Origin of the sequence: Qipengyuania sp. NPDC077563, from assembly GCF_044901345.1 — a bacterium.
Taxonomy (GTDB): domain Bacteria; phylum Pseudomonadota; class Alphaproteobacteria; order Sphingomonadales; family Sphingomonadaceae; genus Qipengyuania; species Qipengyuania aestuarii.
In genome coordinates, this window is the sequence record NZ_JBJDPC010000002.1 from 393,948 (window position 1) to 613,929 (window position 219,982).

The window sequence follows — 219,982 nt, forward strand, 5'->3', positions numbered from 1 at the left end:
TCCAATTCATTGCCAGTCTCAATCAATACTGCTAACCGCCCGCCACCGATCGAAAGATGCGCGCTCCAGCCCGCTTGAACTGCGGGGGCAGGGCGCCCAACTGACGCAAAACTCTTGCTGCAACCAACAGGTCTTCTTTTCCCATGATCACCCTTCTTGCCGCCGCTGCCCAGCCGCCGGTCTGGCTCCAGGTCCTGCCCTGGGTCGCCATTTTCGCGGTTTTCTGGTTCCTCATGATCCGCCCGCAGCTGCGCCAGCAGAAGGCGCACCGCGAAAAGGTCGAAGGCCTCAAGCGCGGCGACGAAGTGATCACCGCCGGCGGTCTGGTCGGCAAGATCACCAAGGTGGAAGAGCATTATGTCGAGCTCGAACTGGCCAAGGGCATGAAGGTCCGCGCGGTCAAATCCACCATCGGCGAAGTGCTCAGCGGCAAGCCCGCAGCACCCGCCAACGACTGATCCGGCCACAAGGATAGAGACCCGGTCATGCTGGAATTCCCGACCTGGAAGAAGGTCATGCTATGGGGTATCGCCCTTCTGGGCGTGCTCGCGGCGCTTCCCTCGCTTGCTTCGCTGTCGAACCAGGACTGGCCCGACAGCCTGCCCAATCCGACGGTCAATCTCGGCCTCGACCTTGCCGGGGGCAGTCACATCCTGCTCGAGGCGGAACGCGACCAGGTCGCGGCCAAGCGGCTGGAAGATATGGAAGAAGGCGTGCGCAACGCGCTTCGCGGGGCCGAGGGCGGACGCATCCGCATCGGCGACGTGTCGACCGAAGACAACCGCCTGAGCTTCCTGCTCGACGACGCCTCGCAGATCGATCTTGCCCGCAGCGAGATCGAAGGCCTGATGTCGGGCACCGGCCCGGTCCGCGAATGGGACCTTCAGGTGGTCGACGGGCAGCGCTTCGTGCTGACCCCGACCAGCGCCGGTCTGGACAATGCGGTGAGCTCGGCGATGGACGCCGCCCTCAGCGTGATCAACGACCGTATCGACAGCCTCGGCACGCGCGAACCCACCGTTCTGCGCCAGGGCGATACGCGCATCGTGGTGCAGGTCCCCGGCCTGCAGGATCCCGAAGCGCTGAAGGAACTGATCGGCAAGACCGCCCAGCTCGAATTCAAGCTGGTGCAGCGTGAAGCGACGCTGGAAGAGGTCGAGCGCGGCTTCGTCGCGGGCGGCGAAGTGGTCGCCTATGCCGACAAGGAGCGTTATGGCGGCGGCGGCGTGGTCGTGAACCGTCTCGGCGGGATCGACGGGTCGACGCTGACCAACGCGCAGCAGAGCGTGGACCAGCAGACCAACGAACCGGTCGTCAGCATTGCCTTCAACCCGCAGGGCGGCAAGCAATTCGCCAACATGACGCGCCAGTATACCGGCGATCGGTTCGCCATCATCCTGGATGGCGAGGTGATTTCCGCGCCGGTGATGCAGGAACCGATCCTCAACGGCCAGTCGCAGATCAGCGGCAGCTTCACCGTGCAGAGCGCCAACGAACTGGCAATCCAGCTCAGCTCGGGCGCGCTGCCGGTCGATCTGACCGTGGTCGAGGAACGCACCGTCGGCCCCGATCTCGGCGCCGATTCGATCAAGCAGGGCCTGCTCGCCATGGGCATCGGCACGCTGCTGGTCATGCTGCTGATGATCGTGACGTATGGCCGCTTCGGCATCTATGCCACGGTGGCGCTGGTCATCAACGTGCTCATGCTGCTCGGCATCATGGCCGCGCTCAACGCCACGCTGACTCTGCCCGGTATCGCCGGCTTCGTGCTGACGATCGGCGCGGCGGTCGACGCCAACGTGCTGATCAACGAGCGTATCCGCGAGGAACGCAAGCGCGGGCGGCGGGTCGTTGCGGCAGTGGAAAACGGCTACAAGGAAGCCAGCCGCGCCATTTACGACGCCAACGTCACCAACTTCATCGCCGGCGTGCTGCTGTTCCAGTTCGGCTCGGGCCCGATCAAGGGCTTTGCCGTGGTGCTCGTCGTCGGTCTTTTCACCTCGGTCTTCACGGCCGTTCCGCTCACGCGGATGTGGGTGGCCCAATGGCTTCGCAAGGCGCGGCCCACAGATCTGAACCTGTAAGGAGGACGGACCATGAAATTGCTCAAGCTCGTCCCCGACGACACCAACATCAAGTTCCTGAAATGGCGCATCCCGTTCTTCGTGGTCAGCATCGTGCTGATCGCGGCGAGCTGGGGGCTCGTGATGACCAAGGGCCTCAATTACGGCGTCGATTTCGCCGGCGGCCTGGAAGTGCGCGCGACCTTCACGCAGAGCACCGAGGCCCCGGTGGCGCAGCTGCGCACCGATATCGAGGATCTGGGCTACGGGACCCCCGTCGTCCAGCGCTTCGGCGAGGATAACCAGGTCTCGATCCGCATCCGCCTGCCCGACGAAGTCTCGTCGGACAAGGACGCAGCGCAGGCGGCGGCCAACGCCGTGGTCGAACAGTTGCAGGAAAACTATCCCGACTTCCGTCTGGACGGGAACGACAACGTCTCGGGCAAGGTTTCGGGCGAGTTTCGCAGCGATGCGATCTTCGCGCTGGCGCTCGCCATGCTCGGCGTCGCTTTCTACATCTGGATCCGCTTCGAATGGCAGTTCGGCGTGGGCGGCCTGTTCGCGCTGTTCCACGACGTATCGCTGACGCTGGGGATGTTCAGCCTCTTCCAGCTGGAATTCAGCCTCCAGATCATCGCGGCCATCCTCGCGATCATCGGCTATTCGCTGAACGATACCATCGTGGTCTATGACCGTATCCGCGAAAACCTGAAGAAATACCGCAAGATGCCGCTGCCCGAGCTGCTGGACCTGTCGGTCAACGAAACGCTGGCGCGTACGGTGATGACCTCGCTGACGCTGCTCGTGGCCCTGATCCCGCTGCTGCTGTTCGGTCCGGCGAGCCTGTTCGGCCTGACCGCAGCGATCACGCTCGGCATTTTCGTTGGTACCTACAGCTCGATCTACATGGCGGCGCCGCTGCTGGTGTGGATGGGCGTCAATTCCAACAGCTTCGTGCCGCAGGAATCGGTCGCCGACCGCCAGGAAAAGAAACTCCGCGGCGAAGTCTGATCTGAACTCTCTCGTCCGCTGCCTGTCAGAGGCGGCGGACGAGCATTTCGGCCACCCCGATCCAGGCCGGATTTTCCACCACCTGCTGTTTTTCCCCGTGGCCGGGCGGAAGCACGCCGACCAGCTTGCCCTGCCGGTCGATCAGGCGGCCGAAGGCGAAGCGCCCGCCCTTGCGCGGCACCAAGACATCGCGATTGACAGCGCGCGCCGCATCGGCGGGGTCGAGCTGACGCAGCCACAGCAGGTCGCCGGGACGGTATTCGCCATGCGGATAGTCGACCGTCATCACCACCAGCGCACCATCGCCGCCAAGATCGGTGGCAAGGATCGCGTCGCGCGTCTCTTCCAGGCCTTCCGGACCTGACGGGCCCAGCCGGGCCACCACCTGCGGATGCGCGGCTCTTTCCGAGCGGACCAGCATTTCGGGCTCCACCCCCAGCGCTGCGGCGATCCGCTCCATCCATTTGAGCGAGAGATTGCGCATCCCCGTTTCCAGCCGGCCGACGGTTTGCGGCGTGGTAGGCGGATCGCAGGCTTCGGCCAGATCGGCGAGTGTCATGCCCTTCTGCTTGCGGATGTTGCGAATGCGGTTGATCATGGAAAGCACCTGAATAACCAGATTGGTTTTTCCGCTTTCCTACACGAACCTGATAAAGGCAAGTCCGCATCTTCGAAATCGAGGAGATGCAATGATGAAACGCGAATTGATCGAACGCGAGCTGACCGAAGTCGGGCCGAAACGGCGCGGCAGCGCGCGCGGCAGGCGCCGCTCGGTCACGGTGAACCTGGGCGAATCGCCGCTCACCTGGCTGCATGCGCGCGGCCACCTGGACGACCGCCAGTACGATGCGGGGGAGCGGCTGCGGGCGGATTACGAGCGTGCGCAGCTATCGCCGCAGGTCACCATGCGCTGGGACGCGGTCCGCGTGGATTGCGGGACCGGGCGTGACGGCATGACGCCGTCCGAACGCCAGCTGTCGGCCAAGGACCGCTTCGACGGCGCGATGGCGGAAGCCGGGGCGGGTCTGAAGGACATCCTCTGGCGGGTGGCCTGCGGCTGCGAGGCTCTTGCAGAGGCGGAGAAGGGACTTGGCTGGCCGAGCAGGAGCGGCAAGCTGGTGCTGAAACTGGCGCTCGACCGGGTGGCCGATTTCTACCGCATCCGGTGAGGCGGATTTTTCTCCACGACAGTGTCAACCTGTCAACCTGTCAGCCGATCAAGCGGGCGACCCGCTGGCGGACCTCGGGCAGAACCTCGCCCTCGAACCAGGGGTTGTCGCGCATGAACAGCGTGCTGCGCCAGGCGGGGTGGGGAAGCGGCAGGAAGTGCGGGAGAAACTCGGCATGGCGCAGGATGCGTTCCCGCATGGTCCAGCTCTTGGTATCCGGCAGATAGGCGCGCTGGGCGTAGGTGCCGACCAGCAGCGTAAGCCGGTCTTCGGGCAGTTCGCGCATCACCTTCTCATGCCAGGTCGGCGCGCATTCGGGGCGGGGGGGCTTGTCTCCCCCGCTGGCCTTGCCCGGATAGCAGAAGCCCATCGACACGATCGCGAAACGGGCGGGATCGTGCAGCGTCTCGAAACTCACGCCCAGCCATTCGGCAAGCCGGTATCCCGACTTGTCGTCGAAGGCGAGGCCGGTTTCATGGGTGATGCGCCCCGGCGCCTGGCCGACCACCACGACCCGGCTCGTGGCGCTGAACTGAACGATCGGCTTGGGTCCCAGCGGGAGATGCTCGGCGCACAGGGTGCAAGCCCGGATTTCCCGCTTGAGCGCCGCTGCCGTCAAAGCGCCTCGACCTGCTCGGCCAGTTCCAGCCAGCGTTCTTCCGCCGCATCCTTCTCGGCGCGCGCGTTCTCGATGCCCTTGGAGACATTGGCAAAGCGCTGCGGATCGCTGGTGTAGAGGTCGGGATCGGCCAGGATCTGTTCGCCGCGTGCGATGGCGGCTTCCAGCTCCTCGATCCGCGCCGGGAGCAGCTCGTAATCGCGCTGGTCCTTGTAGGACAGCTTCGTCGGCTTGGGCGGAGGTGGAGGCGGCGCAGGCGGGGCGGATTTGTCGCCCGATTTGTCGTCCTTCGCCTTGCCCGAGACCGGGGTCTGGCGCTTGGCCTGCCAGTCCTCGTACCCGCCCGCGACCACATCGACCTTGCCGGTCCCGTCAAGGCCCAGCGTCACGGTCACGGTACGGTCGAGAAAGTCGCGATCGTGGCTGACGATCAGCACGGTGCCTTCATAATCCGCGATGACTTCCTGCAGCAGGTCCAGCGTTTCGAGGTCGAGATCGTTGGTCGGCTCGTCCAGCACGAGGAGGTTCGATGCCTTGGCGAATTCGCGCGCCAGCAGCAGGCGCGAGCGTTCGCCGCCCGACAGGACCGAGACGCGCATGTCGACGATCTTGGGATCGAACAGGAACTCCTTCATGTACCCCTGCACATGCTTGCGCACCCCGCGCACGTCGATCCAGTCGCCGCCCTCGGCCAGCACCTGCCGCACGGTCTTGTCGGCGGTCAGCAGCTGGCGTTGCTGGTCGATCATCACGCCGGTGAGCGTCTTGGCGATATCGACCGTGCCGCTGTCGGGCTCCAGCTCGCCGGTCAGCATCTTCAGCAGTGTCGTCTTGCCCGCGCCATTCGCGCCCACGATCCCGATGCGGTCGCCGCGCTGAATGCGCAGGGAGAAGGGCTTGATGATCGTGCGGTCGCCATAGGACTTCGTGATCTGGTCGGCAGTGATGACCGACTTGGACTTGAACTCCGCCTCGGTTGCCAGCTTCAGCTTGGCCGTGCCGCCGGCCGAAATCATCGAGGCCCGCTGGGCGCGCATCTGCCACAGTTTTTCGAGCCGGCCCTGGTTGCGCTTGCGCCGCGCGGTTACCCCGCGTTCGAGCCAGTGGGCTTCGAGCTTGAGCTTTGCGTCGAGCTTTTCCGCCGCGCGGGCTTCTTCGGCGTAGACCTGTTCTTCCCAGGCCTCGTAGCCGCCGAAACCCACTTCCTTGCGGCGCAATTCTCCCCGGTCGAGCCAGATGGTCGCGCGGGTCAGGCGCTTGAGGAAGGTCCGGTCGTGGCTGATGACGACAAAGGCGCCTTTGTACCGGTCGAGCCAGCTTTCCAGCCAGTCGATCGCGGCCAGGTCGAGGTGGTTGGTCGGCTCGTCCATCAGCAGCAGGTCCGGGTCCTGCGCCAGCGCGCGCGCGATCGCGGCGCGGCGTTTCTCGCCTCCGCTCGCGCCCTTGGTCTCGCGCGCCATGTCGATGCCGAGCTGGCTGGCGATGGCCTCCACCTCGAATTCCTGCGGCGCATTTTCGCCCGCCAGCGCCCAGTCCATCAAAGTGGCATGGGCAGCCACATCGGGGTCCTGTTCGAGCAGCACCACCTTGGTATGCGGCTTGATCTTGCGCATGCCGGCATCGGTGTCGATCCGCCCGTCGATCATGCGGAACAGCGTGGTCTTGCCCACGCCGTTGCGGCCGATCAACGCGAGCCGGTCACGGGGGCCGATGTGGAGGTCGAGCGGTTCGTGATCCGGGCCGCCGAACAGCCATTTGCCGCCCTGCTGCAGGGCCATGCCTTCGAGGCTGAGAATTGGGGGCTGTGCCATAGGTGGCGCGAGGTAGGCGGGCGGAGGGCTGTCGGCAAGTGCCCTGCGCTTTTGTCGCGAGTGCTTTGCTTGTAATGACCCTCCTCACAGTCATTGCGAGGAGCCGCAGGCGACGCGGCAATCCATGGTGCTACATCCGAACAACCGGCAGCGGTGCAGCGTCTCACGACGGATTGCCACGCGACGCCCGCGATGACTGTTCCTTACGGCCGCGCCGCCTTCTGCGCCTCGACCATCCGCGCCACATCTTCCAGCAGCGCAGGTGCATCGTAAACAATGCCGTCCTTGATGGTCCAGCGCACGCCGCCGACCTGCTCGATTGCGCCGGTTTCGCGGTTCAGTTTCGTATGGCCCGTCCCGTAAAGCAGCTTGAGATTGTCGAGCGGGTTGCCCGGGACGATGACCAGATCGGCCAGCTTGCCGACCTGTATCGTCCCCATCGGCGGCGTTTCCCCGCGCGGCTGGTAGATTTCCTGCGCCCCCGCAAGCGTGGCGGCGCGGATTACCTCGAGCGGTTCGAGGCCGGCCTCGCGCAGCATTTCCAGCTCGCCGATATAGGCGAAACCCCAGGTCTGGTAGATATAGCCCGGATCGCTGCCCGCCGTGACCCGGCCCCCGCGGCGGTGAAATTCCTTCGTCAGGTCGAACCAGTACCGGTAGAACTTGCGCCAGGCGACTTCGTCCTCGGTCGACCAATCCTTGTAATAGCTGCCGTGGTTGGTGGGGCTGGGGGCGTAGAAATCCATCAGGCTGGGCAGCGTGTAGCGCTCGTGCCAATCGCGCGTTTTCGCGGCCATCACGTCGCGGCTGGCGGAATAGATGTTGAAGGTGGGGCTCAGCGTCACGCCGCTGTCGACGAGGAAATCGACGTATTCGTCCCATTCCTCGCTGCCGGGTTCCACTACCTGATCGGCCAAGCGGGCCACCCAGGCGAAGCGCGACTGTTCGTCGGCATAATTATAGCCCTGCGGATAGGTGGGCAGCGCGGCATCATCGAGCAGGCTTTCGAAATGGCCGTAGAAATGGGTGACCCCGTCCATGCCCAGTTCCACCGCCTTGCGGGCGTTGACGCGCTGGACGCCGGGCTGGGCGAGATGGGCGACCGTGCCGAGGCCCTGCTTTTCCGCCTCGTCCAGCGCCGCGCCGAGCAGATCGGGTTCGAGCGAGTTGAAGAATTTGATGCCCCAGAACCCCTCGGCCTTGGCCCAGCGGACCCAGGCCCGCGCCTTCGCTTCGCTGTCCACTGCGCCGCCGTCCCATTTGTCGCCGAAGGCGGCATAGGGAAACAGGCGCGGCGCGGTGATCGTGTTGGCGGCGCTGCGGCGCGTATCCTCCAGATCGGGCTGGCCCGGACCCCAGTAGAAGGACACGCCGCGCACGCTGGTCACGCCGTGGGCGAGCCACAGCTTGTAGCCATAGGAGGGCTGGCCCGCCTTGCCGGCATCGCCATTGTGGCCATGCACATCGACGAAGCCGGGCATCACCGTCATGCCAGCGGCGTCCACGATGCGGCTGGCGCGGGCGCGCACGGCTGCGGGGGCGCTGCCGCCATGGATCGCCGCAATGCGGTTACCTTCGATCACGATATCGACCGGCCCCGTCGGCGGCGCGCCCGATCCTTCTACCATGACGGCGCCGGACACGATCAGCGTTTCATAGGGGCCATCGCCTTCCGCCCGGTCCGGCACGCGGTCCATCGGCTGGGCGAGAACCGGCGGGCTGAGTGCCGCCGCCAAAGCAATGGCCAAGAATTTGTGCAATCTGATCACTGGCGTCCCCCTAATTGAGCCCGTCGATATCCGACCCTTTTCTTTGCCGCAAAGTATTTCGCGGAACAGCTTCGTTCAGCTGTGCGTAAAGCAGCCAAGACGAAAGACGCGTCAGACAACAGGAGTTTGCCCATGATCCGTTACGCCATTCCCGCCTTCGCATTCGCGGCCGCCCTGCCTATGACAGCGCAGGCTGCCGAAATCCAGATCGCCGCAACCGGCCCGGTGGTCGAACTGAATGTGCTGGAGGAAGTGGACGCAGCGCCCGACATGGTCACTGTCAGCGCCGGGGTCAGCAGCGAAGCGCCCACTGCGGTGGAGGCCCTGCGCCAGAATTCACGGGCGATGCGCGCAGTGATCGACCGGATCAAATCGCTGGGCGTGGCAGAGCGCGATATACAGACCAGCAGCATCAATCTCAACGCGCGGTACGATTACGACCAGCAGCGCCAGGAACAGATCTTTCGCGGCTATCGGGCCAGCAACCGCGTGACCGTGAAGCTGCGCGAGATCGACGAGACCGGCGAAGTGCTCGATGCGCTGGTCGTTGCCGGGGCAACCGATCTCAACGGCCCCGTCTTCGGTCTGGAGAACGATGAACGCGCCAAGGTCGCCGCCCGCCGTGCCGCGCTCCAGCGCGCCGAGGCGCAGGCCCGTGAATATGCCTCGCTGGCGGGCTATTCGAATGTCCGACTGCTCGAGATCAGCGAGAGCGTTCAGGGCCGCTCCGGTCCGCAGCCTATCGTGGTTACGGGAAGCCGGTTGAAGGCGATGGACGAATCCGCACCGGTCGAACCGGGCACCATTTCGACCGGAGTAAGCATTTCGGTTAAATACGAGATGACCCGCTGAAGACGGGCACATCGCCACATTCACACCTTGTTCAATGCCGTTCCATTAGTCAGAACGGCATCATGAAACAGGTTATCGCATCCTTGCTCGCCTTCGGCCTGATCGCCGGACCGATTGCCGCTACACCTGCGGAAGCGCAGCGTCGCTCCGACCAGGGCGAGGCGCGCAAGGAAATGCTTGCGGGCAATATCCTGCGCGCCCGGGAGATCGAAAACCGCATCCTGCCGCAGATGAAGGGCGCGGAATATCTCGGCTTCGACTACGATTCCACCGCCATGGCCTATCGCCTGAAGTTCATTCGCGAGGGCCGGGTCATCTATGTGGATGTGGATGCGCGCACCGGCCGCGTCCTGCGCCGCAGCAACTGAATTCCACCATCCGAAACCTCGTTCATCTTGACGCGTTCATCTACATGAACGACACGCGCAAGATTATTAGCGAGGACGGAAATTCATGAGAATCCTGATCGTCGAGGACGAGCCGACGCTCGGCCTGCAGCTCAAGACAACGCTCGAGGGGAACGGCTATGCAGTCGACCTTTCGACCGACGGCGAAGACGGCCATTTCCTCGGGTCTACCGAAGATTATGATGCCGTCATCCTCGATCTCGGCCTGCCCGAAATCGACGGGCTGACCGTGCTGGGCATGTGGCGCAAGGAGGGACGCAAGTTCCCCGTGCTGGTGCTGACAGCGCGTGACAGCTGGTCGGACAAGGTCGCCGGTCTCGATGCCGGGGCGGACGATTATCTCGCCAAGCCGTTCCAGACCGAAGAGCTTATCGCCCGCCTGCGCGCGCTCATCCGCCGTGCTTCGGGCAATACCTCCAGCGAACTGACGGCGGGGCAGGTCCGGCTGGACACGCGTTCGGGCCGCGTCACGCTGGCGGGCGAGCCGGTCAAGCTGACCGCGCAGGAATACAAGCTGCTGAGCTATCTCATGCACCACAAGGGCAAGGTGGTCAGCCGCACCGAACTGATCGAACATATCTACGACCAGGATTTCGATCGCGATTCGAACACCATCGAAGTCTTCGTCACGCGTATCCGTAAGAAGCTGGGTGCAGACGTGATCACAACCATCCGTGGACTGGGTTACAGCCTCGACGACCCCGCCGACGCGCCCCGCGCTTCGTAACGAAGTGGCGGACGAGGTGCGTCCGGCGGCGGGTTCTCCTGCCGGGGACGCATCTGCGCCCGCTTCAGACGGCCAGCCCGTTGTCCTGAACGATCGGCCCGGGCCGCGGCGCAGCCTTGCAGCGCGCATGATGGCGATCGCCGCCATCTGGATTACCGTGCTGCTGCTTGGCGGCGGTTTCGCGCTGGAGCGAACGCTTACCGGGCAGGTGCAGCGCAATTTCGACGACCAGCTGGAATATGTCCTGACCGCGCTCATCGCCTCCGCCGAGGTGGACGATTGGGGCGATGTCCGCTTCTACCGCTCGCTCGGTGACCAGCGCTTTCTGGAAGTGAACAGCGGCGTTTACTGGCAGATCAGCGGACCGGGCCGCGATCCCTATCCCAGCCGGAGTCTGTGGGACCGCACGCTCCAGCTCGATGGCGAGCATGTCGACGACGACGCCCATTTCTACGACAGCGAACAGTTTCCCGACGAACCTTTGCGCATCGCCGAACGCAGCATCATCCTGCCCGATAGCGACACGCGCTGGACCTTCGCCGTGGCGTCCGCGCGCGAGGAAATGGACGCGCAGGTCCGGCGTATTCGTTCCATTCTCGTGTGGAGCTTTGTCGCGCTCGGCCTCGGCCTGCTGATCATGGCGGTGCTCCAGAGCTATTACGGCCTGTCGCCGCTGCGGCGGGTCAGGGCCGCGATCCAGGCGATGCGGTCGGAAGGCGCCAACCGGATCGACGAGCCGCTGCCGCTCGAGGTCGAGCCGCTGGTGGAGGAAATCAATTCGCTGCTCGCACACAGCGAGAGGCAGGCCGAGGAAGCCCGCATGCATGCGGGCAATCTCGCCCATGCGCTGAAAACCCCGCTGACCGTGCTGACCAATACCGCCACCGCGCACGATCCAAAGCTGTCCGATCTGGTGTGCCGCGAAACGCGGACCATGCAGCGCCATGTGGAGCACCATCTGGCCCGCGCCCGCGCAGTGGGCCGCCGCGCATCGGGCCACGCCCGCGCCGCCGTGTGGCCCAGCGCGGAAAGCGTTCTGCGCGCGGTCACCCGCATTTACGAGGACGCCCGGCTGGATCTCGACGGCAACAAGAGCGCGAGTGTCGCCATCGAACGGCAGGATCTCGATGAAATTCTCGGCAATCTCATCGAGAATGCGGCGAAATACGGCGGCGGCAGCGTGTTCGTCACCGTCGATGCCGAACCCGAGGCGGATTTTTGCGCCATCTGGGTGGAAGACGACGGCATGGGCATTCCCGAAGCCGACCGCACGCGCATCTTCGATCGCGGCGCGCGGCTGGATACGGGCAAGCCCGGCACGGGACTCGGCCTCGCCATCGTGCGCGATGTGGCGCAAATCTATTCCGGCCAGGTCGAACTCGGCGAAAGCGAGGATCTGGGCGGGTTGATGGTGGTCCTGCGCCTGCCGCGCGCGGCCTAGCAGGTTCACGGCCCGTTCAATCCGGCGCCGATATACAACGACTCATGGATAACAAAGCCCCCAGGAAATCGCTTGCCCTGCGCATGGGCGTGGTCATCGCTGCCGGTCTCGGCCTCTCGGCCTGTTCGACCATGCTCGATCCCTACGGATCGGGCGTTTCGGTCGGCGTAGGCGTCGGGACAGGTTACGGTTCGGGATATGGCGACCCGTATTACGATCCCTATTACGGCTGGTATGACGATTACTATTACCCCGGCGCCGGGCAATATGTCTATGACCGCCGCGGGGCCCGTCATCACTGGAACGACCGCCTGCGCCATTACTGGATGGCCCGGCGCGGCGCCCACCGCAAGTATCACGAGAACTGGGGCGGCTATTCGCGCGGCCATGACGGCTATTATCGCGACCACCGGAGGCGCGGCCACCGCGCCGACCGCCGCCACCGTGACGACCGCTACGATCGCGGGCACCGCTATCGTGACGACCGCCGGGACCGTGACGACAGGCGCGGCCATCGCGATCGGCGCGAACAGCGCGAGGAGCGTGAAGGCAAGCGGCGCAACGGGTTTGCGGACGGCCTCGTTCGCAAGGCGGCAGAAGCGGCCGCCCGCTCCCAGGCACGCCAAGAGCGGCGCGAACAGCGCGCAGCTCCGCGGCCAGAGCGCCAGTCGGTGACCCCGACCCGCGCACCGCGAGCCCGTGCCCAACCGAGACAGGACGCGCCGCGCCGGGTCGAACCGCAGCGCCCCGCAGTTCGCAATCAGTCGGTCAGGCGGGAGCCCGGCATCCGGCGCAACACTCAGATCGAGTGATCCGCTAACTAGCCTCGGCGCGCCTGTTCGTGATGGCGAATGACTTCGTCGATGATGAAGCGCAGGAATTTTTCGGTGAACTCGGGGTCGAGCTGACTTTCCTCGGCCAGCCGCCGCAGCCTAGCGATCTGTTCCTTTTCCCGCGCCGGATCGGCAGGGGGCAGGGTGGCCCTGGCCTTATATTCGCCGACGGCCTGCGTGATACGGAAACGCTCGGCCAGCATATGGACCAGAGCGGCATCGATATTGTCGATGCTCTTGCGGAAGCCTGCCAGCGTGGCGTCTTCGGCGGCGGAGTGTTGCGCGTCCTGCGTCATTGCTTGCCAGATTAGCGAGAAAGCTTCTCTTGCCAAGAAAGCTTAGGCAGGACATGGCCAAGCAGACATGACAGCAGACGTTGTTCCCCTGCCGCGCAAGGCTCCGCAACCCTCGATCGAGCCCATGCTGGCGCTCACCGCGCAGGGTATGAATCAGGTCAATCAGGTCATCCTCGACCGGATGCAGAGCGAAGTGCCGCTCATTCCTGCCCTGGCCGGCCATCTCATCTCGGGCGGCGGCAAGCGCCTGCGCCCCATGCTCACGCTCGCCGGGGCCGAACTGGTCGGTTACAGCGGCACGCGCCATTACCGGCTCGCGGCAGCTGTCGAATTCATTCACACCGCCACGCTGCTGCATGACGATGTCGTCGACGGCAGTGACCTGCGGCGCGGCAAGGCGGCGGCCAATATCATCTTCGGCAATCCCGCCACCGTGCTGGTGGGCGATTTCCTGTTCAGCCGCAGCTTCGAACTGATGACCGAAGATGGCAGTCTCAAGGTCCTCAAGATCCTGTCCGGTGCCAGCGCGATCATCGCCGAAGGCGAGGTCGACCAGCTGACCGCCCAGCGCAAGATCGACACGAGCGAGGAACGCTACCTCCACATCATCCGCGCCAAGACCGCCGCGCTGTTCGCGGCCGCCAGCCGCATTGCGGCCGTGGTCGCGGAGCGGAGCGAGGAAGAGGAAAAGGCGCTCGACGGATACGGCCGCAATCTGGGCGTGGCCTTCCAGCTGGTGGACGATGCGCTCGATTACGATTCGAATGCTGCCGAAATGGGCAAGGACCGGGGCGACGATTTCCGCGAAGGCAAGATGACGCTGCCCGTGATCCTGGCCTACGCACGCGGTACCGAGGAAGAGCGGGAATTCTGGAAAGCGGCCATTGCCGGCTTCCGCACTTCCGACGACGATCTCGACGAAGCGATCCGCCTGATTGAACGGCACAACGCCGTGGCCGATACCAAGGCGCGCGCCCGCCATTTCGCGCAGCGCGCCATCGATGCCCTGTCGATCTTCCCCGATGGCAAGGCGCGGCAGGCCATGGTCCAGGCGGCGCTGTTTTCGGTATCGCGGGGATATTGATTCCGGCGGTTTGCGGCTAGGGCGCTCCCGTGTCCGACCTTCCCATCTTTTCCGTCCTGCCCGATCTGCTCGGCGCCCTGCGTGACAGCAACGGCGCCGTGCTGGTCGCGCCGCCCGGTGCGGGCAAGACAACGGCGGTCGCTCCGGCGCTGCTGGACGAGGACTGGTGCAAGGGCACCGTGATCCTGACTTCGCCGCGCCGCGTGGCCGCGCGCGCCGCAGCCGAACGCATGGCGCAGATGCTCGGCGAAAAGCCGGGCGAGACGGTGGGTTACCTAACCCGTCTCGACAGCAAGCGTTCGGCCCGGACCCGTGTGCTCGTGGTGACTGAGGCGATTTTCGTGAACACGATCCTGTCCGATCCCGAGCTGGAAGGCGTTTCCGCCGTCCTGTTCGACGAAGCGCATGAGCGCCATCTCGACAGCGATCTGGGGCTGGCGATGGCGCTCGAAACGCAGGGCGTGCTGCGGGACGATCTGCGCGTACTGGTCATGTCGGCCACCATCGACGGGTCGCGCTTCGCCACGCTGATGGGAGAGGGCACGCAGGTCATCGAGAGCGAGGGGCGGGCCTATCCGCTTGCCATCCGCTGGCTCGGCTCGTCCCCGCAAGTGCGGGTCGAAGACGCCATGACGGCAGCCATCGCCTCCGCCTGGCGCGAAGAGGAGGGCGACATCATCGCCTTCCTGCCCGGCGTCGGCGAAATCGAACGGACCCGCGAAAGGCTGGAGGAGCGGCTGCCAAAGGCGCTGGTCCTGCCGCTGCATGGGCAGGTCCAGCCCGCCGATCAGCGCGCGGCCATTCGCCGCGATCCCGACGGACGGCGCCGGATCGTGCTGGCCACCGCGATTGCGGAAACCTCTCTGACGCTCGACGGTGTTTCGGTGGTGGTGGATGCTGGGCTTGCGCGGCGCGCCGAATTCGACCGGGCGGCGGGGACCACGCATCTTGTCACCCACCGCGCCAGCCAGGCAGCGGCGGCACAGCGCGCGGGGCGCGCGGCGCGGCAGGGGCCGGGCGTCGCCTATCGCCTGTGGGAGGAAGGCGGCCACGGCGGCAGGCCCCGGTTCGATCCGCCGGAGATGGAAACCGCCGACCTTGCGCCCTTGGTGCTGAATCTTGCGAAATGGGGCACGGCGGATCCTGCCAGCCTGCAATGGCTGGACCCGCCGCCGGAAGCTTCGGTGTCGGCGGCGCGTCTCAGCTTGCAGGGTTTGGGCGCGCTCGATGCCGAAGGGCGCATCACGGCGTTCGGGGAGAAATTGGCGAGCTTGCCGCTCGATCCCTCGGCGGCAGCCATGGTGCTGTTCGGGGCCGAGCATGGTCAGGCGGAACTGGCCGCGCGGCTGGCACTCTTGCTGCAGGAACGCGGTCTCGGCGGACGGGGTGAGGATATGGAAGCGCGGCTCTCTCGCTGGAACGGCGACCGCGGCGCCCGCGCGGAGGCGAGCCGGAAGCTGGCGGGGCGGTGGGCCGCGCAGGCTGACCGCCTATTAGGTGATGGCTCAGCCCGTACGGTTTCAGACGTGCCGCCCGCCATCCTCCTCGCGGCAGGTCGTCCCGACTTTATTGCCAGGCGGCGCGGCGCTTCGGGCGAGCACTGGATCGCCTCTGGCGGACGCGGCTTCATGCTCGATCCCGCCTCACCGCTGGCCCGCGCCGATTTTCTAGTCATCGGCGATGCACAGGGGCAGGCGAAGGGCGCGCGCATCACCTCGGCCATGCGGCTGGAGGAAGCGGATCTGGAGCGCTGGCTTGCCGATCGGATGGAGCGGCGCAAGGTAGTGCGCTGGAAGGGCGAGCGGATCGAAGCTCTGGTCGAACGCAGGCTCGGGGCGATCACGCTGGCCAGCGGCCCAGATCCCGAACCCGACCGCCAGGCGATTGTGAACAGCCTTGTGGAAAAGGCCTTGGAAAACCCGGCAAAACTGCTCCCGGCAGAGCTGCGGGCAAGGGCGAGCTTCATCGGACTGGAGGCGTTTGGTGACGAGGCGCTCGCAAGCAGCGCAGAACTGTGGCTGGCGCCCCTGCTCGAAGGTCGCCGCGATCTGGACATTCCGAAGGGAAAGCTGGTCGAGGCCTTGCTCAACCTCCTCGACTGGAACGACCGGCAGCGGCTCGATACCGAGGCACCGCGCGAATTCACCTCCCCCGCAGGCACGACGCACCGGATCGATTACACCGGTGACGATGCGCCCAGCGTGGAAGTGCGCGTGCAGGCGCTGTTCGGGCTCGAACGGCATCCCATGGTCGGACGCACGCCGCTGCTGCTCAAGCTCACCAGCCCCGCCGGCAGGCCGATCCAGTCGACCCGCGATCTTCCCAATTTCTGGCGCGGCAGCTGGGACGATGTGCGCAAGGACATGAAGGGCCGCTATCCAAAGCATCGCTGGCCGGAGGAGCCATGGGCGGAAAAGCCCAGTCTGAAGACCAAGAACGCCTTTTCAAAATCAGACGGCTGAATTACAGGGTCCTCATTATGGCAGCACGTATTTACCAGCGACCGCAGAGCGCGATGCAATCGGGCAAGGCCCGCACCGATGAATGGGTGCTGGAATTCGAACAGTCCGAAGCGCGGCGCGCAGACCCGCTGATGGGCTGGACCGGCAGCGGCGATACGCAGGCGCAGGTGCAGCTCAAATTCCCCAGCAAGGACGAGGCCAAGGCCTATGCCGAGAAATACGGCATCGCCGCCCGCGTCCACGCCACGCCTCCGCACAACCTCAAGCTGCAGGCCTACGCCGACAATTTCCGCTGAGCATTGTCATTGCGAGGAGCCGCAGGCGATGCGGCAATCCAGTTTGCGACCTGTCAGACTGGCGGAGCAGTAGAGTTGGATCGCCGCGCCTTTGGCTCGCGGTGACGTTTTGCTTGAAAAGACGTTTCCACCCCGCCATATGGCGCGCCGGGAGTCGGGTGGACGTTTGCGTTCGCTCACCGGGTCAGGTCCGGAAGGAAGCAGCCCAGGTGAATTGCGGCGGGTCGCTCGGCTCCTTAATCACCCAGCATCGGTACTGATCCGCATCCGGCTGCGCGCCGCACTGCGCGAATGCGTCGCCGGGACCACGCCGGCCACCTTGCCGAGGCCGAAGGGCGGCATGTTGGCATAGATCGTCTCATGCGCGCCGCCGGCCACCGTGTAGGTCTCGTGGAAAATGCCCACGGTCCCGTCATTCCCGACATTCTTGTTGAAGGCGACCCAGGCCGGCCAGTGCTGCTCGTCGCGCGAGCGGGCGTAGCGTTCGAGACTGTCGAAATCCCGCCAATATTGCAGCAGCATCACCTGCCGCGGCCCCTGCAGGCAATATTCCGTACCCATAAAACCGCTGTCCGGATTGGCCGAAAGTTCTTTCAGCATCGGGCCCATCGCGCTCAATACGGGCCACCATTTGCCAATCTTGTGGAAATGGTTGATCCGCATTCCGATCACGAAAACCACCAGCGGACCGGTGAAATCGGCGGTCATCCGCCCTGCATTGACAGCCATGGCTACCTCCTTTCCAAAATAGATTTCAAATCGAAACCTAAATGTCAAGCTTCGCAAAAGGCGGCTTAGCGCCTACCTAGGTCGGCATGGGTGATTCACCGGACAATTCTGACGGTCTTCCTTGGGAGACCGAGACCGAAGACCACGCGCCGAGCGCGGCCGATCTGGAAGCAGCGGGGCAGAATTCGATGTTCGGCGACGCGCCCGATGCTCTGCCTGAGCCCGAACAGGCTGAACCACCAGCAGACCCCGAACCGGCGTCATCCCAGCCAGAATCTGCCGAACCCAAATCCGCCGCGCCCGAAGCTGCCGTCCCGGCAGAGCCTGCCGCCGAAGCTGCGCAGCCATACCGCGTGCTTGCGCGCAAATACCGGCCGCAGACCTTTGCCGAACTGATCGGGCAGGATGCCATGGTCCGCACGCTGGCCAATGCCATTGCGCGGGACCGGCTGGCGCATGCCTTCCTGATGACCGGCGTGCGCGGGGTGGGCAAGACCTCCACCGCGCGCCTCATCGCCAAGGCGCTGAACTGCATCGGCCCCGATGGCGAGGGCGGTCCGACGATCAGCCCCTGCGGCGTGTGCGAACCGTGCCGGGCGATTGCCGAGGGCCGCCATATCGACGTGATCGAGATGGACGCCGCATCGCATACGGGCGTGGACGACGTGCGCGAGATCATCGAGGCGGTGCGCTATGCCGCGGTTTCGGCGCGCTACAAGATCTACATTATCGACGAAGTCCACATGCTCAGCCGCAATGCATTCAACGCGCTGCTGAAGACGCTGGAAGAACCGCCTGCGCATGTGAAATTCCTCTTCGCCACCACCGAGGTCGACAAGCTTCCCGTCACGGTGCTGAGCCGGACGCAGCGCTTCGACCTGCGCCGCATCCCGTCCGATCTGCTCGAAGCGCATTTCGCCGAAATCTGCCGCAAGGAAGGTGTCGAAGCCGAGGACGAGGCGCTCCACATCGTCGCCAATGCCGCCGAAGGGTCGGTGCGCGACGGTCTGTCGATCCTCGATCAGGCGATCGCCCATGCCGATATGGATACGGGCGGCATGGTCACGGCAGAGCGGGTGCGCGACATGCTGGGCCTCGCCGATCGCGGCGCCCAGCGGCGGCTGTTCGCACAGATTCTCGATGGCGATGCCAAGGCGGCGCTGGCCGGGGTGGACGATCAATATGCACTGGGCGTCGAACCGCTGGCGCTGATGCGCAGCCTGATGGACCTCACCCACCGGATCGCACTGGCGCAGGTGGCGGGCGGCGAAGCCGATGCCACCACCGCCGAAGAACGCGAACAGCTGACCGAGTGGGCGAACCGGCTGGACGTCGGGCAGGTCCACCGGCTGTGGCAATTGCTCATCAAGGGGCACGAGGAAGTGCGGCAGGCACCCGATCCGCTGGTTTCGGCGCGCATGGCGCTGCTGCGGGTGCTGCACGCATCGTCCATGCCCGATCCGGGCAGACTGGCGAAGAAGCTGGAAGAACTCGCGGCGCGCGCCCCGGCACCTGCGCCTTCTACGGGCGGAAACGCGGGTGAGGGCAGTGGCAGCGCGCCCAGCGACGAGCTCGACTGGGAAGAGCTGGTCGAGAAGGTGTCCGCCGCCGGAAAGCTCCAGGCCGAAAGCATCATGCGCCTGCAGATCCGCCCGATCAGCGTGGAACACGGCAAGCTCGTCTATGCCCGCGATGCGCGTTATTCGGATGCGATCGAACCGGTGCTGAAAGACGCGCTCTACGCCATCACGGAAACCCGCTGGCAGCTGGAAACCGGCGATCCTTCGCTGGCCCGGCCGTCGATGGAAGAGGAACGTCAGGCCAAGGCCGAGGCGGCCAAAGCGGCAATGCGGGAGCATCCCATGGTGAAAGCGGTTGAAGCTGCCTTTCCCGATGCCGAAATGATAGAAGACGGCGCCGATATGCCCCCGATCCGGCGCGAGGTTCCGTGGAACCGCAGAGCATGAGGACAGATAGATGAAATCGATGGAAGAAATGATCGCCGCGGCACAGAAGGCTGCCGAACAGATCCAGACGCAGATGAACGACGCGCAGGCCAAACTCGACACGATCGAGGTCGAAGGCGCATCGGGTGGCGGGCTGGTCAAGGTGCGCGCCACGGCGCGGGGCCGGATCCTTGGCGTGCAGATCGATGAAAGCCTGATGAAACCGGAAGAAAAGCAGATGGTCGAAGACCTCGTCGCTGCCGCCTTCAACGATGCGCGCGACAAGGCCGATCGCAAGTCCGCCGAAGAGATGGAAGCGATCCAGGGCGGAATGGGCCTGCCGCCGGGCATGAATATCCCCGGTCTGGGCTGAGCTTTCCCGGCGCTTTCCTACAAGGCCACGCCTGTGTTAGCGCCGGGCCATGACCTTGGATTCGACAAGCCGCAGGGGCCGCGCAAGAGATTGCTGCGGCCCTTTGCATTGGTGGCGGATTTTTTATCCTCAGGACTGTGCTCCAGGCGCTCCACCCTTCAGCTTTCCGGCGGCGAAGCTGAACGCGGCGCGCTGTGCACAGCTTAGCCCCTGCGGGGCGTTGCACCTTGGCGGCGCGCTACCCATATCTCGCAGGAACGCCACGGCCTCGCTCGCAGGCCGCAGATGGACAGAATGCATATGACAGAGACCTTTCCCCTCCTTCCCCTGCGCGACATCGTCGTTTTCCCCGGCATGGTCGTCCCCCTCTTCGTGGGGCGCGACAAATCGGTGGCGGCGCTGGAAATCGCGATGGAAGGCTCCAAGGACATCTTCCTCCTCTCGCAGCTCGATCCGGGCTGTGACGATCCCGAAGCCCGCGACCTTTACGATACCGGCGTCATCGCGCAGGTGCTCCAGCTGCTGAAGCTGCCCGATGGCACCGTGCGCGTACTGGTCGAAGGCCAGGCGCGCGCCAAGCTGAAGGAACTGCGCACGGTGGACGAGTATGTCGCCGCCGAAGTCACCGAGATCGAGGAACCGACCACGTCGGGCACCGAAATCAGCGCGATGATGCGCCAGGTGGTCGAACAATTCGGCGAATACGCCAAGCTCAACAAGAAGATCGGCGAAGATGCCGCCGAACAGCTGGGCGAAATCGACGATGCCGGCGATCTGGCCGATACCATCGCCGCCGCGATCCAGGCGAAGGTTTCGGACAAGCAATCGCTGCTGGTCGAACCCGATCCGCTCAAGCGCCTCGAAATGGTCATGTCCTTCATGGAAGGCGAACTGTCGGTGCTGCAGGTCGAACGCCGCATCCGTGGCCGCGTGAAGCGCCAGATGGAAAAGACCCAGCGCGAATACTACCTCAACGAACAGCTGAAGGCGATACAGAACGAACTGGGCGACGGCGACGAGGACGGCGGCAACGAGATCGCCGAACTGACCGAGAAGATCGGCAAGACCAAGCTGTCGAAGGAAGCGCGCGCCAAGGCCGAAAGCGAGCTCAAGAAGCTCAAGGCCATGCAGCCGATGAGCGCCGAAGCGACCGTGATCCGCAACTATCTCGACGTGCTGCTCGGCCTGCCATGGGGCAAGAAGAGCAAGGTCAAGAAGGACATCGCGGAAGCGCAGGAGATCCTCGATGCGGATCACTATGCGCTGGAGAAGGTCAAGGACCGGATCATCGAATATCTCGCCGTGCAGGCGCGGACCAACAAGCTGAAAGGCCCGATCCTGTGCCTCGTCGGCCCTCCGGGTGTTGGCAAGACCAGCCTCGGCAAGTCGATCGCCAAGGCGACGGGGCGCGAATTCATCCGCCAGTCGCTGGGCGGCGTGCGCGACGAGGCCGAGATTCGCGGCCACCGGCGCACCTATATCGGCTCGCTGCCGGGCAAGATCGTCACCAATCTGAGGAAAGCCGGCAAGAGCAATCCGCTCTTCCTGCTCGACGAGATCGACAAGCTGGGCCAGGACTTCCGCGGCGATCCGGCTTCGGCGCTGCTCGAAGTGCTGGACCCTGAACAGAACAGCAAGTTCCAGGACCACTATCTGGAGCTGGACCTCGACCTGTCGGACATCATGTTCGTCACTACGGCCAACAGCCTCAACCTGCCGCAGCCGCTGCTGGACCGGATGGAGATCATCCGGCTCGAAGGCTATACGGAAGACGAGAAGGTCGAGATCGCGACCCGCCATCTGCTGCAGAAGCAGATCAAGGATCACGGCCTCAAGGACGGCGAATTCGAGCTGACCGAAGACGGCCTGCGCGATCTGATCCGCTACTATACGCGCGAAGCGGGCGTCCGTACGCTGGAACGTGAACTGGCACGGCTGGCGCGCAAGAGCCTGCGCCGCATTCTCGAAGGCAAGGCGGAAAGCGTGCGCATCACGCCTGAAAACCTCGCCGAGTTCGCTGGTGTGCGCAAGTTCAAGCACGGCATGGGCGAGGACGAAGCGCAGGTCGGCGCGGTCACCGGCCTCGCATGGACCGAGGTGGGCGGCGAATTGCTGACCATCGAAAGCGTCACCACGCCGGGCAAGGGCGAGATCAAGACCACCGGCAAGCTGGGCGAAGTGATGAACGAAAGCGTAGCCGCGGCCTTCAGCTTCGTGAAGGCGCGCGCCCCGCATTACGGCATCAAGCCCAGCATCTTCCAGCGCAAGAACATCCACATCCACTTGCCCGAAGGGGCGGTGCCCAAGGATGGCCCGAGCGCGGGTATCGGCATGGTCACCTCGATCGTCTCGACCCTGTCGGGCGTCGCCGTGCGCCCCGATGTCGCGATGACCGGCGAAGTCACGCTGCGCGGGCGGGTGCTGCCCATCGGAGGGCTGAAGGAAAAGCTGCTCGCGGCGCTGCGGGGCGGCATCAAGAAGGTGCTGATCCCGGAAGAGAACGTGAAGGACCTCGCGGAGATTCCCGAGAATGTGAAGCAGGGCCTCGAGATCGTGGCGGTCAGCCATGTCGACGAGGTGCTGGAACACGCGCTCACGTCGCTGCCGTCACCCATCGAATGGACCGAGGCCGACGACCTCGCCAGCCAGCCGGGCCATCCCCAGATGGGCGGTTCGGTGCCGACCGCGCATTAACAAAAGACATGATATGCCGCAGCGAATGCAATCGCTGCGGCATGTCAAATGCCCGTTTTGCCGCATAAATAGGGTTTCAGGGCGTTAACCCGCCGTTTTCGGGGGAATTTGCCTTTGACACGGAGCGCAAAAGCCTCTCAATTCCCGGCCTCTCGGTTGAAGTGATTCACCGGACTACAAATTCAGAACTCGTAATGAGGGGGTTTCAAGAATAATGAACAAGAACGATCTGATTGCCGCAGTTGCCGAAACAAGCGGTCTCTCGAAGAGCGATGCTTCCAGCGCTGTCGAAGGCGTTTTCGACGCTATCACGAAGTCGCTGTCCGACGGTGATGAAGTGCGCCTCGTCGGCTTCGGCACCTTCTCGGTTGCCAAGCGCAAGGCATCGACCGGCCGCAACCCGCGCACCGGCGAACCGATGAACATCCCCGCTTCGAACCAGCCGAAGTTCAAGGCCGGCAAGGGCCTCAAGGACGCCGTCAACTAAGACGCGCTCCTATCGGACATGGAAACGCCGCAGTCTCGATAAGAGGCTGCGGCGTTTTTGTGTGGTGGGTAAGCTTAGCGGCCTAGTCGAGGGCTATCAAAGCCGTCGGCGCCTGCTCGCTCCGCGGTGTCACGTCCCAGCTCAGCGACTGTCCCTTGGCCACCGTCTTGGGCCCTTCGTCGGTGTTGTTGGCAAGAATGCGCCCATCGGTAATGATCGTAAAGGTCCCGTCAGGTAGCACGACATTGGGCATCTCGCCCCCTTCTTCCTCCATCATCATCTGCATCATGCCGGCCATTCCGCCCATCATGCCATGCATCGGATTGCCGCTGCCGGCATTGGCAAAACCGGGCGCGTCCACGCGGATCTGATTATCCTTGCGCAGCACGACAGTGACGAAGCTGTTCGCCACGGGCATCTTCTCGACTACCGGGAAGACGAAGTCGTGGCTCATCCGTCCTGAAATGTTGAAGTCCACGTCGAAAAGGCCGTCGCCCTTGTAGGTGACCTGATCCCATCCGCGTTGCCGCGAAAGGTGATCGGCCAGCTCCTGCGCCGCCTCCGGGTTCGAAGGATCGATACCGCCGAACAAGGCTTTTGCCTGCTCAACCTCTCTGCGGCTCTTCGCTTCGCGTTGCTCGGCCGACGCATCCCAGGCAGTCTTTTGCTCTTCGATTTCTTCGGCCGTGCACTCACGCTCCTCGAAATCGTCGTCCCAGCATTCCGCTTCGAAGGTCATGTCGCCAATGTTTCCCATCTCCGCCAGCTTGGACAGAGCCAGCATCTGGATTTCTCCGTCGTAACTGTAGGAAAAGGTGCCATCCTTCATCACATGGAGTTCGCTCATGAAGGAGCCAGGGGAGAGGAGGCACCCCGAAAGCGCGAGGGAGCTTGCAGCGGCCAAGGCAAGCGCGCGTATCTTTACCGAGATGGTCATTCGCTTCCTTCCAATCCGGCGTCAGCTGCGGGTTGCAACTGCATAGAGCGCGACCGCAGCCGCGTTCGACACATTGAGGCTTTCGATCTCGTCGGAAATCGGCAGTTTCGCCAGCGCGTCGCAATGCGTTCCGATATTGTGGCGCATGCCTTCGCCTTCGGCCCCGAGGACGATAGCCACCGGTCCGGCGGGCAGGGCTTCGGCAAAGGTCGTGTCGGTATGGCCTGTCAGGCCAATCCGCCAGTATCCCGCCTCGGCCATTTCCTCCATCGCGCGGGCCAGATTGACGACCCGAATCCACGGCAGGGTTTCCAACGCGCCTGACGCGCTTTTGCCGATGACGCCTCCTTCGGGCGGAGCATGGCGGTCTTGCGTGACCAGTGCGGCTGCGTTGAAGGCCACGGCCGAGCGCATGATTGCGCCGACATTGTGCGGGTCGGTGACTTGGTCGAGAACGACGATCGGACGGGACGGATCGCCATCCAGCACCTCATCGAGATATTTGTCCTCCAAGGCTGCACATTCGAGAACCAAGCCTTGATGCGGCGCGTCTTTCGCCACCAGACGTGCAAGATCCTGCACATCGGCATATTCCACCGGGAAATCCGCCGGCAATTCGCCATCCAAGGCGGCTACACCTTCGCGCGTCGCCCACAGCTTGCGATGCTGGCGTTCCGGGTTCTTCAGCGCTGCCTCGACCGCATGGCGGCCCCACAGCCGGACATGGCCGGCACTGGCCCTGCCGCTGCCGCGGCCACCCTTCATGCGGCCGGCCCGGCCTCTCAATGCGCGTTTGCGTTCGCCTTTTGCCATGCTTCATGTCCTGTAATTCGATTTGCGTGGCGCTAGTGCCAGTGAGGGCATTGACAGGCAAGCGCCGCTTCGCCAAAGGGGCGCCTCTCGGCAGGGGATACCAAGCGAATCCCCGCATAATTCTCTCTCCGGAGAGATTTGGCGAACCGGTGTGGACAGGTGGCCGAGTGGTTAAAGGCAGCAGACTGTAAATCTGCCCGCGCAAGCGTACGCTGGTTCGAATCCAGCCCTGTCCACCACCGCCTCCTATAAACGGCGGAACTCCGGGCTTCCCAAAAAGGGCTGGTACTGGCCACCAACTTTTTGCTACATAATCTGCTACACAGTCCGCCGGGATGCTAATGCTCCGACCCGGCCCCGTGCTGCCGAGGGAACAATATCGGCGGGGACGGCCCAAGAGTGGGGTCGACACCGGGGTGCGCCGCAATGAGCGGAAGCCGTGCTCCTCACCTGAACCGACGGAATGGAATCTATCACCTGCGTGTGCGGGTGCCAGATCGTCTGCGTGATCGTATCGGTCGGCAGGAAGTCTGCAAATCTCTGCAGACGTACTCACCGGCATTGGCACGTCGCCTCGCAGCTTCCGTCTCCGCAAAGGTGTTGGAGACATTTGACATGATTGACGAATTTACGAACGTATCGCCCCAAGAAGCACGTAAGCTAATTCAAGCCTGTTTCGCCGACATTCGCCGGGAGGTTGATGCATATCCTCCTTTCGTGCCCGAAACGTCATATCCTGAAATGGAAATCCATGAGCAGCTTGTTCTCTCTCAACTAGAGATTGCTGAGCTAACCTGTGAGCTCGAGCAGCGTGCTTTTTCGATTAGCACATTTGAACGAGCTCAACATGCCTTGGCGTTTCGCGGGATCGATCTGAAGTTAACTTCACCGGAAGCTCGTGCGCGTCTATTGGACGGGTTCGCTAGAGCGCTCATAGAGCAGCAGCGCATGGTGATGGCACGGTTGCAAGACCCATTGGCGGAGTACCAGCCGCGAGACGCCCTGTTCGACAAGTCGATAAAGGCTCAGGCATCGCACTCCCAGAACGTTGGCGAGATAGGGCCATCAGTCGAGGACTGTATTGTCACCTACCTAGCGGCAAAAAAGCCATCTTGGGCGACTAAGACCTACACCGCTCGCACCAAACAGCTTGGCTACCTCCAAGATTTCCTGGGCCGAGAAAAGCGCATTGCTGACGTTTCGACCGCGGACATCCGAAATTTCCGAAATGCGTTGTCAATGCTCCGCGCAAATCGTGGCCGAAGCACGCAAATGACTTTCAAGGAGCGTTTGACCGAGAACACCGGTGCGCGAGTTTCGGACAAGTCAGCTTCAATCATCTTCGAGCCTGCCAAGGCCTTTTTCAGATGGGCGAAGGAGGAAGAAGGCATCCTCGCTGAAAACCCAGCCGCAAATGTCAAATGGCAGTCAAAGTCTACCAGCAAGTCAACTCTCAAGCGCCGACCCTTTCACGCGCATGAGATTGCTAGCCTATTCGGCTCACCTTTGTTCACGGGCTCCAAGTCGCAGTTTCGCCGCTTCCATCCGGGAAACGTGATTGTCGAGGATGCGAAGTTCTGGATACCGATTATTGGATATTACACCGGGATGCGTCTCGGTGAGATTGTCCAACTGCATATTTCCGACGTTGTCTTAGAGGCGGAAGTGCCACATTTTGACCTGAACGAGCAATCAGGTTCAGGCGATCCGAAGCACATAAAAACAGCCGCCGGCATTCGCAAGGTGCCGATCCATCCCGATGTATTGAAACTAGGCTTCGCCGCTTTTGTTGAGAAGCGCCGGAAATGGAATAAGCCCTGCAAACGAATTTTCTCGGAGGTTGTGCTTGGCGCTGACAGACAAGCGTCGACACAGTTTTCAAAGTTCTTCGCACGATTTATGGACATCGTAGGACTGACCGATCCTGCGCTGACATTTCATAGCTTTCGCCATGGTGCGGAGGATGCATTCAGGAACGCGAACCTCCAGCAATATACGATCGATAGCATCATGGGACACCACGATGGGAAAGTGAGTGCTTCTTACGGGGAAGGGCCGAGCCTCGCACTCAAAATAAACGCCGTCGAAGCGATGAAATTGCCGGTGTCGCTTGTCTCGCTTCTCAAGCCGAAGGGAGAAGAGTGATGCCTGTGCAATTGAACCAGCCGGGAAAGCTGACATCGTTCCCTCTAACAAGCCCTTTGGAGGAGGTTAAAAAGAATTTGGGTGAAGATTGGATTGCGAGCCTATATTATTATGGTGACAGACAGATCGTAATAACTGTCCCATTTCCTGATACGATCCGGTTGACCGGAGACCTGTTGAACGAAGACTTGGATGTTCCTGATCATTCGGGCAAATCCGTGTTCGCTGTATATCATGAGCTCGATTTAGCACTCTTGCAGTTCATCGCATCGTTCCCGGCCGATCCTTCAAACGGCATAGAGGCCGAGAAGCAGACCAAATATGAACTCAATGTTCTGCTCAAGGATGGAGGGGAGCATTTGGGGTGGGCGTCGCTGAGGCGAAGGAAAGGCAAAGACTTCGGCGTGTGGTCCTTCACTTTGCAATTCAGCCCGTTCAAGGTCGGTAGCGAGCGTCTGCCGATGTTGATCGACCGACTGGAGGATGCGTTTTGCATGTTTGACATAGTGAAGTTAATTTCACGCTTGCCAGTAAGCCGATGTGACGTTGCAATCGACATGTATGGACTGAGGCCGTTCGACCTCGTTTTAAGCATGAATGGTGCTGGAAAATCGTGTGTCTGGGAGAACAAAGACCACCACGAGACACTCTACCTCTATGCTCCAAAGGCCTATCCGATACAAAAGCCTAAGCACGGCTCGTATAAGGCTCGTGGGCCACTTCTAGCACGAGTTTACGATCGATCCGCTCATGCAAAATGGCATAAGCTTCCCGAGACTGCCGGCGGTATTCCAGTAACGCGATTTGAAGTCCCGCGAGCATGGAAGTCGTACCGACCAAGTTTGGCTTTGCTTAAAAATGTCAACAATATGCTGGAAGGACTTGGTGCAGGCTTCGCTTGGCCGGGTGATCTCGGAACCAATGAGCGATGGCGGCGAATACATCGGGCGCGATTCCCGATCCGACCAAAATGGAGTGAGCTGGGCTTCCCAGTCGCCGAGGGCATCAAATTGAACCAACTTTACGACAATTTCCCAAAAGACTTGGTCTCGGCCAACTCTTGGTCACGCTGGAGCGATGGCTTGTCGTTGACAGGAATCAACACACTCACCTGACGCCGATTTCACTGGACTGCGGAAGGTCAATGAATAGCGTTTTACGCATTATCCAACCCTAACCTGTTCAGGATCAATGCAAAAATTCGTCTCCTATCTTCGTGTCTCTACCAATCGACAGGGTGTTTCAGGCCTAGGGCTCGATGCTCAACGGCAAACTGTTGCATCTTATCTTGCCGGAAACACTGGAGAGCTATTGGAGGAGTTCGTTGAGGTAGAGTCTGGCGCGAAAAATAGTCGGCCAATTCTCGATGCCGCTCTCGGAGCTTGCCGGCGAAACAAAGCGGTTCTCGTAATAGCGAAACTTGACCGTCTGGCCCGCAATGTTGCCTTCATTTCCCAGCTAATGGAGACGCGGGTGGAGTTTGTCGCTTGCGACGCGCCATATGCTAATCGACTAATGCTGCACATTCTATCTGCCTTCGCCGAGCATGAGCGTGAGCAAATCTCAGCAAGGACCAAAGCAGCTCTAGCCGCAGCAAAGGCCAGGGGAGTGAAGCTTGGGAAGAATGGCAAAAACTTGGCTAGGCAGAACAGACGCGCAGCAATTAACTTTGCCGAGGGAATCCGGCCAGAGTTCGAAGCTTTGTTTCTAGCGCGAGATCGAACGCTTACATCGGTGGCACAGCAATTAAACTTGTCGGAAATTCCGACTAGGGAAGGTATGCAGTGGACCGCCACTCAAGTGGCAAGAGTGGCGAAATACCTCGACCTGTAGTCCAAGCGAAACAAGGTCCGGCCCGTCGTCAGAAATCAATGGGATAATCGAGAAAATACGGGACAAAAGATAGGATGCGTAAGGAGTATGTCGCAGGTGTGTCGCAGTAGCTTTATTTCCGTGTCTCTAGGCTGGTCAAATTTGTGTGAGCAATTGGGCAATTTTCTAGTCAGCACGAAGTGTGAAGTAAGTAGCGGCCATCGCTAGACTTCTTTAGCAAGTAGCGAAATCACTTCCGCAGGATCAATGCCGAGAGCGTGCATCCACTGGCAAAACTCAAGAACATCTAGGCGCCGCTCTCCGCGTTCGATCTTAGACACAAATGATTGGGTGCGTTCAATCTTTTCGGCGAGTTTTTGCTGCGTCCAACCTCGAGCAAGTCTCATTTCGACGAGCTGATCCAAGAGCTTGTTCCAAGCCGCTGTATGCATTGATTTCGCCATCGGCCGAACGTCCCTCTTCGGAGGGCACGTCAGCTAGAAGCCAAAATAGAATAGTCGAAAATGGACTATACATCGGTCGGTAGCTAGCTATCGTGGCAATCAGCATTGGGACAAGCGAGGGAGAATGATCTATGACCGGCACGAAAGCCCGCCGCCTCTGTTTTTTGGCGACATTCGCAGCTTTTACGGGTGCTTGCGGTAGCGGAGAGTCGGATAGCGATTTTAGCCCAGATGCACGTGACCCAGCGACACTTGCTCAGTATGCTACCATGTCAAAGTACAAGGTCGAAGAACGACTGCGCGATCCATCCAGTGCGGTTTACCGATCGGTAAAAATCTATGAGCACCCGAATTCAGATGGTGGGGTAGTATTTTGTGGGGAGGTCAATGCGAGAAATGGTTTCGGAGGACTGGCTGGCTTCGAACGATTTGTGGCACATCCGACAAATGCGGCGCTAGAAAGTATGGGGCCTACGGAATTTCAGAGCGGCTGGAACAAGTTTTGTGCGAGTTCCCGCTTCATCGAAACTGCTGCGCGGTTTTGACAAGTCATAGTTGCTCATTTGCTATCTCTGCCGCTGTCGCCGACTCTTGCAATTAATTTCACTTCCAAGCAGTCAGACAATGAATACGTTTCTCCTTATAAAACAAGGAGATTTGTATGTTCGACGTGTGGGATTCGATCCACTGCCTAGGCCAGCAGTGTTTGATCAAAGCAGTGACGGAGCCAGCAATCGACAGCGAAGGCGTCGTCAAAGACTCGATTCTAAAATCGATCGATAGGCTTCTCTGGGACGAAGTCGAAAGCGCAATTTTCGGAAGTGGGGTGCGTCCCTCTCAGCACGATTCACTCTACACCGCAGACAAATGGTTGACGACGAGTGCACTCCAAAAGTGCATCCGTCGTGGTCATAGTGAGTTGGCTGAGCGATACGCCCGGAGCAGTGTCCGAATTGATGCGGACCACGCCTTTCGCCGACTTGCCATCATTGCGCTTGAGGATGTTGGACTCGGCGATCTGAAATTAGTCAGCACGACCTTAGCCATTCTCGGCAATAAACTGCGACGACGCTCTCTAGGCGAGGAACGGCTGGCTGTTCACCTCGCTATTCGACTGAGCAGCGCCATAAAGAGCCGACTGGCATGCGAAATGCTCAGCTTGGTTGAATACGACGCGGGGGCTGCAAAGATCGCCGAACGGCTTGCGGGGTTCGACGCAGTGGATCTGTCCAACATTGTCCGAAGCGAGGACTTTGCGTCGACAAGGCAACTCATTTCGCTCTGGCTGCTCCACGGAACTAGCCGACTGCGCAGCCGACAACTGGTCACGATGGCTGGGCAAGGACCACGAGGCCTGCTGAGATTGCTGATCGACCAGCGCGCACCTCTGATCTTTCACTATATCCTTCGGATGGGGCTCAGCCGTTGTCGAGACAGCTTGGCGCTACCCTACGTCTTGCTGGCGAAATTCGCTGACCAAAACCCGCTATTGTACACAGTTCGCGCTGAGACACCGAGGCCCACGTTGATCGGTTCATATCCCTCCTTCGCCTACGATATGCACACGCGGATCGGGCGTCGAGCAATCAAAGAATTCGAAGTTCGCTACGGTACTAAGCTTCGAGCAATGGGAGTGCTCGACGTGGGAAATTTGGTGTTCGCACTTGAAGGTGGCTTACTTGATGAACGGCTCGCAGGCTGCGGAGCCGAAGATATCGCTGTAATGGCGACAAGCCTCGAAGTGTTCGATCACTGCAGACTCGGATTGCATGGTGATGGTTCACTCGCCGACCTAGTCTCCAAACTGGACGAAATCCGACGCCGAGTGGCTGTCAGCGTTTGACAGCGTTTGAAAGGAGGAAGTCCCCACATTTCTCCTCTAGATCGAATTTGTTGCTATGTCGGACTTTGGGCCGATAGCGGACCGTCCGCTCCGAAATTCAATTCACACCGAAGCAGCCGCCACTTTCGGGTGGGCGTGCACATGCCACATTGCGTCCAGCACCGACACGTATGAACGTCGTGCGGCCAGGTGGCATAAGACCACACTTGTCTTTGGGCTGCACCCAAACCACGCTTGAACGGACGTCGCGTTTTAGTTAGCTGCAAGATCCAGCGACAAATCTGGAAACTGCCTTGCACACCGAACTTTTCCTCAAGGGCCGCCTGCGGCACGAACTGGCTGCACAAGAAAAGACCTGGCTCGAAGAAGCGGTCGGTCGCACTATCTGGCTCGAACCGCGGCAAACTCTGGTCGAACGTGGAGAGCGGATCGAGCGTTCCTATTATATCATCGAAGGGACCGTGCTTCGCCACCGCGACGACCGGAAGGGTGAGCGGCAACTGGTCGGGTTGAATATTCCCGGCGACTTCGTCGATTTGCACGGCTTCCCGATGAAGCGGCTGGATCATAATACGACGGCACTAGGGCGCGTTCACCTTGCTGAGGTGCCGCATTCGGCCATTGCCAAGCTGCTCGAGCGCTCAACTCATCTCGCTCGCGCGCTGTGGTTCTCCACCTTGCTGGATGCGGCCATGCACCGCGAATGGATCTTCCGGCTCGGACGGCTCGATGCAGAAGGGCGGATCGCGCACCTCGCTTGCGAGATCATCGAACGGCTCAAGTTCGTCGACCTGTATGACGGTCGCAATTTGCCGGTACCATTGCTGCAGCGCGACTATGCGGAGGCATGCGGTATCACACCGGTCCATGCCAATCGCAGCTTTCGTATCCTGAAGGAACGCGGCGTGCTGGAACCGCATGGCGAAGGACGGATCGAGATCCTGGACGAGGCCGAACTGAAACGGCTCGGCGAGTTTTGCGGCGACTATCTCTATGGCGAAGGAATGCTGGCACTGGACTCTTTCGAGGACCGGGACGAGCAGGCTTCGCGGTAAAGCGCCAGCGTCTCGCGCGCCATTCGCTGCGCGGAGAACCGTTCTTCGAACCGGCGCCGAATAGCCGAGCGGTCCAGCTGTAGCACCTCGTCCATCCTATCGATTGCTTCGGCAACGCTATCGACGACGATACCTGTCACCCCGTCCTCGATCACTTCGGGTACGCTGCCCTGCCGCCACGCTATGACCGGCGTCCCGCATGCCATCGCCTCGATCATCACCAAGCCGAAAGGTTCGGGCCAGTCGATGGGAAATACCAGCGCGGCTGCCTTGCCCAGAAAGCCCTGCTTCTGCGCATCGTCGACACTCCCGACATGCCTGATCCGATTGTCCAGTGCGGGCAGGACGACTTCGTCGAAATACCCGGGGTTGCCCGGATCGACGGGACCGGCGAGGCGCAAGTCCCGGCCGGTTGCGCGCGCGAGGTCTATCGCGCGATCCGGCCGCTTCTGGTCCGTCATCCGCCCGAGGAATGCGAGGTAGCCCCCCGATCCATCGCCCGCCCGATATCGCTCCGTAGGCATCCCGTGATGCACCACGCCTGCCAAGCTGCCAGCTGGCACTGCCCCTGCCTGCGCATTCGAGATCGCGATGATCCGCTCATGCGGGAATGCGCGAAAATGCTCGACGTGATCCGGCTCGTCGGCGCGCCAGTGGATCGTGCGGAGCGCCGGGATGCCGAGCGCGCTGGCGGCAGCGCTCGCATGGGCTGAGCCGTGCAGATGAACGACATCGTGCCCTCCGCCATGGGTCAGCACGTCGTGCAGCAATTGCGCCTCCAGCACGGCGGGCAGGCCCGGCGGGGCGGAACCCCCTTGCTGCTCGTGCCAGGATAGCGAACGGTAGTCGCCCACGTGCCGCACATCCGGAAGCGTGCAATCGGCCGGGCCGAACAAGGTGACCTCGTGACCGTCCTCGACCTGCGCGGCGGCAATGTCCGCGATGACCCGCTCGGTTCCGCCGTAAGTGACGGGCGGGACCGGGTGAATAACAGGCGCGACGTGGGCTATACGCATGAAAGCAACATTTATCACCTTGATTGTCAGGAACTTGGAACAGCCACGCGCATAGGTACCCGCAGATCCGGAGCCCGTCGATGTTTGTTTGTCATGTTGCCCTTCAGGGCTGTCTCACACTGTCCGGTGTCCCTTATGGCATCAACGCGGACACCGGTGGCCACATCACCTATCTGCTGGAACTGGCCTGCGCGAGTGCGCGCGATCCGGCCATCGACCGTATAGACATCATTACCCGCGGTTTTGCCGACGCGAAGCTGGGCATGCGGTTCGATGCGCAATGTGCAGAGGCGCAAGGCAAGATACGGCTCGTCCGGCTGGATGATGGCGACCCGTCATACTTACCCAAAGAAGCCCTGCACGAGCGACACGCAGAGCTGTGCGAGGCGTTTCTCGCTTACCTGAACGATCTCGATCGCAAGCCCGACATCATCCATGCCCATTATGCCGATGCCGGCATCCTGGCCCGCAAGGCGAAGGAAGAGCTCGGTATCCCCTACGTCTTCACCGGCCACTCGCTTGGCGCGGTCAAGCGCGAAGTCAATGGCGGTGCCGACGCCAGCCTGCATACGCGGATAGCTGTCGAAGAGCGGGCACTGGCTCTTGCTGACGCCGTAATAGCAAGCTCGCGCGACGAGGCGGAAGCACAATACGCTCACTACGACAGCATCGAAGCGGGTCGCATCCGCGTGATCCCGCCGGGATGCGACCTGACTCGGTTCGAAAGCGCGCAACCCACCGACAAGGTGCGGGCGGATCTGGCGCATTTCCTGCGCGATCCGGCAAAGCCGATTCTGCTCGCCATCGCCCGGCCCGTTCGCAAGAAGAACCTGCTGGGTCTGGTAGAGGCCTACGCCGGTGACCCGAAGTTGCAGGACTCCGCCAACCTGGTGGTCGTCGCAGGCTGCCGCTCCCTGCTCGGCGATCTGGAAACGGAATGCCGCGAGGTGGTGCAGGAGCTGATCGAGGCGGTCGACCGACACGATCTATACGGCAAGGTCGCCTATCCCAAGCATCACGACCCCGCCGACATCCCGGCCTATTATGCCCTGGCGCGCGAGAGCGGTGGCGTATTCGTGAACCCCGCCCTCAACGAACCTTTTGGCCTGACGCTGCTGGAAGCGGCCGCGTCGCGCCTGCCGGTGGTCGCCACGGACAGCGGCGGCCCGAACGATATCGTGGAACGGTGCAGCAACGGCGAACTCGTTTGCCCGCGCGATCCGCAGGCGATTGCCACCGCTTGCCGGGACATCGTGACGGACAGGCGCAAGTGGATACGCTACGCCACTGCGGGTGTGAAAGCCGTTGCAGCCTACGACTGGACAGCTCACCGCGACCAGTATCATCGCCTTCTGCATGAGTTGACCGGCCCGCTGGAACGAGCACCGCACTGGGACCGGATCCTGATCTGCGATATCGACAACACCCTGTTGGGCGATCGGGAAGCCTTGCACGAATTCCTCACCTGGCAGGCGGAACAGTCGGGCCATATCGCCCTCGGCATCGCGACGGGGCGCAGTTTCCATAGCGCGCAAGCAATCCTTGCGGCGGAAGGCGTACCGACACCCGACTTCATCATCAGCAGCGTGGGCACCCGCATCCACTGGTATGACCGGGACGAACGCTGTTTCTCGGAAGACGAAGGCTGGCGACGCCGGGTGGAAAACGCCTGGCAGGAGAATACGGTTCGCGAAGTTACAGAGAGACTCCGGCTGAGGCAGCAGGCTTTGCTGGAACAGCACAGTGGCAAAGCCAGCTTCTTCATAGACCAGCATGATCCCGAAGACATCCGCCGCGCGTTCCGGAAAGCTGGCATGCGCGTGGAGATCGTGGCCAGCCATGGTCGGTATCTGGACATCTTGTCCGAAGGTGCCGGCAAGGGGCCGGCGGTCGTCCATGTGGCGGACGAGCTCTCGCTGACCCAGTCGCGTGTCGTCGTCGCAGGCGACAGCGGGAATGACGTGACCATGCTGCGCGCCTGTCCATTCCCGATCGTGGTCGGCAATGCGAGCGACGGGTTGGCGCAGGATCCGTCGCTGTCCCATGCCTATTTGGCGAAAGGGTGCTATGCTGCCGGCGTGCTGGAAGGCGTCCGGCACTACCAGGCGCGAGGCAGCTGGTGAGTACCTATCGATCCGTTTCGGTGCTTACGCTGGTGCGCGGACGCCAGCAACATCTCGATCATCTGATTGCAGGACTCGAGGCTCAGACCTTCCCGCCAGACGAACTCGTCGTCGCCTACATGCAGGACGAACCGCCGCAAATCGAAACCGACGGACGCTTGCTCGTCCGCTGCGTGCAGGTACCGGGAGAACCCATGCCGCTCGCCGCCGCGCGAAACCGTGCTGCGGAACTGGCGGAGGGCGATGTTCTGGCCTTCCTCGACGTCGATTGCATTCCCGATCCGGAATTCGTGCGCCGCGCGGCGGAAGCGCATGTGCACGATGGCAAGGGCGTGTTCCTACCCGAAGTGCGTTACCTGCCCGGCCACGACGACGGCTGGCTCACGTCTGACGGGGCGCCGGATTACTACCTGCTGGCCAGCACCGGCGTGCGCCATCCCAGCAAACGGTCCTTGGACGATACCTCCTTCGATCCGATCGCGGATTTCGGTGAATTGTGGGGGCTGGCTTTCATCATGTCCTCCGAGACCTGGGCTGCGGCTGGCGGAATGGACGAGGATTACATCGGCTACGGTGCCGAAGAGACGGACCTTGGCCAGCGGCTGAAGCGTGCAGGCGCGCGCATGTACTGGCTTGGTGGGACGATCTGCTTCCACCAGCACCACCACGTCCACAAACCGCCCTTGCAGCATTTCAATACCATCATCCGCAACGCCCGGCTCTATCGAAGCCGCTGGGGCGAGTGGTGCATGCAGTACTGGCTGGACGATTTCGAGCGGCGCGGACTGGTAAAGCGGTCCGAAACACGCCTCGAAATCATGCGTCAGCCGACGGCGAGCGAAATTGCGGAGACTCGGCAGGGTGCCGACGTGCTGTTCAGCTGACCGCCCACAGGCGGGTAGCCTGTTCCTCCAGCCAGTGCGCGGCCTTCCGCGCGGCATCATCGTCATGCAGCGATGCAAGAACGCCGGCATCCAGCGCGTCGGTCTCGGATAGCGCGCGCTGCCATTCGGGGATCGAGGCGGGCCAGGTCTCCCGGTAAGTCGCCGCGCCAAGGCGCTCCAGCTCTCTCGCCTTGGCTTGCTGCTCGTCGAAATACCGCCATTCGGGGATGCACAGGAACGGCTTGGCCGCCCGGGCGATTTCGTGGACCGTATTGTCGCCGGCCGAAGCGATCACGCGATCAGCAGCGCACAGATAATCGGTCAGATTGTCGATCCAGCCCAGCTCTTGCAGATTTCCGAAATCGGTTTCGTGCCCTTCGCGGTGCACCGGTCCGGCGACCAGCCATTGCGTTTCCGGCTCCGCGCGCGCGGCGACCGTGAGCGGGGCGTAAGGCGTACCCGATCCTCCGCCACCGGCGATTACCAGCGTCATGGTCCTGTCTTCGGGCAAGCCGAGCTTGGCGCGTGCCTCCCCTTTTTCGAGCAGTGGCGCGCGGGTAGTGCACAGACCGCCCGTGTAGAATGTGCGCTCGCGAAGGCGCGGCGGGTAGCTAGCCTGCTCCATCCGCTCGTCGAACGGGGCCAGCATGGCGACACAGGCTTCGTAGCCCGCGACATGACCGACATCCTCACGGTCACCATGCATCCTGATAGTCACGGCCGGCACACTCATGATGCGCGACAACAGGGCGATCTCCGCCGAAACGTCGATGACGAACAGCGCCGGGTCGGCCTTCCGCAGCGTTTCTGCAATCGACCCCATGTGCTGGCGCATTTCCTCCACGCCGAGCGGGACGCAGTGCATCACCTCCGGCGTCGGCTGGTCGTGCAGCGCCGGACTGCGCGAGGGCGCACCGATCATGTTCGGCAGCTTGACCATGGTCGCATCGCGCGGCCGGTTGTCGAACTGCGAGGGCGCTGCCGTCATGATCGTGACCGGCCGATCGTCCGGGATGTGTTCGAAGATAGCCATGATCCGGTTGGCATGACCGCGGCCCTGATGGTGCGCGAAAAAGGCCAGTGGGCGCTTGTTCATTCCTGTTCCTTCGATTCCGCCTGCCGGCCACTATCCCGCGCTGGATTGACGATCCGGCCGGCAGTCCAGTTTTCGCTGAGCCGAACCTTGGGATTGGGGGCACACCAGATTTCGCCGGTCGCATCGATCGCGGTGACCCAGAGAAGATTGTGCTCCATCCCGTAGTCGATGACCGCAAAGGCGAGCCCGGCGCCGCGATCGATGACGTGCACGGGAAGCGGGGGGTTCAGCTGGGTGAACATGTCAGGGGTTCCATCTCCCTGAAGGAGGGCTGCCTCTAGACATCGTCGTGCGGCGTGAGCTTGGCGATCAGCGACCGGACGGTGCCGAACAGCATGGTGACCATGGCGACTAGTCCGGCACTGAGGACCACCACGATCCAGTACAGAACCTTGTAAAGCATCGGAAACCAGTTTTCCGGCACGTCGTCGAATTCGCCGATCGGCATCGTCATAAGCAACAGCATGACGACGGCACCGCCCAGGAGGACCGTCGACATCACCGCAATGCGGTAGATCTGCCTGTACATCCGGAGGTCGAACTCGGCATCGGCGCGCCTCACCAGACCGAGCAAGGTCAGCATCAGGGCCAGCGTCGTGGCCGCGCTTCCGGCAATGGCACTGCCGAGATAAAGTGCCGGGCTGGATAGCGCCGAGATCATGTCCCGCGCTTCGAGCGAGGAATAAATCGCACCTGAAGCGAAGTGTCCTGCCAGCCCGACAAGCAGGATGATGCCGGCTGAACTGGTGGTCAGCGCGGTAAGTTTCATGACGCGTCTCCAGCCTTGTTTGCGGGCTGCTTGCGTCCGCCTTTTTCCGGACCGAGATAGCGATACACGCCCCACAGAGTGATCAGCAGCAGGGCGATATTCTGCCAGCCGATCCCTTCGGCATCGTCGCTGAGGAAGCCCCAGGCAGTCAGCGCCAGCGAAGACGTGACGAAGAGCACGAAGGCCCATCCCGTCACCCACGAGCTGACATTCGTCGCCACGACCAGCGCTGCAACCACGGCGGCGATGGCGCCGTACCACTCGAGGAAATCCAACACCATTTCAGCCGCTCACATCGTAATCGATCGGTTTGAACGTGCCGCCGTTCGAAGCATAAGCCGCGCACGCGGTGAGCCCGATCACGAGGTCCATCTCGGCCCGGAATCGGGTGAAGGTGCCCGGCGGAGACTGCGGCGGATCGACCGAAAGCACGCCGTCGCCGGCGACCGGTACGTTCATGAATACGTTGAAAGCGGTGGGTATGTCGTCGGGACCGATGCCATATGGCTCCAGCGCTTCGGCCAGATTTCCGAAACAGCCGCGATGGACCGGCTTGTCCGGGTAGAAGTGGCGGAACGTATCCTTCGAACAGGGCGTAAGGAGGAAATCGTGCGCGGGCGCGGTATCTTCCAGAATGGTGAGCATGGGGTTCGACCGGTTCGACCAAAGCCGCGCGCCGGTGGTCAGCATGATCCTTTCTTCGTAGTCGAACGTCCTCCCGTTGGAGAGGATCTCCGCCGGATCGGCCCGCGACACGGCCAACAGGTCGCTAACTTGCCCGCCCTCGGGATCGGTCACGGTCAGCACCTGCCCTTTCGACAATTCGAAAGCGGTCCCGGTGCGCGGTTCGATGCGGGTCATTTGCCGCTCCTCGGGTCGGAAAAGGGGCAGCGCCAGTCATCGCCGACGACGCGCCCGCTGTACTGCCGCGCCTCGCTCGTCGTGCCGTGCCGCGAAAGCATGGGGTTGATGGATCCGTCCAGCGCCATATCGCGCTTCAGGATCGTCTCGCGCATGCGCTCGTATCTTTGCGAGGCGCGCAAGGCCTCGAACTGGTCGTGCAGATTGAAAACAAGGGTCGGATGCGGAATTCGCCGTGCGGCACGCGACGCGTTGGGATGCATGCCGACCACGAAATAGGCCTCGCCGCCGAAGCTCAGAGAGAAATGCGGATCGCTCGGATCGCTGCTGACGTGCGGGTCGTAGTCCAGCCCGCGCCAATCGTCCTTGGCAGCAAGCGAATTCAGCCGCTCCCACATCGCTTTCTCGAACGCCGCCTCATCCAGATCGTCGGGTCCGGAAAACACGACGGCAAGGCTGCGCAGACCGTCTGGGTTGCTGGCGTAATCTTCGCTCCAGTCGAGCAAAGCGTCATGGATTTCGAGATCGTTCCATGCGCTGGTCAGCGAACGGGCGGAGAGCACCTTAAGCCTGCCGGTCGCCAGAGCCGACTTCGCGCCGACACAGGGGAAGCCGTCCTCGGCAATATGCGCCCGCAGGACATCGGCCAGCGAAGCCTCGCCATCGGTTGCATCAGCGCCGTTGTCGATGTCGATCTCTCCCATCATGATCGTACAGACGTTCGGGCAGGGAAAACGTTGCTGCGATCTAACATCGATCATGCGGAAAGCCCGTACGCATCACGGTAAGGGCATCGCTCCCTACTCGGAGACATGTATTGGCTATCGCGAAATTCAGGCGCTTTCAGGTTTATGGCCAGCGGTGCAGCGGCACCAACGCCCTGATCAAATTGCTCGAACGGAATCTCGAAGAGCTGGAGTTTACCGAAGACTTCGGCTTCAAGCACTGGCTCGTCCCTGAAGAGGTCGAGATTCCCGACGATGTTTTTGTCATCGTGATCGCGCGGCAGGCCGACCAGTGGTTGCGCAGCCTGCACGCCAAGCCATGGCATGCGCATCCGGACCTCAAGGAGATGGACTTCGGCGAGTTCATTCGGGCCGAATGGCGCAGTGTGTGGGATGAGGAATTCTGGGGTATCGACAGGGCACATCCCAAGTTCGGACAGCCGATCGAGGGAGAGCTTTGCCCGCAAACCGGATCGCCATTTCCCAATGCCATCGCCATGCGCACCGCCAAGTTGCGCAACTGGTCAGACGTGGCATCACGTGCGACCGGGTATGCACTGGTATCGCATTCCGAGCTTGTTACTCGGCCGGAAAGACTGATCGAACGATTAGCTGCAGCGACCAAATTGGAAAAGCGCAAAGAATTCGTACCTGTGACCACCTACAAGGGCCAGAACTCGAAAATATTTGTTCCAACAGAATACTCACCCGCCCAACCCGCCGATGCTGCGTTCATCAGACGCTACCTCGATCAGGCAGTTGAAGGTCATTTCGCCTTAAGCCCTCTAACAAGCGCAACGGCAGCTTGCGGGTAACGCCCTAGCGACCTTTTATGGCGGAGATGAGGCGCATTCCAGACCGACCTCTTTGGGGCCGTTCACGGATCGTCCGCTTCCATCCGAAATCCGGTGAAAGCAGACGAACCAGCTAGCCCAGCCGGGCAATCGTCACCATGCGCACGAGATCGGAGAGGGTCTTCGCCTGCATCTTCATCATCGCATTGGCGCGGTAGACTTCAACAGTTCGGGGGCTGATGTCGAGATCGAAGGCGATCACCTTGTTGGCTTTCCCGTCCACAAGGCCATCGACCACCTGGCGCTCCCGCGCGGAGAGCAGAGCGAGACGGTCGAGCACTTCGCGGCGTTCGTTCTTTTTCTGCTCATCGTCGGTGCTCTCGTTCAGCGCCTTGCGGATTGCCGCTAGTATGGCCTCGTCGTCGAACGGCTTCTCGATAAAGTCCGCAGCGCCTGCCTTCATTGCCTGGATCGCCAACGGCACGTCGGCGTGACCGGTAATGACGATCACCGGCACAGTATTATCGCGCTCCTTCAACTTACCGGCCAGTTCGACACCGTTCGTGCCGGGCATGCGCACGTCGGTCACCACGCAGGCGCCGGAAAGCGGAGGTGCGGATTTCAGGAAAGCATCGGCCGAGGCGAACGAGCGAACTCGGATTTCGGCGACGTCGAGAAGAAACTCCAGCGATTGCCGCACACTCTCGTCGTCGTCGACGACGTAGACGATCGGATCACTGGCACTACTATTCGCCATCATATAGTCCCTCGCTTGCAACACGCTGGACCGTAAAGCCGAACTGCGCCCCGCCGCCGGGAGCTGGCCGGACCCAGATACGCCCGCCATGCGCCTCGACGATCGTGCGCGAGATCGACAGTCCGACGCCCATACCGGTGCGCTTGGTGGAGATGAAGGGTTGAAAAAGCCGGTCGGCGACTTCGGGATCGATGCCGGGACCGGTATCAGTCACCGATACCTGAGCCATATCTTCGTCGGTCTGTCCGATTATGATTGTCAGATTGCGTTGCAGAGAATCCGAGTCCGTCATCGCGTCGACAGCATTTCGCACAAGGTTGAGCACGACCTGTTGAATCTGCACCCTGTCGACCAGCACCAGATCGACTGTGGAGCTGAAGTTATACTGCACTCGAATGCCATGTTCCTTGGCACCAACGAGCGCGAGAGCGCTGGCTTCCTCAACAAGTTTGGGGAGGCTCTCGATCGTCCGCTCGGTTTCGCCGCGGGCGACGAAGTCCCGCAGCCGCCTAATGATGTCCCCGGCCCTGAGCGCTTCCGCGGCGGCCCGGTCGACGGCTTCCGCCACGCGCTCGTGCTGAACCTTCTCTCTCATAAGTAGCATCCGACTGCCCTTGAGGTAATTGGCGATCGCCGAGAGCGGCTGGTTGATCTCGTGCGCGAGCGCCGACGCCATTTCACCAAGCGCGGTGAGCCGCGAGACGTGCACCAGCTCGCTCTGCAATTCCTGCAATCTTGCCTCGGCCTGCTGGCGCTCGGTCAGGTCGCGGATGAAACCGGTGAAGAAGCGCTGCCCTTCGGCCTGCATCTCGCCCACCGCAAGCTCAAGCGGGAATGTCGAACCGTCCTTGCGCTCGCCGACCACCACGCGACCCTTGCCGATGATCCTCCTCTCTCCCGTCCGGTAGTAGCGCTCGAGATAGCCGTCATGCGCGCTGCGGTAGGGATCGGGCATCAACACCTTGACGTTCTCTCCGGCCACCTCTGCCGCATGCCATCCGAACATCCGTTCGGCCGCCGGACTGAAATCGCGGATTAAGCCGGTTTCGTCGATGACGATCATCGCATCTGGCACGGTGTCGAGGATCGATTGCAGATGGGCTTCACGCCGGGCGAGAGCAACGGAGGCGGTTTCGGTTTCGATCCGCGCGCGCTGGAACCATTCGCCGCCGATGGCCACGGCCAGGCCGATAAGCACGAAGGCTGCGGCGGCAATCAGGCTTCCGCCATCGATAGGTCCGCTCAGCGCGTCGCACCAGAGGCCAGCGGCAGCGCCGACCACAGCCGCAAGACTTCCTGCGCGAATCCCGGAAAGTGCGCTCGCGACAACCACGCCGGGAACGAAGAAAATGAAGGTGGCGCGCTGACCGAGTTCGTCGGCTGCCAGCATGCGGACCGCCACGCCCGCCGCTATAGCGAGCAGCGCCAGGAGCAACGCGGTCGAAAACGACAGACGCGGCAGGAAGCGGCTGACAAAACTGGCCCGCCCTACCTCCGGTAAGGCCCTTAGGTTGCTTGGCGTAGGGTGATCATCCAAATTTCGCGGTCCCGTGCATCGGCATAGAAGGAGGGTATCAGCGGCGCTCCAAACACATTTGCCGCAAGCGGAGAATTTTCAATGACTGCACCCTTCATCGATCTGGGCGTTCACCACAACCCCCGCGGAATGTCGGACCGGATTGCCTTCGGCTTCACCAAAGCACTGCGCTGGTGTGCCGACACTTTCTTCGCCGAGCGTTACGGCCACCGTGCTGTCGTGCTGGAAACGGTTGCGGCTGTGCCGGGTATGGTCGGGGCAACGATCAATCATCTCGCCTGCCTGCGCCGCATGTGCGACGACAAGGGCTGGATCAAGACGCTCATGGACGAAGCCGAAAACGAGCGCATGCACCTGATGACCTTCATCGAGGTCTCGCAGCCAACCTGGTTCGAGCGCGCGGTGATCATCGGCGTGCAATGGGTGTTCTACCTGTTCTTCTTCGCGCTCTACCTGGTCAGCTCGAAGACCGCGCACCGTGTAGTCGGCTATTTCGAGGAAGAAGCCGTCATCAGCTACACGCATTATCTCGCCGAGATCGACGAGGGTCGCAGTCCGAACGTGCCGGCGCCCGAGATCGCCAAGCGTTACTGGGGTCTTCCCGAGGATGCGACGCTGCGCGACGTGGTGCTGGTGGTGCGCGCCGACGAGGCGCACCACCGCGACGTCAACCATGGGTTCGCCAATGAGCTTGCGGGTCTTCCCGCCGGCCAAGTCGCTGAGTGCCCGCCGCATGTCGCTCTTGAACCCAACTGGAAGAAGGCGGCCTGATCCAGACTGCCTGGCGAGGAGGACGGAACATGGTCGATCGAGCCAAGATCCTGTTGCTGGTCGAAGATATCTCCGTCCTTTCCGCGCTGCGTTTCTCGCTCTCGGTCGAAGGGTTCGAAATCGCCGAGGGGATTGGAATGGGGGACGATCCTTCCATGGCGGCCGCTTTGGTCATCGATGAGCGCTACGGCGGCGACGGTCTTGCTGCTCTCGATGGGTTGAAGAGACAGGGCTGCCGCGCGCCGGCGATAGTCCTCGCGACCAATCCTACCGCCCGGTTGCGAGTCCGTATCGCCGCGGCAAACGCCGAGTTGATCGAAAAACCGCTTCTGGGCGACGAGCTGAGTGGTGCGATCCGTGCCATCTTCCAAACGCGAAAGGCAGCCTGACGTGGCCACCAAACTTCCTGACGGCCTTGAGCCATACAAACGCACGGCAACCTTTACCGAAGACACCGTGCCGGCAGGCCTGCTGGCTGAGCATTCTACCAAGGATGGCGTCTGGGGTCTCATCCAGATCGAGAAAGGCAGGTTGCGCTACGTCGTCACCGATCCACGCCGCGCCTCGACCGAGGCATCGCTCACGCCTGAATGCGAACCCGGCATAGTCGAACCGACGATCCTTCATCGGGTCGAGCCGGTCGGAGCGGTTCAGTTTCACGTCCAGTTCCTGCGCGCTGCAGACGCAACGCCTTTCGCCGACAAAGACGAGGGGAGGGGCTCATGACGAGCGCTACCATCCACTCCCATGCGGCCCATCCCGACACCCGCTCCTTCGCGCAGCAAAAACGTGCTGAAAAGCGCGCAGCGGCCGAAGAAATCGGAATCGATGCGGCGTTTATCGATCACCTGGTCGAAGCATTCTACGTCAAGATACGCGAGGATGACCTCCTCGGGCCGATCTTTGCCGAACGCATCACTGACTGGCCGCCGCACCTTGCCAGAATGAAAGCGTTCTGGCGCTCGGTGCTTCACAACAGCGGCGAGTTCTCTGGCAATCCCATGCTCAAACATCTCGCTATCCCGGGCCTCGAGCTCCGGCATTTCTCGCGCTGGCTCGACCTCTTCTACGAAACGCTGCGGGAAGCCGAAGGGCACACGGCCGCAACCGAACTCGTCGGCGCCCGGGCGAGGATGATCGCCGACAGCTTGCTGACCGCCATAGAAATGCGCCGACAGGGACTTGCCGGAGGGCGCGCAGGAAAGGACCTGCCCGATGCCTGATACCGTTCTTCGCACGCAAGCCGCAGCGCCACTGCCGGAGTCGCTCGATGTCTTGCCTGATGTGCTGGTCCCACTTCCAGCGATCGAGGCCAATGACAACGAAGCGCCAAGGCAAGCACAGCAGCCCGAATCGCGGATGTTCGAATTGCCGAGTTCGATTTGGAAGGCGATGATTGCCTGCTACGCCATCTTCCTTGTGGCCTTGCTTGGAGCGACCGGCGGCGCTCACGCCGCGTTCGCGATCGCAATTTCGGCGATCTACATCACCATGTTCTTCGGAACCGCCCGCGTGATACTACGGCAAGCTCCGCCGCAACCGCGCAGCGTTCTCGGTCGCCCGGGCACTGTCCTGCAAACAGCCTACGGGCCGCTGGCGCGCAAGGAAGTTTATGGCCAGGTGCTCATTGTTCCGGCAGCCGTCGCCTTTTTCGGAATGGGAATCAGCGTCATCAGCGCAATCATAATATAAGAATATCAACCGACGCGTCTCAAAAAAATTGGCTGATATTACTGCTTCTCGCGACCTTCGTCGGCTCCATCCTCATGTTCAAGATGTCCCAAATGCTTCAGTGGTGCCATGATCCACAGCGTCGCCACGGTTATGACCGAAAGCATGACTGCCACGTCGAGGCTGCCAAGACCCACAGACGCTCCGATAGCCCCGGTGATCCAGAGGCTGGCGGCGGTGGCGGTGCCCTTGACCGAATCCTTGAGGCGTAAAATGGCTCCGCCACCTATAAAGCCCATGCCGGTGATCAGACCTTCGACAATGCGGGCCATCGCCTCCGGAGTATCTGCAGTCATGGATTCCGCTGCCTGGATAAACCCGCAACTGGCAACAGCGACCAGCGGGAAGGTGCGAAGCCCCGCACTCCTTTCCGATTTCTCCCTGTTCCAGCCGATCGGGAATGCCAGAATATAGGCCAAGCCAATCGCGACCAGGTGAGGCATGATGTCGAAATGGTCAGGCCCCAGAAACTGTTCAAACATCCCAAACTCCGCAGTATTTTAGTCACTTAATCAAAACCAGCGACGATGTTCCGGGCCGCGATCATACGGAAGGAAATATGTTCTAAGCTCTTAGGTCTGGGGCGCCTCTCGGACTTCGGGGCTAATGGAACATGGTTGAATCAACCTTGCCATCCATTTTCGAGTATGCACTCGCCAGAGACGCAAGGGTCAGGCCGATCCTAAAGGAACCCCCACCCATCCTTTTATCCGGCGCATTACGGCCACGGTTCTTACTGTTTCGATCTTGAGTTCCCCATCGGCCAACTCGTCAGCCAGATTGGTCCAGAAATCCATGTCCGGAACCAGGAAACGAACCAGAAAATCATAGCTCCCGCTCACCTGATAAACCTCGATGGCTTCGGGGATGTCGGCGAGTGCCTGTTCGATCCTTCGCGTGCTTGCAGGATCATGTGCCGAAGCGACAATTTCTGCGAATACCGTAAGATTAGGGCCCAGCTTGGCTGCATCGACCTGGGCCTTGAGCCCGTGATGACCTCTTCTTTCTCCAGCCTGCGCAGGCGCGCGAGACAAGCACTCGGTGAAAGAGCCACCGCCTCGGAAAGACGCTGATTGGAAATCCGGCCATCGCGCTGAAGGATGTCGAGGATCTTGCGGTCGATTCGGTCAAGCGAGGGTTTCTGCGGCACGCTCGTCTCCTTTCCGCAGATTTTATTGTGCAGGGCGAAAACTTCGAAGGGAAATACGGCTTCCTAGCGTCTATATTTGCAATTGAAGCACCGCAAGATCTGCGGCGCTCGTTTTTTTGGCTAGCGAGACAGGAAGTCGGCATGCAGCGACTGCACATCCCCCGTGGTATCGTTCCCGAGCTCGCTCTGCTTGCTGCATCGGTGCTTTGGGGCACGAGCTTCCTCGCGACCAAGATCGGCATGGAATTCACAGGGCCCCTCGGCTTCGTCGCCCTACGCTACCTGATGGCAACCATCGCCTTCGCGCTGGTCCTGCCGGGTGCGACGCGCGGAATTAGTGCTACTGAAATGGTTGCCGGTATCGTCGTCGCTGCCACTGCGTGCATCGCATACGGCGCACAGGCGTATGCGCTTCAAACCACGGACACCGGACGCGTAGCGTTTCTTTCCGCGCTCTACGTGCCACTTGTTCCTGTGCTCCAGCTGCTGTTTTTTCGCCAACGCGCAGCCGCCGGGATCTGGATCGGAGTTGTCCTTGCCTGTGTCGGTGTAGCCATCATGTCGGGACTGACGCCGGCCGACATCACCCTTAGCTACGGCGATACACTTTCGATCGTTGGTGCCGTTGCGATCGCGGTAGAGGTCGTCATCCTTGGATATTACGTGCGCCGGGCCGACCCTCTGCGGATTGCGTTCGTGATGATGGCCACCACCACGCTTTTATGTGCTGCTTTCGCGCTCGCCACAGGGGAACCCATGCCGGTTGCGTCGCCGACATTGTTCTGGGTGGTCGTGGGCTATGGCATCGCTACCGCCTACATCCAGTTCGCGATGAGCTGGGCCCAGGCCCGGGTCGATTCCTCGCGTGCCGCAATCATCTACGCGCTCGAACCAGTCTTCGGTGGGTTGTTCGGCTATGCGGCGGGCGAAATCTTCGGCCTGTCCGACGTGGTCGGTGCGCTCGTTATCCTAGCCGGCGTAATTATCGCTTCACTGCCGCGGCTGGTGGCTAGGCTTCTTATGCGCAGACCGTTCAGGACGCGTGTTCGATTGCCCGATCGGCCCATGACGGAAACGTCGCCATGATCTCGTCTGTGAGAATGGTCGGCATCACAGCGATGTTTTATATCTCGGGGTGCGCGGGCGTCCCGAAGTCAACGGAGCCGCTCGTCGGAGCCTGGATTGTGGAAGACATCGCCGGGCGCGGTATCATCGATTATTCGCGTATCGAACTGGTCCTGGAACATGACGGGCAGCCTTCTGGCTCGACAGGATGCAATCTCCTTCTCGGCCGATACCGCGTCGATGGCTCGGTCATGACGATCGACGTCGCAACAACGACGCGTAAAGTCTGCCCTGAAGCGCTGATGTATCAGGAACAGGTCTTCCTAGGAGCCATTGAGTCGATCGATAGCTACCGCTTCGACCCGACCGGCGCCCTCGTGTTGCAGGACGGCAACCAGCCGTGGGTTTTGGCGCAATCCTACAAGAGACGACCATGAAACCCAATCCTATCAGTTCGATCTTGCGGCGTTTCCTTGTTCACGCAGTCGCGGTCATGGCTCTTCTTGCCGGGGCGACAGTTGCGCGCGCCCAGCTTCCGACGCCTGAGCCTTCCGAAACAGCGCAAACCGAAGCTCCGGTAGATACATTCGAAAGGCAAACACCGCGCTCTAGCGTAACAGCGCTGCTGAATGCGCTCGCCGCCGAGGACTACGAACGGGCCGCGCGCTATTTCGTCGGCACTCCCGATCCGGCCACGCTGCCCCTAGACAATGAAGGCTCGCAAGCGACCGACGCGTCGGAAGGACTGGCTCAAGGTGCAGATCTCGCTCGAAAATTGAAACTCGCGCTCGACAGCGGGGGGATGCTTCGACCCTTTGCCGTGCTTTCCAACGCTCCCGATGGCGACTTGGAAGACGGACTAGATCCTCTCCTGGAGCAAGTCGGCACGTTCCAGCTCGAAAGTTCCGAGCAGCCCATCATCCTGCAGCGCGTCGCCGTAGGGGAACGGGACTTACTGCAATGGCGAATTTCGCCGGAAACAGTATCGGTCCTCGAAGACTGGACACCTTCGCCTGAGGTCGCGGAACAGAGCGAGGAAAAGGCGATCGAAGTCGCCGGCGCGCCGGTCCTCGACTGGCTTTTGTTGATCGGCGTAGCGGTCGCGCTTTTCGCAGCGCTACGCCTGCTCGCTGCTGCAATTATCTCGGTCCTGCGGCGACTCATTCCCGAACACAGCAGCAGCACCGTCTTTCGTCTGATCCACGCCGCTCTCCCACCGCTCGCGCTCTACGTGGCGACAATCGCCTTCTTCTATGTTGCAGGCAATATGGAGGCCTCGATCATCGCTCGCCAGCAGCTGCTACGCGGCGCAGGTATCGCGGCCTGGCTTTCCCTTGGCTGGTTTCTGTTCAGGTTGATCGATGCTGTCGCACGGATGGCGAGCGAACGAATGAACAGGGCGGAGCGGCGCCAGGCCGCATCGGTCATCACGCTGTTGCGGCGGATCGCTAAGCTCACATTGCTGGTCATGATCTTCATCGGTGTGCTCGATACATTCGGTGTCGACGTAACCACCGGTATCGCTGCTCTCGGCATCGGCGGGCTCGCCTTGGCGCTCGGCGCGCAGAAAACGATCGAGAACCTGGTCGGGTCTGTCACGATCATCGGAGATCATCCGGTGCAGGTAGGCGACGCTGCACAGATCGGCGATACGTTCGGCACGGTCGAGGATGTCGGCATGCGCTCGACCCGTGTGCGGACGATCAACCGGACGCTGGTAACGATCCCCAACGGATTTCTTGCCGGCGAGAAGATCGAGAATTTTTCCGCTCGCGACCAGTTCCTCTTCAAGCACGTGATCGGGGTCAGCTACGACACGGATGCCGAGAAGATGAGCGAGGTTCTGGCCGCGTTCCGGACCATCCTGGCGGAAAACGATCACGTCCTCGAAGAAGATGCTCGCGCACGCTTCATAGGTTTCGGCGAAAGCGCACTCAACATCGAGATTTTCGCATATTTTCGGACTGCATCGTTCGCGGAGTCACTCGAGATGCAGGAGGATCTCCTCCTCGCGCTGATGCGGAAACTGAAGGAACTCGACGTGGAAATCGCCTTCCCCACTCGCACGCTTCACATCGACGCTTACGGCTCGGCCAACGGCCGCTCGGCGCCGATCTCAATTGCCCGCCCAAATCAGGAGGGTAACAAGGAGAATGACGGTGAAATGTAACTTGCTGTTAGCATCGGCTGCCCTCGCCATGAGCCTGAGTGCCTGTGCCACCATTCGGCCCGCTGCAGAAAGCGGTGAGGTCGTCATGGTAGAAAGAATTACCGGCACACTGTCCTATCGCGAGCACATCGCGCTGCCCCCCCGAAGCGCAGGTGGAAATCGTTGTCTCCGACATCACCCTCGGTCGAAACCAGGAGCTCATCCTCTCGCGCACGATGAACACGATCGGACAGGTCTCGCCGCCGATCCCGTTTTCGATCGACGTGTCGAAGCTTAATTTGAGCGACGGCCCGCTCTACGGCCTGCGAGCCTTCATCCGCGAGCCCGATGGCACAATCCTGTTCCGCACCAGCGAACCTTTCCTGCTCAATCTTCGTAATGACACCTTCGATATCGGCGACATAAGGGTCTCTATGACATCGCCAGGCGATCCCGGCCTTGCCGGTACTCCTGACCTGCAGGACGGCGAATGGCGTGTAACCCAGATCGGCGGCGATGTCGTGGCGCAGATCTCCGCTCCAACGATGACCTTCACGGCCGATGGTCGCTTGTATGGTTCCACCACCTGCAACCGCTTCAGCAGTTCATATGGCCTCGATGGCAACTCGCTCGAGGTTGGCAATGTCGCTGCGACGAAGCGCGCCTGTGAAGCCGGATTGATGCAGCAAGAGCGCCGTTTCCTCGATGCCCTTTCTCTGATCGAGAACGCATCGCTCGAAGCTGGGGGTTTTCTCGTCCTCTCCGGCAATGGCCAGCGCCTTGTCGCAGTCCTCAACTAAGGATTATCCGATGTTGAAGAAATTCCGAAGTCGCGCCACTTGAAATTACCATGTCGAAATCGCACTACCTTTTTATGACACTGGTCGATCATGGTCTCGGGGTGATGGTTCCGGCAGGCAGCAGCACCGCGCGCCTGTATCCCTAGAGCGCTTCGGGCGTTCTAGGGATGTGCGCCACGCTGAACTTCCAGCATCGATGTTTTCCAAGCCCAAGGCGATAACGAGCCCGAGGCATGCTCGCTTCATTTGCGAGACCGGAGCCAACAGTGTTCTTCTCCCGCTTTACCGTGCTCGGCCTCTGTCTGGCTGGCCTCCTGTGTGCTCTCATGAGGCTTAGTGACGTATGGGCATTGCCAGTTCTCGCAATTTTCTCGTGTCTATGTCTCTTGGGCGTCATCGACCTTATCCAAACGCGGCATGCGGTGCGCCGGAACTATCCGATCATCGGACGCCTGCGATGGGCTTTCGAGAAGATAAGACCAGAAATTCGTCAATACCTGATCGAAGGCGATGACGATCAGACGCCCTTCTCGAGGGCGCAGCGCTCCTTGGTCTATGCTCGCGCAAAGGACGAGGTCAGCGACCGTCCGTTCGGAACACTCTCTGACGTCTACAAGAACGGCTACGAATTCATTTCGCATTCCACCAAGCCCAAGCCGTTGTCAGATCCCGATAGCTTCAGAGCGCCGATCGGGGGAAGCGACGCGCGCGACCCCTACATGGCCTCGATCTTCAACATCTCCGCGATGAGCTTCGGCTCCTTGAGCGCCAACGCTATCCGAGCCCTCAACAAGGGAGCAAAACTCGGCGATTTTGCGCATGACACTGGCGAGGGTGGGATCAGCCCCTACCACCGTGAGAATGGCGGCGACCTTATCTGGGAAATTGGCAGCGGCTATTTCGGTTGTCGAACCGAAAAAGGACGCTTTGACCCGGTGCGCTTCGCTGACAATGCTGCCGACCCGCAGGTCAAGATGATCGAACTGAAGCTGAGCCAAGGTGCCAAGCCTGGTCACGGCGGCATCCTTCCCGGCGAGAAAGTCAGCCCTGAGATCGCTGCTACACGCGGTATTCCGGTAGGCGTCGATTGCATTTCCCCTGCCGAGCACTCGGCATTCTCGACACCGCTTGAGATGATGCAGTTTCTCGCTCAGCTCCGAACCCTATCGAAAGGCAAGCCAGTCGGTTTCAAGCTGTGCGTCGGACACCCATGGGAGTTCATGGGAATGGTCAAGGCGATGCGCGAAACCGGGATCTTTCCCGACTTCATCGTCGTCGATGGCGCAGAAGGCGGAACCGGGGCGGCCCCGGTTGAGTTCGCCGACAACCTCGGCATGCCGATGCGCGAGAGCCTCCTGTTCGTCCACAATACACTCGTGGGTGCCGGGGTTCGTGACCGGATAAAAATCGGTGCGGCCGGCAAGATCGTCAGTGCGTTCGACATCGCCGCGGTTCTCGGGCTGGGTGCCGACTGGACCAATGCGGGGCGCGGCTTCATGTTCGCGCTCGGATGCATCCAGTCTCTTTCCTGTCATACCAACCGCTGTCCGGTCGGCGTTGCCACGCAGGACCCCTTGCGCCAGCGGGCCCTGGTCGTGCCTGACAAGGCAGAGCGGGTCCGGCGCTTTCATCGCAATACGTTGCGAGCGCTCGCGGAAATGACTGCTGCTGCCGGTCTCTCGCACCCATCCGAGCTTGGACCGCACCATCTGGTAAGACGTGTCTCTCTGACCGAGATCCGGCTCTTCTCCCAGCTTCATATTTTTCTCGAGGACGGCGAGCTGCTGTCAGGAACGCATGACCGGGATTTTTACAGCGCCGCCTGGAAACTCGCACGCGCCGACCGGTTCGAGCTGGCAGCGCGAAACTGATCTTTCATATCCTGACGGCTGTTCTTGCAGCCCTTCTGCACTCGCAGGGTGCCGCAGCGGAACGAGGTGGCACCGCGCGGGATTTGACCGCATGGACCATATCGCAAACTACCGCCTGTTACGACACCGGTCTTAGGCGTGGCGCCGAACTCTCGGCAGATACCGAGCTGGGCGCTTCGGTCGATGGACCCGACGGACCGTGCGGAGTTCCGGTCTCGGTTCGTCAGGCGCGCGCATGGGAACGCAGCGAGGAGATCCGGCAATCCCACCACCGGATGGCCGACGCACCTGCGAAATGGTCGCGTCCCCCTCCGACCGGCCCTCCATCTTCCTGACACTCTGGAACTTTCGGCGGACTTTCATCCGCATCCAACAGTCAGGACATTCAATGGAAACCGAAATGCAACGCGGTGCGATCCGCGACGAACGGCGTGCATACGCCAAGGCCTTAATGGCCCCATACCCCGACCTGCCGATTGATCAGCTCGACGATCTTGTGTGGTGGTTCCGCAAGGAGGCAAGCGCGCTCGATGTCGGATTGATTTCGATGGATGACGAGGTGTCACAGCAATATGCCTTGTTGAAGCGCGACAAACTCGATCGGTTCGCGATACCCGACATCGCCTTCATGCTGCTGTTCTGGTCGGCGATGTGCGCCATCATCGGCGGTATTGGGTATCTGGGTAGTTGATATGTGGAAGGGCCCGAAGCGAGAATCCCTTCGTTCCGGGCTCATACCCCGTCGCCAGATCCTGCCGGCCGACAAGCCATTGCAGTCCCTTGCGAAACGTTCCTGTCTATGCCCCGTTTGATAGGAAGAACGACATCGGCCCAACGCGGGAGCGCATCATGGCGAAATACGCAGTCGGAGATCATGTCAGCTGGAATTCCGAGGCAGGAAGAGTCAGCGAAACAATCTCCAAGGTTCACGAATCGGATTTCGACTACAAGGGTCATACGCGGCGTGCCTCGAAGGACGAGCGTCAATACGAGATCGAAAGCGACAAGATCGATCATGTGGCAGCCCACAAGGAAGATGCGCTGACAAAGCTGAAAAACTGATGCCAACCGTTTTCACGATCGGTCATTCCAATCGGGATGCGGACACTGTCATTGCCATGCTGAAAGCAGTAGGAGTGGACATGTTGGCCGATGTTCGGGCTTTCCCCGGCTCCCGCGCCAATCCCGCATTCAACATCGATTCCTTCCCCGATCTGCTCGATGAGCACGGCATCGCTTACAGACACTTCGATAAACTTGGCGGCAGAAGGAAACGACAAGTCGATGTGAATCCGGCGCTGAACGGATACTGGCGCGTCCAGAGCTTCCATAACTACGCCGACTATGCATTGAGCGGCGACTTCCAGTCGGCGATCGAGGACCTCGTTAACCTAGCGGATGATTGTCGCGTGGCGTTGATGTGTTCCGAGGCCGTCTGGTGGCGATGCCATAGGCGTATCATCGCCGATCATCTCATGGCTCGCGGCCATGAAGTTATCCATTTGATGGCTCCCGACCGTCAGGAACGGGCAAAGTTAACGGATGGAGCCGTTGTCAGCGGATCAAACGGAGTCGTTTATCCAAGCTCGGAATGCCGTGAGGAGCCGAACGAGCACATCCCATTATGCCGATACGAAAGGCTCGCGACGCGCGAGAACGAACTTCGTGCCCGTCACGCAGATCAGTCTACCCGCTCGAGCAGCTCCTCCGACGAGACGATCTGGTAAAGATCTCTGTCGATCTGTCGGACAGGCTCACCATCGGAAGTTCGCCAACCGATGGCGCCCACACGGCGACGCTCGCCGCGCTCAAATTCCGAAATGGCGATGTGGCGATACTGGATGACTTCGACCGGTCTGTCCGCATTGCCGCGGCAGGACATATTGGCCATTGTTTCTTCGATTACATCGGCTTCGGCGGGCGTTGAAGCAGGCGGAAGCTGACTTGCCGGCTTGCTTCGCTTGATCGTCACTGAATCTGTGCATCCGGAAGCGAACCGATATCTTCCATCGTCATCTCCGACGAAAGATCGGTGTTATTGCCACGGGTCGTCACGGTCAGACCGTCAATCGGTATCGTGACGTAGCGATCAGGATCGCTGTCCTCTACTTCTATAAGAAGTTCGGTCGCATTGCCGTCGGCATCTTTCGTCACGGCTTCCACATCACCCAATTCGGTTCCGTCGGTGGCCAGGATTTCAGCATCGAGCAACTGGCGTTCGGTCAGACCGAGTGCCACCGGGGTGTCGCCGGACTCCTGCGCGCTCTGCTCGGCATGTTCTTCAATACGGTCTTCGACCTGGTCTCCCTGATCATTGCAGGCGGAGAGGAGGAGAGCGGATCCGAGAAGCAGGGGGGCGAACTTGTTCATGTTGATCTCCATTTTTATCTATCCGCCACACTAACGGATGCGGCTGCTCCTGTGTTCCGTTAAGGGTTCCCGATGAGCGCCAGCATCGAGGTTTCGTCTGGCCGTGCGTCGACACGAATATCCATTCCTTGCTTCCCCTCGAAAGAAGCCGCGGCTGCATCGGAGATGCAATAGATGATGCCTCCGAATGGCCGGGATGTCCGTTCCAGGCAGCGCTTCATCACATGCGCCGCACGCGGCGAGTGGATCAGAATTCCGTTTATCTCGTGCGGTGCTGGAAGGGATGCCGATAGCTTCGCGACATCGACATCGCGGGTCTCATAGACCGGCTTTCTCGTGGCGAGATAACCCTTGCAGCGAAGGTTGCCGGTCAGGTCTCCAGCCGGCCGGTAGGCGGAGAAGTGCAGAAGCCGGTTCCCTCGCGGAAGGGATTGAACGATCAGGCGCTCCAGGTCGAGCACATCCCCAGCCGCCGAGACAACATGGGTATATCCAGCGTGGGCGGCACTCTCCGCTGTCCTGTCGCCCACCGCGAACACTGGAATATCGAGAAGTGCCGGGCAGATAGAATGATGGCGGACGCCATTTACCGACGTGAACACGATAGCATCGGGCTGCTCGTCCAATGCTTTCGCTGGGAGACCTTCGACTCGCAGAACGGGCACAGCCAGCGCATCGAACCCTAACCGCCGCAGGGCACTAGCAGTCTTTTCGTTATCCGGCGACGTGCGTGTGACCCAGATCTTCGGCCCAAATGCGGGATCCTCCGTCTGTGTCGGGGAACGGTCACTCACTTTCACTTCGTCGTTCGCTACCGTTTGTCTTCGAAGAAACGACAGCTCCCGCCAGAGGCTTGGTTCCTCGGCCAGAGAGAAGAATGCCGCCAACAATCAGCGCCATTCCAATCGCATGGAAACCTCGCAAATGTTCGTCTAGGAAGACGATCGCAAGACCTGCGCCCAGGATCGGCATAATGTTCATATACACCCCGGTTCCTGCCGACCCGATAAGTTCCACGCCCCTGTTGAAAAAGAGGTAGGCAAAGACGGACGGAAAAACCGAAACATATGCGATCGCCAGCAGGCTTTCCTCCTGCAAAACGACATATCGGCCCGAATTGAGCTCCATCCCATAGAACGGCGCGATTGCGACTAGGCCGACGATCAAGGTCGTGGCAAACAGGCTGAGGGGATGGATGGCAGGGCGGCGCCTGAGCATCACCGAATAGACTGCCCACAGACACACGGCGAGGCCGATGATGAGGTCGCCTTCGTTGAAATTCAGGGTGCCGAGAACTTCAATGTTCCCGCGAGCGATTATCCAGAGCACACCGATCAGAGCGATGGCGGCGCCGACGATCTGACGCAGCGCCGTGCTGTCGCCCATGAAGATCGCGCCAAGAAACAGGATAAGGGTGGGTTGGCCCGACTGCAGCAACATGGCGTTGAGCGCTGTGGTCTCCTGCAATCCGCTGTAGAGCAAGGTATTGAAGGCGCCGATGCCGAGTGCGCCGAGCACCAGCAGCATCCTCCAGTTCCTTTGGATGACGGTGGCATCCCGCCGCAAGTGACGCCATGCGAATGGCAGGATGATGGCCAGGGCAATCGTCCATCTCCAGAACGCCAAGGCGACGGGAGGGACCAGCTCGCGCGCCGCGCGCGCAACGATCGCATTACCGGCCCAGAAGAGAGCGGTGAACGTGAGGAGCACGTAAGCGCGCGACCACAAGCTTACAAAGAAGCGGGACTTGTTTTGCATGATCGACCCGGAAGAAACGCTGCCGTCGAGAGTTAGGCAGCGCGCTCATCCATCAACCGCATCAGGCCGCGCGAAACGCAACCGGAAGGATCGTTGGCGATGGTCACGGGAACACCGCATTCCGCGGTGATCGCCTCAGCCAGGAATCTCGCGCAGATGCCCCCGCCCGTGGCGACCACGCGCTCGCTCAACAGATCACCGGCAAGATCAGGAGAAATTTCGCCAATCACAAGACGGGCGGCATCTGCAAAACGACCGAAGTGCCGCTTCAGCACGGGATAAAACTCGGAAACCGGCAAGGTCAACGTTCCTGGAAGACCATTGTGCAGTGATCGGCCTCTGATTTCCACTTTCGCGTCCTCGGCACCCTCTTGGGCGAACTGCTTCTTCAGCGTCTCGGCGGTGATTTTGCCTATGAGGAAGTGATGCCGGAGATGCAGATGTTCGGTAATCGCTTCGTCGAGGGCGAGACCGCCCAAACGCACGGAGCGCGAACGACATTGTCCGTCGATCGAGAAGACCGCAACCTCGGTCGTTCCGGCGCCGCATTCGACGACCATGGACGCGCGCGCTTCGCGGACGGGCAGGTCTGCCCCGATAGCTGCTGCAAAAGGCTCCCGCACCAGTTCGATCCGTCCGAAGCCGGCATCGTCCGCGGCAGCGAGCAATGCATTCGCTTCCGCTTTCGTGGCATCCGCCGGAATACCGATCATCGCAGAAGGGCGTCCTCGACGCTTCCTGCCCACCACCGACGACAGCCCATGAGCGAGCAGTGCGGAAGCTGCGTCCATATCCTGCAAAACACCGCGGGCAAGGGGACGGCGGACCACATGGGTTCCGGGAACCCGATCAACCATCGCCAGGACGTCCCGGCCAGCTGCAATCAGTTTCATCTGACCGGCCGTCTTCTCGTAAAAGCACAGGGATGGTTCGTCGAAGACCACGCCTTCGCCTCGCACTATGATACGCATGTTGGCAGTGCCGAGATCGATGGCGAGATCTGGGCCCCGCCTGAATCCGAAAGAAGGAAAGTTCATCATTTCCTTTAGATAGGCCTTCCGGACTCGAAAGTCTCGAAATAGTCGACGAGGCGATTGGTCTGATGCCATTTGACTAAACCGAAGATCGCGCCCACATGTGGCTCATGGTCTTTTCGCAACACATCGACCGACATTTCGCGCACGCAGGTCAGCTGCCCGCACGGGCGCGCGCCTCGTCTCGACGGCCGTGATCCGGTCCGGGACGAGGCTCCCGGACGATCTACAGCCCAGCCGCGATCCTCTTGCGGCTCTTTAGCGAGTTACGAAAAATGACCACCATCCAAAACGGCGAAAAGCCGATCATTCATGTTCTCGATACCGAAGCGGACGCGCTCTACGAACTGGCTATGTCCATCGAGGAGCGCAGTCCGGATGTAACTGGAAAACTGTGCGAGGAACTGGATCGCGCCAATGTCGTGGTAGCTGAAGATCTGCCTCCTGACGTTGTGACCATGCAATCTGAGGTCGAATTCGTCGACGAACGTTCGGGTAACCGGCGCAAAGTTCAACTTGTATGGCCGCGCGATGCGAACCTGGACCAAAACCGTCTCTCCGTGCTGACCCTCGTGGGCGCCGGTCTCATCGGGATGCAAGCCGGTTCTGCGATCAACTGGCCCGACCGTTCTGGTAAGGAGCGCTGTCTACGGATCTTCGAAGTTCGACAGCCGACACTGAGGGACTGAGCAGCTTAATTCCATGCCTTATCATCTTCACTGTGCAAAGCCCTTTGCGATTACCGTTGATCGAAGCGAATTGCTTCAGGGCCTGATCCGCGCAGCCTGGAACCGGAGAAAGGGTGCCTTGAGTGTTGGCCGTTGGAATAGGGAACAAAGAGATAGCGCTCGGGATTGCAAGGCGAATGGTTACGGTGACGGTGCACCACGCTTCCGGTAGATAGTGCGTCTATCAGTATGATTGCGAATTTTGCCTCGCTCCCCGGCACTAGGTTCCGCATTGGCACCAAGCGATGACTTCAAGACAGGCTACCATGCGGCGCATCTTCGAACCGATTCTTGCTGGAGCCACATTGCGCGATCGCATGTTGGCGTGCGCCGGTGGCCTGACGGGTATCGCTTTTACAAGCTTCATCGCGTCGTGGTTCCTGAACGATAGCGCGATCCTACCTATCATCGTCGCGCCGATGGGAGCGTCGGCCGTTCTGGTCTTCGCCGTTCCCGCTAGTCCCCTAGCTCAGCCTTGGCCGGTTATAGGCGGCAATGCCATTTCTGCCTTCACAGGCGTATTGTGCGCACATCTTTTTGGTTCGCCGCACGTTGCAGCGGGTTTCGCAGTAGGACTTGCCATCCTGGCAATGTCGCTCACGCGCAGCCTGCATCCTCCCGGGGGAGCAGCGGCGCTCACGGCGGTCATCGGAGGAGAAACCATCGGAGCCCTAGGATACAGCTTCGCTTTTCTACCCGTTGCTTTCAATGCAATATGCCTGGTGCTTGTCGGTGTCCTATATCATCGCATCTCCGGGCATAAATACCCTCATCACCTGCGATCAATCGAAGCGCAGGCGATACCCCAACGTGAGCCTACTTCGCCACATCCCGACGATATCGAGGCCGCACTGAGAGATTTGGGAGAAACTTTCGATATCGGGAAGGAAGATCTGGAGCTCATAGTGCGCCAAGTGGAATTTCATGCCGCGCGGCGCCGCAGCGAAACAACACACCGAGAATTTCTCTCTTCGCGAAAAGCCCGTTAGCGAACGCTTCGGTAAAGGACATTCATTACCTAGAGTGGTCGATGTCGCAATGTGTAGCCGAGTTGGTTTGATCGACGAGCCCCTCTATCTCCTCGCTCGCAATCACTTCGGCTCGAATTGGATCATACTGAAGTCGCCGCCCGAGCCTTCTGACTTGGACAAGATCAAGCGATTCTTAGGGACGAATAAGCAAGGTCCACCGACACGAAGGCGAAGACGATCCGCTATTACGACTGCCAGAGCATCGGCCCAACGGCTGACCGGACCGATATTGTTTATCGCGATTACCCCGACGAGCATTTGGCGACTATCACCTTTGTGCGTTGCACGCGCGAACTCGGGTTCAGCATGGCGCAAGTTCGAGAGCTGCTCGCGTTATCCGATCACGATGCAAAGCCGTCCCAGGACGTCGATCAGCTGGTCTCGCAGCAATTGGCTGAGATAAATGGCAGGAACGTTCATCTCGGCGTTCCGCAACGAACTTTGACAGGTGTTACGATCCTTCCAGGCGGACAAGATCCGCGAATGCCATATCATCGGAAGCCTGGGGCGACTTGCCGTAGCACGAGGGCGCAATAGACGTCCGCTTTCGGGCGTTTCGGGCAAGAAGTGGAACGGCCGAAATGAGGGCGCAAAGCAGAAGCCGAGAGCCTTAAGTTCGTGAAGTTAACTTCCCTTCCCAGCCAAGTCGAGACTGCTACGCTTTTGCTACACAAACTCGCTACACAAAGGCACGACAGCTTGCGGAAAACCGCCATTTTTCAACCAACGTCCAACCTCGGTTCGAATCCAGCCCTGTCCACCACCCGCCCTTCACCAGAACAAGCCATCACCGTCGGACAACGGCTGTCCGTTTTCCGGTGTCCAAATGCGCATATTTTCGGGAAATGGTGCCGGCTAGAGGATTCGAACCCCTGGCCTGATGATTACAAATCAACTGCTCTACCAACTGAGCTAAGCCGGCACATCACTATGTGAGGGCGCGCCTGTGGCGGAAAATTGCCGCCGCGTCCAGCGCCGATTGCAAGCTTGGGCCCCCAAGCCTATCGCCGCCCCATGAATCTGAGCGCGATTGTCACTGAAACCTGGAATGAGCTGGCCGACGAGCGGGGCAGCGGCAATCCAGCCCGCTATATTCCCGCCCTAGCTCTGGTCGATCCGAGAAAGTTCGGGATCGCGCTGGCTACGCCCGACGGCAGGGTTTTCTGTGCAGGCGATGCGGACGAATCGTTCTCGATCCAGTCGATATCGAAGGTCTATGCCCTCGCATTGGCGCTTGAGCGGGAAGGTCCCGCTTTATGGGACGCTGTCGGACGTGAACCGTCGGGCAACGCCTTCAATTCCATCGTACAGCTGGAGCGCGAGAAGGGCATACCTCGTAATCCCTTCATCAATTCGGGTGCGATTGTCACGACTGATCGTTTCATCGGCGATAGTTCGCCGGACGAGGCGGTCGCCGATCTTCTGGTGAGGCTGCGGCGCATGGCGCGCGATGAAACGATCGACTTCGATGCGGAAGTCGCCCGCAGCGAGAGCGAAACGGGTTCGCGCAATCGCAGTCTTGCTTATTTCCTTGAAGACTTCGGACGTCTCTACAACCCGGTCGAAGATGTTTTGTCAGTCTACTTTCGGCAGTGCGCGCTGAGACTGAGTTGCCGCCAACTGGCCGAAGCAGCACTTTTCCTAGCATTTGATGGCACAGACCCGGTCACGGGCCAGCAGATGTGCGGTGCGAGCCGTGCGCGGCGCATCAACGCGCTGATGCTAATGTGCGGGCACTACGACAATTCGGGTCAGTTCGCCTTCGAGGTCGGCTTTTGCGGCAAGTCGGGCGTCGGCGGAGGCATTCTAGCGAGCGTGCCGGGCAGGGCAGCGATTGCGGTCTGGTCACCCGGGCTGGGACGCTCAGGTACCAGCGTTCTCGGCGCCAAAGCCCTGGCGCGCATCGCGATGCGAACCGGTTGGTCGGTATTCAGCGGGCAGCTACCTGAAATCTAGAGAGCACCGAAGGTCCAGCCTTCGGTGCGGGCGATGGCAGGCGTGAGACCGGCAGGATCCCACCGCTCAGGGTCATGAGCGACTGCCCGCAGCCATGCGGCCGTCAGCAAGGCATCGGTCGTATGATCGTCCACTTCGCCAGTGCCCTGCACAGGGAGGGACCCGAGGGCCGCTAAGGCGTCATTCAAGGCCTCATAACTGCGCATCTTGGCCTTGGCCGCGCTGCGGCCTGCTTCCAGCGCGGCGAGGCTGGTATAAATCTCTACCACAACAGAGCCTGTTTCCGGTAATGGATCGATCGGCCAGACCGGCAAACTTCCGCGAAGGTGATGAAGCATACGCATGCCAGTGAGACTGGATTTGCCCACCTGCGCTGCGCCGACGAGGTTGAAATTGGAGTAGGGTTTGCATCCCATCGCTGCCTGAGCCTGCTCCGTGACCCGAAAACGTCCGCGCCCGTGTTCGGCCCCGTCGCACCGAAATCGCACGCCTGTCTCGATACCGTCGCGAAAATATGGACGCACGCTTGAATCGCCCACAAAGGTGTTGGCCCCGAGATTTGGTTCGTCCTGCGCCAGATCATCGATGAACTGCCAAAGGGCGCGAGCGTCGGCAGGAGTCTCGGGGAGCCCCGGGAAATAGGCACCGCAATCCGCATGGGGCAAACCGATGCCGAGATCGAGCCCGACCAGCGTATTGTCAGGTAAGTCATCGCGCAACACGGCGAGGACCTCTGCGCGTGACCATCGGTGCTCGACTAGAACCGGCGGACCTCCTGTCGCATCGGCCAGCGCCAGAGCGATGCCTTTCTGCTTTTTGCCCTTCGCGCCCGACCAGTCGATGGCGAGAAAGTTCTCAAACCTGCGCACGGTCTCGCCTGAGCTTGTCCCAATAATCGAGCCGCTTCTTTACCTCGCGCTCGAAACCGCGTTCGACGGGCTCGTAATAGCTTTGCGCTTCCATATCGTCGGGCCAGTAATTGTCGCCCGAAAAACCTTCCTCGGCATTGTGATCGTAATTGTAGCCTGCGCCGTATCCGATGTCCTTCATCAGCCTTGTCGGCGCGTTGAGGATGTTTTGCGGCGGCATCAGGCTGCCGGTCTCCTTCGCTGATTTGAAAGAGGATTTCTGTGCCTTGTAGACCGCGTTCGATTTAGGGGCGGTGGCCAGATAGGTGCAGGCCTGTACCAGCGCGAGTTCGCCTTCGGGACTGCCGAGAAATTCATAAGCGTCCTTGGCGGCCATGCATTGCACCAGCGCCTGCGGGTCGGCCATGCCGATGTCCTCCACTGCCATGCGAACGAGGCGGCGGGCAAGGAACCGCGGCTCTTCGCCCGCGGTCAGCATACGGGCGAGGTAGTAAAGGCTCGCCTGAACATCGCTGCCTCGCACGGCTTTGTGAAGTGCCGAGATGAGGTTGTAATGCCCTTCGCGGTCCTTGTCATAGACAGCGACGCGGCGCTGGAGGAACTTGCCCAGTGCAGCCGGGTCTAGCGGTTCGGCGATCTTCGCATTGTAGAGCGTTTCGGCCTGGTTGAGGAGAAACCGGCCATCTCCGTCCGCGCTCGCCACCAATGCATCGCGTGCCTCCGCAGTAAGGGGGAGGGGGCCTTCGAGTTCCTCCGCACGGTCGAGCAACTGGCCCAGCGCCTCACGGTCGAGCCGCTGCAGAATCAGCACCTGAGCCCTGCTCAGCAGTGCGGCATTGAGCGCGAAGCTGGGATTTTCGGTCGTCGCGCCGACCAGCGTGACCGTGCCGCGCTCGACGAAGGGCAGGAAGCCGTCCTGCTGCGCGCGGTTGAATCGGTGGATCTCATCTACGAAAAGCAGTGTACGCTGGCCGGCTTCCGCCGCCTTGTCGGCAGCGGCGAAGGCCTTCTTGAGGTCCGCTACGCCGCTGAATACCGCAGAGACGCTTTCGAAGCGCATGCCGACGCTATCTGCCAGCAAACGCGCGATGGTGGTCTTCCCTGTCCCAGGCGGCCCCCACAGGATCATGCTGGACAAACGGCCTGCCGCCACCATTCGTCCGATTGCACCTTCGGGGCCCGTCAGATGATCCTGCCCGATGACCTCGGAAAGCGAGGCGGGACGCAGCCTGTCTGCCAGCGGCGCATCTTCGCGCACTTCGCCGGATTTTCGTTCTTGCGGGAGGTCGTCGGGAAATAGGTCGGCCATCGCGAGCCTACCTAATCACTCGGCCGCAGATTGCCACCCGCCGTCCTCAGGTGGCTCGGCCGCGCTGGTGATGAAGCCGCAAATAGGTGTCGACCACCGCCTGATTAATTGCATCCCAGCTATAGGCACGCGCAGCACACTCACCGGCAGCGCCGTGGGCGAGACGCAGGGTGTCGTCGGTACAATAAGGTGCGAGGGCTTCGGCACAGCCTTTGGAGAAGGCGTCGGTCTTGCTTGGCGGGACAAGCTGCCCGGTCTCACCATCGTGCACTAGGCTCGCTGCACCTGTCGCACCGGCAGCAACGACCGGCAAACCGCAAGCCATGGCTTCAAGCGTTACGTTGCCAAATGTCTCCGTAATCGACGGATTGAAGAAGATATCGCCGCTGGCCAACGCGCGGCCGAGATCCTTGCCGATCTGGAAACCGACGAAAGTACCGCCGGGTAACGCCCTTTCGAACCATCCGCGAGCTGGACCGTCACCGATCACGAGCACTTTATGCGGGACTTGGCGCTTGCGCAGTTCGACAATCGTATCAGCGAACACGTCGAGCCCTTTTTCCATCACCAGTCGTCCGAGGAAGACGATGGCGACATCGTCGTCAGCGAGTCCGTTTTCGCGGCGCCATTGCAGGTCGCGCTTCGATGGATCGAAAACATCCCGATCGACACCTCGCGACCAGATCGAGATATCGTGGTGCATGCCTTGCGCTTTGAGTTCGTCGATCTGGCTTTGTGAAGGAGCTACGAGTGCATCGGTGCGGTGGTAGAAGCGGCGGAGCAGGGCCTCTACCGCCGGTTCGAGAAAGCCGAGCCCGTAATAGCGGGGATAGGTTTCAAATCTTGTGTGGACGCTTGCAAGGATCGGGGCGTCGTTGTCGCGCGCCCATTTGACGGCGGCATGCCCGGTCGGATCCGGCGCTGAAACATGGACGAGATTGGGCCGGAATGCCTCGAGATCCTTTCGAACATCACTGCCAAGGCCTAGAGTGAGCCGGTATTCGCCCCGGTTTCTCACCGGCATGCGCATGTTAGGTACATTCACGAGGTCGCCCGTAGGCGGAAAATCGGGGTTCTCGACGACCGGTGCATAGACCCGCAGCGCCGCGCCCTGTCGCAGAACGTAATCGGCCAAGCGATTCAGTGCCTGGTTGCAACCGTCGCGGGTGTAATTGTAGTTTCCGCTGAACAGCGCGATACGAAGGTCTTTGGCTTCCATCGGGCGCGACATAGGAAAAGCTGTGTCGTTTGGCGAGTGTTAGCGTGCGTGCACCAGCCATCTTCTTCTAGGACGAGCCTATCGAGCCAAAGGAACGACAAGGGCGGTTCAGCACTTTAGAGAGCGAACCGAAGCTTTCGGGGTGCATACCTATTTCAGATTGACTCCGAGACAAGCAACTTTATTGCCGCCAGCGGGCCACGCGGTCCCAACGCCGCGCGTGCTCTCTGCAAGGAGAGAATACATGACTGCTGAACCGATGCTCAAGCCAGAGCGCCCCTTTTTCTCGTCCGGGCCGACTGCCAAGCACAAAGGCTGGTCTGCCGGAAATCTCAAAACCGAATCGCTCGGCCGCTCGCACCGCAGCGCCCTCGGCAAGTCGCGCCTGAAATATGCCATCGACCTGTCGAAAAAGATGCTCGGCGTGCCAGAGGATTACCTCGTCGGCATTATGCCGGCATCGGATACCGGCGCGCTGGAATGCGCGATGTGGACGATGCTGCGCCCCGATCGTCCGGCCACCGTCGCGGCGTGGGAAAGCTTCGGTAATGTCTGGATTCAGGACGCGGTCAAGCAGCTGAAGCTGCCCAAGCTGACCACGCTCGACGCCGACTATGGCGAAATTCCCGACCTCGCCTCAATCCCGCAAGAAAGCGACGTCGTCTTCACCTGGAACGGCACGACTTCCGGCGCGAAGATTCCCAACACCGACTGGCTCGCCCCGGGGCGGGAAGGTGTGACCATCAACGACGCTACCAGCGCCGTCTTCGCAATGGAAATGGACTGGGCAAAGCTCGATGCCACGACCTACAGCTGGCAGAAGGTGATGGGCTCGGAAGCCCAGCACGGCATGCTGATACTAAGTCCCAAGGCTGTGCAGCGCATCGAGGAATACGACCCCGAATGGCCGCTGCCCAAGCTCTTCCGCCTCAAGAAGGGCGGCAAGATCAATACCAGCATTTTTGAAGGCGCGACCATCAACACGCCCTCGATGCTCGCCACCGAAGACTATATCGAAGCGCTCGAATGGGCGCAGGCGATGGGTGGCCGCAAGGCGATGTTCGAACGCGCCGATGCCAATGCCAAGATCGTCAAAGACTGGATCGAAGCAACGCCGTGGCTGCGCAACATGGTTTCCGACGCCGCCAAGCAGACCAACACCGGCGTGTGCTTCGTCTTCCAGGGCGACTGGTACGACAGCCTGTCCGACGAGGACAAGGCTGGCGTGCCGAAGAAAATCGTCAAGCTCCTCGAAGAGCGCGATGTCGGCTATGACTTTAACGGCTATCGCGACGCCCCGCCGTCACTGCGCATCTGGTGCGGCGGCACGGTCGAACAGGAAGACCTGAAGCGTCTCCTGCCGTGGATCGAGTGGGCTTACGAGCAGGTCAAGAACGGCTGATCGGGCGGGCGGTTCGCATTTCGGGCCGCCGCCTCCCCCCTATTACTGCCCGACGACGTGTCGGGAAAACGACAGGAATTTTCCGTCATGAGCAAACCCCCATTGAAACCTCGTGTCCTCATCAGCGACAAGATGGACCCGAACGCCGCAAAGATCTTCGAAGAGCGCGGCTGCGACGTTGATGTCATCACCGGCGAAACGCCCGAAGAACTGAAAGCACGCATCGGCGAATATGATGGTCTCGCCATCCGTTCATCGACCAAAGTGACGCCCGAAATCCTTGATGCGGCGACCAACCTGAAGGTCATCGGCCGCGCCGGCATCGGCGTCGACAATGTCGATATTCCCTATGCCAGCGGCAAGGGCGTGGTGGTGATGAACACCCCCTTCGGCAACTCCATCACGACGGCCGAACACGCGATTGCGATGATTATGGCGCTCGCCCGCCAGATTCCGCAGGCCGACCGCCGCACGCAGGCGGGCGAATGGCCGAAGAACGATTTCATGGGCGTCGAGGTCACCGGCAAGACGCTTGGTTTGATCGGCGCGGGAAACATTGGTTCGATCGTCGCCTCGCGTGCGCAAGGCCTAAAGATGAAGGTCATAGCCTTCGATCCGTTCCTGACCTCAGAACGCGCATTGGAGATCGGGGTTGAGAAGGTTGATCTCGCCACACTGCTGGGCCGCGCCGATTTTATCACGTTGCACACGCCGCTTACCGACGAGACGCGCAACATACTCTCGAAAGAAAACCTCGCGAAGACAAAGAAGGGCGTGCGCATCGTGAATTGCGCGCGTGGCGGTCTGATCGACGAGGAGGCTTTGGCCGAAGCACTCGACAGCGGACAGGTGGCAGGCGCGGCGCTGGACGTGTTCCAGAGCGAACCGGCGAAGGATTCGCCCTTGTTCGGCAAGCCCAATTTCATTTGCACCCCGCATCTAGGCGCCAGCACGACCGAAGCGCAGGTCAATGTCGCGCTGCAGGTGGCCGAGCAACTGGCAGATTACCTCGTCAACGGCGGCGTAACGAATGCGCTTAACATGCCGTCGCTAAGTGCAGAAGAAGCACCCAAGCTGCGCCCCTATATGGGACTCGCCGAAAACCTAGGCAGCCTCGTGGGCCAACTCGCGCACGGCAATTTGACCAAGATTTCCATCGAGCGCGAAGGTGCGGCAGCAGAACTTTCGGGCAAACCGATTGAGGGTGCGGTACTGGCTGGATTGATGCGCCAATATTCCGACACGGTAAATATGGTCAATGCGCCCTATCTCGCCAAGGAACGCGGTCTCGACATCCGTTCGATCCGTCACGAAAAAGAGGGCGCCTATAACACGCTTCTGCGCGTCACAGTCGGTACGGAAAGCGGCGACCGTTCAGTGGCCGGTACGCTGTTCGGTGCAGATGCGCCGCGCCTGACCGAAATTTTCGGCGTTCGTATCGAAGCCGAACTCGACGGTCACATGCTGTATATCGTCAATGAGGACGCACCAGGCTTCATCGGCCGGATCGGTTCGCTTTTGGGGGAGAACGGCATCAATATCGGTACTTTCAACCTGGGACGTCGTGCCGCAGGCGGGGAAGCGGTGCTGCTCCTCAGCGTCGATCAGCCGATCCCGAATGAGGTCGTGAAGAAAGCCTGCGCGCTGGAGGGCGTGAAGACGGTAATGCCACTGGCATTCTAACCGGTGATAGGGCAGGGGACGCGGCGCTATGACCAAGCCAGACGATCTCCTGCCCATCGGCCTTGAAGATGCGCTGCCCGCGCGAGCCGCCACCATCACCCGCGCCATGCGCGATGTGCTGCAGGCGATGGACAGCCACGGCTACGACCGCGTCCGCCCGCCGCTGATCGAATTCGAGCAGTCGCTCGCGGGACGGATGGAAGGCGTGGCTACGCGCCGGATGGTCCGTTTCACTGACCCAGAGAGCTTGCGAACGCTAGCTCTGCGCGGCGACATGACGGTGCAGGTGGGGCGTATTGCTGCTACCGGCCTAGCCGACGCGCCACGTCCCCTGCGCCTCTGTTATGCCGGAGATGTGGCCTTGCTGAAAGCCGACCAACTCGATCCGGCCCGCCAGCGGCTTCAGCTTGGCGCTGAATTGATCGGGCGTGATAACGTAGCTGCCGCTATCGAGGCTGTGACTGTCGCGTTAGATGCGCTTGAAGCGGCTGGTATTACTGGCCTTTCGGTCGATTTGACGCTGCCCGATCTTGTCGACACGCTCGCCGAAGAGGCTCTTCCACTTCCCGCAGACAAGCGTGAGGCAGTGAGGCGCGAGCTCGACATGAAGGACGCGGGCGCCCTGAAAGCAGCTGGGGGCGATGCGTATCTGCCGCTTCTTTATGCGACCGGCCCCTTCGACGAAGCTGTCGAGAAGCTTGCTTCGATCGATGCAGGCGGTGTTCTGGCGAGCCGCATTGCCGCCTTGCGCGAAGTGGCGGCGGCGCTGCGCGGCCGGGTGCGCCTGACACTCGATCCATCCGAACGCCATGGTTTCGAATACCAAAGCTGGTTTGGCTTTACAGTCCATGCCACCGGCGCGCGCGGCGCGCTTGGCCGAGGCGGTACCTATGCCATCAAGGGGACCGATGAAGCGGCTACCGGCTTCTCGTTGTACATGGAGCCGCTTCTCGAGGTACTTGGCACCGATAATATTGAAGCCCGCAAGACGATCTTCCTGCCTTTGGATCATGATCGCAACCGTGCCCTGCGTTTGCGTGCAGAAGGGTGGCGCACCATCGCGGCCAATGCGGAAAGCGATCAGCCTGCGTCGCTAGGCTGCACACATATTTTACAAGGCGGCGAGCCGATGGCGCTCTAGCCAGCCTTCCATTGATCGTGTTTGGCCATGATGGCCGTAAATAGGTCCGAGCCAGTCAGGCTCTTGAGCCAGGCAGTGACCCCTTCGAGCCCCTGTGCGGCAAACCAAGCCTTGTCGGCATTCACAAATTGCCGGACGAAGGGGAAGACGGCGATGTCCGTGAAGCCGCGTGTCTCGCCGCAAAGATAGGGCGCCATAGTCAGCCGCTCTTCCAGTACGCGCAGGTGCTCGACAGCCTTGGCGCCGTGTTCTTCCGGGTCCACATCGTCGTAGCGCGTCGAATATTTGTAGCGGTCGAGATGATGCTTGAAGGGCCCGTCATTGGCGGCCAGTAGTTCGTCGTCCTGCCGTTTCAGCCAATTCTCCGGATCGAGATGGCGAAGTGCCCAGCGCATGATGTCGAGGCTTTCCTCCAGCACGCCCGCTTCTGCATCAACGAAAACCGGCACGGTGCCCTTCGGCGACACCTCGAGCATCTCGGGCGGCTTGTCGCGAAGAACGACCTCGCGATGCTCATAGGGGAGGCCACTGACGTGCAGCGCCATTCGAGCACGCATGGCGTAGGGACAGCGGCGAAAACTGTAGAGTATCGCTTCAGTCATGGTCTTCAGGGCGACCGATGTGCTCTGCTCCGCGCGCCCTCGCGAGGCTAGCCTGCCGATGCCGTTCTCGGTAGCGCGCGCGCTGCTCTTCGGTGCGCTCTCCGTGGCATTGGTGACACGAAACACCGGTCTCGAAATGCTGGTGGGTCAGGTCCGCCTCGGAAAGCGGGCGGCGACACGCACGGCAGAGGCTATGGCTGCCGACTTCCAGCCCGTGCTTCACGCTGACGCGCTCGTCGAACACGAAGCATTCTCCCCGCCAGCGGCTATCGCTCTCAGGGACTTCTTCCAGATATTTGAGAATACCACCCTTTAGGTGAAACACCTCGTCCAGCCCTTCGCTCTTCAAGAACGCGGTGGATTTCTCGCAGCGGATACCTCCCGTGCAGAACATGGCGATCTTCGGCGTTCGGCCTTCGGCTTCGAATTCTTCCCGTCGGGTACGGAACCACTCGGGAAACTCACGGAAGGAGCTGGTTTGAGGATCAATCGCGCCCTCGAAAGTTCCTATTTTTACCTCATAGTCGTTGCGGGTGTCTATCAGGATGGTGTCCGGATCCGATATGAGCGCGTTCCAGTCCTGCGGATCGACATAGGTACCCACGTCGTCGAGTGGGTCTAGGCCGGGTTGGCCCATGGTGACGATTTCTTTCTTCAGGCGCACCTTGGTCCGGTGGAACGGCATTTTGGCCGCTCGCGATTCCTTCCACTCGAAGTCGGCGCAGCCCGGAAGGGCACGAATGTAATCGAGCACCGATGTAATGCCCGCATCGCTGCCGGCTATGGTTCCATTGATACCTTCCGAGGCGAGCAGCAGGGTGCCGCGTACATCGTTTGTTTCTGCGCAGGCGAGCAGGCCGGGTCGCAGGGACGCGGGATCTTCGAAGCGCGTAAAATGGTAGAGCGCGGCGATGCGGATGGGGGGCTGGTCGATCACGGCGGGCCCTTTAGCAGGCACACCGCCAGACGATCAATCGTCGAGCACTTTTGTCAGGTCAGCTAGTTGGACATCGCTCATCATGCCAAGGTAACGGTGATAGTAAGGCACATGAGACGCGCCGACAATCGCCAGAACCCGGCGCCAGGGCCCGACCACCTCGCGCAGATTTGCTACCATTCGCACATTGCGGGTTTCCCAATATGCCAGATACCGCCGACCTGTGTTGCCCGGAAGCTCGGAACCGGCGGCAGCACCGAAATCTCCGGCATCGTATCTGACATTTGTGAAGGATCATTGATTGCGCGATACCAGGCCAGGACATCGCCGCTTTCGAGGAAGGCGTGCTGCGATCGCTCGCTTCTTTCCAGCAAGCGCTTTACCGCGTCATTGTCCCAAATCTCCGCTATCTCGGCTCCGAAGATATTGTCATCGGAGATTCCAGAGGCACGATCTCCAGCGTGATCATCGACCGGATACACCCGCTCCAGCCCAAGACGGGCTGCGAGCCGTGAGGCGATGATGCTGTCTTCGTCGCGACCCTGCCCCCGGCGCTGGAGCATTTCCACGAGGAAAGGATTGAGATGCTCATCCGCGCGGCGCTCTTTCTCCGCGAGCCTGTGCCACTGGACCAGCGCCGATGTCGGTTCGCCCATCGCCAGGAACAGAGCGGCCATGCGCCGGCGCTGGCCGGGCGTTCGTTCTGCCATGGGTGCCGCAAGCAGAGCCTCAACTTCCTGTTCCGCCTGTGCGCCGGTCAGGCCCAGGGCCAAGCGTGCTGGCGTCGGATCGGGGCAATACTCGTCAGCCGTGCCCTCGTAAGCAAAGGAATGTGCGCGAAGATAATCGCATTGTCGCCCCGAAAGCGCCTCATTGGCGATCGCTTCCGGTGCCCACTCTTGGAGGCGTTCGAGCAGCGGATCGAATACCTCTCGATCGTAGTCGGCGGGCAGGCCGCTGAGATGTGCTGTGCCGAGCACGAGCACTTCGCTCCAATCGCCACGCTGTCGTGCTGCGTCGTCGACTACATCGACTGGATCGAGAGGCGCGGCGGAAGAAGCGAGGCTGGCTGTGGCGATAAGGGAAAGCAGAAACGACAAGAGGCAACTCCTATCAGAGCTGCCTCGGTGTCATGACGACCTAATACGGTCAATATCAATTGAGTTCGGCGGGATGCGGCCCCATCCTTCCGTCGGGGTCGTCCAAGGCATCAATTCTCGACATCTGGTCTTCGTTCAATTCGAACGAGAGCGCCTTGAAATTGGCCTCGATATGATCGCGGCTGGTAGCCTTGGGAATGGGGCTCAGACCGTGCTGCAGATGCCAGCTCAGAATGACGGCACTGGCCGGCTGGCCGGTTTCTTCGGCGATCGCTGCGATCGTGTCGTTCGAAAGACCTTCGCCCTGACCGAGCGGCGACCAGCTTTGCGTCACGATGCCCAATTCCTCGTGAACTTTGCGCAATTCGCGCTGCTGGAAGGTTGGGTGAAGCTCGATCTGGTTGAGAGCAGGTGTCACGCCGGTTTCGTCGATGATACGGCGAAGATCCTCTTCGCGGAAGTTGGATACGCCGATCGACTTTGCCTTACCTTCCTCGCGCAGTTCGATGAACGCCTTCCACGTGTCCACGAATTCGTTCTTCTCAGGACAAGGCCAATGGATGAGCAGCATGTCGACATGGTCGCGGCCCAGGCGTTCAAGACATTTTTCTGCGGCACGCTTTGCGCGATCGAAGCCTTGGCTTTCGTTCCAGACCTTGGTCTGCAGAAAGATGTCGGACCATTCTCCAACGCCTTTTCCCACGCCCTTTTCGTTTTCGTAAACCGCGGCTGTATCGACCAGCCAATACCCAACGTCGATCGCGGTCGAAACCGATTTGGGCGCGTCTTCCTCTGACAATTTATATGTGCCGAACCCCAACTGCGGGATTTGGCGGCCATCGTTCAGGTCGAGAGTGGGATAGTCTTTCATAAAATCTCCTTTGCCCGATCAATGGAAGAGCGAGCGGAAGTTTCCGAAAGACGTATTCCGTCCGTCTGATATCTGCGCCGACCGGTGGCTGGCGCGCTTACTGAGTGGTCATGAAACCCAGGTCGGGAGTGGCAAAACGCCCGATATTCGGCGCAACACTCGGCATCTCGCCCGGACTGACCCCGAACCATTTGGCCAGCGTCGCGGAATATTGGTCGACCGACGTACTGGGCAAGAGGCGTCCCTGCTTGACCTGGTCGTCGGTGTCAGTCGAGATGTGGGGGGCGGTGCCATAGAACCTGCCGCCATTGACCGCGCCGCCCATGATGAAGTGGTGGCTGCCCCAGCCATGGTCGGAACCGTCACCATTCGAGGTCAGGGTGCGGCCGAAGTCCGAGGCGGTGAACGTTGTGACCTTGTCGGCGACCCCCAATTCTGCCGTGGCCTGATAAAAGGAATTCAGCGCCCCATCCAGCGCGGCGAGCAGGCCTGGGTGCTTTCCAGGCAGTCCATCGTGAGTGTCGAAACCGCCCATCGAAACCATGAAAACCTGACGCTTCACGCCCAGAGAGCCCCGTCCGCCGATCAGCCGGGCGACCAGCTCGAGCTGTTTGGCGAGGCCATTGCCGCCATCAAATTGAGTATGCAGGCTGACACTGCCGAGTGCATTGTTGACGAATTCGCCATACTGTATCGAACGTGCGGTCATATGCGCATAGTCGTTCGCCATGATGCTGCCATTGTGCTGGCCGAGGATCGTCTCGAGCGCGGATCCGGCCGCGCGAGAGCCCAGCAACCAGCCACCATAGCCCGCTATCTTGATCGCGCCGGTTCCGTTTACCTGATAGGGAGCCGATGTTTCGCCTGACAGGAATACGGTGTTCCCCGAGGCATTTATGCCGGTGAACATGGCGTTGGTATTGTGGGACTGCGCCAGATCCGCCATCCGGCCGCCCCAGCCACTTTGCGCACCTTCGGGAAGGCTGGACTGCCAGGTCGATTGCTGATCATTGTGCGAAAAGAGCTTTGCCGGTCGCGGATAGCGCACATGATTGCTGCTTTCATATTCGGCGCGGGTCAGCGGCGCGACGAGGGGGCCGACATTGAGCAATGGCGCCATATGGCCGGCGTCGAAGCGCGCCTTGAGGTGCGACATCGTTGGAGCAAGAGCATAGAGGATGTCGTCGGTCAGTTGCTGATCGTCCGGCGGGGCAAGAACGGTCGAAGAAAGCTGCGAGCGGTCGAGGCCCACGCCTGTACCGTCGGATGCAAGCCCCCGGATCGCACGGTACCTGCCGTAATTGGCCGGGTCGAAAGGTATCAGCGTGTTGTTGTGATCATTGCCGCCGAGAAGGAAGACGCACACCAGCGCCTTGTACCCATCGCTCGAATCAAAGGCAGCTGCTTCGCCGATCCCCGCAAGACCGAGCGCATAGCTGGATGCGGCCCCGAGCGATGCCAATTGGGCCGAGCGGCGCAGGAAGGCGCGACGCGAAACTTCGGGAAGATTTCCGATGAACATGTCTCGTCTCCTCAGCGCTGGATCAGATAATCGTATGAAGCCATCACGAGCATGACGGCGATGTAGATCATGTTTAGCTTGTCCTGTTCAGGACTTGCCTGGGTCACGTCGATCCCCTCGAGCACCGTGAGGATTTCGCTGCGAGTTGCCGCCATCAGTTGATTTCCAGTCAGCAACAAATCGAGCCTGTCGAGCAGCGCTGACCGATCACGCGCAATGGCAACTTCTGCCGAATACAATGGCTTCACATCGTTGGAGCGCGAACCTTTGCCGCGAATGACCTGCTGCATGAAGTTAAGGTAGGCTGCGACCGTGGTTTCATTCACCAGCTGGAATTCCGGCGCGACCATGTCGTTGGCGGCAGCTTGCGAATTGGTGGAGAAAAAGGCCGGTCGAAAATAGTTGAACACGGAAGGCGAGCGGAGCGGCGATTGCGCCAGACCATAGGTGCTGGAGTCCGTGCTCCCGATATCCCATTTGCCGCTTGCCGATTGTACGCCAACCGTGCGCGCCCACTGGATGTAGCGCAGCATCGGCTCGCGCAGCTTTCCGAAGCGCGGATCCGACAGGCCGCTGTCGGACAGCGCCTCATCGTCGAGAAGGATCGCCTTGAAGACCGCGCGCAGATTCCCGCGCTTCCCGGTTCCATCATCGTTGAAAGTCTGTGCCACACGCGTGACGTACGCCGGGCTCGGGTTGCTGGTGACCAGACGCTGGATCATCTGCTTGCCGAAGAATGGGCCGACATTCGGATGATTGAACAGCGTGTCGAGTGCGATCGCCAGGCTTTCGGCAGGACCGGTCCCAGCCGGAATCGTCATGCCGAGGAAGCTTTTTCTTCCGGCGAATGGAAGCTTTCGTTGCGGGGATAGCGCCATTTGCTGGCGTCTGCTGTCATCGGACGCATAGCTACGTCAGGGTCGGGTATCTGCCAGTTACTGCCAGATGGGTGAGGGTGCATCGTGGTTTCGGAGAAATCGAGATCGTAGCCGGTGAAGACTTTGGCGATGCCGGTCACATCCTCATTGTCGTAAGTCTCTATCGGCTGGCCGGAGCCATTCAATTTGTCTGTGCCGTCTATATTCAGATCGTGCAGGCCGATGGAGAACAGCTGCATGATCTCGCGGCCAAAGTTTTCATCCGGTACGCGTCCGGTCCGGGCATCGGCCTTCCGGTTACCGCGTGTGTTGAGATAAACGCCCATCACCGGCGCCAACGAGACATCCTCCAGCAGATCGCGGAAATTGCCGAAAGCACGGTCGTTGAGCATATCCCAATAGGCGCCCATGCCTTGGCTTCGCCAGATCAGGCTATCGACCGAATTGAGAGAGACGACAAAAAATTCCGAAAGGGCAAGAGCGATCCGTTTGCGGACCCCGCTGCCACCAGCCATCAGCTGGTTCCAGATCATCGCATCGGCGGGCTGGGTGCGGGAGTAGTAACTATTAGTATCGATCCGGTTGAACCCGCGCGATTCAAAGAATTCCGCCGCTGACTGTGCATTGGTTGCATCCATCTGACGGTCCAGCCACGGCTCGTAACCAATTTGTTTCAGGTCGGAAATGTCCTGTGGGGATACCGAGAGCGACGCATGAAGGGCAAAGCGCGCGGCCTGCGCATCGGTTTCAGGCTTTCTTTCGACTTGCTCGACGCTTCCTGTCGCACCTCCGCCAGATGTTGCGCTGCCTCCCCCTGCGCCATCCGCACTCGCTCCGCCGCAAGCGGCAAGGTTGACGGCCAAAGCGCCAATGGCAGCGGATTTGCCGATTGTGCCGGCAATCGAGGCCTGCCTTGTTTCGATCTCTGCTGATCTTGGAGAGGCCCCGCTTTCAGGCGCACTTACCCCCGTCGGGTCGAGCGTAATATCGTCGAGCATGTTTATCCCCGTCCGTTGAGAGCGCCGATCCAAAGCGCCCGATCCGATGGCCAGTCTGGCTCGGCAGGGTAGAATTTGTATAAAAGAACCTATTTAACGCAATATAAAGCATATTATTACGAGATTATGCTTAGTGATTTTCAGAATACACTGGATATTGGGGGGTTCTTTTCCTAGGGCGTAGGTTAATTTCAGGTCAGCAAATTCATATTTTCCCCGCTGGCAAAAATGGATCGCTTCCGTCTGAAGGGCACAGGCTTGCCCTGTGCGTAGCGGTGCCCTAATCGCCGCGCGCTGCCCGGAATCGAAGCGGGGCGCGCTCAGCAGGAAGGAAATTTCGTGGCGAACGTAACCGTTATCGGTGCTCAGTGGGGTGATGAGGGAAAAGGCAAGATCGTCGACTGGCTGGCCAGCCGCGCGGATGCCGTGGTCCGCTTTCAGGGCGGACATAACGCCGGACACACGCTGGTCATCGATGGAACGACTTACAAATTGTCGCTGCTGCCTTCGGGTATCGTGTCGGGCACGCTGTCGATCATCGGTAACGGCGTCGTGCTCGACCCCTGGGCCCTGAAAGCCGAAGTTGAAAAGCTCGAGGGGCAGGGTGTTGCCATCACCGCCGACAATCTCTCGCTTGCTGATAACTGCCCGCTCATCCTGCCAATCCACCGCGACCTCGACGGGTTGCGAGAAGCCGCTGCCGGTACGGGCAAGATCGGGACCACTGGTCGCGGCATCGGCCCGGCTTATGAAGACAAGGTCGGTCGCCGTGCGATCCGGGTATGCGATCTGGCCCATCTCGACGAACTCGGCCCCCAGTTCGACCGTTTATGCGCGCATCACGACGCGCTGCGTGCTGGCTTCGATCAGGCTCCGGTGGACCGGGATGAGCTGCTCAATGAACTGCGGGAAATCGCAGACTTCGTACTTCAGTTCGCGCAGCCGGTTTGGAAGCGCCTGAAGAAAGTGCGGAAGGCGGGAGCCCGGATACTGTTCGAGGGGGCGCAAGGCGTGCTGCTCGATATCGATCATGGGACCTATCCCTTCGTTACCAGTTCCAATACGGTGAGCGGCACCGCCGCGTCTGGCAGCGGCCTCGGCCCCAATTCAACCGGCTATGTATTGGGTATCGTAAAGGCCTATACCACGCGCGTTGGCTCAGGCCCTTTTCCAACCGAACTGGAAGACGAGATCGGGCAGCGTCTGGGCGAGCGGGGCCACGAATTCGGCACCGTCACCGGACGCCAGCGCCGTGTGGGGTGGTTCGATGCGGTCATCGTTCGCCAGAGCTGCTCGATCAGTGGCGTGACCGGGATTGCGCTCACCAAGATCGACGTGCTCGATGGACTCGATGAGGTGAAAATCTGCACCGGCTATCGACTCCGCGGCCAAGTTTACGACTATTTCCCCAGCCATGCCGCCGATCAGGCAGCGGTAGAGCCGATCTACGAAACGATGGAAGGCTGGAAAGAGTCGACCGCTGGGGCGCGCAGTTTCGCCGACCTTCCGGCCAACGCCGTGAAATATGTTCAGCGTATTCAGGAGCTGATCGAAACGCCTGTCTCGCTGGTTTCTACCAGCCCCGAGCGTGACGACACGATCCTGATGCGCGACCCATTCATGGATTGATCTTGCTGCCCGCACATGCGGAAGTTAGACATGCACTATGACAGATATGACTGAAATGTCCGGGCGCCCGGTGATCTCGGCGACAGGGTTGTTTACTCCAAAAGACAGCATCTCGAACGAAGAGCTGGTCGCCAGCTTCAACGAATATGTTCGTCGCTACAACCAGCAGCATTCCGACGCTATCGAGGCCGGCGAAATCACTGCCCTTACCGAAAGTTCGGTGGAATTCATCGAGAAGGCCAGCGGCATAAAGGCGCGGCATGTCATGGCGAAGGACCCCGTGCTGGATCCTGACATCATGTCTCCGCGATGGCCTCAACGATCGAACGATGAATTGTCGATCCTTGCGGAAATTGGCGTGAAGGCAGCGCGTCAGGCTCTAGAGAAGGTAGGGCGCAAGGCTGAAGATGTCGATGCGGTACTTTGTGCTGCTTCGAATATGGAGCGGCCATATCCGGCTATGGCGATCGAAATACAGCAAGCGCTGGGTATAGATGGCTTCGGCTTCGACATGAATGTCGCGTGCTCTTCGGCGACTTTCGGCATTCAGACCGCTGCTGATTACATTCGCGCGGGCAACGCGAAGAGCGTGCTCGTCGTCAGCCCGGAGATCACCAGCGGCCACCTGAACTGGCGCGATCGCGATAGCCACTTCATCTTCGGCGATGTTGCCACTGCAGTCCTGGTAGAAGATGCCGCGCTCGCGCCTGCTGAACATTGGGATATCCTGGGTACGAAACTCAAGACGGTTTTCTCGAACAACATTCGCAACAATTTCGGCTTTTTGAACCGTGCTTATCCGGAAGAAGCTGAAGGAGCCGACAAGCTATTCGTCCAAGAAGGTCGGAAAGTCTTTAAGGAAGTCGTCCCCATGGTCGCGCAGATGATCCTGGAAGAGGCCGAACGACTAAAGATCGATCCGCAAAGCCTTCGCCGCCTATGGCTGCACCAGGCCAATGCAGGCATGAACCGGCTGATCGCACACCGCGTACTGGGGCACGAAGCCAGTGACGATGAAAGCCCAACGGTACTCGATACGTATGGTAATACCTCGAGCGCGGGCTCAATTATCGCTTTTCATCTGCACAATGCTGATCTGCAGGCCGAGGATACTGGTCTGATTTGCAGCTTTGGCGCTGGTTACTCCGCGGGAACGGTGTTCGTCCGCAAAGCGGGCTGACTCCAAGGCAAGGCAAGGTAAGGTAAGACGGTCCCATGCACGGAAGACGAGCGGCACGGCTCGCCAGATGCAAAATATCGCAACTAGTGAAACAAGGCCGTCGAGCGCGTAGTGGTAGGCGAGGTGAACCGATCCGATCCAGATCACTACCATAAACCAGAAGAACAAGCGCCCGGCCTTGGGTGAGATCTCGCGCGCTGCCAGCCAATAAAGAACTGAGATGGCTACGTGCATGGATGGCATCGCGGTGATCCCGCTGCCAATACTGAGCTCCTGATCGTGGAAGCGAGCAACCAGCATGTCCTGTACGCTCACGGTCATCACCCGGACCTGCTCATTCGCGGCGCGCAGGTAGTCCATCTGGTCAGTGAAGGTATCGATGCCAAGCAGCGGCTCGGCGAACGCCGGCCCTGCCGAGGCGAGGCAGTTAGCGAGAAAGCCCCCAACCACCGACCAGGCAAGGGCGTAGCTCAAGAAGAAGCGACATCGCAGGTCGTCAGAGATCGACGGTAGCAGAGCCATGACGATCACGCCCGGGCGATAAAGGTTGGATCCCAGTTATGTTCGGTAAACATCGGCATCATCGACTTCATGCTGGAGAAGAGCGGGATGCTTGTGGCGCAGAGTGCGATTGCGGGTAGGCTTGCGATAGCGAGGCGCAACGAATTCATAGAGAAATAACGCTGCCGTGCCCACGCCAGGGGACGAGCCGGGCGATCGCGAAAGAGGCACCAGCAGATGTCGACGAAGAAATAGATGATGCCGCAGCTGAAGAAGAGCGTGAAGCTGGAGAAGGACTCGCCCACATCGTAATCGACGCCATAAGCTGACCAGAGAAACACCACAGCAGGCTGCAGGCAAAGCCGAAAAGATAAACAGGGATCTCGCCCCACCACCGGCGTGCGATGTCGTTCAGCGCTCTCATTACCGCGTGTTTACCATAGGCTGGTGAAGAAATTGCTAAGGATCCGGCTCATTTGCGCTGTCGCTTGTCGCTTGCGATTTTGCCGCCTAGGGGAACTGATATGGCGACCGACCTTCAGGACAATCGAGGCCGTGGTGAAATCCACTCCGGCGTGCCGCGCATCCATCCCGAAGGACGCAAGTTCGGTCTCGCCACGCTTGCTCTCTCCCTCGTGTGCGCTTGGTTTGCATGGGAAACCCTCGCGTGGCCGCTTGCTTTCCTGAGCCTTGCAGTATTCGCATTTTTTCGTGACCCGCAACGCGTGGTGCCGCAGGATGCCCGCTTCATCATTGCACCTGCCGATGGAACCGTGGTTCAGATCGAGCAGGTCGAACCGCCGCATGAACTGGTGGTGGAAGACGGCAGCGGAGAAGCTGGCCTGCTACCGGGTGCCGTGACGCGTGTGTCCATCTATCTCTCGCCATTCGACGTGCATATCAACCGCACTCCAATCGGCGGTATCGTGAGGCGTCTGGTCTATGTTCCCGGCAAATTCCTGAACGCAGATCTCGATAAGGCGAGCGAGGACAATGAGCGCCAGCATGTTCTTATCGAAAGATCCGACGGAGTGAAGGTGGCCTTTACACAGATCGCCGGATTGGTCGCGCGCCGGATCGTTTCTTTCGTGAAACCCGGAGACATGCTTGGCGTTGGCCAGAGGGTGGGGCTAATCCGTTTTGGTAGCCGCGTTGATGTGTATTTGCCGCAGGGCACCGGATCTTACGTCATGCTCGGTCAAAAGGTCGTAGCGGGCGAAACAGTAATTGCCGCCGTGGGTAGCCAGCCCCTGCTTGAAGGAGTTTCGCAATGAGCCTGCTATCCGATCCAAAGCGGCACGATCTGCCCGAAGAAAATGCGCGTTTGGGCCCGAAAGCTGCTGAAGACGAAGTGCCTGTGATGGGGCGGTCGCGAGGGCTTTCACTGAGGGCGATGGCGCCAAATGCCATCACGGCTGCCGCGCTGTGTTCTGGCCTCACAGGTATCCGCTTCGCAATTTCCGAACAGTGGGCGGCTGCGGCCGTCGCGATTATTGTTGCCGGTATTCTCGACGGGATGGACGGACGCATTGCCCGTTTGTTGAAGGCCCAATCACGCTTCGGAGCAGAGCTGGACAGCCTCGCTGATTCGCTTAGCTTCGGAACGGCGCCTGCCATCATCGTCTATCTTTGGTCGCTTTCGAGCGAGCCGCGGTGGGGCTGGTTTGCCGCCTTGGCGCTCGCCATCTGCTGCGCGCTGCGTCTGGCCCGTTTCAACGCGCAAATCGATGTCGAGGAACAGCCACATAAGTCGCTCGGCTTTCTGACGGGGGTGCCCGCGCCGATGGGGGCTGGTTTAGCCTTCATGCCGTTCTATCTATGGATGGCGACGGACCTCGATGTCTTTCGGTCTCCCTTGCTAGTCGCCCCTTGGCTGCTCGCTACCGCTCTGCTGATGATCTCGAGTATGGCCACTCCAAGCTGGACATCCCTGCGGCCACGACGAGGAATTCGTTTATGGGTGCTAGCCTTCGTCGGTCTGCTTTTTGCTGCCCTGCTGGTGGAACCATGGTGGACACTCAGCGCCATCGGCATTGGTTATCTGGCGCTGCTTCCCTTCACTCTGATGCGCTATTCGCGGATCAAGCGGCGTAGCGCGCAGTCTGGCGGATAACCGGATTGGGGCGAACCTGCCGCCCGAAACTATGCGAATAACTTGATACACGTGGGCCGACGCCCGTGCTGGTATAGCCTTGCTTCATCCGCTGACGCAGCAGACGGGCACCGGACCACCACCGCAGCCCGTTGTCAGCCAAAACAAACGCAATCGCCACGGTCGCGAAGGCGAAAAGGATTACCAAAAGACCAGAAACCATATCGAGTATCTCCTTCCCGCCTGCCTGTGCATAAGGCTGTTGACAAGCGGGCCGACTTGAGTGGAAAACTTCAAGCTGAGCCGCCTGTTCCGGCGATGAGCCATATGTTCTCTTTTTGTTCCCTCCTGTCAACCTCCTTTTGCGACGGCCGCGCCTTTTTCTGCGTTCAATTGAGACTGGATTTCTTGGCGCTTACCCGCTAAGTGAACGCCGTCTGCAGGTGAATCGGCCAATTCGGGCTAAACTCATTGCAGACAAATCCACATGGAAGGCGCTCATACCGGTGCCCGGCGCGGGATACTCCGCATCACGGGTTCCAGTCTTCCAGAGGTACAACCGGAAAGGAAATGACCATGGCGGCTCCTACCGTCACCATGCAGCAACTGATTGAGGCCGGCGCACACTTCGGCCACCAGACCCACCGTTGGAACCCGCGCATGAAGCCGTATATCTTCGGCGCGCGCAACGGCATCCACATCATCGACCTGTCGCAGTCCGTGCCGCTGTTTGCGCGTGCTCTCGACTTCATCAGCTCGACCGCGCGTTCGGGCGGCAAGGTACTGTTCGTTGGTACCAAGCGTCAGGCACAGGATCCGATCCGTGAAGCAGCGCTCGCTTCGGGCCAGCACTTCGTGAATCACCGCTGGCTGGGCGGCATGCTCACCAACTGGAAAACCATTTCTCAGTCGATCAAGCGCCTTAAGACGCTGGACGAGCAGCTTTCGGGTGAAATGTCGGGCCTGACCAAGAAGGAAATCCTTCAGCTGACGCGCGAGCGCGACAAGCTTGAACTTTCGCTTGGCGGCATCCGCGATATGGGCGGCATTCCCGACGTGATGTTCGTGATCGACGCCAACAAGGAAGATCTCGCCATCAAGGAAGCCAACGTGCTTGGTATTCCGGTGGTTGCAGTGCTCGACACCAATGTCGATCCGAACGGCATCGCATTCCCGATCCCGGGCAATGACGACGCTGCCCGTGCCATCAAGCTTTATTGCGATGCGGTTGCCGAAGCAGCTCGCACTGGCAAGGGCGAAGGCGTGGCGGACAGCGGCCGCGATGTCGGCGCGATGGAAAATCCGCCGGAAGAAGCTGCGGCCTAAGCCCACTCCCGTTGGACGGCAGCGCAACGCTGCCGTCATAAAAACGAGGTACGCGCCGGGCCGCTGACACCAGCGGACCCGGTGCCACCGCATCAAACACCAGTTAAGGAAATTACCATGGCTGCATTTACTGCCGCTGACGTTAAGGCCCTGCGTGAAAAAACCGGCGCGGGCATGATGGACGCCAAGAAGGCGCTCGAAGCTGCGAATGGCGATATTGAAGCCGCTGTCGACGCACTGCGCGCCAAGGGCCTTGCAACTGCCCAGAAGAAGTCGAGCCGTACTGCGGCCGAAGGTCTTGTCGGCGTTGCCGTCGAGGGCACCAAGGGCGTTGCCGTCGAAGTAAACTCGGAAACCGACTTCGTGGCGAAGAACGACCAGTTCCAGGATTTCGTCCGCAAGACCACCGAAACTGCCCTTGGCATCGATGGCGACGATGTGGAAGCGCTCAAGAACGCTGCCTACCCGACCGGTGGCACGGTCGCCGAAAAGCTGACCAACAATGTCGCCACCATTGGCGAGAACCAGCAAATCCGCCGTGTGAAAACCGTTTCGGTCACAAACGGCGTGATCGTGCCTTACATGCACAATGCTGTCGCTCCCGATCTTGGCAAGATCGGTGTTCTGGTTGCCCTCGAAAGCGAAGGCGACAAGACAAAGCTCGAAGAGCTTGGCAAGAAGCTCGGCATGCACATCGCTGCGGCTTTCCCGCAGGCGCTGACCGCAGATGGACTCGACGCCGAAGTGATCGAGCGTGAACGCGCGATCGCAAAGGAAAAGGCTGCTGAAAGCGGCAAGCCCGAAAACGTCCAGGAAAAGATGGTCGAAGGCGCGGTTGCAAAATACGCGAAGGAAAACGCGCTGCTCAGCCAGGTCTATGTGATCGACAACAAGACCCCGATCGCACAGGTCGTCGAGCAGGCCGGCAAGGACATCGGTGCCAAGGTTGAATTGGTTGACTACGTCCGCTTCCAGCTCGGTGAAGGCATCGAAAAGGAAGAAACCGATTTCGCCGCCGAAGTGGCTGCTGCTGTCAAAGGCTGAGAGCTAGGCGAAGAAAAATCTGGAGCCGCCGGACTGCAAAGGTCCGGCGGCTTTTTTATTGGCCGCCCGTATAGGCTCGCAGGAAAAAAGTCCTATGGGGCTTGCTTGTCTGCCGAATTTCGGCCCCACAACCGGTTCGCTACTGATCCTGCCAAAATGCCCATGGCGATAGCGAGGCTGTTGGCGACAAGGTCACGCCAATCAGCCTGTCGCCCTAGTGGCATCAGCCATTGGGAAAGTTCGATCGCGCAACCGTACAGAGTGAGCGTCATGAATGCTACGAGAGGTCTGGTGCGAGGCCATGCCAACATCGCAGCTAATGTCAGGACGAAGAACGCGAGCATGTGATTGAACTTGTCGTAGGAAAAGACCGACGGCGCCTCATTGCCCGGCATGTTCGCCAAAACGAAAATCCCCGCGAGCAGCGCGATAAAACCGATTCGAAAGAGGGTGCGCAAATCCATCGTGCTGCCAGTGCACCATTTTGATTGCGCTGCGGTGAATTCGTTGCGCGCGCTGGTGTGGAACCGGACGAAGGCTTTGAGCAAAATTCACCTCATTGGCAATCTTAGGTCTCGGACAGTCGGCCTTTCCCTTTGCGCCTTGACCGTGTGATGGCTAAGGAGCCGCAAATCCGGAAAAAGAGAACAGCCACCATGACCCTTCCCAAGATGAACCGCGTCCTCCTGAAATTGTCGGGCGAGGTATTGATGGGGACGAACCAGTTCGGCATTGATCCCGCCTTCGTGCTGGAGCTGGCCAAAGAGGTGAAGGCGGCCAAGGAAACTGGCCTGGAAATTTGCCTCGTCATCGGCGGCGGTAATATCTTTCGCGGAATGGCTGGCGCAGCGCAGGGCATGGACCGGGCGCAAGCCGATTACATGGGTATGCTGGCCACCGTCATGAACGCTCTGGCAATGCAGAGTGCGCTCGAACAATTGGGAGTCGAAACACGTGTGCAGAGCGCGGTGCAGATGGATCAGGTGTGCGAGCCGGTTATCCGCCGCCGCGCCGAACGCCATCTGGAGAAGGGACGCATCGTCATTTTTGCTGCGGGCGTTGGTGCACCTTATTTCACCACCGATAGTGGTGCTGCATTACGCGCAGCGGAAATGAATTGCGATGCACTGCTGAAGGGCACTAGCGTGGACGGCGTCTATGATAGCGATCCGAAGAAGGATGCTGGTGCCAAGCGTTATGATACGGTGAGCTACGGCAAGGTACTTGCCGATAACCTCAAGGTCATGGATGCCAGTGCAGTGGCACTGTGCCGAGATAATGACATTCCTATCGTGGTCTTCTCTATTCGCGAGAAAGGTAATCTGGCACGCATGCTTTCGGGCGAGGGCGTGCAGACGATCGTGACAGATCAGGCCGCGTAAAACGAACAAACCGACAGAACGAGGAAGCCGACGATGGCAAAATACGACAAAGCCGATATCGAGCGCCGCATGAAGGGCGCCGTGGAAAGCCTCAAGGGCGATCTTTCGGGCCTGCGCACCGGCCGTGCCAACACCAGTCTGCTCGATCCGGTGGTGGTCGAAGTCTACGGTTCGATGATGCCGCTGAGCCAGGTAGCGACGGTCTCCGCGCCCGAGCCGCGCATGCTGAGCGTGCAAGTTTGGGACAAAGCCAATGTCAGTGCGGTAGAAAAGGGCATCGCAAAGGCAAATCTGGGCCTTAACCCTATTCAAGACGGCCAGAATATCCGTCTGCCCATGCCGGACTTGACTGAGGAGCGCCGCAAGGATCTCGCCAAGGTGGCAGGCGAATATGGCGAAAAGGCCAAGATCGCCATCCGCAACGTGCGCCGCGACGGAATGGAAGCGCTCAAGGAAGACGAAAAGAAGAAGGAAATCTCTGAGGACGACCAAAAGCGGTCCGAAGGAGATGTCCAGAAACTGACCGACACCCACGTAACGCTGGCCGAAGAAGCTGTGGCCAAGAAGCAGCAGGAAATCATGAGCCAGTAAGCGGCTTGTGAGGGGCCGCACCGGCATGAGTGAAAAACAGCAGGAGGCCCGCCATGTTGCCATCATCATGGATGGAAACGGACGCTGGGCGAAGCGCAAGCACTTGCCACGCGTCATGGGGCATAGAAAAGGCGTTGAGGCTGTCCGCGCGCTTGTACGCAACCTGAAGGATACGCCGGTTGAGTGTCTGACGCTTTATGCTTTTTCTTCGGAGAACTGGAAGCGACCTGAGGACGAAGTCGATGACCTGATGAATTTGATGCGCAAATTCATCAAGTCTGACTTGCCGGAGTTTATTGCCAACGATGTGAAGCTGCATATCCTCGGCGACTGGCGCAGCCTGGCGCCGGACATCGTAGCAATGCTGGAAGATGCGCTGGCGCAGACGGCCAAGGGCTCGCGCACGCTGGCTGTTGCGCTGAATTACGGTGCCCAGGCAGAAATCGCCGCTGCTGCGCGTCTCGCTGCAAAGCAGGGCGAAGTTACCGAGGAAAGCATCGCTGCAAACCTTTACACGGCTGACCTGCCGCCCTTGGATCTCCTTATTCGCACCAGCGGTGAAGTGCGCCTGTCGAATTTTCTCTTGTGGCAGGCTGCTTATGCCGAAATGGTCTTTACGGAGATTTTATGGCCCGATTTCACGCCAGCACATCTAATGGACGCGCTGGACCAGTTTTCGGGTAGGGAGAGGCGATTTGGGGGACGGTGAAGCCGAAAACGCGCCGCGCAAGAGGGACGCACTAAAGGAGCGCGCCCGTCGTTATATGACCGTCCCACTTTCGGTGCGGACGTCTGATCTGCCAGTCCGGATCGCGTCTGCGGTCGTAATGCTTGCTGTTGCGGTTGGTGCGGTCATCGCCGGTGATCCGTGGCTAGATGCGTTCATCGCATTTGTTGCTTTAGCCACCTTGACTGAATTCCTGCGCCTTGTGCCGAGAGCAACTTCGAAATTCCCATTCCGCTTTGTGTCGCTAGTGGGCGGTACGCTCTACATAGGCTCTTCAGGCTATGTTTTGACGCAATTACCAGTCACGATGATCGTCGGGGTGGTGGGCGCGGTGATTTTTGTCGACAGCTTTGCTTATGGTTTCGGCCGCACGCTTGGGGGACCAAAGATAGCGCCGCGAATAAGCCCTTCAAAGACGTGGGCAGGACTGCTCGGGGGTATCGTCGGGGCAAGCGTCTGGCTAAGCATTTTCAGCGCCATTGTCGCGCCAGCCATGGATAGCGTTGTTGCAGCGCGCGTCGCGCCGCATTCCGTGTTTTCCGTTTTTTGTATGGGTGCAATAATAGCAATCGCAGCGCAAAGCGGCGATTTCCTGGAGAGTTGGCTCAAGCGCAAGGCGGGTGTAAAGGACAGTTCCAATCTCATCCCCGGACACGGCGGATTTTTCGACCGGACCGACGGCATTATTCCGGTGGTGCTTTTGGCGGGTCTGTTTTTGAATAGCAGCCTATGACCCGTACAATCAGCATCCTCGGAGCGACAGGCTCGGTTGGCGCATCCACACTTGATCTCGTTCGGCGCAACTCTGATGCCTGGCGCGTTGGTGCCCTGACAGCGCATTCCAATGTGCAGGAGCTGGCCGCTCAAGCCCGCGAATTTGGTCCCGAGATTGCGGTCATCGCCGACGAAGCGCGTTATAGCGATCTGAAAGTTGCTCTGTCCGGTTCGGGGATCGAGGCTGCTGCCGGACGATCTGCCCTGTGCGAGGCTGCTGAACGACCGACGGATGTGATCATGGCCGCCATCGTAGGCTGCGCAGGACTCGCTCCGGTCATGGCCGCGATCAAGCAAGGGCACACAGTCGCGCTCGCTAACAAGGAAGCCTTGGTTTCAGCGGGCGAGGTCATGACTGCCGCAGTTGAAGCGCATGGCGCTACGCTTCTGCCTGTCGACAGTGAACACAACGCGATCTTTCAGTGCCTTCAGGGTGGTAATTTGGCCGACGTGCGGTCGATTACCCTAACCGCCAGCGGCGGACCGCTGAGGCTGGTCGATGACCTTGACTCGGTAACCCCGCAACAGGCGATCGCACATCCAAATTGGGATATGGGCGCCAAGATCAGCGTGGATAGCGCCACCATGTTCAACAAGGGTCTAGAACTGATCGAAGCGCATCACCTTTTTCCGGTGGGTCTCGATAAGATACGCATCGTGGTCCATCCACAAAGTGTGATCCACTCAATGGTCGAATATCGCGACGGCTCCACCTTGGCTCAGCTCGGACCCTCCGATATGCGGGTCCCGATTGCCTCGTGCTTGGCTTATCCGCGCCGCATGAATACGCCAATGGCCCCCCTCGATCTCGCTGCAATCGGAGAATTATCTTTCTTTGCACCTGACGAGGTTCGTTTCCCGGCAACCAAGCTCGCCCGCCAGGCTGCCGAGGCGGGCGGGGCGGCGCCAGCGGTCCTCAATGCCGCGAACGAAATTGCCGTTGCTGCTTTCCTTGCAGGTAAGATCCGGTTCAGCCGCATCCCGGTAATAGTGGAAGCCGTTCTCAACGCAGCAAACTTGCCGCCGGACCCACAGACTCTGGATGATGTCTTACTCGTCGACTCCGCGGCTCGACAACTGGCTGAAGAGTACCTGGAGAAAGACTGACCTTGGACGCTTCTATTCCTTTTTGGATGTACATCATCGGCTTCCCACTTCTGTTGGGGCCGCTGGTGACACTGCATGAACTTGGCCATTATCTCGTTGGGCGATTTTTCGGAGTGAAGGCCGAGGCCTTTTCCGTCGGTTTCGGCAGGGAGCTTGCCGGTTACACGGATAAGCGCGGGACGCGTTGGAAGTTGTCCGCCTTGCCACTGGGCGGCTATGTGCAGTTCAAGGGCGACATGGACCCGGCAAGCATTCCGGACAAGGAGGCTATCGCCAAGGCCTCACCGGAAGAGCGTGACGGCAGCTTCCACCATGCTGCTCTTTGGAAGAGAGCGCTGATAGTATTTGCCGGACCGGCAATGAACATACTGATCGCTCTCGCGATCTTCGCGAGTTTTTTCGCGCTCTATGGAAAGCCTGTGCCGGCCGATCCTTCAGAAACGAACGTCATACAAAGCTTTGCCGAGCAATCCGCTGCGCAGGCCGCCGGTCTTGAGGAGGGAGATCGGATCACCGCAATCGACGGAGATCCGGTGCGGCAATTTCAGGACATTCAGGATCGCGTCCTTATGTTCCCGGGCAAGACCATTGAGATGGCCGTCGAGCGCGAAGGGCGCAGCCTGACTATTCCGGTCACCATCGCTGATAGCGTCGAGACAGATCGGTTCGGTAACAGTTCGCGTGTAGGCAGGCTTGGTATCTACTCCGGTGGTATGGATTTTCAGCCAGTCGGGATTGTGGAAGCTGCCAGACTTTCGGTGGTTCAGTCGGTCAACATGGTCGACATGATGGTTACCGGGATCAAGCAGATAATTGTGGGAGATCGCTCCGTTCAAGAGTTGGGCGGTCCGGTCACGATCGGTAAATATGCAGGCGAACAGCTCAGCATGGGACCGCTTGCTTTCATCAACTTCGTGGCGCTTATCTCGCTTAACTTGGCATTCATCAACCTCCTGCCAATTCCAGCCCTCGATGGCGGGCACCTGGCATTCTATGCGGCTGAGGCGATCCGCCGCAAACCGCTGGGGCCCCGCAGTACGGAGGTGGCTTACAGAGCCGGTGTCGCGCTTGTGCTCGCGCTGATGATATTCGTCACCTTCATAGATATCGCCAAGCTCCCGATGTTCGGGAATTAGGCGGGGACAGGCCGAGGAGGAGCCGCAGAGCGCGGCTCGACACGGCTTGATTGGACGGGCTGCTTCGGGCAGGGGGCCATCTGGCCGCCGGACGGGCAGGCCAATGGATTATTTGAGGACGGGAACTCCCTTGTCGATGACTGGATTTGCGACTGCCGCGGGCAAGACGAAACCTCGGGCTGCGAAGCTTGTAGCCGGCCTGCTGGCCGGTACGATCATGGGCGGTATGCCTGGTTTGGCTCTGGCGCAGGATGCTGCTCCGGAAACGGATCAAGCGAGTGCGGCGGTCGAGCAGCAGGCTGTAGTGCGCAGCATTGCCGTAGCGGGTGCACAGCGCCTCGAGCCGCAAACCATCCTTTCCTACATCCGTCTTCGGCCCGGTGACGTCTACACCAACGCAGCTGGCGACCAGGTCATCAAGGACCTCTATGCGACCGAGCTCTTCTCAAGTGCGAGCGTAACGAACGAAGATGGCAATGTGGTCATCAATGTCGTCGAGAACCCGGTGATCAACCGGATCATTCTCGAAGGGAACGATCGCATCAAGAATGATAAGATCCTGCCCGAAATTCGCCTGGCCCCGCGCCAGATATTCACCCGTTCGAAAGTGCGTGCGGACGTTGCCCGGATCATCGAGCTCTACAAGCGCCAGGGCCGCTTTGCGGCGACGGTCGAGCCGCAGATGGTCGAGCTCAGCCAGAACCGGGTGGATATCGTCTTCGAGATCGATGAGGGGCCGAAATCCAAAGTTCGCCAGATCAACATCATTGGGAATGAACAGTTTTCCGACGGTGATCTGAAAGATGAAATGGTCACCAAGCAGACTGGCGGACTACTTTCCTTCCTCAGTTCGAACACCAGTTACGATCCTGATCGTCTGGCATTCGACCAGCAAAATCTGCGCAGCTTCTATCTTACCGAAGGATATGCCGATTTCCGCGTCGTTTCCGCCGTTGCGGAGCTGACGCCGGACAAGGAAGACTTCATCATCACTTATGTGGTGGAAGAAGGTGAACGGTATAAGTTCGGCGATGTCGAGGTTCGCAGCGAACTTCGCGATTTCGATAGCAGTGCGATGACTGGTCGATTGCCGATGTCGACGGGCGATTGGTATAACGCCAAGCAGGTGGAAGACACCGTCGAGCAGATGACCGACCTGGCTGGCACCTTCGGTTATGCCTTTGCCGATGTGCGTCCTGAGTTTACTCGCAATCCCGAAGATCTCACTATGGACGTTACCTTCGTCCTTCGTGAAGCACCTCGCGTGTATGTCGAGCGTATCGATGTAAACGGCAACACTCTTACGCAGGACAAGGTCGTGCGGCGAGAGTTCCGCGTCGCAGAAGGTGACGCCTTCAATAGCCTTGCTATCAAGCGCTCCGAGGCGCGGATTGGCTCGCTTGGCTATTTCCAAGAGAATTTCGAAATTACCCAGGTTGAGGGCAGCGCTCCTGACCGCGTAATTCTGGAAGCCAATATCGAGGAACAGCCAACGGGCGAACTGCAGCTTTCCGCAGGGTTTTCGAGCTTGGAAAAGTTCGTGCTCGCGGGTTCGATCCGGCAGCGCAACTTCCGCGGCCGAGGGCAGACCATCGGCCTGAGCCTGAATTACTCGCGGTTCTCGAAATCGGCGCAGGTGAGCTTTTCTGAGCCCTATGTATTTGATCGCAATATCTCGATGGGCGCGGATATCTACCATCGCGAATACGATAATGACTTTTATGCCAGCGAATTGAACCGGTACAAGCAGGCGACAACCGGCTTGCAGCTCCGCGCGGGTGTGCCCCTCACCGAATACATGTCGGCCATAGCAAGTTACACGCTGAACTTTGAAGACGTGACCGTGGGAACCGCCTATTTCGGCGACTTCGACGGTGACGGGGTCGATGAATGCACCCAGTCACGCTTCATTTGCGAAGCGGTCGGAAAGCGAACGAGTTCTATCCTCGGTTTCACGCTGAACTATGATTCGCTCAACAGCAGGCTGCGCCCCACACGGGGTGAATCGATATCGACGACTGCCGAGTTCGCAGGACTGGGCGGCGATGTGAAATATCTCAGAATGCGGTCCAAGATGGGTAAATGGATGCCTCTTGGATCCGGCTTCATTTTCTCGCTTCAGGCCGAAGGGGGCTGGATCAAGGCGCTCGAAGACCGCGGAACGCCGGGCTTCGACGATGTCCGGCTCACCGATCGCTTCCAGCTCGGCGAACCCCAGTTCCGTGGTTTCGATATTCGCGGTGTGGGCCCGCGCGTCGTTCGACTTCAGTATCAGATCAATCCGGATGATCCGAGCGGCCCCAGAATTCTTCAGACCCTCGAAGATCTGCGCCAGAACAACAATCGCAACTTCGACGATGCGCTTGGCGGACGAGCCTACTATCTGGGCCGTGCCGAACTGGAAATTCCGCTCGGATCCGGCGCGCAGGAAATGGGGCTGAGGCCTTCGGTCTGGCTTGATGTTGGCTCCTTGTTCGCCGTCGACCGCCCGACATTGGTCGACAATCCGAATGGAGAGCAACTCCGTAATCTCGCTGGGGACCTGCTGTATCTGCAGCCAGTCCTGAATACCGACGGCGAGCCTACCGGTCAGTTCCTCCAGACCACCAATGCGGCGGCGGAGGACGGAACGCCCTACAATCCCGCCATCGGCAATTATTACAAGGAAGTCTTCCTCGGGGACAGCATCAGCCCGCGCATAACAGCGGGTATCGGGGTCAACTGGAACTCGCCGTTCGGTCCGTTCAGGATCGATGTATCGCAAGTGATCAAGAAGCAGAGAGGAGATGACACCAAGACCATCTCCTTCAACGTAGGAACGCAATTCTGATGAACATTTTCAGCAAAACCATCGCTGTCGCCAGCCTTGCAGGTGCGGCTATTGCAGCATCGCCACTTGCCGCACAGGTCAGCGGGAACATCGGCATCGTTAATCCGCCGGCTACTATCGCTGCAAGCCAGGCGCTCAACACAGCGTACCAGCAGATCAATACGACCTATGCGTCGCAGATTCAGCAGATCCAGCAGAAGCAGCAGCAGGCCCAGGGCCTGATCCAGCAATTGGATACCAATAACGACGGTAATCTCGACCAAGCGGAACAGCAGGCTGCGCAGAATGCTCCGCAGGCTCAGCAAATTCAAACGCTTGAGCGCGAGATCGGCCAGCTGAGCAATCAGATCGATATGGCACGTGTGTATGCTGTCGAACAGATCCTCCAGCAGTATTCGGCGTCTCTGCAGACCGTCACTTCGGCAAACAACATTCAAGTCGTGCTTTCGCCCGATGCCGTCGCATGGTCGGCTGCCGGTGCGAACATCAGCGAAAAGGTAGTAACCGCGCTCAACACACGCGTGCCGAGCGTACAGACTGCAGCCCCACAAGGCTGGCAGCCCAGCCAGCAGTCGGTCGCCGTATATCAGCAGGTCGAACAAATTCGCATGGTCGCGGCCCGTCAGCAGCAGGCCGCTGCAGCACAGCAGCAGCCCGCCCAGACCTCTGGTCGCTGATTTTGAAAAGAGGAGTGGGGATATGAGCGACACCAGCTTCGACGTTGTTGAAGTGCTTAAACGCCTTCCACATCGCTATCCCTTACTCCTTGTCGACCGTGTGAAAGAGATCGTCGTCGATGAGCGAATTCATGCGGTAAAGGCTGTAAGTTTCAACGAAGACTTCTTTCAAGGCCATTTCCCTGGCGCTCCCATCATGCCGGGTGTTCTCCAGATTGAAGCCTTGGCCCAGGCTGCGGGAGTTCTCGCAGTCGAGAGTTTGGGTCTCTCTGGATCGGGTAAGCTCGTTTATTTCATGGCAATTGAGAATGCGAAATTTCGTGCCCCGGTAACGCCAGGCGTCCTTCTCGATCTCAAGGCTGAATTCGTGCAGAAGCGGGCACGTGTGTGCAAATTTGCAGGAGAAGCTTCGGTTGATGGCAAGGTTACCTGTGAAGTCGGCTTCACTGCGATGATTGCGGACGCTCCGGAATAGCCTTGCGAATCCCGCATTTCGGCTTTAAGCGCGCAACCTTTCCCAACACAGCTGGACCGGTCGGAACCGTTCCGAAGCTAAAAGGACGTAAATCATGAAGGCCGAAGGTCACCCCGAATACCACATGATCACGGTCAAGATGACCGATGGTACCGAATTCCAGACGCGCTCGACCTGGGGCAAAGAAGGCGACACTCTCGCGCTCGATATTGATCCCACAAGCCATCCTGCTTGGACCGGGGGGAAGCAGCAGCTTTCCGAAGGTGGTCGCGTTGCCGCGTTCAACAAGCGTTTCGGCGGGCTTACGCTCAAGAAGTAAGCTTTTCCGCTTACGCCAGATTTTTGAAGGGCGGTCCGGTGGGGCCGCCCTTTTCCGTTTTACCAGCCCCAGACTTTCTCACGATACCATTTCGTTATTACGTATTTTACGCCCTTTCTGACCTTCATCCCGTGATGGATGGTATTCGGGTTCTCGCTTCCATCTGGGCGGCGGTTGTTCCAGCAGAGCAGTTTTCCCAGTTCGGGTTGAAAGGTCTTTTTTACGGCTTTGAACCGGGTTGCGCCGCCAGCTTCGACATCGTTCAGGTACACCATGAAGGTCCAAGTTCGCTGGCCCGCGACCGAGCAATACTTTTCCCAATCCCTGCCACCTGGATTAAAATAATCGCAATGGGCTTTGAACTCCTGACCGATCTCATAACGCTGGCCCTGCAGTGGTTCGCCGTGCGCAGGATCGATGCCATTCAATCTTGCCAGCAAGTCTTCCATCTCACGAACTGCCGGTTCGTCCTCAGGCAAATCACAGGTTTCGCTGGTTCGAAAATAGCGATCGTCGCCTGCGTCCGCGAGCGTCGACGGTCGCCGATCCTTTTCGATGAGATCGATCAATTGCCTGCATAACTCTGGACCAGCGAAGCCTCGCATTTGGAACAATTCGATCTTGTCCGAGGGAGCGCGCTGTACCCCATTCGAAGAGAGCAGGAGAGCGCTTGTAGATTCGTTGGGTGAATTCATTGTCCATGCATTAGCCAACACGAGCGCCCTCGCAAGCTGTGAAAGAAAGTTGCGCATAGTGAGCCTCTTTCATTTTTTGACTTCCCATCTGCCCCCTTGTTGTGCAACAGGCGCTCGCCGTTGCGTAAGGCGGGTTGACGGCCCGATCCTTGCGTATATGTGCCGCCTTCCCGGCAGCGTTCCGGGGGCGTGTGGCGATCGTAGCTCAGTTGGTTAGAGCGCCGGTTTGTGGTACCGGAGGTCGCGGGTTCGAACCCCGTCGATCGCCCCATTTTCTCCCTTCGCGCCGGGTTATGAAATACCTTTTGGGGGTGATTGATCGATGACGGCGTTCTGGACCGAAGCGGATTACGACGACCACGAACTGGTCGAGGTCGTACGCGACCCGAAAAGCGGCCTCACGGCAATTATCGCCCTGCATTCTACGCATCTTGGCCCCGGCGCCGGGGGGACCCGTTTCTGGCATTATGCCGAGCCTGAAGCCGCTATGCGGGACGCGCTGCGCCTAAGCCGCGGGATGAGTTACAAGAATGCCATGGCCGGTCTCCCCATGGGCGGAGGCAAGGCAGTTATTCTTGCTGACGAGAGCAGGACCAAAACGCCAGAAATGCTTGCCGCTTTTGCAGATGCGGTCGATGCATTGGGCGGCCAATATGTCACCGCTGAAGATGTCGGCATCTCGGAAGCCGACATGGCGGCAGTTGCCGAGCGCACGCAGTATGTGTCCGGGCTCCCGGTCGAGGGTGAAGATGCAGCGGGCGGAGACCCAGGCCCCTTTACGGCGCTGGGCATTTTTCTCGGCATCAAAGCGGCAGTGAAGCACAAGCTTGGCAAGGATGCCATGGACGGCGTGCATGTCGCGATCCAGGGCACCGGTAGTGTGGGCGGCGGTGTTGCACGGCTCCTGGCGAAGGAAGGTGCCAAGCTCACGCTTTCGGACATCAATATGGATCGGTGCCAAGATCTGGCACGCGAACTTGATGCGGAATGTGTCGCTCCCGAAGCTATTATGTCCGTAGCCTGCGATGTCTTCAGCCCAAACGCTCTTGGTGCGATTCTCGATGAAGAGGGGATCGGCCGGCTGGATTGCAAGATCGTCGCCGGTGGCGCTAACAACCAGCTAAAGCGTGCGGAGCATGGACCGATGCTGGCGGAGCGCGGGATTCTCTACGCCCCGGACTATGTCATCAACGCCGGCGGCATCATCTCGGTGACGCTCGAATACCTTTGCCGGAACGACAAAGCCCCCTGTGATATTAACGAGGTGCGTAAGCGCATCGCGCTTATCCCTGGGCGCCTCGAGGAAATCTGGCAGACGAGCGATGAGACCGGCGTTTCTCCCGACCAGGTAGCTGACCGAATGGCGCAGGAACTCATTGGACGCTGATCTTCCTTGCGGGCAGGGTCAGCGGCTGCAATAGGCTTCGGCCACGGCTTGAACAATGCATGGCTTCGCAAATCCTAAACGTTTTCTGGCCTTGGCGGGCTGGCTAACCCCGGCATCGTTGATTGCCGGGATAGTCTTGACCGCAGCTGCCCTAATCTGGGGTTTCGCGCTGGTGCCGCCGGATCGCTTGATGGGCGAGACCGTGCGGATCATATTTATCCATGTCCCGACCGCTTGGCTTGGAATGGGGGGCTGGACCGCGATCGCCCTCTCAAGTCTGGTTTACCTCGTTTGGCGGCACCCCCTCGCCGCCATCGCTGCTCGAGGCGCAGCTGTGCCGGGCCTGGTTTTCACCCTAGTTTGTCTGGTTACCGGATCGATCTGGGGCAGGCCGACGTGGGGCACTTGGTGGGTCTGGGATGGACGGTTGACATCGATGCTCGTTCTGGCCTTTCTCTACGCGGCTTATATTGCTCTTGGACAAGCTGCCGAGAGGGAAGGGGTCTCGTCCCGTATCCCCGCTATATTCGGACTCTTGGGTGCGATTAACATCCCGATTATCAATCGCAGCGTCGTATGGTGGAACTCCCTCCATCAGCCGCCGAGCATTACGATGGGGAAAAGCGCCATCGACGGGGTATTTCTTGCTCCTCTGCTTGCAGCAGTTATCGGCTTCTCGCTGATCTTTGCTGGCGTTGTTCTTGCCCGCATGCGTGCCATCCTTGCCGATATTCAGGCCGATGCGCGACTGCGCCGCCAAGCCTTGGAGGCGGACTAATGCGCGAGGCTTTGGATCAGTGGAGCTTTGTTTATGCAGCTTACGCGATAGGCATCGGTGGGACTGTTGCCATGATCTTCTGGAGCTGGTTCGCCATGAAGAGGGCTGAGGCCAGGCGCGAAAAAATTCGTTCCGGATCGAGGCGAGAAAGATGAAAGCAAAGCACCAACGCCTCGTTCTCGTCGTTCTCGCTCTTATTGCGCTGGTCGGTGCATCGCTTCTCGCGGTGTACGCGCTGCGCAATCAGGCGAGTTATTTCTATCTGCCGGAGCAGATGGTCGCCGAACCTCCAGAGCCGGGTCAAGCAGTACGCTTGGGCGGCATGGTCGAACCTGGCTCGCTCCAGAAGTTGGCTGATGGTGTAACGGTCACTTTTGCGGTGACTGGTCGGGAAAACTCCCGCATTCCAGTGCGGTATGCCGGAATACTGCCTGACCTCTTTGTCGAAGGTTCCGGTGTGGTTGCCGAAGGGCGCCTCAACAGTGGCGGCACCTTTGTTGCGGACAACCTTCTCGCCAAGCATGATGAAAATTATGTTCCGCGAGAACTGGAAGGGATGAGCGAGCACCAGGCCGCCGAGATGGCGGAAGATACGACGGTTGGATTGGAATGATCGCAGAACTCGGTCTTGCAGCGCTTTGGCTGGCTGCGGCGCTCGCCGTTCTGCAACTATCGTGCGGTGCACTGTCCGTGTGGAGCGGGGCGGATAACGAGATCGCGCAACTGACGCGTCCGGCAGCAATATTGCAGGGCGGATTGGTTGGGACCGCGTTTGGCGCACTGTTGTGGGTTTTCGGCATTACCGATTTGTCGGTGAAGCTGGTGGCTATGAATTCGCACACGATGAAGCCACTGATATTCAAATTATCAGGAGCCTGGGGAAATCACGAAGGCTCGATGCTATTGTGGGTGACGGTAATGGCCCTCGCCGGAGCGCTTATCGCGGCGGTCGAGAGGCGACTGCCGGAGCGCACGATGCAGGCGACCCTGGCTGCTCAGGGCTTCGTGGCGCTGGGTTTTTACGCGTTTCTTCTTCTCAGTTCGAATCCCTTCGAACGGCTTGCGCAGCCTGCCGCGGAAGGGTTGGGCCTCAACCCTTTGCTGCAGGATATCGGTCTCGCGCTCCATCCACCGACGCTCTATTTTGGCTATGTCGGTCTTTCAGTGGCTTTCAGCTTCGCCGTCGGTGCTCTCGTGACGAAGCAAGTTACTCCTGCTTTCGCTCGTGCAATGAGGCCGTGGATCCTTGGGGCGTGGACCTTTCTAACGCTCGGCATCGCCGCGGGAAGTTACTGGGCCTACTATGAACTTGGCTGGGGCGGTTACTGGTTCTGGGACCCGGTCGAAAATGCCAGCCTCATGCCGTGGCTGGCCGCGACTGCGCTGCTTCATTCAGCCGGCGTCCTCGCCAGCCGCGACGCGTTACGGGTCTGGACGATTATGCTTGGTGTTGTCGCCTTTTCCATGTCGATGCTGGGCACATTTCTGGTCCGTTCGGGCATTCTCACCAGTGTTCACGCTTTCGCCGTGGATCCGGAGCGGGGAAGTTTCATTCTCTTTCTTCTCGCGCTGTACATCGGTGGCGCACTGTTGCTCTTCGCCTTGCGCGCAGGTTCGATAAGCGAGGGTGAGCGCTTTTCTGTGGCCAGCAGGGAAGGGGCGTTGGTCGTAAACAATGTGATGCTTAGCGCGATCCTTGCCGTTGTGCTTCTAGGTACGCTCTATCCGCTTCTGACCGAAGCGTTCGACATACGCGTATCCGTGGGGCCGCCGTACTTCAATCCCGTCAGCGCCATTTTTGTCTTTCCTATGCTTGCGGTCATGGCGGTCGGGCCACTACTCAGGTGGCGCCGGGATAATTGGGACCGCGTATCGCGGGAGCTTGCCCTGACGGCAGCGCTGACGTTTGCGGCCATGGGCTTGCTGGCGGTTATCTTCGGCATGGCATTGTTGCCGTTGTTAGGTCTCTCATTCGCCCTTGCTTTGGGGGTCGCGAGCTTTCTCCCGCTGAGGGGGCGAAAACTTACTCGTGTCCCTCTGGCGACGTGGGGTATGGTCATCGCGCATTTCGGCATCGCGGTTTCGTTGTTCGGTATGGCTAGTGAGAGCGCATTCTCCGAAGAACGCCTCGCCGCCTTGGAGGAGGGACAGCAGACGTCTGTGGGGCCGTGGCTGGTCCGCCTCGATGGCGTAGAACCAATTGCGGGGCCGAACTGGACCGCGCTCTCCGGACGATTGCTGGCGGCATACAAAGGTGGAGAGTCGGTGGAAATCGAACCTCAGTCCCGCAATTTCTGGGCGCCTCCTCAGCAAACTACAGAGAGCGTGCTTGTGACTCGTTGGAACGGCCAGCTCTACGCCGTTATGGGGGGCGAAGGTGTAGATGGCCGTTGGCAGCTGAGATTGTGGTGGAAGCCGTTCGTCACCTTTATCTGGTATGGCGGGCTTCTCATCGCTCTCGGAGGTGCTTTTGCGCTCGTCGGGCGCGTCAGAACCGACGTCAAACGGCGTTCTGCGCAGCGCAAAATTGCCGCACGTCGGCGCGATGAGGAGGCCATGCTATGAGTTGGCGGCTTTGGTTGCCATTCTTGGTGTTTTTCGCCTTTCTCGGCCTCGCAGCGTACCAACTGACGCAGCCGCGCGATGACTTCGTCAAAAGTGCGATGATTGGCGAGGTGTTGCCGTACTTCGACCTTCCGCCGGCGGTGAGCGAGCAGCCGGGAGTGGCCAGTGCGGATTTTGCCGATGGTCGTCCAAGGCTTCTCAACATCTGGGCAAGTTGGTGCCTTCCATGCATCGCGGAAGCACCGCAACTCGAGCAATTAAAGGAGCAAGGGGCGGAAATCGTAGGCATCGCTATTCGTGACAAACCGGAGGACGTGGCCCGGTTCTTGAGCCAGCACGGTAATCCCTATGCACGGATCGGTCGCGACGACCTTTCCGAAGTGCAACTCGGGATTGGTTCGTCGGGAGTACCTGAGACCTTTGTGGTCGATGGAAGTGGCCGGATAACCTATCAACATGTCGGGGATATACGGCCAGAGCACGTGCCCATATTGCTTGGTGAACTGCGGAAAGCCGAAAGATGAGGCTGGCCTTGGCTCTTCTTGCCGCTTCTTTGGCGTTGCCTCTAGCTGCGCAAGGTGAGGTGCCCCCAGCGCCGTATGCCTATCGGCAGTTGAATGACCCGGCTCAGGAAGCACAGGCGCAGGATTTGATGGAGACGCTGCGCTGTCTGAAATGCCAATCACAATCCATTGCGGACAGCGATGCGTCGATGGCGGGCGACATGCGGCATCAGGTGCGTATTCGCATCGCCGCAGGTGAAGAGCCTGAAGCGATCCGGCGCTGGTTGATGGACCGCTATGGGGACTATGTCAGTTACGAACCAGTCATGAGCGCGACAACCTGGCCGCTTTTCGCAGTTCCGGCTTTGCTGGTGATAATTGCTTTACTGCTGTTCAGTCGGCGGTTTCGGAGGCGCTCGTGAGCTGGATCGCCGTGGTCGCGTTGGCGGTCGGAGCATTTCTGGTTGCAGCCTTTGTCCTGCGAGTGAACAGAGCCGGCTGGACAGTCCTTGGCGCTACGCTCCTTTTCGGACTGACAGGCTACGCGCTGCAAGGTTCGCCTGATCAACCCGCATCGCCGGGTGAGGCTCAAGAGCAGAACGATGTCGACAGTGAGCTTCTAGTTGAAGCCCGCCGTGAGTTTTTCGATACCACGCAGTTTCCCTCCCGCTGGATTGTCACTGGCGACAGTTATGTGCGGCGTGGCGACTTCGAAGCGGCGTCAGGGTTCTACCGGAACGCTGTAGAGGAGGCGCCGAAAGATCGGGAAGCCTGGCTGGCCTTGGGAATCGCGTTGGTCGAGCATGCCGATGGAAGGCTGACGCCTGCCGCACTCGAGGCATTCGAACGCGCGCAACTTCTCGACCAGGCCAACGGCGGCCCCCGGTATTTTCTTGGGCTGGCCTGGCTGCGGTCCGGCGAGATCGAGCGGACGCGCGAATTGTGGCGGGAAGCTATCGAATCCGCGCCAGTCGATGCGCCATGGCGCGAGTCGCTTTCCCAGAGGCTTGCAAGGCTTGATGAAATCCTCCGCCCTCAGGCAGTGGAAACGCCGGAAAACTAGGCGTGGCGCGCGGCGTGTTGCTCCGCTTGACCCTTACTGCTAATCGCCGCCAGCTTGTGCGGGAGCGTGGCTTCCGTTTCTACAAGGTTTGACGCAATGCGGCAGGTAAAATCCATTCTATGACCGAGGCCCTAGCGCCGATTTCAGAGCCCGAGCGTGGCGGCGACAGCAGTCATGGCAATAGCCATGGCGCGTCAAAGGCCGCACTTGCCTTCGGCGCAATCGGCATCGTGTTCGGGGATATCGGCACGAGCCCGCTCTACGCGTTTCGCGAAACCTTCGCCGGGGCCGCGAATATCGCCATTGACCGCATGCATGTTCTCGGTGTCGTCAGCCTCATTTTCTGGTCGATGCTGATCGTCGTATCGATTCAATACGTTACCATTCTCATGCGCGCAGATAACAAGGGGCAGGGCGGTAGCCTTGCTCTTGTCGCCTTGCTGAGCCGCCACATCGGTCGTTCGCAATACGGTTGGCTGGTCGTGCTGCTGGGCGTTTTTGCTACCTCGCTATTTTATGGCGATAGCATGATTACCCCGGCGATTTCCGTACTTTCGGCCGTCGAAGGGCTGACCGTCGTGAATCCAGGTCTGGAATCGCTTGTCATCCCCATCGCCTTGGTCCTGCTGGTGTTTCTCTTCTTCCTGCAGAGCCGGGGTACTGCCAAAGTCGGTGCACTTTTCGCCCCGGTCATGATTGTTTACTTCATAACAATTGCACTTTTGGGTGCAAACCAAATCTGGCAAAATCCCGATATCCTCTGGGCACTTAACCCTTGGTATGCAGTACAATTTTTCATCTCTGATGGCGTTATCGCGTTCCTCGCATTGGGCGCTGTGGTACTGGCCGTGACAGGCTCGGAGGCACTTTATTCCGACATGGGCCACTTCGGTCGTGGCCCGATGCGGCTTTCCTGGTTCGGCTTTGTCATGCCATGCCTTTTGCTAAACTATTTTGGTCAGGGAGCCATGATCGCAGGGCTTCCTGCAGAGCAAGCAGCTGAGGTGGTCCGCAATCCCTTCTTCCTGCTGGCAAGCGAGGAATATCGCCTGCCGCTGGTCATTCTCGCAACATTGGCGACGTTCATTGCCAGCCAGGCCGTGATCTCGGGCGCTTTTAGCATCACCCATCAGGCGATGCAGCTTGGCTTCATGCCGCGCATGACCATCCGGCACACGAGCGAAACCGAAAGCGGCCAGATATACATTCCGGTCATCAATTGGGCCCTGATGGTAGCTGTCATCATCCTCGTCCTTACCTTCCAGAACTCGTCCAATCTTGCGAGTGCGTACGGGATCGCTGTGACGGGAGCGGTCACGATCGACACACTGCTGATGGGTGTCCTGTTCGTCGGTGTATGGAGGTGGAAGTGGTGGGTCGCCGCTCCTGTCGTCCTGTTCTTCCTCATTGTAGACGGTGCCTACTTTGCGGCCAACCTGGCCAAAATCCCCGAAGGAGGCTGGTTCCCGCTGGTCGTTGGGCTTGTGGCGTTTACCCTTCTCACGACTTGGGCCCGAGGTCGCAAACTGATGCGGGAGCGGATGCATGAGACTGCATTGCCCATTGAGATTTTCGCGAAGAGTGCCAAGAACTCTGCTGCACGTGTGCCTGGAACCGCCATCTTCATGGCCAGCCAGACCGCCGGGGTGCCATCAGCACTTCTTCACAACATCAAGCACAACAAAGTGCTGCACGAGCGCGTCATTATCCTGACCGTTCTTATCGCCGACGCACCCTATGTGGATGCAACCGAGCGATGCGAAATCCATGACATCGGCGATGGTTTCTACCGCGCAGTGCTGCATTACGGCTTCATGCAGGAGACGAATGTCCCGCAAGGCTTGAAAGAAATGGAACGGTGCGGCGGCGAGTTCGACATGATGCATACCAGCTTCTTCCTCAGCCGTCAGACGCTGTTGCCGAGCAGCAATCCCGGCATGCCGATATGGCGAGAAAAGATTTTTGCCTGGATGCTTCGCAATGCAGCGACAGCGATGGATTTCTTCCGTCTGCCCACCAATCGCGTTGTCGAATTGGGCAGCCAGGTGGAGATATAAGGTTCGGTCTCAGACGATCCGGGTGTAATCGTTAGGTAAATCACGCCCGCCGTGTTAGTAAGCTCTCGCTGACGTCGAAATTTGCGACGGACTTCGGTTATTTGACGACCGCCGCTTGCCCTATGGGCCCCGGCGTAAACCAGACGCTGACTTCCTTTCATCGGACGATTTTACGCACGACCCCGGGGCATGTCGCTGCGGGGCACACTTACGCGTTCTTGAAAGGAACCGAACATGAGCAAGACCGGAACAGTCAAATTCTTCAACACCGACAAGGGCTATGGTTTCATCCAGCCCGATGACGGTTCTGCTGACAGCTTCGTACACATCTCCGCAGTTCAGGCTGCTGGCATGCAGACTCTCGATAAAGAGCAGCGTCTCAATTACGAAGTCGAGTCCGGCCGCAATGGCAAGGAAAGCGCCGTAAATCTCTCGGCTGCCGACTGATTTAATCTCGTCGGGTGCCCGCGCAGATCAGCGCGGGCGCCCGACATCTAATTCGTGGAGCCATGCGATGGCGAACACACAAAGCTATGCCTTTTGCATTTCCCGCGCCGATCAGGCGGCTGAGGAAGCTGCAGGCGCTACACTGGATAACGTCAGGGATCGCGCGTTACGTTCGGAAAAAACGTGGCGTGGTTTGGCTGAGCATGCACGTGGGGTAGCAGAAGAACGCGAGAAGGTTCGCGTCGAGAAGCTTGAGGCGGCGCAAGAGCAGGACTAAGTTCGGGTCAGGTCCTTGGTGAGATAGTGCGAAGAATGGCCCCTAGGGCGGCCTTCCAGCGTAGCCAGAAGATCGTAGCCGTTCTTCTCATAAAACGGCTTGGCCTGCCAACTTGTCGTCTCGACAAAAGCCTTTTCGTATCCCTTTGCTCTGGCGAAATATTCAGCGGCGGCCAATGCTTTGGCCCCCGTTCCTCGCCCGCGTGCTGGATCTGATAGCCAGAGCAATTCGATGTGCAGCGTATTCCAGTAACAGCTTGCGCGTAGACCTCCGATCAATTCATCTTGTTCATTGGTCGCGATGACATGAAAGCGGATTTCGGCATCATTGGCTTCCAGGTCGACGATCGCGTTACGATTGAAGTCGATGATCCCTTGGCTAAGTGCAGTCCTAACCTTCAGAGTTGGTTTGAGCTCGATTGTGATGGGCATCGACTTCTCAAGCGGTAGGTGGTTCGTCTTCGACCACATCATTCTTATCTTCAAGCGAGAGACCGTGCTTGAGCAGCATGGGAATCTGCGAGAAGGTAAAGAGGAAGGTCAGGGGTAAAAACACCCAGATCTTTGCCCAGAGCCAGCTTTCGAAACTCATGGTCCTCACGAGTAACTCGTTCAAAACGGCGAGGAACAGGAAAAAGAAGCCCCAATTGCGCGAGAGCTTGAGCCAGCCTTCCTGAGTAACCCCCTCAAATGCTGCCTCCAGCAGCACCTGAAGCCAAGCTCGGCCTCGAAGCCAGCCGATGAACAACACGGCGCCAAACAGCAGATAAATGGCGGTTGGCTTGAACTGGATGAAACGTTCGTCGCGTAGCCAGATGGTGAGGCCACCGAAGCTTACGATCAAGGTGGTCGACAAAATAAGCATCGGGCTGACCTTGCCGAACTTCCACTTGCTGAAGGCCAGGGCGGCAACCGCTGCCACCATGAAGGCAATAGTGCCGTAGATGACCGCGGCGATTTCGCCGAAAGTGGAATCCTCGGGCGGTTGGTAAAACTTGTAGACGCCGAGGAAAACCAACAGAGGGCCATAATCGACGAGGGTATTGAGCCAACCGGTTGGCTTTTCTCCAGCCACAGTTTCGGTCTTTATCTCTGTCATCTGTATCGGTTCATTTCTACAATTTGTTCGGCTGCAACGCAGACTTCATCGGCTGGTTAGAGACCGCTACTATGAGATCCCCGCGATGACGCGTGCGACGAGATCGGGATCGAACGGCCGCAGGTCATCGATCTTCTCGCCGACCCCAATGGCATGAATGGGCAGCCCGTATTTCTCCGCCGCCTGAACCAGCACGCCGCCTCGCGCGGTGCCATCAAGCTTGGTCATCACGAGGCCTGACACGCCCGCGACCTCCTTGAAGACATCGATTTGGGAGAGAGCGTTCTGGCCATTGGTCGCGTCGAGCACCAAAACTACATCGTGCGGTGCTTCCGGATTGAGGCGGCCTAGCACCTTTCGGATCTTGGCCAGCTCGTCCATCAGTTCGCGCTTGTTCTGCAAACGCCCCGCCGTATCGACGATAAGCACGTCGGTTCCGATCTCGGTGCCTTTCTTGACGGCATCGAACACGATGCTCGCCGGGTCTCCGCCTTCTGGCCCCCGCACAATGGGCACCCCGACGCGATCGGCCCAAGTCTGAAGCTGACCAATGGCGGCTGCGCGAAAGGTGTCTCCAGCGGCTAGCATGACATTGTAGTCATCCTCGACAAAGAGATGCGCAAGCTTGGCGATCGTGGTGGTCTTCCCGCTGCCGTTAACGCCGATGACCAAAAGTACTTGAGGCCGCGGAAAGGCAGTGATCTCCAGAGGCTTGGCAACGGGACGCAGAATCGCCGCGATTTCGTCTGCGACCGCCTCCTTCAATTCGTCGGCACTGATTTCCAGACCGAATCTTTTTTCTCTCAGTCGCTCGCGTATCCGAGCAGCAGCGCTTGGGCCGAGGTCCGACATGATCAAAGCATCCTCGACATCGTCGAGAGTTGCATCGTCGAGCTTTGCCTTGGAGACCGCCTCCGTGAGATTTTCGCTCAGGCGGTCGGATGTTTTCTTGAAGCCGCCGAACAGGCGCTCGGTCCAGCTAGGTTTGCTCATGACAGGAGATTGTCCTCGAGGGTCTTGGGCGTCACAGTGACAATAGAGCCGCGCGAAGCGCCTTGCGGCAGCATCACGCGAGCGAATTCAGGGGAATAGCCGGTGCCGTCTGCTTCCGCGAGCACTTCCAGCGGATTTCCCAAAAGAGATGGCAGCCATTTGCTTCGCTGCTTCGCGACTTGAGCGCGCAATTCTGCGGCACGTCGTTTTACCGAAAGCCGATCGACCTGCGGCATCCGCGCGGCAGGAGTGCCGGGACGGACGGAGTAGGGAAAGATATGTCCATGGACGATATCGAGATCACGGATGATCGAAAGATTGGCTTCGTGGTGATCTTCGCATTCGGTTGGAAACCCTGCAATTAGATCTGCACCGACGGCAACTTCGGGCCGCCGGGCTTTCAGGCGTCTGACGAGATCAAGTGCGTCGGCGCGGCTGTGCCGACGCTTCATTCGCTTGAGGATGAGATCGTGGCCATGCTGAAGGGACAGGTGGATATGCGGCATGATGCGACGCTCCCCCGCGAATAGCTCGAAAAGCTGATCATCTACCTCAATGCCATCGATGGACGACATTCTTATTCGGCGAAGTGCCGGGAAGGCATGCAGAACTGCTGTCACTAATGCGCCGAGTTTTGGACTACCCGGCAGATCGTGACCCCATGAAGTTACGTCCACCCCGGTCAGCACGACTTCGGCAGATCCTGCCTCAAGGTGCGTCTCTATCTCCTGCAAAACCTCGGCAATTGGAAGGGATCGGCTTTGGCCGCGACCTTGAGGAATGACACAAAAAGTGCACGCATGGTCGCAGCCGTTTTGAACCGCGACGAAAGCGCGGGTGTGAAGCGCTGCTACGGGGGGCGCTTTTGCCGGAACATTCCACGCACGCGGGTCGAGCTTTGCAGCGTTGGCGATCAGGCCGTCTACTTCGGGCATGGCGCCGAGCTGTTCACGTTCTATATCGGCCGCACACCCGGTTACCAGAAGCCTGGCCTCGGGGTTGGCCTTTCGTGCCTTGCGAATTGCTTGCCGCGTCTGGCGGACCGCCTCGCTTGTCACCGCACAGCTATTGACCACGACGAGGTTATCCTCCCCCGCCAACATGGTGCGAATGCGCTCGCTTTCGGAAAGATTGAGGCGGCAACCCAGTGAGACCACTTCCGGCACCTTTTGCGGCGCGTTCATGCGTAATCTTCCCATTCGAAGGTGCCGCGAAAGCTCTCGCTTGCAGGTCCTGTCATCCGTATTGAAGAACCCATCTGCCATTCGATCTGCAAATCACCGCCTGGTAGACCAACGGTTACTGAGCTGTCGACGAGTTTGCGGCGCATGGCGTGGACGGCTGTTGCGCAAGCCCCTGTGCCACAGGCGCGGGTTAGTCCGGCTCCCCGTTCCCACACACGCAGGCGGATACGACCAAGGCTTTCGACGGTAGCGACATTAACGTTGACCCGTTCGGGAAAAAGCGGGTCATTTTCAATTTCGGGACCAAGGCGATCAAGCGGAACAGCATCGCAATCATCTACAAATGAAATCACGTGGGGGTTGCCGACATTGACCGCGCCTGGCGTATCGAGCGGTCCCCACCGAACCGGCATGGAAAGAGTGTCCATCGGGTAGGCCAGCGGGATCGCATCCCATTCGAAGCGCGGCTGGCCCATATCCACGCTGGCGCCACCATCGGCTGGAGAGGCGATCAGAATGCCGGCTTGCGTTTCGATGCGGGCTTCCTCGCCGTGAATTAAGGCAACCGCCCGGGTTGCATTCCCGCAAGCGCCTACTTCGCCGCCATCGGAATTGAAGATCCGCATGCGGATATCCGCTTGGTCGCTCCTCTCGAGCAGCACCAGTTGGTCGCACCCTATTCCGGTTTGCCGATCGGCAAGTGCCGACGCCATCCGGTTCGTTACGGGCGGCAGAGCCTCTTGGCGCGCATCCAATACAACGAAGTCATTGCCGAGACCGTGCATCTTGATGAAGGGAATGCGCATGATTTTGCGCATCTAGGTGGTGGGATCGATTAGGTCCAGTCTCAGCCGGCACGTACGTCGCTATCGAGAATTTTTGACTCCGACCGATCATCTGCCTGCTCGGCTTCCCGCTCATCGAGCTGGGGCGACGAAATCGCCAGTCGATCGCACGCCCTTAACCGCTCCAATACTTGGCTGGCTGGCTCGGGGCGGCCATAGTGATAGCCCTGCCCCTTCATACTTCCCCATCTCTTCAGCATGGAAAGCACCTCGGCATTCTCGATGCCTTCGGCAGTAATTGGCAGTTTCAGTCCGTGGCCCATGGATATGATGGCGTCTACCATCTGGTCGCCGCCGTCTTTCGCTTTCAATTCTGCAATGAAGCTACGGTCGATCTTTAGACGATCGAACGGCAGGCTTCGAAGCTGAGAGATGCTCGCGTAGCCGGTGCCGAAATCGTCAAGGCTGATACGGACGCCCTGATTACGAAGCGACATGATCATTGATCGGACCATGCCGATATTCTCGTGCAGGCACGTTTCGGTGACCTCGATCTCCAACCGCTGGGCAGGAAAGCGATGCGCTAGCAGAAGCTTCAATATTTTTTGGGCAAACCAGGGATCACGCATTTGCACCGGAGAAATATTGACCGACAGCGAGATTGACGAATGCCATTTTTTCGCATCCTCGAATGCCGCCACGATAAGCCGTTCGGATATGATCGAGATTAGGCCGATTTCTTCGGCAATCGGAATAAAGATGTCGGGACCTATCAGCCCCATCTCCGGGGATTCCCACCTTGCCAGCATTTCGAATCCGACAATCTCGCCTGTATCGAGATCGATTTGCTGCTCGTAATAAGGAACGAATTCGCCGTTTTGAACGCCGCGCCGGATCCCAGCCTCAAGTTCATTACGGAAATGAAGGTCGTTCTCCATCACTCCTTCGAACCAGCAATAGCGGTTCTTGCCATGTTTTTTGGCGTGGTACATCGCTATGTCGGCTTTATGCATCAGGCTCTGTGCCCGCGCATCGATATCTTCTTCCGCCGCCTGACGCGATGTAACCACGCCGATCGAGACAGAAATCTCGATAGCGATATCCTTGTGAAGGACCGGACGCGCGACCACTTCGACCATGCGACCGAGAATTGGATTGAGGAAGGCTTCTGCCAATCCGAAAAAAGGAACCGCGCAGATGAATTCGTCTCCGCCAAGCCGGGCAATATAAGATCCCGTAGGTAGTAGACCAGCAATTCGCGCCGATACTTCACGAAGAACTTTGTCTCCAGCGGCATGACCGTTGAGATCGTTCACCTGTTTGAAATTATCGATGTCGATAGCGATCGTCGCCAGATCCTGATCGCATGAGCTGTGCTCGAGCCAGCTTTCCATTTTGCGGACAAAACTGCGGCGGTTGAGGCAGGCTGTCAAATCGTCCATCTCGGCCTGACGCCGTGCCTCTTCTTCCGATTTGCGCCGCAGCTCGAGTTCGGCAGACAACGCCTTGTGCCGGTTCCAGCTTAGAAGGATCAGAGCTGTGCTCAGCAACAGCGCGTTTGTCAGTAGAAATTCTGGTCCAGTTGGCTGGACGTGCCCAGACCTGACAATTTCCGGAATCACCGCCCCGGCGGAAACGACAAAGATAACAATCGCGGAAAGCGTAATCAGCAACGAGACAAGCGCACCGCCGCCACTAGAGGTAGCGAACTCTCGCGCCTCTTTTCCGTGGTCAGTATTGAAATGCTGCGACAAAATGATCCCCGATAAGCCAGTAGTGCCGTGATAGGCTCGTGCTGCCTAAAAACCGGTTAATCCGTTCGCATCCCCGCTCGAGGTGGAAAAGCCCTGCGTGTCTCGCTAGGCGTCGAAACAGATCGCAATCACGAGAGAAAATCACATGGCGCGTTATTGGCTAATGAAGTCGGAGCCTTTCAAATACAGTTGGGACGATCTCGTCGCTGAGAAAGAGGGAACCTGGGACGGCGTTCGGAACCACCGTGCCAAGAATAACCTCGCAGCGATGGAAGTTGGAGATCAGGCTTTCTTCTACCATTCCCGCGAGGGATTGGAGATTGTCGGCATCTGTGAAGTTAGTGTGTCCGGTATTACGGACCCGACCGATCCCGAAGGCAAATGGGCGGCGGTCAAGATCGTCCCGAAAACCAAGCTCCCTCATCCAGTTTCCCTGAAGCAGATCAAGGCAGAGCCACAGCTTGAGGACTGCGAACTGGTGAAGCTATCGAGGCTCTCCGTCGCAGAAATAAAGCCTGATGAATGGTCGATCATCCTCGAAATGGCCGGTATATAAACTTTGTCGCTCCAAGTAATCGCTTGGCCGCAAGTTTAGGAACTCACACTCGCCCGTTACAGTTGAATTGTTGTGAAGCGCATCTTTGCAGATGGGCAAAATAATGGAGACGATAAATGGGCGAACTGAGCGAAAAGGCCAAAGGTAATGCCAACGAAGCTTCCGGCAATGTGAAGCAGGCTGTAGCCGACGCGACCAACAATCCGAAACTTGATCGCGAAGGCAAGCAGCAAGAAGCCAAAGGCGAAGCCCAGCAATTCAAGGGCGAAGTCGAAGGCAAACTGGGCAACGACATCTGACCCAGCGTTCTAGAATATCAGCGAAAAAGGCCGTCTCTCACTGTAGAGGCGGCCTTTCTTGCGTTTTCAACTACCTCGCAATCCGCTCACCGTGGCGCCGCTTGCCGCGAGTTGTTCGATATCGATCTTGCAATGGATCAGGCGAAGTCCTGCGAGCCCTTGGGCCTCCACCAGCGCATCCTTGAATTCGTCGGTCGTTCCAACTGTCGCTGACCAGGCGCCGTAGGCTGATGCCAGCGCGGCAAAATCGGGGTTGAGCAGTCTGGTTCCGCTGATCCGTTCCTCACCGGGGAATTCGCGTTCCTGATGCATGCGGATGGTCCCATAGGCGGCGTTATCGATCACGAGCACGAGCATGTTGGCGTCGTGCTGAACTGCAGTCGCCAGCTCCTGTCCGTTCATCAAGAAATCACCGTCACCGGCGACTGCGACGACCGTCCTCTGCGGATAACGCAATGCTGCTGCGACGGCTGCCGGAACGCCATACCCCATGGCGCCGCACGTTGGCGCGAGCTGGGTCGGATAACCGTCATACCGCCAGTACCGGTGCCACCAGCCGGCGAAGTTTCCCGCACCGTTGCAGATGATCGCGTCTGCCGGCAGGGTGTCGCGCATGAACTGGACGCACTGGCCCATGTCGAGCGGATGGTCTGTCGGGTGCGCGGTCGCCCATTCTTCCCATTCAGCGTGAGCCTGGGCGCCAGCATCGAAATCGATCGGGTCGCTGTCGTCCCACAGGGCCGCGCTCTCGGCAAACTCCGCCATATCGGAACAGATCGCGAGATCGGCCGGGTAAACGCTGTTGAGCTCACCGGCATCGGGATGAACGTGGATCAGGTTGCGATCTTCCGCGACGAGCGGGGGAACGGTGTAACCATCGGTCGTCGCTTCGCCGAGCCTTGCGCCGACGGCGAGAACCAGATCCGCCTCCTTGACCCGCGCGACAAGCTTTGGATTGGGGCCATAGCCTAGGTTGCCTGCGTAAACGCGGCTCGACGGCGAAATGGCGTCCTGTCTGCGGAACGCCGTGGCGACAGGGATGCCCAGCCGTTCGGCGAACAGCTGGAAGTATTCACGTGCCTTGGAGTTCCAGCCTGCGCCCCCGACGACAGCGACCGGAGATGCCGCATCGGCGATCATCGCCATCATCGCCTGCATGGCATCGGGGCAGGGCGCCTGGGCGGGCCGTTCCACGCGGGCTCTTGGCCGGGCATCGGTATCCCGCCCGAGCATGTCTTCGGGCAAAGCCAGCACCACGGGTCCCGGCCTTCCCGAGATTGCCGTGGCATAGGCGCGGGCGACATATTCGGGAATGCGATCGGCGCTGTCGATGCGCGCGGCCCATTTCGCGATCGGTCCGAAGAAGGCAGCGAAATCCACCTCCTGGAACCCTTCGCGATCCCGCATCTCGCTATCCACGTCGCCGACGAACAGGATCATCGGCTGCGAATCCTGCATGGCGACATGAACGCCGATGCTGGCGTTCGTGGCGCCGGGGCCGCGGGTCACGAAGGCCACGCCCGGCCGCTGGGTCATCGCGCCATCGGCGCAGGCCATCATCGCGACGCCGCCTTCCTGTCGGCAGGTTACGAGATCGATCATGTCCTGCTGTCCTAATGCATCCAGCACTTGAAGGAAGCTTTCGCCCGGGACGGTGAAGATACGCTCGCACCCCTGCTCGATCAGGCAATCGACGAGGAGCTTCGCGGCGGCAGGAGTAGGGCGCTTGGTCATGCACCTGCGGTTAGCCGCGCCGCGCCTGCCGTGCAATCGCCCGCCTGGCAATCTCCGTTCAAGATAGCGGGAGAAGTGGGCTGTCCCGTTTTGGGAACGCCCGATTTCGCCGGGAAACCTATGGTTAAAAAACCGTTAAAGCCGATGTTATGAGACGCGCCCTTGTCCTCACGAGTGAAGGTGCCCGGCATTGGATGCGGGCCCAGATTCCTCATCGCCGGGCGTTCTTCGCCGACATGCCGACACCCGCAAGCTTCGACTGGAAGCTTACCGCGAGCGACGTTCGCGGTGTCGCGACGACCTACTTCGCCACGCTGGTGGCGGTGCTCGCCTTCCTGATCTAGCCCGCGGCGGCGGCAGTTGCCGCAGCTTCCCGCTCTGCCAGCAGCAGCTTGCGCCCCAGCCATGCCGAAAAGAGGCACATGGCGGCGCTGATGAGCACCTGCTCCACGATCGGAACCCCGGCTGCGCTCATGGCCATCGCCAGCAGCGATCCGCCGACCATGGCTCCCGAGTTGACGATGTTGTTCGCCGCGATCGTGCGCGATGCCTTTTCGGGCGAGGCGCGCGTGGTCAGAAACGCATAGAGCGGCACCACGAACATCCCGCCCGCGATTGCCACGCCCAGCAGGCACAGCAGGATCAGGCTGGCCATGGGCCAGGCGAGAAACCCGCCGACGTTCAGCAATTGCGTGGGCTGGTCGGTTTCCCACACCTTGCACACGGCATAGAAGGCCACGACGAAAGCTCCCATCGCGATCACCGATTGCGGTGCATAGCGCGCCGAAACCTCGCCCTTGAGGAGAGCCCCCACGGCGACCGAACCGATTGCCACGCCGATCGAGAAGACGACGAGGAACAGGCTGGCCACTTCCTTGCTGGCCATCAGCACGTTCTTGGCGAGCGGAGGGAACTGGATGAACAGCACCGCCCCGATGGTCCAGAAGAAGCTGATGGCGAGAATGGCATAGTAGATCTCGCGATTGTGCATCGTTTCGCGGATCAGCCGGTTCGATGCGCGCAGAATGTGCCAGTCCAGCGCCTCGACCTCGCCCTGGGCCGGGGCAGGGGGCACCTGCCGGCTGACGAGATAGCCTGCGATCGAGGTGATGATGATGCCGATCGCGGCCACTTCGACCGGGATCCACCCGGCGAGGATCGTACCAGCGAGAATGGCGATATAGGTACCCGCTTCGACCAGCCCCGTGCCGGCGAGGACTTCCTCGCGTTTGAGATGCTGGGGCAGGATGGCGTATTTGATCGGCCCGAGGAAGGTCGACTGAATCCCGGTCATGAAAAGCGCCAGCAGCATCAGGATGATGGGGAAGGTCGTCTGGATGCCGAACAGGTTCACCGGCAGATCGTAGCCGCGCCAGGCGAGATAGAGGCCGCTCGCCCCGATCAGCATGAGCAGGATTTCGAAGGCCTTGACCCGGCGGATGATCACCGCCTTGTCGCGCATGTCCGCCAGTTGTCCCGCCAGCGCCGACAGGACGAAGAAGGGCAGGATGAACAGGCCCGATGCGACGGCGGAGAACATGCCTTCCGCTTCTTCCGATTCGTAGATCTGATAGACCACGAACAGGACCATGGCGGTCTTGTAGAGATTGTCGTTGAAGGCATTGAACAGCTGGGTCACGAACAGCGGCAAGAACCGCCGGGACCGCAGCAAATGTGTGCTTGTGAACATGAACCCCCGGGAAGAACCCTTCCGTTTGGCTGCCCTTCGTAGAGACATCGCCGCAGCGGACAAGCCTGCATTGTTTCTTTTGCGGTAAGACGTTTGCCGTTAGGGGAGGGCCCCGATGCTGAACTTGCCCAACATTCTCACCCTGTCGCGCATCGTCGCGATTCCCCTGCTGGCCTTCCTGCTGTGGTGGCCGGGCTGGGCAAGCGGCTATCTGATGGCCTTTGCGCTGTACTGCGCCATGGGCATCACCGACTATTTCGACGGCTATCTGGCCCGCACCAGCGGCACGGTCTCCAAGCTCGGCATCTTCCTCGATCCGATCGCGGACAAGATCATGGTCGCGGCGGTGATCCTCGTGCTCGCGGCACAGGGCGTGCTGCGCGGGCCCTATGTCGGCGATGCGCATGTCATCGCCGGGCTGATCATCCTCATGCGCGAGATCGCGGTGTCGGGCCTGCGCGAATTCCTTGGCGGCCTGCAGGTGTCCGTGCCGGTCAGCCGGCTGGCGAAATGGAAGACCACCTTCCAGCTGCTCGCGCTCGGCTCGCTGATCCTGGGCCAGGGCCTGCCCGGCTGGAACATGACGGTGGGCGCGGTCGAGGCGAATATCCCGCATACGGTGGGCCTGATCACGCTGTGGGCCGCAGCCGTGATGACGGTGGTGACCGGCTGGGATTACCTGCGAGTCGGCCTGAAGCACATGGACTGACCGTGTGACACCGACCGGGGGTTTTGCAAAAACTCCTCCTTTCCCGGTAAGCGCGGTTTTCTGCCGCTGACAGCGATTTTCAGCAGCATTGGCTGTCAACTTCCGCTTGCGCTGAAATTCGGCCGATCTGGTCCCGTCAGCAGCAAGGGAAATTTCCGTCGGGACGAGCTGGGCCAGCATGCTCTGAGGGCTGGCAGAAAACCGGCGTGTAGGAAAACGGGTTCTGCGGCGGCGATGGAGGCGCCCGGGAACCGCGCGTATTTCAATCCTTCATCGCGATGGCCTGAACTTTCACTTTCGCGCCAAAGGGAAGGCGGGCCGCCTCGTAAATCGTGCGGGCCGGGGGATGGGTAAACAGCTCTGCGTAAAGCGCGTTGACCTCGGGCAGGTCGTCGAGGTCCGCGAAGGCGAGGTTTACGTAGACGATTTCATCGGGGGCAAAGCCGGCTTCGCGAGCGATCGCAAACACCAGTTCGAATGCGCGGGCCGCTTCCTCACGCGCACTGCCTCGCCGGTAGCCGTCGTCATAAACCGCCAGTTGGCCGGAGATATGGCAAGTCTTGCCGACAACCACGGCGTTCGAGATGGGCGACGGTGATTTCGGCACACCGGGCACATCGACAATATAGCGGCGCTTGGCCATTCGGCGGTTCCTTGTGATGATCGGCAAGGGCCGGACCCGATTGATACCACTCCGTCTTTCGGTGAGGGCTGGCCACTTTCCGGATTTCGAGAGGCCAGAGCCCTTGGCCGCAAAAGGATCAGCGCGCGGGTATGCGGACCACCATGCAGCAGCCGGGTTCTTCCCGGTCGTGTATCTCCATGTAGCCATCGTGCAGATTGGCGATGCGCTGGCAGATCGTCAGGCCGAGGCCCAGGCCCTCTGCGCTTCCATCCCTGAAGAACTGCGTGAAGACCATGTCTTTTTTCTCGTCGGGAATGCCTTTGCCGTTGTCACCGACATAGAAGACATGCTCGCCATTGTCCTCCTTGTGGTGGATCGTGACGACAAGACGGTCACTGCCTGCGTGCTTGATCGAATTTTCGATGAGGTTCTGGAAGAGCTGGCGAAGCAGGCTGGGCGCAATGGTTGCGGAGGGAAGGCGGGTTACATTGAGCCTCATGTCGGCGGCTTCGATCGCGGCCGAAAGATTGAACCGCACTTCCTCAAGCAGGATGTTCAGATCGTATTTCTGGAAATCGAGGCTTTCTTTCTCGTCCGCCGCCGCTTTCAGCAGCGATCCGATATAGCCGGACAATCCGGTGGCGCTTTCCTTCAGCGCACCCATCACCATGGAAGCCCGATCGCTGAGCGTCGAGGCCTTGTCCCGCTGAAGGATATTCAAGCCGCTGATGATGCTGGCGATCGGATTCTTGAGATCGTGGGCAATCGAGTGCGAATAGACCTTCAACTGGGCATTCAATTTGACGACGCGCTTCTCTCGCGCTGCCAATGCGGTGATATTGGTCGCAATGCAGACCAGACGCTTTTCACCGGACGCTGTTTCGAAGGCGAGCTTGCGGGTAAGCAGCGTGTGGCGGTCCGCCTTCCAGTCGGTGATTTCTTCAACCAGTTCCGAATGACCTTCGCGCATGGCGCGCCGGTCCTCGCTCAGGAACAGTTCGGCCTCGTCTTGGGGAAACTCTCGATCGTGGTCGTCCCGATGATCGAGTCGCGCTGGTCTGGCGCATAGAGAGCCAGAAAAGCCCGGTTTGCGTAGACGATACGGCTGTTTTCGTCCTTGATAAAGATCATGGATGGCCCTTGATCCAGGATAAAGTCGAGCATTCCTTCATCATCTGGAAGAGAAGGTAAGGACCCGTCTTTAAGGTATGAAAATGGCATTCGAACTCTCCCTGGCTGCCGGGCTGTAACAGAGGTTACGGGGGATAGGAACGTCCTGAGGAATATCAGCCTGATTGACATTTCCGAAATATGAAACGTATATAAAACATATACTATCCATATAGTCAGGAATTGCCATGGGCCTCGTCAAAATCAATGAAGAGCTGCACGAGCAGGTGCGGGCCGCCAGTGCGGTGATGTGCCGGTCGATCAATGCGCAGGCCGAGTTCTGGATGAAGATCGGGCGGTTGGCAGAAGCCAATCCCACGCTGTCGTTCAACGAGATCGTCTCGCAGCAGCTTGCGCTGGCGAGCGAGGATGAAGGCGCGGTGCGGGAGGCGGCCTGACATGGTCAAGACGCCGGACGAAATCGCGCTGATGCGCGCCTCCGGGCGGTTGCTGGCATCGGTGTTCGAAATGCTCGACGGGCTGGGCCTGGAGGGCATGTCGACCATGCAGATCAACGATCTGGTCGAACGGTTCATTCGCGAGGATTTACAGTCGCGGCCCGCCAGCAAGGGGCAGTACGGCTTTGCCTATGTGCTCAACTGCTCGATCAATGAGAAGGTCTGCCACGGCGTCCCTTCAGCGAGCAGGTTCGTGCAGGACGGAGACATCATCAATCTCGACATCACGCTGGAAAAGGACGGTTTCATCGCCGATTCCAGCAAGACCTACACGGTCGGCAATGCCTCGTCGCAGGCCCGGCGGATCGTCAGGATCGCGCAGGAAGCTATGTGGGCGGGCATCCGGCAGGTCCGTCCGGGAGCGCATCTGGGCGATGTCGGATTCGCGATCGAAAAGCACGCCAAGAAGAACGGCTGTTCGGTGGTGCGCGAATATTGCGGCCACGGGATCGGGCGCGAAATGCACGAGGACCCGCAAGTGCTCAACCACGGAAAACCGGGGCGGGGCCTGCGCCTGCGCGAAGGCATGACCTTTACCATCGAGCCGATGGTCAATCTGGGCAGCGCGCGCACCAAGACGCTGGACGATGGCTGGACCGTGGTAACGAAGGACGGCAAACTGTCCGCCCAGTTCGAGCATACGGTGGCTGTGATGAGCGACGGGGTCGAAGTGCTGACCCTGCGGCAGGACGAGCGGGTCTAAGCTCTTCCGCGGCGGGCCGGGGCGCCTGCTAGCCCGCCCGCAATTCCTCGGCCAGCAGCTCGAAATCGTCGCGGCGGGGCGAATTCTTGCGCCAGATCAGCGCGATCTCGCGGCTGGCCTGGCTCGATTTCAGCGGCCGCGCCACGACTTCGGTGCCATTGAGAATGCCGGCATCCACGGCCATTTCGGGCAGCATGGTCAGGCCCAGACCATTGTCGACCATTTGCACCAGCGTATGCAGGCTGGTGCCGATCATGGTGGTCGACCCGCGCAGTTCGGGCCGGTTGCAGGCCGCCAGCGCGTGATCCTTGAGGCAGTGCCCGTCTTCCAGCAGCAGCAGGCGGCCATCGTCGATCATGTCGGCGGTGACCGTTGCGGGCGGATCGCGGGGATCGTCCTTGGGGAATGCGACGTACAGCGGATCGTCGGCGATATGCGCCTTCTCCACCTCGCCGGTGGCGAAGGGCAGGGCGAGCAGCACGCAATCGACCCGGCCGTGCTGGAGCGATTCGACCGCATCATGGCTGGTTTCCTCGCGCAGGAAGAGTTCCAGATCGGGCCGTTCCCGTCGCAGGCGCGGCAGGAAGCGCGGCAGCATGAAGGGCGCGATGGTGGGGATCACGCTCATGCGCAGCTGCCCGGCGAGCGGCTTGCCCGCGGCCTGGACCAGATCGGCCAGTTCCTCGGTCTCGCGCAGCACGCGGTGCGCCTTGTCGACCACCTGATTGCCCAGCGCCGTGAACCGCACCACGCGGCGGCTGCGCTCGACCAGCGTCACGCCCAGCAGCGATTCCAGCTCGCGAATGCCCGCCGACAGCGTCGATTGCGACACGAAGCTGGCATCGGCGGCGCGGCCGAAGTGCCCGTGTTCGTGCAGGGCGACGAGATATTGCAGCTGCTTGAGGGTGGGGAGGTAAGTTGACATTATGCTACGCCCTTAACCGTTCGCCCTGAGCTTGTCGAAGGGCTGCACTTCACTTTCGAGGTGCCATTCGAAGAAAAAGAAGGTGCTTCGACAGGCTCAGCACGAACGGGTTGGGATTACCCAACCTCGCTGGCGGTGATCACTTCGTCCTGCGCGGCGGCCATCATCCCGGCGCGTACATCGTCGACATGGGTCATCAGCAGGCGGCCATCCTTCACCGCGAAGGCGAGCCGGCCTTCGACCAGTTCGAGCGCGTCCTTGCCAAACACTTCATAGCGCCAGCCTTCGAGGATTGGCAGTTTGCGTACGCCGGCGGCCAGCGCCTCCATCTCGTCGGCGCGGGTGAGCAGGCGCGAGGCCACGTCGATCTCGCGCGCGCGGATCTTGAGCAGCAGCTTGAGCAGGTCGGCCACCAGCGCGCCTTCCTTGCCCAGCGGCGCACCGCGCTTGGGCTTGTCGGGCATTTCGTCCTTCGGCAGCGGTTCGGCCTTTTCGAGCACTTTCATCAGACGCTTGCCGATGTCATTGTCTTTCCACGCATTCGACAGGCCGCGGACCTTGGTGAGGTCGGCCTGTTTCTTGGGCGGATGGCTGGCGATATCGGCCAGCGTTTCGTCGCGCATGATGCGGCCGCGCGGGATGTTCTTGTGCTGGGCTTCGGTTTCGCGCCAGGCGGCCAAGCCCTTGAGCCGGCCGAGGACGGTGGGGTTGCGGCCGGGCGAGCGGATGCGTTTCCAGGCGATTTCGAGGTCGTTGGCATAGTTCGCCGGATCGGCCAGCTTGTCCATTTCCGCATCGAGCCAGACGCCGCGCCCCGTCTTGATGAGCTTGGCGAGGATCTTGGGGAAGATCTTGGACAAATGGGTCACATCGCCGATGGCGTATTCGATCTGGCGATCGGTCAGCGGGCGGCGGCTCCAGTCGGTGAAGCGAGCGCCCTTGTCGACCGTGATGCCGAGCCAGCTTTCGACCAGATTGGCATAGCCGATCTGTTCGTTCTGGCTGATCGCCATCATCGCGATCTGGGTGTCGAAGATGGGGTGGGGCGTCTTGCCGGTGAAATTGTAGACGATTTCCACATCCTGCCCGCCGGCGTGGAAGACCTTGAGGACCTCCTCGTTCTCGCACAGCAGGTCCCACAGCGGGGTCAGGTCGATATCGTCGGCAAGCGGATCGATGGCCGCGGCTTCTTCCTCATTGGCGATTTGCACGAGGCAGAGTTCCGGCCAATAGGTGTTTTCGCGCATGAATTCGGTGTCGACCGTGACGAAGTCGCTTTTCGCGAGGCGCTCGCACAGTTCGGCGAGAGTGTCGGTGTCGGTAATCAGATCGTGTATTTTCATCGTATCATTTCTGTCTGTCGAGCGGAGTACCACTCCCGCACCGCGAGCGAACTTGACAAAAGCCCGCTGGTGCCCTGTTAGCGCGCGCGATTCCGAGTTAAGGAGCCGCCACGCCCGCGCCCTTAGCGCCATACATCCTAAATTGGAAAGAATTCCAGATGCACGCCTATCGTACCCACACCTGCGCACAGCTGACCAAGGACAATGTCGGCGACACCGTTCGCCTGTCGGGCTGGGTGCACAACAAGCGCGACCACGGCGGCGTGCTGTTCGTCGACCTGCGCGATCATTACGGCATCACCCAAATCGTCGCCGATAGCGACAGCCCCGCGCTGCCGGTGCTGGAAAAGCTGAAGCTGGAATCGGTGGTCACCATCGACGGCACGGTAAAGGCGCGTGACGAAGTGGCGGTGAACAAAAATCTGCCGACCGGCGAGATCGAGGTCTTCGCCCGCGAGGTGGAAATCCAGAGCCGCGCCGAGGACCTACCGCTGATCGTCAACCAGGCGGAAGACTATCCGGAAGAGACGCGCCTCAAATACCGCTTCGTCGATCTGCGCCGCGAGCGCGTGCACAACAACATCATGCTGCGCAACCGGGTCATCACCAGCCTGCGCCAGCGCATGATCGCGCAAGGCTTCAGCGAATTCCAGACCCCGATCCTGGGCGCATCGAGCCCCGAAGGCGCGCGCGACTATCTGGTCCCCAGCCGCCTGCATCCGGGCAAGTTCTACGCGCTGCCGCAGGCCCCGCAGATGTTCAAGCAGCTGCTGATGGTGGCCGGTTTCGACCGCTATTTCCAGATCGCGCCCTGTTTCCGCGACGAAGACCTGCGCGCCGACCGCAGCCCCGAATTCTACCAGCTCGACTTCGAGATGAGCTTCGTAACGCAAGAAGACGTCTTCCAGGCGATCGAACCGGTGCTGGCCGGCGTGTTCGAGGAATTCTCGGGCGGCAAGACGGTGACGCCTGCGGGCGAATTTCCGCGCATTCCCTATGCCGAAGCGATGCTGAAATACGGCAGCGACAAACCCGATCTGCGCAACCCGCTGATCATCAGCGACGTCACCGATCACTTCACCACGTCCGGCTTCGGCCTGTTCGAGAAGATCGTCGGCGGCGGCGGCCGCGTGCGCGTGGTCCCGGCCCCGAACACGCATGAAAAGAGCCGCAAGTTCTTCGACGAGATGAACGACTGGGCGCGCCGCGAAGGCTTCGCCGGGCTCGGCTACGTCACCCGCAAGGGCGGCGAATTCGGCGGCCCGATCGCGAAGAACCACGGCACCGAAGGCATGGAAAAGCTCTATGCCGAACTGGGCCTGGGCGAAAACGACGGCCTGTTCTTTGCCGCTGGCAAGGAAAAGGACGCCGCCAAGCTGGCCGGTGCCGCGCGTACCCGCGTGGCCGAGGAGCTGGGCCTGATCGAGGAAGGCTGCTTCAAGTTCTGCTGGATCGTCGACTTCCCGATGTTCGAATATGACGAAGACGCCAAGAAGGTCGATTTCAGCCACAACCCCTTCTCCATGCCGCAGGGCGAGATGGAAGCGCTGGAAACCAAGGACCCGCTGGATATTCTCGCATGGCAGTATGACATCGTCTGCAACGGTTACGAGCTGTCTTCGGGCGCCATCCGTAACCACCGCCCGGACATCATGTACAAGGCTTTCGAGATCGCCGGTTACAGCCAGGAAGACGTCGACGCGAACTTCTCCGGCATGATCGAGGCGTTCAAGCTGGGCGCACCGCCGCATGGCGGCTCGGCCCCGGGGATCGACCGGATCGTGATGCTGCTGGCCGACGAGCCGAACATCCGCGAGGTGATCGCATTCCCACTCAACCAGAAAGCGCAGGACCTGATGATGGGCGCGCCGAGCGTGGTCGCTCCGAACCAGCTGCGCGATGTGCATGTCCGTCTCGCCCCCAGCGCGCTCGAAGCGCAGAAGAATGCGAGCGCTGCGGAAAAGACCGACATGAACTCCGAAGCCACCAAGCGCGACGCTCCGCCAGAAGGCTGATCGCCGCCGCTCCCAAGGCTGAAGCTTATGGGTAGGTGCGATTGACGATGAAAGCGTCGCCCCGGCAGTTGCCGGGGTTGCGCGCCCATGTGATGTTCTCGTCGATCGTTTTGTAGCCGCCTTGGAAACGGGCAGCGCTGCCCAGTGCAATGCGGGCACCTCCATTTTCCTTGGGCAGGACGATCACGCCGCCTTCAAGCCGCGTGCCGAGGGGCATGATCAGATTGACGGGCGGCTGAACCTCTCCGCCGAGGACCGGCTCGATAATCAGGCAGCGATCGATCAGGTCCACTTGACCTTCCACAGTCGCCCCCAGATCGATCCCGGCATATTCATAGCTGGGAAAAGGGGGCGGGGCAGGCATCGTGGCGCAACCGGTGAGCGCGGCGATGAACGGAGCGAGCGAAAACGATAGGCGCATTCTCAGCGAACGCTTTGCACACGAAAAAGGGCGCGAAGCCTAAGCTCCGCGCCCTCCTTCAAACGACTACTCGGTGATCAGTCGTATTGCTTCGAAATCATGTCGCCGAACCGCTCACCTTCGCAGATTTCATTATAGCACTGCTGCACGATTGCACGTTCCTGCGCTTCGAGCTGGTCGCCGTTGAGCGCCTTTTCGAACTTGCCCTTGATGTAGTCTTCGCCTTCCTCGACGCGCTCTGCCGCGGCTTCGTCATCACTTTCGAATGCCGAGGTAATGCTCTGCCACATCTGGTGCGCTTCGCCTGTCAAGGTGCCCTTGGTCACGAGCTCGTCGCCCTGACGCTCCAGCTCGGCGTTCATCTGGCGCAGCGTGGCTTCACGCTGGATGCCGCGCTGCTGTAACGCCTGCTTGAGCTGGGGATTGTTGGCTTTTTCACCTGCCTGGCGATAGCCTTCGACCGAATCGAAGGTGGTGTCGGTAAGGCTCTTGAAGGTTGTGGTAGCCATTGAAATGTCTTCCTTTTTCGAATTGGGTATTGCACACTCAATGCTCAAAAGCGCCAATGGGTTCGGTGAAGGAGACGAGTTGCCCTTGCGCTGCGCTGCGGCGTTGACTAGGGCGATGGCCAACTATCAAACCCCCAAGACTGAGAGGGAAAAGAATGAGCGATACTGCCGACCGCGTGCAGAAGATTGTCGTCGAGCATCTCGGCGTCGAGGCCGACAAGGTCACCCAGGAAGCCAGCTTCATCGATGATCTGGGCGCAGACAGCCTCGACATCGTCGAACTGGTGATGGCGTTCGAAGAAGAATTCGGCGTGGAAATCCCCGACGATGCGGCTGAGAAGATCACCACCGTCGGCGATGCGACCAAGTATATCGAAGAGCACAAGGGCTAAGCCCCAAGCTTTTCACGACCCGTACCTTGCGTGCGGGACTGGACAGGCCCGACCCTGACGATGGGCCGGGCCTGTTGTCTTTTTTGCGGAGAAATTCATGCGTCGTGTGGTCGTTACCGGACTTGGCCTCGTCACCCCGTTGGGCGGAGACGTCGAAACCAGCTGGGCCAACCTGATTGCTGGCAAGAGCGGGGCGGGGCAGATCACCCGTTTCGATGCCTCGAACCAGAAGGCGACGATCGCCTGCGAGGTGAAAGACAAAGACCACCCCTGGGGCTTCGATGCCGACAAGCGCGTCGATCCCAAGATCCAGCGGCAGGTCGATCCCTTCATCGTCTTCGGCCTCGATGCCGCCGGTCAGGCGCTCGAGGATGCCGGTCTGATGGAGATGGATGAAGCGACGCGCGAACGCGCCGGTGTCTCGATCGGCGCGGGGATCGGCGGTCTGCCGGGCATCGAGAAGGAATCGGTCAATCTGCATGAACGCGGCCCCGGCCGTGTCAGCCCGCACTTCGTCCACGGACGCATCATCAACCTGATCAGCGGCCAGGTTTCGATCCGCTACGGCCTGATGGGCCCGAACCACGCCGTCGTAACCGCCTGTTCGACCGGCGCGCATTCGATCGGCGATGCGGCGCGCATGATTCGCGACGACGACGCCGACATCATGCTGGCGGGGGGCGCGGAATCGACCGTCAACCCGCTGGGCATTGCCGGTTTCGCGCAGGCGCGTGCACTCAATACCGACATGAACGACCAGCCTGAAAAGGCGAGCCGCCCCTATGACAAGAACCGTGCCGGTTTCGTCATGGGCGAGGGCGCCGGCGTCGTCGTGCTGGAAGAATACGAACACGCGAAGGCGCGCGGTGCGCAGATTTACGCCGAAGTCGTCGGCTATGGCATGTCGGGCGATGCCTATCACGTCACCGCCCCGCATCCCGAAGGCCGCGGCGCGGAACTGGCCATGCGCATGGCGCTGAAGAAGGCCGGGCTCGAACCCTGCGACATCGATTACGTCAACGCTCACGGCACTTCGACCATGGCCGACACGATCGAACTCGCTGCGGTAAAGCGCGTGCTTGGCGAAGATCTGTGCGGTGCTTCGATGAGCAGCACGAAATCCGCCATCGGCCATCTGCTCGGCGGCGCTGGCGCGGTGGAAGCGGTGTTCTGCATCCTTGCCATCCGCGACCAGATCGTTCCTCCCACACTGAACCTCGACGATCCAGACGAAGGCACGGAAGGCGTCGACCTGGTGCCGCACGAGGCCAAGAAGCGAGAAGTCGAGGCAGTCCTGAACAACAGCTTCGGCTTTGGCGGGACGAATGCATCGCTGATCATGCGAAAGGTCGACTGACATGAAGAAGCTCGGCCTCGTACTGGGGGCCGTGGTCCTGATAGGGCTGGCGGGCCTCGTATGGTTCGCCAGCGGCTGGTACGGCTCGGCCGATGTCGAGGAGGACACCAGCTTCATCGTGCCGCAGGGTTCGACGCTGACTGCCGTCGCGCGCCTGCTGGACGAGGAAGGACTGATCGATTCGTCGGACAGTTTCCTGCTGCGGGCGAAGGTGCTGGGTTCGGGCGATCCGATCCAGGCGGGCGAGTTTCTCATTCCGGCTGGCGCAAGCGCGTCGCAGATCCTCGACACGTTCCAGAACGGCCAGGTGATCCGCCGTTTCGTCACCGTGCCCGAAGGCCTGCCCTCTATCATGGTGTGGGAACGCTTGATGGCGGAAGACTTGCTGACAGGCGAAGTACCAGTCCCCGAAGAAGGCTCGATCCTGCCCGATACCTATGATTTCGAACGGGGTGAGAGCAGGGCATCCGTGGTGGCCCGCATGCAGGCGGCTATGGACGAATATCTCGCCGATTCTTGGGCCAAGCGCACGTCGAAAGCCGTGGTGAAATCTCCCGAAGAAGCAGTCATCCTCGCGTCGGTGGTGGAGAAGGAAACGGCCGTCCCCGACGAACGGCGCATGGTGGCTGGCGCGCTGTCGAACCGCGTGCGCATCGGTATGTCGCTGGGCGCCGATGCGACCACGATCTATCCCATCACCAAGGGCAAGCCGCTGGGCCGGCGCATCAAGATCTCCGAGCTGCGCGACAAGAACCCCTATAACACGCGGGCGATTGCGGGCCTGCCCATCGGACCGATCACCAATCCGGGGCGCGAGGCGATTGCCGCCGTGCTCGATCCTGCCGAGACCAAGGCGCTCTATTACGTGGCCGATGGCAGCGGAGGCCATGTCTTCGCCGAGACCCTCGACGAACATAATCGCAATGCGGCAGCGTGGCGCAAGCTGCGGCGCGAGCGCGGCGAAATTTGAGCGAGGCGGACGCCCCTCTGATCCTGACGGCGGAGCTTCCGCCCGAGCTGCATCATCGGTACACAGCCTTGCGCACCGAGCATTTCCCGCCGGAGCGCAACTATCTCGAAGCGCATGTCACGCTGTTCCACGCAATCCCTGCACAATGCGAGGATGAGCTGCGCCGATATCTGGCGCGCCTCGCGGGCGAGGTCGCCCCGGTCCGCGGGCAGGTGGAAGGGCTGATGTCGCTTGGCGGGGGAACTGCGATCAAGCTGTCCAGTCCGGACCTGCTGGCCCTGCGAGACGAGATTGCCGAGCATTTCCGCGGGCTCCTGACCCAGCAGGACCAGCACCGGCCGCGGCTGCACGTGACGATCCAGAACAAGGTCACGTCGAAGGAAGCAAAGGCATTGCAGGCGCGGCTTTCGGGCACGATCGAGACCCGCGAAATCGCTTTTCCCGGCCTTGCGCTGCATGCCTATCGTGGCGGTCCATGGGAATTTATCCGCCGGTTCGCTTTTAGGGGGAAATGAGTGTTGACCGTGGGGCCTTCCCGCCCTAAATGCGCCGCCTGCCGAGCGGGCATCTGCCCGCCGCGCGGCCCTTTGGGGCGGAGTAGCTCAGGTGGTTAGAGCAGCGGAATCATAATCCGCGTGTCGGGGGTTCGAGTCCCTCCTCCGCTACCAATCTCGAATCCGCATGGATTCGCTTGCTTCCGCATGCATCCATAAAATTCAATTAAAACAGAATGATGTGAATGATTCGCGTCCGCTTGCGTGCGCATGCATTCGCTTGAAGCCGGATTTGGTGTGGGGGTATTTTGGGGGTATTTTCCGGGGGTAGCGAAAAGGAGCGATACCCCCAATGGCCTTGAGTGAAATTCAGATCAAAAAAGCGAAGGCGGCTGAGCGTCCATACAAGCTTGCGGATGGGGAGGGATTATTCCTCTTGGTGCAAAAGAACGGCTCGAAGCTCTGGCGGCTGAAATACCGGTACCACGGGAAAGAGAAGCTGCTTTCTTTCGGTGCCTACCCCGAAGTCGGAATAGCAGCCGCAAGAGAGCTCAAGAGAGCTGCCAAGGGTGTGCTGGCCGAAGGCAGGGACCCGATGGTTCACAAACCGGGTCGGGACTTCGAAGAGGCTAAGACCTTCAGGGCGATTGCCACCATGTGGCATGAGAACAGAGCAAGTAGTCTCAATCCCGCCCATGCGAAGCGTGTGTGGTCGCGGATGGAGCAGGACGTGCTTCCTGTCTTGGGCGAGCTCATGATGCATGAGATAACTCCACCAGAAGTCCTGAAGATCATTCGGAAGATCGAGGAGCGCGGCGCGCTCGACATCAGTCGACGGGCCAAGCAATGTATTGGTCAGGTATTCCAGTTCGCGATTGCCAGCGGACTATGCGATTCCGATCCAACGGCGCATCTTCGGGGGGCTTTGAAGCCACGTCCTCGGGTCAAGCATATGGCGAAGCTGCCTCTGGCACAGCTGCCCGAACTCATCATCAAGATGGAGCGATACCAGGAAGAGGGTGAGAGACGATCCGAAATTACGCGGGCGGCATTGACCTTTGCTCTTCTTACATGGGTCCGGACAAAGGAACTCCGGTTTGCCAAGATGCAAGAGTTTGAAGATCTAGCTGGAAACTCACCAGTTTGGCGCATTGGCGCTGATCGGATGAAAATGGGCCGCGAGCATATCGTGCCATTGTCGCGACAAGCCGCTTCTCTTGCTCAAGATATGATCAGCAAGTCCGAAGGCGAATACGTCTTTCCAGGCCAGAACCCCAAGATGCCACTTTCCGAGAATACGATGATCTATGGTCTCTATCGGCTCGGTTACCACGGGCGACAAACTGTTCACGGCTTCAGGGGTCTGGCGAGCACCTGGGCGAATGAGCAGCTGGTCGAGGTCGGCGATCCACCGATGTGGATCCGCAGATATCATGAAGACTGGGTCGAACTGCAATTGGCACACAGCGAAGAGAACGAGGTTCGCGGGGCATACAATGCTGCCGAATATCTCGCTCCCCGTCGTGCAATGCTGCAGGATTGGGCAGACTTCCTCGATTCCATCGGCGGCAAAGCACAAAACATAGCTGTGTTGAGAGCCGCTTGACCTGCTCCTAGGCGGGCACCTGCCCCAGCCATTCGACGCGAAGGCGGTCGAACCCGACAACGATACCCTCTGCGGTAACCTCAAATCCAAAGTCTTCGTTCGAGGGTTCGTAGTCTTCGAGAACCCAATGATCTCCGGCATCGGTTACAATTGCAGTTCCCCGAGGAAGGTGCTCGAGCCGTCCGCTGATCCTTTTCCGATTCGTAGTCATATCGAGCTGTATGCCATCCATCGGCCGATAACGCTCTTCACATATCCAGGTGTTTCCCGATTTTCCGGTATCCCGCCGGCTCGCGACACGGCGCCGGGTCCAGCATTGTATGCAGCCAGCGCCATATGGATCGCACCGAAGCGCTCTAGCATCTGCTTCAGATACCGCGCGCCGCCATCGATGTTCTGAGCTGGGTCGTGACGATTGCTCACACCAAGTTCCCTTGCCGTTCCCGGCATGAGTTGAGCGAGCCCAGCGGCGCCAGCCGGACTGATCGCCATCGGGTTGAACCGCGATTCCTGCCAAATCAGGGCCTGAAGCAGTCGAGGTGGCAATTGGTATCGCGCTTCAGCTTGCCGGATGAGTGGTTCGTACAAAGCTTCCTTGAAGCTTCTATCGATATAAGCCTTGCCGCCTTCTGGCTTGCCCAAGTAGATTGCAGTCGGGTTGAAAGCGCGCCCTTTGTCGGTTGTAGCCTCAACTGTGGCGAGGTCATGGTCGAAGACCTGAAACTCCTGCGCGCGCGCGGATCCCGAAATCGCAATCGCGAGCGCAGCGCAACCGCAGGCCACCAGAGACATTCGCATCGAATTACCTTTCACCTTGCCTCGATCCGCAAGAGAACATAAATAGAACGAATGGGTGTAGGAAAACGTTTTTTTGCAAGTTTATCCGAGAGGAGAGGGGTTCGTCTGGAGGGGGCAATTGTGAGGCGATGGAGCCGGTATGCCCGTTTCGAATTCAACCCTGTCACGTACCTCGCTTGAAGACACCGCCCGCAAGATCTGCGAAAGCCGAGGGGGCAAAGGGTCCGGCACAAAGGGGATGGCCTGCTGCCCCGCGCATGATGACCGCACGCCGTCTCTGAGTGTGTCGCTCGGCCGACAGGCTATCCTCTTCCACTGTTTCGCGGGGTGCGATCAGCAGGGCGTACTGTCTGCATTGGCGCGTGAAGGTTTCGAGGCACCGGCGCTTTTTTCAGGTTCTGCGATCACCAACGAACCCGAATCGACCAGCACCCGCAAACCCTCGGCGGCAGCGCTGAGGATCTGGCGCGATGCACAGCCACTGCGTGCCAGTCCGGCAAAAGCCTATCTGGAGAGCCGCGACATCCTCGCCGCATCGGCGGCGCTGCGCTTCCACCCACGAACGCCGCTTGGCCCGAAAGGACGGACCCGCTTTCTGCCCGCCATGATCGCGGCAGTCAGCCTCGACGAGGGGCCGATCGCCATCCACCGCACGTTCCTATCGGGCGATGCCAAGGCCGACTTCGACAAACCGAAGCGCGCGCTCGGCGCGCTCGGTGAAGCTGCTGTCCGCCTCTTCGCTCCGGCCTCCGGCAAGCTCGGACTTGCTGAGGGGGTCGAGAGCGCGATGTCGGCCTATGCTCTCACCGGTATTCCCGTCTGGGCGACCCTGGGCAATGAGCGCTTCGGCCTCGTCAGCGTGCCCGAGAGCGTGACCGAGCTTCATCTCTTCGTCGATCACGATGCTGGCGGCGAGCTGGCTGCGTCGCGTGGCCTTGCTGCTTATGCCCGTGAAGGACGGACGATCCATGTTCGCAAGCCTTCCTCGCGCGGTACCGACTGGAACGATGAACTGACAGCATGGCTGCGCCGCAAAGCGGCGCCGTGGAGGAGAGAGGGCTTCTCGAATTCCTGATCCGGCAGAGGGCGTGTCCCGATGCCATCATCAGGAGGACGAATTGCCATGTTTCAATCAGACCTGTTTCCCGCCGGCGAGCAGTTGTCGTCAATGCCTTTGGCCTATGCCATTGGCACCCGAGTTGCCGACCTTCTCGCTTCAGGGCGTCATCTTACCCGAACCGACATTTCCGGCCTCTTCGCCGACGAGACCGGCGTCTTGGACTGGGGAAGAGCCTGGACGATCGATGATTACAACAACGCGGTCGAGATAGGCGCGCTGCTCTGGCTTCGAGAGTCCTCACGGATCGATCTGGCGACGAATGTACACGAAGCCGAAGCGCGGTTCGACTGGCTCGAAGCAGCCTTGCCGCCGCGGCACGTTCGCAGCGAAGCACAGGTCGAGCTCCAGCAGTTCTCGACCCCGCCAATGCTGGCCTGGCTGATGGCGAAGGCCGCAGCTGTCTGCGCGCAAGACACGCTGCTCGAACCGTCCGCAGGCAATGGTGCCCTTGCTCTCTGGGGTTGCTTCCAGAACGCTTCGCTGCTCCTCAACGAGATCGATCCGGCAAGACGAGACGGTCTGGCCCACGTTTTCCCCACGGCCACCATCACTGCGCATGACGGGGAACTGATCGCCGACTTGCTTCGCGGCCCTGTTCCGTCTGCCGTGCTGATTAACCCGCCGTTCGCTCACAGCCTGGAACGCGGCAAGGACGGTGAGACCGCTATGCGTCACCTACGCGGTGCAATCCGGGCCGCTGCTAATCGGGCGAGGATCGTCGCCATTATGCCTGAAGGCTTCGACGCCTCCGCCTTCGCCAAGGCGCAGGGCGAAACATCGCTGTTGCTCGATATTCGCTTGCAGCAGGTGTTTCGCCGCACCGGGACGGGTATCGCCGTTCGCCTGGTCGTGTTCGACAAAACGCAGACTGCGTTCGCGCCAGTTATCACCGGAGATACTGGCGACCTGATCGAAGTCCACGAGTTTATCACTGCGCTTCCGCCACGCGTAGAGACCTCCGCCAACATCCATCGCTTGCCAGTCGGTAAGCCAGTGAGCCTCGTTGGTAAGACTTCAACGCATCGCGCGCCGGTCCGGCCGCTGGCGCCGTTTGCAGCGACAACACCAGCCACAGCGAATGCGATCGGTCTTACCTATTCGGTCTTGGCCGACCCCGCACCGGTGCCCGAACAGACCGGCATCTATCTGCCATACCGGCCCAGCCGCATCGCGTTCGAAGACGCGCCGGTCCATCCCACGCCCCTCGTGGAATCGGTCGCCATGGGTTCTGTCGCGGCGCCTCAGCCGGACGTCACACCGCGTCTGCCCGCTGGCTGGCAGACCGATGGCCTTCTGTCCGAAGCGCAGTGCGAGACATTGGTCTATGCAGTCCAGGCATTTGCGCGCGACCTGCCGGGCCAGTTCAAGGTCAGCCAGGAAGGCACCTCGCTCGAACTGTCCGAAGACGGGGACTCCTACCGCCAAGGCTTCTTCCTTGGCGATGGAACCGGAGCGGGCAAGGGACGGCAGATCGCAGCGGTCATCATGGACCGCTGGCTCGCAGGCGAGCGCCGCCATGTGTGGATCACCAAGAACGAGGCGCTGCTCGAAGATGCGCGCCGCGACTGGGAAGCGCTTGGCGGGCTACCGCTCGATCTCCAGCCGCTCTCACGCTGGAAACTCGGCCAGCCCGTAACGATGTCCGAAGGCATTCTCTTCATCACTTATCCGACGCTGCGCTCGGGCCGCGCCGAGGATACGCGGCTCGACCAGATCCTTGCCTGGGCGGGCGAGGATTTCGACGGCGTGATCGCTTTCGACGAAGCCCATGCGATGGCTAATGCGCTCGGGGGCTCTTCAATCCGCGGCAAGGTCAAGGGCTCCGAACAAGGGATGGCGGGCCTCAGGCTGCAGAACCATCTCCCGCGCGCCCGCGTGCTCTACGCGTCTGCCACTGGCGCTTCGGATATCGCCGACCTCGGTTACACTTCCCGCCTCGGCCTTTGGGGACCCGAGACCGCTTTTCCGACCCACGAGGCATTCATGACCGAGATCCGCGCTGGCGGCGTCGCGGCGATGGAGCTCGTCGCCCGTGATCTCAAGGCCCAAGGCCTCTATCTTGCCCGTGCGCTGTCCTTCGCCGGGGTCGAGTACGAGATCCTCGAACACAGCCTGACAGAAGCGCAAATGAAAATCTATGATGCCTATGCCGATGCCTGGGCGATCATTCACCGCAACCTCGAAGCTGCGCTCGAAGCAACCCGCGTGGTCGACGAGGACAGCGGCGACACGCTCAACCGCAATGCCAAGGCTGCGGCGCTATCGATCTTCGAAGGCACCAAACAGCGCTTCTTTGCCCAGCTCCTGCTTTCGATGAAATTGCCGAGCCTGATCCCCGCGATGGACGCGGCGCTTGGCGAAGACCATTCGGTTGTCGTGCAGCTGGTCTCGACCGCCGAGGCCATGCTCGACCGGCGCCTCGCCGACCTTACCGTGGAAGAACGCGAAGCTCTCGATATCGATCTGTCCCCGCGTGAATATGTCATCGACTACCTTACGAAGAGCTTCCCGGTGCGCCTGATGCAGGTTTTTGCCGACGAGGACGGCAATCTTCGCTCCGAGGCAATGAGCGACGAAGAGGGCAATCCCGTTTTCTGCCCGCGCGCCATTGCTGCGCGCGATGCACTGATCGAACAGCTTTGCGCACTGCCGCCCATCGCCACTGCGCTCGATGCGATTATCGAGCACTTTGGAACCGACGCCGTCGCCGAGGTCACGGGCCGGACCCGCAGGCTGGTCCTGGGCCGCGATGGTGAGCAGCGCCTCGAACGGCGTGGCCCCAACGCCAATGTTGCCGAAGCGCAAAGCTTCATGGAAGGAACCAAGCGCATCCTGGTCTTCTCGGACGCGGGCGGCACCGGGCGTTCCTATCATGCCGACGTGGGCGCCAGGAACCAGCAGCGCCGGGTTCACTTCCTGCTTGAACCGGGATGGCGCGCCGACAACGCCATCCAGGGTCTTGGTCGCACGAACCGCACCAATCAGGCCTCGGCCCCGCTGTTCCGCCCGGTCACCACAGATGTGAAGGGCGAGCGCCGGTTCATCTCGACTATTGCACGAAGGCTCGACGCTTTGGGCGCGCTTACGCGCGGCCAGCGCCAGACGGGCGGACAGAACCTATTCGACCCGGCAGACAATCTCGAAAGCGACTATGCGCGCGACGCGCTCAGCCGCTGGTTCCAGCTGCTCTATGACGGCAAGCTTGAAGCCACCACCTTTGGCAACTTCGTCGAGCGCACCGGCCTCCGACTCGAAAACCCCGATGGCGGGCTGACCGACAATCTCCCCACGATCCAGCGCTGGCTCAATCGCATCCTCGCGCTGCCGATTGCGCTCCAGAACGCCATATTCGATGAATATCTCGACCTCGTGGAAGCGCGGATTGAAGCCGCGCGCGAGGCCGGAACGCTCGACCAGGGACTGGAAACCGTGAGGGTCGATCATTTTACGGTCCTGGCAGATGAACTCCTGCGCACCGACCCCGTGACCGGTGCCGAGACCCGCCTCGTCTCGCTCGAAGTGTCGAGGCACCTTCGGCTTCTGAGCTTGCAGCGCCTGGTGCGGAAGCACGAGATCGGCAGCTCGCACGCGATCCCGATGCGCAATGCGCGCTCGGGCAAAGTCGCGCTCTCGGTTCCGGCCCGGCGCCTCATCGCTGACGACGGCGCCGCGATCGAGCGCCGGCGCCTGCTCCGACCGCTCAAGTCCGCCAACTGGACGCTTGAGGCGCTTGCTGAAAGCCACTGGGAGGAAATCGGCGTTGCAGCGTTCACCAGCGCCTGGCGGGCCGAGGAAGAAGAGGCCGCTGCTTCACCGGTCACCGAGCGCGTCCATCTCGCCACCGGACTGCTGCTCCCTGTCTGGAAGCGCCTGCCCGGCGATCATGTTCGGGTCACCCGGCTCGTTGCCGAAGATGGTCAAGCGATCATCGGCCGCGAAGTGCTCGATATCGATCTCGCCGCAATCGCCGAAACCTTTGGTCTTTCCGGAGTTACTGGACCGGTGCCTGAGCAGATCGGCAACCTCGTCCTGGCCAGCGGCAAACCGCTGGGCCTTGCAAGCCAAGATCCACTTACCGTGAAGCGCTCGCTGGTCGGCGGCGAACAGCGCCTCGAACTGACCGGGTTCTCGCCCGATCGCCTCGACTGGTACAAGAACAAGGGCTGCTTCACCGAGATCATCCGCTACCGCACGCGGCTGTTCGTCCCGGTGTCGAAAGCCTCGTCGGTCCTCCCCGCGCTTGCCGCCTGATCCCTCGGGCAGACCCCAATCTCAGAATGAGAGTGGAGGGAGCCCTTTGGGCTTGTGGGCCTCGTGATCCTCACCTGCGCCTTCATTCCATCAGGAGAACACCCATGATCCAGTCGATTCCCTTGAAGAAGCTCGTCCCGAGCCCGCGCAACGTTCGCAAGTCGAGCGATGTGCTGGCTGACCTCCAGCTGCGGGCAGACATTGGTGCGCGCGGTCTGCTGCAGAACCTCGTCGTGCGCAAAGGAAAGCGCGGCAAGTTCGAGGTCGAGGCCGGCGGCCGGCGTCTCGCCGCGCTGCAGGCACTGGCCGAAGAGGGCACCTTGTCCGAAAGCCATTAGGTCACCTGCCTCGTCATCGAAGGCGAGGAAAGCGAAGTGCGCGAGGCCAGCCTTGCCGAGAACTTCCAGCGTCTCGCGATGAACCCGGCCGACGAAGCGCAGGCTTTCGCGGCGATCATCGAAGCAGGCGCTACCACCGAAGACGTGGCGCGCCGCTTCGGCCTCACCGTCCGATTCGTCGAAGGGCGTCTGCGCTTAGCAAGTCTCGCACCCTGCGTCTTCGAAGCGCTCGCCGAAGGCACGATTACGCTCGACATGGCCAAAGCCTACGGCGCGATCTCCGACGTGGAGCGCCAGGCGCATGTCTATGCCGAGCTGCAGGACGCCTGGTACCAGATCACGCCTGACACGATCCGCCGCATGGTGCTCGACGCAACTGTTCGTGGCTCCGATCCGCGAGCGGTTCTCGTCGGACGCGATGCCTACCTCGCCGCAGGCGGCCGGATCGAACGCGAACTGTTCGACGACGATGCCAGCGAAAGCTGGATCGATGTCGCGCTGCTCGAGGACCTCGCACACAAGGCCATGGAAGAAGCCGCAGAAAAGGTCGCGATCGAATATGGCCTTGCCTGGGTACGCCCGACACTTGGCACCTATGTCAGTCATGACCTTGTCGACGGCCTCAATCGCTTGCCCTGCGAGCCTGCGCCAATGACCGACCGGGAAGTGCAGGAGCTCGGCGAGCTCGAGGCCGACTACGACCGCGTCGCCGCCGTGCTCGAAGACGAGGACAGCGACGAGGAGGAGATCGCCAAAGCCGAACGCGAACTGGTCGTCATCGACCGGGCCATGTGCGCGATCAATGATCGCCCTCCTGTGCTTGTCGACGAGTTGAAAGCCGAGGCCGGTGCCTTCCTTGTCCTCTCGCGCAATGGCGAGCCGACACTGGTCCCGCAGTTCTATACTCAGACCGAAGTCATCACGGACGACGATTGCGCTATCGAGGCAGTCGAGGAGAACGGAACGGTGAGGCCTAAAGGGAGCTCGCTCTCACAGCGCCTGCTCGACGAACTGGCCATGCAGCGCCGCGACATCCTTGCGATCCATCTCGCCAACGATCCGGCACTGGCGCTCGACTTCATGGTCTTCACGCTCGCCGATGCCGATGGACACGACTGGCGCGCAAAGAAAGCGTCGACGCTGGTCGGCTCGGTTGCTTCCGGCCCGGTTACCGGGTTCGAGGCCAAGGATGCACCGTCGAGCGCTGCCTTGGCCGAGTTCGCCGGTTCGCTCGATGAAAGCTGGCGTGCTGGTGAAAGCGATGTCGAGCGGTTTGCCAGGTTCCGGGCGCTTTCCGACGAGGCACGCTCGGCCTGGCTCGGCCATGTCGTCTCGCGCACTCTGGTAGCCAGCCTTGCCTGCGAAGGGGAGCGCTCGGTGCCACTGCACGAGGAGCTGGGCTCACTGCTCGAAATCGAGACCGCACACTGGTGGCGTCCCACGGCTGCGAACTACTTCGATCGTGTGGCCAAGGCTCGCACGCTCGAGACGCTCGATGCCGCCGGTGGTCCCGAACTCGTCAGTCGCTATGCCGCATCGAAGAAGGCCGAACTGGCGAGCGCTGCCGAGCGCATATTCTCCGGCAACTTCATTGGTGAGGCCGAGGTCAAGGAACGGGCACAGGCTTGGGTTCCGCCGATCATGCGTTTCGCCGGTTCCGAGCAGGTCGCACCGGTTGCCGCTGAAGGTGACGAGCCGGTCAGCGACGACGCGACTGACGAAATTGCCGAGCAGGCTGCCTGACCCCTCCTCACAGGTCCAGGTCACTCGGCGGGCGGTCCGTCCCAATCGGGACGGGCCGCCTTTTCCATGTCAAATTTTCGGCCGGTTGAAGACGGTCCGCTTTTAGGTGGCTGAATGCTGAAAGCTGCCGTTCGGCTAACGACCCTAAGCGCGGTTGTTTAACTTGAGCGGAAACTACCTCGAAAGCGGACGCCCGAAAATCAAATCAGCACCTTCTTGAGATAGTGCGAAGAGTGTCCCTTGGGTCGGTTGGAAAGGGTCGCCATGTGGTTGTAGCCGTTCTTTTCGTAGAATGGCCTTGCCTGCCAGCTGGTCGTTTCAACTAAAGCATTTTCGCAACCATTGTCGCGCGCAAAAGCCTCGGCTTTCTGTATCAGCCTACGCCCGATTCCACTGCCGCGCGCAGTCTCGGAAATCCAAAGAAGTTCGATGTGAAGGGTATTCCAATAGCATGTTGCGCGGATGCCACCTTGTAATGATCCCTCGTCATCTCGAGCCATCACGTGAAACCGCTTCTCTTCCTCGGCCGGCTCGAGATCGCGAACGGTTTCTTCGTTGAATGACTTAATCCCGCGACTGAGCAGGTCCGCCTCAGCTTTCGAAGGGTTCCGCTCGATCTCGATGTTCACTGTAGGTCCTCAAAACTGACGGGTAGGTGTTTTTATGTCTGCTTTGACCAAAATAAACAACAAACTAGACATTCCGTTCCCCCCGTTTCAAACCTTTCCGCGTGTTGTCGGAGCGCCTCAAAGCTGACTGTCCGCTAATCGCACACGCACGATTAAAGCGGCCCGACTGCAAAAGCGGCCCGACTGCAAACGAGCCCTAATCGGACATTCGCGGTAATCATTACCGGAGCAAAGCGGCCGGGCCGCTTTCAGGCATCCGCAGGAAGCCTGAACGTCCCGAATTGAGGGCGCATTGCGGTCATCATTGAAGGAGAGAGGAGGGAGCTTTGCTCTTCCTGAGCCGGGACAACTCCGTTCCGGCGATCAGGAGATCTCCCATGACCAAGTCCCGCCGCACCGTTTCGACATCGCCTGCCAAGCGCATCACCGCCGCGATCATCGAAAAGCTCGAGCAAGGCACAAAGCCCTGGGTCAAGCCGTGGCGCGGTGTGCCCGTCTCGCGGCCCTTGCGCTCCTGCGGGACGCCTTATCGCGGAATGAACACCTTTTGGCTCTGGATGGTGGCCGATGGCTGCGGTTTCGCTTCGCCGTACTGGATGACGTACCGCCAGTGCCAGAAGCTAGGCGGACAGGTCCGCAAGGGCGAGAAATCGACCATCGCGATCTTCTACAAGAGCTATACCAAGGAGGTCGAGAACGCCGAAGGCGACACGGACACCGAGAACCGGCGCGTGCTCAAGGCCTATGCCGTGTTCAACGCGGACCAGTGCGACGGCCTCCCCGCATTCTATCATCCCAAGCCGCTGGTTGCCGCGCTTGAGCCCGAAGGACGCGAAGACCGGCTCGATGCCTTCTTCGGTCAAGTCGGCGCAGACCTGCGCCATCATGGTGCCCAGGCCTACTACGAACCGCTGCGCGACCGCGTCACGATGCCGCCAGCCGAACTCTTCGAAGCCTACGACCACTATTACGCGACGCTTGCACACGAGCTGTCGCACTGGACGGGGCATTCCTCGCGGCTCGACCGCGATCTCAAGAACCGCTTCGGCAGCGACGCCTATGCTGTCGAAGAACTGATCGCCGAACTGTCCTCAGCCATCCTTGGGGCAGAACTGGGTCTGCCGGTCACCCACCTCGACCATCACGCCAGCTACATCGCGTCCTGGCTCAAGATCCTCAAATCGGATGAGCGCGCGATCCTGACCGCTGCGGCCAAGGCCGAGGAAGCGGCCAGCCTGTTGCTTGACCTTGGGGGTCACCAATCCAACGAAAGCGAGCCCGACGTCGATCTTGCTGATGCAGTCTGAGGAGGAGTGAGATGGGACGTTCCGTCAGCTATCCGGCCGGATCCGTGGTTGCCTTTCGCCTGCTCGATGATGGCGAAGACGCAGATGTCGACTGGGCCTACGAGTGCCTCGTCGCCGAGATCATCGATACTGCGAAGGCGACCTTTCCTTCCTTTGAACGCTTCGAAGGATGGCGCGGCCGCGAGGATCGCATCCTCCTGCGGAACGCCTTCGCTGATTGCGGCATATCGACATATTGCGGGCTCGCCGCGATCTGGCTCGCCGAGCGCGATGACGCTCGCTACTGGGAAGCCGATCTCTACAACCCGCGCGTGCCGAGGGCACGGCATTGGCTCGCCCAGGTGTCAGGAAGGTTCATCGACCTGTTCGGCGAGCTGCGCATGGTCGGTCGGTTCTCGAATGGCGAAGCGATCTTCGAGCGCTCCTGCCCTGATAGCGACGTCGGGTCCTGATCCTGCCTCATCCCTGTCCGCCGGGAGAGGCCCTTGGGCCGGTCGGGGCGCGCCGCAACCCGCGGCCCGTCAGCCCGTGTTGCCCGCGCCAGCCTTAGGGCCGCAGGTTTCCCGCTACGCGGTGCGTCATGCCCCTTGTCCCGGCCCTGATCGGGCTCCGGCGGACAGGGCCGAGGCAATGGTGCCTCCTCTCCATGTCCGCGCGATCAGGAGACACCCCATGTACGACAGCTTCATTGATCAATTGAGCGGCCTTGACCTTTCAGGCCTCAGCATCAGGCCGGCCCCCTTCAACCAAACAGATTTTCCCTGCGAGGACGCGATCGAGCAGACGCTTGGCGCCGTATGGTCCGACCTCTTCGCGATGTTTTCCGACACGGCCCTGGAAGCCGATGCCGAGGATATTGCCTGGGGCGTGGTCAATCTTTTCCACCGCGCAGCCAGCCGCAAGTCGGCTCAACTTGATCGAGCCAGCGACGAGATTCGGGTCCTGCTCGCATCCGCCGATGGCTCTGAAGTGCATTCGAGGAATCTGGAAGAGCAGGTCGAGCGCGCGCAGGCTGCCGAAGCCAGTATGCTGGCCTTCGAGCAGATGCGTGAGGCTGCAGCAGCACTATACCGCGACGAGACCGGTTCCTCTTGGAAGCCCGTTTCGGGCTCGCGAACCAGCCATTCGCGCCACCTTACCTCGGCTGTGATCGATGCCCGCGACTTCCTCCGCGCACGCGCCGAGAACCGGCGTCACGCCCTGATACCGGAAGGAACTCCAATCGTCTTCGCCGGTGGTCGCCAGAGCTTTGAAGGCGCCGAAGATGCGCGTGCCTATGCTGAGAACATCTGGGCGACTCTGGACAAGGTTCGCGATGTGGTTCCCGATCTCTTTCTGGTCCATGGCGGCGACGGCAAGGGTGCCGATCGCCTGGCAGCGAGCTGGGCCGAGCGCCGCGAAGTCCAGCAGCTGACCTATTCGCTCGATCGTCGGCTTGGTGCCCGCGCCGGGTTCAAGCGCAACGAGCAAATGCTTTCGCTCAATCCGCGTTATGTCGTCGCCTTTCCGGGCAATGGCGTCACCGAACGACTGGTGATCGATGCTAAGACGCGCCGGATCACCGTGGTCGATCGTCGCGGCCCGCTCGGAACCAGTCCAGCGTAATTGCTGAGACTCTTTCGACGACCTGTATCGAAAGTTCTTTTCAGCCGGAAAAAGGGCGGCCCCTTTCGGGACCGCCCATTAGGAGAGAACTCATTGCATTGCTGCTCCGAGCCCTTCGGGTCGCGCGGTGCTAATACCATCATTCATGGATTAGTCGATTGTAGGCTTGCGACAGGCCCGAATAGGTACGCTTTCGAGCAACCCGATTGCGTTCATTTTCAGTGATGCAGTTGACCTTCCAGTCATTTCTTCTGTGATCAAGTTCCTTCTCTCAGCGATTGAAGCAGATCTCTCCATTCTCTTACCCGACACTTCGGGCTACAGGACCGCACATGCAACTTGACGATCTGCTGCAGCGCTACTTTGCCACCACCGACCTCGCCGGTGTGGCTCCCGACACCTTTGAAGCTGGTATCGAGCATTGCCGGGTCGATTTCGGCCTTGAGAAGGACCGGGGCAAGCGCTTTGCGCTTTGGTCATTCCTGCACATGTTCGGGTCCGCCCCCGATCTCGATGTGGCATTCGAGGACGAGGAAGACCGGGAAGCAGCCCGCAACTTCATGGATCTCCTGGCAGCATCGGAGAGTGATGGGGCAGGCTGAATGCAGCAGGGTCTTGGCACCTTTAGACCCGCACCCGATACCCATCCCGCTTTCTTCGCGAACAGTCCTGAACCAGGTCAGCTGAGGACGGCAACCCGTTCCTTTGACGGCCGTGTTGTCGCGCTTCGCGCGCCTGCCCGTACCACCCGTCATGAACAGGTTTCCCTTCGGCCCTTCAGGCCTGCGGTGCAGTCCTCCCATGCCCTGCTTCTTCTGGATGTTCACAAGCCGGAGATGGTCTCCGGTTTGAGGAACTGAAGGACTACTATCATGACCAATATCGCAATCCTCACCGGCCGCATCGCTCGCGAACCCGATACCCGCGAGACCAAGGGCGGCACCAACGTCACCGGGATCACCATCGTCACCGATCGCCCTACGCGAGACAAGGACGGCAAGACCTACAAGGACGAGAACGGCTACACCGCCAAGGAAAGCGAGTTCCACAGGGTGACCTGCTTCAACGGCCTCGCCAAAACCGTCGGCCAGTACTGCTCCAAGGGCCAGCTGGTATCCGTCCAGGGCCGCATCCACTACACCCAGTGGGAGGACAAGGACGGGGTTACGCGCTACGGCACCGAGATCCTCGCCGACAAGGTCGACTTCCTCTCCCGCGGTAGTGGTTCGAGCGACGACAACGACAACACCGACGCTCCCGAGATCGACTGAACTCTCCCGTCGGTCTCCCTCGCGGAGGGGTCCTGTCCTACCGGACAGGGCCCCTTCTTACTGTTCCTACTCTCCGGTTGTCTGTTCGGTGCGAGAAGATGAGCGAGCCGGTGGAAGCAGCCTCATCAGAGATGCTTCTTCGCCGAGCTTTCCGAGCTCTCCGGCAACTCTTGCGAGCGCCTTCTTCGAGAAGGTCTCAAGTCCCGTTCCCAAGATGATGCGGCCCAGTTCAAGTGCGGCTTGCTCCTCAAGTTGCTTCTGGCGCTCGGCGAGTGCCAGCCGGTCGGCTTCGAGTTTCCGGAGTGCTGCGACAGCGCTTCGTTTAGTTGGCACCGGGGTTCCTTTCCTGCACCCCTCGGTGGTTCCTCCCTTCGATTAACATGCACCCGGGTACAGCCTGTAGGAAAGTCCAATCACGCGGGTCACCCCTTGCGCTCATAACGGAGCGGGGGAGGGGTCTGGCTCACCGAATTCCAAGGGTGATGGGCATGGGACCGGCGCGTCAAGGACGGCGGGGCCCCACCATTTTGCCTCCCCTGCGCTTTGCTCCGGTCCGACAAAATCGTTGCCCCCACCGCCGCTTCGCGGTCGCCATTGCGGCGATCCCTGACCCGCCGGCCCCATGCCCCTCCGCCTGTTTTTTGTCGTCTCCGCGACAGGTTTCAGGAGGATATCATGACTGCACTCAGCACCTTGGACATGAACGCGCATAGCTATTTCGAAGCGCTTGCAGTTGCCGAAAGGCGCGCCCTGCACAGTTTCTTCGACCAGCACGTGGTGGAAGATGAAGACCTGGGCTACTTCGCCCTCGACGAGGGTGACTACAACGCACTTCCTCCGCATCTCGCCAGCCGCGTGGTGCACACGGTCAATGGGGCAATGCTCGACGAATACTGACGACCATACGAGGGCAGGAGCCGGTGACGGTTCCTGCCCTTTTTTCGTGTTCGCTTGTGCTGGAACGGGCGAAAAGCGGAGCGGGGCTGGGGTCGCGCTCGGTCCCGCCCCGCCTTCGGCGGCGCTCCTGCGGGCGCGGCCATTTTTGTTCTGGGCCCCGCACGCACGCCCGAACGACAGTGGGTCGGACCGGCGCAGTGCCGCGGGACCGACAGACCCCGGTCCCGGGCCCCGCACGCGCTCCTTTGCCGCTGCCTTTGCGGGGGTGCGGTCCTTGTGCGCGGTATTCATGCGCTTGAAGATCAGGCTCGATTACGGCCGCGAACTGGATGCTCGCGCCGCCAAGGGCTCCGTTGGAAAATGCCTTCGAGAACGGAACGACCAAGATCACCGGATTTCGCCGCGCAATGGGGAACAGAATTGGCACACCGGACGCAGCCTAAGCTGCATTTATGGAGCAAAACCTAGTAAAAACAGATAGTTCGAAATTTCTAACCCACCGGCAATCTGTGGGTGGGCAAGGCACAGCCGTCACCCACAAACGCCAATCCAATAAGCTGAAACTGACCGGTCATGTGGCCCGTCGAGCCTCACTTCCGCTCGGGATTACATGGGATAATGAACTGCCTGGCTTCGGACTGCGCAAGCGCAAGTCCGGACACCTTAGCTGGATAGTGAAGTACAGGCCCCGAGGCGTGCAGAGGATGGTGACGCTGGGACGCGCGGGAGTGGCGGCAGGTGCGCTGGGCGCTCCCGCCGCGCGCGCTGCCGCGCGCAGATTGCTCATCAGGGCTACGCTTGCCGACCTGCCGTCTGCGCCCGAGCAGAAAAAGGTCCCGCTCTTTGTCGACTTCGCCGAGGAATTCTGGACCGACTATTCGCCGCACTGGAAGCCGTCGACCAGGACGAGCTCGCGCTCGCGCATCGATCAGCTGCTCATTCCGCATTTCGGCGAACTTCCGGTCGACATGATCGCACGGTCAGACATCAACCGCTGGCGCGACACCATGACAAAGAGGGAAGGGAGCTTCAATCGCACCATCCCGATCATGTCTGTCATGATGCAGTATGCGGAAAAGCTCGGGTATCGCGCCAAATGCTCCAACCCGTGTCGCGGTGTGTCCCGCTTCAAGCGCGAGCTCCCGGAGCGCTACCTTTCCGCCGACGAATACCGCAGGCTCGGGCGCGCGTTGGCCAATCACGAGTTTGCGAACCCGTTCGTGATCCCCGCGCTTCTCTTGCTCGTTTACACGGGTGCACGTGCTTCGGAGATTGCGACCTTGCGCTGGCGCTACGTCCAGATTCCTCGACTTGCGCTACCCGACAGCAAGACCGGCCCGAAGACCATTTATCTCAACCCGCAAGCGATCGAAATTCTGAGTGGCCTCGACCGCCGGGCCGACGACCAGCTTGTCTTTCCGGCGTTGCATCGGGAGGGACCAATCAATCTTGGAGAACACTGGATCAGGATCAGGCGCAAGGCCGCTCTTCCCGATGTCCGGCTCCACGATCTTCGCCACAGCTTTGCCTCAGCGGCCATTGCCAAGGGCATTCCACTCGCGACCATCGGCAAGCTGTTGGGGCACGCGCTTCCCGAGACGACCGCGCGCTATGCGCATCTTGCAGACGACATCATCTCGGAGAGCGCCGACCGGATTTGTTCGAGCCTCGCCGGTGCGCTGGGCATCGCGGCGTGACCGGATACGATCTGAAGCATATCCTGGCCGAGGAACTCGCGCGCGTTGTTCCGGGAGAGGCTGGGAAGCGCCGGACGAGGTTTGACTACGTGCTTCCGGGCTTTGGCGAGCGCATCCACCGCTCAGGACGCAAGAGCTACGTCCTCCAGCGGACCATCGGTGGCAAGCAGCGGTTGATAACGATCGGCGATGCCGCCATCCTTACCGAGCGCATCGCGAAGGATGTTGCCCGCCGGCTGATCCTCCGGATCGAGCTCGGGCAGAACCCGGCAGACAAGAAGAAGCGCGGCACGAAGACGCCGACCTATGCGGCGTTCCTTCAGTCGTATTGGGATGTGGCGGCACCGACCTGGAAGAAGTCCACGCGCGAGATCCAGGACATCTACCGCCGCACCCATCTCGACCATGCGTTTGCGGGCAAGTTCATCGACGAGATCGATCATGCCGATGCGGTGCGCTGGCACGCGGAGGTAACGCGCTCGGCAGGGCCGGGCGCGGCAAACCGCGCCATGGAAATTCTGAAAGCCATGTTCGCCAAGGCCGAGGCCTGGGGCTATATTCCGGAGCATTCAAACCCCTTTCGAGGCGTGAAGAAGAACAGGGGGCGCAAGATCGAACGGTTTCTGAGCGACGCCGAGATGGCGCGGCTCGGGAAAGCCCTTGTCGACCGACGCGCTGACCAGCCCGTCGAGGCGGCGGTAGTCACACTGCTCACGTTGACGGGATGCCGACGCGGCGAAATCCTCAACCTCACCTGGGGCGAGGTTCAGGGGCGGAAGCTCAAACTGACCGATTCCAAGACAGGTCCGCGCATCGTCTGGCTTGGCCAGGAGGCGAGGGCGGTGCTCGATGGATTGCCGCGTGGGAAGAAGGATGAGCTAGTGTTTCCGTTCAAGGGGCAGTCGGTTTCAGCGATCGACTGGTTCTGGCGCAAGCTTCGGCGTGATGCCGGTCTGGATGACGTCAGGCTCCACGATCTGAGGCACAACTATGCCAGCCTGGCAGCGCGATCATCCGAGACTTTGCCGATGATTGGAAGCCTCCTTGGCCACAGGCAGGTTTCGACAACAGCTCGGTATGCACACTTGGATGATACCTCCCTCCTTGAGGCTGCGACCGAAATTGGTGATGAAATCGCGTGCAGACTGGCGCTATCCGAAGCCCCCTGGCGTCAGTGAGATTTCGCGCTCCAGAGATTCGAATTCAATGTCGTGGGGTCTAATTCGCTTGGCAGCAATGCGCCCTAATAGCGGCCATAAAGTCAGGCGAGGACAAGCCTGAAAGCTGCCGTTCCATAGTTTCGTCTGATTGAGGAAAATAAGCCTTCAATCGCAATAGGTCGAAAAATTTTTTTCGCGATGCGTCTTGGTCGCTGAAGTGCGGCGTATGAAATCCTCATTAAGTTCGGCTTTGCCGTAACGTGACCGTGCACGAATTAAGTTGCTCCTTCATTATGATTTTCGGATGAGCACCACCCCAGCAATCACAAGCGCGCCGCCAGCCAGAAGCCAGGATTGATCGACAAGCAATGCGCTAGCCACGATCAATGCGGCAGCTAGAGGGCCTTTCAAGGACTGACGCTCATTGCGAAGTCCTGCGAGTTGCTCGATACTGAGCGGATCGAGCTGAACCGGCACATATCCTGACTTTGCGATCGAGTTCGCAGTGGCAAGTATGTCGGGCAAGGACGCCGACAACCCCAGCAGCTGACCGCGAAGTTTCTTCAAACCCGACCGAGCGCTAGCGAGCGAGAACCGCTCGGCGAAAAGCTCCGTCATGATCGGCCGGGTGTCCTCGGCAATGTTATAGTCGGGTGCCAGTGATCGGACGACACCCTCTGCCGTAAGCAAGGTACGCAGAAGAATGGCCAGATCAGGTGGCAGAACCAGTCGATAATCCCGCAACAGGTCGAAAACGCGGGAAAAAATCTGCGAGAACTCGATGCCAGATAGCACGGTTCCCCTGAACTCTCCGATCAACTGATCCAGATCCACCGCGAGCGCATCGCGATCCACCTTCGGCTCCCCCGCCCATGCGAGCAGGACATTCGCGACATCGCTGGTTTTCTCACCAGCAATCGCAAGCACGAGGCGGACGATCTCGTCGCGCCTGGCCTTGGTGAGCGTCCCGACTGATCCGAAGTCGATGAAGCCGACATCCTGCTCGCCGATCAGGAAGACGTTACCCGGATGGGGGTCGCCGTGAAATTCGCCGTTCAGGATGATCATCCGCAGGACAGCGTTGGCATAGCTTTTAGCGAAAGCCGCCACCCGCGGGTCGCCCGATGGGCTGCCCAGCGAAGACGCGGGCCTGCCGTACAGGCGTTCCTGAACGTTCACCCGCAGCCCGGTCAGTTCCCAATGGATGGCCGGGGTCCTGACGCCGATGGTATCGAGATATGCGCCGATCCGCTCGCAGGCTCGGGATTCCGCAGCGAGGTCCATCTCCCAGGCAAGATTGCGGCCGAAGGTCCGCAGAAACTCGACTGGCCGGTAACGCGCGATGTCAGGAGAGCGTGCTTCTGCGATCTCGGCAAGACGCACAAGCAGACGCACATCGGCTTCCATCCGCGCGGCGGTGCCCGGGCGTCGAACCTTCACGATGACCTTGCTACCGTCCCTTAGCTCGGCGGAATAGGTCTGTGCAATCGAGGCGGACGCCAAAGGCTTTTCGTCGAACTGCGCAAAGTCGTTCCGCCAGTCCTCACCCCAGCTTGAAGCAAGTACGGGCTCGATATCTGCGAAGCGCACTGGCGACACCTGATCGTGCAGGGTTGAGAATGCCGTGATCCAGTGTTCGGTGAACAGATCGCTTCGGGTGGCGAGGAGCTGCCCCAGTTTTATGCCGACTGGCCCGATGTCACGGAGGAACGCGACAACTGCGGCCGGGCGAAATTCGCGAGGGTCGATGACATTGTTCGAAGAGGGAATAAACCCGAGGGCTCCGGCGAGATTCTTCGCTCCGTGCCTCATTAGGATTCGGCCAATCTCCGCGGCGCGAGCGATGCTGCCGATAGGCTTTTCCGGGGGCGATGCCATGATTTTATTCAGCCTCGGCACGGTGTTGGTCCAGATTTTCCGATACCCTTTCAAGAATCTGCTGCAGCGTTCGCTTCTCGTCGGCGGCAATGTCGCGCCAAAGCAGATCATGAAGCCTATCCGCGGAGCCTCTCAGTTCGGGCAGCAGATCGTCAAGCTGCTCCGTGAGGATGAGCTGCCACGCTCGCCGATCCGTCTCAGCTCGAAGCCTTTTCATCAGCCCGCGTGCGCAAAGACCTGCAACCGCCTGGCCGATGGTCGCCGATTCCAGTTCCAGTTTCTTGGCGATTTCAGCCTGCGTAAGGGCAGGATCGCGAAGAAGTTGTCCGATGATCCTCCACTGTGTCTGATTGAGACCGATCCTGGCGACCCTCGCATCGTACACTCTGCGCGCGCCGCGACTGATCTCGTCCATAAGATAGAGAATGCGGTCATTATCGGTGATGACCTTCTGCCGACGCTGAGACCGTGACATGGTATCTGGTTTTTCATCCATAGCGCTGTGTAGTCGGATAGCCTCGGATGCCCAAATGCAAACTGCTAAATGCCTTTACTATTTGACTCACGGCTCATAGGGCGCGAGACGCGTTCACCTTTTACTGAGGCTGCCGAAAGAGTCAGATGACCGATAACTCCAACCAACCGGAGCAGGAGGGCACAACCCCAACGAAACCGCAATCGCGGCGTGGCTTGCGCATCGTGCTAATCATCGTTGGTCTTGCCGTGCTGCTTGGCGGGATCTGGTGGTACTACCGGCACGTAACCTACGGACAGTACATGCAGTCGACCGATAACGCCTATGTCGCTGCCGACAGCGTCGTTATCTCTTCCAAGGTAGCGGGATACGTCGAAGAGGTCTTCGTGGGGGAGAACGAGCAGGTTGCTCGCGGCGGAGCCCTCGTACAACTGGATTTGCGGGATTATCAGGCGCAAGCGCAACAGGCGCGCGCGCAGATCGCTGCGACCCTGGCCGGTGCCGACACAATCCGTTCTCAGGTAGCCGAACAGGATGCAGCCATTCGCCAGGCGCGGGCCCAACTCGCCGCCGCGCGCGCAGCACTGGACCTCGCGAACGACCAGGTGGCGCGATATCGGCCCCTTGCCGCGACAGGAGCCGAACCGCGGGAAAAGCTAGACCAGTATGAGGCGCAGGCGCGGCAGGCGCGGGCCGAACTCGCCGCTGCGCAGGCGGCGGTGGCTGCCGCGACCGCTCGCCGGGGGACCCTGTTCGAGCAGATCAGCCAGACCCAGGCGCAGGCGGACGCTGCCCGCGCTCAGCTGGAAACAGCCGACCTTACGGTTGAATCGACCTTGCTGCGCGCCAGCAAGGCCGGCCGCGTCGGCGATCTCTCGGTGAGGGTGGGCCAGTTCGTGCAACCGGGTCAACGTTTGATGACGGTGGTTCCGGTGAGCGCGATCTACGTGACCGCGAACTTCAAAGAAACGCAGGTCGGCCTCATCCGGGCCGGCCAGAGCGTCAGGCTCGAAGTTGACGCCCTGCCAGGCCTTGAGATCGCGGGACGAGTGGTCAGCATATCGCCGGGAACGGGCGCGGAATTTTCCATCCTCCCCCCCGAAAATGCCACCGGCAACTTTACCAAGATCGTTCAACGGATACCCGTCCGCATCGCTATCGATGCTCCCCCTGAAGTGCGGCGTCTGCTCGTTCCCGGCATGTCGGTAGTGGCTACGGTCGACACCCGGAATGCTGCCGGCGAATTGGAAGAGATCTCGAGTCGGACTCAATGACCGAGATACTGGCAGCGCAGGACACTTCGATCGGGCCGGCCGGGAGCCGAAAGAACGCAGACGTGACTGCCTGGGTCGCTGTGGCCGCGGGCGCGCTCGGCGCCATGCTCGCGACGCTGGACATATCAATCGTCAATTCCGCACTCCCCGTCATTCAGGGCGAGATCGGTGCCACAGGCGCCGAAGGCACCTGGATTGCTACGTCATTTCTCGTTGCTGAAATCGTCGTCATTCCGCTGAGCGCTTGGCTGGAACGGCTGTTCGGTCTGCGAACCCTCCTCATCATCGCTGTCAGCGCGTTCACCGCATTTTCGGTGCTATGCGGTGTAGCCACCGACCTTACGACCATGATCATCGGCCGAACGGGCCAGGGCTTCATGGGCGGAGTCCTCATTCCGACCGCAATGACTATTGTGGCTAAACGATTGCCGCCGCACCAACAGCCCATCGGAATGGCCCTGTTCGGCATGACTGTGGTTCTTGGCCCCGTGATGGGGCCATTGATCGGCGGCTGGCTGACCGAGAACCTGAGCTGGCACTATGCCTTTTTCGTCAATGTGCCAGTCTGCGCAATCCTGCTGCTCCTGCTGTTTATCGGGCTGCCTCACGAGAAGCCCAAGTGGGAATATCTCACGGACGCCGATTGGGCTGGCATTCTCGGGCTGATCCTCGGACTGGGCGGTCTGACTGTTGTACTCGAGGAAGGGCACCGTGAAGAATGGTTCGAGTCCTCACTCATTCGCTGGCTAACGGTGGTGACCATTATCGGCTTTGCCTGTTTGATTTACGGACAAGTGAAAGCACGCAAGCCGGTCTTGAAGTTGCAGCTCCTGTTCAATCGACAGTTCGCCAGCGTCGCGATCATGGCTCTCGCCCTGGGCATGGTGATGTATGGTTCAACCTACGTTATCCCCCAGTTCCTCGCGATCATCTCTGACTATAATGCTTTTCAGACGGGACTGGTCATCTTCTGGATGGGTGTCCCGGCCTTTCTCCTGATGCCGGTTCTGCCCCTGATGATCCGCAAGGTGGACATCCGCATTGCCGTCGGCACCGGAATGCTGCTGATGGCGATCAGCTGCTTTGTCAGCACGAGTCTGACCGCGGAATCCGGCGGCGCAGTCTTCACTGAAAGTCAGCTTATCCGCGGGGCCGGAATGATACTTGCGATGATGTTCCTGAATCAGGCAACGGTTGCGTCGGTGGCCAAGGAAGACGCGGGCGATGCCTCGGGCATTTTCAACGCGGCCCGCAATCTCGGTGGCTCTTTCGCTCTTTCGGCTCTGGCATCGTTCCAGGACCAGCGGATCTGGCATCATAGCCGGCGGATGGAAGAGACCCTGAATGCGAACAGCGTTTCGCTACAGGCCTATCTCGAAGGGCTGGCGCGAAACTTCGGCGGCATGGAGGGGGCGATGGCCGTCCTGAGCCGCACCCTCCAACGCGAGGCGTTCATAATGACCTACAATGATGTGTTCCTGGTTATGGGGATTCTGACCCTCGCGACGGTTCCGCTGGTCCTCTTCCTGAGGCCGCTTCCAAAAAATGTCTCCCTTTCGATGCACTGAGCCCTACACGATGCGCCACTTGCTACCTCCGCTTGTCACTATCGCCTTGCTAGCTGGATGCACGGCAGGGCCCGATTATGCAGGCCCCCCGGAAGTTATGTCAGCAGACACGGGCACTCGCTTTGTGCGCGCTGGCAGTGATGTGAGCGCATCTGATCCGGTTGTCGCTCGATGGTGGCTGCTGCTCGGCGATCCCGAGTTGACGCGGCTGGTGGAGGCTGCGCTGTCCGGCAATCCCTCGCTCGCCGCAGCGCAGGCGCGCATTGCTCAGGCACGGGCATCCATCAGGCAAGACCGTGCGGGTCGAATGCCATCGCTTGGGGCACAGGCCACCACCGTGCAGGGCCGGCTTCCTGGTCTCGACCTTCAAGGCGGGGCGCCCCCCCCGTCAGAGCAAACCAATTCCGACGCAGAAACCGATGACTCGCTCAGCTTTTACAATGTGGGCCTTAACGCCAACTGGGAGCTGGAGTTTGCCGGTGGCTCGCGCAGGCGCATTGAGGCCAGCAATGCCCAAGCTGCTGCAACGGTGGCCAATGCAGAGGACGCTAAGGTCCAGTTGACTGCCCAAGTGGCCAGCACCTACGTCAATTTGCGGGAGGCCCAATTCCGCGCAGAGCAATTTGAGGCGCAGATTTCGTTGCAGGAAGAGATCCTGGCGCTGACATACCAACGCTATCAGCGCGGTGCATTGCCGCTTTTCCCGGTAGGCACCGCGAATGCCGAACTGGAGGTGCTCAAGTCACAACTTGCCGAAGCTGAAGCGGATATCGCAGTCCTGTCTGATGCGCTCGCTATACTGACCGGACAGGTGCCGGGATCAGCTGATGCAGCGCTCACGACTGTGCGCTCCATTCCCATGCCGCCAGAGCAGGTCGCGATTGGCGATCCGGCAAGCCTGGTGGCGCGTCGGCCTGACATAAGGGCGGCCGAACGGTCTCTTGCCGCGTCGACGGCGCGGATCGGGGTGGCCGAGGCGGCGCGGTTCCCGAAATTGTCCTTCACAGGGATCCTGGGCCTCGGCGGATCCTCGTTGGACGACGTTGTCGATGTCGGCGAATTCTCCGCACTCGCGATCCCGCGCCTCCAGTGGAATTTTCTGGATTTCGGCAGGGTAGACGCTGCGATCGACCAAACCGGGGCGGCGCGCAACGAAGCAGTCGCCAATTACCAGCAGACGGTGCTTCTGGCACTGCAAGACGCCGAACGTGCCTTGGCTCGCTTCGGCCAGCAGCGTGTTGCGCTCGCTGCCAGTATGCAAATCAAGAAGCAGGCTGACGTCGCGGCGGACCTGAACCGCCAACGTTTTGCTGCAGGAGCGATCTCGAAGGCTGACCTCAACCGGGCCCTGCGAGAACAGCAGCAGGCCTCAGCAGACCTCGTCCGGGCAAAAGGCGCCCTTACGCTGGCGTGGATTGCGCTGCAGAAGTCGCTGGGCCTTGGGTGGCAAGAGCCTGTTCGAGATCAATAGTCCCGCCGCGCTGATCAATTGATCCGGTTGACGAGAAGTAGGCGCCCCTGCCGCTGGCGACCAACTTGCCGTCGGGCTCGAGAACCCGGGTTTCCGCCACCGAAATCTGTCGCCCGAGCTTCACGATCTGTCCGTGAGCAGTGAGAGGTCCTGAGGTTGCAGAACGGTGGTAATTGACATGCAGATCGGCCGTCGCTCTCGCCGCGACGCCCGCCGCAAGCAGAGTATAAAGCCCGGTGAGGTCGACCAGTGAAGCCAGGATCCCTCCATGCGCCGACCCAATCATAGGGTTCGACACGATCTCTTCGCGCCATGGCATGGTGATCGCGATTCCCTGGTCGGAGCATGTTGCAATCTCCAGCCCAAGCCATCGGTGAAACGGCGCTATATGCAGCATTTCCTGCAAGCGCTCTCGATCGATCATAGCTCCCTCGTCCCCTGTGGCTGAGCCGTATCGCGAGAGTGATGGCGCCCTAGGAAATCGACGATAGCGGCGGAAAAGGCATCGTTCGCATCGCCCACGACCATGTGCGTGGCATCGGCAATATCGGTGTATTCTGCATGGGGGACGAGTTGTCGCAGATGCAAAACGGCCTCTTCGGAAACAAGATCGCTAGAGCCGCCTCGGATGAGGTGAAGCGGAAGCGTGAGATTCGCCGCAGCTTGGCTCAGCATTGCCGATTGACGTTCTTGGCTGTCTGGGTCGCCTTGTCTGGCTGACATTATATTACGGATAAACACAGGGTCCCAGTGCCAATAGAAGCGCCCATCCGGCTTCTGCCTCAGATAGTTTTTCAGACCATCGCTCGCGCCCCGCCTGGGACGATGCGGCATGTAGCGAGCGATCACGTCGGCCGCCTCCTCTGGTGAGGCGAAGCCGCTATCGACATGCTCTTCCATGAAACCAACCACGCGCATCACACCGCTAGGCTCCATGCGCGGGGCAATGTCGACCAATGTGAGTGAAGCAAAGCTACCTGGAGCAAGCTCCCCTGCGGCAATCAGTCCGGCGAGCCCGCCCAGTGAAGCGCCGACCAGCGCTGGCTTCTGGTCCAGGCGCGACGCTGCAGCGACCAGATCCGCCGCGAAGTCGCGCATTTCATAAGCTCCGCATGGCGACCAATCGCTGTCTCCGTGACCGCGCATGTCGAAGGCGATTGCGCGAAAGCCGGCTTGAGCCAGCTCGCTGACCACCCTTCTCCACGCGCGCCGTGTCTGCCCGCCGCCGTGCGCAAGAAGGACGGGTATGGCGTAGGCATCCCCCTCAGCCTCGGCTGTAAGAGAAATTGCGCCTGCGCCCTCAATCGTAAAGGTTTCTCTCGCCATCACTGGATGGTAGGAAAGGCGCGCTAAATAGTAAACCGATTTACTTTGTGGCTCTCGGCTCCGTGTTGGCTGTCCTGCAAGTGCGTTTTAACGACGGCAAAAGTCTATTCCAAGAGGGGTTTCTCCAGACCATTCTCTAATGCACCGGCTTGCGATTCGGTCAGCAGTCGCTGTCCGCTTAATCCGCTCAAAGATATAAAAGCTGCCTTTCCGCTTCCGGCCCCAATTGTGGTCAGGGAGTAGTCTTCTTCCCAACGGCGAGCAGCCGCTCGGGTTTTGCGGGAATACTTTTCTTGATGCCTAATGCCTTCTGGCCGACGATAAAAGCGCGATGGAGGAACACCTCTAGCGATGAGAGCAGTTCGGAAACCTCCTGACTGTCGGGCTCCCAGCCGCGATGCGCAGCCGCATTACCCGCATCCGTAACAACGCCGAGGATGTCCCGCTCAGTTTGCCCGATCCACCCTCCGTTGCGCAGCTCGTTCAGTTTCTCATCAAATGTCTTGGCCGGGTCGATGCCGATGACTTCGGTTGCACGGTCCAGTGCCGTTCTGAGTCCTATCGCCGTGAGGATGTGTGCCTGGTTGTCGTGCGCTACGTACATCTGGCTCAGGATATTGCGCAGCTGGGGGTCAGCCTTTTGCATGGCGTCGAACCATACCGGCTTCGTCTTGGCCTCTGGCTTCGGATAAGTTTGTATCTCCCTCGGATGCTCATACTGCTCCTGCCCCGCCGCATCGTAGTAGTGATCGGTGTCTTCGCTGTTCCAGCTGGAAGTTTCGTAGAAGACCGTCTCGCACCCTTGACATTCGAGCAGAGAGTGGTCGACACCGCCGTTGACCGAATGGCCATATTGCTTGTCCTCCCAGTCCCAAGCCTTGTAGATCGAGCCGTGGATTTCGCAGGTGCGCTCGCCATCGCAGGTGGGACAGTGCCCCTTCTTCGTTGCGTTTGTTGCTGTTGGTGTCGTGGCCATAGAGCCCGATAGCGAGCACTGACGAACTTTTCCAACAGTGTGCGTGTAAGTCGGCGCATCCTAAGTCCGCTTTTTGGGTTTGGCCGCTCTAGAGCCGCCATTCTGCTTCCGGCCCACAGTCAGCCAATGGAGTTCGGTTGCGGAAAGGTCAGGAAGTGCGCCGGTTGCGGACTTTAGCAGTGACAGCAAAAACCTAGAGTAGTTCAGTCACCAGTGTCATCGCTTAGATCTAACCCGGGTGGAGGGGCCAGCGGCATGCGGGGCGGGGCCGTGCGCCACATGAGAGCAACTTCCTCGTCGGTCAGGCCATAGGCGCGCTCGACCATGGCAGCGAGGCTGCGCTCATGGGCCAGCAATTCGATCCGTGCCTGCCGGGCAGGCTCGGCGGTCTCGGCAAACGCTTCGCGCAGCCGACGGAGTTGGGTCGGGGTCAAGCCTTCACGTTTGGGCAGGGCGGCGCGGACCGCTGAGACAAAGCCGTCGCTGTCGAGCTTGCTGGCCTCGGAAAGGGCGGTGCTAGTAACTCTTGGGAACTCGAACCCAAGCCAGTCAGTAATGGCTCGATCCGCTTTTTCCACGATGGCGGTGTTCGTCTTAATGCACTCAACATTATCTTGGAACGCTTCCCGCTTTCCGTGTTCAAGCTGCGGAATTGGGAACTCACGGATATAAGGAATATCAAAAGCGAGCGCCTCATCCTTCTTGTGCGGGAACTTTTTGAATTGGAAATACCAGCCGATCGGTGAGTTGAGGCAGGCGACGATCCATTCATCAACGGTCGGCAGTATCAAAGCTGAGTCATTGACCATGTATTGGCCTTGGTCAGTGCAGACTTGGGCATAGAAAGCGATGCGCCGCAAAAGGACCTTCGGGCGGTCAAAATCCTCAAAGTAGTCGACAGCATCCTGAATCTCATACCAGCGATAACTTCCGGCCTTCCGACCTGGCCATTTCGCATCCTTCTTCGGAGGCTGCCAATTAGCTGGTTTGGGTTCTAGCTGTGTTCGGAAAGACTCGAGATGCCGAAGTACGCTCGGATATTCTTCAATGTCGATACCTCGCCGAGCGAAGATCATCCAGAGCCCGTTCCACTCCGGCAGCCAGCGGCCAATGTCCTGACCGCGCAGGTAGGGCTTGATGATGTCGGCTGCTTTCGGGTCATCGCCAACAAGCTGATCGCGTGTGGCGGTGTCGATCAGAAATGCCTCATTGAAGCCCGTCTTCACGCCGTAAAGCGGACTAGCCCCGGCATATTCCTCAAGCGATACGCCGCGCTCACGAATCTTCTTGAGCAGGGCGGCTACGTCTGGCGGCTCCAGCACCCATGCTTCTTCGGTCAGGTCGGAGCGTTCGGCACGATAGGTCGCGGCGTGGACTGCTGCCGACAGACCCTCACGCGGAACATCGTCACGCGGGATTACCGCAAGATCGTATTGCTCGGGCACAGCGTCTGCATCGGGCTTCTGCACTGCGATGACGCATGGAAAGACGTCGGCATCCGGGAACAAATGGCGCGCGTGGCCGAAATCGGCCAGAAATTCGACCCACACATCCTCGGCGAACATCCGCCGAAGCTTCTCTGCATAGCCAGCCTTCAACCACTTGTTGGTGACGACATAGCCCATTCGCCCGCCGGGCCTGAGCAGCTTGGTCCCCTGTTCGTAGAAATAGACGTAGAGATCGGCGGTGCCGGCATAGGTGTCGAAGGCTTTCGACAGGGCGGGCTTGATCGGGGAGATTTCTTCCTGCCGGACGTAAGGCGGGTTGCCAATGACCGCATCGAACCCGCCTGACCGACCCGAAGAGGACAAGTCGCGCCATACGCCGGGGAAGGCCACTTCCCAGTGGAAGAACCGCTGTTCAGCCGCGATTGCGCGCGCCTCGCGCACTAGGCTGTCTGCCAGCGCGCGGCGGCGATCATCGGGCCTATGGCTCGGCATCAGACTGCCTTGGACCGGCTCTGGTGCATCCAAGCTTAGCTCGGTTCGCGCGTCGGCTGCGAGCACTTCGATTTCACCGCTTGCGATCCGGCTGGGATCGCCGAAGGTTCCTTCGTGGACCAGCTTCATCGCTTCAGCCCGGTCGAACTTGCGTTCGGCTTCGCGCGCCTTGGCGACCGCGCGGTCAATCTTCGCAGATTCCTTTTCGAGCGCGACCCGCGCCTTTTCCGCCTTTGCTTCGTCGGTGCTGTCGGCCAGCGCCTTGCGCATGTCGGCGAGGCGTTTGTCACCATCCTTGCGAATGGCATCAGCCGGTTCGCGGGGTCGGCGGACATTCGTTTCCAGAACGCCCATCAGATCATCCGCCTTTGCCAGATCGAGGATCGCTTCGAGCGGAGCGCTGGCTTCGGAGACGGTGGTGAAGAGGCTTTTCGACTGGTCAACCTGAGCAATGTCGGTGTCGGTCAGCCCTTCGATCTTTTCCATCTCGCGCACGATGTTGGCGAGCGGGGCGAGGTGGCGGTTGGAAATAAGGGCACCGCGTTCTTGCATCCAGTCCATCGTCGGGCGCACCCACGCGCCAAGCACGCTGTTACCGCACCGCAAATGATGGTCGAGGAACGACAACGGCGCACCTACGGTGAAGCTGTGCAACCAGAGCGCGACCTTGGCGAGCTCCACGGCCATCGGGTTGAGATCGACCCCGTGGACGCAGCGCTTGAGTACCATGCGGCGCACGATATGGCGGTCATCCAGCTGGTCTTCGACGATCGGCCAGTAATGCTCCCGCGCGTTGGCGACGATCCCCTCTCGCAACTCGGCAATGAGCTTCACGAGAGGAGAAGTATAATCGCCCTCGGCCATGCTTTCGGCATCGCCGACTGCGGTCAAGACCTTGTCCGAAAGCCAATCGACCAAGCTGACGAGGAAATGCCCGCTTCCCATTGCGGGGTCGACGATGCGGAGCGAAAGCAGTGCCATGGCCGGATCGTGTGCGCGAAGGTCATCACCCTTTGCGCCGCTTGCTAGAGCGGCTTCGAATGCCTCGCGCTTCTCTTCGACGACCGGGCCGACCGTTTTTTCGATGATCAGCGATACGAGCGGTTCTGGTGTGTAATACGAACCCGAGCGGTGCCGTGCCTCGTTGTCCGAGCGCGGTCGGACGGTCCCGGTTTCCTCGATCTCGACACCGTATTCGAGGATCGATTCATAGATCGAGCCGAGCTGCTGAACCGAAAGGTCGCGGTAGTTGATGTAGCGAAGCCGCCCTTCTTCCTCGCGGTGTGAGAGCGGTAATATAGCCTTGGCTAGCGTCTCGTCCGACAGCTTGATGCGACTGAGTAGCGAATTGCCTTCCGCTGCGAACAGGCCGCCGTTGTAGGGCGGAATGCCAAGATCATCGTCGCCTTCGGAAATTGCGCCGAAAATTGTCTCGAGGCGCGACCAGTAGGCAGTGCTGCGGGCGAGCTGTGCTTGCCTTTGCACATGCCGTTCCTTGATCTCCTCTCGAAGACGGGTCAGGCAATAGTCCGCGTAGGGACCGCGCTCGTCGGGGAGCAGATTCCGATCTTCGGCATAAAGCACAAACAATAGACGATAGAGAAGGAACATGGCCGCTTGGCGAACCTGCTCGGCGTAGCCATCATCGAGCGTCTCGGGGCGATCCGGGTCTGCCAACGAGATGGCAGTAATCAGTTCGGGAAAGACGGTTTCGAACACCGTATCTGCCAGATCCTTGCGGACCCTTTCCTCCCACCGGCGCGCATCCTCGATCGCGATCAGGTGAAAGCTGCGGCCCTGCTCGCTCGGACGAAACGCTTCGCGACCAAAAATCAGCACGAACAATCGGAATGCGTAATCTGGATCGATCGGTTCGTCGAGTAGATCCGGTTCGCATCCGGGCAGACCAAAGACCTTGCCCAGGTCAATTTCGAAGAAGTCCTCAGCGACAGAAAGAGCGTTTTGGTAGTAGAGCCGCCAGTGCCGTCCGTTAGTCAGAATGCCCCACGGCATCTTTCCATCTGCCACGACGGCAGCGCGGCGCAGATAATGCATGATTTGGGTCGACGGAACACCCTGGTCGCCTTGCCCTTCGCGATCGAGCGGGCGGTTCCAGCGCTTCGCTTCGACAAGAGCAGCGCCATGACGGAAGCGTTGCCATGGCTCGAGTGTCTTCGCCTTTTCTGCGGCGTCGCCATCGGCGAAAAGCAAGGCATCGGGAACGTCCTTGCGTCCCTTTGTCGTCATGTTCTGTTGAACGGATTTGTGTTGCCAGCCCAGCAATTCGAGCAGCGGATAAATAAGTTGGTCTTCGGTTTCTGCTTCGGTTGGCTTCTTGTGGCCTGAATGTTCATGCAGCAAATGCTGGGCGCTTTCGTAGAGCTGCTCAACTTCACTAATTTCGAGATTCTGCCACTCAGGGGATTCGGTGACCCCTTGCTTCAGCCAATCACGAGTGAACAATGCGCCTTGGAACACTAAGACCCTCCATACCTTGAGTGGAGTAGCCGAACTTACATCGACTTACACCCAAACTGTGATTGTCATGCACAATGAACGACCGCGTCCCACGCCCAAGGTCTGCCTCGAAGCCCAGAGGAAAGGAGCCCGAGCGGGATATGCCACGCCTTGGACCGAAAGCGGACCGTAGCCAGGTGACCCGTTTAGCGATCAGTGCACCGCGCTCGCCGGCTGATCACGGAATTCATCAAGCCACCCGGGATCGAGTGACAGGCGATTCCGGTTCAATTCGATAGCAAACTACTTCCCCCTTGTGTCAGGATGGCCCTACAGTCACCTTCGAGATCTTCGAGCCATTTGAGATAATGACCGCATGCGCCTTGAGAACATTAAGATCCGAAACTTCAGGTTGCTGCGCCGACTCTCAATCGATCTCGCCCAGGACAAAACGACGACCATTTTGGTGGGGCCGAACAATAGCGGGAAAACCTCAGTAATGGAGGCTCTCCGGCTGTTTATCGGGCAAGGAGCCGAGGCTCCTAAAATCTCCTTCCACGACCTCTCTCAGCTTCGCCACCGGGACCTGAAGCGGATCGAGCGAAAGGTTGCGGCTGAAGCTGATCCAGAAAAGAAGATTGAGCTGCTTAGGCGGCTTACACCGCGTATGCGGCTCGATCTGACCTTTTCCTATGGCGAAGATCCCGCCGACCTCGTTGCAGCCACCAAGCTTTTGATGGACCTTACGCCTGGCACAAGCAGAGTGCGCATGCGGATCGACTATCGACTGGAGAACGCGAAAAAGCTTCTCGACGAGTTTGGGGCCAGGCCTCGCAAAGACGTCTCGCTGTGCGACTATCTGAAAGAGACGTTTAGAGATCATTTCAAACGCGTTTTCTTCAAAGTGTCCCCTGACGGCAAAGAAGTGGAACAACTCGAAGACGGCAATTTGCTGAAATCCCTACTGCGCATCGACATCGTGCCCGCTCAGCGGCACGTCGATGACGATGAGGGAAGCCGGTCCGCGAAGCTCTCAAAACTTCTCCACGATCATTACGAACGCTTCTATCGGGTCGATGACGCTGCCGGTTATCAAGCGATCGAAGATGCACTCACGGCGAGCGCAGGCGACCTTACGGGGATGTACGGCAAAGCCTTTGGCCGTTTGACGAAGCGCCTTCAGAGTTTTGGCTATCCGCCAGGCCAAAAAGCGCCGGACCTGAGGGTACGTGCTGAACTGAGCGCAGAAACAATTTACCGTGACAATGCGCGAATATATTATGCCAGCGAACACGCCGAAAAAGAAGGAGTAATGGAGGAGTTCGAGCTGCCCGAAAAATATAACGGGCTCGGCTACAAAAACCTGATTTACATTGTCCTGCAGCTGGAGTCCTTCCGCGCTGCGATCGACGCGACGATGGGCGACAAGCCGCGCGTTCATATAATCGCGATTGAAGAACCCGAGGCGCACCTGCACCCGCAGATGCAGACGGTTTTCATCAGCGAGATTTCGAAGGTTTTGGAAACGGACGGAGGGACGACAGCACAAGTTCTGCTCTCCACACACTCGTCCCACATGATCGCTCATTCTGAGTTCGAGCCCGTGCGCTATTTCCGCAGGGTTGGCCGTCAGGTCGTCATGCAGGACCTTTCGCAGCTACCGCTGCCACCACACAACCCCGACCTTCTCGACTTCCTGCGCCGCTATGTTCGACTGACTCATTGCGATCTGTTTTTCGCGGACAAGGCCATCTTCGTGGAAGGCCAGGTCGAGCGGCTGCTGCTCCCAATGATGATTGAGGAGCAAGCCAAGGTGGCTGGCTGCGAGACGCTCGGAAGTCAGTATGTCAGCATTTCTGAGGTGGGCGGGGGGCACGCCCATAAGTTTAAGCCGATCATCGACTTTCTTGGCATTCCGAGCCTGATCATTACCGACCTGGACTCGGTCGATGACGGAGGAAAAAAATGCCCGGTCGCGACGGGGAAAAGCACTAGCAACGCCTGTCTCCGCAAATGGATTCCCGAGAAGGAAACCGTCGAAGAATTGCAAGCCTGCGATAATGCGGCCAAGACGCAAGGCTGCATTCGGGTTGCCTATCAGGTCACCCAGGACGGGCATTGTGGTCGTTCATTCGAGGAAGCATTCATCTACGCCAACATCACTTGGCTGACTGACAATCATGCCAAGCTCAGCACGACTAAGGCTGCCGTCAAGAAAGCGATAGACGCAGGCCTGACAGCACAAGCGTGGGAGTTGAGCGGCAAGCTCGGGAAGGTCGATTTCGCCCTCGATCTGATGGGCGCACCAGGCTGGGAGATTCCCCTCTATATTCAACAAGGCCTCCAATGGCTGGCCGAGCATCCCGCAAAATGATGACGGAAGCGGACGAAAAAATCCTGGATTGTCTGCACACGCGACAGAGCTTCCTGATCGACGCCGGGGCGGGCTCGGGCAAAACATCGTCCCTCATTCGCGCTCTTGATTTCATTCGAGGACCGGACCGTTCGAGCGTTATCGGGGAAGGCCAGCGTGTGGCCTGCATTACTTTCACGAATGTAGCAAAGAATGAGATCATCGAGCGTACAGAGCACGACCCCTTGTTTGTGGTCTCAACGATCCACGACTTCTTATGGGCCTCGATCAAAAACTTTCAGAAAGAGCTGAGGCCCGCCCTTCTTGCGTTCAATGACCGGTTGCCTGCAAGCAGCCGCAGAAAGCAAGATCAGGAGGAATTGGCAGAAGCTTTAAAGACGGTACCGACGATCGCCTACTCCGATCGCGGCGCAAACTTCTTGGAAGGCCGAATTTTTCACGACGACCTTTTGGGCGTGGCTCACATTATGTTCCACGACCATCCGCTTTTATCGAAAGTGGTCGCCGCTCGATTCCCGTTCATATTTGTAGACGAATACCAGGACACTGATCCGCTGGTTGTCTCCGCCCTGTTGGATCATCTTCTTAAGACAGAGCATCCCCCGCTGATCGGTTTCTTTGGCGACAAGATGCAGAACATCTATTCGGGAGGGGTCGGCGAATTGTCGGCCGATCAGCAGGCACAGCTGGTTCAAATCAAGAAGGAGGAGAACTATCGGTGCTCCAAGGCGGTGATCGACGTTCTCAACAAGGTCCGAACTGACATTCAGCAGGAGCCAGCGGGTGCCAATTTACCGGGGGGCGCGGTGTATGTCAGTCTCACCGGCACGGCTCCGGACGCGGACATTGCCGAACTCGCCGTCCAGAAAGCGCAGGATGTCTTCGGCTGGAGTGTACAGGGCGAGTTGAAGGTTCTATTCCTCACTCACCGCCTTATCGCCCGCAAGGCCGGATATGCCGATCTATTGGCAGCCTTCGCCAGTCGGGGAAGCTTTGCGCAAGATAAGTTTCAGAGCGGCGAAGACCCGATTGCAGCCTTCTTCCTTAAAAAAGTCGAGCCATTTATTACTGCTTGGCGTGAAGGGCGGGTGGGGCGCGCTATCAGTTCATTGAAGGAACGCCCGATCCCGATCGCGGGGGCAGCCGAGAAGGCGCGAGTGAAGGCGGCCCTAGATGACCTCATCAAACTAATTGATGCCGGAGGAACGATTGAAGCAATCTTAATGCATCTGCGGGCAGCGCAATTGGTCACACTCCTTGATGACTTGGAAGCGGCCGTGGCAGGCCCTGTGGTGGCTGCCGAGGCAGGATCGCCCGAGGCAGCGCATCAGGCCTTTCTGGATCTTCTTCTGGCGGTGCCCTATCTGGAAGTCAGTCGTTACCGCGCCGTGCTGGAAAACAGCATGCCGTTCTCAACCAAACACGGCGTGAAAGGCGATGAATTTCAGAACGTGATCGTGGTTTTGGATGACGCTGGCGCGAACTGGAACCAATACTCGTTTGGCAAGCTGCTGGCAGGAACCGACACCAGCGAAAGCCGGGAGCGGAGAACCCGCCACCTCTTCTATGTTTGTTGCTCGCGCGCCAAAGACAAGCTGATTGTGGCTGACCTCGGGGTTGGGGCCCAGGCCAAAATCGAGGCGCTTTTCGGGGCCAGCGCGGTAGCCATGTGATCAAGTGGCAGCGCATGTTGGACAGGCCGCTAGTACGAGCCCCAGGTCATCGTTGAACTATGCAGCGATGCGCGTGCCAACCGCGACTTCCGATTCACCAGCAGCGACGGCGTTTTGATCCTGCTCCTGCACTGCGGTCCATCGGCCCGACGGACGACCACTTTTAAGGACGATGCGAGCCATGTCGAAAGGCTACCTAGAGGGCGCAGTACGGACTTATCTGCCTCAAATTACGCTGCCGCTGAGCACTTTGCCCTGTGATCGTTCCTGCACATGTTCGGGTCAGCCCCCGATCTCGATGTGGCGTTCGAGAACGAGCAAGACCGAGAAGCAGCCTGCAACTTCATGGATCTCCTGGAGGCATCGGAGGGCGATGGCGTTAGCTGATTGCAGGAAAGGTCAAGTGAGCCTGCAGACCCACACCCGATACCCATCCGGCTTTAGTCGCGAACAGTCCTGAACCAGGTCAGCTGAGGACGGCAACCCGTTCCTTTCCGGCCGTGTTGGCAGCTGCGCTGCCTGCCCGCACCACCCGTCATGAACAGGTTTCCCTTGGAGCTTTGCCCCTGCGGTGCAGTCCTCCCATGCCCTGCTTCTTCTGGATGTTCGCAAGCCGGAGATGGTCTCCGGTTTAAGGAACTGAAGGACTACCATCATGACCAATATCGCCATCATTACCGGCCGCATCGCCCGCGATCCCGACACCCGCGAGACCAAGGGCGGCACCAATGTCACCGGGATCACTGTCGTCACCGATCGCCCTGCGCGGGACAAGGACGGCAAGACCTACAAGGACGAGAACGGCTACACCGCCAAGGAAAGCGAGTTCCACCGGGTTACCTGCTTCAACGGCCTCGCCAAGACCGTCGGCCAGTACTGTTCCAAGGGCCAGCTGGTCAGTGTTCAGGGCCGCATCCACTACACCCAGTGGGAGGACAAGGACGGGGGCACGCGCTACGGCACCGAGATCCTCGCCGACAAGGTCGACTTCCTCTCGCGCGGCAACGGCAGCGGTGACGATCACGACAACCAGGACGCTCCCGAGATCGACTGAACTCTCACCTCGATCTCGCCTCCCGAAGGGGTCCTGTCCCAGCCGGACAGGGCCCCTTCCTCGCGTATGGAACGCCGAAGAACTTTCAGTAATCGTTTGCAAAAGCGGTGCTACGAAGAGCGCCATGACTGACCAGGCGATCGTTTGCTATCCGGGTGAGGCCGCGACTGCAGCCGAGGTTGTGGCACTTGCAAATGAGTATCGGATCGCGGCCCAGCTTCTCGTGCAGAATGGACGGCCCGGAGAACCCAGGTCGCGGGCGCCGTTTCGCATGGTCGCGATTCATGCGGTCGAGCTTTACCTCAACGCATTCCTTCTCCGATCGGGTCACAGCGCGGGCGAGGTCCGGGGTCTCCAGCACAACCTCGCGGCAAGGGCGGACCTCGCAGTCGAGCTTGGGCTGGTGCTGCGGAAGCGGACGCGGGAACACCTGCATGCCATGTCGCAGTCGCGCGAATTTCTTGTGACGCGATACGTGCCCAGCGGGACCAGCCTATCGGAGATCAACCGCCTGCAGGCGACGCTGACAGAGGTCGCGCAGAAGGTCTCGGGAGCTATCTAGCTTGGGACCGGAGGGGAGGGGCCTGGCTCACGTTCTCCCATTCTGATGGCCGTGCAACAGGCGCGTCAAGGACGGCAGGGTCCCACCATTTTGACTCCCCTTCGCTACGCTACGGTCCGACAAAATCGTTACCCCTACCGCCGCTTCGCGGTCGCCCAAGTGGGCGATCCCTGACCCGCCGGCCGCACGCCCATCCGTCCTGCTCCTGCCGTCAACGGCAGACATCAGGAGGATACAATGGCTTCAATTGCTCGGATCAATTCGAACTCGGAACGCTACTTTGCCGCGCTGGCTGTGGCAGAGCGTCGGGCGTTGCACAGCTTCTTCGATCAGCATATCGTTGAGGACCGAGAACTCGGATACTTTGCTTTGGATGAGGGTGACTACAACGCGCTTCCTGCGCATCTTGCAGCGCGCGTGGTGCATACGGTTCATGGGGCAATGCTCGATGAGTTCTGACCGTAGGATCAGGGCGGGGACCGGGAACGGTTCCTGCCTTTTTTCTTGTTCGCAGGGTTAGGAGAGATGGGTATTCCCGATCGTTCTGCACCTCATCTCCATTCGATCTTGGGACAGTCCGGTGATGGCTATCTGGTCCCTATGATCCTCTCAAACGACCGGGCAATTGGCCCGCCTGGGGAATGACCCGCCGAGGGGGATTCTCACATAACTAAGGCCAGTTGGTAGCCCACCGGCATTTTCGCCCTGAATCTCGCTTTTCCCTACGAGGACACAATTGCTCGCGCTCCAAGAATAAGGATTAGAATTCAACCCATTGAACGGAACTCAGGGCCTCCTGAAAAGCCCCGCACACATTGGAACTTGACAGGCACACCGGACGCAGTGGGTGCTGCAAGGGAAGGCGCTGAATTGCCTCGCGAATTCACTGCAATTCGCTTGTGGCATCTTCTGTGCCGGATGCGGTCCAGTTCATCGTCTGTCCGTGCCGAGTCGGCACAGATCCATCTAGCCTGCTGAAAAGCTATGTGAATTTTCCGTTTTCCTACACCCTTGGCGGCGGCCTAGAGTGGCACTTGCCTTTCGAAGGGTGAGCCAGGTTCTTTGAACACAAGGAACTTGGAAAAATGCAAAGACACCACCGGTTCGTGACCTATGTCACGCCCCTGATCGCCGAATGGATCAGGAAACAATCCGACGAGCGCAGGGTCAGCGCGAGCATCGTCATAGGCGACTGCATTTTCGATGCCTGGCACCGCGCGACCGAGGCCGATCTGAGGACCCCGGCGACCGATCCGGTGCGCCAGAATATCTTCATCACGGTCGCGCTCGACGCCTTGCTGACGCACCATCCGCAGGCCGATCTGCGCGAGAAGACGGTCACAGCCTATCAGCGTCGGTTGGAGCGTCTGGGTATCGCTGCACCCCGTGCACAAGGAGGCGACGATGAAGCATAATCTCGTCAACTTCACCCGTGGCAGCCAGCTCCTTGGCCACTTCGGTTTCATGTTTGCGGCGGGTCTCAAGGGACCGCTCATCGTCACCGTTCTGGTCGCCCTGGGCCTCGTTTACTGGAAAGTGAGCGGAGCGCTCGACGACCATCAGGTCTACCTCCTGTGGATGCATATCTATGCTTCGGCCTATGGCTTCATGGAGTTCGATCCTGACAAGCTCATGAACCTCAAGCTGGCCGATGGCAGCATGGTTGCCTTCCCCATTTCGGTGGTCACCGATTATCCGCCAATGCGCGAGGCAGTTGCGCTTTTCCGGTCGACAGCTGTCGGCGCGCTCTGGCTTGCCGCACTCATCCTTGCCCCCCTTTTCCTGCTCTTCTGGTGGGTCGCCGAGCGCTTCGGTGAGCACTCGAAACAGAAGAAGCACGTGCGCGGCGCGGAGCTTGCAACCCTTACAGAACTGAAGCGCGAGATCGAACGGCACAACCGCGATGCGCGCTCGCGCGAATACGGCGAAACGATGGGCTGGAAATGGCGGCTCGCCGGCTCCACTTACCTTCGCGATGCAGGCTTCTATGCTCCCGCGCAACTTGCCCGGGTGAGCTGGCCATGGCGGCTCGAGCAGAGCCATGCGATGCTGGTCGGCACCACCGGAACCGGCAAGACGGTGGTGCTCACCGAGCTGGCCAACGAGATCCGTCAGCGGGGCGAGCGAGCGGTCATCTTCGACCTCACCGGGGCCTTCGTCGAGACCTTCTACGATCCTGAACGCGACATCATCCTGAACCCGCTCGACGCGCGTTGTCCGGCCTGGAGCGTGTTCAACGACTGCACGACCCGCGCAGAATTCCATGCGGCTGCGGAGTCCCTGGTTCCTCATGATGGTGGCGGCGCCGAACAGTTCTGGGTGCTCGCCGCGCGCACCCTGTTCGTCGAGACCTGCCTCAAGCTCGCCGAGGCGGGACGGGGGACCAATGCCGCGCTCGCGCACGAATTGATGAACGCCGATCTCTCCGACCTGCACCAGCTTCTCGAAGACACGATGGCGGGACCGATCAGCACGCCGAGCGCGGCGCGCATGGCGGAATCGGTGCGCGCGGTGTTCAACGTCAACGCGAAGGCATTGCAGATGTTGCCCGAGGACGGGACACCCTTCTCGGTCCGCGAATGGGTGAACGGGGCAGGCAAACCGGGCTCGATCCTGTTCCTCTCGGCGCGCTACATCGACATGAGCGTGCTCTCGCAGCTGCTTACCCTGTGGCTCGACACCTCGATCAACACTCTGATGGCAGGCGAGCGTTCGCGCGACCTCAGGCTGTGGTTCCTGATCGACGAGCTGGGCGCGCTGCATCGCCTTCCTTCGCTCGAGAAAGGCCTCCAGACCGCGCGCAATTTCGGGGGCGCGATCGTCACCGGCATCCATGCCTTTGCCAAGCTCAAGGACGTCTACGGTGAGAACATGGCGATGACGCTGTCCTCGCTTGCCCGCACCAAGCTGATCCTCGGCACCGCCGACCGCGAAACCGCCACCTGGTGTTCCGATGTCATCGGTCACCGCGAGGTGCGCGAAATGGAGGAAGGCTACAGCTACGGCTACAACAACGCCCGCGATGCGGTCAGCCTGACGCCGCGGCGGCAGGTGGTCCCGCTGCTGCTCCCGGACGAGCTGATGAGGCTCAAAAACCTCCACGGCTTTATCAAGTTTCCGGAAGGATTTCCCGCAGCGCCAGTCGTCCTCCGCCCGCGCAATTGGCCCCGGGTAGCGGAAGGATTTATCGCCCGGGAGATCCCCAAGACGACCAAGAAGGCGGCGTCCGCAGGCGGCGAAGCGGGAAACGGTTCAGAGCCGACCGGAGCTTCGGAAACGAGCGACAATGACGGTGATCCGCGCCGGATGAAGGACAAAAACGATCCCTCCGCTCGCCCTGCAAGGAGGCCCCGCAAGGACCAGCACAAGGAACGTGGCCGGGTTCGCCAGTCCACAAAGACCGAGCAGGCACGGCCGGAACGAACTAAGGCGCGTAACCCTCGCGATCGAGGACAAAGGAGCGCGCTTCCTGCCCAACCTCGGCCAGCGCAGTCCGAGCTTCCCTTGTCCGGCAAGGCCGAAGAGGATCGCGACAAGCAACAGGAGACTGCACAGTCGCGACGGTCCGACGTTCCCGATCCTGCGGCCCAACAGCGAGCACAGGACGCCCGCGGCAAGGCCGACCAGAAGATGCAAGAGGAGCAGCAGAAATCGCTCCTGGGCGGCGCTGCGAAGCAAGGACGCAGCGCTGACGACGGCCATGACCACGACCATGACCTAGGAGATTACGATCCCGATATGTGACGCCGACTAGGGGAGGGGGGAGGGCTCGCGAAAGGTGATCTTGCCCCATGCTTTCCGTCGCCAATGTCCGCTCGCCATCGGCAGCGGCAAGCTACTTCGCCTCGGACAATTATTACGCCAGCGCCGATGCCGATCGCTCGGGTCAGTGGATCGGCGATGGCGCAAAACGCCTTGGTCTTGAGGGCAAGGTCGAGGCCAAGGCGTTCGACGCGCTGTTGCGCGGTGAGCTGCCCGATAATAGCAGCGTCGGCAATCCCGGCCAGGCACACCGACCGGGCACCGATCTCACCTTTTCGGTCCCCAAGAGCTGGTCGCTGCTGGCACTCGTCGGGAAGGACGAACGGATTATTGCCGCCTACCGCGAAGCTGTCGTCGAGGCGTTGCACTGGGCCGAGAAGAACGCGGCCGAGACGCGGATCGTCGAGAAGGGCAAGGTGGTGACGCTAGCGACCGGCAATCTCGCCATCGGCCTGTTCCAGCACGACACCAACCGCAACAAGGAACCCAATCTTCATTTCCACGCGGTGATCGCCAACGTCACGCAAGGCAAGGACGGCAAGTGGCGCACGCTCAAGAATGATCGGCTCTGGCAGCTCAATACCACGCTCAATTCGATCGCTATGGCGCGCTTTCGGGTTGCGATCGAGAAGCTCGGCTACGAGCCGGGACCGGTGCTGAAGCACGGCAATTTCGAGGCGCGCGGGATTTCGCGCGAGCAGGTGATGGCGTTCTCGACCCGCCGCAAGGAAGTGATTGAGGCGCGGCGCGGTCCGGGTCTTGAAGCCGGCCGCATCGCTGCGCTCGACACCCGCGCGAGCAAGGAAGGGATTGAAGACCGAGCGACCCTGAGTAAGCAATGGAGCGAGGCTGCGCAATCGATCGGGCTTGATCTGATGCCACTGGTCGATCGAGCCCGGACCAGGGCCCTTGGACAGAGCATGGAAGCCACGCGGATCGGTTCTCTGGTCGAGCGCGGGCGGGCGTGGCTCAGCCGCTTTGCCGCGCATGTCAGGGGCGATCCCGCCGATCCCCTGGTACCGGCGTCGGTGCTGAAGCAGGACCGCCAGACCATCGCTGCAGCGCAGGCTGTCGCCTCGGCGGTGCGGCATCTCTCGCAGCGCGAAGCGGCCTTCGAGCGCACCGCGCTCTACAAGGCCGCGCTAGATTTCGGGCTGCCGACTACGATTGCCGATATCGAGAAGCGGACCCAGGCTTTGGTGCGTTCAGGTGACCTGATTGCCGGCAAGGGCGAGCACAAGAACTGTCTCGCATCGCGCGATGCGGTAGCGACCGAACAACGGATCCTGTCCGAAGTCGCAGCTGGTAAGGGCGACAGCTCGCCGACGATCATCCCCCAGAAATCCGCCGCATCTGTCCAAACGGCCGCGCTGACGGGGCAGGGGTTCCGCCTCAACGAGGGGCAATTGGCGGCGGCGCAGCTGATCCTCACATCGAAGGATCGCACGATCGCGGTCCAGGGCATCGCGGGGGCCGGGAAGAGTAGCGTGTTGAAGCCCGTCGCAGAAGTGCTGCGCGATGAAGGACACCCGGTCATCGGCCTCGCGATTCAGAACACGCTCGTCCAGATGCTTGAGCGTGACACCGGGATCGGCTCGCAGACGCTGGCACGCTTTCTCGGAGGCTGGACAAGGTTGCTCGACGATCCGGGCAATGTCGCATTGCGCGCCGAGGCGCAGGCGAGCCTCAAGGACCATGTGCTGGTGCTCGACGAGGCTTCGATGGTCTCGAACGAGGACAAGGAGAACCTCGTTCGCCTTGCCAACCTGGCAGGCGTTCATCGCCTTGTGCTAATGGGAGACCGTAAGCAGCTGGGTGCGGTCGACGCGGGCAAGCCGTTCGCGCTGCTTCAGCGGGCAGGGATTGCGCGGGCAGAGATGACTACGAACTTGCGAGCCCGAGACCCGATCGTGCGCGAAGCGCAGGCGGCGGCGCAGGCAGGCGACGTGCGCAAGGCACTTCGCCATCTGAAGTCGCACACCGTCGAGGCCAAGGGCGATGGCGCACTGGTCGCCGCTGAAACCTGGCTTGCGCTCGACAAGGAAACCCGCGCGCGGACTTCGATTTACGCTTCTGGACGCGCAATTCGTTCAGCGGTCAACGCAGCGGTCCAGCACGGCCTTCTCACCAGTCGCGAGATCGGTCCTGCCAAGATGAAGCTGGAGGTCCTCGACCGCGTGAACGCGACCCGGGAAGAGCTACGACACCTTCCAGCCTACCGGGCGGGCCGGGTGCTCGAGGTCTGCAGGAAGCAGCAGGCCCTCGGCCTTTCCGTAGGTGAGTACCGCGTCATCGGGCAGGACCGGAAAGGGAAGCTGGTCGAGGTCGAGGACAAGCGTGGCAAGCGGTTCCGGTTCGATCCGGCGCGGATCAAAACGGGGAATGGTGGCGACAATCTCACCCTGCTTGAGCCGCGCAAGCTCGAAATCCACGAGGGTGACCGGATCCGCTGGACCCGCAATGATCACCGGCGCGGCCTGTTCAACGCCGACCAGGCAAGGGTAGTCGCAATTGCGGACGGAAAGGTCACCTTCGAAACCTCCAAGAGTGGGCAGGTCGAGCTCAAGAAGGACGACCCGATGCTCAAGCGGATTGACCTCGCCTATGCACTCAACGCTCACATGGCGCAGGGCCTGACATCGGATCGCGGTATCGCGGTGATGGACAGCCGCGAGCACAACCTGTCGAACCAGAAGACGTTTCTGGTGACGGTCACGAGGCTGCGCGATCACCTCACACTGGTGGTCGACAGTGCGGAAAAGCTCGGAGCGGCAGTTGCCCGAACCAAGGGCGAGAAGGCCTCCGCCCTCGAGGTCACGGCAGGGGTAAAGTCGACCGAAGAGAATGGTGGCGGGAAGATTCAGCCGAAACCGGAGGAGGCAAACAAGGCCGAGAAGGAGCTCACCCGGAGCAAGAGCAAGACGCTGGATTTTGGAATCTGAATGGCCGGTTTGCGCCCTAATCTCGGCCATTCGCGTGGTCGCGGTTTTTGCCCGAAAGCTACCGCTGGTTCAGACTAGGTTTCGTGGACAAAGGTTGCATACCAGCCATCTGTTGGTAAGTGAGGGAATTGAACAATTAATTTCTGTGGAGACAACCGAGTGCGTGGAGCATATTTGCTCATACCTTTTTCGGCGGCGCTGGCAGCATGCGGGCAGTCAACCGATCAAACGGCATCTTCAAATGGCGCGGAACAAGCTCAGAATCAGTCGGCACCGGCTGCGGGCGAGAGCAATGGCGATTGGTCATCACTCAGCGAATATGTCGGTCAACATCCCGTGGATAGCAAGTTTTATGACGAAAGCCCGATAGCGCCGCAACTCAGGAACCTTCTGGGAGACAAGCTGAACGTGCTGATGCAGAACAGCGACACAGCCGCCCCCTTGCAACGCGATGGCGAAGTTTTCTTCACGTCGGGCAACAAGGATAATGAGGGGGGTAGCGACGCATTCTATCTGCTCGTCGATCCGCCAGCCAAGGCTGTCGAGGTCGGCCTTTGGGAAAGCGGCGAGTTGACCGTTTATAAGACCCCGGGTTCCGACATTCCGAAACCGCAAGATATCCAGACGACAATATCGAACACGGAGATGTAGACGTCGCTGTCGAGCGGCAGGAACGAAGAGCAATCCTTGACGCGTAACTCATCCGCTGATTCAAGACTATCTTTTAGAGGCAGTCTTGGGCGAACGGATTGGCGTTACGGATGAAGAGTGGGAATTAATCGAGCCGCTGCTGCCGCCGGAACGCGGTCGTGGCTGTCGCCCGGCGCAGCATAACCGGCCCTACTTCGAGGGCATGATGTGGATCGCGCGGACCGGGGCTCAGTGGCGGCATCTTCCCGACGAGTATGGCAAGTGGAACAGCGTGTTCAGACGCTATCGACGATGGGTTGCGACCGGAGTGTTTGATGCCATGCTCGAGACACTGGCCGAGCTGGCGGGCCGGGACACTTCCGCCGACATGATCGACAGCACGGTTGTCCGGACACATCATTGTGCAGTCGGCATAAAAAGGGGACTCAGCAAAGAGAGGCGCTTGGCCGATCGCGAGGCGGCTTTTCCACCAAGCTCCACGCAAGATGCGACGCCAGAGGGCTACCGCTCGGCTTCGTGCTGACACCCGGACAGGCGCACGATGTGCAGGGCTTTGCTCTGCTGTTCCGCTTGATAACCGACCGGATCGAGGCTTTCCTGGCAGACCGGGGCTACGATGCCGATGCGATCCGCGATGAGATCGAGGCGGCAGGCGTCGAAGCTGTCATCCCGGCCAAAACCAACCGGCGCAATCCCGCCCCGCACGATCGTGCGAAATACAGGTGGCGCAATCAGATCGAGCGGCTGTTCAACAAGCTCAAGAATTGGCGAAGGATCGCAACCCGATACGACAAGACCAAGGAATCCTACCTCGGCTTCGTTGCGCTTGCTTCAGTCAAACTCTGGATACCCTTTGTCCACGAAGCCTAGCATCGATGGCAGCTAGGCGCCACAATCCCGGCCATTCGCGTGGTCGCGGTTTTTGCCCGAAAGCTACCGCTGGTTCAGACTAGCATCGATGGCAGCTAGGCGCCCTCATTTTGGACGTTCGGGCTATTTTGGAGAATGCCCAAATGCCGATCGGCAGCTAAGTTCGGACAAGAACCAACGCTTAAGTCAGATCGTGGGAGGTTTTCAGACCGTCCCCTGTTTGGTGAGATAATCCCGTGAGCGGACAGTATCGCATAAAGGGTCCTCGGAGCCCAATCGAGGTTCGATCGTTACACTCGATAATGAGTAGATCACCTCGCTTCTCCTGCTTTGCATCGCTGGTTTTTTTATCCATCGCTGCCTGCAATGGGGTGTCAGATGGTGGCGGAGACCCTGCTGCAGTCGCACCATCCGATGTAGATCAACCCGTCACATCGTTGCGAGACGTCAAAGGATTTTGGCTAATTCTGCGCTTTGAAGAGTTTGAGCCATCATGGGAAAACGAGACACCTTGGCGTAGCGCCTATGTGCAGATCGAGGGCGACCGCCTGACTTACAACGTAGGCTGCAACCAGTCTGGCAATCCCGCCACTCTTGGGCGGGACGGGGTCCTGCGAGATACTAGTGATGGCTTGCGGATGCAGACCCTACAGGGTTGCGGACAAGCTCGCGAGGCACGCGATAGACGCTTTTTCGCGTTTTTTGGCAGCAGTCCGCAAGTGCGCAGGATGACCGAGGATCGCATTCTGCTGAAAAGCGGTGAGCGCGAACTTGTGCTTATTCGGCCGGACCGCTGGCGTGAGATCAACAAACCCGACTTTGCGGAAATTGAAGGTCGTTGGGTGCCCCAAATGTCTACTGCATATGACGGATGGGGATCAGCTGGGTTTGGAATCGGTGGCAATCCGGGGGTATTGACCATCGAGCGCCGACGCATCGTGTGGTCGCAATGTCCCAACGTGCCTATTCAGATACGCTGGACCGCCGACGCGCGGCTTACCGCGACAGATGGAGTCGACATCGCCAAGTGCGCCGCGGTAGCTCACTCCTCGGATAATGGACCACGGGCCATCATGACGATCTTGAATGCTAACCCCGCGGTGATCCGCACCGGGCAGGACTACATCTCGCTGGTAGATGGAACGGGCGAAAAAGGCCGACGGATCGATTTCCGCTCTGAGGAAAGTGTCCTCAACCCTCCACCGCCGCCGCCCACGCCCCAGGAGCTGACGCTACCGCCGCCGCCCGCACCGCCTCGGAACCTGAGCGCTGATCAATAAGGGCACGACCGTTTGCGATTGGTTTCACAATTCGGTTGGACGACAGCGCGCACGAGACGGTTTGATCGAGCTGCTTCCAGACCTAAAGAATATCTGATGTTGGCATCCTGTTCGCTCTTGCCGACCGGCTACGTTGTCGTCGTTACTTGACAGGACCCTTTCAGGGATTTTGCATTGTAGCTGCTGGAGTGCTTTCGGAAGCGACGAGGTGGGTAGCGAATGTCCGAAATTTGGATGGGAAGCTGCCGAAACCTAGCGGTCAAAATAGCGTTATCTTCTCATGAACTTCGCCAAAACTTCGATAGTCTTGTTTGCCGGCATCTCCGTGGGTTGCACGTCATCCGGGCAAGTCGTCCCCGCCGGCCAGCCAACTGGTCGGGCGCCATATGTTGCCGTCCAGAAGCAGCTGACCAAAGACGAAAACCGCATCTATCTTCTCGCAGCGCTCCACGGTCGCGTTGTAATCGTAGAAGATTGCGTCCTGTTCGAAAGGCTCGATGGAGGGGTCGTTCTTCCAGTCTTCGAATACGGGGTTGTTGCAGGCCGCGACCGGTATGGGGCGTGGGTCTACGACCCTTTTACAGAAGAATACATTCGTGATCGCACAATGGTGTTGGCTGGGGGTGGTGGAAGCGGCGAAACCGTCGCGGAGCTTGGAAATCGGAATGTGCTGCAACGGGCGGTCCCCGAACGATGTTCGTCCGCAATAACGGACAACGTAGTCTTAACGTTGAACCCGGGTCTAAACGCCGTCGATTTCGACGAATAAGCAATGGGCCGGCGTCCGATACTGAAGTCGCGAACGGAATGCCCGCTTTACCATGCTCTCACCCTGAAAGCGGACCGACCGGAAACGGCCCAAGTCCTGCCGCTACAATGCTCGGCCGAACCAGATGACGCGGCCCACCACGTGAACCTCCGACCGGTCCATGTCGTGCCAGGTCGGATAAGCCGGATTGTCGCTGGCAATAGTGATCTGCAGACCGCCAGGCTTGATCGCGATCCGCTTCACCACGAGCGCATCATCAGAGCGAAGGACATAGATCCCATCGCGCAGCCGCGAGCCATGATCTGACGCATCGACCAGCACCTCGTCGCCATCACTGAGCGTGGGTTCCATCGAGTCACCCTTCACGCCGACGATCGACAGGCTCGCGCTCTTGGCTGACGTCAGGTGGCGCAGCCAGCGCTCGTCGAACCCAAACCTGGTGTGTGCAGTCTCACTGGCAGCAACCGCGCCGAAGCCAGCTGATGCTTCGACATCAAGAACGGGTATCTCGATCATGCCGTCGGTGACCGGATTGGCGGGACCACCGAGTACTTGCTCGTCGACGCCGAAGAAGCAGGCGAGCGTCTTTCGATCCTCATCATCGAGCTTTCGCGGAGAGCCGCGCTTGATGAACTGCTGCACATAGGCCGGGTTGCGGCCGAGCAGTCGCGATATCGACGCGTAGCCGTATCCGCCCTTGAGGATCAGCCGGTCGAGCTCTTCCCTCACATGTTCCATTCGTCTGTCCTTCGAATCTTGATCGTAGGAATTTTCCTAGACTCGCGGATACGATCCTACTAAGAACATAACAAGAACACAAGGGATTTGCGAGTCGGAGCGAAAGGGACATGACCTTGCTGGAACGGATCGAAAAGCATCTGAAAGATCATCATATTTCCGCAACGCGCTTCGGACGGCGCGCGGTTGGCGATCCGCGATTCGTACTCGACCTCAGGATGGGGCGCAGACCGCGCCGCAGAACGATCGAACGGCTCGAAGCTTACCTGAAGTCTGTCGAGGCTACCGCCCCCGACTGTATCAAGCGGAATGGGACTTACGCTCGCTCATCTGCTCATAACGATTTGCTACGTCCTGCCAGAGTTTTGCCCCGTCCTCCTCGCCAGCCCGCGTCAACTGATCGATCTTCGACGCAATGAATTCATGCCCGGCATCGCCGTGGTGCTTCTCAACCCATAGCGCCATGCCCCAAAGTTCCTGATCGCGAGTGAGCGTCAAAAGAGTGACCCGATGCCGACGACAAGCATGAGAATGATGGGAATACCCAGAAGCCACGCCTCGAGCTTCAGTTTCTATTCTGGTTCGCCCTGCGGCAAGGGATCGTCGCTGTCGGGCCAGTCGCGCATCAGCACCATGGCTCCCTGCGCCCGGACCAGGTTCGCGCAAGGCCTTCTCCGACCAGCTGGTCGCCGATCGAGCGTCCATCGCGCAACAGCACGCGCAGCTTGCGACCGTACTGGTCTTCGTCCCTGCTTCCAATCGTCACCGTTTCGAAGTCGCCTTGGTTGAGCAGGGCAACCAGCCGGTCGCGGGCCTTGATGCCCAGTTCATACTCGTAGTCGCACTTCGGCTGCGAGATTTCAGGCGTGTCGATATCGGCAATCCTGATCTTCACGCCTTCGAGCCAGATCGTATCGCCGTCGACGACGCAGGTGCGTCTGACCATGCCGCAGACCGCAAAACTGTGTGTACTTCGCGCTTCGGCACTCGCCGACCCAAATGGCCAATAGATACCAGCGAGACCTCCAAGAATGCCGACGAGCAGACCGCCAGCTCCAAGAAGAACGAGGCTTCTGCGTCCGGCTCCCGTGCCCCGGTCACGTCGGGTCCGGAATTCGACAAGATTATCGCGGGGCGGCTTCCTGGACATTCCACCTTCTTTCATTTCCGGACTGTCACGCCAAGACACCGTGCTCGCTTTCCCGATGGTTTTCAGCTATTTTCGCGGCAATGCGAGGGGGCGGCCCAGAGGGGAGAGTGCAGGTTTGCTCCCGAAGGAGAATGAGCAATGAGCGATCCAGACAACACTCCCACCGGCGGCAAGCAGGACTGGGAAGGCTTTCGCGAAGTCGACCGGGCCATCGCCGAGAATCAGCTTTTCAAGTATTCGATTCAGAAGGCGTGGGCTGATCCCTGGGAGCGGAAGGCTTTGTATCTCACCGCGTTCGTCATAGCCTGCTTCGTCATCTATGTGATCATCTACGACGGACTGATCTGAGCTACCATTCCTTCACATCGTCGGCCGCTTCAGCCGAGGCTCCCTTGGCATCGCGGGTCTTGCCGTCGAGGTATCCTTTCACGGTCCCGACCCGCCGTTCCCCTTGCTGCTGGACCCGATCGACATCGCGGGCGATGTCCTCGCGATCGCTTGAAGGATCACCAAGGCTTCCTGGTACCCCGCCAAGCCGTACTGATCCCCGAACACCGTCGGCGCTGCTCACCGCGGGTCGAGCGACGGGCGCAAAGGGCGGCAGAACCAGCTCGTCCGCGATGTCGGCATTCAACTGCTCGGCATAGCTTTCGACGAACCGCGCCTGAAGCTGCTGGCCTCGCGCACTCATCTGGAAGTCGATATCATCGAAGCGAACCGGCCCATAATAGTCCCGGTTGGCATCGATCTCCGACATGCCCCATTCGCGATAAGCCTGGCTGAGGTTGAGCGTGCCTGCGGCATTGGCACTTTCGTACCGGCTTGCCTGGTTCTCGAGGCGGCTTGCGATCTCCTCGGCGCGGCGCGCTTCGCGGGCATAGCTCTGCGCTTCGGTGATCGACGTGGTGATGCCGGCCGAGCTGCTTGAGACCAGCGCTTCGGAACTCGAGCTCGTTTCGCGCAGGAAACCCTCGCGCGTGCTCGACCAGCTGCGGCTGTCCGAGATTTGGCGCAGCGCGCCCATGATGCGTGAGCGGTCTTCGGAGGCGATCCCGATATCGCTATCGGTCCAGCTCTGGTTGCGACCCCCTTTGATCCCACCTGAACCTTGAAAAATGCGCCCTTCCTTCTTCGCACCGATCCCCGCTTCGCCGTTCAGGAACCACGACACAGTTATGTCGTCGGCGGCACGGCGCGACAGCCCGAATTGCTGCTGGAGAGTCTTCGAGGCGTTGTCGACTTCGCTGAAGGCGCTGCCGATGCTGTCGCTGGTCGAAGTCCCGCTGACGCTCTCGTTCGAACGCGAACGCGTATAGGCATCGCGCAGTTCGCTGAAGCGAGTGACCGCCGAGCTGGTCGACTGCTGGGCGAGGTTCGAGAAGGTCTCGCTCTGCCCGCGGCTCTGGCTCGCCATGGTCGCGAGCCTGCTCGAGAAGTCCTGGCCGAACGTCGGCGTAAAGGGGTAGCTCGAGGTCGGCACGGTCGCGAACTCGGCCTGCGGAAAATTAGTCGTCTGCGTGCCGTTGTCGTCAAACCCGCGCGATTGCGCTGCGCCATAGGCGACGTTCGGCGCAAGGCTCGCCTGAGCGAATTGGCGCGAGAAGACGTTCGAGTTCTCAAGGCTGGTGTTGCCAAGCGAGAGATTGCCCGTGCTCGCCTCACGTGCGGCTTCCTCGGCCGCGTTCTGGCTCGGATTGAGATAGCTTGTCGCCTGTCCAGAGATCGCCATGGCCCCGCGCGCAACGCCGCCCGCAAGGAAGGGGATCGAGGCGACAAGATAGCCGGCAAGGATACCGATATCGTTGTTGACGTCAGTCATGCCGGAGAAGGTCGCAAGCGTGAGGCCGCTCGCACCGCCCGCGGCGGCTACGTCGCCGGCCCCTTTGAGCATCAGGATCATGTGGAGGATGACGAACAGCGGTCCCCAGGCGGCGAGATAGAAGAACCCGGTGACATAGCCGCGCAGCGCGACCGGGCCTGTCCGCGGCATCAGGAACAGTGGGAAGAGCACCGGGAAGAGCGCGTAGAAGACCACTGTCAGCACGACATTGAGGATCGGCACCCATTTCATCGCATTGTGCGCGATCGAGGAATAGGTTCGCTCGGTCTGGATATCTGCGCGGGTCTGCGCGAAGACATCGACGCTCGATGCGCCGCTCGCTCCGGCAAAACCGTGCATCGCCTGGTTCATCGCATTGATCGTCAGCACCTGGCGAAAGATGCTGCTCGCGTCCTTCGAGACCCCGGTGAGATACTGGTAGGCGATGGGCAGATCGGCGATGAGCTTGACCTTGGCGAGCGCTTCGGTCTGCTTGGGATAGAGCTGGCGGCCGGCAACGAGCGTCATGTCGTCGACCATGCCCGCCCACTGGTTCGAGAGAGCGGTGTAGGCTTCCCGGCAGGTGACGATCGATGCCGTGACACTGTCATCGGCCTCGCGGGTCAAGAACTTCTGCGCGCGCGCAGCGCTCCCGGGCGCGATGGTCGCCCAAATGTCATTGCTCTCGGACAGTTCCTTCATCGAGTAGCGACCGAGTAGCAGGTCGTAGAACACGCATTGGCGCACGTGTTCGTCGAAATTGGCTGCGAACTCGGGATCGGCAATACGCAGGGATCGCGTCGCCTCGAGCAGCCGCGCGCCGTAGATCATGCCGTTCTTCGAATAATTGAGATCGTCGGGAAGCCCGAACACGGTTTCGGCTGAGCGCGTCAAATAGTCGCCTGCCTGGCTGGTGAAGCTCGCCATCAGCGCGAGGCCGAGCGGGACATTGGCAACGGTCGCCGGAGCGAGGCTCGGATTGACGCGGTCGGTAACCTGAACGTCCATCCGCGGCACCATCAGGCACATGTAGATCAGCGTCGCGCCCAGGAACCAGTTGAGCCAGGCGCGCCAGTCCTGGTTGAACGCGACGACGATTACGGCGAGCGCGAACCCCATCACCAGCGCGACCTGGATCAGGCTCTTGTAGCCACCTGCACCGGTCCAGGCGGCGACGGCGTTGAGGACATTGACGATGTACTCGCCGCCGCCGGTGGTGAAGATCTCGACCATGTTTTGCCCCCTATGGGATGATCGAGCGCGACTGGAGCCCGCGCGACCAGTCGAGCGCGGCAGACATCGAGGGCGCCATCGAGGCGGCGAGCGCGTTCTCGATCATCGCGGTCTTCTCGATGATCTGCATGATCGCCGAGACCTTGGCCTGTCCCGTTGCCTGCCGCTGGACGAGGCCAGAGCGCACCTCGGCGACCTGGCCGCGCCAGATTGCGAGCTTGGCTTCGTCGGCAGCGATGAAGCTCGCCATCGAACGCCCGGCTTCCGACACGATCCGGTCGAGGATGGCATAGAGCAGGTCGATGCTGGCGATCTCGGCGAGCGTGTCGCGATCATCGGTCGGCATTCCCCGTCCATAGGCGGCCTGCACCGTGAGGATCTTGTACAAGGGGACCGAGGCCACCTGGAGCAATTCCTTCTCAGCATTGCCGATTGCAGTATCGGCCCGGATCGCATCGACCATGTTGCCGATGAGGAGCGCGACGCGGGGGCGGATCGCCTTGGCGTTGGAAAGGCTCATCTGCTCGAATGTCGGATTGAGGCAGAGATCGGTCTCGTCGCAGCGAAACACGCGCACGGTCTGGCCCTGCGTCCCGTCGAGCAGCGCGCTCACCAGCGTCGAGGACGCATCGCCTGCGAAAGGCACGAACTTGCCTGGCTCGTCGTCCTTTGGCGGCACGTAGATCACCGTGCCAATGAGCGTCATGGCGTATTCGGCAAGCTCGCGGTCGAATGTCCCGCCTGGATTGAAGAACGCGCTCTTCTTGAGAACGTGCCAGGTGTAGTTGCGCGCCACGCCAGGATTGACGTCGGCATAATCGGCGCCGGCGCCCTCGTTGGTCGAGGCGCGCTGTCCGCGCGTGCCGCAGCCGTGCTTCGCTGCGGCATAATCGGTGAAGATTCCTTCGGAATTGCCGATCGCTTCGCAGATCGCCTTGTCGGCCAAATCGCCCTTGGGCCACAGGCCGCCGACCAGTCCCTGCGCCATTTCGCAGGAGTTGATCGAGAGATTGTTCATGAGCTGAGCCTTTTGGCTAAACTCCTGCATGATCTTGTTGCACTCGGGGCAGACGGTATCGATCGCGAGGCTGAAGGCGAACCCCACCGCATTGTTCGCGACGGCCTTCAGGAGCGCGACCATCTCGCTTGCGTTGATGAAGGAAAAGGACCCGGCGAAGATGTCGATCCCGCCGCAGCCGGCCCTGGCGCGCGGTAGCTGGAGATTGGCGATGTTGGTCGTCTTCTGCGGGAAGCGTGTCCACACATTGCCGAGGCTGTAGTAGCCCGCCGATTGGCCTTCGAAGGCGGTCGGGCCGGTGACATTGGCCGCCGCGCCCATATCGTCCATGAAGCGGTCCATGCTGTCGCCAACGTTGGCGGCGACGGGAGAGGCAACCAGGCTGGCGGCGGCCACGGTCAGTGCCGCATTGCGGATGCTAGTAATCATATCCGGCTTCCTTCGAGGTGAGGAGGTAGATGCGGTCTTGGAGCTCGTCGGCCGAGAGCACGCCGTAGCCGATCGGGATCGGTCGTTTGGTCACGCTGTCCCACAGCACGAGCGCCGGCGTGGCCTTGCCTTCGAGCCCGAGCCTGGCGCGCTGGTTGGTCTCGACTTTGTAATCCGGGAAATGGCGCGAGGGCCCGCCGTCGGTCGAGATCGCGCGCACGGCGATGCGCCAGCGCTCGGCGACGCCCTTGACGATCGGGCTCATCACTTCGCACGGGCCGCAGGTCGAGCTGTAGAAATAGAACAGCCCGTAGCGCTGCGACAGCCTTGCCATGACTGCATCGCGCTCGGCGCTACGCGCATCCTGCCATTGCTTTTTGGCGAGCGCTCCGACGGGTCGCTCGAGCGTGTAGTCGAGTTCGGGTCCTGCCAGATCGCGCGCTGCCAGACATCCGAGAAGAGCGAGGCGCGGTCGAGCTGCGCGCGCTGGAAGCGGATATAGGCCGCAACATTGGCTTCGGTGGGATAGAGGATCGCGCGCGCCTTCAACTCGCGGAGCTCCGACGTGATCGCATCGAGTTCCTGGGTTGCCGGGACCGGTTCTGCTTCGGGCTGTTGCGCTTCTTCTGAGGGAGCGGGTTTGACGCAGTAGAACCAGTAGCCGAGCCGGCGCTCCTCGCAGTAGAGCGCGTCTGCAGTCGTGATCGATGCAGTTTCCTGTCGCTCCTGCGCATGCGTCGAAGCGGCGGGGAAAGCGGCGAAGCCGAGCGCGAGTGCCGCCATGCGATTGAGATGGGTCATTGGCCGCCCCTTGCGTAGTAGTCGTCGATCTTCTGCTGGATGAGGATGGAGGTCTCGAGCTCATCGGGCAGCCGCGCGGCATCGGTGAACTCGGCATAGACCTCGCTGAAATCCATCCGGCTCAGGTCGAGCCGGGCGAACTCGTCGAGAGTGAACCCCTCGCATTGTTCTTCCTTGGGCTTGTCCCACGGCTTGGGAAGCTGCTTTCGGCCTTGTTCCTGCAGGATGCGCGAAAGCTTGCTCTCGAAGCAGCAATAGACCTTCTTCTTGGTCAGGCAGACGCCGAGGAACTTGTCCGAGCAATAGGTCCCGACATAGGCGCACAGCCCCTGCGCATCGCGCTGGTGGAGCAGCACTTCCTCGCGATCACAGCCGAGCGCAACCAGCAGGCTGATGCCCGGAATGAGCGGGAAACCCTTGCCCTTGCAGCAATTGAGCACGCCGAAGACCTTGGACGAGCAGGTGTTGCGGGTGCCCCGGAACAGCGTCAGCGTGTTCGGATCGAATTGGCCGCGCGCCTCGTCCATCGCATGCAATGCGACCGCGGCATCCTTGAACTCGTCGTTGGCGGTGCGCTCGATCGTCTCGCAGCTGCCATCGATGCAATAGACATCGCCGTCGCAAACATACTGAGTGTTGCTGTCTGTCGCTGGCAGCGGGCATTCGTAGATGCGCTCCCAGGTCTCGCAAGGCGTCTCGTCGGTAAGGCATTCCTCGCGCAAGAAACGGCAGGCGCCCTGGCTCTCGATGTCCGAGCAGTCGGTTGCCGCCTCGCGCGCGGTGCAGGTGTAGCTGCGCTGCCATTCCCAGCATGGACGGGTGACCGAGACACCGTTCACGATACGGGTCTGCGGATCGGCGTCGGTGCAGATCTCATTGTCGAGCGTGCAGTCGCTATTGTCGGCAAAGCCTGAGCACTGGCTCTCGTCGGGGGTCGTCGTAACCGAGGTCGCAGTGGTGACCATGTAGGGTGTCTGGCCCGCCACTCCTTCGTCGCAGGTCAATTCGGTGATCGGGTCGCCCGGTTCGGAACACCACGGCCGGCCACCCGAGGAACTCCACTGCAGGCAGGTATCGCGCCGTCCCGTCACGCGGCAGGAATAGCCGTCGAACCCGGCGCATTCGGGCTCGCCCGAGCCGTTGAAATCGCCGAAGCGGTTGCAGAGGTAATGATACTGCGGACGCTGGCTCACCGTCGTAACCAGCGGTACCGCGCACTGGCCCGCCGACTGGTCGATCCTTGTGCCGGTGTTGCAGGTCGCGGTGTAGGTCCCGGCCGAGCCCGAACCAGGAGGCAGCGGGACACAGGTGCCCTGGCCCCCCGAGATCGCCATGCCGCTGGTGTAGTCGAGCGGCGTCTCGTTGATCGCGAGGCTACGCGCGATGACATCCTCGATCTCGCCCGGATCGAACCGCGCGCGATTGGCCACGCTGTCGCGCATCGCGCGGTACCCCTGGTGGCCGCTCGCCGCTGCTGCCGCATTGCTCTCGATCCGGTCCGGATCCTGGGCGAGGGTCTCGAGCCCCCGGACCGCGTTGCGATCGTAATTGGGGAGGTTGGAAGCGTTGGGCTGTTGCTGCGCCGCCTGCTGGGCTTCGCCGCGCAGGCTCTCACCAAAGGCCTTGCCGTCGGCCTTCGCATCCTGCTGCTGGGCTGCCGCACTCGCGCTGAGGAGGAGCGCCGTGAAAACGGTCACGGCGAGCTGGATCGGATGTTTCATGGGCGCTGCTCCCTCAGACGGGCAAGGTGGAGGCGGGCAAGCTGCGCGCCCGGGCCGCCGCCATCGGCGAAGGTTTCGAGTGCGTCCTCGACGCTGACATTGCCCGCGAGCCGGTCGTGCGGCGGCAATGTGTCGGTGCAATCGAACCCGTCGCAGGGGCTGAAATCGCTCGCGATCATCACGAAGCTCGGCGCGACGCCGATATCGAAGGCGCGGAACAGCCGCGGATCGATTCCGAGCGCGCCGGCCTCGCTGCCATCGCGCCAGATCGCAGCGAGCCGCTTCTTGAAAAGGCCACTGTCGCCTTGCGGAAAACCGCGCAACACGGTGACACCGCCGGCGCGGGTGACGTCGCGGACCAGAGCCTTCAGGGAAGGCTCGGGCATCGACAGCGAAACGAAGGCGATGAGGCGCGGCGCTTCGCCCATGGCCGCGACCTCGGCGTGGGCTGCGCTGCGGATCATGCCGTCGAGATCGAGCGGCCCGGCGCTGGCAGTCGCTTGCGCGTCCTTCGCATAGGCGGCGCGGTTGTCGCGTGCCGCCTGCTGCGTTGTGCGTGCGTCTTCGGCAAGCGTGTCGGCCCTGGTCCTGACCGACGTGGCGAGCGCTTCGGCGTCCTGGGCATGCTCGCTCGCGCGCGCCCGGACCTGGGCAAGGTTGAGATCGGGCGGAGTATCCTGCGCCGATGCGGCAGCGAAGGCAGCGGCTGTTGCCAGGCTGATGAGGACGAGGTGGGGGAAGGTGTTTCTCATAGCGCGCAGCAATTCCTCTTGCGCCAGACGAGGTATCCCATGTCTTCGCCGATGGCGGGGATGACCTGTCCGGGGGACTGGAAGGTGGTGGAGGCACCAATGGGCGGGCAGGCGTAACGGCCCTTGGTCGCCGGATTGGGGTTGGTAGCCTGGAAGCGGTATTGTTGCTTACGCATTACCGGCATGAGGTATTTGCCGCACAGGCCCTTCGAGCCCATCGTGCCCCACGAGACGAGCTCGCGGTGAAGCTTGTAGGCAAAGCGCGAGAGCACGAGCCGCGAGGCCTGGACGTGACCTATGCTGGCGGAGACATTGCCGTTCATCGGATACATCGAACCCTGGCAGCCCGCGCACCAGAACATCTCGTCGAGCGGCAGGTTTGCGGTCGAAGCAGCGCAATCCGCCGCGCAGGCGGCCAATGCCAGTGGGTTGGCGAAGAGCACGGCTTCGGGATTGATGATCGCCGTGAGCTCGGAATCCTGCCACAGCGGATCAATCTCGGAGATGTAGAGGATGTCGATCGATCCCGGCTCGAGGCACAGGAAATCGGCGACGATCTCCATCCAGTAGATCAGCGGGTAGGCGTACCAGTGGACGTGCCAGCTCGAATAATACTGGCTCGCACCGCCCACCGCCGAGGGGCCCGAGATCGAGCGGAAGCCGATATCGAAGCCGGGATCGAGCTTCATCCCGCCAAGGTTGACGAAGCACCACGGCTTCATGCTGACATCCGCAAGCCGGACGGGCTCCCAGAAGCCCATCGCGATCCCGGGCCGAAGACCGCACAGGCAGAGCGGGAAATCGGGGTTGTCGGGATCGGGCCGATTGCTCGGCCAGATCTCGAGCCCGCCGACCGAGATCGGGAAGAGGCACGACCAGCAGATGTCGGTGATCGGGTTGACGAACTGCCCGGTGCATTTGCCAGGCCCGGCATCGGCCGAGGCGGGCGAGGCAAGAGCAAGCGAAAGCGCTGCAGTGAACAGCACGAGGAAGGCGCGGATGCTGTTCATGGCCGTGACTTTCGGGGAGGCAGCGCGATCTCGCTTATCTCGAGGATTCGCTCGTTCTGGCGCACCCGCGCGGGGACGGCCTTGATGCCGAACTTCTCGGTGAGCTTGCCGCCCTGGTCGAAAAAGAACCGGCGCTGGCGGGCCTTCATCAGCTCGAGCGGCGCGCCCTTCACGAGGATCAGCTTGGCGTTGGCGTCCTGCCTGAGTGCCCATTGGATTTGCACCGGATCATCGCCGTCGAGGAAGAGCAGGGGGCCGCGCAGCATGACGCTGTCGAGTGGATTGACCCGCGTTCCGGCCGCATGGATCAGCTCGCCCTTTGCCCCGCGGATATCGGCGGCAAGCGTGATCGTCGGATCGAAATCCCAAGTGCGGCTTTCGTGGGCGCGGATCAGGCCGGCAACCGGATCGGGCCGGTTGACCCGCGCGATCGTCCGACGCTTCAATTCCTGGTTCAGTCTGGCGGTCTCGCCCGATTTCTCCATTTGTGCGAGCCGCGTGTGGATCTGCTCGAGCAGGTCGCGCTCGATCACCGGGAAGACCGCGCCGCGCTGGCCGTAGTCGCGTGCTTGAACGCTGGCCGGGAGCGCAGCGAGGAGAAGCGCGCCAAGCGGAAAGAGGGAGCGCATCACAGGATCGCCCTCCCGCTGCCGAGGATCTGTCCGCGGCACACGAAGCCGATTGCGCCGTAGCGGCTGTCGAGCCCGCGCGGATGGCTGGTGCCGGTGTAGTAGCAGTCCTCCGGGATTACGCCTTCGGGACCCCGCGTGAGCGGAAGGCCGAGGCGCGTGACCTTGAGCAGGCTCGCAACCTTCCTGCCGTTGATGAAGACCGCATCGCCCTCGTGACGCACGTCATCGCCCGGCATGCCGAGCACGCGCTTGCCGAACATCTGCGCTCCTTCCCCGAAGTGTTTATCGACAAGTTCGCTTGGCGGCGGCTCGAAGAAGATCAGGCTGCCGCGGTGAATGGGTGCCTGCTTGTCGAGCCAGAAGGCCCAGTTGGGGAGGCTCGGGCTCGCATTGATGAGGAAGGCGTGGTCCCTGCTGAAGGCATCGAGCGGCGCCCAGGCGAGCGGCAGCAGGACAAGGCCCGAGAGGAGCAGCGGACGGCGCAGCGAGCGAGGAAGGCTCATGGCTGTTTCTCCCCGGTGAGCTTGTCCGCGATACGCCGCTCGAGTTCGGGGGTTGCGTCTTCGGCAGCCCCGGCGAGCACGGCCTCGGCGACGAGCACCACGCGGCCGTCGTGGCCCATATCGGCGACGGCGCTCTCGGCGGCCTTGAGATAGGCAAGGCTCGCCGCCTTGACGACCGCCGGATCGGCATTAGCGCGCGCAGCCTCCTCGACGAAAGTGCCGATTGTCTCCGCGAGCCGGACGGTGACGATCCGCTGCTTGGGGGCGCTGGTGACCTGCTGGGTAAGCCATGCGCCCCAAAGCAGCGCGGCAACGAGCAGTGCGACGGCGAGGAGTTTTGGGCCCAGCTGGCGAAGCGAGAGGTTCAATCTATCCATGGCGGGGAGCTCCTTCGGAGAGGCGGCGGTCGAGGCGGCGCAGGAAGGTTGGCAGCCGCAGCAGCGCGAGCCCGCCAGCAGCGATGAGGAAGGCGATCTGGAGGTCCTGCGCAAAGAAGCGCTGCGCGATCGGTTCGGCGGTGCGGTAGTGGTCGGCGAGATTGCCGAGCTGTGCGAACAGTGCCGTGAGGTCCCAGCCGGCGATGAGCAGAAACACGAACAGCGGCAGGCCGAGGACCAGCAACAGCGTGCTCACCGCGAAGCCTGCCGCTTCGATGAGGACGAGGCAGGTGCCCTGGAACAGCGCGAGCCAGTCGATGGCACGGTGCTTTTCGCGGGCGCGTCTGACAGTCGGAAGCGGCACGCGGTCGACGAGCGTGGTGGTCTCGAGCACCATCATGCGCCTCCTTCCACGCCGGCGACGAGCGCAACCGCGCGTTCCAGCGGCATGCCGTTTTCGACATGGCGGCGGATCGCGGCATAGGTGTCGGGATCGGAGGAGAAGATCGTCGCCGACAGCGGATCGAGGACAAGCCGCCCGACGGCTTCGACCTCGGGGCCTTTCAGGTAGATCTCACTGTATTCACTGCCCGAGCGCTTGAGGCTGCGGATCAGCGTCTCGGTGCGGTCGTCCATGTCGAGCCGCGCTTCCTTGCGGAAATCGGCGATGGTCTCGGGCTTCTGCTGGAGCACCAGCATCCAGTCGCTGTTTTCGAGCGCGGCGCGCGCGCCATCGGACTTGTAATAGTCATTCAATGACTGGGTGGCGGTCGCAAGCGCGCCACCATATTTGCGCGCGGTGCGGGCATAGGTCTCGACAAACTCGCCCATCGAACCGCCCTTGAGCATCGCCCAGGCCTCATCGATCAGCAGCAGTTTTTTGGTCGAACGCGACGAGCGCGTCATCGCCTGGCCGGTCATGAACATGATCGCCGAGAGGACGACGCTTCTGAGTTCCTCGCGGGATGCGAGATCGCTCATCTCAAACACGGTAAAATCGTCTTCGAGCGCGAAGCTCGCCTTGCCCGAGAAGAACCCGGCATAGCTGCCGCCGCGGCAGAAGGGCGCGATCGCGGTCGCCAAATCCTTGCCTGCCTCGTTCTCGCTTTGATGAAGCGCATGCGCGACATCGTCGATCGCCCCGCCGCTGCCGAGCGCTTCCCAGACCTGCGTTACCGCGCGGTCGATGAGGCCGCGCTCGGTGTCCGAGGGCGCTGCACTCGGCCGGGCCATCTGGCCGATGATCGCCTTGATCATCGCGAAGCAGTCGAGCCGGTAGTCCTCGTCCTCGTGCGCGCGGGCATCGTCGACCATCGAGAACGGGTTCAAGGAAAAGCCCGCGGCAAGCGTGAACTCGACAAAGCGGCCACCCTGCAATTTGACCGAATGCTCGAAGCTGCGCCCGTCATCGATCACCACGACCTTGGCACCGGCACCGCGGAGTGCTGCGCAGAGTTCTTGGAGCAACACCGACTTGCCCGAACCCGATTTCCCGCAAATCGCGATGTTGTGGTTGCCCGCTGTGTTCTCGAAGGGCGACCAGAAGAAGGGCTGGCCGCGCCGGCCGAGGAGCAGCAGGTGCGGAATCGTCCCGCCGAGATACTCGCCCTGGAGCGGGGCGATGTTCGCCGCGGTGGTCGAGAGCATGGTGCGGAAGCGCTTGAGGCGGGAAAGGTCGTGGACCAGACCATCGGCGAGGCTCAGCGGGAAGGCCGCGACGAGACCCTGCAGCTGCAGGAAACGCTCATCGGCCAGGTCCCAACCGGCCGCCTTGTAGATCGCCTTGACCGTGCGCTCGTGCGCATCGCCATCGCCGAGCGGCGAGATGGTGGTGAGACCATAGAACAGCTTGACCAGCTTCTTGCCCGCCTGGAGCTCGGCCTGGACGTGCTTCCACTCGGCAGATTGCTCGGAGAGCCTGGGCAGGAAGCGCGCGCTCTTGGTCTCGGAAAGACTAGTGGTGCGCATGAACTTGTAGCCTGCGCGCGCCGAGGCCGCTTCCTGGTCGGGATAGTGCAGGCACAGCATGGTCGCGGCAGGGCAAGGGAAGCGCAGCTTGTCGGTGAACATGTCTCCGATGAGGCGCGCGCACTCCCACGGCGCCCAGCGCTCGGGTGTCGAACGCACGCCGTAGTGGCGCACGTCGAAGCGGTCGGGATAGCAGGTGCCCATCTGGGGAATGCCATCGCGGCTGCGTCCGGTCTCGCGGAAGCGTTCGGTGCGCAGGATCAGCCGATCGTCTTCGACTTCGAGTTCGATGTCACGGCGGATCGCCTGGACGTCGAGCGTGTCCTCGCGGTTCCAGTGGGTGAGGTCGGGTTCGCGCGCGGTGGTCGGCGAGGTCAGCTCGTCGATCAGCGCGAGGAGACCCGCCGGTTCGAGCCGGTTCGAGGCAAGGCCGAGCGAGTTAAGCATCCCTGCCATCCCGTCGCGGCATTCGGTGATCTCGGCGTCGGTGACACTGCCGGGTACCGGCACTCCGAGCGAGAGCACGAGGCGAACATGGCGCGCATGGAAAGGCGCATGCGCCGATCCCGAATGCCAGACGAGGTCGTAGAGCCGGTTGGTCCTCGCCTTGGCGATGGCTTCGTAGATCCCGCCCTGCTCATAGCGCGGGGCGAACCAGGGGCCGACGATCGATCCGATCCTCGGGCTAGCGAAGTTCAGGACCTGCAGGCAGGCGCCCTGCGGCAGGCTCTCGGAGAAGAACTGCCCGAGGATCTCGCCGGTGCGCTCGTCCGCTCCGATCAGCGGGATCACTTCAAGGACGAAGCCCTTCGAATGCGCGTTGCGGTAGAGACCCGGCCCTTCGTCGTAGACGCGGTAGGGGAGCCAGTCCGAGAGCATGTCGAGCGCGAAGCTTGGCTGGGCATGGTCGGCCTGCCGTGCATCGCCGAAGAGGCCTGAGAGCAGCGCGTCGCGCGCCGAGGCGAGCGAAAGGTTCATTGGCTCTCTCCTTCGGGTTCGCCAGGCGAAAGGGGGTGGGACACCCGGCCGGGGGAGGGGAGACGGCCAGGTGCCCCGGTGACCGGCGCCGAAACGCCGGGCTGCGCTTCCGGGGCCTGGGAGGGGATAACCAGAACCTCGGGAAGCTGCGGGGGAAGCTGCGGGGGAAGGGGGGCGATGACAGGGGCGTTCTGCGGGCCTGTCGGTGGCGGCGGGGTTTGCGCATCGTAACCCGCGCGTCCGAGCGCGCGGAGCACTTCGCCGGTCGAGCGCGGGGCATGCCAGCTCTCGGCGGGATGATAGGGCAGCGCGACATGGACGACCCGCGCTTCGTGGTCCCGGCCCGCCGCGTCGCGATAGGCGGCGATAACGATCCGCAGCGAGCGGGCGTCCGCCTGGCGCAGGCCACCGGTCAAGGGAGGCTGGTTGGTCGAAGTACCCGGTGCCATGCCGGTGCCAGCTTCGCCGAGCGCCGCGCTGTCGATCAGCGTGGTGGGCGCGCAGCTGCCTTCGGGCGCGCGGCAGTCGAAGTCGCCTTTGACGTTGCCGCCGAGCGTGGCGCATCCGGCGATGCTCGCCGCGACACCGGCAGCTGCGAATGCCCTCAAGTGACGCGCGTTCATTGGCCTGCTCCGGGGCGCTGGTTGGCGAAGCGGTGGAGCGTCTGGGCGTCGCGGTAGCCGTGCAGCACCGTGCCATCGCTCGCGCGCACGATCACCGGGGTCCCGGCAAAGCCGTTGGCATGAGCAAAGGCCTCGTTGGCGTCGAGCGCAGGTATGGCCCTGCAGCTGGCGGGACGCGGCACGTGCTTGCCGGTATAGGCAGCGTGCAGCGCCGCGACCGGATCCCTCGCGCAGAGGACGCTTTCCGAGAGGCGTCGGCTCGCCGCGCCGAAGATCGAGATCGGCCGCTCTTCGACCAGTACGCCGGCCTGCTCGAGTGATCCGGTGAGCTTCTTGCAGTAGCCGCACTGAAAATCGGAGAAGACGACGAGCCGCGGACCCTTGGGGTTGCCCCAGCGGATCGCGCCGTCCTTGGGTAGTTGCGAGAGGTCGACCTTTGCCTTGGCCGGTGCGGGCGCGGCTTCGCTGTGCGAGGCTTCGGAGCGGCCCGACGCGCGCGCAGCACCCGCGGCGAGCAAGTCGGGATTGAGCTCAATGAGGCGCGTCGCGGTGACGTCGCGCCGCTCTTCGAGATCGTAGAGCCGTCCGACGAAGAGATAGCGCGCCGCTTCGTCGGTGTAGAACAGCGTCTCGCCCGAGACGACTTCGCACCACGGCGCAAAGCTTGTGCAATCGAGCGCGTCGATCGGAGTTTTCGGGAGCCGCAGCTTGAGCGCCTGGACGACATCGCGGGTGATGGCGGTCTGCGCGGGCATGGCGGTCAGCACGGCAACGCCGCTGGTGAGGAGGGCGGCTGCACTGGCGGCAGCAAGCGAAATGTGCGCCGCGCGGGCTTTCAGGCCCGGCCGGTGGTGGCAGAAATTCATTGGTCTGTGCTCCTGACATGGACGCCGTCGAGAAAGACGATCTCGACCTCGATGCCGGTCGGCATCTCGACGACGGGTTGATATTGTTCTGCGCGTTCGATGAGGTACTTGCTGACCGTGTCGGCGGCTTCGCCCGCGCCCTGGCCGAAGCCGCCCGCAAGGATGTCGGTCGGCGAGAGCGCCTCGCGCTTGCCGTCGCTGCCGACCTGACCGGCGAAGATGCCGTTGGCGTTGGCAGAGAAGCCGCGCCCGAACCCGCCGACGATCCCGGCGAGCAGCGCCTGGCTGACAAGGCTGCCTTCACGGCTGACGACACGGCCGCGCACGCCCGACTTTCCGGCAAAGGCGATGAACCCCTTGACCTCGCTCACCGCGAAGCGCCCGCCGGGCTGCGCGCAGGTCATGCGCACCAGCTTGACGTAGACCTTCTCGGCCGAGAGATCGCCGCGTGCCGCGCCGTTGACGAGGCAACCGGTGAGGTCGGTCGTCAGCAGGCGGTTGCCCTTCAGCACCGAGCGCGCGGGGCCGGTGATGCGCAGCACCACGGGCAGGGGATCGCTCTGGCTGGTAACCCCGGTCGAGGCATCGACCCCGACGATCACGGTTGCCGGCGCGTAGCTGTTGGGCGGCAGATAGTCGCGGCTCGCCTCGAGCAGCAGCTGCGGCGCATTGGCGTCGGCCTTTTTGCCTCCAGCGACGGGCTTGTCGCCGGTGAAGCTCAGCAGGCTCGCTTTCGGCTCGGCCATGGGGCCAGCACTTGGATCGAGGGCGGCGGGTGCGGGGCCCGGTGCGCGGGGATCGAGCGGGGTGACCGGCGCGACCGGAGGATTGGCGCGCTGGGTCTCGAGTTCGGAGCGCAGCGCCGCGTTCTCGGCCGAGATCGCGTCGATCGCCGCCTGGCCGTCGCTCAACATCCGCGCGTTCTCGCCGCGCAGCGTTTCGAGTTCCTGTTCGATCGAGGCCTTGGGGAGCTGGCTTTCCTGCAGGTCTTTGATCGCCTTGCCTTGCGCATCGAGCCGGTTGCCATAGGTGGCGACAAACTCGCGCTGCGAGAGGTTGCGATTGACCAGTGCGCCGGTCTCGATCGTGGTCGAACCCCCGCCCTCTCCATCCTCCGCGTCGTCACCGCCGAAGATGAACATCGAACCGGCAATGAGTGCGACCCCGCCGATGCCTGCGAGGAGCAGCTTCTGGCGCTGCGCGACGGTCTTGTTCAGGTCGCGTCGGGCTTCCGAACGGCTTTCGTCCCGCGGCTGTTCTGTGGGTGCGGCGCGTGTGTCGGTGTCGGCCATTATTCCAGCCCTCCCTTGGCAAATACGAGGAAGGCCCGGGTGGTCTCGCCGGGGGCGAGCGTGTCTCGGCCAAAGGCAAAGGCGAGCGCGCCTGCGGGCGCTTCGCGTTCGCTCGAAAGTTCGATGGGTTCGGGCCCAAGATTGCGCAGCGTGGAGGCCTGGCCGGTAAGCTCGGCGCCCTCGTATTCGGCGACCTGCTGTACTTCGAGACTGTCGCTACGGCGCGGGCGCGAGAGTTCCGCGCGCGCCCGGAAACCAGGCAGCACGGCATCGCTTGCCATCGCCTCGATCAGCCGGATCGCAGCCTCGTCGCGGGTCGGGGCTTGGCCTTCCCATTCGGCAGCGTCGGGCCTCGCCAGCGCGGGGTTGGTGACGAAGAGCTGGCTCGCTTCCTCGCCATCGACCTTGCAGGCGAACTTGTAGACATGGCCCGCGCTGCTGGTGGCGAAGAAGCTGACCTTCGCGCTCGCATATTGCAGCGGCACCGAGACATAGATGTCACCGCGGACCGGCTCGTAGGTCACCTCGAAATCGTTGTAGGGATAGCCGCTCGCCATCTTGGAAACATTGGCGAAACCGTCGTTGACCAGCGCTATGCGGGTCAGCGCACCGCGCGCGAGCACGCAGTCGATCGCGGCACCGTCGGCGGCTTCGACGAACTGGTCGGCATGAGCGGCGGTAGCAAAGGCGCAGCTGGCGGCGGCGAGCGCCACGGCGGTCAGCGCTGCAGGGAAGGGGCGGGCAAGGAGACTCATTGGTCTTCCTCCTCGTTCTCATTGGGAAGCTGGCGGAAGCCGGTGAGGCCGAGGCTGAGGCCGCGGCGCTTCCAGCTGAATGCGAAGCTGCGCTGCTGGCTCGCGATCACCTGTGCGCCCACGAAGGTCTTGAGCGTGCCGGTGACGACGGCGGTAAGCGCCTGCGGGTCGACCTCCATTCGCGAAATCACGAAGGCCTGGCTGATGTCCGACCCGCGCTGCTCGTCCACAATCTTGACGAGCTCGGCCTTGAGGCGTCCGTGCGCGGCCGGATCGGCCACTTTCAGGACCTGCTCCATCCAGTAGTCGAGGCTTTCGGGCGCGCGGTTGAGCAGCATCAGCGCCGTGTCGCGGGTGACGAGCTCGAGGTAGTACGCATCGGTTGCATCGCTCCCGAGCGTCAGGCGCTCGGATGTGACGGGGACGAGGATCACAGACTCTTCGCGCGTTGTCGCAGCGCCAACGGCGAGTAGGCTTGTAAGGCCCAGCACGGCGGCGAGCGCGGCGAAGCGGTTGCGTTGGCGCAAGTGCCGCTGCGCTTCCTCGTATGCGAATTCGTGTTTCATGGATGTCTTCCCTCAGCCCGCAAGCAGGCGGCAATGGGAGGGCGGCGTGGCTTTCAGCCCGAGGAAACTCCCCGGCAGATACCAGTAGGCAGCATGGACCAGTTTCGACCCGGCACCTGACGCCTTCGCCTTTCGAAGGGCGAACCAGGTGAGCCCGGACAGGGCTGTGCCGATGATGATGTGCTGCGCAAGGATGCCCCAGGCGAAAGGGACGAGCAGTCCCGCAAACTCGTCGATGGTCCAGAAGCCGATGAGCTCCGGATCGTCGAGCCGCCGTGGAACGAGGTATCTGTCGGCCATGCCGCCCTCCCGTCGCTAACCGCGGCTCAGATGACCGCGGTGACGACCGAGGTGACGATCGGCACGCCCGTGCCGACGCCGATCCCGACGCCCACCGGCACCGCGACCTGACCGAGAGCAAACCGTCCCGAAGCGAGCGCGATCAGGCCGCCGGCGAGGCTGAGGACCGTGATGATCTTGCCGCCCGACCCTTCGAGGAAGTCGGTGAATTTCTGCAGCGCCGGGTCGAAGGTAGTGTCGGCACCGGCATAGGCGGCACCGGCGCAAGCGAGCGCGATCGCGGCAGGAAAAATATAGTCGCGGGCACGAATGCCCTTGGCGGGTTGGCGGGGAAGGGTGATTGCCTTGGTCATCGAGGAACTCCGTTTCGAACATGTGCAGCGATACGTTCGCTGTATGTTCTTTCCTCGATTCCAAGGCCGGGTGTAGGAAAACGGAAACTGCCGCGCGCCGCATTCCGACCAAGAGAATTCGTCGATTTAGGATGAGTTGACCGGGTTTTGCGCGATCGATGCAGATCTTGCAGCCGAGACTACCGATTGTTACGCCATCAATACCGCCATGTGAGATCGAGGGACCGGAATCTGCGCGAATCACATCGTCCGACGATGTGTCGATTTCCTATAAGTTCCTCATTTGTTCTTTTTACTTTCCTACAGTTTGACGCGTCGCATAGCCTGCTGTCGATTCGCTTGAGACAACCGGAAGCAGGTGCCATGACGCAAAGCAGACAGGACAAATGGGGAGAGGCATCGCGTGACCTCGCTGCTTTTCTCGACCATGCCGTAGGAGAGAGTGGCCAATCCCGGCGGACGATTGCCGCGCAGACGAATATCAACAAGGATGCGCTCCGACGCATTCTTGCCGGGACACGGCCCGCCACGCTACAAGAGGCGCTCACCATACTCGACGCGTGCGGACACGCGCCTCGGACCTCCCTTATGCTGGCTCTCGCAGGCTATTCACAGCAGACGGTTGATTGGCAGAGCTCCGCTGTGCTGCAGTTTCTTGAAACCTTCATCAGCGAGCTGCCGGCCGCGTTGGATCAGGCCCTGGGTGAGCGGCTGCTCGATGTTAGACCGCGCTGGGCAAGGGGGGCCGCGCACCGCACCGCCGGTCTCCTGTCGGACCACCTCGCACAACTGGAGAGGCAGGATGAACAGAGCTTTGCTCTCTGAAACGGCGACCGAAGACCACACGGATGCGGAAGCGGGTGCTGGCGAGGCAGCGCCCGACCGGCTCATCCGTCTTCCCGAGGTCATGGCGCGCGTGGGACTGCGCCGAACTGCAATCTATCAGCGGATGCGCGAAGGTCGCTTTCCGCGGTCTCGCTCGCTTGGTCCGCGTTGCACAGTCTGGCTCGAAGCGGAAATCGACCGCTGGATCGAGCAAGTTTGTAGTCGAGAATGATTCTGCAAACCGAACTGCATTCCGCACCTTTTTTGCAAGCTGTCGAGCCGGCCCAAAAAGGACCGGCCCGCAGCGTGATGATGGAGGCTTTGGCGATCGTCCGGTTCCTCGTTCACCCTCTGCTTTTGGCATAAACGAGGAAGTGATGGGCAGCGCCGTAATTTTCCAAGGGTTTCATGGATTTCAGGACTATCAGTTCAGCATCGCTGATAACGAAATCGACGTCAGAGTTCGTCCGCATGTGCGCAGGCGTCACAGTCTTGGGAAGCGGCAGAAGTCCGAGCTGGAGCAGATATCGGATGGCCAGTTGAGGAACCGAAACGTCTTACTTCTCAGCGAGTTCAGCGATCTCCACACTGTCCAAGATTTCACCATGACCGAAGGGCGAAAAGGCCTCGGTCAGTATGTTTCGCTCCCGTGCATACGCGATCAGGTCGAACGGCGTGTGTAGCCGCATGCGTGTGCATGTGTTCGCCTGAAACCGTGGCATTTTTGGGGTATCGATGGGGGTATTTTCGGCCTCCGCGGAATCGGGCAATACCCCCACCTATGAACTTGCGGCGAGAAAAAGATTTTCATCCAACTGCAACGGCTTGTCGAAGCGATTTCAAGAACGGATCAATCAAAAGGTCCCAAGATCACCGCTGCGTTCGAGTCCCGCCTGAGGATTCGAATAGAAGCTACAGAGTTGGGGTAGGGGAGGGCACAGGCATTTCATTCTTGGAATGCCCCCTTCGCGCCCTCAATCCGGGCCTTCAGGAAACACTCAAAGCCGACCAAAAGCGGGAAGTTCTTCAGCTGCTTCAAAGATCCTGCATTGGAAAACACAGTTCTTGAGCGTCACTTGTCGATTGTGACCTCGTCACGGACATCGGGTTCCACGGGACGCTCGAGTGCTTTCTTGGCTTCCTCCAAGAGTTCTGGGGTCAGGTCGGTAGTCCGTGCAGGGAGAGGGGTGCCATCGCCCATCTCACCATTGGTCTCGATGTCTTCGATAAGCATCTTCATTTCGGCGATTTCCTTGACCTGCGCCTCGATGATGGAATCTGCGAGCTTGCGAACGCGCGGATCGGTGATCTCGGCTCGCGAACTGGTCAGAACGGCGATCGAGTGATGCGGGATCATAGCCGACATGTACTCTTCGTCGTTGACGGTCGCCTGGCTGCGGACCAGCCACAGCGCCACCGCAAAGACCAGCGCGCCTACGCCCAGGATGATGAAGTTCTTGGTCTTGTCCTTGTACATGCCCCACATGAAGAGGAGCATGACGATCATCATCATGCCGCCCATGACGAAGGTCATCCAGAAGCGCGTCTCGCTCCAGAACACGTGATCAAGCTCGTATGTGTTTAGATACATCAGGCCGAACATGATCGCGGTCGACGTCGCCACCATCGCCATGAAGCGCCAGTAGTTGCCTCCACCACCGTTCTGCTGGTGATCCGCGCTGTGGTTGTCGGCCATTCAATCCTCCTGTTGGCTCATCGTCTTGTATACGTACTGGGCTGTGCAGCTGATCAGGACGAAACCTGTCAGCGACGCGATGCCCGCAATCACCCTGAGGTGATCGGTTGGATAGATGTCGCCCAAGCCCACTGTCGTCACGGTGATCAGGGCGAAGTAATAGTAATCCATGCCCGACATGGCCGGTTCCTTGGCAAACCCGCCAAGACCGAGCGAGGCGGCCCATGCAAAACCGGCCGCGAAAACAACGGCTACCATCATGTGGCTGATGAGAGCGAGCAGCGATCCGCCCGTCAGCCGCAAACCGGTCGGCGCAAGCCCCGGCGGTGAAAGCTTCTTCGCAAGTCTCAGCATGGCCAAGTGCAAGATCAGTGACGCAATAAAGAGTGAAATCCCAATAGCCGTTGCCGCGATCATGGCCGACCTTCGCTCAAGGTTGGAAGTTTGAGCCCACGAAGACGCAGGGCATTGGCGATGACCGACACCGACGAGAGGCTCATGGCCGCGGCAGCGATCATCGGATTGAGAAGAAGGCCAAAGGCGGGAAACAGCACGCCCGCCGCCACCGGTATGCCGAGCGCATTGTAACCGAACGCGAATACGAGGTTTTGGCGAATATTGCGCATGGTGGCGCGCGACAGCACGATAGCCTGGAGCGCACCGGTCAGATCGCCGCGGACCAGCGTGACACCGGCGCTTTCGATCGCGACATCGGTGCCGGTTCCCATTGCAATGCCGACATCCGCAGCCGCCAGCGCTGGCGCGTCGTTAATGCCGTCCCCTGCCATTGCGACACGCTTACCGGAGGCCTTGAGCGCCTCGACCTTGCGATGCTTGTCCTCGGGCGAGACGTTTGCCTCGACCTCGTCGATGCCGAGTTGGCGGGCCACGGCTTCGGCGGTGGCGCGGCTATCGCCGGTCAGCATGACCACTTCGATCCCGCGCTCGTGCAGCGCCCGAATGGCCGCAGCGCTGGTCGGCTTGATCGGATCGGCGACCGCGATCAGCCCTGCCGGTGCGCCATCGATGGCCACGAACATCACGGTCTGGCCTTGAGAGCGTCCGGCTTCTGCGGATGCGAGCCATTCCGCATCATCGATACCGAACCGCCGCATCAGTTTCTCGTTGCCAATGGCGACCTTCCGCGGGCCCACGCGCGCCTCGACACCCTCGCCGGTAGTCGACGACAAATCAGACGCTGCCTCGAACGCCACGCCTCGCGCCTTGGCGCCTTCAACTATTGCATGGGCGAGCGGATGCTCGCTCCCCGCTTCGACCGCGGCGACGGCGGAAAGGAACTCGGCCTCGTCCAGGCCCACACGGGGAGTGACGGCGACGAGATCGGGCTTGCCCATAGTGAGAGTGCCCGTCTTGTCGACCACCAGCGTGTCGATCTTTTCGAGCGTCTCCAGCGCCTCGGCGTTGCGAATGAGGATGCCGTGCTGGGCGCCCTTGCCGGTCCCGGTCATGATCGACATCGGCGTTGCGAGGCCGAGCGCGCATGGACAGGCAATGATGAGAACGGCGATCGCGTTGACCAGCGCATAGGCTAGCGCCGGGAATGGCCCCCAGATGGCCCAGACGATGAAGGTAACGACCGCGATCACGACCACCGAAGGCACGAACCAGGCCGCGACCTGATCGGCCAGACGCTGGATCGGTGCCCGGCTGCGCTGAGCTTCGGCAACCATCTGGACGATCTTGGACAACATCGTGTCCTTGCCGACCGCGCCCGCACGCATAACGAATCCGCCGGTCTGGTTGACCGTTCCGCCGATCACCTGGTCGCCGACCTTTTTGGAAACCGGCAATGGCTCGCCGCTGATCATGGACTCGTCGATAGTGCTCGCGCCCTCGGTCACCTCGCCATCGACCGGCACTTTGTCACCCGGACGGACGCGGAGCAGGTCTCCGCTCGCCAATTGGTCGAGGGAGACTTCGCGTTCATCGCCACTGCCGAAGATCTTGAGCGCGGTCGGTGGCGCGAGTTCGAGCAACGCCCGCAAGGCGCTCGAGGTCGAGCCCCGCGCCCTGAGTTCAAGCACCTGGCCAAGTAGGACGAGCGTGGTGATGACCGCCGCCGCCTCGTAATAGACGCCGACGTGGCCAGAGTGATCGCGGAAGGCGGGCGGGAATATATCGGGCAGGAGCGTCGCTACGAGGCTGAACAGAAACGCAATCGCCACACCGAAACCGATCAGTGTGAACATGTTGAGATTGCGGGTCTTGATGGATTGCCACGCCCGCACGAAGAAAGGCCAGCCACCCCACAGCACGACCGGTGTAGCGAGAAACAGTTGGGCCCATTGCGCACTTGCCGGCTCGATCAGCCGGTCGAAGCTGATCCCGGGTACCATGTCGCTCATCGCGTAGACGAACAACGGCAAGGTGAAGAGCGTGCTGACCCAGAAGCGCCGCGTCATGTCGACGAGTTCGGGATCGGGTCCATCCTCCAGGCTGACCGTCTCGGGCTCCAGCGCCATACCGCAGATGGGGCAGCTTCCCGGTCCTACCTGGCGGATCTCGGGATGCATGGGACAGGTATAGATCGTCCCTTCGGGAACGTCCTCAACCTGATTGAGACGCGCGCCCGAAAGATAGTGCTCCGGGTCGGCTACGAACTTGTCCTTGCACCGCGCCGAACAAAAGTAGTGGGTCGCACCATCCTGCTCAGCGACATGTGTGGCGCCCTCGATCGTAACACTCATGCCGCAGACGGGATCGATCGCGCTGCCTTCCCCTCTCGCATCCTCCGTGTGATGGGTATCGCAACAGCTCATAGTCGGCCTCCTCTGCGTGGCAGGAGTGTGTGATCGAGATCAGGGATAGGACGCGAAAATCTCACGGCGGCCATTGCCGAAAGCGATGACCTGATAGGGCTGGGTCCGTCCCCCGGCTTCCATACCTGGCGAGCCGAGCGGCATACCTGCGACCGCCAGACCCTGGACCCATTCGGGCCTTTCAGCGAGCAGGCGCTCGACGTCAGTTGAAGGCACATGTCCTTCTATCACATAGCCGTCCGCGATCATCGTATGGCACGAACGCAAGTCATCTGGCACGCCGTGCTCAGTCTTTACCGACGCCATGTCGGGGTGATCGACCGTCTCGACCTCGTGCTTTTCACCGTGGCGCATATGCGCTGCCCAGGCTTCGCAGCATCCGCAACTGGGATCGCGGTACATGGTGAAGTTCGCAGCCTGAGCTGCGCCTGTGCATGCTACGAGAAGTGCAGTGCCGAGCACGGGCAGAAAGGGGCGGCGGGTCTTGTTTCCATTCGAGTTCATCAGTCGTGTCCCATGGTTTTCATGTCCTCTTCCGACATGTTCGACATGTCGTGCCCGGCATGCGGATCCGCAGCGGCCGTTGCGGTCGGGGCAGGTGCAGGTGTCGCCACAGGGGCAGGGCTGGCCTTGCGAGCCGAAGCAGTGGGCGATGAACTGGGCGAAGGAGCCTGGGTAGGAACGGCAATCGGCTCATCCGTTGCGGGCGTGGCCGTAACTTCGGGCTTGGTCGCAGCGGGAGAAGCGATCGTCGTCTCAGCCGCCGGCGCTCCATCATCGACCGGCATTTCGGGGTCACCGCATGCTGCAAGCGTCAACAGGCAGGAAGGCACAACAAGCAACTTTCCAGCGAATGCGAGGGTAACGGGACGCATGAGAGGTTCCTTTAGAGCTTAAGATGATTGAGTCCGTGAGCGAGCTCTCCACCCATGAAGCCTTGAACAATGAGCAATGCGGCAATCGGAAAAAGCAATGCGCGCAGAGCAGCGCGCGAACCTGAAGCGCGGTAAGCAATCCAGGCTGCTGCAATGCCCAGGACAGCAATCAGCATGCCGTTCCAGCGGTGGACTTGCATGACGAAATCGCCGCCGGACCACAGGCCAGTGTGTATCCACCCGAAGAGGGCGGCGAGGACACCTCCCGCAGCGCCGCCAAAGATCATGATCCTTACGGCCGCTTCACGTTCGGGTGTACGGTGGGACATAACGAACAGCTCGGTAAGCGCGGCCATCAAGAAGAGCGCTATCGGAAAGTGGACCGTTGCCGGATGCAGGCTCTTGAGAACGCCGATGATACCTTCGCTCTGAGCCTGCTCGTCATCGTGACCTTCCACGGCTTCATTCGAAATCGCAGCGCTTCCCGTTGCCTCCATATCGTGCCCGGGCTGAGCATGGGCGACCTCGCTTGCCGCTGGACGCGCCTCTTCGCCGCCGTGCTTTTCGTCACCGTGCGCGAACGCAACCGTTGCCGAGAGGAAGAGGGCCAGGCTGGCGAAAAAGCGGAGAACGGAAGTCACCGCTTTGCCTTCTCGAACAGGTCGACCAGCTCGCTGAACTTCTGTTTCTGCTCGTCAGCGTCACCGCTGGCAATCGCGTCAGCCACACAGCACGCAGCATGGCGCTTGAGTATCTCGCTCTCGGCCCGACCCAGTGCGGCCTTTATTGCCTGCACCTGATTAAGGACGTCGATACAGTAGCGATCGTTCTCGATCATCTGCGCGACGCCGCGCACCTGTCCTTCGATCCTGCGAAGACGATTGACGATGCGGGAACCATCGGTTGCTGACACGTTTTGCACTCCATCTGCCGCAATACCCCGCGGGGTATCTTGCAATACTCCTGGGGGGTATATATGACAAGGGCCAAAGGAGTTGCAAGACCCATGTCCGAATTGCTGGTTTCACGTCGACGACTGTTAGGGGCTGGAGCGCTGGGCGCAGGTGCATTGGCCCTGCCTGCCTGGGCCCGCGGTGCCGATCTGCACGGTAATGAATCTATCCGCCCCGGTTTCGACGAGGTGTCGGGCCGCGACATCGCTCTGACAATCGGCGAAGGGCCTCGCGTCGTGCAGGGGCGTCGCGGACACGCGATCGCCGTCAACGGCAGCGTGCCGGGTCCGCTGGTTCGCCTCAAGGAAGGTCAGCCGGTTCGGCTCGCGGTCACGAACACGCTCGATGAAGACAGCTCGATCCACTGGCACGGGTTGCTGCTGCCTTTCCAGTTCGACGGCGTTCCCGGCGTCAGCTTCCCGGGGATCAAGCCGGGTGAGACATTCGTTTATGACATTCCCGCGCTGCGACAGAGCGGCACCTACTGGTGGCACAGTCACTCGGGGCTGCAGGAGCAGGCGGGGCACTACGGCCCGATCGTGGTCGAACCCGCCGCAACCGATCCGGTCCAGGCCGACCGCGATTACGTCCTGTTGCTGAGCGAATTCACCCCTCTCCATCCACATACCATCATGGACAAGCTCAAGAAGGGCGAAGGCTACTTCAATTACCAGCAGAATACCTGGACCGACGACTATCCCCTGTCGGGCGAGGACCGCAGGATGTGGGCGCGTATTCGCATGATGGCGACCGACATTCTGGACGTAACGGGTTCGACCTACACCTATCTCGCCAACGGGCGGGGACCGGAAGAAGGGTTGGAGTATCTCTTCAACCCCGGCGAACGGGTGCGGCTGCGCATAATCAACGGCAGCGCCATGACGTTCTTCAATGTTCGTATTCCCGGGGTTAAGTTCTGGGTGGTCGGCGCCGATGGCCAGAACGTGCGCCCGGTCGAAGTTGAAGAATTCCAGATAGGCACGGCAGAGACTTACGACATCGTTGTCGAGCCGACTGGCGAAGCCAGGACGATCATCGCCGAGAGCATGGACCGGTCAGGCATGGCTGTGGCCACTTTGGCATCCCGCCCCGGTGCGCGGGCAAGTGTACCGCCCCTACGCGACCCCCCGCTGCTGACGATGGCGGACATGGGCATGAACAACGGGTCGGGCGGCATGGATCATGGCGGTGGTGACATGGCCGGGATGGACCATTCGGCCATGGGCCATGACATGCCATCGCAAGGAGGCGCTGCCGAGACGATGGGCGGGATGGACATGAGCGGCATGAACATGCGTGACACCTCCAAGCTGCCTTCCGACGTAAAGATCGGCCCCGGTATCGACATGGTGTCGATGAACCCTGTCGATCGCATGGGCGATCCGGGTCTTGGCTTGGACAACGTACCCCACAAGGTCCTCAATTACAGGGATCTCGTTGCGCTCGAATCAAATGACGATTTGCGCCGCCCATCGCGTCAGATGGAAATCCATCTGACGGGCAACATGGAGCGCTACATGTGGTCGTTCGACGGGAAAAAGTTCAGTGCAGTGAGCGACGATCCCATCCGCTTCGCCTACAATGAGCGTGTCCGGGTGAAGCTCGTCAATGACACGATGATGGCGCACCCGATCCATTTGCACGGGCACTTCTTCGAACTGGTCAACGGTGCACCTGCCGATCGCCAGCCGCAGAAGCATACCGTTATCGTGCAACCCGGTGGCAGCGCTACCTTCGACCTTACCGCCGACGAAGAGGGCGACTGGGCCTTCCACTGCCACCTGCTCTATCACATGCACTCTGGCATGTTCCAGATCGTGACCGTTGCGCCGCGGGGCAACCAGCCCAACGTGAAGCGGGTGGGAGAAGACTGATGCGTTTGCTCTTCGTCATGCTCCTTGCGAGCACCGCCACCCCAGCTTTTGCGCAGGACCATTCGGGCCACGCAATGCCCGCCGCGCAAACAACTACCCAGACCGAATGCGAAAAGGAAGCTTCACGACATCGCGCCATGGGCCATCCGGTGTCTGAGGGGGCGTGTGCAACCAAAGCGCATCCGGCCGCACCTGCGCAGTCCGGTCACGCCGACGGCCATACCGGCATGGACCATTCTCAAACGGACCATTCGCAGATGGACCATGGCCAGATGCAGAGCATGCACCACTCGACCATGGATCATTCCAAGATGGAAGGCGTGGACGACTCGGCGATGGATCATAGCCAGATGCCGGGGATGGACCATTCCAACATGGGAAGCATGGACCACGCGGCTATGGACCATGAAGGGACGCAATCGTCCGGCCAAGCGCCGATGGACCATCAGGCGATGGACCACGGAGCGATGGACCAAGGACCCATGGACCCTGGCGCAATGGACCATGGCACGATGGACATGGCTCCCATCCCGCAAGCACCGCCCCCCGCTGCGGCTGGATCGGGACCGCCTCGCGCCGCCGATGCAATCTGGGGCGCGGAAGCGATGCGCGCCTCGCGCGATGCTTTGCGAGCCGAGAACGGCGGGATGAAGGTCTTCTGGTTCCAAGGCGACCGCGCCGAATACCGCGCGCGAGAAGATAGCGATGCCTATCTTTGGGACGTGCAGGGCTACTACGGCGGCGATCTCGACAAGTTCTGGTTCAAGAGCGAGGGCGAAGGCGCCTTCGGCGAGAAGCTCGAGTCCGCCGAAATCCAGGGACTGTGGAGCCATGCGATTGGCCCATGGTGGGACTTGCAGGCCGGCGTGCGGCAGGACCTGACCGGTCCCGAACGCACCCACGCCGTCCTCGGCGTGCAGGGTCTTGCGCCCTATATGTTCGAGGTCGACGCGGCAGCATTCCTGTCGACCAAGGGCGATCTGACGGCGCGTGTCGAAGCCGAACTGGACCAGCGCATCACCCAGCGCCTCATCTTGCAACCGCGCGCCGAGGTGTACCTGGCAGCGCAGGACATTCCCGAACTGGGTGTCGGAGCCGGTCTCGATTCGGTCGAACTGGGACTGCGGCTGCGCTACGAATTCGCCCGCGAATTCGCACCCTATGTCGGCGTTGAACAGGAATGGAAGGTGGGCCAAAGCGCTGACTATGCCCGCCTTGCGGGCGAAGATCCGAGCGTGACCAACTACGTCGTAGGCGTCCGGTTCTGGTTCTGAGGGGTAAATTATGAGGTTTATAGGTTTCGCGGCTGCGGCTGCAGCGGCACTCGGTGCGTTCGTCCCTGCGGCACAGGCTCAGCATGCCGATCACACCGATCACGCCGATCATTCGGCCCATGGCACCCAAACTGCGGCGCCCGACGCGCTCACGCAGCAGGCGGAGGCTGTGCTTGTTGCCTACCGCAACGCATTGGTTGCCCGCGACGAGGCTGCCATGCATAGGCTGTTTGCTGCGGACTCGCTGGTGTTCGAAAACGGCAAGGACGAGGGCACGTTCGCGCAGTACATGGAGCACCACCTCGGCCCGGAACTCGGCGAGATCACCGAGTTCACATTCACCAATCCAACAGTGAACGTCCGGATGGTCGGTCATGTGGCGTTTGGCCATGAAACCTACCGCTACCGGATCGCCCTTACGGATGGCCGTGTAATCGAGCGCGATGGGGTTGCGACGTCCGTGCTGACTCACGAGGATGGCGCTTGGAAAATAGTCCAGTACCATTCCTCGTCTCGCGCGCCGCGGCCGAACTAAACAGGCGGCGCATTTTGCAATGACAATCCAGCGTTCGCGTAAGCTGCGGCTGCACATTTTCGGTAGCAAGGTCCACAAGTGGCTCGCAGTCTTCGTCGGCGTGCAAGCCCTCCTGTGGATGGCAACCGGGACGATCATGTCGTTCCTGGAAATCGAGCACGCCCGCTCCGAGCACGTGATCTCGCGCGAGCCTTTACCCCTGGGTACTGACGCACCGCTACCCGCTTGGGCAACGAATGCCGGCGACCTCGTTTCAGCAACCACGAAGACCGTCAACGGCAAGCCGGTGGTCGAGTTGAAGCGCGTCAATGGCAGCGCCACGCTGCACGACGCAGTGACCGGACGGAAATTGTCGCCGCTCCAACGCGATACCGCGGAGCAAATCGCTTTGGCTGCTTGGACGGGGCCCGACACCACGATCAAATCCTCGAAGTCCATCGAAGCGCCGGTCGGCACCGAATTCGCCGGGCCATTCCCTGCCTGGCAGGTGCACTTCGCCGATGGCACACGCCCCTACATCGACGCATCCACCGGCGCGGTGCTTGCGGCGCGGAGCGACACGTGGCGCTTCTTCGATTTCGTCTGGGGGCTCCACATCATGGACTGGACGCAGCGCGACCGGATCAACAGCTGGTGGCTGCTTTTGTTTGGCATCGGTGGGACGCTCATCGCGTGTTCGGGATTCATACTTCTCGCCAATCGGTTCCCCAAACCACGTCGATCTCGCGCAAAACCAAAATAGTCCGATCTGCTCGGATCGCCTTCTGGCGGTCGGCCGTAGGTCTGTTTCGCTGGGTTATTTCAAGAAGGCAGTCAGGCTGCAAACCCCTTGGTCTCTGTTGTTTGAGGCGCAGCAAAGAAGGCATTCGGCGCGCGCTAATTCCACCAATCGCGATATTGCAACGACTTGGCGCAAAGCTCAGCTTTTGGGGGTACCGATGGGGGTATTTTCTCGACGTTCGTTGAAATAAGCGAGCAGAAACAAGCGGGTAGATGTTCACTATATGTTCCTCCTCCGCTACCAGGAAATAGTGTCCGCATGGGTTCGCTTGTGTCCGTATGCGTCCGGATTTTCGACCCAAATCTCTGATCTTAATAGCAGATGTGCTACCACGCCGGTCCGCTTGGAGCCGTATGCGTCCGTATGTGTTCGCTTGAAGCCGGGACCTTTGTGGGGGTATTGTGGGGGTATTTCCGACTGGGCGATACCCCCAGCCGCGAGATCGAGCTGAGGAGCGGCTTTTCTCGCATGTGCAATGGCTTGTAGAGAGCATTGCCCGACGAGATTCCTCGCAAAGGTCCCAATTTCATTTTTGAGTTCGAGTCCTGCCGGAGGATTCGAATAGAAGCGGCCGAGTTGGGGCAGGGGAGGTCACATCCTTTTTCTCTTAAGTGACCGATTTGCGCCCCAATTTCGGACATTCAACTCGACTTCTATTCGACCCGAAAGCGGACAATCTCTTCAGCCACCCATGCTTAGCGGCGTTCTTCAAGGCTGCAGGCCGCGTGCGAACTACGAGAGCGCCATAATGCACAGCGCAACGCCCAGAGCATCCGGCGGTGAACAGATACCCATCCAGCGCGCCGTCGAAGCCGGTGAGGAACTGCGCTCCGTAGATCGGTGCCGCAACGGCGGCGAATTTGGATATGAAGCTGGCGCACCCGCCACCGGTCGATCGGATGGAACTGGCGTAATGGTTGTTGGTGATCGAGATGCGGCATGGCCCGCCCCCACCAGCGTCACGGAGGCGAACAGCATTGCCGCAACCTCCGTACCACTCGTGAGATAGGCGAAGGCGACCAGCAGGGTGAAGAGAATGGCGACCAGTGGTGCAGCAGCGATCCAGCCGGGTCCGCCCTTTTCAGTGAACGCCAACTTCAAGCCCGCCGAACATCGACTTCCACTTGTAGAACGTGGCCGAGCTGATCCCGTGACGGCGACACACTTCCGCCGTCGGCATCCCAGCCTCCTGCTCCTTCAATACCGCGGTGACCTGCTCTTCGCTGAACCTGCTTCGCTTCATTGTCGCCCGACTCCCTTGCGTTGGACTCTACCAAATACCGGTCACATTTCAGGGGAGCACATCACGATCCATTAACAATGGTTTAGATCCTTAATTATTCTTCATATTCGCAACCGAATCCCGCGTTCTTCGTTGGCTTTACGAATTCCAACCAGATCGGAGAATGCGCATGTCGGACGAACTTAACCTGACCAAGGGCGGTGCCCCCCATCAAGAACCCAAGGGTGAAGATGATATCCTGACCACCGCGCAGGGCGCGCCGGTTGCCGATAACCAGAACTGGCTCAGCGCCGGTCCGCGCGGTCCGCAACTCCTGGAAGACCATGTCGCCCGCGAGAAGATCTTTCACTTCGATCATGAACGCATTCCCGAGCGCGTCGTCCACGCTCGCGGCTATGGCATTCACGGCACTTTCGAGCTGAAGAAGGCAATTCCCGAATATTCACACGCCGCGATCTTCAATAATGTCGGTGAGAAGACCCCTACCTTCACCCGTTTCTCTACCGTGGCCGGGAACAAGGGCTCACCCGATCTGGCGCGCGACGTCCGCGGCTTCGCGACGAAGTTCTATACGAAGGAAGGCAATTGGGATCTGGTCGGCAACAACATCCCGGTGTTTTTCATCCAGGATGCGATCAAGTTCCCGGACCTGATCCACGCGGCCAAGCCCGCGCCGGATCGCGGCTTCCCCCAGGCACAGACCGCACATGACAACTTCTGGGATTTCATCAGCCTGAGCCCGGAAAGCATGCACATGGTGATGTGGATCATGTCCGATCGCACCATTCCGCGCAGCTTCCGTTTCATGGAGGGTTTTGGGGTACATACCTTCCGCCTGATCAATGCGAAGGGCGAGGCGAAATTCGTCAAGTTCCACTGGAAGCCTAAGCAGGGTCTGCAATCAGTAATCTGGAACGAGGCGCTGAAGATCAACGGTATGGACCCAGATTTCCATCGCCGCGATATGTGGGATTCGATCGAGGCGGGCGACTTCCCGCAGTGGGATCTGGGCATTCAGGTGTTCGATGAGGAATTCGCCGAGAGTTTCGAATTCGACGTGCTCGACGCGACCAAGATCATTCCCGAGGAACAGGTTCCGGTTGAAATCATCGGCACGCTCACGCTCGATGCCAATGTCGACAATTTCTTTGCGGAAACCGAGCAGGTCGCCTTCTGCACACAGAACATCGTGCCCGGGATGGACTTCAGTGAGGATCCGCTGCTCCAGGGCCGCAATTTCTCCTATCTCGACACGCAGCTGAAGCGGCTGGGTGGCCCGAACTTCACGCATATCCCCATCAACGCGCCCAAGTGTCCGGTCCACAATTTCCAGCAGGATGGCCACATGGCTATGACCAACCCCAAGGGGCGGGCGAATTACGAACCTAACAGCTGGTCGGGCGATATGGCCGACAACCGCGAACCGCGTGGCCCCCGCTCCAGTGCCGAGCATGGCTTCACCAGCTACGAAGCGCCGGTTACCGGGCCCAAGGTTCGGGTGCGCAGCGAGACCTTTGCCGATCACTACAGCCAGGCGCGCCAGTTCTACATCTCGCAGACCGCGATCGAGCAGACCCATATGGGCAATGCGCTGGTGTTCGAGCTTTCCAAGGTCGAGCGGACGGACATTCGCAAGCGGATGGTAAGCCATCTGCGCCACATCGACGATGGCCTTGCCAAGGTGGTTGCCGACGGCATCGGTCTGACCGAAATGCCTGAAAAGATCACCGCCGCGCGCAAGCCGATCGACGATCTGCCCGAAAGCCCGGCGCTGTCCATCCTCAAGAACGGACCGGACAGTTTCAAGGGCCGCAAGCTGGGCATTTATATCGCCGAAGGCGGTGATGCCGCAGTGGTGAAAGCGTTGAAGGACGCGGCCAAGGGCGCGGGTGCAATGGTCGAGATCATCGCCCCGCATGTGGCAGGTGCGAAACTCTCCGACGGCGAGATGATGGAAGCCGACCAGAAGATTGATGGCGGCCCCTCGGTGGTTTACGACGCCGTGGCGCTAGTGATGGGTGAGAAGGCCGCCGAGAATTTCGGCAAGGACAAGCCCAGCATCGACTTCGTCAACGACGCCTTCGCCCACGCCAAGTTCATTGCCTACGTCCCCGAGACAATGGCGCTGCTCGAAGGCGCCGGTGTGGCAAAGCGGATGGACGACGGCTTCGTCGAACTGGCCAAGCCCGATGCCGCCAAGGATTTCATCAGTCGCTGCGCAAAGCTGCGCTTCTGGGATCGCGAAGAGGTAAAGAAGGATTGAGGACAGACCATGACCAATGACAAGCAACTCGGCCTGGCTGGCACCGTTGCCGGCCTCGGCCTTGCGATCGGGGGGCTGGCCTTCGGCGCCTTCCTGTCGCAGCGGCGCAAGGGGGGCGATGACGATGCCCCCTTCTACACCCGCAAAAGCCCCGATAGCGACAATGCGGTGCTCGGGCGCACGGTTACGATCCGCAAGCCGCGCGCCGAACTCTATGCCTTCTGGCGCGATTTCGGCAATCTTCCAAGGTTCATGGAGAATGTCGAGACGATCCGGAAAGAGGGCGACCACCGCATTTGGGTGATCAAGGCTCCCGCCGGACAGACGGTCGAGATCAAGACTGAGGTCTGCGAGGATGTCGAAGGCAAACGCATCGCCTGGCGCTCGGTCGAAGGCTCGGACATCGAGACGCGCGGCAGCGTTGAATTCGCTGACGCACCGGGCGATCGCGGAACCCGCGTTTCGCTGGTGATGTCCTACAATCCGCCCGCCGGAAACCTCGGCCGTACCATTGCAAAGCTGTTCCAGCGCGAGCCGGAGGTGCAGGCGCGCCACGATCTCAAGCGCTTTAAGGGGCTAATGGAGACCGGCGAGATCGCCACCTCCGCCCACCGCAAGGAAAACACCCGCGCTGCCAAGCAGCAGGAGAAGGAAATATGAGAGCCCTCACTTGGCACGGGACGCACGACGTCCGGGTCGACACCGTCGACGATCCCGAAATCATCAATTCGCGTGATGCGATCATCGAGGTTACCTCCACCGCGATCTGCGGCAGCGACCTCCACCTTTACGACGGGGTTATTCCCGGCGTACTTCCCGGCGACGTGCTGGGCCATGAATTCATGGGCCGCGTGGTCGAAACCGGCAGCGACAGCACGCTCAAGAAAGGCCAGCGCGTCGTGGTGCCCTTCACCATCAGCTGCGGCGGCTGCTTCCATTGCCAGATCCAGCAGTTCTCGGCCTGCGAAAATTCCAATCCGGCAGAAAAGCAGGATATGTCGGCCAAGCTCTACGGTCACTCCATGGCGGCGCTGTTCGGATATTCGCACATGACCGGCGGCTACTGGGGCGGTCAGGCGGAATATGTCCGCGTGCCCTATTCCGATGTCGGCCCGATCGTGGTGCCCGACCATCTTGACGATGACAAGGTGCTGTTCCTTTCCGACATCCTACCCACCGGGTGGATGGCGGCGGAAAACGCCGAAATCCAGCCCGACGATACCGTCGCGGTCTGGGGCTGTGGGCCCGTCGGCCTGTTCGCGATCCAGTCCGCGATCGTGATGGGCGCAAGCAAGGTGATCGCCATCGACCATTATCCCAACCGCCTCGCGCTGGCCAAACAGCTTGGTGCTGAGGTGATCGATTTCCGCAAGACGAACGTCCGCGAAGCGCTGATCGAAATGTCGGGCGGGATTGGTGTCGACGCGGTGATCGATGCTGTCGGGATGGAAACCCACGGCTTCGCGGTCGACAACTTGGTTGATGTTGTGAAGCAGAAGGTCGGCATGGGTGCCGATCGCGCCAGTGCGCTGAAGCAGGCGATCCTTGCGGTCCGGCCCGGTGGGCGCGTTTCCATACCCGGCGTCTATGGCGGGATGACCGATAAATTCCCGCTGGGTGCGCTGATGGAGAAAGGTCTCCAGATCCGCAGCGGCCAGACCCATGTTCAGCGCTACACCAATGATCTGCTCGAGAAGATCGAAGACGGCACGCTCGACACCACCTTCCTGATCTCGCATCGCCTCCCGCTCGAGGATGCAGCCCGCGGCTACGAATGTTTCCGCACCGAGCAAGACAGCTGGACCAAGGTGGTGCTCAAGCCGGGTATGGACATGCCTGCGGCGAACTAGTCGCCGGGCGTCCGCTCGAGCAGATCGAGCCGGTAGAACTCCTCGCGCCGCGCTTTGGCCACCTGCCAGGGCGCGGTGTCGAGAAACAGTTTGACCGCTGTGTCACCATCGACCGTTAAATCGTTTTGGCCGATCCAGTTGACCAGCAGACACAGCCCGTTCCCGGTCAAGCTTTCATGGGCAAGCTGCGAGACCTGGCGAATTTCCCCGACGCTGAGAAAATAGAGAACTTCTGACAGGATCACCGCGTCGAACTGCCCCGCTGGCCAATAATCGGGCACTTCGGCGACAACGAACTCGACACTGTCGCACCGAGGTAGCCTCCTGGCCGCCAAATCGATCGCCTTTGTCGAGACATCCAGTGCCACTATCGAACTGGCAAGTTCCGCCAGGCGTTCGGTCAGCGCCCCTCCCGCGCATCCCACTTCCAACATGCGTGCAAAGCGCCGCTTGGCCAGTGCGGCGAGCACAGCCTCCCGCTTGCTGCGTTCATAGTCGCTGGTGTCGATGTCCCAGGGGTCGGGGTTTTCGGCGAACAACTGGTCGAAGCGTGCCTGCCGCTCGCTGGGTGCCTCAGTCACGGTGGAATATCTCCGGATGCGCGGCGAAATGCGCCAGCAGCGGTGCGGGCATCATAAAGGCCTCCGGGTCGTCGATGAGGTCGGTGAATTGCGACCGGTAGGCCGAAAGCGCAAACCGCTTGCGCTCTGCCAGCGAAGGCGCTTCAAACAGGCGAAGCTCGGTCTCGGGCAGCCGTCGTTCGCCAAAGCGCCCCCAGATCGGCGCGCTCCACAGCGGTGCCCGGTAATGCTGTGCCAGATCGCGCGCGATCGCATGCGCGGTGATGTGATCGCAATGCGGATCGAGATAGGAGGTGGTCCAGATCGCCTGCGGATCGATGATGTTTGCAAAGGCGAACAGCGCCTCTTGGCCCGCGTCGGTGAGATCGCCCTGGCGACTTTGCCTGTCGAGCAGTCCAAGCGCATGAACCGCGGCCGGACGCCGCGGGGCGAGGCTCGATAGCGCTTCCTCCAGCTCGGCGCGGCGCATTGCAACCAGCTTGGCGCGATCGCAGCCGGGGTGCGAACCCTCGCCATTGGTCACCAGCACCACCCCGATCGTTCGCCCCGCATCGGCCGCTGCGGCCAGAGCCTGACCGCAACCAAGCGTCTCGTCGTCGGGATGCGGCATCACCAGCAGCAGCCCGCCGGGCGGCGACAGTTCGTCCAGTTGGATCGCGGCCGCGCCTTCCGCAGCGCGAAGCACGCTGCCTTGCGCGATGACAGGAACGCTCACAGATCTTCTGCCCGCAACCCGCGCCCGGCCAGAGCCCGCGCGGCGCGCTGACGCTTGGCATCAGGCTGCGTTTGGCACAGGAACAGCCCCAGATCGCGGCGGATCCGTTCGATCGCGGTGCCTTCCTCGTGCGCTGCCATCCCCAGCCCGCGCTCGACCAGCGCCAGCACAGTGCGGCAATTGTCCTCGGTCACCTGCCGCGCCAGTAGCGAGAGGGTGGCGGTGTTGGGCTTCGCATCGCGCGTCTCTACCGCTCTTGCTGCTCGCCACAGCCACAGCCGCATGGTTTCGAGCGCGATAGCGCCAGTCGCGATACGGTCGAACTGGTGAGGATCCTCGATCCTGCCGCGCTCCTGCAAGGCTTCGCGGAAATGCGCGAACAGCGCCTCGGCACCGCCACAATGTGCAGCGCAATAGCGCCAGATCCCGCCCTCGAAATGCGGCTCGCGGGAATAATCCCCCAGTTCGCCGAGCACGGCATCGTCTGCAAGTTCGCTCCCGGTAAAATCGTAACGCCCAGATCGCGTGGCGCGCATCCCCGAGACGTTCCAGCCGGAAGGATCGCAGCGCGAAGGATCGTTGGCCGGGGCGAGTGCCAGCAAGACGCCCTGCTCTCCATTGATCGCCACCACCGCGTGGCGAACGAGGCCGAGGCCCGATGCGAAGCGTTTGGCGCCCCCCAGTACAATGCCTGCGGGTTGGTTCGAGAGTGTCAGCGGGCTGGCTGGATCGTCCGCACCCCATACGCCGAGCAGCTCGCCTGCATGAACACTGTGCGCGAGACGCTGCTGCGTGTCCTCCCGGCCATAAAGCGCCACCAGCTTTACCGCGTTCATATGGCCTTCGAACAACCGCGCGACCGAGAGATTGGCCCGTCCAAGATCACGCAAGGCTTCGAATGCCCCCGCCATCCCTTCCGGCGCGCAACCCCAGCCCTGTCCGCCGTGCTCAAGCGGGAGGCAGGAGGCAAGCCACCCAGCATCGTGGAGCGCCGCGACATCGTGGGAGAGGTCACCACCCATCCGGTCACTGGCCGCCGCGCGGGCGGCAATGGCAGCGAGCATTTCCTTACGAGGATCAGGCCGGGGCGCTATCATGCAGCGGCCCGGTATGGACGCATCCATGCAGACGTGCTTTGGCGTCGGGGTGCCTGCTCTTCGGCAGCGGACTGGAGGTGCCCGGTCCGCGAAGAGAATATTGCTCGATTGATACCGGGTCTTGCCAAACGGTCAGTCACGCTCTGACACCCGCTGCGCGAAGCGCACTCGTTGTGTCATCCAGTGTCTCCTTTCGAGCATTGGACAGGTTGACCATGACCTGGGACATGCGCATCCGGCGATGTTGCAATGCAGGATCGCGCGCTATTGCGTCCTGGAACTGCGCGTATCTCCCCATGCCGAATTGCAAACCATTCCAGACATCCGCAAGGCGTTGCAGCAGGGCGAGCGGCACCAGCTGCTCATCGCAGTAAGGATCGTCGTGCGTGGCACGGTCGCGCAATGCATCGCCCATTCCGCCAGCCGCGCGCCCAAAAAGTCGTCCGGAGGTACTAGCTGTCACGTCGCTCGCTACCTTGATGGACCAGTCACGGCGACGGGCGAGAATGGCCAGCGCCTTGTCCTCAGCAACAGGTGGTATCGGCATACCGCCGATACCACGATAGCGCGCAGTCGGCAGCGCTAAGCTGGCACCCATCGCGGCGATCTGGAAACTCGGCGCATCTCCGCTGGTCCAACGCTGCCACAGCTGTTCAAGCTCTGCCGAGTAAGCTGCTTCAACCTCCCCGCAACGCCGAACGGAGTGGGGCAGGCCAGTATATTCTTGCGGGTCGATCGAAACGGTGCCGCACACCAGATCGGTACCATCGCGAATATGCCGAAGGTTCGCCGCCGCCCAATTCGGAGCAACAAGGGTGTCGGCATCGGTTGTGAGTAGCGCGCCATCCGGAACGAGTAGCGCCCCGATATCAAGCGCGATACGGCGTGCGTGCGGTGCATCGGCGACGGCTGGCCGCAGCGAAACCTTGACGAGCAGATAGTTGCATCCCGAAGCCTCGAGCATGCTGGAGGCGATCTGCCAAGAACGGTCTGCGCTGTTGTTGATCAGCAGGACAATTGCCCCTACCGCGCCGCTGCGCCCAACCGTATCGAAGAGTGACGCCAGAGAAGCGGGCAGGATATGCTCCTCGTTCCGGGCGGGAACGCAGATAGCGAAATCCGCTTTTGCGGGGAGTGACGAGGCAACCGTTCCGACTGCAATCCGGTTCTTGAACGGCAACCCGGCAACCGCTTCCTCGATGATCGACGAGGTGCGAATGCGTCGGCTGCCGACCCACTTGGTCAAGGGGCCAGCACCCATCATCATGTCAGCCCTTGGCTTGGAGGTTGACCGATCGTTCCGCCAGATCGGTCATGTTTTCGTCCGCGCCGTAGATATCGGCCGTAATTGTATCAAGCTTGGCGGCGTGGTCATTCTTGCCGAGCGCTTCGGCAAACGCCTTGGCAGTGCCGAAGCCGCAAATACCGTAATGGCACATGCGTTGATACTGCGACACGATGACGACGTCGCGAACATCATCATCGTCGATATCCGCATCGATGACATGCTTCTTCGCCTCTTTGACGAGGCCTTCCATGCCCTTGCAATGCTCTTTCTCGCTCTCGCCGCAATCCTTCAGCAGCTTCTCCAGGGTCGCGGTATGATCCTTGATACCCTCGGCAGCCTTGCTGAGACGTTCCTTGAGCTTGGGATCGCTCGCTTTGTCGGCCAGTTGGCTGACCATTTTCGACATCTGATCATTTGCAGACCAGTTGTCGGCCAGTTCTTCCTTGTAGCAATCTTCGAGGTTTTTCGGTGCAGACACAGTAGGCCTCCTTTTTGATGGCCATGAAAACTCACGGCAGCTTCTGATTGGGTAATCTCTGAGCGGGCCGTTTGGTTTCGAATAATTTAAATCCAAGGAATTAACGGTATAGCCGTAACAATCGATATGCTGGGATGTCTTGGTGATTATCGGCAAACGCCGTTGAACAACGGTTCCTGCGGTCACTTATGAATTGAAATGGTTCGCAAGGAACATGGTTTTCATCTGGCTCGATGTAACGACCGTTTGCGAGATGCATGCAAACAACGTTACGAGCCGCCCGGTCCAACGTCCTTCATCAACTGCGCATTGTCCAAGGATGTATCGTCTCGAGGGATGATCGAAAACTTTCCGTCATTTTCAAGGATTACCCAGTTGGCATCGTCGAGGCTCAGGTGCCCCTTCTGCCTCAAAGCGTTGTAGATTTCGGCTTCGGAGATGCGTTCGGCGCGCATCGCGTCCTTCTGTAGTTCGCCCTTGTGCAACAGCATGCGCGGTTCTGCCTTGATAAGCTTGGAGAAAACATCGCTGCGCAGCACCAGCCAGGACGTCGCCCACTGAAGCGCGAACATGATTGCAATACCCAAGGCAGCGTCGGCTATACTGACATCTTTAAGCAAGATACCCGAGGCCGCGAGACTCCCCACCGCGACGGTCACCATCCAGTCGAAATTGTTCATCTGACTGGTCGTGCGCTTGCCCGTAACGCGGGTCATCGCAACGATCAGGATATAGAACACGACCGCACCGATAGCGACGCTAGTAAGCCGATCGAAGCTGTTGAACCAGGTATCAATATCGCTGCTCGGTGAAGTCATTTATACGCTCGCAAGGGTTCGGCGGTTGGTCCTCGAATGAATAGCTAAGCACCGACAGGGCAGAGTGCAATCGGCGACACAAGGAGAATGACGGCGTTTCGCAACCGTTCTCGCATGGTTCTCACCGAAATCCTGGCCAGACCCCGAAATCCCGTCCGGTGCAATGGTATGCGGGGTTGCCAAACACAACATTCGGCGTTCGGCAGTTCAGGTTTTTTCTTCCCCGAGCGTATCCGCTTTGATGGCATCGCGATTGCCCATCCGCTCGTTCGGTCCGACCGTCGTATCGAGGCGGGTCTGGTGCTCGATTTCGGAATCGAGTTCTGCACCAAGCAGCACGATGTATGACGACACCCATAGCCACATCAGCAATACGATAACGCCGCCGAGCGCCCCGTAGGTTTCGTTATAGCTACCGAAATTCCGCACGTAGAAGGCAAAGGCGATCGATGCGAGTAACCAAACCGTCACCGCCGCGACCGAACCCGGCGTGACCCAGCGCCATTCCGGCGCATCGCGCGAGGGACCATATCGGTAGAGCACGGACAACCCGCCAAAAGCGATAAGAGCCAACAACACCCACCGGCCATAGAATACAAAGGTTTGAATGAAGGACGGCAGTCCAAGTCCGTCGGCAAGCAGGGGCAGGACGATCATCAGGCCCATCGCGATAACGAGGACGAGCACCATGAGAACCGTCAGCACAAGGGCTGTCGCATTGATCCGAAGAAAGCCACGCGTTTCGTCTTCGTCATAGGCGACGTTCATGCCGACCATCAGCGTTTTGACGCCTTTCGACGCGCCGTAGATCGCGAAGAGAATGCTGCCGAGCGCAGCCCAGCCCAACGTGGTGTTCGCGCCGGCGGCAACCTTGCGGGCTTGGTTCTCCAGTATTTCGGCTGTGTTTTGCGGTAGCCCGGCGGCGAAACTTTCGATCTGCTGTTCGACCACCATCGGATCAACGACTAATCCCGCGATCAGGATGATCGCGGCGATCGCGGGAAAGAGCGCGAGCAGGCCGAAGAAGGCGACGCCTGCGGACACGACCGAAACATGGTCGGCATCGAGCTCGTCCTTCGTTCTCAGAAGGATGTCCTTCCAGCCTTTCGCAGGAATGTGCGAAGGTTTCTTTGCCGTGCGCCCACGTGGTTCGTCAGTCGAAGTCATAGATTGCCAGTCGAATTATCCTAAGGTGATCTAACGCGTCAGACCGGCGAACACCGTTTGATGCCGCCGGTATGATTTCAGACAATTGCCCGATGCATCCGGGCTCAATACCCGTGCGCCAGTCCCGACAGAGATGAAACCTCGATCGGACTGGCGCAACTGGCGAGCAGGCAATGCGTTACGCCGGCCCTTTTTCTTCCATTTTGCGGTCGGCCTTGGCAACCGCTTCGTCCTTCTTCGCGCGTGCTTCGCGGCCAACCTCGCGGGCTTTCGCCTTGGCTTGGTCCAGTGTCTTGGCACCTTGGGGGCCCAGCTTTTCGCGCTCCGTTTGCGAGGACGGTATCACCGATCCGGCAATGGCGCCGACGATGGCCGCTGCCAGCCCGCCGACGAGCGGATTGCTGTTATAGGCATCGCGTCCCTTGTCCATCGTGCGCCGACCACGTTTAGCCAGGTCACTTCGCGTTTGGCGCGCGTTATCGGCGAAGCTGTCGCGTTTTTCGCGCATGCGGTTGGTCGCGTCGTCGAGCCGCTGGCGATAGGACTTGTCGTCCTCGTCGTGATCGCGTTCGATCATTAGATAGGTTCCGCGATGTTCGTCGCGACGGCGGCGATAGATCGTGTCGTCTTCGTCGGGCTGCCGCTCGACACGCGACATATGTTCGACATAGCCGCGATGATCAGGGTCGTAATCGTACGCGTTGCTCGAAATGCCATCGCTTCCGGAATTGGACGTGAACGCCGACGGCTTGGCATCGTAATCGCTGACCAGCCAAATGCCACCGGCAGAAATCAGCGCCATGGCGAGCGGATTGCGGCGGGCACCGTCAAGGATGTAGCGCGCGTCGATGCCGTTCTCGTCCGCCTTGTCTAGCAAAGCGTCGAACAGGCTGCGCGGCGACATCTGGTCGCCAATCCGATCGACAGTTTCGCTCATGTTTTCCTGTGTGCGGCGGATGTCGGCTTCGATGGCATCGGGGTCGCGAGTTTGGTTCTGGGTCATCGTTTTGCTCCGGAATGGGTAAGGTCGCCGGTGGCCGCATCAGGCGTGCGTTCGACCGTATCGATCGTGCGCTCCGGCTTGAGATTGGTTGCCTTCATTTTGCTTCGGGCGACGCCGTAGAGGATGGCGGCCAGAATGAGGGTTGCAAGGCCGACCAGCAGGGTTGCCAGATCGCGGTCGTCGATGGCGTCGCCGATCAGATAGGCAATGCCCATCAGTGTGACACCGAGACCGGCTATGCCGAACACCGCTGCGCCCAGAAGGCTCGCAACCGATTTCTGTATGTCTGCCACGGATTCGCGCATTTCCGCCTGGACGAGATTGACCTGCTGCTGCGCCAGATGTGCACTCTGACTGGTAAGACGGCCGAGCAGGTCGACGACGTTATCGTCGGTTCTGCTGGTCTTCGTCGCGCGGTCGGTTCTGTTGTCAATCTGGCTCACCGGGTTTCTCCCGTTGAACGGGAAGACGCAACGCTGGTGCGCGCCTGTGCCACAGTCTTTTCGCGATCCCCCAAACCCGTCGTCGCGGTAGGAGTGGTTGAGGCGGCGGTAGTGGCCGGGGTCGTTTCGGCCATGCCGGTCGAAGCACCATAGGTTCCGCGTGTATGGTAAGCGTTGCCGCGGTCGCTATCGTTCTGGCCGACATCGTAGTCATCGTGATATTCGGCGCCAGCACGAAGGAAGCGGGCGGCAGCGAACCCGGCGGCAGCCGATGCGGCGAGGAAGGCCGACGGATTGTCGCGGGCGAACCGGCGCGTTTCGTTAGCCAGTTCACGCGGAGACTTGTTCTCCAATCGCGATGCCAGCCCGTCCACTTCGCGTGCCACGCTGCTGAATGCAGAAGCAAGCCAATCGGGTGCCCGGTGGTCGCCCTGCAGTTCGTCGGCGGCGGTTTGCATGGCCGAAGAAGCGGAATGTGCCGCGCGTCCGACCCGATCCTTTTCTTCGGCGGCCTTCGCTTCGCCCTGTCTGGTCGCCGTTTCCTTGAGGTCGCGGGCGTCGCCCTTGAGATCATCGGCTACGTCGCCGTGCTGAGAGCTACTTGTTCGGTTTCGTGGGGTGTCCACCATGGTTAATCTCCTAAAAAGATAACACTAGAGCGGTATCGCGCTGAGATTGTTCCGCAAGTTGCCCAAGATCAATCGAATTGCAGCGTCCAAAGTCCGCGCATCTTGCCTTCGGGAAATCTGTACCAAAGAAAGGCCCCATGTTCAGAGATCGACACGAGCCATAGATAGTCTGATGGAAGGATTGCTTGCGAAAGGGGGCCAGCAGCACCATAGGGACCGCCTTTGGTCGCGCGTGGAATGTCGGCTTTCGACGCTGCAGCCACCATATCCGGACAATCCGTTTCCGGCCCCCTAGTTGCCGGTCCGCGAAGGGCCCCTATTTCGGACGTTCGGACCCTCCCAGAGAAAGCCTGAAAGCGGACCGGCAGCTTTGTTCCGGTTATGAGCTTCGCCAATGTCTGATTATGGATGGGAAGCGGACGCTCATTCAGAACGTGTCTTACTCGCTTTTCTCAACCGCTCAGCCTGTGATTCGGCGCGTTCGACCGCTGCATCTGAACATTCGGCTTCTGCCAAGTCGTCAATCTCGTCAGCGGCTCGCTTCAACATCCCTTTGAGCGCAAGATTTTCCTGCTCAGCATTTACGAGCTCATGGCGAAGTTCACGCTTTTCCTGTTCCATCCGCAAAGAATAGACAAATCTCACTCAGACACAAATGCGGCCGCAAAAGGGTCGAGCGCCGCTCGTACGTACTGGTCCGATGCTAGCCGCGAACCGGGAGTGATGTAGTCTCTATGGCGTCCAATGGTCAGCGGTTCCCGTCAAACCATTCTGAACGGCCGCTAAGAGATCACCTTCGGGTACTGGCTTTGCTAATTGTCCGTCGTCAGAACATTTGGCACAATTCACGGCGTAGATTTACGGCGCGATTGCCTCGTCTTGGATTGATGTTTAGGCGGCAAGCCTGCGATGTTGCAAGCGCCGATATTCGAGTGTCTTTCGCTTGATCCTTTCTCTTCGTTTGATGATGGCTGATGCCCTGCCGAAGTAGGCATCGGCAGGTGTCACATTGTCCAGGCTCTCGTGGTAGCGCTGGTGGTTGTAATGCTCGACGAAGGCTTCGATCTGGGTCTCGAGATCGCCGGGCAGGAAGTAATTCTCCAGAAGGACGCGGTTCTTCAATGTCTGATGCCAGCGTTCTATCTTGCCCTGGGTCTGCGGATGGAAGGGTGCGCCGCGCACGTGGCTCATCCTGTTGGCCTCGATGTATTCGGCCAGTTCTCCGGCGATGTAGCTGGGGCCATTGTCGCTGAGCAGGCGCGGCCTGTGCAGCACATTGGCGTGGTCGCAGCCTGAGGTGGCCAGCGCCATGTCCAGCGTGTCGGTTACGTCGCTGGCGCACATGGTGGTGCGCGGCTTACGGGCGATGATGTAGCGCGAGTAATCGTCGAGCACGGTAGAGAGGTAGACCCAGCCCCATCCGATTATCTTGAAGTAGGTGAAGTCGGTCTGCCACATCTCGTTGGGCCGCGTGGTTTTGGTGTGGAACGCCTCTGCCGCCTTGATCACGGTATAGGCCGGGCTGGTGATCAGGTCGTGGGCCTTGAGCAGCCGGTAAACCGTGGCTTCGGAAACAAAATAGCGCTTCTCGTCGGTGAAGCGCACCGCCAGTTCGCGCGGGGATAGATCGGTCTGCTCCAGCGCGAGTCCGACGATCTGGTCCTGGATATCGTCTCCGATGCGGTTTCACACCCTGCTCGGCGCTGAAGGGCGGTCCTGGAGCGCTTCCGGCCCGCCTTCAAGGTAGCGGTCATACCAGCGGTAGAAGGTTCGCCGTGCCACGCCAAGTTGGTCCAGCGTGCGTTTGACGGGCAG

General features: G+C 60.6%; 224 protein-coding genes, 4 tRNA genes, 1 other RNA gene and 7 pseudogenes (1 of these 236 running past the window's edge). 125 read left to right on the forward strand and 111 right to left on the reverse strand.

From position 1 onward, the window contains the following. Nucleotides 1–143 precede the first annotated feature (143 nt). The 3 genes from yajC to secF are packed head-to-tail and all read left to right on the forward strand — an operon-like array spanning nt 144 to nt 3,074. On the forward strand, nt 144–458 hold the full coding sequence (yajC, locus tag ACI2I1_RS07785; protein WP_221541912.1) for a preprotein translocase subunit YajC: 315 nt from the start codon (nt 144–146) through the stop codon (nt 456–458). Between the two features lie 27 nt (nt 459–485). Continuing rightward, nucleotides 486–2,084, forward strand: coding sequence for a protein translocase subunit SecD (gene secD, locus ACI2I1_RS07790; RefSeq protein ID WP_404678655.1), 1,599 nt, complete (start codon nt 486–488; stop codon nt 2,082–2,084). Between the two features lie 12 nt (nt 2,085–2,096). Further along, the gene (gene secF, locus ACI2I1_RS07795; protein ID WP_221541910.1) at nt 2,097–3,074 is read left to right on the forward strand and encodes a protein translocase subunit SecF; all 978 of its coding nucleotides are present in this window, start codon (nt 2,097–2,099) and stop codon (nt 3,072–3,074) included. A 25-nt stretch (nt 3,075–3,099) separates the two neighbouring features. On the opposite strand, the gene ACI2I1_RS07800 is transcribed toward secF, so the two are convergent. Next, nucleotides 3,100–3,672 (reverse strand): helix-turn-helix domain-containing protein, encoded by a 573-nt coding sequence (locus tag ACI2I1_RS07800; protein WP_404678656.1) that lies wholly within the window; start codon nt 3,670–3,672, stop codon nt 3,100–3,102. A 94-nt stretch (nt 3,673–3,766) separates the two neighbouring features. On the opposite strand from ACI2I1_RS07800, the gene ACI2I1_RS07805 reads away from it, so the two are divergent. Continuing rightward, nucleotides 3,767–4,243 carry a DUF6456 domain-containing protein gene (locus ACI2I1_RS07805; protein WP_404679152.1) on the forward strand — a complete coding sequence of 159 codons (477 nt, stop codon included), beginning with the start codon at nt 3,767–3,769 and terminating at the stop codon, nt 4,241–4,243. A 40-nt stretch (nt 4,244–4,283) separates the two neighbouring features. Here the strand turns inward: ACI2I1_RS07805 and ACI2I1_RS07810 are convergent, their stop codons facing one another. The 3 genes from ACI2I1_RS07810 to ACI2I1_RS07820 all read right to left on the reverse strand — a co-directional run bounded on the left by ACI2I1_RS07810 (nt 4,284) and on the right by ACI2I1_RS07820 (nt 8,442). Beyond that, entirely contained in the window at nt 4,284–4,862 is a 579-nt protein-coding gene (locus tag ACI2I1_RS07810; RefSeq protein ID WP_404678657.1) for a uracil-DNA glycosylase family protein, read from the reverse strand. Further along, nucleotides 4,859–6,673, reverse strand: coding sequence for an ABC-F family ATP-binding cassette domain-containing protein (locus ACI2I1_RS07815; RefSeq protein WP_404678658.1), 1,815 nt, complete (start codon nt 6,671–6,673; stop codon nt 4,859–4,861). Before ACI2I1_RS07815 ends, ACI2I1_RS07810 begins: the two co-directional genes overlap by 4 nt. Before the next feature lie 203 nt (nt 6,674–6,876). Continuing rightward, a complete protein-coding gene (locus ACI2I1_RS07820; protein WP_404678659.1) occupies nt 6,877–8,442 on the reverse strand; it encodes an amidohydrolase in 1,566 nt (521 codons plus the stop codon). 132 nt (nt 8,443–8,574) lie between these two features. On the opposite strand from ACI2I1_RS07820, the gene ACI2I1_RS07825 reads away from it, so the two are divergent. The 5 genes from ACI2I1_RS07825 (at nt 8,575) to ACI2I1_RS07845 (ending at nt 12,681) form a co-directional block, all read left to right on the forward strand. Beyond that, the gene (locus ACI2I1_RS07825; RefSeq protein ID WP_404678660.1) at nt 8,575–9,294 is read left to right on the forward strand and encodes an SIMPL domain-containing protein; all 720 of its coding nucleotides are present in this window, start codon (nt 8,575–8,577) and stop codon (nt 9,292–9,294) included. A gap of 62 nt (nt 9,295–9,356) precedes the next feature. Beyond that, nucleotides 9,357–9,662 carry a hypothetical protein gene (locus ACI2I1_RS07830; protein ID WP_404678661.1) on the forward strand — a complete coding sequence of 102 codons (306 nt, stop codon included), beginning with the start codon at nt 9,357–9,359 and terminating at the stop codon, nt 9,660–9,662. 85 nt (nt 9,663–9,747) lie between these two features. After that, on the forward strand, nt 9,748–10,428 hold the full coding sequence (locus ACI2I1_RS07835; RefSeq protein WP_221541903.1) for a response regulator transcription factor: 681 nt from the start codon (nt 9,748–9,750) through the stop codon (nt 10,426–10,428). Continuing rightward, nucleotides 10,376–11,869, forward strand: a complete 1,494-nt coding sequence (locus tag ACI2I1_RS07840) for a sensor histidine kinase (protein WP_404678662.1) — start codon at nt 10,376–10,378, stop codon at nt 11,867–11,869. Before ACI2I1_RS07835 ends, ACI2I1_RS07840 begins: the two co-directional genes overlap by 53 nt. A 44-nt stretch (nt 11,870–11,913) precedes the next feature. Next, the gene (locus ACI2I1_RS07845) at nt 11,914–12,681 is read left to right on the forward strand and encodes a hypothetical protein (protein WP_404678663.1); all 768 of its coding nucleotides are present in this window, start codon (nt 11,914–11,916) and stop codon (nt 12,679–12,681) included. Nucleotides 12,682–12,689: 8 nt separating this feature from the next. Here the strand turns inward: ACI2I1_RS07845 and ACI2I1_RS07850 are convergent, their stop codons facing one another. Then, complete coding sequence (locus ACI2I1_RS07850) at nt 12,690–12,998, reverse strand: chorismate mutase (protein WP_224811282.1); 309 nt, start codon at nt 12,996–12,998, stop codon at nt 12,690–12,692. A 67-nt stretch (nt 12,999–13,065) separates the two neighbouring features. Between ACI2I1_RS07850 and ACI2I1_RS07855 the strand changes: the two genes are divergently transcribed. The 4 genes from ACI2I1_RS07855 (at nt 13,066) to ffs (ending at nt 17,082) form a co-directional block, all read left to right on the forward strand. Further along, nucleotides 13,066–14,082, forward strand: a complete 1,017-nt coding sequence (locus tag ACI2I1_RS07855; protein ID WP_404678664.1) for a polyprenyl synthetase family protein — start codon at nt 13,066–13,068, stop codon at nt 14,080–14,082. Between the two features lie 29 nt (nt 14,083–14,111). Next, on the forward strand, nt 14,112–16,544 hold the full coding sequence (gene hrpB / locus ACI2I1_RS07860) for an ATP-dependent helicase HrpB (RefSeq protein WP_404678665.1): 2,433 nt from the start codon (nt 14,112–14,114) through the stop codon (nt 16,542–16,544). A 17-nt stretch (nt 16,545–16,561) separates the two neighbouring features. After that, complete coding sequence (locus ACI2I1_RS07865; RefSeq protein ID WP_221541899.1) at nt 16,562–16,840, forward strand: ETC complex I subunit; 279 nt, start codon at nt 16,562–16,564, stop codon at nt 16,838–16,840. Nucleotides 16,841–16,987: 147 nt separating this feature from the next. Then, nucleotides 16,988–17,082, forward strand: an RNA gene (ffs, locus tag ACI2I1_RS07870) — signal recognition particle sRNA small type. Here ffs and ACI2I1_RS07875 read toward each other — a convergent pair. Next, entirely contained in the window at nt 17,081–17,569 is a 489-nt protein-coding gene (locus ACI2I1_RS07875; RefSeq protein ID WP_404678666.1) for a DUF4188 domain-containing protein, read from the reverse strand. The two genes, ffs and ACI2I1_RS07875, sit on opposite strands and share 2 nt — an antisense overlap. Before the next feature lie 86 nt (nt 17,570–17,655). Here ACI2I1_RS07875 and ACI2I1_RS07880 point away from each other — a divergent pair, with 86 nt between their 5' ends. From ACI2I1_RS07880 to ACI2I1_RS07895, 4 genes are all read left to right on the forward strand, one after another. Continuing rightward, nucleotides 17,656–19,536 (forward strand): DNA polymerase III subunit gamma/tau, encoded by a 1,881-nt coding sequence (locus tag ACI2I1_RS07880; protein WP_404678667.1) that lies wholly within the window; start codon nt 17,656–17,658, stop codon nt 19,534–19,536. 10 nt (nt 19,537–19,546) lie between these two features. Then, the gene (locus tag ACI2I1_RS07885; RefSeq protein WP_221541896.1) at nt 19,547–19,888 is read left to right on the forward strand and encodes a YbaB/EbfC family nucleoid-associated protein; all 342 of its coding nucleotides are present in this window, start codon (nt 19,547–19,549) and stop codon (nt 19,886–19,888) included. 300 nt (nt 19,889–20,188) lie between these two features. After that, a complete protein-coding gene (gene lon, locus ACI2I1_RS07890; RefSeq protein WP_404678668.1) occupies nt 20,189–22,582 on the forward strand; it encodes an endopeptidase La in 2,394 nt (797 codons plus the stop codon). Nucleotides 22,583–22,796: 214 nt separating this feature from the next. Continuing rightward, nucleotides 22,797–23,069, forward strand: coding sequence for an HU family DNA-binding protein (locus tag ACI2I1_RS07895; RefSeq protein ID WP_221541894.1), 273 nt, complete (start codon nt 22,797–22,799; stop codon nt 23,067–23,069). 82 nt (nt 23,070–23,151) lie between these two features. Here ACI2I1_RS07895 and ACI2I1_RS07900 read toward each other — a convergent pair whose 3' ends face one another. Further along, the gene (locus ACI2I1_RS07900; protein ID WP_404678669.1) at nt 23,152–23,916 is read right to left on the reverse strand and encodes a hypothetical protein; all 765 of its coding nucleotides are present in this window, start codon (nt 23,914–23,916) and stop codon (nt 23,152–23,154) included. 111 nt (nt 23,917–24,027) lie between these two features. Next, complete coding sequence (gene rlmB / locus ACI2I1_RS07905; RefSeq protein ID WP_404678670.1) at nt 24,028–24,819, reverse strand: 23S rRNA (guanosine(2251)-2'-O)-methyltransferase RlmB; 792 nt, start codon at nt 24,817–24,819, stop codon at nt 24,028–24,030. A 153-nt stretch (nt 24,820–24,972) separates the two neighbouring features. Between rlmB and ACI2I1_RS07910 the strand changes: the two genes are divergently transcribed. The 5 genes and pseudogenes from ACI2I1_RS07910 to ACI2I1_RS07930 all read left to right on the forward strand — a co-directional run bounded on the left by ACI2I1_RS07910 (nt 24,973) and on the right by ACI2I1_RS07930 (nt 28,797). Then, nucleotides 24,973–25,058: transfer RNA gene (locus ACI2I1_RS07910), tRNA-Tyr, on the forward strand. Between the two features lie 187 nt (nt 25,059–25,245). After that, nucleotides 25,246–25,425 (forward strand): annotated as a pseudogene (locus ACI2I1_RS07915) (DUF6538 domain-containing protein); the annotation flags it as partial. A 9-nt stretch (nt 25,426–25,434) separates the two neighbouring features. Beyond that, nucleotides 25,435–26,964: a site-specific integrase gene (locus ACI2I1_RS07920; protein WP_404679153.1), complete on the forward strand. Its 1,530-nt coding sequence runs from the start codon at nt 25,435–25,437 to the stop codon at nt 26,962–26,964. Further along, nucleotides 26,964–28,079 carry a hypothetical protein gene (locus tag ACI2I1_RS07925; RefSeq protein ID WP_404678671.1) on the forward strand — a complete coding sequence of 372 codons (1,116 nt, stop codon included), beginning with the start codon at nt 26,964–26,966 and terminating at the stop codon, nt 28,077–28,079. Before ACI2I1_RS07920 ends, ACI2I1_RS07925 begins: the two co-directional genes overlap by 1 nt. Nucleotides 28,080–28,155: 76 nt before the next feature. Next, the gene (locus tag ACI2I1_RS07930) at nt 28,156–28,797 is read left to right on the forward strand and encodes a recombinase family protein (protein WP_404678672.1); all 642 of its coding nucleotides are present in this window, start codon (nt 28,156–28,158) and stop codon (nt 28,795–28,797) included. A 203-nt stretch (nt 28,798–29,000) separates the two neighbouring features. On the opposite strand, the gene ACI2I1_RS07935 is transcribed toward ACI2I1_RS07930, so the two are convergent. Beyond that, nucleotides 29,001–29,240, reverse strand: a complete 240-nt coding sequence (locus ACI2I1_RS07935; RefSeq protein ID WP_404678673.1) for a multiprotein-bridging factor 1 family protein — start codon at nt 29,238–29,240, stop codon at nt 29,001–29,003. A 131-nt stretch (nt 29,241–29,371) separates the two neighbouring features. Between ACI2I1_RS07935 and ACI2I1_RS07940 the strand changes: the two genes are divergently transcribed. The 3 genes from ACI2I1_RS07940 (at nt 29,372) to ACI2I1_RS07950 (ending at nt 32,138) form a co-directional block, all read left to right on the forward strand. Beyond that, the gene (locus ACI2I1_RS07940; protein ID WP_404678674.1) at nt 29,372–29,785 is read left to right on the forward strand and encodes a hypothetical protein; all 414 of its coding nucleotides are present in this window, start codon (nt 29,372–29,374) and stop codon (nt 29,783–29,785) included. A gap of 116 nt (nt 29,786–29,901) precedes the next feature. After that, nucleotides 29,902–31,083: a hypothetical protein gene (locus ACI2I1_RS07945; protein ID WP_404678675.1), complete on the forward strand. Its 1,182-nt coding sequence runs from the start codon at nt 29,902–29,904 to the stop codon at nt 31,081–31,083. A gap of 293 nt (nt 31,084–31,376) precedes the next feature. Beyond that, nucleotides 31,377–32,138: a Crp/Fnr family transcriptional regulator gene (locus ACI2I1_RS07950; protein ID WP_404678676.1), complete on the forward strand. Its 762-nt coding sequence runs from the start codon at nt 31,377–31,379 to the stop codon at nt 32,136–32,138. Here the strand turns inward: ACI2I1_RS07950 and ACI2I1_RS07955 are convergent. Further along, nucleotides 32,075–33,154, reverse strand: a complete 1,080-nt coding sequence (locus tag ACI2I1_RS07955) for a glycosyltransferase family 4 protein (RefSeq protein WP_404678677.1) — start codon at nt 33,152–33,154, stop codon at nt 32,075–32,077. The two genes, ACI2I1_RS07950 and ACI2I1_RS07955, sit on opposite strands and share 64 nt — an antisense overlap. A gap of 80 nt (nt 33,155–33,234) precedes the next feature. On the opposite strand from ACI2I1_RS07955, the gene ACI2I1_RS07960 reads away from it, so the two are divergent. Together ACI2I1_RS07960 and ACI2I1_RS07965 are read left to right on the forward strand one after the other, a co-directional pair. Further along, the gene (locus tag ACI2I1_RS07960; protein WP_404678678.1) at nt 33,235–35,277 is read left to right on the forward strand and encodes an HAD-IIB family hydrolase; all 2,043 of its coding nucleotides are present in this window, start codon (nt 33,235–33,237) and stop codon (nt 35,275–35,277) included. Continuing rightward, nucleotides 35,274–36,161: a glycosyltransferase family 2 protein gene (locus ACI2I1_RS07965; RefSeq protein WP_404678679.1), complete on the forward strand. Its 888-nt coding sequence runs from the start codon at nt 35,274–35,276 to the stop codon at nt 36,159–36,161. Before ACI2I1_RS07960 ends, ACI2I1_RS07965 begins: the two co-directional genes overlap by 4 nt. On the opposite strand, the gene ACI2I1_RS07970 is transcribed toward ACI2I1_RS07965, so the two are convergent. Genes ACI2I1_RS07970 through gntA form a run of 6 tightly spaced genes read right to left on the reverse strand, consistent with a single transcriptional unit; the run spans nt 36,154 to nt 39,648 of the window. Further along, the gene (locus ACI2I1_RS07970) at nt 36,154–37,257 is read right to left on the reverse strand and encodes a glycosyltransferase (RefSeq protein ID WP_404678680.1); all 1,104 of its coding nucleotides are present in this window, start codon (nt 37,255–37,257) and stop codon (nt 36,154–36,156) included. The two genes, ACI2I1_RS07965 and ACI2I1_RS07970, sit on opposite strands and share 8 nt — an antisense overlap. After that, nucleotides 37,254–37,499: a hypothetical protein gene (locus ACI2I1_RS07975; protein WP_404678681.1), complete on the reverse strand. Its 246-nt coding sequence runs from the start codon at nt 37,497–37,499 to the stop codon at nt 37,254–37,256. Before ACI2I1_RS07975 ends, ACI2I1_RS07970 begins: the two co-directional genes overlap by 4 nt. A 35-nt stretch (nt 37,500–37,534) precedes the next feature. Continuing rightward, nucleotides 37,535–38,026: a hypothetical protein gene (locus ACI2I1_RS07980; RefSeq protein ID WP_239807495.1), complete on the reverse strand. Its 492-nt coding sequence runs from the start codon at nt 38,024–38,026 to the stop codon at nt 37,535–37,537. Further along, entirely contained in the window at nt 38,023–38,307 is a 285-nt protein-coding gene (locus ACI2I1_RS07985; protein ID WP_404678682.1) for a hypothetical protein, read from the reverse strand. Before ACI2I1_RS07985 ends, ACI2I1_RS07980 begins: the two co-directional genes overlap by 4 nt. Nucleotide 38,308: 1 nt before the next feature. Then, complete coding sequence (locus ACI2I1_RS07990) at nt 38,309–38,887, reverse strand: DUF1989 domain-containing protein (RefSeq protein WP_239807493.1); 579 nt, start codon at nt 38,885–38,887, stop codon at nt 38,309–38,311. Next, entirely contained in the window at nt 38,884–39,648 is a 765-nt protein-coding gene (gene gntA, locus ACI2I1_RS07995) for a guanitoxin biosynthesis heme-dependent pre-guanitoxin N-hydroxylase GntA (RefSeq protein WP_404678683.1), read from the reverse strand. The genes ACI2I1_RS07990 and gntA overlap by 4 nt, the downstream gene beginning before the upstream one ends. Nucleotides 39,649–39,704: 56 nt before the next feature. On the opposite strand from gntA, the gene ACI2I1_RS08000 reads away from it, so the two are divergent. Further along, nucleotides 39,705–40,427: a hypothetical protein gene (locus ACI2I1_RS08000; protein WP_404678684.1), complete on the forward strand. Its 723-nt coding sequence runs from the start codon at nt 39,705–39,707 to the stop codon at nt 40,425–40,427. 112 nt (nt 40,428–40,539) lie between these two features. Here ACI2I1_RS08000 and fixJ read toward each other — a convergent pair whose 3' ends face one another. Next, a complete protein-coding gene (fixJ, locus tag ACI2I1_RS08005) occupies nt 40,540–41,163 on the reverse strand; it encodes a response regulator FixJ (protein WP_404678685.1) in 624 nt (207 codons plus the stop codon). Further along, entirely contained in the window at nt 41,153–42,598 is a 1,446-nt protein-coding gene (locus ACI2I1_RS08010) for a nitrogen regulation protein NR(II) (protein WP_404678686.1), read from the reverse strand. Before ACI2I1_RS08010 ends, fixJ begins: the two co-directional genes overlap by 11 nt. Before the next feature lie 183 nt (nt 42,599–42,781). On the opposite strand from ACI2I1_RS08010, the gene ACI2I1_RS08015 reads away from it, so the two are divergent. Genes ACI2I1_RS08015 through ACI2I1_RS08035 form a run of 5 tightly spaced genes read left to right on the forward strand, consistent with a single transcriptional unit; the run spans nt 42,782 to nt 45,163 of the window. Then, nucleotides 42,782–43,471, forward strand: coding sequence for an alternative oxidase (locus ACI2I1_RS08015; protein WP_404678687.1), 690 nt, complete (start codon nt 42,782–42,784; stop codon nt 43,469–43,471). 29 nt (nt 43,472–43,500) lie between these two features. Next, nucleotides 43,501–43,860: a histidine kinase gene (locus ACI2I1_RS08020; RefSeq protein WP_404678688.1), complete on the forward strand. Its 360-nt coding sequence runs from the start codon at nt 43,501–43,503 to the stop codon at nt 43,858–43,860. A gap of 1 nt (nt 43,861) precedes the next feature. After that, nucleotides 43,862–44,197, forward strand: a complete 336-nt coding sequence (locus tag ACI2I1_RS08025) for a DUF1971 domain-containing protein (protein ID WP_404678689.1) — start codon at nt 43,862–43,864, stop codon at nt 44,195–44,197. Further along, complete coding sequence (locus ACI2I1_RS08030; RefSeq protein WP_404678690.1) at nt 44,194–44,694, forward strand: group III truncated hemoglobin; 501 nt, start codon at nt 44,194–44,196, stop codon at nt 44,692–44,694. The genes ACI2I1_RS08025 and ACI2I1_RS08030 overlap by 4 nt, the downstream gene beginning before the upstream one ends. Continuing rightward, on the forward strand, nt 44,654–45,163 hold the full coding sequence (locus ACI2I1_RS08035; RefSeq protein WP_404678691.1) for a hypothetical protein: 510 nt from the start codon (nt 44,654–44,656) through the stop codon (nt 45,161–45,163). The genes ACI2I1_RS08030 and ACI2I1_RS08035 overlap by 41 nt, the downstream gene beginning before the upstream one ends. Before the next feature lie 38 nt (nt 45,164–45,201). Here the strand turns inward: ACI2I1_RS08035 and ACI2I1_RS08040 are convergent, their stop codons facing one another. The 3 genes and pseudogenes from ACI2I1_RS08040 to ACI2I1_RS08050 all read right to left on the reverse strand — a co-directional run. Then, a complete protein-coding gene (locus ACI2I1_RS08040; RefSeq protein ID WP_404678692.1) occupies nt 45,202–45,684 on the reverse strand; it encodes an MgtC/SapB family protein in 483 nt (160 codons plus the stop codon). A gap of 189 nt (nt 45,685–45,873) precedes the next feature. Next, nucleotides 45,874–46,236, reverse strand: coding sequence for an Lrp/AsnC family transcriptional regulator (locus tag ACI2I1_RS08045; protein WP_404678693.1), 363 nt, complete (start codon nt 46,234–46,236; stop codon nt 45,874–45,876). Between the two features lie 14 nt (nt 46,237–46,250). After that, nucleotides 46,251–46,352, reverse strand: a pseudogene (locus ACI2I1_RS08050) (AsnC family transcriptional regulator); the annotation flags it as partial. Nucleotides 46,353–46,493: 141 nt separating this feature from the next. Between ACI2I1_RS08050 and ACI2I1_RS08055 the strand changes: the two are divergent. The 8 genes from ACI2I1_RS08055 to ACI2I1_RS08090 all read left to right on the forward strand — a co-directional run bounded on the left by ACI2I1_RS08055 (nt 46,494) and on the right by ACI2I1_RS08090 (nt 53,964). Beyond that, nucleotides 46,494–47,438 (forward strand): DMT family transporter, encoded by a 945-nt coding sequence (locus tag ACI2I1_RS08055; protein ID WP_404678694.1) that lies wholly within the window; start codon nt 46,494–46,496, stop codon nt 47,436–47,438. 14 nt (nt 47,439–47,452) lie between these two features. Next, the gene (locus tag ACI2I1_RS08060; protein ID WP_404678695.1) at nt 47,453–47,854 is read left to right on the forward strand and encodes an META domain-containing protein; all 402 of its coding nucleotides are present in this window, start codon (nt 47,453–47,455) and stop codon (nt 47,852–47,854) included. After that, entirely contained in the window at nt 47,851–49,587 is a 1,737-nt protein-coding gene (locus ACI2I1_RS08065; RefSeq protein ID WP_404678696.1) for a mechanosensitive ion channel family protein, read from the forward strand. Before ACI2I1_RS08060 ends, ACI2I1_RS08065 begins: the two co-directional genes overlap by 4 nt. A 116-nt stretch (nt 49,588–49,703) precedes the next feature. After that, nucleotides 49,704–50,366, forward strand: coding sequence for an META domain-containing protein (locus tag ACI2I1_RS08070; protein ID WP_404679154.1), 663 nt, complete (start codon nt 49,704–49,706; stop codon nt 50,364–50,366). 386 nt (nt 50,367–50,752) lie between these two features. Beyond that, nucleotides 50,753–52,237, forward strand: a complete 1,485-nt coding sequence (locus ACI2I1_RS08075; RefSeq protein ID WP_404678697.1) for an FMN-binding glutamate synthase family protein — start codon at nt 50,753–50,755, stop codon at nt 52,235–52,237. Between the two features lie 388 nt (nt 52,238–52,625). Next, nucleotides 52,626–52,928 (forward strand): hypothetical protein, encoded by a 303-nt coding sequence (locus ACI2I1_RS08080; protein WP_404678698.1) that lies wholly within the window; start codon nt 52,626–52,628, stop codon nt 52,926–52,928. A gap of 158 nt (nt 52,929–53,086) precedes the next feature. Further along, nucleotides 53,087–53,299 (forward strand): DUF2945 domain-containing protein, encoded by a 213-nt coding sequence (locus ACI2I1_RS08085; RefSeq protein ID WP_404678699.1) that lies wholly within the window; start codon nt 53,087–53,089, stop codon nt 53,297–53,299. Beyond that, complete coding sequence (locus ACI2I1_RS08090) at nt 53,299–53,964, forward strand: DUF488 family protein (RefSeq protein ID WP_404678700.1); 666 nt, start codon at nt 53,299–53,301, stop codon at nt 53,962–53,964. Before ACI2I1_RS08085 ends, ACI2I1_RS08090 begins: the two co-directional genes overlap by 1 nt. Here the strand turns inward: ACI2I1_RS08090 and ACI2I1_RS08095 are convergent. Genes ACI2I1_RS08095 through ACI2I1_RS08115 form a run of 5 tightly spaced genes read right to left on the reverse strand, consistent with a single transcriptional unit; the run spans nt 53,919 to nt 57,474 of the window. After that, the gene (locus tag ACI2I1_RS08095; protein ID WP_404678701.1) at nt 53,919–54,209 is read right to left on the reverse strand and encodes a hypothetical protein; all 291 of its coding nucleotides are present in this window, start codon (nt 54,207–54,209) and stop codon (nt 53,919–53,921) included. The two genes, ACI2I1_RS08090 and ACI2I1_RS08095, sit on opposite strands and share 46 nt — an antisense overlap. Next, entirely contained in the window at nt 54,206–54,607 is a 402-nt protein-coding gene (locus ACI2I1_RS08100) for a PRC-barrel domain containing protein (protein WP_404678702.1), read from the reverse strand. The genes ACI2I1_RS08095 and ACI2I1_RS08100 overlap by 4 nt, the downstream gene beginning before the upstream one ends. A gap of 59 nt (nt 54,608–54,666) precedes the next feature. Continuing rightward, nucleotides 54,667–55,407, reverse strand: coding sequence for a uroporphyrinogen-III synthase (locus ACI2I1_RS08105; protein WP_404678703.1), 741 nt, complete (start codon nt 55,405–55,407; stop codon nt 54,667–54,669). Further along, on the reverse strand, nt 55,394–56,365 hold the full coding sequence (locus ACI2I1_RS08110; protein WP_404678704.1) for a DMT family transporter: 972 nt from the start codon (nt 56,363–56,365) through the stop codon (nt 55,394–55,396). Before ACI2I1_RS08110 ends, ACI2I1_RS08105 begins: the two co-directional genes overlap by 14 nt. 32 nt (nt 56,366–56,397) lie before the next feature. Further along, the gene (locus ACI2I1_RS08115) at nt 56,398–57,474 is read right to left on the reverse strand and encodes a rod shape-determining protein (protein ID WP_404678705.1); all 1,077 of its coding nucleotides are present in this window, start codon (nt 57,472–57,474) and stop codon (nt 56,398–56,400) included. Nucleotides 57,475–57,674: 200 nt separating this feature from the next. On the opposite strand from ACI2I1_RS08115, the gene rnk reads away from it, so the two are divergent. The 3 genes from rnk (at nt 57,675) to ACI2I1_RS08130 (ending at nt 59,695) form a co-directional block, all read left to right on the forward strand. Further along, entirely contained in the window at nt 57,675–58,088 is a 414-nt protein-coding gene (gene rnk / locus ACI2I1_RS08120; RefSeq protein WP_404678706.1) for a nucleoside diphosphate kinase regulator, read from the forward strand. Between the two features lie 305 nt (nt 58,089–58,393). Continuing rightward, nucleotides 58,394–59,116, forward strand: coding sequence for an HPP family protein (locus ACI2I1_RS08125; RefSeq protein ID WP_404678707.1), 723 nt, complete (start codon nt 58,394–58,396; stop codon nt 59,114–59,116). 243 nt (nt 59,117–59,359) lie between these two features. Further along, entirely contained in the window at nt 59,360–59,695 is a 336-nt protein-coding gene (locus ACI2I1_RS08130) for a MerR family DNA-binding protein (protein WP_404679155.1), read from the forward strand. A 309-nt stretch (nt 59,696–60,004) separates the two neighbouring features. Here ACI2I1_RS08130 and ACI2I1_RS08135 read toward each other — a convergent pair. Next, a tRNA-Thr gene (locus ACI2I1_RS08135) sits at nt 60,005–60,080 on the reverse strand. Between the two features lie 92 nt (nt 60,081–60,172). Between ACI2I1_RS08135 and ACI2I1_RS08140 the strand changes: the two genes are divergently transcribed. Continuing rightward, nucleotides 60,173–61,114: a glutaminase gene (locus tag ACI2I1_RS08140; RefSeq protein WP_221541891.1), complete on the forward strand. Its 942-nt coding sequence runs from the start codon at nt 60,173–60,175 to the stop codon at nt 61,112–61,114. On the opposite strand, the gene ACI2I1_RS08145 is transcribed toward ACI2I1_RS08140, so the two are convergent. From ACI2I1_RS08145 to ACI2I1_RS08155, 3 genes are read right to left on the reverse strand one after another with little or no spacing between them, the layout of a single operon-like run. After that, nucleotides 61,111–61,983, reverse strand: a complete 873-nt coding sequence (locus tag ACI2I1_RS08145) for a hypothetical protein (protein ID WP_404678708.1) — start codon at nt 61,981–61,983, stop codon at nt 61,111–61,113. The genes ACI2I1_RS08140 and ACI2I1_RS08145 overlap by 4 nt on opposite strands. Next, nucleotides 61,970–63,292, reverse strand: a complete 1,323-nt coding sequence (locus ACI2I1_RS08150) for a replication-associated recombination protein A (RefSeq protein WP_404678709.1) — start codon at nt 63,290–63,292, stop codon at nt 61,970–61,972. The genes ACI2I1_RS08145 and ACI2I1_RS08150 overlap by 14 nt, the downstream gene beginning before the upstream one ends. A gap of 46 nt (nt 63,293–63,338) precedes the next feature. Continuing rightward, the gene (locus ACI2I1_RS08155; protein WP_404678710.1) at nt 63,339–64,511 is read right to left on the reverse strand and encodes a glycosyltransferase family 4 protein; all 1,173 of its coding nucleotides are present in this window, start codon (nt 64,509–64,511) and stop codon (nt 63,339–63,341) included. Between the two features lie 244 nt (nt 64,512–64,755). Here ACI2I1_RS08155 and ACI2I1_RS08160 point away from each other — a divergent pair, with 244 nt between their 5' ends. The 3 genes from ACI2I1_RS08160 (at nt 64,756) to ACI2I1_RS08170 (ending at nt 68,737) form a co-directional block, all read left to right on the forward strand. Continuing rightward, nucleotides 64,756–65,913: a phosphoserine transaminase gene (locus ACI2I1_RS08160; protein WP_404678711.1), complete on the forward strand. Its 1,158-nt coding sequence runs from the start codon at nt 64,756–64,758 to the stop codon at nt 65,911–65,913. An 87-nt stretch (nt 65,914–66,000) separates the two neighbouring features. After that, entirely contained in the window at nt 66,001–67,596 is a 1,596-nt protein-coding gene (gene serA / locus ACI2I1_RS08165) for a phosphoglycerate dehydrogenase (RefSeq protein WP_404678712.1), read from the forward strand. Nucleotides 67,597–67,624: 28 nt separating this feature from the next. Continuing rightward, nucleotides 67,625–68,737 (forward strand): ATP phosphoribosyltransferase regulatory subunit, encoded by a 1,113-nt coding sequence (locus ACI2I1_RS08170; protein WP_404678713.1) that lies wholly within the window; start codon nt 67,625–67,627, stop codon nt 68,735–68,737. On the opposite strand, the gene ACI2I1_RS08175 is transcribed toward ACI2I1_RS08170, so the two are convergent. From ACI2I1_RS08175 to ACI2I1_RS08210, 8 genes are all read right to left on the reverse strand, one after another. Then, nucleotides 68,734–69,339 (reverse strand): glutathione S-transferase, encoded by a 606-nt coding sequence (locus ACI2I1_RS08175; protein ID WP_404678714.1) that lies wholly within the window; start codon nt 69,337–69,339, stop codon nt 68,734–68,736. The genes ACI2I1_RS08170 and ACI2I1_RS08175 overlap by 4 nt on opposite strands. Further along, on the reverse strand, nt 69,332–70,276 hold the full coding sequence (locus ACI2I1_RS08180) for a rhodanese-related sulfurtransferase (RefSeq protein WP_404678715.1): 945 nt from the start codon (nt 70,274–70,276) through the stop codon (nt 69,332–69,334). Before ACI2I1_RS08180 ends, ACI2I1_RS08175 begins: the two co-directional genes overlap by 8 nt. Nucleotides 70,277–70,309: 33 nt before the next feature. Continuing rightward, nucleotides 70,310–70,456, reverse strand: a complete 147-nt coding sequence (locus ACI2I1_RS08185; RefSeq protein ID WP_404678716.1) for a hypothetical protein — start codon at nt 70,454–70,456, stop codon at nt 70,310–70,312. Then, nucleotides 70,450–71,376, reverse strand: a complete 927-nt coding sequence (locus tag ACI2I1_RS08190) for a hypothetical protein (RefSeq protein ID WP_404678717.1) — start codon at nt 71,374–71,376, stop codon at nt 70,450–70,452. Before ACI2I1_RS08190 ends, ACI2I1_RS08185 begins: the two co-directional genes overlap by 7 nt. Before the next feature lie 55 nt (nt 71,377–71,431). Continuing rightward, nucleotides 71,432–72,247, reverse strand: coding sequence for an aldo/keto reductase (locus tag ACI2I1_RS08195; RefSeq protein WP_404678718.1), 816 nt, complete (start codon nt 72,245–72,247; stop codon nt 71,432–71,434). A gap of 97 nt (nt 72,248–72,344) precedes the next feature. Then, the gene (locus ACI2I1_RS08200) at nt 72,345–73,769 is read right to left on the reverse strand and encodes a DUF1501 domain-containing protein (protein ID WP_404678719.1); all 1,425 of its coding nucleotides are present in this window, start codon (nt 73,767–73,769) and stop codon (nt 72,345–72,347) included. Between the two features lie 11 nt (nt 73,770–73,780). Further along, complete coding sequence (locus tag ACI2I1_RS08205; RefSeq protein ID WP_404678720.1) at nt 73,781–74,590, reverse strand: DUF1800 family protein; 810 nt, start codon at nt 74,588–74,590, stop codon at nt 73,781–73,783. Further along, a complete protein-coding gene (locus tag ACI2I1_RS08210; protein ID WP_404678721.1) occupies nt 74,587–75,645 on the reverse strand; it encodes a DUF1800 family protein in 1,059 nt (352 codons plus the stop codon). Before ACI2I1_RS08210 ends, ACI2I1_RS08205 begins: the two co-directional genes overlap by 4 nt. A gap of 339 nt (nt 75,646–75,984) precedes the next feature. Between ACI2I1_RS08210 and ACI2I1_RS08215 the strand changes: the two genes are divergently transcribed. Then, the gene (locus ACI2I1_RS08215; protein ID WP_404678722.1) at nt 75,985–77,274 is read left to right on the forward strand and encodes an adenylosuccinate synthase; all 1,290 of its coding nucleotides are present in this window, start codon (nt 75,985–75,987) and stop codon (nt 77,272–77,274) included. A gap of 37 nt (nt 77,275–77,311) precedes the next feature. Beyond that, nucleotides 77,312–78,454, forward strand: a complete 1,143-nt coding sequence (locus ACI2I1_RS08220; RefSeq protein ID WP_404678723.1) for a beta-ketoacyl-ACP synthase III — start codon at nt 77,312–77,314, stop codon at nt 78,452–78,454. Here the strand turns inward: ACI2I1_RS08220 and ACI2I1_RS08225 are convergent. Next, complete coding sequence (locus ACI2I1_RS08225; protein WP_404678724.1) at nt 78,338–78,976, reverse strand: phosphatase PAP2 family protein; 639 nt, start codon at nt 78,974–78,976, stop codon at nt 78,338–78,340. The two genes, ACI2I1_RS08220 and ACI2I1_RS08225, sit on opposite strands and share 117 nt — an antisense overlap. Before the next feature lie 5 nt (nt 78,977–78,981). Beyond that, complete coding sequence (locus ACI2I1_RS08230; protein ID WP_404678725.1) at nt 78,982–79,296, reverse strand: hypothetical protein; 315 nt, start codon at nt 79,294–79,296, stop codon at nt 78,982–78,984. A gap of 183 nt (nt 79,297–79,479) precedes the next feature. On the opposite strand from ACI2I1_RS08230, the gene ACI2I1_RS08235 reads away from it, so the two are divergent. Next, on the forward strand, nt 79,480–80,229 hold the full coding sequence (locus ACI2I1_RS08235; protein WP_224811320.1) for a phosphatidylserine decarboxylase: 750 nt from the start codon (nt 79,480–79,482) through the stop codon (nt 80,227–80,229). Continuing rightward, nucleotides 80,226–81,068 (forward strand): CDP-alcohol phosphatidyltransferase family protein, encoded by an 843-nt coding sequence (locus ACI2I1_RS08240; RefSeq protein ID WP_404678726.1) that lies wholly within the window; start codon nt 80,226–80,228, stop codon nt 81,066–81,068. Before ACI2I1_RS08235 ends, ACI2I1_RS08240 begins: the two co-directional genes overlap by 4 nt. Here the strand turns inward: ACI2I1_RS08240 and ACI2I1_RS08245 are convergent. Next, nucleotides 81,037–81,270, reverse strand: a complete 234-nt coding sequence (locus ACI2I1_RS08245; protein WP_404678727.1) for a hypothetical protein — start codon at nt 81,268–81,270, stop codon at nt 81,037–81,039. The genes ACI2I1_RS08240 and ACI2I1_RS08245 overlap by 32 nt on opposite strands. Before the next feature lie 353 nt (nt 81,271–81,623). Here ACI2I1_RS08245 and rpsB point away from each other — a divergent pair, with 353 nt between their 5' ends. Beyond that, a complete protein-coding gene (rpsB, locus tag ACI2I1_RS08250) occupies nt 81,624–82,373 on the forward strand; it encodes a 30S ribosomal protein S2 (RefSeq protein ID WP_221541872.1) in 750 nt (249 codons plus the stop codon). A 117-nt stretch (nt 82,374–82,490) separates the two neighbouring features. Beyond that, nucleotides 82,491–83,417: a translation elongation factor Ts gene (gene tsf, locus ACI2I1_RS08255; protein ID WP_404678728.1), complete on the forward strand. Its 927-nt coding sequence runs from the start codon at nt 82,491–82,493 to the stop codon at nt 83,415–83,417. Between the two features lie 92 nt (nt 83,418–83,509). On the opposite strand, the gene ACI2I1_RS08260 is transcribed toward tsf, so the two are convergent. Further along, entirely contained in the window at nt 83,510–83,965 is a 456-nt protein-coding gene (locus ACI2I1_RS08260) for a VanZ family protein (protein ID WP_404678729.1), read from the reverse strand. Between the two features lie 108 nt (nt 83,966–84,073). Between ACI2I1_RS08260 and pyrH the strand changes: the two genes are divergently transcribed. The 10 genes from pyrH to rpmE all read left to right on the forward strand — a co-directional run bounded on the left by pyrH (nt 84,074) and on the right by rpmE (nt 93,435). Continuing rightward, nucleotides 84,074–84,799: a UMP kinase gene (gene pyrH, locus ACI2I1_RS08265; protein WP_224811324.1), complete on the forward strand. Its 726-nt coding sequence runs from the start codon at nt 84,074–84,076 to the stop codon at nt 84,797–84,799. A 33-nt stretch (nt 84,800–84,832) separates the two neighbouring features. Next, nucleotides 84,833–85,390, forward strand: coding sequence for a ribosome recycling factor (gene frr, locus ACI2I1_RS08270; protein ID WP_221541868.1), 558 nt, complete (start codon nt 84,833–84,835; stop codon nt 85,388–85,390). A 25-nt stretch (nt 85,391–85,415) separates the two neighbouring features. Next, a complete protein-coding gene (gene uppS / locus ACI2I1_RS08275) occupies nt 85,416–86,099 on the forward strand; it encodes a polyprenyl diphosphate synthase (RefSeq protein ID WP_404678730.1) in 684 nt (227 codons plus the stop codon). Beyond that, the gene (locus tag ACI2I1_RS08280; protein ID WP_404678731.1) at nt 86,086–86,850 is read left to right on the forward strand and encodes a phosphatidate cytidylyltransferase; all 765 of its coding nucleotides are present in this window, start codon (nt 86,086–86,088) and stop codon (nt 86,848–86,850) included. Before uppS ends, ACI2I1_RS08280 begins: the two co-directional genes overlap by 14 nt. After that, a complete protein-coding gene (locus tag ACI2I1_RS08285; RefSeq protein ID WP_404678732.1) occupies nt 86,847–87,998 on the forward strand; it encodes a 1-deoxy-D-xylulose-5-phosphate reductoisomerase in 1,152 nt (383 codons plus the stop codon). Before ACI2I1_RS08280 ends, ACI2I1_RS08285 begins: the two co-directional genes overlap by 4 nt. A gap of 26 nt (nt 87,999–88,024) precedes the next feature. Then, entirely contained in the window at nt 88,025–89,134 is a 1,110-nt protein-coding gene (gene rseP, locus ACI2I1_RS08290; RefSeq protein ID WP_404678733.1) for an RIP metalloprotease RseP, read from the forward strand. 136 nt (nt 89,135–89,270) lie between these two features. After that, nucleotides 89,271–91,964 carry an outer membrane protein assembly factor BamA gene (bamA, locus tag ACI2I1_RS08295; RefSeq protein ID WP_404678734.1) on the forward strand — a complete coding sequence of 898 codons (2,694 nt, stop codon included), beginning with the start codon at nt 89,271–89,273 and terminating at the stop codon, nt 91,962–91,964. Beyond that, on the forward strand, nt 91,964–92,641 hold the full coding sequence (locus ACI2I1_RS08300; protein ID WP_404678735.1) for an OmpH family outer membrane protein: 678 nt from the start codon (nt 91,964–91,966) through the stop codon (nt 92,639–92,641). The genes bamA and ACI2I1_RS08300 overlap by 1 nt, the downstream gene beginning before the upstream one ends. A gap of 22 nt (nt 92,642–92,663) precedes the next feature. Next, nucleotides 92,664–93,116, forward strand: coding sequence for a 3-hydroxyacyl-ACP dehydratase FabZ (gene fabZ / locus ACI2I1_RS08305; RefSeq protein WP_404678736.1), 453 nt, complete (start codon nt 92,664–92,666; stop codon nt 93,114–93,116). 94 nt (nt 93,117–93,210) lie between these two features. Continuing rightward, entirely contained in the window at nt 93,211–93,435 is a 225-nt protein-coding gene (gene rpmE / locus ACI2I1_RS08310) for a 50S ribosomal protein L31 (protein WP_221541862.1), read from the forward strand. Between the two features lie 59 nt (nt 93,436–93,494). Here rpmE and ACI2I1_RS08315 read toward each other — a convergent pair whose 3' ends face one another. Continuing rightward, nucleotides 93,495–94,130, reverse strand: coding sequence for a prolyl hydroxylase family protein (locus ACI2I1_RS08315; RefSeq protein ID WP_404678737.1), 636 nt, complete (start codon nt 94,128–94,130; stop codon nt 93,495–93,497). A 194-nt stretch (nt 94,131–94,324) separates the two neighbouring features. Here ACI2I1_RS08315 and ACI2I1_RS08320 point away from each other — a divergent pair. The 11 genes from ACI2I1_RS08320 (at nt 94,325) to ACI2I1_RS08370 (ending at nt 103,207) form a co-directional block, all read left to right on the forward strand. Beyond that, nucleotides 94,325–94,401, forward strand: a tRNA-His gene (locus ACI2I1_RS08320). Nucleotides 94,402–94,452: 51 nt separating this feature from the next. Continuing rightward, the gene (locus tag ACI2I1_RS08325) at nt 94,453–95,517 is read left to right on the forward strand and encodes an SDR family oxidoreductase (protein ID WP_221541860.1); all 1,065 of its coding nucleotides are present in this window, start codon (nt 94,453–94,455) and stop codon (nt 95,515–95,517) included. 55 nt (nt 95,518–95,572) lie between these two features. After that, nucleotides 95,573–96,295, forward strand: coding sequence for a heme ABC transporter permease CcmC (ccmC, locus tag ACI2I1_RS08330; protein WP_221541859.1), 723 nt, complete (start codon nt 95,573–95,575; stop codon nt 96,293–96,295). Nucleotides 96,296–96,446: 151 nt separating this feature from the next. After that, the gene (gene ccmE, locus ACI2I1_RS08335) at nt 96,447–96,908 is read left to right on the forward strand and encodes a cytochrome c maturation protein CcmE (RefSeq protein ID WP_404678738.1); all 462 of its coding nucleotides are present in this window, start codon (nt 96,447–96,449) and stop codon (nt 96,906–96,908) included. Continuing rightward, entirely contained in the window at nt 96,905–98,860 is a 1,956-nt protein-coding gene (locus tag ACI2I1_RS08340; protein WP_404678739.1) for a heme lyase CcmF/NrfE family subunit, read from the forward strand. Before ccmE ends, ACI2I1_RS08340 begins: the two co-directional genes overlap by 4 nt. Beyond that, entirely contained in the window at nt 98,857–99,384 is a 528-nt protein-coding gene (locus ACI2I1_RS08345) for a DsbE family thiol:disulfide interchange protein (RefSeq protein ID WP_404678740.1), read from the forward strand. The genes ACI2I1_RS08340 and ACI2I1_RS08345 overlap by 4 nt, the downstream gene beginning before the upstream one ends. Next, nucleotides 99,381–99,785, forward strand: a complete 405-nt coding sequence (locus tag ACI2I1_RS08350; protein WP_404678741.1) for a cytochrome c-type biogenesis protein — start codon at nt 99,381–99,383, stop codon at nt 99,783–99,785. The genes ACI2I1_RS08345 and ACI2I1_RS08350 overlap by 4 nt, the downstream gene beginning before the upstream one ends. Then, complete coding sequence (locus ACI2I1_RS08355; RefSeq protein ID WP_404678742.1) at nt 99,782–100,426, forward strand: tetratricopeptide repeat protein; 645 nt, start codon at nt 99,782–99,784, stop codon at nt 100,424–100,426. Before ACI2I1_RS08350 ends, ACI2I1_RS08355 begins: the two co-directional genes overlap by 4 nt. A 119-nt stretch (nt 100,427–100,545) precedes the next feature. Next, complete coding sequence (locus ACI2I1_RS08360; RefSeq protein ID WP_404678743.1) at nt 100,546–102,483, forward strand: potassium transporter Kup; 1,938 nt, start codon at nt 100,546–100,548, stop codon at nt 102,481–102,483. A gap of 234 nt (nt 102,484–102,717) precedes the next feature. Then, complete coding sequence (locus tag ACI2I1_RS08365; RefSeq protein ID WP_221541852.1) at nt 102,718–102,930, forward strand: cold-shock protein; 213 nt, start codon at nt 102,718–102,720, stop codon at nt 102,928–102,930. A 67-nt stretch (nt 102,931–102,997) separates the two neighbouring features. Beyond that, a complete protein-coding gene (locus ACI2I1_RS08370; protein WP_221542330.1) occupies nt 102,998–103,207 on the forward strand; it encodes a hypothetical protein in 210 nt (69 codons plus the stop codon). Here the strand turns inward: ACI2I1_RS08370 and ACI2I1_RS08375 are convergent. The 6 genes from ACI2I1_RS08375 to ACI2I1_RS08400 form a co-directional block, all read right to left on the reverse strand. Continuing rightward, complete coding sequence (locus tag ACI2I1_RS08375) at nt 103,204–103,638, reverse strand: GNAT family N-acetyltransferase (protein ID WP_404678744.1); 435 nt, start codon at nt 103,636–103,638, stop codon at nt 103,204–103,206. The two genes, ACI2I1_RS08370 and ACI2I1_RS08375, sit on opposite strands and share 4 nt — an antisense overlap. A 7-nt stretch (nt 103,639–103,645) precedes the next feature. Next, nucleotides 103,646–104,305 (reverse strand): inner membrane-spanning protein YciB, encoded by a 660-nt coding sequence (locus ACI2I1_RS08380; protein ID WP_404678745.1) that lies wholly within the window; start codon nt 104,303–104,305, stop codon nt 103,646–103,648. A gap of 69 nt (nt 104,306–104,374) precedes the next feature. After that, nucleotides 104,375–105,298: a signal recognition particle-docking protein FtsY gene (gene ftsY, locus ACI2I1_RS08385; protein ID WP_404678746.1), complete on the reverse strand. Its 924-nt coding sequence runs from the start codon at nt 105,296–105,298 to the stop codon at nt 104,375–104,377. Then, nucleotides 105,295–106,482 (reverse strand): MiaB/RimO family radical SAM methylthiotransferase, encoded by a 1,188-nt coding sequence (locus ACI2I1_RS08390; protein ID WP_404678747.1) that lies wholly within the window; start codon nt 106,480–106,482, stop codon nt 105,295–105,297. The genes ftsY and ACI2I1_RS08390 overlap by 4 nt, the downstream gene beginning before the upstream one ends. Beyond that, nucleotides 106,479–107,288, reverse strand: a complete 810-nt coding sequence (dapF, locus tag ACI2I1_RS08395) for a diaminopimelate epimerase (protein ID WP_404679156.1) — start codon at nt 107,286–107,288, stop codon at nt 106,479–106,481. The genes ACI2I1_RS08390 and dapF overlap by 4 nt, the downstream gene beginning before the upstream one ends. 41 nt (nt 107,289–107,329) lie before the next feature. Continuing rightward, nucleotides 107,330–109,021 carry a putative bifunctional diguanylate cyclase/phosphodiesterase gene (locus ACI2I1_RS08400; RefSeq protein WP_404678748.1) on the reverse strand — a complete coding sequence of 564 codons (1,692 nt, stop codon included), beginning with the start codon at nt 109,019–109,021 and terminating at the stop codon, nt 107,330–107,332. A 145-nt stretch (nt 109,022–109,166) separates the two neighbouring features. On the opposite strand from ACI2I1_RS08400, the gene ACI2I1_RS08405 reads away from it, so the two are divergent. Together ACI2I1_RS08405 and ACI2I1_RS08410 are read left to right on the forward strand one after the other, a co-directional pair. Beyond that, nucleotides 109,167–109,577 carry an EVE domain-containing protein gene (locus ACI2I1_RS08405; protein WP_404678749.1) on the forward strand — a complete coding sequence of 137 codons (411 nt, stop codon included), beginning with the start codon at nt 109,167–109,169 and terminating at the stop codon, nt 109,575–109,577. 116 nt (nt 109,578–109,693) lie between these two features. Continuing rightward, nucleotides 109,694–109,876 (forward strand): CsbD family protein, encoded by a 183-nt coding sequence (locus ACI2I1_RS08410; protein WP_221541844.1) that lies wholly within the window; start codon nt 109,694–109,696, stop codon nt 109,874–109,876. Nucleotides 109,877–109,942: 66 nt separating this feature from the next. Here the strand turns inward: ACI2I1_RS08410 and ACI2I1_RS08415 are convergent, their stop codons facing one another. Next, nucleotides 109,943–111,610, reverse strand: a complete 1,668-nt coding sequence (locus tag ACI2I1_RS08415) for a thiamine pyrophosphate-binding protein (protein ID WP_404678750.1) — start codon at nt 111,608–111,610, stop codon at nt 109,943–109,945. 194 nt (nt 111,611–111,804) lie between these two features. On the opposite strand from ACI2I1_RS08415, the gene ACI2I1_RS08420 reads away from it, so the two are divergent. Further along, the gene (locus ACI2I1_RS08420; RefSeq protein ID WP_221541842.1) at nt 111,805–111,954 is read left to right on the forward strand and encodes a hypothetical protein; all 150 of its coding nucleotides are present in this window, start codon (nt 111,805–111,807) and stop codon (nt 111,952–111,954) included. Here ACI2I1_RS08420 and ACI2I1_RS08425 read toward each other — a convergent pair. After that, nucleotides 111,951–113,300, reverse strand: a complete 1,350-nt coding sequence (locus ACI2I1_RS08425; RefSeq protein WP_404678751.1) for an MFS transporter — start codon at nt 113,298–113,300, stop codon at nt 111,951–111,953. The genes ACI2I1_RS08420 and ACI2I1_RS08425 overlap by 4 nt on opposite strands. A gap of 115 nt (nt 113,301–113,415) precedes the next feature. On the opposite strand from ACI2I1_RS08425, the gene pgsA reads away from it, so the two are divergent. Beyond that, nucleotides 113,416–114,009, forward strand: coding sequence for a CDP-diacylglycerol--glycerol-3-phosphate 3-phosphatidyltransferase (gene pgsA, locus ACI2I1_RS08430; RefSeq protein ID WP_221541840.1), 594 nt, complete (start codon nt 113,416–113,418; stop codon nt 114,007–114,009). Between the two features lie 262 nt (nt 114,010–114,271). On the opposite strand, the gene ACI2I1_RS08435 is transcribed toward pgsA, so the two are convergent. The 3 genes from ACI2I1_RS08435 to ACI2I1_RS08445 all read right to left on the reverse strand — a co-directional run bounded on the left by ACI2I1_RS08435 (nt 114,272) and on the right by ACI2I1_RS08445 (nt 115,936). After that, nucleotides 114,272–114,652 carry a RidA family protein gene (locus ACI2I1_RS08435; RefSeq protein ID WP_404678752.1) on the reverse strand — a complete coding sequence of 127 codons (381 nt, stop codon included), beginning with the start codon at nt 114,650–114,652 and terminating at the stop codon, nt 114,272–114,274. A 118-nt stretch (nt 114,653–114,770) separates the two neighbouring features. Beyond that, nucleotides 114,771–115,604, reverse strand: a complete 834-nt coding sequence (locus tag ACI2I1_RS08440) for an ATP-binding protein (protein ID WP_404678753.1) — start codon at nt 115,602–115,604, stop codon at nt 114,771–114,773. Nucleotides 115,605–115,621: 17 nt separating this feature from the next. Next, complete coding sequence (locus ACI2I1_RS08445; RefSeq protein WP_404678754.1) at nt 115,622–115,936, reverse strand: PAS domain-containing protein; 315 nt, start codon at nt 115,934–115,936, stop codon at nt 115,622–115,624. 56 nt (nt 115,937–115,992) lie between these two features. On the opposite strand from ACI2I1_RS08445, the gene ACI2I1_RS08450 reads away from it, so the two are divergent. Next, nucleotides 115,993–116,202: a ParD-like family protein gene (locus ACI2I1_RS08450; RefSeq protein ID WP_404678755.1), complete on the forward strand. Its 210-nt coding sequence runs from the start codon at nt 115,993–115,995 to the stop codon at nt 116,200–116,202. Between the two features lies 1 nt (nt 116,203). Further along, nucleotides 116,204–116,965, forward strand: coding sequence for a type I methionyl aminopeptidase (gene map, locus ACI2I1_RS08455; protein ID WP_404678756.1), 762 nt, complete (start codon nt 116,204–116,206; stop codon nt 116,963–116,965). A 28-nt stretch (nt 116,966–116,993) separates the two neighbouring features. Here the strand turns inward: map and ACI2I1_RS08460 are convergent, their stop codons facing one another. Together ACI2I1_RS08460 and rnd are read right to left on the reverse strand one after the other, a co-directional pair. Next, on the reverse strand, nt 116,994–117,890 hold the full coding sequence (locus ACI2I1_RS08460) for a hydrogen peroxide-inducible genes activator (RefSeq protein WP_404678757.1): 897 nt from the start codon (nt 117,888–117,890) through the stop codon (nt 116,994–116,996). A 116-nt stretch (nt 117,891–118,006) separates the two neighbouring features. Beyond that, on the reverse strand, nt 118,007–119,233 hold the full coding sequence (gene rnd / locus ACI2I1_RS08465; protein ID WP_224811349.1) for a ribonuclease D: 1,227 nt from the start codon (nt 119,231–119,233) through the stop codon (nt 118,007–118,009). A gap of 158 nt (nt 119,234–119,391) precedes the next feature. Between rnd and aspS the strand changes: the two genes are divergently transcribed. Continuing rightward, entirely contained in the window at nt 119,392–121,248 is a 1,857-nt protein-coding gene (gene aspS / locus ACI2I1_RS08470) for an aspartate--tRNA ligase (RefSeq protein ID WP_404678758.1), read from the forward strand. Nucleotides 121,249–121,273: 25 nt separating this feature from the next. On the opposite strand, the gene ACI2I1_RS08475 is transcribed toward aspS, so the two are convergent. After that, nucleotides 121,274–121,669, reverse strand: coding sequence for a hypothetical protein (locus tag ACI2I1_RS08475; RefSeq protein WP_404678759.1), 396 nt, complete (start codon nt 121,667–121,669; stop codon nt 121,274–121,276). A 77-nt stretch (nt 121,670–121,746) separates the two neighbouring features. Continuing rightward, nucleotides 121,747–122,178, reverse strand: a complete 432-nt coding sequence (locus ACI2I1_RS08480; protein ID WP_404678760.1) for a PA2169 family four-helix-bundle protein — start codon at nt 122,176–122,178, stop codon at nt 121,747–121,749. Nucleotides 122,179–122,333: 155 nt separating this feature from the next. Here ACI2I1_RS08480 and ACI2I1_RS08485 point away from each other — a divergent pair, with 155 nt between their 5' ends. The 6 genes from ACI2I1_RS08485 to ACI2I1_RS08510 all read left to right on the forward strand — a co-directional run bounded on the left by ACI2I1_RS08485 (nt 122,334) and on the right by ACI2I1_RS08510 (nt 126,997). After that, entirely contained in the window at nt 122,334–122,570 is a 237-nt protein-coding gene (locus tag ACI2I1_RS08485; RefSeq protein ID WP_006834437.1) for an acyl carrier protein, read from the forward strand. A gap of 97 nt (nt 122,571–122,667) precedes the next feature. Beyond that, the gene (gene fabF / locus ACI2I1_RS08490; RefSeq protein ID WP_404678761.1) at nt 122,668–123,927 is read left to right on the forward strand and encodes a beta-ketoacyl-ACP synthase II; all 1,260 of its coding nucleotides are present in this window, start codon (nt 122,668–122,670) and stop codon (nt 123,925–123,927) included. A 1-nt stretch (nt 123,928) separates the two neighbouring features. Further along, complete coding sequence (gene mltG / locus ACI2I1_RS08495; RefSeq protein ID WP_404678762.1) at nt 123,929–124,897, forward strand: endolytic transglycosylase MltG; 969 nt, start codon at nt 123,929–123,931, stop codon at nt 124,895–124,897. After that, nucleotides 124,894–125,412, forward strand: coding sequence for a 2'-5' RNA ligase family protein (locus tag ACI2I1_RS08500; RefSeq protein ID WP_224811355.1), 519 nt, complete (start codon nt 124,894–124,896; stop codon nt 125,410–125,412). The genes mltG and ACI2I1_RS08500 overlap by 4 nt, the downstream gene beginning before the upstream one ends. Nucleotides 125,413–125,488: 76 nt before the next feature. Then, nucleotides 125,489–125,565, forward strand: a tRNA-Met gene (locus tag ACI2I1_RS08505). Nucleotides 125,566–125,743: 178 nt separating this feature from the next. Continuing rightward, the gene (locus ACI2I1_RS08510) at nt 125,744–126,997 is read left to right on the forward strand and encodes a tyrosine-type recombinase/integrase (RefSeq protein WP_404678763.1); all 1,254 of its coding nucleotides are present in this window, start codon (nt 125,744–125,746) and stop codon (nt 126,995–126,997) included. Nucleotides 126,998–127,004: 7 nt separating this feature from the next. Here the strand turns inward: ACI2I1_RS08510 and ACI2I1_RS08515 are convergent, their stop codons facing one another. Both ACI2I1_RS08515 and ACI2I1_RS08520 read right to left on the reverse strand, forming a co-directional pair. After that, nucleotides 127,005–127,208: a DUF5818 domain-containing protein gene (locus tag ACI2I1_RS08515; protein WP_404678764.1), complete on the reverse strand. Its 204-nt coding sequence runs from the start codon at nt 127,206–127,208 to the stop codon at nt 127,005–127,007. Further along, nucleotides 127,205–127,789, reverse strand: coding sequence for a lytic transglycosylase domain-containing protein (locus ACI2I1_RS08520; protein WP_404679157.1), 585 nt, complete (start codon nt 127,787–127,789; stop codon nt 127,205–127,207). Before ACI2I1_RS08520 ends, ACI2I1_RS08515 begins: the two co-directional genes overlap by 4 nt. A 145-nt stretch (nt 127,790–127,934) precedes the next feature. Between ACI2I1_RS08520 and ACI2I1_RS08525 the strand changes: the two genes are divergently transcribed. The 3 genes and pseudogenes from ACI2I1_RS08525 to ACI2I1_RS08535 all read left to right on the forward strand — a co-directional run bounded on the left by ACI2I1_RS08525 (nt 127,935) and on the right by ACI2I1_RS08535 (nt 135,247). After that, on the forward strand, nt 127,935–128,870 hold the full coding sequence (locus tag ACI2I1_RS08525; protein ID WP_404678765.1) for a toprim domain-containing protein: 936 nt from the start codon (nt 127,935–127,937) through the stop codon (nt 128,868–128,870). Nucleotides 128,871–128,918: 48 nt separating this feature from the next. Further along, a complete protein-coding gene (locus ACI2I1_RS08530; protein WP_404678766.1) occupies nt 128,919–133,166 on the forward strand; it encodes a strawberry notch-like NTP hydrolase domain-containing protein in 4,248 nt (1,415 codons plus the stop codon). 104 nt (nt 133,167–133,270) lie between these two features. Then, nucleotides 133,271–135,247, forward strand: a pseudogene (locus tag ACI2I1_RS08535) (ParB/RepB/Spo0J family partition protein). A gap of 200 nt (nt 135,248–135,447) precedes the next feature. On the opposite strand, the gene ACI2I1_RS08540 reads toward ACI2I1_RS08535, so the two are convergent. After that, nucleotides 135,448–135,876, reverse strand: a complete 429-nt coding sequence (locus ACI2I1_RS08540) for a GNAT family N-acetyltransferase (protein WP_404678767.1) — start codon at nt 135,874–135,876, stop codon at nt 135,448–135,450. 377 nt (nt 135,877–136,253) lie between these two features. Here ACI2I1_RS08540 and ACI2I1_RS08545 point away from each other — a divergent pair, with 377 nt between their 5' ends. The 5 genes from ACI2I1_RS08545 (at nt 136,254) to ACI2I1_RS08565 (ending at nt 140,059) form a co-directional block, all read left to right on the forward strand. Then, complete coding sequence (locus tag ACI2I1_RS08545; RefSeq protein WP_404678768.1) at nt 136,254–137,183, forward strand: ArdC family protein; 930 nt, start codon at nt 136,254–136,256, stop codon at nt 137,181–137,183. 11 nt (nt 137,184–137,194) lie between these two features. Further along, nucleotides 137,195–137,635: a hypothetical protein gene (locus ACI2I1_RS08550; RefSeq protein ID WP_404678769.1), complete on the forward strand. Its 441-nt coding sequence runs from the start codon at nt 137,195–137,197 to the stop codon at nt 137,633–137,635. Between the two features lie 220 nt (nt 137,636–137,855). After that, nucleotides 137,856–138,788, forward strand: a complete 933-nt coding sequence (locus ACI2I1_RS08555) for a DUF2493 domain-containing protein (protein WP_404678770.1) — start codon at nt 137,856–137,858, stop codon at nt 138,786–138,788. Nucleotides 138,789–139,120: 332 nt separating this feature from the next. Beyond that, on the forward strand, nt 139,121–139,390 hold the full coding sequence (locus tag ACI2I1_RS08560; protein WP_404678771.1) for a hypothetical protein: 270 nt from the start codon (nt 139,121–139,123) through the stop codon (nt 139,388–139,390). 270 nt (nt 139,391–139,660) lie between these two features. Continuing rightward, the gene (locus tag ACI2I1_RS08565) at nt 139,661–140,059 is read left to right on the forward strand and encodes a single-stranded DNA-binding protein (protein ID WP_404678772.1); all 399 of its coding nucleotides are present in this window, start codon (nt 139,661–139,663) and stop codon (nt 140,057–140,059) included. Nucleotides 140,060–140,125: 66 nt separating this feature from the next. Here the strand turns inward: ACI2I1_RS08565 and ACI2I1_RS08570 are convergent, their stop codons facing one another. Then, on the reverse strand, nt 140,126–140,392 hold the full coding sequence (locus ACI2I1_RS08570) for a DUF6437 family protein (RefSeq protein WP_404678773.1): 267 nt from the start codon (nt 140,390–140,392) through the stop codon (nt 140,126–140,128). Between the two features lie 342 nt (nt 140,393–140,734). On the opposite strand from ACI2I1_RS08570, the gene ACI2I1_RS08575 reads away from it, so the two are divergent. The 3 genes from ACI2I1_RS08575 to ACI2I1_RS08585 all read left to right on the forward strand — a co-directional run bounded on the left by ACI2I1_RS08575 (nt 140,735) and on the right by ACI2I1_RS08585 (nt 143,831). After that, complete coding sequence (locus ACI2I1_RS08575) at nt 140,735–140,956, forward strand: hypothetical protein (RefSeq protein WP_404678774.1); 222 nt, start codon at nt 140,735–140,737, stop codon at nt 140,954–140,956. 704 nt (nt 140,957–141,660) lie between these two features. Beyond that, a complete protein-coding gene (locus tag ACI2I1_RS08580) occupies nt 141,661–142,653 on the forward strand; it encodes a site-specific integrase (protein WP_054522880.1) in 993 nt (330 codons plus the stop codon). Next, the gene (locus ACI2I1_RS08585; protein WP_054522892.1) at nt 142,650–143,831 is read left to right on the forward strand and encodes a site-specific integrase; all 1,182 of its coding nucleotides are present in this window, start codon (nt 142,650–142,652) and stop codon (nt 143,829–143,831) included. Before ACI2I1_RS08580 ends, ACI2I1_RS08585 begins: the two co-directional genes overlap by 4 nt. Nucleotides 143,832–144,104: 273 nt before the next feature. Here the strand turns inward: ACI2I1_RS08585 and ACI2I1_RS08590 are convergent, their stop codons facing one another. Both ACI2I1_RS08590 and ACI2I1_RS08595 read right to left on the reverse strand, forming a co-directional pair. Continuing rightward, complete coding sequence (locus ACI2I1_RS08590) at nt 144,105–145,625, reverse strand: ABC1 kinase family protein (protein WP_404678775.1); 1,521 nt, start codon at nt 145,623–145,625, stop codon at nt 144,105–144,107. A 70-nt stretch (nt 145,626–145,695) separates the two neighbouring features. Beyond that, nucleotides 145,696–146,187 carry a MarR family winged helix-turn-helix transcriptional regulator gene (locus ACI2I1_RS08595; protein ID WP_054523095.1) on the reverse strand — a complete coding sequence of 164 codons (492 nt, stop codon included), beginning with the start codon at nt 146,185–146,187 and terminating at the stop codon, nt 145,696–145,698. Between the two features lie 125 nt (nt 146,188–146,312). Between ACI2I1_RS08595 and ACI2I1_RS08600 the strand changes: the two genes are divergently transcribed. The 3 genes from ACI2I1_RS08600 to ACI2I1_RS08610 are packed head-to-tail and all read left to right on the forward strand — an operon-like array spanning nt 146,313 to nt 150,479. Next, the gene (locus tag ACI2I1_RS08600) at nt 146,313–147,440 is read left to right on the forward strand and encodes an HlyD family secretion protein (RefSeq protein WP_054522878.1); all 1,128 of its coding nucleotides are present in this window, start codon (nt 146,313–146,315) and stop codon (nt 147,438–147,440) included. Further along, nucleotides 147,437–149,008, forward strand: coding sequence for an MDR family MFS transporter (locus tag ACI2I1_RS08605; protein ID WP_054522877.1), 1,572 nt, complete (start codon nt 147,437–147,439; stop codon nt 149,006–149,008). The genes ACI2I1_RS08600 and ACI2I1_RS08605 overlap by 4 nt, the downstream gene beginning before the upstream one ends. Nucleotides 149,009–149,018: 10 nt before the next feature. Next, nucleotides 149,019–150,479, forward strand: coding sequence for an efflux transporter outer membrane subunit (locus ACI2I1_RS08610; protein WP_064305672.1), 1,461 nt, complete (start codon nt 149,019–149,021; stop codon nt 150,477–150,479). Here ACI2I1_RS08610 and ACI2I1_RS08615 read toward each other — a convergent pair. The 4 genes from ACI2I1_RS08615 to ACI2I1_RS08630 all read right to left on the reverse strand — a co-directional run bounded on the left by ACI2I1_RS08615 (nt 150,409) and on the right by ACI2I1_RS08630 (nt 157,184). Then, complete coding sequence (locus tag ACI2I1_RS08615) at nt 150,409–150,903, reverse strand: hotdog fold thioesterase (RefSeq protein WP_082379178.1); 495 nt, start codon at nt 150,901–150,903, stop codon at nt 150,409–150,411. The two genes, ACI2I1_RS08610 and ACI2I1_RS08615, sit on opposite strands and share 71 nt — an antisense overlap. Then, complete coding sequence (locus ACI2I1_RS08620; RefSeq protein ID WP_054525565.1) at nt 150,900–151,805, reverse strand: alpha/beta fold hydrolase; 906 nt, start codon at nt 151,803–151,805, stop codon at nt 150,900–150,902. The genes ACI2I1_RS08615 and ACI2I1_RS08620 overlap by 4 nt, the downstream gene beginning before the upstream one ends. A gap of 232 nt (nt 151,806–152,037) precedes the next feature. After that, the gene (locus tag ACI2I1_RS08625) at nt 152,038–152,781 is read right to left on the reverse strand and encodes a DUF4145 domain-containing protein (RefSeq protein ID WP_054522875.1); all 744 of its coding nucleotides are present in this window, start codon (nt 152,779–152,781) and stop codon (nt 152,038–152,040) included. A 203-nt stretch (nt 152,782–152,984) separates the two neighbouring features. Continuing rightward, nucleotides 152,985–157,184, reverse strand: coding sequence for an Eco57I restriction-modification methylase domain-containing protein (locus ACI2I1_RS08630; protein ID WP_404678776.1), 4,200 nt, complete (start codon nt 157,182–157,184; stop codon nt 152,985–152,987). Nucleotides 157,185–157,554: 370 nt separating this feature from the next. Here ACI2I1_RS08630 and ACI2I1_RS08635 point away from each other — a divergent pair, with 370 nt between their 5' ends. From ACI2I1_RS08635 to ACI2I1_RS08685, 11 genes and pseudogenes are all read left to right on the forward strand, one after another. Further along, a complete protein-coding gene (locus ACI2I1_RS08635; protein WP_054525567.1) occupies nt 157,555–159,552 on the forward strand; it encodes an ATP-dependent endonuclease in 1,998 nt (665 codons plus the stop codon). Then, entirely contained in the window at nt 159,549–161,225 is a 1,677-nt protein-coding gene (locus tag ACI2I1_RS08640) for a UvrD-helicase domain-containing protein (RefSeq protein WP_222823360.1), read from the forward strand. The genes ACI2I1_RS08635 and ACI2I1_RS08640 overlap by 4 nt, the downstream gene beginning before the upstream one ends. A gap of 655 nt (nt 161,226–161,880) precedes the next feature. After that, a complete protein-coding gene (locus ACI2I1_RS08645) occupies nt 161,881–162,279 on the forward strand; it encodes a single-stranded DNA-binding protein (protein WP_054527752.1) in 399 nt (132 codons plus the stop codon). Nucleotides 162,280–162,403: 124 nt separating this feature from the next. Then, nucleotides 162,404–162,841 carry a hypothetical protein gene (locus ACI2I1_RS08650; RefSeq protein ID WP_054527753.1) on the forward strand — a complete coding sequence of 146 codons (438 nt, stop codon included), beginning with the start codon at nt 162,404–162,406 and terminating at the stop codon, nt 162,839–162,841. Nucleotides 162,842–163,078: 237 nt separating this feature from the next. After that, nucleotides 163,079–163,300: a hypothetical protein gene (locus ACI2I1_RS08655; RefSeq protein WP_054525571.1), complete on the forward strand. Its 222-nt coding sequence runs from the start codon at nt 163,079–163,081 to the stop codon at nt 163,298–163,300. Nucleotides 163,301–163,926: 626 nt separating this feature from the next. Then, nucleotides 163,927–164,256, forward strand: coding sequence for a hypothetical protein (locus tag ACI2I1_RS08660; protein WP_404678777.1), 330 nt, complete (start codon nt 163,927–163,929; stop codon nt 164,254–164,256). Next, complete coding sequence (locus tag ACI2I1_RS08665; RefSeq protein WP_404678778.1) at nt 164,246–166,585, forward strand: type IV secretion system DNA-binding domain-containing protein; 2,340 nt, start codon at nt 164,246–164,248, stop codon at nt 166,583–166,585. The genes ACI2I1_RS08660 and ACI2I1_RS08665 overlap by 11 nt, the downstream gene beginning before the upstream one ends. Nucleotides 166,586–166,632: 47 nt before the next feature. Beyond that, nucleotides 166,633–169,545 (forward strand): MobF family relaxase, encoded by a 2,913-nt coding sequence (gene mobF, locus ACI2I1_RS08670; protein ID WP_404678779.1) that lies wholly within the window; start codon nt 166,633–166,635, stop codon nt 169,543–169,545. A gap of 159 nt (nt 169,546–169,704) precedes the next feature. Continuing rightward, nucleotides 169,705–170,196 carry a hypothetical protein gene (locus ACI2I1_RS08675; protein WP_404678780.1) on the forward strand — a complete coding sequence of 164 codons (492 nt, stop codon included), beginning with the start codon at nt 169,705–169,707 and terminating at the stop codon, nt 170,194–170,196. 85 nt (nt 170,197–170,281) lie between these two features. Further along, a pseudogene (locus ACI2I1_RS08680) lies at nt 170,282–171,066 on the forward strand (IS5 family transposase). Nucleotides 171,067–171,368: 302 nt separating this feature from the next. Beyond that, complete coding sequence (locus tag ACI2I1_RS08685; protein WP_404678781.1) at nt 171,369–172,346, forward strand: hypothetical protein; 978 nt, start codon at nt 171,369–171,371, stop codon at nt 172,344–172,346. Between the two features lie 337 nt (nt 172,347–172,683). On the opposite strand, the gene ACI2I1_RS08690 is transcribed toward ACI2I1_RS08685, so the two are convergent. The 4 genes from ACI2I1_RS08690 to ACI2I1_RS08705 form a co-directional block, all read right to left on the reverse strand. After that, nucleotides 172,684–173,022 (reverse strand): hypothetical protein, encoded by a 339-nt coding sequence (locus ACI2I1_RS08690; protein ID WP_404678782.1) that lies wholly within the window; start codon nt 173,020–173,022, stop codon nt 172,684–172,686. Between the two features lie 195 nt (nt 173,023–173,217). Next, entirely contained in the window at nt 173,218–173,853 is a 636-nt protein-coding gene (locus ACI2I1_RS08695) for a helix-turn-helix transcriptional regulator (protein ID WP_404678783.1), read from the reverse strand. A 300-nt stretch (nt 173,854–174,153) separates the two neighbouring features. Next, nucleotides 174,154–174,351 (reverse strand): DUF6961 family protein, encoded by a 198-nt coding sequence (locus ACI2I1_RS08700; RefSeq protein ID WP_404678784.1) that lies wholly within the window; start codon nt 174,349–174,351, stop codon nt 174,154–174,156. Nucleotides 174,352–174,478: 127 nt separating this feature from the next. After that, nucleotides 174,479–175,018, reverse strand: a complete 540-nt coding sequence (locus ACI2I1_RS08705) for a thermonuclease family protein (RefSeq protein ID WP_404678785.1) — start codon at nt 175,016–175,018, stop codon at nt 174,479–174,481. A 123-nt stretch (nt 175,019–175,141) separates the two neighbouring features. Between ACI2I1_RS08705 and ACI2I1_RS08710 the strand changes: the two genes are divergently transcribed. Then, on the forward strand, nt 175,142–175,351 hold the full coding sequence (locus ACI2I1_RS08710; protein ID WP_404678786.1) for a hypothetical protein: 210 nt from the start codon (nt 175,142–175,144) through the stop codon (nt 175,349–175,351). Nucleotide 175,352: 1 nt separating this feature from the next. Here the strand turns inward: ACI2I1_RS08710 and ACI2I1_RS08715 are convergent, their stop codons facing one another. From ACI2I1_RS08715 to ACI2I1_RS08800, 18 genes and pseudogenes are all read right to left on the reverse strand, one after another. Continuing rightward, a complete protein-coding gene (locus tag ACI2I1_RS08715) occupies nt 175,353–178,055 on the reverse strand; it encodes a conjugal transfer protein TraG N-terminal domain-containing protein (RefSeq protein WP_404678787.1) in 2,703 nt (900 codons plus the stop codon). Between the two features lie 10 nt (nt 178,056–178,065). Then, nucleotides 178,066–179,502: a conjugal transfer protein TraH gene (locus ACI2I1_RS08720; RefSeq protein WP_404678788.1), complete on the reverse strand. Its 1,437-nt coding sequence runs from the start codon at nt 179,500–179,502 to the stop codon at nt 178,066–178,068. Further along, nucleotides 179,492–180,303 (reverse strand): annotated as a pseudogene (locus ACI2I1_RS08725) (conjugal transfer protein TraF). The gene ACI2I1_RS08720 and the pseudogene ACI2I1_RS08725 overlap by 11 nt, the downstream one beginning before the upstream one ends. Then, nucleotides 180,300–182,024 carry a conjugal transfer protein TraN gene (locus ACI2I1_RS08730; protein WP_404678789.1) on the reverse strand — a complete coding sequence of 575 codons (1,725 nt, stop codon included), beginning with the start codon at nt 182,022–182,024 and terminating at the stop codon, nt 180,300–180,302. The pseudogene ACI2I1_RS08725 and the gene ACI2I1_RS08730 overlap by 4 nt, the downstream one beginning before the upstream one ends. Continuing rightward, on the reverse strand, nt 182,021–182,776 hold the full coding sequence (gene trbC, locus ACI2I1_RS08735) for a type-F conjugative transfer system pilin assembly protein TrbC (protein ID WP_404678790.1): 756 nt from the start codon (nt 182,774–182,776) through the stop codon (nt 182,021–182,023). The genes ACI2I1_RS08730 and trbC overlap by 4 nt, the downstream gene beginning before the upstream one ends. Further along, complete coding sequence (gene traU / locus ACI2I1_RS08740) at nt 182,773–183,786, reverse strand: conjugal transfer pilus assembly protein TraU (RefSeq protein ID WP_404678791.1); 1,014 nt, start codon at nt 183,784–183,786, stop codon at nt 182,773–182,775. The genes trbC and traU overlap by 4 nt, the downstream gene beginning before the upstream one ends. Continuing rightward, nucleotides 183,783–184,415: a type-F conjugative transfer system protein TraW gene (gene traW, locus ACI2I1_RS08745; protein WP_404678792.1), complete on the reverse strand. Its 633-nt coding sequence runs from the start codon at nt 184,413–184,415 to the stop codon at nt 183,783–183,785. Before traW ends, traU begins: the two co-directional genes overlap by 4 nt. Further along, a complete protein-coding gene (locus ACI2I1_RS08750; RefSeq protein WP_404678793.1) occupies nt 184,415–184,921 on the reverse strand; it encodes a S26 family signal peptidase in 507 nt (168 codons plus the stop codon). The genes traW and ACI2I1_RS08750 overlap by 1 nt, the downstream gene beginning before the upstream one ends. Then, entirely contained in the window at nt 184,918–185,298 is a 381-nt protein-coding gene (locus ACI2I1_RS08755) for a TrbI F-type domain-containing protein (protein WP_404678794.1), read from the reverse strand. Before ACI2I1_RS08755 ends, ACI2I1_RS08750 begins: the two co-directional genes overlap by 4 nt. After that, complete coding sequence (locus ACI2I1_RS08760) at nt 185,291–185,698, reverse strand: hypothetical protein (RefSeq protein WP_404678795.1); 408 nt, start codon at nt 185,696–185,698, stop codon at nt 185,291–185,293. Before ACI2I1_RS08760 ends, ACI2I1_RS08755 begins: the two co-directional genes overlap by 8 nt. Further along, nucleotides 185,695–188,244 (reverse strand): type IV secretion system protein TraC, encoded by a 2,550-nt coding sequence (traC, locus tag ACI2I1_RS08765; RefSeq protein WP_404678796.1) that lies wholly within the window; start codon nt 188,242–188,244, stop codon nt 185,695–185,697. The genes ACI2I1_RS08760 and traC overlap by 4 nt, the downstream gene beginning before the upstream one ends. Further along, on the reverse strand, nt 188,241–188,867 hold the full coding sequence (locus ACI2I1_RS08770; RefSeq protein WP_404678797.1) for a hypothetical protein: 627 nt from the start codon (nt 188,865–188,867) through the stop codon (nt 188,241–188,243). Before ACI2I1_RS08770 ends, traC begins: the two co-directional genes overlap by 4 nt. Continuing rightward, complete coding sequence (locus ACI2I1_RS08775) at nt 188,864–189,733, reverse strand: DsbC family protein (protein ID WP_404678798.1); 870 nt, start codon at nt 189,731–189,733, stop codon at nt 188,864–188,866. Before ACI2I1_RS08775 ends, ACI2I1_RS08770 begins: the two co-directional genes overlap by 4 nt. Continuing rightward, nucleotides 189,730–191,025 carry a TraB/VirB10 family protein gene (locus ACI2I1_RS08780; protein WP_187336396.1) on the reverse strand — a complete coding sequence of 432 codons (1,296 nt, stop codon included), beginning with the start codon at nt 191,023–191,025 and terminating at the stop codon, nt 189,730–189,732. Before ACI2I1_RS08780 ends, ACI2I1_RS08775 begins: the two co-directional genes overlap by 4 nt. After that, nucleotides 191,025–191,780: a type-F conjugative transfer system secretin TraK gene (locus ACI2I1_RS08785; RefSeq protein ID WP_404678799.1), complete on the reverse strand. Its 756-nt coding sequence runs from the start codon at nt 191,778–191,780 to the stop codon at nt 191,025–191,027. The genes ACI2I1_RS08780 and ACI2I1_RS08785 overlap by 1 nt, the downstream gene beginning before the upstream one ends. Next, complete coding sequence (locus ACI2I1_RS08790; RefSeq protein WP_404678800.1) at nt 191,777–192,346, reverse strand: type IV conjugative transfer system protein TraE; 570 nt, start codon at nt 192,344–192,346, stop codon at nt 191,777–191,779. The genes ACI2I1_RS08785 and ACI2I1_RS08790 overlap by 4 nt, the downstream gene beginning before the upstream one ends. Nucleotides 192,347–192,358: 12 nt before the next feature. After that, complete coding sequence (traL, locus tag ACI2I1_RS08795) at nt 192,359–192,646, reverse strand: type IV conjugative transfer system protein TraL (protein ID WP_011413152.1); 288 nt, start codon at nt 192,644–192,646, stop codon at nt 192,359–192,361. A 26-nt stretch (nt 192,647–192,672) separates the two neighbouring features. Continuing rightward, the gene (locus ACI2I1_RS08800; protein WP_404678801.1) at nt 192,673–192,999 is read right to left on the reverse strand and encodes a hypothetical protein; all 327 of its coding nucleotides are present in this window, start codon (nt 192,997–192,999) and stop codon (nt 192,673–192,675) included. Between the two features lie 363 nt (nt 193,000–193,362). Between ACI2I1_RS08800 and ACI2I1_RS08805 the strand changes: the two genes are divergently transcribed. The 4 genes from ACI2I1_RS08805 to ACI2I1_RS08820 are packed head-to-tail and all read left to right on the forward strand — an operon-like array spanning nt 193,363 to nt 194,507. Further along, nucleotides 193,363–193,824 carry a hypothetical protein gene (locus ACI2I1_RS08805; protein ID WP_404678802.1) on the forward strand — a complete coding sequence of 154 codons (462 nt, stop codon included), beginning with the start codon at nt 193,363–193,365 and terminating at the stop codon, nt 193,822–193,824. Beyond that, complete coding sequence (locus ACI2I1_RS08810) at nt 193,802–194,056, forward strand: helix-turn-helix transcriptional regulator (RefSeq protein WP_404678803.1); 255 nt, start codon at nt 193,802–193,804, stop codon at nt 194,054–194,056. The genes ACI2I1_RS08805 and ACI2I1_RS08810 overlap by 23 nt, the downstream gene beginning before the upstream one ends. Next, entirely contained in the window at nt 194,053–194,190 is a 138-nt protein-coding gene (locus ACI2I1_RS08815; RefSeq protein ID WP_404678804.1) for a hypothetical protein, read from the forward strand. Before ACI2I1_RS08810 ends, ACI2I1_RS08815 begins: the two co-directional genes overlap by 4 nt. Nucleotides 194,191–194,201: 11 nt before the next feature. Then, nucleotides 194,202–194,507 (forward strand): hypothetical protein, encoded by a 306-nt coding sequence (locus ACI2I1_RS08820; RefSeq protein WP_404678805.1) that lies wholly within the window; start codon nt 194,202–194,204, stop codon nt 194,505–194,507. 389 nt (nt 194,508–194,896) lie between these two features. On the opposite strand, the gene ACI2I1_RS08825 is transcribed toward ACI2I1_RS08820, so the two are convergent. The 7 genes from ACI2I1_RS08825 to ACI2I1_RS08855 are packed head-to-tail and all read right to left on the reverse strand — an operon-like array spanning nt 194,897 to nt 200,088. Further along, complete coding sequence (locus tag ACI2I1_RS08825; RefSeq protein ID WP_404678806.1) at nt 194,897–195,520, reverse strand: DUF305 domain-containing protein; 624 nt, start codon at nt 195,518–195,520, stop codon at nt 194,897–194,899. Continuing rightward, entirely contained in the window at nt 195,521–195,937 is a 417-nt protein-coding gene (locus ACI2I1_RS08830; protein ID WP_404678807.1) for an ion channel, read from the reverse strand. Further along, entirely contained in the window at nt 195,934–198,300 is a 2,367-nt protein-coding gene (locus tag ACI2I1_RS08835) for a heavy metal translocating P-type ATPase (RefSeq protein ID WP_404678808.1), read from the reverse strand. Before ACI2I1_RS08835 ends, ACI2I1_RS08830 begins: the two co-directional genes overlap by 4 nt. Nucleotides 198,301–198,339: 39 nt before the next feature. Next, nucleotides 198,340–198,804 carry a DUF411 domain-containing protein gene (locus ACI2I1_RS08840; RefSeq protein ID WP_221538602.1) on the reverse strand — a complete coding sequence of 155 codons (465 nt, stop codon included), beginning with the start codon at nt 198,802–198,804 and terminating at the stop codon, nt 198,340–198,342. Further along, complete coding sequence (locus ACI2I1_RS08845) at nt 198,804–199,175, reverse strand: hypothetical protein (protein WP_221538600.1); 372 nt, start codon at nt 199,173–199,175, stop codon at nt 198,804–198,806. The genes ACI2I1_RS08840 and ACI2I1_RS08845 overlap by 1 nt, the downstream gene beginning before the upstream one ends. 11 nt (nt 199,176–199,186) lie before the next feature. Next, on the reverse strand, nt 199,187–199,816 hold the full coding sequence (locus tag ACI2I1_RS08850) for a DUF2231 domain-containing protein (RefSeq protein WP_404678809.1): 630 nt from the start codon (nt 199,814–199,816) through the stop codon (nt 199,187–199,189). Beyond that, nucleotides 199,813–200,088 (reverse strand): metal-sensitive transcriptional regulator, encoded by a 276-nt coding sequence (locus ACI2I1_RS08855; protein WP_221538598.1) that lies wholly within the window; start codon nt 200,086–200,088, stop codon nt 199,813–199,815. The genes ACI2I1_RS08850 and ACI2I1_RS08855 overlap by 4 nt, the downstream gene beginning before the upstream one ends. A 93-nt stretch (nt 200,089–200,181) precedes the next feature. Here ACI2I1_RS08855 and ACI2I1_RS08860 point away from each other — a divergent pair, with 93 nt between their 5' ends. From ACI2I1_RS08860 to ACI2I1_RS08875, 4 genes are read left to right on the forward strand one after another with little or no spacing between them, the layout of a single operon-like run. Further along, the gene (locus tag ACI2I1_RS08860; protein WP_404678810.1) at nt 200,182–202,002 is read left to right on the forward strand and encodes a copper resistance system multicopper oxidase; all 1,821 of its coding nucleotides are present in this window, start codon (nt 200,182–200,184) and stop codon (nt 202,000–202,002) included. Beyond that, on the forward strand, nt 202,002–203,276 hold the full coding sequence (locus ACI2I1_RS08865; RefSeq protein WP_404678811.1) for a copper resistance protein B: 1,275 nt from the start codon (nt 202,002–202,004) through the stop codon (nt 203,274–203,276). The genes ACI2I1_RS08860 and ACI2I1_RS08865 overlap by 1 nt, the downstream gene beginning before the upstream one ends. A gap of 10 nt (nt 203,277–203,286) precedes the next feature. Further along, nucleotides 203,287–203,811 (forward strand): YybH family protein, encoded by a 525-nt coding sequence (locus ACI2I1_RS08870; RefSeq protein WP_404678812.1) that lies wholly within the window; start codon nt 203,287–203,289, stop codon nt 203,809–203,811. Between the two features lie 19 nt (nt 203,812–203,830). Further along, nucleotides 203,831–204,553, forward strand: a complete 723-nt coding sequence (locus ACI2I1_RS08875; RefSeq protein WP_404678813.1) for a PepSY domain-containing protein — start codon at nt 203,831–203,833, stop codon at nt 204,551–204,553. Between the two features lie 771 nt (nt 204,554–205,324). Here the strand turns inward: ACI2I1_RS08875 and ACI2I1_RS08880 are convergent. After that, nucleotides 205,325–205,687, reverse strand: a complete 363-nt coding sequence (locus ACI2I1_RS08880) for a hypothetical protein (protein ID WP_404678814.1) — start codon at nt 205,685–205,687, stop codon at nt 205,325–205,327. Beyond that, nucleotides 205,686–205,835 (reverse strand): annotated as a pseudogene (locus ACI2I1_RS08885) (transposase); the annotation flags it as partial. The pseudogene ACI2I1_RS08885 and the gene ACI2I1_RS08880, both read right to left, overlap by 2 nt. Nucleotides 205,836–206,004: 169 nt before the next feature. On the opposite strand from ACI2I1_RS08885, the gene ACI2I1_RS08890 reads away from it, so the two are divergent. Genes ACI2I1_RS08890 through ACI2I1_RS08900 form a run of 3 tightly spaced genes read left to right on the forward strand, consistent with a single transcriptional unit; the run spans nt 206,005 to nt 209,948 of the window. After that, nucleotides 206,005–208,098 (forward strand): catalase, encoded by a 2,094-nt coding sequence (locus ACI2I1_RS08890; protein ID WP_404678815.1) that lies wholly within the window; start codon nt 206,005–206,007, stop codon nt 208,096–208,098. A gap of 9 nt (nt 208,099–208,107) precedes the next feature. Beyond that, nucleotides 208,108–208,758 carry an SRPBCC family protein gene (locus ACI2I1_RS08895; protein ID WP_404678816.1) on the forward strand — a complete coding sequence of 217 codons (651 nt, stop codon included), beginning with the start codon at nt 208,108–208,110 and terminating at the stop codon, nt 208,756–208,758. Then, entirely contained in the window at nt 208,755–209,948 is a 1,194-nt protein-coding gene (locus ACI2I1_RS08900; RefSeq protein WP_404678817.1) for a zinc-dependent alcohol dehydrogenase, read from the forward strand. Before ACI2I1_RS08895 ends, ACI2I1_RS08900 begins: the two co-directional genes overlap by 4 nt. On the opposite strand, the gene ACI2I1_RS08905 is transcribed toward ACI2I1_RS08900, so the two are convergent. The 12 genes and pseudogenes from ACI2I1_RS08905 to ACI2I1_RS08960 all read right to left on the reverse strand — a co-directional run. Beyond that, on the reverse strand, nt 209,945–210,529 hold the full coding sequence (locus ACI2I1_RS08905) for a class I SAM-dependent DNA methyltransferase (RefSeq protein ID WP_404678818.1): 585 nt from the start codon (nt 210,527–210,529) through the stop codon (nt 209,945–209,947). The two genes, ACI2I1_RS08900 and ACI2I1_RS08905, sit on opposite strands and share 4 nt — an antisense overlap. Then, the gene (locus ACI2I1_RS08910; protein WP_404678819.1) at nt 210,522–211,244 is read right to left on the reverse strand and encodes a PIG-L deacetylase family protein; all 723 of its coding nucleotides are present in this window, start codon (nt 211,242–211,244) and stop codon (nt 210,522–210,524) included. Before ACI2I1_RS08910 ends, ACI2I1_RS08905 begins: the two co-directional genes overlap by 8 nt. Further along, nucleotides 211,241–212,308: an acyl-CoA dehydrogenase family protein gene (locus ACI2I1_RS08915; RefSeq protein ID WP_404678820.1), complete on the reverse strand. Its 1,068-nt coding sequence runs from the start codon at nt 212,306–212,308 to the stop codon at nt 211,241–211,243. The genes ACI2I1_RS08910 and ACI2I1_RS08915 overlap by 4 nt, the downstream gene beginning before the upstream one ends. Nucleotides 212,309–212,477: 169 nt before the next feature. Next, nucleotides 212,478–213,587, reverse strand: coding sequence for a glycosyltransferase (locus tag ACI2I1_RS08920; RefSeq protein WP_404678821.1), 1,110 nt, complete (start codon nt 213,585–213,587; stop codon nt 212,478–212,480). A 22-nt stretch (nt 213,588–213,609) separates the two neighbouring features. Beyond that, nucleotides 213,610–214,107 (reverse strand): DUF892 family protein, encoded by a 498-nt coding sequence (locus ACI2I1_RS08925; RefSeq protein WP_022673557.1) that lies wholly within the window; start codon nt 214,105–214,107, stop codon nt 213,610–213,612. A 269-nt stretch (nt 214,108–214,376) separates the two neighbouring features. Then, nucleotides 214,377–214,925 (reverse strand): YetF domain-containing protein, encoded by a 549-nt coding sequence (locus tag ACI2I1_RS08930; RefSeq protein ID WP_346031508.1) that lies wholly within the window; start codon nt 214,923–214,925, stop codon nt 214,377–214,379. A 207-nt stretch (nt 214,926–215,132) separates the two neighbouring features. Next, nucleotides 215,133–216,092: a YihY/virulence factor BrkB family protein gene (locus tag ACI2I1_RS08935; RefSeq protein ID WP_404678822.1), complete on the reverse strand. Its 960-nt coding sequence runs from the start codon at nt 216,090–216,092 to the stop codon at nt 215,133–215,135. Between the two features lie 178 nt (nt 216,093–216,270). Then, nucleotides 216,271–217,095: a DUF3618 domain-containing protein gene (locus ACI2I1_RS08940; RefSeq protein ID WP_404678823.1), complete on the reverse strand. Its 825-nt coding sequence runs from the start codon at nt 217,093–217,095 to the stop codon at nt 216,271–216,273. Next, nucleotides 217,092–217,538, reverse strand: coding sequence for a phage holin family protein (locus ACI2I1_RS08945; RefSeq protein WP_346031511.1), 447 nt, complete (start codon nt 217,536–217,538; stop codon nt 217,092–217,094). Before ACI2I1_RS08945 ends, ACI2I1_RS08940 begins: the two co-directional genes overlap by 4 nt. Next, entirely contained in the window at nt 217,535–218,167 is a 633-nt protein-coding gene (locus tag ACI2I1_RS08950; RefSeq protein ID WP_404678824.1) for a hypothetical protein, read from the reverse strand. The genes ACI2I1_RS08945 and ACI2I1_RS08950 overlap by 4 nt, the downstream gene beginning before the upstream one ends. Before the next feature lie 423 nt (nt 218,168–218,590). Then, nucleotides 218,591–218,788, reverse strand: coding sequence for a hypothetical protein (locus ACI2I1_RS08955; protein ID WP_404678825.1), 198 nt, complete (start codon nt 218,786–218,788; stop codon nt 218,591–218,593). 270 nt (nt 218,789–219,058) lie between these two features. Then, nucleotides 219,059–219,982: pseudogene (locus tag ACI2I1_RS08960) on the reverse strand (IS3 family transposase); it runs 434 nt beyond the window's last position.

Bases quoted from the DNA above. Each gene is read 5' to 3' on its own strand.
- ACI2I1_RS08185 (WP_404678716.1), bottom strand. From the start codon at position 70,456: ATGGTAGCAAATCTGCGCGAGGTGGTCGGGCCCTGGCGCCGGGTTCTG.
- ACI2I1_RS07925 (WP_404678671.1), top strand. From the start codon at position 26,964: ATGCCTGTGCAATTGAACCAGCCGGGAAAGCTGACATCGTTCCCTCTA.
- fabZ (WP_404678736.1), top strand. From the start codon at position 92,664: ATGAGCGACACCAGCTTCGACGTTGTTGAAGTGCTTAAACGCCTTCCA.
- ACI2I1_RS07920 (WP_404679153.1), top strand. From the start codon at position 25,435: ATGATTGACGAATTTACGAACGTATCGCCCCAAGAAGCACGTAAGCTA.
- ACI2I1_RS08545 (WP_404678768.1), top strand. From the start codon at position 136,254: ATGACCAAGTCCCGCCGCACCGTTTCGACATCGCCTGCCAAGCGCATC.
- ACI2I1_RS08750 (WP_404678793.1), bottom strand. From the start codon at position 184,921: ATGAGCCTTCCTCGCTCGCTGCGCCGTCCGCTGCTCCTCTCGGGCCTT.
- ACI2I1_RS08840 (WP_221538602.1), bottom strand. From the start codon at position 198,804: ATGAACTCGAATGGAAACAAGACCCGCCGCCCCTTTCTGCCCGTGCTC.
- ACI2I1_RS08370 (WP_221542330.1), top strand. From the start codon at position 102,998: ATGGCGAACACACAAAGCTATGCCTTTTGCATTTCCCGCGCCGATCAG.
- ACI2I1_RS08620 (WP_054525565.1), bottom strand. From the start codon at position 151,805: ATGGCGAGAGAAACCTTTACGATTGAGGGCGCAGGCGCAATTTCTCTT.
- ACI2I1_RS07895 (WP_221541894.1), top strand. From the start codon at position 22,797: ATGAACAAGAACGATCTGATTGCCGCAGTTGCCGAAACAAGCGGTCTC.
- ACI2I1_RS08015 (WP_404678687.1), top strand. From the start codon at position 42,782: ATGACTGCACCCTTCATCGATCTGGGCGTTCACCACAACCCCCGCGGA.
- ACI2I1_RS08655 (WP_054525571.1), top strand. From the start codon at position 163,079: ATGGCTTCAATTGCTCGGATCAATTCGAACTCGGAACGCTACTTTGCC.
- ACI2I1_RS08820 (WP_404678805.1), top strand. From the start codon at position 194,202: ATGGGCAGCGCCGTAATTTTCCAAGGGTTTCATGGATTTCAGGACTAT.
- ACI2I1_RS08830 (WP_404678807.1), bottom strand. From the start codon at position 195,937: ATGATCGCGGCAACGGCTATTGGGATTTCACTCTTTATTGCGTCACTG.
- ACI2I1_RS08755 (WP_404678794.1), bottom strand. From the start codon at position 185,298: ATGGATAGATTGAACCTCTCGCTTCGCCAGCTGGGCCCAAAACTCCTC.
- ACI2I1_RS08760 (WP_404678795.1), bottom strand. From the start codon at position 185,698: ATGATGGTGCTCGAGACCACCACGCTCGTCGACCGCGTGCCGCTTCCG.
- ACI2I1_RS08390 (WP_404678747.1), bottom strand. From the start codon at position 106,482: ATGAACGCGCCGCAAAAGGTGCCGGAAGTGGTCTCACTGGGTTGCCGC.
- ACI2I1_RS08415 (WP_404678750.1), bottom strand. From the start codon at position 111,610: ATGACCAAGCGCCCTACTCCTGCCGCCGCGAAGCTCCTCGTCGATTGC.
- ACI2I1_RS08375 (WP_404678744.1), bottom strand. From the start codon at position 103,638: ATGCCCATCACAATCGAGCTCAAACCAACTCTGAAGGTTAGGACTGCA.
- ACI2I1_RS08510 (WP_404678763.1), top strand. From the start codon at position 125,744: ATGGCCTTGAGTGAAATTCAGATCAAAAAAGCGAAGGCGGCTGAGCGT.
- ACI2I1_RS08365 (WP_221541852.1), top strand. From the start codon at position 102,718: ATGAGCAAGACCGGAACAGTCAAATTCTTCAACACCGACAAGGGCTAT.
- ACI2I1_RS07935 (WP_404678673.1), bottom strand. From the start codon at position 29,240: ATGGCGAAATCAATGCATACAGCGGCTTGGAACAAGCTCTTGGATCAG.
- ACI2I1_RS07875 (WP_404678666.1), bottom strand. From the start codon at position 17,569: ATGGCTGTCAATGCAGGGCGGATGACCGCCGATTTCACCGGTCCGCTG.
- ACI2I1_RS08865 (WP_404678811.1), top strand. From the start codon at position 202,002: ATGCGTTTGCTCTTCGTCATGCTCCTTGCGAGCACCGCCACCCCAGCT.
- ftsY (WP_404678746.1), bottom strand. From the start codon at position 105,298: ATGAGCAAACCTAGCTGGACCGAGCGCCTGTTCGGCGGCTTCAAGAAA.
- ACI2I1_RS07970 (WP_404678680.1), bottom strand. From the start codon at position 37,257: ATGAACAAGCGCCCACTGGCCTTTTTCGCGCACCATCAGGGCCGCGGT.
- ACI2I1_RS08220 (WP_404678723.1), top strand. From the start codon at position 77,312: ATGACAGATATGACTGAAATGTCCGGGCGCCCGGTGATCTCGGCGACA.
- ACI2I1_RS07815 (WP_404678658.1), bottom strand. From the start codon at position 6,673: ATGGCACAGCCCCCAATTCTCAGCCTCGAAGGCATGGCCCTGCAGCAG.
- ACI2I1_RS08900 (WP_404678817.1), top strand. From the start codon at position 208,755: ATGAGAGCCCTCACTTGGCACGGGACGCACGACGTCCGGGTCGACACC.
- ACI2I1_RS08445 (WP_404678754.1), bottom strand. From the start codon at position 115,936: ATGTCAATCAGGCTGATATTCCTCAGGACGTTCCTATCCCCCGTAACC.
- ACI2I1_RS08645 (WP_054527752.1), top strand. From the start codon at position 161,881: ATGACCAATATCGCCATCATTACCGGCCGCATCGCCCGCGATCCCGAC.
- ACI2I1_RS08200 (WP_404678719.1), bottom strand. From the start codon at position 73,769: ATGTTCATCGGAAATCTTCCCGAAGTTTCGCGTCGCGCCTTCCTGCGC.
- ACI2I1_RS08410 (WP_221541844.1), top strand. From the start codon at position 109,694: ATGGGCGAACTGAGCGAAAAGGCCAAAGGTAATGCCAACGAAGCTTCC.
- gntA (WP_404678683.1), bottom strand. From the start codon at position 39,648: ATGATCGATGTTAGATCGCAGCAACGTTTTCCCTGCCCGAACGTCTGT.
- ACI2I1_RS08460 (WP_404678757.1), bottom strand. From the start codon at position 117,890: ATGTCAACTTACCTCCCCACCCTCAAGCAGCTGCAATATCTCGTCGCC.
- ACI2I1_RS07845 (WP_404678663.1), top strand. From the start codon at position 11,914: ATGGATAACAAAGCCCCCAGGAAATCGCTTGCCCTGCGCATGGGCGTG.
- ACI2I1_RS08705 (WP_404678785.1), bottom strand. From the start codon at position 175,018: ATGAAAGAAGGTGGAATGTCCAGGAAGCCGCCCCGCGATAATCTTGTC.
- ACI2I1_RS08860 (WP_404678810.1), top strand. From the start codon at position 200,182: ATGTCCGAATTGCTGGTTTCACGTCGACGACTGTTAGGGGCTGGAGCG.
- ACI2I1_RS08915 (WP_404678820.1), bottom strand. From the start codon at position 212,308: ATGCTCGCTGCCATTGCCGCCCGCGCGGCGGCCAGTGACCGGATGGGT.
- ACI2I1_RS08715 (WP_404678787.1), bottom strand. From the start codon at position 178,055: ATGGTCGAGATCTTCACCACCGGCGGCGGCGAGTACATCGTCAATGTC.
- traC (WP_404678796.1), bottom strand. From the start codon at position 188,244: ATGAACCTTTCGCTCGCCTCGGCGCGCGACGCGCTGCTCTCAGGCCTC.
- ACI2I1_RS08935 (WP_404678822.1), bottom strand. From the start codon at position 216,092: ATGACTTCGACTGACGAACCACGTGGGCGCACGGCAAAGAAACCTTCG.
- fabF (WP_404678761.1), top strand. From the start codon at position 122,668: ATGCGTCGTGTGGTCGTTACCGGACTTGGCCTCGTCACCCCGTTGGGC.
- ACI2I1_RS08780 (WP_187336396.1), bottom strand. From the start codon at position 191,025: ATGGCCGACACCGACACACGCGCCGCACCCACAGAACAGCCGCGGGAC.
- traL (WP_011413152.1), bottom strand. From the start codon at position 192,646: ATGGCCGACAGATACCTCGTTCCACGGCGGCTCGACGATCCGGAGCTC.
- ACI2I1_RS08380 (WP_404678745.1), bottom strand. From the start codon at position 104,305: ATGACAGAGATAAAGACCGAAACTGTGGCTGGAGAAAAGCCAACCGGT.
- secD (WP_404678655.1), top strand. From the start codon at position 486: ATGCTGGAATTCCCGACCTGGAAGAAGGTCATGCTATGGGGTATCGCC.
- ACI2I1_RS08020 (WP_404678688.1), top strand. From the start codon at position 43,501: ATGGTCGATCGAGCCAAGATCCTGTTGCTGGTCGAAGATATCTCCGTC.
- secF (WP_221541910.1), top strand. From the start codon at position 2,097: ATGAAATTGCTCAAGCTCGTCCCCGACGACACCAACATCAAGTTCCTG.
- ACI2I1_RS08525 (WP_404678765.1), top strand. From the start codon at position 127,935: ATGCCCGTTTCGAATTCAACCCTGTCACGTACCTCGCTTGAAGACACC.
- ACI2I1_RS08100 (WP_404678702.1), bottom strand. From the start codon at position 54,607: ATGAACAAGTTCGCCCCCCTGCTTCTCGGATCCGCTCTCCTCCTCTCC.
- ACI2I1_RS08210 (WP_404678721.1), bottom strand. From the start codon at position 75,645: ATGCTCGACGATATTACGCTCGACCCGACGGGGGTAAGTGCGCCTGAA.
- uppS (WP_404678730.1), top strand. From the start codon at position 85,416: ATGAGTGAAAAACAGCAGGAGGCCCGCCATGTTGCCATCATCATGGAT.
- bamA (WP_404678734.1), top strand. From the start codon at position 89,271: ATGACTGGATTTGCGACTGCCGCGGGCAAGACGAAACCTCGGGCTGCG.
- pyrH (WP_224811324.1), top strand. From the start codon at position 84,074: ATGACCCTTCCCAAGATGAACCGCGTCCTCCTGAAATTGTCGGGCGAG.
- ACI2I1_RS08340 (WP_404678739.1), top strand. From the start codon at position 96,905: ATGATCGCAGAACTCGGTCTTGCAGCGCTTTGGCTGGCTGCGGCGCTC.
- ccmC (WP_221541859.1), top strand. From the start codon at position 95,573: ATGCATGGCTTCGCAAATCCTAAACGTTTTCTGGCCTTGGCGGGCTGG.
- ACI2I1_RS08605 (WP_054522877.1), top strand. From the start codon at position 147,437: ATGACCGAGATACTGGCAGCGCAGGACACTTCGATCGGGCCGGCCGGG.
- ACI2I1_RS08560 (WP_404678771.1), top strand. From the start codon at position 139,121: ATGCAACTTGACGATCTGCTGCAGCGCTACTTTGCCACCACCGACCTC.
- ACI2I1_RS07955 (WP_404678677.1), bottom strand. From the start codon at position 33,154: ATGCGTATAGCCCACGTCGCGCCTGTTATTCACCCGGTCCCGCCCGTC.
- ACI2I1_RS08890 (WP_404678815.1), top strand. From the start codon at position 206,005: ATGTCGGACGAACTTAACCTGACCAAGGGCGGTGCCCCCCATCAAGAA.
- ACI2I1_RS08450 (WP_404678755.1), top strand. From the start codon at position 115,993: ATGGGCCTCGTCAAAATCAATGAAGAGCTGCACGAGCAGGTGCGGGCC.
- ACI2I1_RS07980 (WP_239807495.1), bottom strand. From the start codon at position 38,026: ATGAAACTTACCGCGCTGACCACCAGTTCAGCCGGCATCATCCTGCTT.
- ACI2I1_RS08950 (WP_404678824.1), bottom strand. From the start codon at position 218,167: ATGGTGGACACCCCACGAAACCGAACAAGTAGCTCTCAGCACGGCGAC.
- ACI2I1_RS08350 (WP_404678741.1), top strand. From the start codon at position 99,381: ATGAGGCTGGCCTTGGCTCTTCTTGCCGCTTCTTTGGCGTTGCCTCTA.
- ACI2I1_RS08325 (WP_221541860.1), top strand. From the start codon at position 94,453: ATGACGGCGTTCTGGACCGAAGCGGATTACGACGACCACGAACTGGTC.
- ACI2I1_RS08300 (WP_404678735.1), top strand. From the start codon at position 91,964: ATGAACATTTTCAGCAAAACCATCGCTGTCGCCAGCCTTGCAGGTGCG.
- ACI2I1_RS08155 (WP_404678710.1), bottom strand. From the start codon at position 64,511: ATGGAAGCCAAAGACCTTCGTATCGCGCTGTTCAGCGGAAACTACAAT.
- aspS (WP_404678758.1), top strand. From the start codon at position 119,392: ATGCACGCCTATCGTACCCACACCTGCGCACAGCTGACCAAGGACAAT.
- ACI2I1_RS08800 (WP_404678801.1), bottom strand. From the start codon at position 192,999: ATGACCAAGGCAATCACCCTTCCCCGCCAACCCGCCAAGGGCATTCGT.
- trbC (WP_404678790.1), bottom strand. From the start codon at position 182,776: ATGAGAAACACCTTCCCCCACCTCGTCCTCATCAGCCTGGCAACAGCC.
- ACI2I1_RS08080 (WP_404678698.1), top strand. From the start codon at position 52,626: ATGGAAACCGAAATGCAACGCGGTGCGATCCGCGACGAACGGCGTGCA.
- ACI2I1_RS08835 (WP_404678808.1), bottom strand. From the start codon at position 198,300: ATGAGCTGTTGCGATACCCATCACACGGAGGATGCGAGAGGGGAAGGC.
- ACI2I1_RS07975 (WP_404678681.1), bottom strand. From the start codon at position 37,499: ATGTTCACCCAGCTGAACCCCCCGCTTCCCGTGCACGTCATCGATCGC.
- ACI2I1_RS08420 (WP_221541842.1), top strand. From the start codon at position 111,805: ATGCGGGCCCAGATTCCTCATCGCCGGGCGTTCTTCGCCGACATGCCG.
- ACI2I1_RS08440 (WP_404678753.1), bottom strand. From the start codon at position 115,604: ATGCGCGAAGGTCATTCGGAACTGGTTGAAGAAATCACCGACTGGAAG.
- fixJ (WP_404678685.1), bottom strand. From the start codon at position 41,163: ATGGCGAATAGTAGTGCCAGTGATCCGATCGTCTACGTCGTCGACGAC.
- ACI2I1_RS08955 (WP_404678825.1), bottom strand. From the start codon at position 218,788: ATGGAACAGGAAAAGCGTGAACTTCGCCATGAGCTCGTAAATGCTGAG.
- ACI2I1_RS08600 (WP_054522878.1), top strand. From the start codon at position 146,313: ATGACCGATAACTCCAACCAACCGGAGCAGGAGGGCACAACCCCAACG.
- ACI2I1_RS08590 (WP_404678775.1), bottom strand. From the start codon at position 145,625: ATGAGGCACGGAGCGAAGAATCTCGCCGGAGCCCTCGGGTTTATTCCC.
- rnd (WP_224811349.1), bottom strand. From the start codon at position 119,233: ATGAAAATACACGATCTGATTACCGACACCGACACTCTCGCCGAACTG.
- serA (WP_404678712.1), top strand. From the start codon at position 66,001: ATGAGCAAACCCCCATTGAAACCTCGTGTCCTCATCAGCGACAAGATG.
- ACI2I1_RS07805 (WP_404679152.1), top strand. From the start codon at position 3,767: ATGAAACGCGAATTGATCGAACGCGAGCTGACCGAAGTCGGGCCGAAA.
- traU (WP_404678791.1), bottom strand. From the start codon at position 183,786: ATGAACAGCATCCGCGCCTTCCTCGTGCTGTTCACTGCAGCGCTTTCG.
- ACI2I1_RS08225 (WP_404678724.1), bottom strand. From the start codon at position 78,976: ATGGCTCTGCTACCGTCGATCTCTGACGACCTGCGATGTCGCTTCTTC.
- ACI2I1_RS08160 (WP_404678711.1), top strand. From the start codon at position 64,756: ATGACTGCTGAACCGATGCTCAAGCCAGAGCGCCCCTTTTTCTCGTCC.
- ACI2I1_RS08235 (WP_224811320.1), top strand. From the start codon at position 79,480: ATGGCGACCGACCTTCAGGACAATCGAGGCCGTGGTGAAATCCACTCC.
- lon (WP_404678668.1), top strand. From the start codon at position 20,189: ATGACAGAGACCTTTCCCCTCCTTCCCCTGCGCGACATCGTCGTTTTC.
- ACI2I1_RS08085 (WP_404678699.1), top strand. From the start codon at position 53,087: ATGGCGAAATACGCAGTCGGAGATCATGTCAGCTGGAATTCCGAGGCA.
- ACI2I1_RS08650 (WP_054527753.1), top strand. From the start codon at position 162,404: ATGACTGACCAGGCGATCGTTTGCTATCCGGGTGAGGCCGCGACTGCA.
- ACI2I1_RS08405 (WP_404678749.1), top strand. From the start codon at position 109,167: ATGGCGCGTTATTGGCTAATGAAGTCGGAGCCTTTCAAATACAGTTGG.
- ACI2I1_RS08090 (WP_404678700.1), top strand. From the start codon at position 53,299: ATGCCAACCGTTTTCACGATCGGTCATTCCAATCGGGATGCGGACACT.
- ACI2I1_RS08475 (WP_404678759.1), bottom strand. From the start codon at position 121,669: ATGCGCCTATCGTTTTCGCTCGCTCCGTTCATCGCCGCGCTCACCGGT.
- ACI2I1_RS08625 (WP_054522875.1), bottom strand. From the start codon at position 152,781: ATGGCCACGACACCAACAGCAACAAACGCAACGAAGAAGGGGCACTGT.
- yajC (WP_221541912.1), top strand. From the start codon at position 144: ATGATCACCCTTCTTGCCGCCGCTGCCCAGCCGCCGGTCTGGCTCCAG.
- ACI2I1_RS08110 (WP_404678704.1), bottom strand. From the start codon at position 56,365: ATGCAAAACAAGTCCCGCTTCTTTGTAAGCTTGTGGTCGCGCGCTTAC.
- ACI2I1_RS08240 (WP_404678726.1), top strand. From the start codon at position 80,226: ATGAGCCTGCTATCCGATCCAAAGCGGCACGATCTGCCCGAAGAAAAT.
- ACI2I1_RS07835 (WP_221541903.1), top strand. From the start codon at position 9,748: ATGAGAATCCTGATCGTCGAGGACGAGCCGACGCTCGGCCTGCAGCTC.
- ACI2I1_RS08245 (WP_404678727.1), bottom strand. From the start codon at position 81,270: ATGGTTTCTGGTCTTTTGGTAATCCTTTTCGCCTTCGCGACCGTGGCG.
- ACI2I1_RS08580 (WP_054522880.1), top strand. From the start codon at position 141,661: ATGGTGACGCTGGGACGCGCGGGAGTGGCGGCAGGTGCGCTGGGCGCT.
- ACI2I1_RS07855 (WP_404678664.1), top strand. From the start codon at position 13,066: ATGACAGCAGACGTTGTTCCCCTGCCGCGCAAGGCTCCGCAACCCTCG.
- ACI2I1_RS08815 (WP_404678804.1), top strand. From the start codon at position 194,053: ATGATTCTGCAAACCGAACTGCATTCCGCACCTTTTTTGCAAGCTGTC.
- ACI2I1_RS08550 (WP_404678769.1), top strand. From the start codon at position 137,195: ATGGGACGTTCCGTCAGCTATCCGGCCGGATCCGTGGTTGCCTTTCGC.
- ACI2I1_RS08515 (WP_404678764.1), bottom strand. From the start codon at position 127,208: ATGACTACGAATCGGAAAAGGATCAGCGGACGGCTCGAGCACCTTCCT.
- ccmE (WP_404678738.1), top strand. From the start codon at position 96,447: ATGAAAGCAAAGCACCAACGCCTCGTTCTCGTCGTTCTCGCTCTTATT.
- ACI2I1_RS08635 (WP_054525567.1), top strand. From the start codon at position 157,555: ATGCGCCTTGAGAACATTAAGATCCGAAACTTCAGGTTGCTGCGCCGA.
- ACI2I1_RS07825 (WP_404678660.1), top strand. From the start codon at position 8,575: ATGATCCGTTACGCCATTCCCGCCTTCGCATTCGCGGCCGCCCTGCCT.
- ACI2I1_RS07830 (WP_404678661.1), top strand. From the start codon at position 9,357: ATGAAACAGGTTATCGCATCCTTGCTCGCCTTCGGCCTGATCGCCGGA.
- ACI2I1_RS08790 (WP_404678800.1), bottom strand. From the start codon at position 192,346: ATGAAACACGAATTCGCATACGAGGAAGCGCAGCGGCACTTGCGCCAA.
- rpmE (WP_221541862.1), top strand. From the start codon at position 93,211: ATGAAGGCCGAAGGTCACCCCGAATACCACATGATCACGGTCAAGATG.
- ACI2I1_RS07800 (WP_404678656.1), bottom strand. From the start codon at position 3,672: ATGATCAACCGCATTCGCAACATCCGCAAGCAGAAGGGCATGACACTC.
- ACI2I1_RS07865 (WP_221541899.1), top strand. From the start codon at position 16,562: ATGGCAGCACGTATTTACCAGCGACCGCAGAGCGCGATGCAATCGGGC.
- ACI2I1_RS08685 (WP_404678781.1), top strand. From the start codon at position 171,369: ATGAGTAGATCACCTCGCTTCTCCTGCTTTGCATCGCTGGTTTTTTTA.
- ACI2I1_RS08595 (WP_054523095.1), bottom strand. From the start codon at position 146,187: ATGGATGAAAAACCAGATACCATGTCACGGTCTCAGCGTCGGCAGAAG.
- ACI2I1_RS08520 (WP_404679157.1), bottom strand. From the start codon at position 127,789: ATGTCTCTGGTGGCCTGCGGTTGCGCTGCGCTCGCGATTGCGATTTCG.
- ACI2I1_RS08870 (WP_404678812.1), top strand. From the start codon at position 203,287: ATGAGGTTTATAGGTTTCGCGGCTGCGGCTGCAGCGGCACTCGGTGCG.
- traW (WP_404678792.1), bottom strand. From the start codon at position 184,415: ATGCGCTCCCTCTTTCCGCTTGGCGCGCTTCTCCTCGCTGCGCTCCCG.
- ACI2I1_RS08720 (WP_404678788.1), bottom strand. From the start codon at position 179,502: ATGATTACTAGCATCCGCAATGCGGCACTGACCGTGGCCGCCGCCAGC.
- ACI2I1_RS08875 (WP_404678813.1), top strand. From the start codon at position 203,831: ATGACAATCCAGCGTTCGCGTAAGCTGCGGCTGCACATTTTCGGTAGC.
- map (WP_404678756.1), top strand. From the start codon at position 116,204: ATGGTCAAGACGCCGGACGAAATCGCGCTGATGCGCGCCTCCGGGCGG.
- ACI2I1_RS07850 (WP_224811282.1), bottom strand. From the start codon at position 12,998: ATGACGCAGGACGCGCAACACTCCGCCGCCGAAGACGCCACGCTGGCA.
- ACI2I1_RS08895 (WP_404678816.1), top strand. From the start codon at position 208,108: ATGACCAATGACAAGCAACTCGGCCTGGCTGGCACCGTTGCCGGCCTC.
- ACI2I1_RS08480 (WP_404678760.1), bottom strand. From the start codon at position 122,178: ATGGCTACCACAACCTTCAAGAGCCTTACCGACACCACCTTCGATTCG.
- ACI2I1_RS08785 (WP_404678799.1), bottom strand. From the start codon at position 191,780: ATGAGTCTCCTTGCCCGCCCCTTCCCTGCAGCGCTGACCGCCGTGGCG.
- ACI2I1_RS07960 (WP_404678678.1), top strand. From the start codon at position 33,235: ATGTTTGTTTGTCATGTTGCCCTTCAGGGCTGTCTCACACTGTCCGGT.
- ACI2I1_RS08125 (WP_404678707.1), top strand. From the start codon at position 58,394: ATGCGGCGCATCTTCGAACCGATTCTTGCTGGAGCCACATTGCGCGAT.
- ACI2I1_RS08665 (WP_404678778.1), top strand. From the start codon at position 164,246: ATGAAGCATAATCTCGTCAACTTCACCCGTGGCAGCCAGCTCCTTGGC.
- ACI2I1_RS08775 (WP_404678798.1), bottom strand. From the start codon at position 189,733: ATGAATTTCTGCCACCACCGGCCGGGCCTGAAAGCCCGCGCGGCGCAC.
- ACI2I1_RS08060 (WP_404678695.1), top strand. From the start codon at position 47,453: ATGGTCGGCATCACAGCGATGTTTTATATCTCGGGGTGCGCGGGCGTC.
- ACI2I1_RS08565 (WP_404678772.1), top strand. From the start codon at position 139,661: ATGACCAATATCGCAATCCTCACCGGCCGCATCGCTCGCGAACCCGAT.
- ACI2I1_RS08150 (WP_404678709.1), bottom strand. From the start codon at position 63,292: ATGGCCGACCTATTTCCCGACGACCTCCCGCAAGAACGAAAATCCGGC.
- ACI2I1_RS07990 (WP_239807493.1), bottom strand. From the start codon at position 38,887: ATGACCCGCATCGAACCGCGCACCGGGACCGCTTTCGAATTGTCGAAA.
- ACI2I1_RS08555 (WP_404678770.1), top strand. From the start codon at position 137,856: ATGTACGACAGCTTCATTGATCAATTGAGCGGCCTTGACCTTTCAGGC.
- ACI2I1_RS08710 (WP_404678786.1), top strand. From the start codon at position 175,142: ATGAGCGATCCAGACAACACTCCCACCGGCGGCAAGCAGGACTGGGAA.
- ACI2I1_RS08195 (WP_404678718.1), bottom strand. From the start codon at position 72,247: ATGAAAGACTATCCCACTCTCGACCTGAACGATGGCCGCCAAATCCCG.
- tsf (WP_404678728.1), top strand. From the start codon at position 82,491: ATGGCTGCATTTACTGCCGCTGACGTTAAGGCCCTGCGTGAAAAAACC.
- mltG (WP_404678762.1), top strand. From the start codon at position 123,929: ATGAAGAAGCTCGGCCTCGTACTGGGGGCCGTGGTCCTGATAGGGCTG.
- ACI2I1_RS08425 (WP_404678751.1), bottom strand. From the start codon at position 113,300: ATGTTCACAAGCACACATTTGCTGCGGTCCCGGCGGTTCTTGCCGCTG.
- mobF (WP_404678779.1), top strand. From the start codon at position 166,633: ATGCTTTCCGTCGCCAATGTCCGCTCGCCATCGGCAGCGGCAAGCTAC.
- ACI2I1_RS08285 (WP_404678732.1), top strand. From the start codon at position 86,847: ATGACCCGTACAATCAGCATCCTCGGAGCGACAGGCTCGGTTGGCGCA.
- ACI2I1_RS08485 (WP_006834437.1), top strand. From the start codon at position 122,334: ATGAGCGATACTGCCGACCGCGTGCAGAAGATTGTCGTCGAGCATCTC.
- rnk (WP_404678706.1), top strand. From the start codon at position 57,675: ATGACCACCATCCAAAACGGCGAAAAGCCGATCATTCATGTTCTCGAT.
- ACI2I1_RS08640 (WP_222823360.1), top strand. From the start codon at position 159,549: ATGATGACGGAAGCGGACGAAAAAATCCTGGATTGTCTGCACACGCGA.
- ACI2I1_RS07900 (WP_404678669.1), bottom strand. From the start codon at position 23,916: ATGAGCGAACTCCATGTGATGAAGGATGGCACCTTTTCCTACAGTTAC.
- ACI2I1_RS08575 (WP_404678774.1), top strand. From the start codon at position 140,735: ATGACTGCACTCAGCACCTTGGACATGAACGCGCATAGCTATTTCGAA.
- ACI2I1_RS08175 (WP_404678714.1), bottom strand. From the start codon at position 69,339: ATGACTGAAGCGATACTCTACAGTTTTCGCCGCTGTCCCTACGCCATG.
- pgsA (WP_221541840.1), top strand. From the start codon at position 113,416: ATGCTGAACTTGCCCAACATTCTCACCCTGTCGCGCATCGTCGCGATT.
- ACI2I1_RS07985 (WP_404678682.1), bottom strand. From the start codon at position 38,307: ATGGTGTTGGATTTCCTCGAGTGGTACGGCGCCATCGCCGCCGTGGTT.
- ACI2I1_RS08055 (WP_404678694.1), top strand. From the start codon at position 46,494: ATGCAGCGACTGCACATCCCCCGTGGTATCGTTCCCGAGCTCGCTCTG.
- ACI2I1_RS08730 (WP_404678789.1), bottom strand. From the start codon at position 182,024: ATGAAACATCCGATCCAGCTCGCCGTGACCGTTTTCACGGCGCTCCTC.
- ACI2I1_RS08205 (WP_404678720.1), bottom strand. From the start codon at position 74,590: ATGACGATTCCGGCTGGGACCGGTCCTGCCGAAAGCCTGGCGATCGCA.
- ACI2I1_RS08940 (WP_404678823.1), bottom strand. From the start codon at position 217,095: ATGACCCAGAACCAAACTCGCGACCCCGATGCCATCGAAGCCGACATC.
- ACI2I1_RS08140 (WP_221541891.1), top strand. From the start codon at position 60,173: ATGAATCTGAGCGCGATTGTCACTGAAACCTGGAATGAGCTGGCCGAC.
- ACI2I1_RS07940 (WP_404678674.1), top strand. From the start codon at position 29,372: ATGACCGGCACGAAAGCCCGCCGCCTCTGTTTTTTGGCGACATTCGCA.
- ACI2I1_RS08435 (WP_404678752.1), bottom strand. From the start codon at position 114,652: ATGGCCAAGCGCCGCTATATTGTCGATGTGCCCGGTGTGCCGAAATCA.
- ACI2I1_RS08805 (WP_404678802.1), top strand. From the start codon at position 193,363: ATGACGCAAAGCAGACAGGACAAATGGGGAGAGGCATCGCGTGACCTC.
- ACI2I1_RS08040 (WP_404678692.1), bottom strand. From the start codon at position 45,684: ATGTTTGAACAGTTTCTGGGGCCTGACCATTTCGACATCATGCCTCAC.
- ACI2I1_RS07930 (WP_404678672.1), top strand. From the start codon at position 28,156: ATGCAAAAATTCGTCTCCTATCTTCGTGTCTCTACCAATCGACAGGGT.
- ACI2I1_RS08825 (WP_404678806.1), bottom strand. From the start codon at position 195,520: ATGGCCGACAACCACAGCGCGGATCACCAGCAGAACGGTGGTGGAGGC.
- ACI2I1_RS08360 (WP_404678743.1), top strand. From the start codon at position 100,546: ATGACCGAGGCCCTAGCGCCGATTTCAGAGCCCGAGCGTGGCGGCGAC.
- frr (WP_221541868.1), top strand. From the start codon at position 84,833: ATGGCAAAATACGACAAAGCCGATATCGAGCGCCGCATGAAGGGCGCC.
- rseP (WP_404678733.1), top strand. From the start codon at position 88,025: ATGTACATCATCGGCTTCCCACTTCTGTTGGGGCCGCTGGTGACACTG.
- ACI2I1_RS07945 (WP_404678675.1), top strand. From the start codon at position 29,902: ATGTTCGACGTGTGGGATTCGATCCACTGCCTAGGCCAGCAGTGTTTG.
- rpsB (WP_221541872.1), top strand. From the start codon at position 81,624: ATGGCGGCTCCTACCGTCACCATGCAGCAACTGATTGAGGCCGGCGCA.
- ACI2I1_RS08115 (WP_404678705.1), bottom strand. From the start codon at position 57,474: ATGGCATCAGACCAATCGCCTCGTCGACTATTTCGAGACTTTCGAGTC.
- ACI2I1_RS08660 (WP_404678777.1), top strand. From the start codon at position 163,927: ATGCAAAGACACCACCGGTTCGTGACCTATGTCACGCCCCTGATCGCC.
- ACI2I1_RS08030 (WP_404678690.1), top strand. From the start codon at position 44,194: ATGACGAGCGCTACCATCCACTCCCATGCGGCCCATCCCGACACCCGC.
- ACI2I1_RS08065 (WP_404678696.1), top strand. From the start codon at position 47,851: ATGAAACCCAATCCTATCAGTTCGATCTTGCGGCGTTTCCTTGTTCAC.
- ACI2I1_RS08930 (WP_346031508.1), bottom strand. From the start codon at position 214,925: ATGACTTCACCGAGCAGCGATATTGATACCTGGTTCAACAGCTTCGAT.
- ACI2I1_RS08345 (WP_404678740.1), top strand. From the start codon at position 98,857: ATGAGTTGGCGGCTTTGGTTGCCATTCTTGGTGTTTTTCGCCTTTCTC.
- ACI2I1_RS08615 (WP_082379178.1), bottom strand. From the start codon at position 150,903: ATGATCGATCGAGAGCGCTTGCAGGAAATGCTGCATATAGCGCCGTTT.
- ACI2I1_RS08610 (WP_064305672.1), top strand. From the start codon at position 149,019: ATGCGCCACTTGCTACCTCCGCTTGTCACTATCGCCTTGCTAGCTGGA.
- dapF (WP_404679156.1), bottom strand. From the start codon at position 107,288: ATGCGCATTCCCTTCATCAAGATGCACGGTCTCGGCAATGACTTCGTT.
- rlmB (WP_404678670.1), bottom strand. From the start codon at position 24,819: ATGGCAAAAGGCGAACGCAAACGCGCATTGAGAGGCCGGGCCGGCCGC.
- ACI2I1_RS08810 (WP_404678803.1), top strand. From the start codon at position 193,802: ATGAACAGAGCTTTGCTCTCTGAAACGGCGACCGAAGACCACACGGAT.
- ACI2I1_RS08695 (WP_404678783.1), bottom strand. From the start codon at position 173,853: ATGGAACATGTGAGGGAAGAGCTCGACCGGCTGATCCTCAAGGGCGGA.
- ACI2I1_RS07880 (WP_404678667.1), top strand. From the start codon at position 17,656: ATGGGTGATTCACCGGACAATTCTGACGGTCTTCCTTGGGAGACCGAG.
- ACI2I1_RS08845 (WP_221538600.1), bottom strand. From the start codon at position 199,175: ATGCGTCCCGTTACCCTCGCATTCGCTGGAAAGTTGCTTGTTGTGCCT.
- ACI2I1_RS08530 (WP_404678766.1), top strand. From the start codon at position 128,919: ATGTTTCAATCAGACCTGTTTCCCGCCGGCGAGCAGTTGTCGTCAATG.
- ACI2I1_RS08170 (WP_404678713.1), top strand. From the start codon at position 67,625: ATGACCAAGCCAGACGATCTCCTGCCCATCGGCCTTGAAGATGCGCTG.
- ACI2I1_RS07885 (WP_221541896.1), top strand. From the start codon at position 19,547: ATGAAATCGATGGAAGAAATGATCGCCGCGGCACAGAAGGCTGCCGAA.
- ACI2I1_RS08770 (WP_404678797.1), bottom strand. From the start codon at position 188,867: ATGAACGCGCGTCACTTGAGGGCATTCGCAGCTGCCGGTGTCGCGGCG.
- ACI2I1_RS08315 (WP_404678737.1), bottom strand. From the start codon at position 94,130: ATGAATTCACCCAACGAATCTACAAGCGCTCTCCTGCTCTCTTCGAAT.